234 protein-coding genes, 2 tRNA genes and 10 pseudogenes (2 of these 246 cut by a window edge) are annotated in these 221,350 nt (G+C 62.2%); 137 read left to right on the top strand and 109 right to left on the bottom strand.

What is annotated here, in order from left to right; translation table 11 throughout:
- From VDQ28_RS04405 to VDQ28_RS04415, 3 genes are all read right to left on the bottom strand, one after another.
- Positions 1-98, bottom strand: partial view of a tripartite tricarboxylate transporter permease gene (locus VDQ28_RS04405; RefSeq protein WP_323034784.1) — the beginning only. The gene continues 1,423 nt to the left of window position 1, outside the view; the window shows 98 of its 1,521 coding nt (coding positions 1-98); its start codon is at positions 96-98; the stop codon falls past the left edge of the window.
- Positions 99-110: 12 nt separating this feature from the next.
- Positions 111-650 carry a tripartite tricarboxylate transporter TctB family protein gene (locus VDQ28_RS04410; protein ID WP_323034785.1) on the bottom strand — a complete coding sequence of 180 codons (540 nt, stop codon included), beginning with the start codon at positions 648-650 and terminating at the stop codon, positions 111-113.
- A gap of 63 nt (positions 651-713) precedes the next feature.
- Positions 714-1,664 carry a tripartite tricarboxylate transporter substrate-binding protein gene (locus tag VDQ28_RS04415; protein WP_416349352.1) on the bottom strand — a complete coding sequence of 317 codons (951 nt, stop codon included), beginning with the start codon at positions 1,662-1,664 and terminating at the stop codon, positions 714-716.
- Between the two features lie 145 nt (positions 1,665-1,809).
- Here VDQ28_RS04415 and VDQ28_RS04420 point away from each other — a divergent pair, with 145 nt between their 5' ends.
- Both VDQ28_RS04420 and ggt read left to right on the top strand, forming a co-directional pair.
- A complete protein-coding gene (locus VDQ28_RS04420; RefSeq protein WP_323034786.1) occupies positions 1,810-2,553 on the top strand; it encodes an IclR family transcriptional regulator in 744 nt (247 codons plus the stop codon).
- A gap of 76 nt (positions 2,554-2,629) precedes the next feature.
- Positions 2,630-4,414, top strand: a complete 1,785-nt coding sequence (ggt, locus tag VDQ28_RS04425) for a gamma-glutamyltransferase (RefSeq protein ID WP_323038065.1) — start codon at positions 2,630-2,632, stop codon at positions 4,412-4,414.
- A 59-nt stretch (positions 4,415-4,473) separates the two neighbouring features.
- Here ggt and VDQ28_RS04430 read toward each other — a convergent pair whose 3' ends face one another.
- From VDQ28_RS04430 to VDQ28_RS04450, 5 genes are all read right to left on the bottom strand, one after another.
- Positions 4,474-5,115, bottom strand: a complete 642-nt coding sequence (locus VDQ28_RS04430; protein WP_323034787.1) for a flavin reductase family protein — start codon at positions 5,113-5,115, stop codon at positions 4,474-4,476.
- On the bottom strand, positions 5,115-6,044 hold the full coding sequence (locus VDQ28_RS04435) for a fumarylacetoacetate hydrolase family protein (protein ID WP_323034788.1): 930 nt from the start codon (positions 6,042-6,044) through the stop codon (positions 5,115-5,117). Before VDQ28_RS04435 ends, VDQ28_RS04430 begins: the two co-directional genes overlap by 1 nt.
- Before the next feature lie 10 nt (positions 6,045-6,054).
- Positions 6,055-7,176, bottom strand: a complete 1,122-nt coding sequence (locus VDQ28_RS04440) for a cupin domain-containing protein (protein WP_323034789.1) — start codon at positions 7,174-7,176, stop codon at positions 6,055-6,057.
- Between the two features lie 401 nt (positions 7,177-7,577).
- Positions 7,578-7,653 (bottom strand) — tRNA-Ala (locus tag VDQ28_RS04445).
- Positions 7,654-7,843: 190 nt separating this feature from the next.
- Positions 7,844-8,176: an FYDLN acid domain-containing protein gene (locus VDQ28_RS04450; RefSeq protein ID WP_323034790.1), complete on the bottom strand. Its 333-nt coding sequence runs from the start codon at positions 8,174-8,176 to the stop codon at positions 7,844-7,846.
- A gap of 119 nt (positions 8,177-8,295) precedes the next feature.
- Between VDQ28_RS04450 and VDQ28_RS04455 the strand changes: the two genes are divergently transcribed.
- Positions 8,296-8,997, top strand: a complete 702-nt coding sequence (locus tag VDQ28_RS04455; protein ID WP_323034791.1) for a SprT family zinc-dependent metalloprotease — start codon at positions 8,296-8,298, stop codon at positions 8,995-8,997.
- 44 nt (positions 8,998-9,041) lie between these two features.
- Positions 9,042-9,701 carry a GntR family transcriptional regulator gene (locus VDQ28_RS04460; protein ID WP_323034792.1) on the top strand — a complete coding sequence of 220 codons (660 nt, stop codon included), beginning with the start codon at positions 9,042-9,044 and terminating at the stop codon, positions 9,699-9,701.
- A 5-nt stretch (positions 9,702-9,706) separates the two neighbouring features.
- Here VDQ28_RS04460 and mog read toward each other — a convergent pair whose 3' ends face one another.
- The 9 genes from mog to VDQ28_RS04505 all read right to left on the bottom strand — a co-directional run bounded on the left by mog (position 9,707) and on the right by VDQ28_RS04505 (position 19,292).
- Positions 9,707-10,240 carry a molybdopterin adenylyltransferase gene (gene mog, locus VDQ28_RS04465; protein WP_323034793.1) on the bottom strand — a complete coding sequence of 178 codons (534 nt, stop codon included), beginning with the start codon at positions 10,238-10,240 and terminating at the stop codon, positions 9,707-9,709.
- A gap of 66 nt (positions 10,241-10,306) precedes the next feature.
- Positions 10,307-11,353, bottom strand: a complete 1,047-nt coding sequence (ugpC, locus tag VDQ28_RS04470) for a sn-glycerol-3-phosphate ABC transporter ATP-binding protein UgpC (protein WP_323034794.1) — start codon at positions 11,351-11,353, stop codon at positions 10,307-10,309.
- 3 nt (positions 11,354-11,356) lie between these two features.
- Complete coding sequence (gene ugpE, locus VDQ28_RS04475; protein ID WP_323034795.1) at positions 11,357-12,205, bottom strand: sn-glycerol-3-phosphate ABC transporter permease UgpE; 849 nt, start codon at positions 12,203-12,205, stop codon at positions 11,357-11,359.
- A gap of 12 nt (positions 12,206-12,217) precedes the next feature.
- Positions 12,218-13,102 (bottom strand): sn-glycerol-3-phosphate ABC transporter permease UgpA, encoded by an 885-nt coding sequence (gene ugpA, locus VDQ28_RS04480; RefSeq protein ID WP_323034796.1) that lies wholly within the window; start codon positions 13,100-13,102, stop codon positions 12,218-12,220.
- A 60-nt stretch (positions 13,103-13,162) separates the two neighbouring features.
- The gene (gene ugpB / locus VDQ28_RS04485; protein WP_323034797.1) at positions 13,163-14,485 is read right to left on the bottom strand and encodes a sn-glycerol-3-phosphate ABC transporter substrate-binding protein UgpB; all 1,323 of its coding nucleotides are present in this window, start codon (positions 14,483-14,485) and stop codon (positions 13,163-13,165) included.
- 222 nt (positions 14,486-14,707) lie between these two features.
- Positions 14,708-15,403 (bottom strand): polysaccharide deacetylase family protein, encoded by a 696-nt coding sequence (locus VDQ28_RS04490; RefSeq protein WP_323034798.1) that lies wholly within the window; start codon positions 15,401-15,403, stop codon positions 14,708-14,710.
- Between the two features lie 376 nt (positions 15,404-15,779).
- Positions 15,780-17,081 (bottom strand): FAD-binding oxidoreductase, encoded by a 1,302-nt coding sequence (locus tag VDQ28_RS04495; protein ID WP_323034799.1) that lies wholly within the window; start codon positions 17,079-17,081, stop codon positions 15,780-15,782.
- Entirely contained in the window at positions 17,081-18,475 is a 1,395-nt protein-coding gene (locus VDQ28_RS04500) for an aspartate aminotransferase family protein (protein ID WP_323034800.1), read from the bottom strand. Before VDQ28_RS04500 ends, VDQ28_RS04495 begins: the two co-directional genes overlap by 1 nt.
- A 148-nt stretch (positions 18,476-18,623) precedes the next feature.
- On the bottom strand, positions 18,624-19,292 hold the full coding sequence (locus VDQ28_RS04505; RefSeq protein WP_323034801.1) for a GntR family transcriptional regulator: 669 nt from the start codon (positions 19,290-19,292) through the stop codon (positions 18,624-18,626).
- Between the two features lie 123 nt (positions 19,293-19,415).
- Between VDQ28_RS04505 and VDQ28_RS04510 the strand changes: the two genes are divergently transcribed.
- Positions 19,416-20,417 (top strand): P1 family peptidase, encoded by a 1,002-nt coding sequence (locus VDQ28_RS04510; RefSeq protein WP_323034802.1) that lies wholly within the window; start codon positions 19,416-19,418, stop codon positions 20,415-20,417.
- A 1-nt stretch (position 20,418) separates the two neighbouring features.
- Here the strand turns inward: VDQ28_RS04510 and VDQ28_RS04515 are convergent, their stop codons facing one another.
- The 6 genes from VDQ28_RS04515 to VDQ28_RS04540 form a co-directional block, all read right to left on the bottom strand.
- Positions 20,419-20,811 carry a hypothetical protein gene (locus tag VDQ28_RS04515; protein WP_323034803.1) on the bottom strand — a complete coding sequence of 131 codons (393 nt, stop codon included), beginning with the start codon at positions 20,809-20,811 and terminating at the stop codon, positions 20,419-20,421.
- Between the two features lie 72 nt (positions 20,812-20,883).
- Positions 20,884-21,072, bottom strand: coding sequence for a Trm112 family protein (locus tag VDQ28_RS04520; RefSeq protein ID WP_323034804.1), 189 nt, complete (start codon positions 21,070-21,072; stop codon positions 20,884-20,886).
- On the bottom strand, positions 21,069-21,722 hold the full coding sequence (locus tag VDQ28_RS04525) for an LON peptidase substrate-binding domain-containing protein (protein ID WP_323034805.1): 654 nt from the start codon (positions 21,720-21,722) through the stop codon (positions 21,069-21,071). Before VDQ28_RS04525 ends, VDQ28_RS04520 begins: the two co-directional genes overlap by 4 nt.
- A 26-nt stretch (positions 21,723-21,748) precedes the next feature.
- Positions 21,749-22,651 (bottom strand): thioredoxin, encoded by a 903-nt coding sequence (gene trxA, locus VDQ28_RS04530; protein WP_323034806.1) that lies wholly within the window; start codon positions 22,649-22,651, stop codon positions 21,749-21,751.
- Positions 22,652-22,883: 232 nt separating this feature from the next.
- Positions 22,884-23,672, bottom strand: a complete 789-nt coding sequence (locus VDQ28_RS04535; RefSeq protein WP_323034807.1) for an exodeoxyribonuclease III — start codon at positions 23,670-23,672, stop codon at positions 22,884-22,886.
- A gap of 321 nt (positions 23,673-23,993) precedes the next feature.
- A complete protein-coding gene (locus tag VDQ28_RS04540; RefSeq protein WP_323034808.1) occupies positions 23,994-24,680 on the bottom strand; it encodes a response regulator transcription factor in 687 nt (228 codons plus the stop codon).
- 171 nt (positions 24,681-24,851) lie between these two features.
- Between VDQ28_RS04540 and ribA the strand changes: the two genes are divergently transcribed.
- Together ribA and VDQ28_RS04550 are read left to right on the top strand one after the other, a co-directional pair.
- Positions 24,852-25,931 (top strand): GTP cyclohydrolase II, encoded by a 1,080-nt coding sequence (ribA, locus tag VDQ28_RS04545; protein WP_323034809.1) that lies wholly within the window; start codon positions 24,852-24,854, stop codon positions 25,929-25,931.
- A gap of 26 nt (positions 25,932-25,957) precedes the next feature.
- Positions 25,958-26,458, top strand: a complete 501-nt coding sequence (locus VDQ28_RS04550) for a L,D-transpeptidase family protein (RefSeq protein ID WP_323034810.1) — start codon at positions 25,958-25,960, stop codon at positions 26,456-26,458.
- Here VDQ28_RS04550 and VDQ28_RS04555 read toward each other — a convergent pair.
- The 3 genes from VDQ28_RS04555 to VDQ28_RS04565 all read right to left on the bottom strand — a co-directional run bounded on the left by VDQ28_RS04555 (position 26,429) and on the right by VDQ28_RS04565 (position 28,607).
- The gene (locus VDQ28_RS04555; RefSeq protein WP_323034811.1) at positions 26,429-27,079 is read right to left on the bottom strand and encodes a YggS family pyridoxal phosphate-dependent enzyme; all 651 of its coding nucleotides are present in this window, start codon (positions 27,077-27,079) and stop codon (positions 26,429-26,431) included. The genes VDQ28_RS04550 and VDQ28_RS04555 overlap by 30 nt on opposite strands.
- A gap of 57 nt (positions 27,080-27,136) precedes the next feature.
- Entirely contained in the window at positions 27,137-27,427 is a 291-nt protein-coding gene (locus VDQ28_RS04560) for a hypothetical protein (protein WP_323034812.1), read from the bottom strand.
- 166 nt (positions 27,428-27,593) lie between these two features.
- Positions 27,594-28,607 carry a porin gene (locus VDQ28_RS04565; RefSeq protein ID WP_323034813.1) on the bottom strand — a complete coding sequence of 338 codons (1,014 nt, stop codon included), beginning with the start codon at positions 28,605-28,607 and terminating at the stop codon, positions 27,594-27,596.
- A gap of 334 nt (positions 28,608-28,941) precedes the next feature.
- Between VDQ28_RS04565 and VDQ28_RS04570 the strand changes: the two genes are divergently transcribed.
- The 5 genes from VDQ28_RS04570 to VDQ28_RS04590 all read left to right on the top strand — a co-directional run bounded on the left by VDQ28_RS04570 (position 28,942) and on the right by VDQ28_RS04590 (position 34,315).
- The gene (locus VDQ28_RS04570; protein WP_416349353.1) at positions 28,942-29,445 is read left to right on the top strand and encodes a DUF3576 domain-containing protein; all 504 of its coding nucleotides are present in this window, start codon (positions 28,942-28,944) and stop codon (positions 29,443-29,445) included.
- A 117-nt stretch (positions 29,446-29,562) separates the two neighbouring features.
- Entirely contained in the window at positions 29,563-32,136 is a 2,574-nt protein-coding gene (gene leuS, locus VDQ28_RS04575; protein WP_323034815.1) for a leucine--tRNA ligase, read from the top strand.
- Entirely contained in the window at positions 32,123-32,620 is a 498-nt protein-coding gene (locus VDQ28_RS04580; RefSeq protein ID WP_323034816.1) for a hypothetical protein, read from the top strand. Before leuS ends, VDQ28_RS04580 begins: the two co-directional genes overlap by 14 nt.
- Positions 32,617-33,642 carry a DNA polymerase III subunit delta gene (holA, locus tag VDQ28_RS04585; RefSeq protein WP_323034817.1) on the top strand — a complete coding sequence of 342 codons (1,026 nt, stop codon included), beginning with the start codon at positions 32,617-32,619 and terminating at the stop codon, positions 33,640-33,642. The genes VDQ28_RS04580 and holA overlap by 4 nt, the downstream gene beginning before the upstream one ends.
- 64 nt (positions 33,643-33,706) lie before the next feature.
- The gene (locus VDQ28_RS04590; protein WP_323034818.1) at positions 33,707-34,315 is read left to right on the top strand and encodes a glutathione S-transferase family protein; all 609 of its coding nucleotides are present in this window, start codon (positions 33,707-33,709) and stop codon (positions 34,313-34,315) included.
- Here the strand turns inward: VDQ28_RS04590 and VDQ28_RS04595 are convergent.
- Complete coding sequence (locus tag VDQ28_RS04595) at positions 34,312-38,271, bottom strand: translocation/assembly module TamB domain-containing protein (RefSeq protein WP_323034819.1); 3,960 nt, start codon at positions 38,269-38,271, stop codon at positions 34,312-34,314. The two genes, VDQ28_RS04590 and VDQ28_RS04595, sit on opposite strands and share 4 nt — an antisense overlap.
- A complete protein-coding gene (locus VDQ28_RS04600) occupies positions 38,271-40,139 on the bottom strand; it encodes an autotransporter assembly complex family protein (RefSeq protein WP_323034820.1) in 1,869 nt (622 codons plus the stop codon). The genes VDQ28_RS04595 and VDQ28_RS04600 overlap by 1 nt, the downstream gene beginning before the upstream one ends.
- A gap of 193 nt (positions 40,140-40,332) precedes the next feature.
- On the opposite strand from VDQ28_RS04600, the gene VDQ28_RS04605 reads away from it, so the two are divergent.
- The 5 genes from VDQ28_RS04605 to VDQ28_RS04625 all read left to right on the top strand — a co-directional run bounded on the left by VDQ28_RS04605 (position 40,333) and on the right by VDQ28_RS04625 (position 45,114).
- Complete coding sequence (locus tag VDQ28_RS04605; protein WP_323034821.1) at positions 40,333-41,541, top strand: MFS transporter; 1,209 nt, start codon at positions 40,333-40,335, stop codon at positions 41,539-41,541.
- An 85-nt stretch (positions 41,542-41,626) separates the two neighbouring features.
- On the top strand, positions 41,627-43,018 hold the full coding sequence (gene ahcY, locus VDQ28_RS04610; protein WP_323034822.1) for an adenosylhomocysteinase: 1,392 nt from the start codon (positions 41,627-41,629) through the stop codon (positions 43,016-43,018).
- Between the two features lie 168 nt (positions 43,019-43,186).
- On the top strand, positions 43,187-43,738 hold the full coding sequence (locus VDQ28_RS04615) for a sugar O-acetyltransferase (protein WP_323034823.1): 552 nt from the start codon (positions 43,187-43,189) through the stop codon (positions 43,736-43,738).
- A gap of 90 nt (positions 43,739-43,828) precedes the next feature.
- Positions 43,829-44,437: a hypothetical protein gene (locus VDQ28_RS04620; protein WP_323034824.1), complete on the top strand. Its 609-nt coding sequence runs from the start codon at positions 43,829-43,831 to the stop codon at positions 44,435-44,437.
- Positions 44,438-44,517: 80 nt separating this feature from the next.
- Positions 44,518-45,114, top strand: coding sequence for a sulfite oxidase heme-binding subunit YedZ (locus VDQ28_RS04625; RefSeq protein WP_323034825.1), 597 nt, complete (start codon positions 44,518-44,520; stop codon positions 45,112-45,114).
- Here VDQ28_RS04625 and VDQ28_RS04630 read toward each other — a convergent pair.
- From VDQ28_RS04630 to tsaD, 4 genes are read right to left on the bottom strand one after another with little or no spacing between them, the layout of a single operon-like run.
- Complete coding sequence (locus tag VDQ28_RS04630) at positions 45,111-45,710, bottom strand: HD domain-containing protein (protein ID WP_323034826.1); 600 nt, start codon at positions 45,708-45,710, stop codon at positions 45,111-45,113. The two genes, VDQ28_RS04625 and VDQ28_RS04630, sit on opposite strands and share 4 nt — an antisense overlap.
- Before the next feature lie 21 nt (positions 45,711-45,731).
- Positions 45,732-46,145 (bottom strand): EVE domain-containing protein, encoded by a 414-nt coding sequence (locus VDQ28_RS04635; RefSeq protein WP_323034827.1) that lies wholly within the window; start codon positions 46,143-46,145, stop codon positions 45,732-45,734.
- The gene (locus VDQ28_RS04640) at positions 46,145-46,417 is read right to left on the bottom strand and encodes a YciI family protein (protein WP_323034828.1); all 273 of its coding nucleotides are present in this window, start codon (positions 46,415-46,417) and stop codon (positions 46,145-46,147) included. Before VDQ28_RS04640 ends, VDQ28_RS04635 begins: the two co-directional genes overlap by 1 nt.
- Before the next feature lie 10 nt (positions 46,418-46,427).
- Positions 46,428-47,507: a tRNA (adenosine(37)-N6)-threonylcarbamoyltransferase complex transferase subunit TsaD gene (tsaD, locus tag VDQ28_RS04645; protein WP_323034829.1), complete on the bottom strand. Its 1,080-nt coding sequence runs from the start codon at positions 47,505-47,507 to the stop codon at positions 46,428-46,430.
- A 91-nt stretch (positions 47,508-47,598) separates the two neighbouring features.
- Here tsaD and VDQ28_RS04650 point away from each other — a divergent pair, with 91 nt between their 5' ends.
- From VDQ28_RS04650 to VDQ28_RS04680, 6 genes and pseudogenes are all read left to right on the top strand, one after another.
- A complete protein-coding gene (locus VDQ28_RS04650) occupies positions 47,599-48,339 on the top strand; it encodes a uroporphyrinogen-III synthase (protein ID WP_323034830.1) in 741 nt (246 codons plus the stop codon).
- A gap of 49 nt (positions 48,340-48,388) precedes the next feature.
- A complete protein-coding gene (locus VDQ28_RS04655; protein ID WP_323034831.1) occupies positions 48,389-49,582 on the top strand; it encodes a COG4223 family protein in 1,194 nt (397 codons plus the stop codon).
- 4 nt (positions 49,583-49,586) lie between these two features.
- Positions 49,587-51,115 (top strand): annotated as a pseudogene (locus tag VDQ28_RS04660) (heme biosynthesis protein HemY).
- A 101-nt stretch (positions 51,116-51,216) separates the two neighbouring features.
- A tRNA-Thr gene (locus tag VDQ28_RS04670) sits at positions 51,217-51,292 on the top strand.
- A gap of 164 nt (positions 51,293-51,456) precedes the next feature.
- Positions 51,457-52,281, top strand: a complete 825-nt coding sequence (locus tag VDQ28_RS04675; protein ID WP_323034834.1) for a tyrosine-type recombinase/integrase — start codon at positions 51,457-51,459, stop codon at positions 52,279-52,281.
- Positions 52,265-52,642 carry a hypothetical protein gene (locus tag VDQ28_RS04680; protein ID WP_323034835.1) on the top strand — a complete coding sequence of 126 codons (378 nt, stop codon included), beginning with the start codon at positions 52,265-52,267 and terminating at the stop codon, positions 52,640-52,642. Before VDQ28_RS04675 ends, VDQ28_RS04680 begins: the two co-directional genes overlap by 17 nt.
- Here VDQ28_RS04680 and istB (VDQ28_RS04685) read toward each other — a convergent pair.
- Together istB (VDQ28_RS04685) and istA (VDQ28_RS04690) are read right to left on the bottom strand one after the other, a co-directional pair.
- Positions 52,575-53,369 (bottom strand): IS21-like element helper ATPase IstB, encoded by a 795-nt coding sequence (istB, locus tag VDQ28_RS04685; protein ID WP_323034836.1) that lies wholly within the window; start codon positions 53,367-53,369, stop codon positions 52,575-52,577. The two genes, VDQ28_RS04680 and istB (VDQ28_RS04685), sit on opposite strands and share 68 nt — an antisense overlap.
- Positions 53,359-54,891 carry an IS21 family transposase gene (gene istA, locus VDQ28_RS04690; RefSeq protein ID WP_323034837.1) on the bottom strand — a complete coding sequence of 511 codons (1,533 nt, stop codon included), beginning with the start codon at positions 54,889-54,891 and terminating at the stop codon, positions 53,359-53,361. Before istA (VDQ28_RS04690) ends, istB (VDQ28_RS04685) begins: the two co-directional genes overlap by 11 nt.
- Positions 54,892-54,969: 78 nt before the next feature.
- Here istA (VDQ28_RS04690) and VDQ28_RS04695 point away from each other — a divergent pair.
- Positions 54,970-55,845: pseudogene (locus VDQ28_RS04695) on the top strand (type I restriction-modification enzyme R subunit C-terminal domain-containing protein); the annotation flags it as partial.
- Positions 55,846-56,089: 244 nt separating this feature from the next.
- Here the strand turns inward: VDQ28_RS04695 and VDQ28_RS04700 are convergent.
- The 6 genes from VDQ28_RS04700 to hutC form a co-directional block, all read right to left on the bottom strand.
- Complete coding sequence (locus VDQ28_RS04700; RefSeq protein WP_323034839.1) at positions 56,090-57,736, bottom strand: histidine ammonia-lyase; 1,647 nt, start codon at positions 57,734-57,736, stop codon at positions 56,090-56,092.
- A gap of 32 nt (positions 57,737-57,768) precedes the next feature.
- On the bottom strand, positions 57,769-58,860 hold the full coding sequence (locus tag VDQ28_RS04705; protein WP_323034840.1) for an aminotransferase class I/II-fold pyridoxal phosphate-dependent enzyme: 1,092 nt from the start codon (positions 58,858-58,860) through the stop codon (positions 57,769-57,771).
- A gap of 8 nt (positions 58,861-58,868) precedes the next feature.
- Positions 58,869-60,437, bottom strand: a complete 1,569-nt coding sequence (locus VDQ28_RS04710) for a TRAP transporter large permease (protein WP_323034841.1) — start codon at positions 60,435-60,437, stop codon at positions 58,869-58,871.
- Positions 60,438-60,444: 7 nt separating this feature from the next.
- Entirely contained in the window at positions 60,445-61,017 is a 573-nt protein-coding gene (locus tag VDQ28_RS04715) for a TRAP transporter small permease subunit (RefSeq protein ID WP_323034842.1), read from the bottom strand.
- Between the two features lie 11 nt (positions 61,018-61,028).
- Positions 61,029-62,117: a TRAP transporter substrate-binding protein gene (locus VDQ28_RS04720; RefSeq protein ID WP_323034843.1), complete on the bottom strand. Its 1,089-nt coding sequence runs from the start codon at positions 62,115-62,117 to the stop codon at positions 61,029-61,031.
- Positions 62,118-62,256: 139 nt separating this feature from the next.
- Entirely contained in the window at positions 62,257-63,012 is a 756-nt protein-coding gene (gene hutC / locus VDQ28_RS04725) for a histidine utilization repressor (RefSeq protein ID WP_323034844.1), read from the bottom strand.
- A gap of 207 nt (positions 63,013-63,219) precedes the next feature.
- Here hutC and VDQ28_RS04730 point away from each other — a divergent pair, with 207 nt between their 5' ends.
- The 3 genes from VDQ28_RS04730 to VDQ28_RS04740 are packed head-to-tail and all read left to right on the top strand — an operon-like array spanning position 63,220 to position 67,648.
- Positions 63,220-64,956, top strand: a complete 1,737-nt coding sequence (locus VDQ28_RS04730) for a urocanate hydratase (RefSeq protein WP_323034845.1) — start codon at positions 63,220-63,222, stop codon at positions 64,954-64,956.
- Positions 64,957-64,979: 23 nt separating this feature from the next.
- Positions 64,980-66,227 carry an imidazolonepropionase gene (gene hutI / locus VDQ28_RS04735; protein WP_323034846.1) on the top strand — a complete coding sequence of 416 codons (1,248 nt, stop codon included), beginning with the start codon at positions 64,980-64,982 and terminating at the stop codon, positions 66,225-66,227.
- Between the two features lie 32 nt (positions 66,228-66,259).
- On the top strand, positions 66,260-67,648 hold the full coding sequence (locus VDQ28_RS04740; RefSeq protein ID WP_323034847.1) for a formimidoylglutamate deiminase: 1,389 nt from the start codon (positions 66,260-66,262) through the stop codon (positions 67,646-67,648).
- Positions 67,649-67,826: 178 nt separating this feature from the next.
- On the opposite strand, the gene VDQ28_RS04745 is transcribed toward VDQ28_RS04740, so the two are convergent.
- The 3 genes from VDQ28_RS04745 to VDQ28_RS04755 all read right to left on the bottom strand — a co-directional run bounded on the left by VDQ28_RS04745 (position 67,827) and on the right by VDQ28_RS04755 (position 72,218).
- On the bottom strand, positions 67,827-69,479 hold the full coding sequence (locus VDQ28_RS04745) for a hypothetical protein (protein ID WP_323034848.1): 1,653 nt from the start codon (positions 69,477-69,479) through the stop codon (positions 67,827-67,829).
- Between the two features lie 274 nt (positions 69,480-69,753).
- Positions 69,754-70,908, bottom strand: coding sequence for a PLP-dependent cysteine synthase family protein (locus VDQ28_RS04750; RefSeq protein ID WP_323034849.1), 1,155 nt, complete (start codon positions 70,906-70,908; stop codon positions 69,754-69,756).
- A gap of 326 nt (positions 70,909-71,234) precedes the next feature.
- A complete protein-coding gene (locus VDQ28_RS04755; protein WP_323034850.1) occupies positions 71,235-72,218 on the bottom strand; it encodes a glutathione S-transferase family protein in 984 nt (327 codons plus the stop codon).
- Between the two features lie 187 nt (positions 72,219-72,405).
- On the opposite strand from VDQ28_RS04755, the gene VDQ28_RS04760 reads away from it, so the two are divergent.
- Positions 72,406-72,759 carry a hypothetical protein gene (locus VDQ28_RS04760; RefSeq protein ID WP_323034851.1) on the top strand — a complete coding sequence of 118 codons (354 nt, stop codon included), beginning with the start codon at positions 72,406-72,408 and terminating at the stop codon, positions 72,757-72,759.
- 49 nt (positions 72,760-72,808) lie between these two features.
- Here VDQ28_RS04760 and VDQ28_RS04765 read toward each other — a convergent pair whose 3' ends face one another.
- Positions 72,809-73,981, bottom strand: coding sequence for a MalY/PatB family protein (locus VDQ28_RS04765; RefSeq protein WP_323034852.1), 1,173 nt, complete (start codon positions 73,979-73,981; stop codon positions 72,809-72,811).
- A gap of 108 nt (positions 73,982-74,089) precedes the next feature.
- On the opposite strand from VDQ28_RS04765, the gene def (VDQ28_RS04770) reads away from it, so the two are divergent.
- The 3 genes from def (VDQ28_RS04770) (at position 74,090) to fmt (ending at position 76,100) form a co-directional block, all read left to right on the top strand.
- Positions 74,090-74,611 carry a peptide deformylase gene (def, locus tag VDQ28_RS04770; protein WP_323034853.1) on the top strand — a complete coding sequence of 174 codons (522 nt, stop codon included), beginning with the start codon at positions 74,090-74,092 and terminating at the stop codon, positions 74,609-74,611.
- Between the two features lie 66 nt (positions 74,612-74,677).
- Positions 74,678-75,175, top strand: a complete 498-nt coding sequence (gene def / locus VDQ28_RS04775) for a peptide deformylase (RefSeq protein WP_323034854.1) — start codon at positions 74,678-74,680, stop codon at positions 75,173-75,175.
- Positions 75,176-75,197: 22 nt separating this feature from the next.
- On the top strand, positions 75,198-76,100 hold the full coding sequence (gene fmt, locus VDQ28_RS04780; protein WP_323034855.1) for a methionyl-tRNA formyltransferase: 903 nt from the start codon (positions 75,198-75,200) through the stop codon (positions 76,098-76,100).
- 119 nt (positions 76,101-76,219) lie between these two features.
- On the opposite strand, the gene smpB is transcribed toward fmt, so the two are convergent.
- Positions 76,220-76,696 carry an SsrA-binding protein SmpB gene (smpB, locus tag VDQ28_RS04785; protein ID WP_323034856.1) on the bottom strand — a complete coding sequence of 159 codons (477 nt, stop codon included), beginning with the start codon at positions 76,694-76,696 and terminating at the stop codon, positions 76,220-76,222.
- 78 nt (positions 76,697-76,774) lie between these two features.
- Here smpB and VDQ28_RS04790 point away from each other — a divergent pair, with 78 nt between their 5' ends.
- The 3 genes from VDQ28_RS04790 (at position 76,775) to VDQ28_RS04800 (ending at position 78,427) form a co-directional block, all read left to right on the top strand.
- Complete coding sequence (locus VDQ28_RS04790; protein WP_323034857.1) at positions 76,775-77,161, top strand: I78 family peptidase inhibitor; 387 nt, start codon at positions 76,775-76,777, stop codon at positions 77,159-77,161.
- Between the two features lie 245 nt (positions 77,162-77,406).
- A complete protein-coding gene (locus tag VDQ28_RS04795; RefSeq protein WP_323034858.1) occupies positions 77,407-77,748 on the top strand; it encodes a DUF2794 domain-containing protein in 342 nt (113 codons plus the stop codon).
- 28 nt (positions 77,749-77,776) lie between these two features.
- Positions 77,777-78,427 (top strand): pseudouridine synthase, encoded by a 651-nt coding sequence (locus VDQ28_RS04800; RefSeq protein ID WP_323034859.1) that lies wholly within the window; start codon positions 77,777-77,779, stop codon positions 78,425-78,427.
- Between the two features lie 18 nt (positions 78,428-78,445).
- Here the strand turns inward: VDQ28_RS04800 and VDQ28_RS04805 are convergent, their stop codons facing one another.
- From VDQ28_RS04805 to VDQ28_RS04840, 8 genes are all read right to left on the bottom strand, one after another.
- A complete protein-coding gene (locus VDQ28_RS04805) occupies positions 78,446-78,910 on the bottom strand; it encodes a PTS sugar transporter subunit IIA (protein ID WP_323034860.1) in 465 nt (154 codons plus the stop codon).
- 70 nt (positions 78,911-78,980) lie between these two features.
- On the bottom strand, positions 78,981-79,550 hold the full coding sequence (hpf, locus tag VDQ28_RS04810; protein ID WP_323034861.1) for a ribosome hibernation-promoting factor, HPF/YfiA family: 570 nt from the start codon (positions 79,548-79,550) through the stop codon (positions 78,981-78,983).
- Positions 79,551-79,629: 79 nt separating this feature from the next.
- Positions 79,630-80,919: an RNA polymerase factor sigma-54 gene (gene rpoN / locus VDQ28_RS04815; RefSeq protein WP_323034862.1), complete on the bottom strand. Its 1,290-nt coding sequence runs from the start codon at positions 80,917-80,919 to the stop codon at positions 79,630-79,632.
- 64 nt (positions 80,920-80,983) lie between these two features.
- A complete protein-coding gene (lptB, locus tag VDQ28_RS04820; protein WP_323034863.1) occupies positions 80,984-81,724 on the bottom strand; it encodes an LPS export ABC transporter ATP-binding protein in 741 nt (246 codons plus the stop codon).
- Between the two features lie 6 nt (positions 81,725-81,730).
- A complete protein-coding gene (locus tag VDQ28_RS04825; protein ID WP_323034864.1) occupies positions 81,731-82,237 on the bottom strand; it encodes an LptA/OstA family protein in 507 nt (168 codons plus the stop codon).
- A 10-nt stretch (positions 82,238-82,247) separates the two neighbouring features.
- Entirely contained in the window at positions 82,248-82,865 is a 618-nt protein-coding gene (locus tag VDQ28_RS04830; RefSeq protein WP_323034865.1) for a hypothetical protein, read from the bottom strand.
- A 9-nt stretch (positions 82,866-82,874) separates the two neighbouring features.
- On the bottom strand, positions 82,875-83,486 hold the full coding sequence (locus VDQ28_RS04835; protein WP_323034866.1) for a ribonuclease D: 612 nt from the start codon (positions 83,484-83,486) through the stop codon (positions 82,875-82,877).
- Between the two features lie 515 nt (positions 83,487-84,001).
- Positions 84,002-84,886: a LysR family transcriptional regulator gene (locus tag VDQ28_RS04840; RefSeq protein WP_323034867.1), complete on the bottom strand. Its 885-nt coding sequence runs from the start codon at positions 84,884-84,886 to the stop codon at positions 84,002-84,004.
- A 93-nt stretch (positions 84,887-84,979) separates the two neighbouring features.
- On the opposite strand from VDQ28_RS04840, the gene VDQ28_RS04845 reads away from it, so the two are divergent.
- The 9 genes from VDQ28_RS04845 to VDQ28_RS04885 all read left to right on the top strand — a co-directional run bounded on the left by VDQ28_RS04845 (position 84,980) and on the right by VDQ28_RS04885 (position 92,792).
- Positions 84,980-85,210, top strand: a complete 231-nt coding sequence (locus VDQ28_RS04845) for a heavy-metal-associated domain-containing protein (protein WP_323034868.1) — start codon at positions 84,980-84,982, stop codon at positions 85,208-85,210.
- A gap of 68 nt (positions 85,211-85,278) precedes the next feature.
- Positions 85,279-87,198, top strand: coding sequence for a cation-translocating P-type ATPase (locus tag VDQ28_RS04850; RefSeq protein ID WP_323034869.1), 1,920 nt, complete (start codon positions 85,279-85,281; stop codon positions 87,196-87,198).
- Positions 87,199-87,238: 40 nt separating this feature from the next.
- Positions 87,239-88,021, top strand: a complete 783-nt coding sequence (locus VDQ28_RS04855; protein WP_323034870.1) for a hypothetical protein — start codon at positions 87,239-87,241, stop codon at positions 88,019-88,021.
- Between the two features lie 59 nt (positions 88,022-88,080).
- Positions 88,081-88,371, top strand: coding sequence for a helix-turn-helix domain-containing protein (locus tag VDQ28_RS04860; protein ID WP_323034871.1), 291 nt, complete (start codon positions 88,081-88,083; stop codon positions 88,369-88,371).
- A complete protein-coding gene (locus VDQ28_RS04865; protein WP_323034872.1) occupies positions 88,364-88,612 on the top strand; it encodes a hypothetical protein in 249 nt (82 codons plus the stop codon). Before VDQ28_RS04860 ends, VDQ28_RS04865 begins: the two co-directional genes overlap by 8 nt.
- Before the next feature lie 174 nt (positions 88,613-88,786).
- Positions 88,787-89,965, top strand: coding sequence for a hypothetical protein (locus VDQ28_RS04870; protein WP_323034873.1), 1,179 nt, complete (start codon positions 88,787-88,789; stop codon positions 89,963-89,965).
- 349 nt (positions 89,966-90,314) lie between these two features.
- The gene (locus tag VDQ28_RS04875) at positions 90,315-90,602 is read left to right on the top strand and encodes a hypothetical protein (protein ID WP_323034874.1); all 288 of its coding nucleotides are present in this window, start codon (positions 90,315-90,317) and stop codon (positions 90,600-90,602) included.
- 301 nt (positions 90,603-90,903) lie between these two features.
- A complete protein-coding gene (locus VDQ28_RS04880; RefSeq protein ID WP_323034875.1) occupies positions 90,904-92,175 on the top strand; it encodes a hypothetical protein in 1,272 nt (423 codons plus the stop codon).
- Positions 92,172-92,792 (top strand): hypothetical protein, encoded by a 621-nt coding sequence (locus VDQ28_RS04885; RefSeq protein ID WP_323034876.1) that lies wholly within the window; start codon positions 92,172-92,174, stop codon positions 92,790-92,792. The genes VDQ28_RS04880 and VDQ28_RS04885 overlap by 4 nt, the downstream gene beginning before the upstream one ends.
- Here the strand turns inward: VDQ28_RS04885 and istB (VDQ28_RS04890) are convergent.
- Together istB (VDQ28_RS04890) and istA (VDQ28_RS04895) are read right to left on the bottom strand one after the other, a co-directional pair.
- A complete protein-coding gene (istB, locus tag VDQ28_RS04890; RefSeq protein WP_323034836.1) occupies positions 92,725-93,519 on the bottom strand; it encodes an IS21-like element helper ATPase IstB in 795 nt (264 codons plus the stop codon). The two genes, VDQ28_RS04885 and istB (VDQ28_RS04890), sit on opposite strands and share 68 nt — an antisense overlap.
- Positions 93,509-95,041, bottom strand: a complete 1,533-nt coding sequence (gene istA / locus VDQ28_RS04895) for an IS21 family transposase (protein WP_323034837.1) — start codon at positions 95,039-95,041, stop codon at positions 93,509-93,511. The genes istB (VDQ28_RS04890) and istA (VDQ28_RS04895) overlap by 11 nt, the downstream gene beginning before the upstream one ends.
- 23 nt (positions 95,042-95,064) lie before the next feature.
- On the opposite strand from istA (VDQ28_RS04895), the gene VDQ28_RS04900 reads away from it, so the two are divergent.
- The gene (locus tag VDQ28_RS04900; protein ID WP_323034877.1) at positions 95,065-95,535 is read left to right on the top strand and encodes an OsmC family protein; all 471 of its coding nucleotides are present in this window, start codon (positions 95,065-95,067) and stop codon (positions 95,533-95,535) included.
- 34 nt (positions 95,536-95,569) lie between these two features.
- Here the strand turns inward: VDQ28_RS04900 and VDQ28_RS04905 are convergent, their stop codons facing one another.
- From VDQ28_RS04905 to VDQ28_RS04935, 7 genes are all read right to left on the bottom strand, one after another.
- Positions 95,570-95,962 (bottom strand): hypothetical protein, encoded by a 393-nt coding sequence (locus tag VDQ28_RS04905; protein ID WP_323034878.1) that lies wholly within the window; start codon positions 95,960-95,962, stop codon positions 95,570-95,572.
- Positions 95,963-96,943: 981 nt separating this feature from the next.
- On the bottom strand, positions 96,944-97,423 hold the full coding sequence (locus tag VDQ28_RS04910) for a DUF411 domain-containing protein (protein WP_416349355.1): 480 nt from the start codon (positions 97,421-97,423) through the stop codon (positions 96,944-96,946).
- A 56-nt stretch (positions 97,424-97,479) separates the two neighbouring features.
- On the bottom strand, positions 97,480-98,082 hold the full coding sequence (locus tag VDQ28_RS04915; RefSeq protein WP_207013208.1) for an SCO family protein: 603 nt from the start codon (positions 98,080-98,082) through the stop codon (positions 97,480-97,482).
- Positions 98,061-98,534: a copper chaperone PCu(A)C gene (locus VDQ28_RS04920; RefSeq protein ID WP_323034879.1), complete on the bottom strand. Its 474-nt coding sequence runs from the start codon at positions 98,532-98,534 to the stop codon at positions 98,061-98,063. The genes VDQ28_RS04915 and VDQ28_RS04920 overlap by 22 nt, the downstream gene beginning before the upstream one ends.
- Positions 98,535-98,539: 5 nt before the next feature.
- Positions 98,540-99,145 carry an SCO family protein gene (locus VDQ28_RS04925; RefSeq protein WP_246022527.1) on the bottom strand — a complete coding sequence of 202 codons (606 nt, stop codon included), beginning with the start codon at positions 99,143-99,145 and terminating at the stop codon, positions 98,540-98,542.
- 191 nt (positions 99,146-99,336) lie between these two features.
- On the bottom strand, positions 99,337-100,518 hold the full coding sequence (locus tag VDQ28_RS04930) for a metal transporter (RefSeq protein WP_323034880.1): 1,182 nt from the start codon (positions 100,516-100,518) through the stop codon (positions 99,337-99,339).
- A complete protein-coding gene (locus VDQ28_RS04935; protein ID WP_246022529.1) occupies positions 100,515-101,723 on the bottom strand; it encodes a multicopper oxidase domain-containing protein in 1,209 nt (402 codons plus the stop codon). Before VDQ28_RS04935 ends, VDQ28_RS04930 begins: the two co-directional genes overlap by 4 nt.
- A 116-nt stretch (positions 101,724-101,839) precedes the next feature.
- On the opposite strand from VDQ28_RS04935, the gene mntR reads away from it, so the two are divergent.
- Positions 101,840-102,298, top strand: coding sequence for a manganese-binding transcriptional regulator MntR (gene mntR, locus VDQ28_RS04940; protein ID WP_323034881.1), 459 nt, complete (start codon positions 101,840-101,842; stop codon positions 102,296-102,298).
- A 7-nt stretch (positions 102,299-102,305) separates the two neighbouring features.
- On the opposite strand, the gene VDQ28_RS04945 is transcribed toward mntR, so the two are convergent.
- From VDQ28_RS04945 to VDQ28_RS04970, 6 genes are read right to left on the bottom strand one after another with little or no spacing between them, the layout of a single operon-like run.
- Positions 102,306-102,965, bottom strand: a complete 660-nt coding sequence (locus VDQ28_RS04945) for a DsbA family protein (protein WP_323034882.1) — start codon at positions 102,963-102,965, stop codon at positions 102,306-102,308.
- On the bottom strand, positions 102,962-103,399 hold the full coding sequence (locus tag VDQ28_RS04950) for a disulfide bond formation protein B (RefSeq protein WP_323034883.1): 438 nt from the start codon (positions 103,397-103,399) through the stop codon (positions 102,962-102,964). Before VDQ28_RS04950 ends, VDQ28_RS04945 begins: the two co-directional genes overlap by 4 nt.
- Positions 103,386-103,871 (bottom strand): signal peptidase II, encoded by a 486-nt coding sequence (gene lspA / locus VDQ28_RS04955; RefSeq protein WP_127110173.1) that lies wholly within the window; start codon positions 103,869-103,871, stop codon positions 103,386-103,388. The genes VDQ28_RS04950 and lspA overlap by 14 nt, the downstream gene beginning before the upstream one ends.
- Entirely contained in the window at positions 103,868-104,491 is a 624-nt protein-coding gene (locus VDQ28_RS04960; protein WP_323034884.1) for an isoprenylcysteine carboxylmethyltransferase family protein, read from the bottom strand. The genes lspA and VDQ28_RS04960 overlap by 4 nt, the downstream gene beginning before the upstream one ends.
- Before the next feature lies 1 nt (position 104,492).
- On the bottom strand, positions 104,493-105,086 hold the full coding sequence (locus tag VDQ28_RS04965) for a methyltransferase family protein (protein ID WP_323034885.1): 594 nt from the start codon (positions 105,084-105,086) through the stop codon (positions 104,493-104,495).
- 3 nt (positions 105,087-105,089) lie between these two features.
- Positions 105,090-107,342 (bottom strand): heavy metal translocating P-type ATPase, encoded by a 2,253-nt coding sequence (locus VDQ28_RS04970; protein WP_323034886.1) that lies wholly within the window; start codon positions 107,340-107,342, stop codon positions 105,090-105,092.
- 82 nt (positions 107,343-107,424) lie between these two features.
- Here VDQ28_RS04970 and VDQ28_RS04975 point away from each other — a divergent pair, with 82 nt between their 5' ends.
- The 3 genes from VDQ28_RS04975 to VDQ28_RS04985 all read left to right on the top strand — a co-directional run bounded on the left by VDQ28_RS04975 (position 107,425) and on the right by VDQ28_RS04985 (position 109,482).
- Positions 107,425-107,865, top strand: a complete 441-nt coding sequence (locus VDQ28_RS04975) for a MerR family transcriptional regulator (protein WP_127110181.1) — start codon at positions 107,425-107,427, stop codon at positions 107,863-107,865.
- A complete protein-coding gene (locus VDQ28_RS04980; protein ID WP_323034887.1) occupies positions 107,862-108,206 on the top strand; it encodes a YnfA family protein in 345 nt (114 codons plus the stop codon). Before VDQ28_RS04975 ends, VDQ28_RS04980 begins: the two co-directional genes overlap by 4 nt.
- A gap of 676 nt (positions 108,207-108,882) precedes the next feature.
- Positions 108,883-109,482 (top strand): hypothetical protein, encoded by a 600-nt coding sequence (locus VDQ28_RS04985; protein WP_323034888.1) that lies wholly within the window; start codon positions 108,883-108,885, stop codon positions 109,480-109,482.
- Between the two features lie 39 nt (positions 109,483-109,521).
- Here VDQ28_RS04985 and VDQ28_RS04990 read toward each other — a convergent pair whose 3' ends face one another.
- On the bottom strand, positions 109,522-110,787 hold the full coding sequence (locus tag VDQ28_RS04990; RefSeq protein ID WP_323034889.1) for a tyrosine-type recombinase/integrase: 1,266 nt from the start codon (positions 110,785-110,787) through the stop codon (positions 109,522-109,524).
- A gap of 583 nt (positions 110,788-111,370) precedes the next feature.
- Here VDQ28_RS04990 and VDQ28_RS04995 point away from each other — a divergent pair.
- The 10 genes and pseudogenes from VDQ28_RS04995 (at position 111,371) to VDQ28_RS05040 (ending at position 120,683) form a co-directional block, all read left to right on the top strand.
- The gene (locus tag VDQ28_RS04995) at positions 111,371-111,628 is read left to right on the top strand and encodes a helix-turn-helix transcriptional regulator (protein ID WP_127110185.1); all 258 of its coding nucleotides are present in this window, start codon (positions 111,371-111,373) and stop codon (positions 111,626-111,628) included.
- Positions 111,628-111,870 carry a hypothetical protein gene (locus VDQ28_RS05000; protein ID WP_323038066.1) on the top strand — a complete coding sequence of 81 codons (243 nt, stop codon included), beginning with the start codon at positions 111,628-111,630 and terminating at the stop codon, positions 111,868-111,870. Before VDQ28_RS04995 ends, VDQ28_RS05000 begins: the two co-directional genes overlap by 1 nt.
- On the top strand, positions 111,867-112,262 hold the full coding sequence (locus tag VDQ28_RS05005) for a VRR-NUC domain-containing protein (protein ID WP_323034890.1): 396 nt from the start codon (positions 111,867-111,869) through the stop codon (positions 112,260-112,262). The genes VDQ28_RS05000 and VDQ28_RS05005 overlap by 4 nt, the downstream gene beginning before the upstream one ends.
- Positions 112,259-113,284 carry a helix-turn-helix domain-containing protein gene (locus VDQ28_RS05010; RefSeq protein ID WP_323034891.1) on the top strand — a complete coding sequence of 342 codons (1,026 nt, stop codon included), beginning with the start codon at positions 112,259-112,261 and terminating at the stop codon, positions 113,282-113,284. The genes VDQ28_RS05005 and VDQ28_RS05010 overlap by 4 nt, the downstream gene beginning before the upstream one ends.
- Positions 113,281-113,949, top strand: a complete 669-nt coding sequence (locus VDQ28_RS05015) for a hypothetical protein (protein WP_323034892.1) — start codon at positions 113,281-113,283, stop codon at positions 113,947-113,949. The genes VDQ28_RS05010 and VDQ28_RS05015 overlap by 4 nt, the downstream gene beginning before the upstream one ends.
- Positions 113,950-114,048: 99 nt before the next feature.
- Entirely contained in the window at positions 114,049-115,602 is a 1,554-nt protein-coding gene (locus tag VDQ28_RS05020) for a type I restriction-modification system subunit M (protein ID WP_323034893.1), read from the top strand.
- A complete protein-coding gene (locus VDQ28_RS05025) occupies positions 115,599-116,795 on the top strand; it encodes a restriction endonuclease subunit S (protein ID WP_323034894.1) in 1,197 nt (398 codons plus the stop codon). Before VDQ28_RS05020 ends, VDQ28_RS05025 begins: the two co-directional genes overlap by 4 nt.
- Positions 116,796-116,900: 105 nt before the next feature.
- Positions 116,901-117,317: pseudogene (gene rhuM, locus VDQ28_RS22555) on the top strand (RhuM family protein); the annotation flags it as partial.
- A 103-nt stretch (positions 117,318-117,420) separates the two neighbouring features.
- A complete protein-coding gene (gene rhuM, locus VDQ28_RS05035) occupies positions 117,421-117,810 on the top strand; it encodes a RhuM family protein (protein ID WP_323034896.1) in 390 nt (129 codons plus the stop codon).
- Positions 117,807-120,683: a type I restriction endonuclease subunit R gene (locus VDQ28_RS05040; protein WP_323034897.1), complete on the top strand. Its 2,877-nt coding sequence runs from the start codon at positions 117,807-117,809 to the stop codon at positions 120,681-120,683. Before rhuM (VDQ28_RS05035) ends, VDQ28_RS05040 begins: the two co-directional genes overlap by 4 nt.
- 101 nt (positions 120,684-120,784) lie before the next feature.
- On the opposite strand, the gene VDQ28_RS05045 is transcribed toward VDQ28_RS05040, so the two are convergent.
- Both VDQ28_RS05045 and VDQ28_RS05050 read right to left on the bottom strand, forming a co-directional pair.
- On the bottom strand, positions 120,785-121,774 hold the full coding sequence (locus VDQ28_RS05045) for a RelA/SpoT domain-containing protein (protein WP_323034898.1): 990 nt from the start codon (positions 121,772-121,774) through the stop codon (positions 120,785-120,787).
- Positions 121,771-122,850, bottom strand: coding sequence for a nucleoid-associated protein (locus VDQ28_RS05050; protein WP_323034899.1), 1,080 nt, complete (start codon positions 122,848-122,850; stop codon positions 121,771-121,773). Before VDQ28_RS05050 ends, VDQ28_RS05045 begins: the two co-directional genes overlap by 4 nt.
- A gap of 734 nt (positions 122,851-123,584) precedes the next feature.
- Here VDQ28_RS05050 and VDQ28_RS05055 point away from each other — a divergent pair.
- Genes VDQ28_RS05055 through VDQ28_RS05065 form a run of 3 tightly spaced genes read left to right on the top strand, consistent with a single transcriptional unit; the run spans position 123,585 to position 126,480 of the window.
- Positions 123,585-124,880: a site-specific DNA-methyltransferase gene (locus tag VDQ28_RS05055; protein WP_323034900.1), complete on the top strand. Its 1,296-nt coding sequence runs from the start codon at positions 123,585-123,587 to the stop codon at positions 124,878-124,880.
- Positions 124,877-126,250, top strand: coding sequence for a site-specific DNA-methyltransferase (locus VDQ28_RS05060; RefSeq protein WP_323034901.1), 1,374 nt, complete (start codon positions 124,877-124,879; stop codon positions 126,248-126,250). The genes VDQ28_RS05055 and VDQ28_RS05060 overlap by 4 nt, the downstream gene beginning before the upstream one ends.
- Complete coding sequence (locus VDQ28_RS05065; RefSeq protein WP_323034902.1) at positions 126,247-126,480, top strand: hypothetical protein; 234 nt, start codon at positions 126,247-126,249, stop codon at positions 126,478-126,480. Before VDQ28_RS05060 ends, VDQ28_RS05065 begins: the two co-directional genes overlap by 4 nt.
- 21 nt (positions 126,481-126,501) lie before the next feature.
- Here the strand turns inward: VDQ28_RS05065 and VDQ28_RS05070 are convergent, their stop codons facing one another.
- From VDQ28_RS05070 to VDQ28_RS05095, 6 genes are all read right to left on the bottom strand, one after another.
- Complete coding sequence (locus VDQ28_RS05070; RefSeq protein WP_323038067.1) at positions 126,502-127,062, bottom strand: DUF3489 domain-containing protein; 561 nt, start codon at positions 127,060-127,062, stop codon at positions 126,502-126,504.
- Positions 127,063-127,099: 37 nt separating this feature from the next.
- On the bottom strand, positions 127,100-127,327 hold the full coding sequence (locus VDQ28_RS05075; protein WP_323034903.1) for a hypothetical protein: 228 nt from the start codon (positions 127,325-127,327) through the stop codon (positions 127,100-127,102).
- Positions 127,328-127,428: 101 nt separating this feature from the next.
- A complete protein-coding gene (locus tag VDQ28_RS05080; RefSeq protein WP_323034904.1) occupies positions 127,429-127,791 on the bottom strand; it encodes a hypothetical protein in 363 nt (120 codons plus the stop codon).
- Positions 127,788-128,087 (bottom strand): hypothetical protein, encoded by a 300-nt coding sequence (locus VDQ28_RS05085; protein ID WP_323034905.1) that lies wholly within the window; start codon positions 128,085-128,087, stop codon positions 127,788-127,790. The genes VDQ28_RS05080 and VDQ28_RS05085 overlap by 4 nt, the downstream gene beginning before the upstream one ends.
- Before the next feature lie 12 nt (positions 128,088-128,099).
- Positions 128,100-128,321, bottom strand: a complete 222-nt coding sequence (locus VDQ28_RS05090; RefSeq protein WP_323034906.1) for a hypothetical protein — start codon at positions 128,319-128,321, stop codon at positions 128,100-128,102.
- Between the two features lie 14 nt (positions 128,322-128,335).
- Positions 128,336-128,521, bottom strand: coding sequence for a DUF6900 domain-containing protein (locus VDQ28_RS05095; RefSeq protein WP_323034907.1), 186 nt, complete (start codon positions 128,519-128,521; stop codon positions 128,336-128,338).
- A 117-nt stretch (positions 128,522-128,638) separates the two neighbouring features.
- On the opposite strand from VDQ28_RS05095, the gene VDQ28_RS05100 reads away from it, so the two are divergent.
- The 8 genes from VDQ28_RS05100 (at position 128,639) to VDQ28_RS05135 (ending at position 136,295) form a co-directional block, all read left to right on the top strand.
- The gene (locus tag VDQ28_RS05100; protein WP_323034908.1) at positions 128,639-129,193 is read left to right on the top strand and encodes a hypothetical protein; all 555 of its coding nucleotides are present in this window, start codon (positions 128,639-128,641) and stop codon (positions 129,191-129,193) included.
- Positions 129,141-131,198, top strand: coding sequence for a phage terminase large subunit family protein (locus VDQ28_RS05105; protein WP_323034909.1), 2,058 nt, complete (start codon positions 129,141-129,143; stop codon positions 131,196-131,198). Before VDQ28_RS05100 ends, VDQ28_RS05105 begins: the two co-directional genes overlap by 53 nt.
- Positions 131,199-131,201: 3 nt before the next feature.
- Complete coding sequence (locus VDQ28_RS05110) at positions 131,202-131,411, top strand: phage head-tail joining protein (RefSeq protein ID WP_323034910.1); 210 nt, start codon at positions 131,202-131,204, stop codon at positions 131,409-131,411.
- Complete coding sequence (locus VDQ28_RS05115) at positions 131,411-132,925, top strand: phage portal protein (RefSeq protein ID WP_323034911.1); 1,515 nt, start codon at positions 131,411-131,413, stop codon at positions 132,923-132,925. The genes VDQ28_RS05110 and VDQ28_RS05115 overlap by 1 nt, the downstream gene beginning before the upstream one ends.
- Positions 132,925-134,400 (top strand): S49 family peptidase, encoded by a 1,476-nt coding sequence (locus tag VDQ28_RS05120; RefSeq protein WP_323034912.1) that lies wholly within the window; start codon positions 132,925-132,927, stop codon positions 134,398-134,400. The genes VDQ28_RS05115 and VDQ28_RS05120 overlap by 1 nt, the downstream gene beginning before the upstream one ends.
- 109 nt (positions 134,401-134,509) lie before the next feature.
- Positions 134,510-134,890 carry a head decoration protein gene (locus tag VDQ28_RS05125; protein ID WP_323034913.1) on the top strand — a complete coding sequence of 127 codons (381 nt, stop codon included), beginning with the start codon at positions 134,510-134,512 and terminating at the stop codon, positions 134,888-134,890.
- 58 nt (positions 134,891-134,948) lie between these two features.
- On the top strand, positions 134,949-135,971 hold the full coding sequence (locus VDQ28_RS05130) for a major capsid protein (RefSeq protein WP_323034914.1): 1,023 nt from the start codon (positions 134,949-134,951) through the stop codon (positions 135,969-135,971).
- Between the two features lie 12 nt (positions 135,972-135,983).
- A complete protein-coding gene (locus VDQ28_RS05135; RefSeq protein ID WP_323034915.1) occupies positions 135,984-136,295 on the top strand; it encodes a head-tail joining protein in 312 nt (103 codons plus the stop codon).
- Between the two features lie 40 nt (positions 136,296-136,335).
- Here the strand turns inward: VDQ28_RS05135 and VDQ28_RS05140 are convergent, their stop codons facing one another.
- Entirely contained in the window at positions 136,336-136,623 is a 288-nt protein-coding gene (locus VDQ28_RS05140; RefSeq protein ID WP_323034916.1) for a hypothetical protein, read from the bottom strand.
- A 69-nt stretch (positions 136,624-136,692) separates the two neighbouring features.
- Between VDQ28_RS05140 and VDQ28_RS05145 the strand changes: the two genes are divergently transcribed.
- From VDQ28_RS05145 to VDQ28_RS05175, 7 genes are all read left to right on the top strand, one after another.
- Positions 136,693-137,322, top strand: coding sequence for a DUF6441 family protein (locus tag VDQ28_RS05145; RefSeq protein ID WP_323034917.1), 630 nt, complete (start codon positions 136,693-136,695; stop codon positions 137,320-137,322).
- 62 nt (positions 137,323-137,384) lie between these two features.
- Positions 137,385-137,642 (top strand): type II toxin-antitoxin system ParD family antitoxin, encoded by a 258-nt coding sequence (locus VDQ28_RS05150; RefSeq protein WP_323034918.1) that lies wholly within the window; start codon positions 137,385-137,387, stop codon positions 137,640-137,642.
- Complete coding sequence (locus tag VDQ28_RS05155; protein WP_323034919.1) at positions 137,642-137,986, top strand: type II toxin-antitoxin system RelE/ParE family toxin; 345 nt, start codon at positions 137,642-137,644, stop codon at positions 137,984-137,986. The genes VDQ28_RS05150 and VDQ28_RS05155 overlap by 1 nt, the downstream gene beginning before the upstream one ends.
- A 66-nt stretch (positions 137,987-138,052) precedes the next feature.
- Positions 138,053-138,475 (top strand): acyl-CoA transferase, encoded by a 423-nt coding sequence (locus tag VDQ28_RS05160; protein ID WP_323034920.1) that lies wholly within the window; start codon positions 138,053-138,055, stop codon positions 138,473-138,475.
- A gap of 27 nt (positions 138,476-138,502) precedes the next feature.
- A complete protein-coding gene (locus VDQ28_RS05165; protein ID WP_323034921.1) occupies positions 138,503-139,441 on the top strand; it encodes a phage tail tube protein in 939 nt (312 codons plus the stop codon).
- 2 nt (positions 139,442-139,443) lie between these two features.
- Positions 139,444-139,896, top strand: coding sequence for a hypothetical protein (locus VDQ28_RS05170; RefSeq protein ID WP_323034922.1), 453 nt, complete (start codon positions 139,444-139,446; stop codon positions 139,894-139,896).
- Between the two features lie 71 nt (positions 139,897-139,967).
- Positions 139,968-140,123, top strand: coding sequence for a hypothetical protein (locus VDQ28_RS05175; protein WP_323034923.1), 156 nt, complete (start codon positions 139,968-139,970; stop codon positions 140,121-140,123).
- A gap of 8 nt (positions 140,124-140,131) precedes the next feature.
- Here the strand turns inward: VDQ28_RS05175 and VDQ28_RS05180 are convergent, their stop codons facing one another.
- Both VDQ28_RS05180 and VDQ28_RS05185 read right to left on the bottom strand, forming a co-directional pair.
- Entirely contained in the window at positions 140,132-140,422 is a 291-nt protein-coding gene (locus VDQ28_RS05180) for a helix-turn-helix domain-containing protein (RefSeq protein ID WP_323034924.1), read from the bottom strand.
- On the bottom strand, positions 140,419-140,760 hold the full coding sequence (locus VDQ28_RS05185) for a type II toxin-antitoxin system RelE/ParE family toxin (protein ID WP_323034925.1): 342 nt from the start codon (positions 140,758-140,760) through the stop codon (positions 140,419-140,421). Before VDQ28_RS05185 ends, VDQ28_RS05180 begins: the two co-directional genes overlap by 4 nt.
- Before the next feature lie 60 nt (positions 140,761-140,820).
- On the opposite strand from VDQ28_RS05185, the gene VDQ28_RS05190 reads away from it, so the two are divergent.
- Both VDQ28_RS05190 and VDQ28_RS05195 read left to right on the top strand, forming a co-directional pair.
- Positions 140,821-143,280, top strand: coding sequence for a phage tail tape measure protein (locus tag VDQ28_RS05190; protein ID WP_323034926.1), 2,460 nt, complete (start codon positions 140,821-140,823; stop codon positions 143,278-143,280).
- Positions 143,273-144,448, top strand: a complete 1,176-nt coding sequence (locus VDQ28_RS05195) for a hypothetical protein (protein WP_323034927.1) — start codon at positions 143,273-143,275, stop codon at positions 144,446-144,448. The genes VDQ28_RS05190 and VDQ28_RS05195 overlap by 8 nt, the downstream gene beginning before the upstream one ends.
- Positions 144,449-144,730: 282 nt before the next feature.
- On the opposite strand, the gene VDQ28_RS05200 is transcribed toward VDQ28_RS05195, so the two are convergent.
- Both VDQ28_RS05200 and VDQ28_RS05205 read right to left on the bottom strand, forming a co-directional pair.
- Positions 144,731-145,354 (bottom strand): LysE family translocator, encoded by a 624-nt coding sequence (locus tag VDQ28_RS05200; protein WP_323034928.1) that lies wholly within the window; start codon positions 145,352-145,354, stop codon positions 144,731-144,733.
- A gap of 1 nt (position 145,355) precedes the next feature.
- Positions 145,356-145,820 carry an Lrp/AsnC family transcriptional regulator gene (locus tag VDQ28_RS05205; RefSeq protein WP_323034929.1) on the bottom strand — a complete coding sequence of 155 codons (465 nt, stop codon included), beginning with the start codon at positions 145,818-145,820 and terminating at the stop codon, positions 145,356-145,358.
- 652 nt (positions 145,821-146,472) lie between these two features.
- Here VDQ28_RS05205 and VDQ28_RS05210 point away from each other — a divergent pair.
- The 6 genes and pseudogenes from VDQ28_RS05210 to VDQ28_RS05235 all read left to right on the top strand — a co-directional run.
- A pseudogene (locus VDQ28_RS05210) lies at positions 146,473-146,871 on the top strand (GH25 family lysozyme); the annotation flags it as partial.
- 38 nt (positions 146,872-146,909) lie between these two features.
- On the top strand, positions 146,910-147,260 hold the full coding sequence (locus tag VDQ28_RS05215) for a GH25 family lysozyme (protein ID WP_323038068.1): 351 nt from the start codon (positions 146,910-146,912) through the stop codon (positions 147,258-147,260).
- Positions 147,261-147,492: 232 nt separating this feature from the next.
- Positions 147,493-148,353, top strand: a complete 861-nt coding sequence (locus tag VDQ28_RS05220; protein ID WP_323034930.1) for a phage BR0599 family protein — start codon at positions 147,493-147,495, stop codon at positions 148,351-148,353.
- A gap of 56 nt (positions 148,354-148,409) precedes the next feature.
- On the top strand, positions 148,410-148,658 hold the full coding sequence (locus VDQ28_RS05225) for a hypothetical protein (protein WP_323034931.1): 249 nt from the start codon (positions 148,410-148,412) through the stop codon (positions 148,656-148,658).
- The gene (locus tag VDQ28_RS05230; RefSeq protein WP_323034932.1) at positions 148,655-148,918 is read left to right on the top strand and encodes a hypothetical protein; all 264 of its coding nucleotides are present in this window, start codon (positions 148,655-148,657) and stop codon (positions 148,916-148,918) included. The genes VDQ28_RS05225 and VDQ28_RS05230 overlap by 4 nt, the downstream gene beginning before the upstream one ends.
- The gene (locus VDQ28_RS05235; RefSeq protein WP_323034933.1) at positions 148,908-152,036 is read left to right on the top strand and encodes a phage tail protein; all 3,129 of its coding nucleotides are present in this window, start codon (positions 148,908-148,910) and stop codon (positions 152,034-152,036) included. The genes VDQ28_RS05230 and VDQ28_RS05235 overlap by 11 nt, the downstream gene beginning before the upstream one ends.
- Positions 152,037-152,101: 65 nt before the next feature.
- On the opposite strand, the gene VDQ28_RS05240 is transcribed toward VDQ28_RS05235, so the two are convergent.
- Positions 152,102-152,287: a hypothetical protein gene (locus VDQ28_RS05240; RefSeq protein ID WP_323034934.1), complete on the bottom strand. Its 186-nt coding sequence runs from the start codon at positions 152,285-152,287 to the stop codon at positions 152,102-152,104.
- Between the two features lie 148 nt (positions 152,288-152,435).
- On the opposite strand from VDQ28_RS05240, the gene VDQ28_RS05245 reads away from it, so the two are divergent.
- The 5 genes from VDQ28_RS05245 to VDQ28_RS05265 all read left to right on the top strand — a co-directional run bounded on the left by VDQ28_RS05245 (position 152,436) and on the right by VDQ28_RS05265 (position 155,521).
- Complete coding sequence (locus VDQ28_RS05245) at positions 152,436-153,110, top strand: DUF2793 domain-containing protein (RefSeq protein WP_323034935.1); 675 nt, start codon at positions 152,436-152,438, stop codon at positions 153,108-153,110.
- Complete coding sequence (locus VDQ28_RS05250; protein ID WP_323034936.1) at positions 153,107-153,385, top strand: hypothetical protein; 279 nt, start codon at positions 153,107-153,109, stop codon at positions 153,383-153,385. Before VDQ28_RS05245 ends, VDQ28_RS05250 begins: the two co-directional genes overlap by 4 nt.
- A 3-nt stretch (positions 153,386-153,388) precedes the next feature.
- A complete protein-coding gene (locus tag VDQ28_RS05255; RefSeq protein WP_323034937.1) occupies positions 153,389-154,255 on the top strand; it encodes a hypothetical protein in 867 nt (288 codons plus the stop codon).
- Positions 154,256-154,420: 165 nt separating this feature from the next.
- On the top strand, positions 154,421-154,729 hold the full coding sequence (locus tag VDQ28_RS05260; protein ID WP_323034938.1) for a hypothetical protein: 309 nt from the start codon (positions 154,421-154,423) through the stop codon (positions 154,727-154,729).
- Between the two features lie 117 nt (positions 154,730-154,846).
- Positions 154,847-155,521 (top strand): YcbK family protein, encoded by a 675-nt coding sequence (locus VDQ28_RS05265; protein WP_323034939.1) that lies wholly within the window; start codon positions 154,847-154,849, stop codon positions 155,519-155,521.
- Between the two features lie 11 nt (positions 155,522-155,532).
- Here the strand turns inward: VDQ28_RS05265 and VDQ28_RS05270 are convergent, their stop codons facing one another.
- Positions 155,533-155,880 carry a hypothetical protein gene (locus tag VDQ28_RS05270; protein WP_323034940.1) on the bottom strand — a complete coding sequence of 116 codons (348 nt, stop codon included), beginning with the start codon at positions 155,878-155,880 and terminating at the stop codon, positions 155,533-155,535.
- A gap of 140 nt (positions 155,881-156,020) precedes the next feature.
- On the opposite strand from VDQ28_RS05270, the gene VDQ28_RS05275 reads away from it, so the two are divergent.
- Positions 156,021-156,221, top strand: a complete 201-nt coding sequence (locus VDQ28_RS05275) for a hypothetical protein (protein ID WP_323034941.1) — start codon at positions 156,021-156,023, stop codon at positions 156,219-156,221.
- A 121-nt stretch (positions 156,222-156,342) separates the two neighbouring features.
- On the opposite strand, the gene VDQ28_RS05280 is transcribed toward VDQ28_RS05275, so the two are convergent.
- From VDQ28_RS05280 to VDQ28_RS05290, 3 genes are read right to left on the bottom strand one after another with little or no spacing between them, the layout of a single operon-like run.
- Positions 156,343-157,689 (bottom strand): acetyl-CoA carboxylase biotin carboxylase subunit, encoded by a 1,347-nt coding sequence (locus tag VDQ28_RS05280; protein ID WP_323034942.1) that lies wholly within the window; start codon positions 157,687-157,689, stop codon positions 156,343-156,345.
- Between the two features lies 1 nt (position 157,690).
- Entirely contained in the window at positions 157,691-158,395 is a 705-nt protein-coding gene (locus VDQ28_RS05285; protein ID WP_323034943.1) for a GntR family transcriptional regulator, read from the bottom strand.
- Between the two features lie 31 nt (positions 158,396-158,426).
- The gene (locus VDQ28_RS05290) at positions 158,427-158,651 is read right to left on the bottom strand and encodes an acetyl-CoA carboxylase biotin carboxyl carrier protein subunit (RefSeq protein WP_323034944.1); all 225 of its coding nucleotides are present in this window, start codon (positions 158,649-158,651) and stop codon (positions 158,427-158,429) included.
- Positions 158,652-158,829: 178 nt separating this feature from the next.
- On the opposite strand from VDQ28_RS05290, the pseudogene VDQ28_RS05295 reads away from it, so the two are divergent.
- From VDQ28_RS05295 to VDQ28_RS05335, 9 genes and pseudogenes are all read left to right on the top strand, one after another.
- A pseudogene (locus VDQ28_RS05295) lies at positions 158,830-159,705 on the top strand (carboxyl transferase domain-containing protein); the annotation flags it as partial.
- Between the two features lie 76 nt (positions 159,706-159,781).
- Positions 159,782-160,324 carry a carboxyl transferase domain-containing protein gene (locus tag VDQ28_RS05300; RefSeq protein WP_323034945.1) on the top strand — a complete coding sequence of 181 codons (543 nt, stop codon included), beginning with the start codon at positions 159,782-159,784 and terminating at the stop codon, positions 160,322-160,324.
- Positions 160,325-160,335: 11 nt separating this feature from the next.
- Entirely contained in the window at positions 160,336-161,859 is a 1,524-nt protein-coding gene (locus tag VDQ28_RS05305; protein WP_323034946.1) for an AMP-binding protein, read from the top strand.
- A complete protein-coding gene (locus VDQ28_RS05310) occupies positions 161,856-162,848 on the top strand; it encodes a TRAP transporter substrate-binding protein DctP (protein WP_323034947.1) in 993 nt (330 codons plus the stop codon). The genes VDQ28_RS05305 and VDQ28_RS05310 overlap by 4 nt, the downstream gene beginning before the upstream one ends.
- Positions 162,849-163,134: 286 nt before the next feature.
- Positions 163,135-163,428, top strand: coding sequence for a TRAP transporter small permease subunit (locus VDQ28_RS05315; RefSeq protein ID WP_323034948.1), 294 nt, complete (start codon positions 163,135-163,137; stop codon positions 163,426-163,428).
- Positions 163,425-164,687 (top strand): TRAP transporter large permease, encoded by a 1,263-nt coding sequence (locus tag VDQ28_RS05320; protein WP_323034949.1) that lies wholly within the window; start codon positions 163,425-163,427, stop codon positions 164,685-164,687. The genes VDQ28_RS05315 and VDQ28_RS05320 overlap by 4 nt, the downstream gene beginning before the upstream one ends.
- A 4-nt stretch (positions 164,688-164,691) precedes the next feature.
- Positions 164,692-165,462 carry an enoyl-CoA hydratase/isomerase family protein gene (locus VDQ28_RS05325; RefSeq protein ID WP_323034950.1) on the top strand — a complete coding sequence of 257 codons (771 nt, stop codon included), beginning with the start codon at positions 164,692-164,694 and terminating at the stop codon, positions 165,460-165,462.
- Between the two features lie 197 nt (positions 165,463-165,659).
- Positions 165,660-166,618 (top strand): annotated as a pseudogene (locus tag VDQ28_RS05330) (IS481 family transposase).
- 136 nt (positions 166,619-166,754) lie between these two features.
- Complete coding sequence (locus VDQ28_RS05335; protein ID WP_323034951.1) at positions 166,755-167,012, top strand: hypothetical protein; 258 nt, start codon at positions 166,755-166,757, stop codon at positions 167,010-167,012.
- A 178-nt stretch (positions 167,013-167,190) separates the two neighbouring features.
- Here VDQ28_RS05335 and VDQ28_RS05340 read toward each other — a convergent pair whose 3' ends face one another.
- The 10 genes and pseudogenes from VDQ28_RS05340 to VDQ28_RS05385 form a co-directional block, all read right to left on the bottom strand.
- The gene (locus VDQ28_RS05340; protein ID WP_416349418.1) at positions 167,191-167,457 is read right to left on the bottom strand and encodes a 3-hydroxyacyl-CoA dehydrogenase family protein; all 267 of its coding nucleotides are present in this window, start codon (positions 167,455-167,457) and stop codon (positions 167,191-167,193) included.
- A pseudogene (locus VDQ28_RS22560) lies at positions 167,431-167,942 on the bottom strand (3-hydroxyacyl-CoA dehydrogenase family protein); the annotation flags it as partial. The gene VDQ28_RS05340 and the pseudogene VDQ28_RS22560, both read right to left, overlap by 27 nt.
- Positions 167,939-168,841, bottom strand: coding sequence for an SDR family NAD(P)-dependent oxidoreductase (locus VDQ28_RS05350; protein WP_323034952.1), 903 nt, complete (start codon positions 168,839-168,841; stop codon positions 167,939-167,941). The pseudogene VDQ28_RS22560 and the gene VDQ28_RS05350, both read right to left, overlap by 4 nt.
- Complete coding sequence (locus VDQ28_RS05355; RefSeq protein WP_323034953.1) at positions 168,841-169,236, bottom strand: Zn-ribbon domain-containing OB-fold protein; 396 nt, start codon at positions 169,234-169,236, stop codon at positions 168,841-168,843. Before VDQ28_RS05355 ends, VDQ28_RS05350 begins: the two co-directional genes overlap by 1 nt.
- On the bottom strand, positions 169,229-170,380 hold the full coding sequence (locus VDQ28_RS05360) for an acetyl-CoA acetyltransferase (RefSeq protein WP_323034954.1): 1,152 nt from the start codon (positions 170,378-170,380) through the stop codon (positions 169,229-169,231). Before VDQ28_RS05360 ends, VDQ28_RS05355 begins: the two co-directional genes overlap by 8 nt.
- Positions 170,377-171,852 (bottom strand): AMP-binding protein, encoded by a 1,476-nt coding sequence (locus VDQ28_RS05365; protein WP_323034955.1) that lies wholly within the window; start codon positions 171,850-171,852, stop codon positions 170,377-170,379. Before VDQ28_RS05365 ends, VDQ28_RS05360 begins: the two co-directional genes overlap by 4 nt.
- Positions 171,849-172,778, bottom strand: a complete 930-nt coding sequence (locus VDQ28_RS05370) for an oligopeptide/dipeptide ABC transporter ATP-binding protein (RefSeq protein WP_323034956.1) — start codon at positions 172,776-172,778, stop codon at positions 171,849-171,851. The genes VDQ28_RS05365 and VDQ28_RS05370 overlap by 4 nt, the downstream gene beginning before the upstream one ends.
- Positions 172,775-174,613 carry a dipeptide/oligopeptide/nickel ABC transporter permease/ATP-binding protein gene (locus tag VDQ28_RS05375; RefSeq protein WP_323034957.1) on the bottom strand — a complete coding sequence of 613 codons (1,839 nt, stop codon included), beginning with the start codon at positions 174,611-174,613 and terminating at the stop codon, positions 172,775-172,777. Before VDQ28_RS05375 ends, VDQ28_RS05370 begins: the two co-directional genes overlap by 4 nt.
- Positions 174,610-175,557 carry an ABC transporter permease gene (locus VDQ28_RS05380; protein WP_323034958.1) on the bottom strand — a complete coding sequence of 316 codons (948 nt, stop codon included), beginning with the start codon at positions 175,555-175,557 and terminating at the stop codon, positions 174,610-174,612. The genes VDQ28_RS05375 and VDQ28_RS05380 overlap by 4 nt, the downstream gene beginning before the upstream one ends.
- Before the next feature lie 8 nt (positions 175,558-175,565).
- Complete coding sequence (locus VDQ28_RS05385; protein WP_323034959.1) at positions 175,566-177,116, bottom strand: ABC transporter substrate-binding protein; 1,551 nt, start codon at positions 177,114-177,116, stop codon at positions 175,566-175,568.
- Positions 177,117-177,232: 116 nt separating this feature from the next.
- On the opposite strand from VDQ28_RS05385, the gene VDQ28_RS05390 reads away from it, so the two are divergent.
- Positions 177,233-177,979 (top strand): GntR family transcriptional regulator, encoded by a 747-nt coding sequence (locus VDQ28_RS05390; protein ID WP_323034960.1) that lies wholly within the window; start codon positions 177,233-177,235, stop codon positions 177,977-177,979.
- A 117-nt stretch (positions 177,980-178,096) separates the two neighbouring features.
- Here VDQ28_RS05390 and tnpB read toward each other — a convergent pair.
- The 3 genes and pseudogenes from tnpB to VDQ28_RS05405 all read right to left on the bottom strand — a co-directional run.
- A pseudogene (gene tnpB / locus VDQ28_RS05395) lies at positions 178,097-178,291 on the bottom strand (IS66 family insertion sequence element accessory protein TnpB); the annotation flags it as partial.
- On the bottom strand, positions 178,288-178,578 hold the full coding sequence (locus VDQ28_RS05400) for an IS66 family insertion sequence element accessory protein TnpB (protein WP_323034961.1): 291 nt from the start codon (positions 178,576-178,578) through the stop codon (positions 178,288-178,290). The gene VDQ28_RS05400 and the pseudogene tnpB, both read right to left, overlap by 4 nt.
- 879 nt (positions 178,579-179,457) lie before the next feature.
- A complete protein-coding gene (locus VDQ28_RS05405; RefSeq protein ID WP_323034962.1) occupies positions 179,458-181,074 on the bottom strand; it encodes a P-loop ATPase, Sll1717 family in 1,617 nt (538 codons plus the stop codon).
- Between the two features lie 405 nt (positions 181,075-181,479).
- Between VDQ28_RS05405 and VDQ28_RS05410 the strand changes: the two genes are divergently transcribed.
- Complete coding sequence (locus VDQ28_RS05410) at positions 181,480-181,617, top strand: hypothetical protein (protein WP_323034963.1); 138 nt, start codon at positions 181,480-181,482, stop codon at positions 181,615-181,617.
- Positions 181,618-181,935: 318 nt separating this feature from the next.
- Entirely contained in the window at positions 181,936-183,174 is a 1,239-nt protein-coding gene (locus tag VDQ28_RS05415) for a site-specific integrase (RefSeq protein WP_323034964.1), read from the top strand.
- Positions 183,175-183,223: 49 nt separating this feature from the next.
- Here VDQ28_RS05415 and VDQ28_RS05420 read toward each other — a convergent pair whose 3' ends face one another.
- The gene (locus VDQ28_RS05420; RefSeq protein WP_323034965.1) at positions 183,224-183,823 is read right to left on the bottom strand and encodes a hypothetical protein; all 600 of its coding nucleotides are present in this window, start codon (positions 183,821-183,823) and stop codon (positions 183,224-183,226) included.
- Positions 183,824-184,113: 290 nt separating this feature from the next.
- Here VDQ28_RS05420 and VDQ28_RS05425 point away from each other — a divergent pair, with 290 nt between their 5' ends.
- The 9 genes and pseudogenes from VDQ28_RS05425 to VDQ28_RS05465 all read left to right on the top strand — a co-directional run bounded on the left by VDQ28_RS05425 (position 184,114) and on the right by VDQ28_RS05465 (position 190,307).
- Positions 184,114-184,362, top strand: coding sequence for a hypothetical protein (locus VDQ28_RS05425; RefSeq protein ID WP_323034966.1), 249 nt, complete (start codon positions 184,114-184,116; stop codon positions 184,360-184,362).
- Between the two features lie 8 nt (positions 184,363-184,370).
- Positions 184,371-184,625 (top strand): hypothetical protein, encoded by a 255-nt coding sequence (locus VDQ28_RS05430; protein ID WP_323034967.1) that lies wholly within the window; start codon positions 184,371-184,373, stop codon positions 184,623-184,625.
- A complete protein-coding gene (locus VDQ28_RS05435) occupies positions 184,622-185,017 on the top strand; it encodes a VRR-NUC domain-containing protein (RefSeq protein WP_323034968.1) in 396 nt (131 codons plus the stop codon). Before VDQ28_RS05430 ends, VDQ28_RS05435 begins: the two co-directional genes overlap by 4 nt.
- On the top strand, positions 185,014-185,964 hold the full coding sequence (locus tag VDQ28_RS05440; protein ID WP_323034969.1) for a helix-turn-helix domain-containing protein: 951 nt from the start codon (positions 185,014-185,016) through the stop codon (positions 185,962-185,964). The genes VDQ28_RS05435 and VDQ28_RS05440 overlap by 4 nt, the downstream gene beginning before the upstream one ends.
- A gap of 71 nt (positions 185,965-186,035) precedes the next feature.
- Positions 186,036-186,455 (top strand): annotated as a pseudogene (locus tag VDQ28_RS05445) (DNA cytosine methyltransferase); the annotation flags it as partial.
- A 25-nt stretch (positions 186,456-186,480) separates the two neighbouring features.
- Positions 186,481-187,227 carry a DNA methyltransferase gene (locus VDQ28_RS05450; protein WP_323034970.1) on the top strand — a complete coding sequence of 249 codons (747 nt, stop codon included), beginning with the start codon at positions 186,481-186,483 and terminating at the stop codon, positions 187,225-187,227.
- Positions 187,224-187,919 (top strand): hypothetical protein, encoded by a 696-nt coding sequence (locus tag VDQ28_RS05455; RefSeq protein WP_323034971.1) that lies wholly within the window; start codon positions 187,224-187,226, stop codon positions 187,917-187,919. Before VDQ28_RS05450 ends, VDQ28_RS05455 begins: the two co-directional genes overlap by 4 nt.
- Before the next feature lie 174 nt (positions 187,920-188,093).
- Positions 188,094-189,116, top strand: a complete 1,023-nt coding sequence (locus VDQ28_RS05460) for a NotI family restriction endonuclease (RefSeq protein ID WP_323034972.1) — start codon at positions 188,094-188,096, stop codon at positions 189,114-189,116.
- 69 nt (positions 189,117-189,185) lie between these two features.
- Positions 189,186-190,307, top strand: a complete 1,122-nt coding sequence (locus tag VDQ28_RS05465) for a DNA cytosine methyltransferase (protein ID WP_323034973.1) — start codon at positions 189,186-189,188, stop codon at positions 190,305-190,307.
- Positions 190,308-190,383: 76 nt separating this feature from the next.
- On the opposite strand, the gene VDQ28_RS05470 is transcribed toward VDQ28_RS05465, so the two are convergent.
- Positions 190,384-191,292 carry a hypothetical protein gene (locus VDQ28_RS05470; protein WP_323034974.1) on the bottom strand — a complete coding sequence of 303 codons (909 nt, stop codon included), beginning with the start codon at positions 191,290-191,292 and terminating at the stop codon, positions 190,384-190,386.
- 6 nt (positions 191,293-191,298) lie between these two features.
- On the bottom strand, positions 191,299-192,387 hold the full coding sequence (locus VDQ28_RS05475; RefSeq protein ID WP_323034975.1) for a ParB N-terminal domain-containing protein: 1,089 nt from the start codon (positions 192,385-192,387) through the stop codon (positions 191,299-191,301).
- 706 nt (positions 192,388-193,093) lie between these two features.
- Here VDQ28_RS05475 and VDQ28_RS05480 point away from each other — a divergent pair.
- The 3 genes from VDQ28_RS05480 to VDQ28_RS05490 all read left to right on the top strand — a co-directional run bounded on the left by VDQ28_RS05480 (position 193,094) and on the right by VDQ28_RS05490 (position 196,557).
- On the top strand, positions 193,094-194,353 hold the full coding sequence (locus VDQ28_RS05480; protein ID WP_323034976.1) for a site-specific DNA-methyltransferase: 1,260 nt from the start codon (positions 193,094-193,096) through the stop codon (positions 194,351-194,353).
- Positions 194,350-195,678, top strand: a complete 1,329-nt coding sequence (locus VDQ28_RS05485; RefSeq protein ID WP_323034977.1) for a site-specific DNA-methyltransferase — start codon at positions 194,350-194,352, stop codon at positions 195,676-195,678. The genes VDQ28_RS05480 and VDQ28_RS05485 overlap by 4 nt, the downstream gene beginning before the upstream one ends.
- Before the next feature lie 123 nt (positions 195,679-195,801).
- Positions 195,802-196,557, top strand: coding sequence for a hypothetical protein (locus VDQ28_RS05490; RefSeq protein ID WP_323034978.1), 756 nt, complete (start codon positions 195,802-195,804; stop codon positions 196,555-196,557).
- A 35-nt stretch (positions 196,558-196,592) separates the two neighbouring features.
- Here the strand turns inward: VDQ28_RS05490 and VDQ28_RS05495 are convergent, their stop codons facing one another.
- The 6 genes from VDQ28_RS05495 to VDQ28_RS05520 all read right to left on the bottom strand — a co-directional run bounded on the left by VDQ28_RS05495 (position 196,593) and on the right by VDQ28_RS05520 (position 198,434).
- Positions 196,593-197,135 (bottom strand): DUF3489 domain-containing protein, encoded by a 543-nt coding sequence (locus tag VDQ28_RS05495; RefSeq protein WP_323034979.1) that lies wholly within the window; start codon positions 197,133-197,135, stop codon positions 196,593-196,595.
- Between the two features lie 9 nt (positions 197,136-197,144).
- The gene (locus tag VDQ28_RS05500; protein ID WP_323034980.1) at positions 197,145-197,369 is read right to left on the bottom strand and encodes a hypothetical protein; all 225 of its coding nucleotides are present in this window, start codon (positions 197,367-197,369) and stop codon (positions 197,145-197,147) included.
- Positions 197,359-197,589 (bottom strand): hypothetical protein, encoded by a 231-nt coding sequence (locus tag VDQ28_RS05505; RefSeq protein ID WP_323034981.1) that lies wholly within the window; start codon positions 197,587-197,589, stop codon positions 197,359-197,361. Before VDQ28_RS05505 ends, VDQ28_RS05500 begins: the two co-directional genes overlap by 11 nt.
- A 102-nt stretch (positions 197,590-197,691) precedes the next feature.
- On the bottom strand, positions 197,692-197,988 hold the full coding sequence (locus VDQ28_RS05510; RefSeq protein WP_323034982.1) for a hypothetical protein: 297 nt from the start codon (positions 197,986-197,988) through the stop codon (positions 197,692-197,694).
- Between the two features lie 9 nt (positions 197,989-197,997).
- Positions 197,998-198,219, bottom strand: a complete 222-nt coding sequence (locus tag VDQ28_RS05515) for a hypothetical protein (RefSeq protein WP_323034983.1) — start codon at positions 198,217-198,219, stop codon at positions 197,998-198,000.
- Positions 198,220-198,233: 14 nt separating this feature from the next.
- The gene (locus VDQ28_RS05520; RefSeq protein WP_323034984.1) at positions 198,234-198,434 is read right to left on the bottom strand and encodes a DUF6900 domain-containing protein; all 201 of its coding nucleotides are present in this window, start codon (positions 198,432-198,434) and stop codon (positions 198,234-198,236) included.
- A gap of 129 nt (positions 198,435-198,563) precedes the next feature.
- Between VDQ28_RS05520 and VDQ28_RS05525 the strand changes: the two genes are divergently transcribed.
- The 23 genes and pseudogenes from VDQ28_RS05525 to VDQ28_RS05635 form a co-directional block, all read left to right on the top strand.
- Positions 198,564-199,100, top strand: coding sequence for a hypothetical protein (locus VDQ28_RS05525; RefSeq protein WP_323034985.1), 537 nt, complete (start codon positions 198,564-198,566; stop codon positions 199,098-199,100).
- Positions 199,048-201,084 carry a phage terminase large subunit family protein gene (locus VDQ28_RS05530; RefSeq protein WP_323034986.1) on the top strand — a complete coding sequence of 679 codons (2,037 nt, stop codon included), beginning with the start codon at positions 199,048-199,050 and terminating at the stop codon, positions 201,082-201,084. The genes VDQ28_RS05525 and VDQ28_RS05530 overlap by 53 nt, the downstream gene beginning before the upstream one ends.
- Before the next feature lies 1 nt (position 201,085).
- Entirely contained in the window at positions 201,086-201,301 is a 216-nt protein-coding gene (locus VDQ28_RS05535; RefSeq protein ID WP_019956322.1) for a phage head-tail joining protein, read from the top strand.
- 3 nt (positions 201,302-201,304) lie between these two features.
- The gene (locus VDQ28_RS05540; RefSeq protein ID WP_323034987.1) at positions 201,305-202,801 is read left to right on the top strand and encodes a phage portal protein; all 1,497 of its coding nucleotides are present in this window, start codon (positions 201,305-201,307) and stop codon (positions 202,799-202,801) included.
- Positions 202,801-204,135 (top strand): S49 family peptidase, encoded by a 1,335-nt coding sequence (locus VDQ28_RS05545; protein WP_323038070.1) that lies wholly within the window; start codon positions 202,801-202,803, stop codon positions 204,133-204,135. The genes VDQ28_RS05540 and VDQ28_RS05545 overlap by 1 nt, the downstream gene beginning before the upstream one ends.
- 53 nt (positions 204,136-204,188) lie before the next feature.
- Positions 204,189-204,569 (top strand): head decoration protein, encoded by a 381-nt coding sequence (locus VDQ28_RS05550; RefSeq protein WP_323034988.1) that lies wholly within the window; start codon positions 204,189-204,191, stop codon positions 204,567-204,569.
- 32 nt (positions 204,570-204,601) lie between these two features.
- The gene (locus tag VDQ28_RS05555) at positions 204,602-205,624 is read left to right on the top strand and encodes a major capsid protein (RefSeq protein ID WP_323034989.1); all 1,023 of its coding nucleotides are present in this window, start codon (positions 204,602-204,604) and stop codon (positions 205,622-205,624) included.
- A 12-nt stretch (positions 205,625-205,636) separates the two neighbouring features.
- Positions 205,637-205,951 carry a head-tail joining protein gene (locus tag VDQ28_RS05560; RefSeq protein WP_323034990.1) on the top strand — a complete coding sequence of 105 codons (315 nt, stop codon included), beginning with the start codon at positions 205,637-205,639 and terminating at the stop codon, positions 205,949-205,951.
- Positions 205,948-206,571 (top strand): DUF6441 family protein, encoded by a 624-nt coding sequence (locus tag VDQ28_RS05565; protein ID WP_323034991.1) that lies wholly within the window; start codon positions 205,948-205,950, stop codon positions 206,569-206,571. Before VDQ28_RS05560 ends, VDQ28_RS05565 begins: the two co-directional genes overlap by 4 nt.
- A gap of 79 nt (positions 206,572-206,650) precedes the next feature.
- Entirely contained in the window at positions 206,651-207,511 is an 861-nt protein-coding gene (locus tag VDQ28_RS05570; RefSeq protein ID WP_323034992.1) for an ATP-binding protein, read from the top strand.
- A gap of 10 nt (positions 207,512-207,521) precedes the next feature.
- Positions 207,522-207,881 (top strand): STAS-like domain-containing protein, encoded by a 360-nt coding sequence (locus VDQ28_RS05575; protein ID WP_323034993.1) that lies wholly within the window; start codon positions 207,522-207,524, stop codon positions 207,879-207,881.
- On the top strand, positions 207,868-208,419 hold the full coding sequence (locus VDQ28_RS05580; RefSeq protein ID WP_323034994.1) for a PIN domain-containing protein: 552 nt from the start codon (positions 207,868-207,870) through the stop codon (positions 208,417-208,419). The genes VDQ28_RS05575 and VDQ28_RS05580 overlap by 14 nt, the downstream gene beginning before the upstream one ends.
- Positions 208,420-208,428: 9 nt before the next feature.
- Positions 208,429-208,851, top strand: a complete 423-nt coding sequence (locus VDQ28_RS05585; protein WP_323034995.1) for an acyl-CoA transferase — start codon at positions 208,429-208,431, stop codon at positions 208,849-208,851.
- 25 nt (positions 208,852-208,876) lie between these two features.
- The gene (locus VDQ28_RS05590; protein ID WP_323034996.1) at positions 208,877-209,815 is read left to right on the top strand and encodes a phage tail tube protein; all 939 of its coding nucleotides are present in this window, start codon (positions 208,877-208,879) and stop codon (positions 209,813-209,815) included.
- Positions 209,816-209,903: 88 nt separating this feature from the next.
- Positions 209,904-210,803, top strand: coding sequence for a DUF1186 domain-containing protein (locus tag VDQ28_RS05595; RefSeq protein ID WP_323034997.1), 900 nt, complete (start codon positions 209,904-209,906; stop codon positions 210,801-210,803).
- An 84-nt stretch (positions 210,804-210,887) separates the two neighbouring features.
- The gene (locus VDQ28_RS05600) at positions 210,888-211,325 is read left to right on the top strand and encodes a hypothetical protein (protein ID WP_323034998.1); all 438 of its coding nucleotides are present in this window, start codon (positions 210,888-210,890) and stop codon (positions 211,323-211,325) included.
- 98 nt (positions 211,326-211,423) lie between these two features.
- On the top strand, positions 211,424-211,555 hold the full coding sequence (locus tag VDQ28_RS05605; RefSeq protein ID WP_323034999.1) for a hypothetical protein: 132 nt from the start codon (positions 211,424-211,426) through the stop codon (positions 211,553-211,555).
- Positions 211,548-214,016, top strand: coding sequence for a phage tail tape measure C-terminal domain-containing protein (locus tag VDQ28_RS05610; RefSeq protein WP_323035000.1), 2,469 nt, complete (start codon positions 211,548-211,550; stop codon positions 214,014-214,016). The genes VDQ28_RS05605 and VDQ28_RS05610 overlap by 8 nt, the downstream gene beginning before the upstream one ends.
- Complete coding sequence (locus VDQ28_RS05615) at positions 214,016-214,642, top strand: DUF2460 domain-containing protein (RefSeq protein ID WP_323035001.1); 627 nt, start codon at positions 214,016-214,018, stop codon at positions 214,640-214,642. The genes VDQ28_RS05610 and VDQ28_RS05615 overlap by 1 nt, the downstream gene beginning before the upstream one ends.
- Entirely contained in the window at positions 214,639-215,523 is an 885-nt protein-coding gene (locus VDQ28_RS05620; protein WP_323035002.1) for a DUF2163 domain-containing protein, read from the top strand. Before VDQ28_RS05615 ends, VDQ28_RS05620 begins: the two co-directional genes overlap by 4 nt.
- Positions 215,520-215,963 (top strand): NlpC/P60 family protein, encoded by a 444-nt coding sequence (locus VDQ28_RS05625; protein WP_323035003.1) that lies wholly within the window; start codon positions 215,520-215,522, stop codon positions 215,961-215,963. Before VDQ28_RS05620 ends, VDQ28_RS05625 begins: the two co-directional genes overlap by 4 nt.
- 11 nt (positions 215,964-215,974) lie before the next feature.
- A pseudogene (locus VDQ28_RS05630) lies at positions 215,975-219,972 on the top strand (baseplate multidomain protein megatron).
- 10 nt (positions 219,973-219,982) lie between these two features.
- Positions 219,983-221,350, top strand: the 5' portion of a protein-coding gene (locus tag VDQ28_RS05635) for a DUF2793 domain-containing protein (RefSeq protein WP_323035004.1). The gene runs 558 nt beyond the window's last position; 1,368 of the gene's 1,926 nt are visible here — the first part of the coding sequence; it begins with the start codon at positions 219,983-219,985; its stop codon lies off the right edge, out of view.

A 221,350-nucleotide genomic window follows, 5' to 3' on the forward strand; every position in this document is an offset into this window, starting at 1 on the left:
ATCGCGCCGATGATGACGCCACCGACAGAGCCAATCAGCAGCGCGATCAGCACCTGCCAGTCGAACAGCAAGTGAATGCCGGAAACGAGGTCGCTCACAGGGGGATCCCTTTACAGATAGGTCAGCCAGAAGATGCGCATGCTGTCGGGCAGATAGTCATAGACGGCGCCAGCCGGGATTCTGACCTGCAAAAAGCCCCGGAACGCGACCACGATCACCACGGCCAAAAGCGCCAGGGACAGAAGCTGACCGGGCTTGCGATACCCGACCCGCAAGGCCAGCAACACCGCCGCGAGGATGGTGGTCGGCAAGTAGCCAAGAATTGGCACGACCCAGACATAGACCAGGAACCAGCCTGCGTATTCCAGTGCGCGCACCCATTGCCAGACCTCGGCCCAGCGCCCCGGAATGCGCGGCGAAAGCAGCGAGGACAGCAGATGCAGCCCGGCAAACAGCGCCATCAACGCCAAGGATACCGTTGGCCAGAAGGCGGGTTGCGAAAAGATTTGCTGCGTGCCGCGCCACGGAGACTGGGTTCCGATTTGCGACACGAGGAACACCGAGAACAGGAAAAACAGCAGCGCGAAGACCAGGTCTCCGGGGCGCCGGTAGCGTTTGAACAGTTCCTGCAAGGATTTCAGGCGCGTCATGCGGGCAACTCTTTGTCAGCAAATGTGCAAACGGCCCGCCAATCAAGGCGGGCCGCGTTTCGGTTATTGCCCGAGCATTTGTTCGATGGCACCCAGCGTCGCGATGTCCCGCGTGATCTGCGCCGCCGCGTCATCAGCGCTCTGCCAATAGACCAGCGCGCCGGTCTCAGCCGCCAATTGCTGCACACGCTCGGACGCGATGGTGCGCTGCGCCACGGCGATGATGCGATCGCGCGCCTCTTGCGGCGTATCGCGATGCACAAACAGGCCGTTCCACAGCGCGATATCCAGCTCTGGCACCAACTCGCTGACCGTCGGAGTATCCGGCGTCAGGCTGATACGCTCGCCACCAATTGACGCCAGAACCTTGATATCATCGAGGCACGGCAGGATCAGTTGCAGCGTGGTGTTGATCACATCCACATCGCCCGAGGCCAGCGTGTTGCAGTCCAGCGCATCAAACGCCGCATCCGAAGCATAGGAAAAGCCCATCGCCGCGGCGGCGGCCAATGTCACCTGCGTCGGCACCAGCGGCGCGCCGAAATGACCCAGCACGACATCATGGTCCTGTGCATAGGCGGCAAGACCTGCCATGTCGTCATACGGCGCATCGGCCCCGGCGGCGATCACGAATGGATAGGTCAGGAAGTTGCCGAGTGGGACGAAGGGGTCCGGGTTCAGCTCGGGAATGCCGATCTGCGGGCCGACAACCGGCACGGCAATGATGAACGAACCAATCGTGTAGCCGTCAGCCGGCGCGTTCGCGACCTCGATTGCACCGGGGAACGGGCCACCACCACCGCCGGGCCGATTGATAACCCCCGTGGGCACGCCGTATTCGGCCTGAAAATCTTCGGCGATGAAGCGCGTGATCACGTCTTCCAGATCGCCGGGCGGCCACGGCACGACAAAGGAAACCGGGCGTTCGGGATATTCCGCCAGAAGCGCGGTCGGTGCGGCCAGACTTGCCAGCACAACGCCTGTGGTGAGCGCAGTTTTTGCGATGAATTTCATTGGTGCAAGACTCCCTGTTGCATTCGGCAATCGGTTCATTATTGTTACCGTAGGTTCAATCATGCTGCTGATTGAATGCCTATGTGTCAACAACGAATTGATTAATGGCAGATGTATGACTTTGAACGCGCCAAATCGAACCACGATGAACAGCGTTGACCGCGCGCTGGGGCTGCTGCGTTTTTTCTCGATTCAGACGCCGGAATATGGACTTAGCGCTCTCGCCCGGGCCTCTGGGAATGACAAGACCACGACCCTGCGTTGCCTGACCGCGCTTGAGCGCAATGGCCTTGTCGAGCAGCACCCCGAGACGAAAAAATACCGAATCGGAATTGCGCCGCTGCATCTGTCCCGCATCCGTGAGAAATCCTATCCGGTGCAGGCGCTCTTGCAACCGATCCTGGAACGGATCGCGTTGGACGTGGGTGAAACGGCCCATGCCAGCCTTTTGACGCACCGCGATCTGGTGACCGTCAGCGCCGCCGAACCCAACCGTGCCACGCGGGTTTTCGTCGACCCGTCGCTGCCGCTGCCCTTTCATGCGACCGCCTCCGGGCTGGCCATGCTGGCCTTTCTGACGCCAGAGGCGCGCGCCGACTTGAACCTGCCTGAGACGCTTGAGGCCTTCACCGACGGCACACCGAGGTCCTGGGCAGAGCTGGCCGAGGTGTTGGCGACGATCCGCATCACCGGCATCAGCCGGGTCTTCAACACCTATGAGGATGACGTGGTCGGCACCGCCGTGCCCTTTTTTGGCTGGTCGGGCAAAGTCATCGGGGTGATCGCGGTCGCGGCCGTCGCCTCGCGGTTTGACGATGTCTTGGCCGCGCGAATCGAAGCCGCGTTGCGTCAAGCCAGCGTCGAACTCACGCAGCAAATCGGCGGTTGAGTCGCAAAACATTGCTTTCCCTGCATGATCCGTCATTCTCAGGGGAATTCCCAGCCAAAGGACATTTCGCATGCGCATGGCATATCTGGCACTGACCGCGGCAATCCTCGCGCCGTTGACGGCATTCGCGCAAGAGGCCGCGGATTCCGTCGCCCCTGAGGCCGCGACAACAGGCGCCATGATCGCGCTGTCACCCGCAGCCCGGGCCGCACAGGCGGCGCGGGATGCCGGGGTGCCGGTTGCCGCAAGCACATGGATGATCGCCGCCGCGAACCCTTTGGCCGTTGAAGCGGGCGCTGCCATATTGGCCGACGGGGGCAGCGCCGCCGATGCAATGATCGCAGCGCAAGCGGTTCTGGGTCTGGTTGAGCCGCAATCCTCGGGTCTGGGCGGCGGCGCGTTTCTGGTCTGGTATGATGCCGAAACCCAGGACCTGACCACCTTGGACGGACGCGAAACCGCGCCACGAGACGCCACACCACGGCTGTTTCAAGATGCGAACGGCGAGCCACTGGGCTTTTTCGACGCGGTTGTCGGCGGCTTGTCGGTCGGCGCACCCGGCACCCCGGCCTTGATGGAGGATGCGCACCGCCGCTGGGGTCGCGTGAATTGGAGCAGCCTGTTCACTGCCGCAATCAACCACGCGGAAACGGGCTTTACCGTCTCGCCGCGCTTGGCGCACTCGGTCGCCGCAGATGCCGAGCGGCTTGGTCGATTTCCCGCCACCGCCGCGTATTTCTTGCCCGATGGCACGCCGATTGCGCAAGGGGAAACGCTGCTGAACCCGGCCTATGCCGAAACCTTGCGGGCGATGGCGGCGCAGGGTGCCGCGGCGCTTTACGCCGGACCAATCGCCGAGGGCATCGTCGCGACCGTGCGCCATGCCGACGGGAACCCCGGCCTGTTGAGCCTGCGGGACCTTGCCGACTACCGCGTGATCGAGCGCGCGCCGGTGTGCGTGACCTACAGCGCGCATGAGGTCTGCGGCATGGGCCCGCCTTCGTCCGGGGCGATGACGGTCGGGCAGATATTGGCCATGGTCAGTGGCTATGATCTGGCGGGGCTTGGCCCTGACAGTCCGGAAGCGTGGCGCATCATCGGTGATGCCTCTCGCCTCGCGTTTGCCGACCGGGGTCGATACATCGCCGACAGTGATTTCGTGCCGGTGCCAATCTCGGGCCTGATGGACCCCGCCTATCTGGCGGACCGCGCCGCGCTGTTGTCCGGCGACGACACCCTGCCAGAGGTTGCCCCCGGTGAACCCGTCTGGGAGCACGCCTTCTTGCAGGCCGACGACATGGCGATTGAACTCCCCTCGACCAGCCACATCTCGATTGTCGACGGCTACGGCAACGCCCTGTCGATGACCACCACCATCGAGAACGGCTTTGGCTCGCGCCTGATGACACCCGGCGGCTACCTGCTGAACAACGAGATGACCGATTTCTCGTTCCGCACGCATTCAGGCGGCTATCCGATTGCCAACCGCGTTGAGCCGGGCAAACGACCACGGTCCTCGATGGCGCCGACGATTGTCTTGCGCGATGGCGCACCCGTTCTGGTGATCGGCTCGCCGGGCGGTAGCCAGATCATCGGTTACGTTGCGCAGGCGATCATTGCGCATCTGACGTGGGGTATGGATGTGCAACAAGCCGTGTCGATGCCGCATCTGGTCAATCGCTTTGGCACCTATGATATCGAGGAAGGCACCAGCGCCGAGGCTTTGGCCGAGGGTCTGACCGCGATGGGTTTTGAGGTTAACGCGCGGGATTTGAACTCTGGGCTACATGCCATCGCGATTGGCGATGCGTTGACCGGCGGGGCAGACCCACGCCGCGAAGGCATCGCGCTGGGCGACTGAGAACGCACCATGCGATCCGGTGCGGGTGCCCGGTGCGGGTAGAAAAGCGGCCCCGCGGGCTATGCCTTGGGCGGGGTCTGATTGTGCCAGCCCGCCCAGGTCGGGCGATCCATCGCGAACCGGTCCCGCGTGCGGATATACTCACTGCCAAACGAGCGCGCGACCAATGCCAGCGCGGTGTTGTCCACATGTCCACGCGCAGCGTCGATCACATAAGCGTCGTCGATGAACATCGACACCACGCGCCCGACTACCAGCGTTTGATGCGGCCCGGTGACGATGCTGGAATGCATGGTACATTCCAGCGCAACGGGGCTGCGGGCGATGCGGGGCGGCGTGACCTTGATCGAGGGCGCTGGTTCCAGCCCTGCGATGTCCAGTTCATTGATCCCCGTCGGGGCGTCAATGGCGGTGATATTCATCGCCTCGGCCAGCGATTCCGGCACCAGGTTCACCACAAACTCGCCCGTCGCCATGATGTTGCGCGCGGTGTCCTTGAAGCCCTTCACCGGATCCCCCTGCAGGCCCAGCACCACCGTTGGCGGAGCCGATCCCACGACGTTGAAAAAGCTGAACGGGGCGGCGTTCACCACCCCCTCAACGCTGCTGGTCGTCACCCAGGCGATGGGCCGGGGCGTGACGGTTGCGGTCAGCAGTTTATAGCCGGTTGCCGTGTCCAGCGCGGCAAAGTCGAACTGCATCAGCGCGCCGCCTTGGGCGTGCTGTTCACAACCGGGTGGCGGAGTGAGCCGATGCCCTCGACGCAAGCCTCGACCACATCGCCGGGCCACATCCACTCCTGCGGATCGCGGCCCGCGCCAACCCCTTCGGGCGTGCCGGTGGCGATGATATCACCCGGCTCCAACGTGATGCCTTTGCTGAGGTCGGCGATCAACTCATCAACCTTGAACAACATCTTTGCGGTGTTCGAGCGTTGCTTTTCCACGCCATTCACCGTCAACCACAGATCCAGCACCTGCGGATCGGGGATATCATCGGCGGTCACGATACAAGGGCCGAAGGGTGCGTAACTGTCCATGCCCTTGGAGAAAATCCACTGCCCCGCGCGGCGATTGTCGCGGGCGGAAACGTCGATCATCACCGAATACCCGAACACATGGCGCAGCGCCTCGGCACGGCTCACACGGGTTGCGCGGGTGCCAATGATCGCAGCCAGCTCCACCTCCCAATCCAGTTGCTGGGTCATGCTGGAATCGTGCAGGATCGGCTGGTCGGGGCCAATCACGGCGGTCGGTGGCTTCGAGAATACCACCGGCTCCTTGGGCAGCGCGTCGTTGGTATCCAGCGACTTGGCGCTTTCCATGACATGCGCGGTATAATTCAGGCCGATGCCAAAGATATTCTTGCGCGGGCGCGGGATCGGGGCCAGCAGGGTGACATTGGCAAACGCGGTTGCAGTGCCAGCGGGCGGCGTCTCGCCCACCTCGGCCAGCATTTCGCGCAAGACCGTCAGGCCCGGGCGACCAAGGTCGATCAAGCCCAACATCGTGCTGGGCAGCATTTCGCCATGCGCTTCGGCCAGATCGGCCACGTCGATGACCAGATCATCCTGCCAGACACCAAGTCGGGCTGCGGCCTCGATGCCGTGACGATAGGTGACAAGTTTCATGCGATTTCCTTCAAATTACCGGCTGCTGGCCGCCGTTTTCGCCAAATTCCTGCTCACGATACAGTCCCATGGCCCGCATCACCGGCAGATCATTCAGGCAGAACAAACACGCATCCTCGGTCATCGAGGCGTTCTGGTGTTCGTGCCAAGCCCATGACGGGACGCAGAAAATGTCATGCTCGGACCATTCGAACCGCTGGCCGTTGATGATCGAAACACCGCTGCCCTTGGCGCAATGATACAGGTAGCTGCCGGTGTGCCGATGGGCCTTGGTCTTTTCGCCCGGGCGCAACAATTGCATCGACGCGCCCAAGGTGCGCATCACCGGCCCGTTCGTCACCGGGTTCACATAGTCCATCAAGATGCCGTCAAAGGGCGAGCCATCGCTGCAAGACGCCAGTTTGTTCAGCGCCTCATAGGTCGGCTCCCATTCGTATTTGAACATCGGGCTATAGCCCTTGGTCCAAGTGCCGCCCCCCGGCGTCAGGCCCGGATTGCCCCAGGTTTTGGTCATGTCATCAACCGGATAGGCGACGGCTTGGCTGAGGTCTGGATGAACCTCATAGAAATTCGCCTCCATCGCATTGACAAAGGGGATATCCAGCCCGTCTTGCCAGATGCAGGGCGTGCCCTCCGCCGCCACGGCATGCTCGTGCCATGTGCCGTTCGGCGTGAGGACGAAATCATTGTGGCCCAGCGTCATTTTATGGCCATCGACCACGGTATAGGCGCCCGTCCCCTCCATGATGAAGCGGATCGCGCTGGCCGAGTGACGGTGCGCGCTGGCTTGCTCACCGGGATGCATGACTTGCAGGCCCGCATAGATCCAACCCACCGCCGCCGACACATCCGTGCGGCCCGGATTGTTCAGATAAATCACCCGCCGCCCGGCTTTTTCCGGCGTTACCAGATCGACGGACCGCAGCACATGCGCGCGCAGGTCGCGAAACCGCCACAACATCGGCGTCGAGGCGCTGGCGGGTTCCCACGGCTCGATCTTGTTGGCAACGGTCCACAGCGCGCCGGTGTCGAGTCTGTCCAGCTCCTTGTAATACGCCAGCAATTCGGGCGTATCCTCGACATTGGCGCGGCCGATCACATCTTCGCGGTGGTTCTGGTGCTGTTTCGCCATGATCCTGCTTTCGGCTTGCGGTGACGAAACCGTAGCAAGCCGAAATGCGGAAAGAAAGCACCCTTTCGAGTGTCGGAATCGGGCACAGCGTCGGCTGATTGACGGCGAACCGCTTATGGAAACGATGTTGGAAAACTATGGGCAGGTATCACCACGCGATCACTCACGGATTCCCGTCAGGCAGATCTGCAGTTCAGATTTGGCTGGGGCTTGCGCGTCGCGCCAGATCAACACGAGAGCTTTGTGCGCTGCGTGAGGGCGATCCAGCCCCGAAATTCGATTTCCCGCGGTTTTCCAACTGGGGACAACTCGGTGGTGATTGATGCCAATGGTGGGACTTTGTCGACCACCTGGCGCGCCGCCAGATTCGCCGTGAAGCCCATGGAAAGGCTAGATATTTTTGGTGGAGCCAATCGGGATCGAACCGACGACCTCTTGAATGCCATTCAAGCGCTCTCCCAACTGAGCTATGGCCCCACCGAGGTGCATCCCCTTCGGGCTGCGCCTGCGGTTTAGGGTTTCGCGCTGGCGAGATCAAGCGAAAACTTTGTCCGTCGGCACTTCTTTGATCAAGTCGAATTTCACCACAAGCCGACCGCGCAAATGCGAAAAGCGGGCACCATTGGCGCCCGCTTTCACAAGGTCTGATCGCAACACAAGCCGCGTATCAGCTATCGTCGTCGTCATCCGCGACATCGCCCAGTTCATCGAGCGAGACGGTGTCATCATCGTCGTCGTCTTCGAGCAGATCGACATCATCATCGACCACGACATCATCGTCATCATCCAACAGGACGTCATCGGCCTCGAGGTCCTTCTTGACCTTCGGCTTGGCTTTGGCCACGGCGCTGGGCGTTGGCGCGCCGCCTTTGCGACCGGGAACGTCGATTGGAACGATGTCGCCGGTATAAGGGCTGATCACCGGAGATTTACCCAGGTCATAGAAACGTTTCCCGGTTGTCGGGCAAATACGTTTCACACCCCATTCTTCCTTGGGCATACAGATCCCTTTCTCATCATTGGATTGCCGCGCGTTGCCATATGTAGAACGGGTTGTCAAAGCCTTTGTCACAGTGTTTGTGTGGCCGGGCGGCCGCCACGCGGTCCGGAGGGACCAAAATGACTGACGAACCAGACGTGATCCATCTGCCCGGAAACCCGCCGCTGGCGGTGCAATGGCGGCGCTCCAGTCGCGCCAAACGTCTGTCGCTGAAAGTGTCGCGGCTCGATGCCACCGTGACGCTGACGCTACCAATGCGGGCAACGCGGCGCAGCGCGATGGCGTTTTTGTCAGACCGCTCCGATTGGCTGCGCGACGCGCTGGCGGGGCTGGAGGGGCCGCTGTCGGTGCAGCCCGGCGCGCTGATCCCGATCGAGGGGCAGATGACCACCCTGACACCCGCCGCCGTCAAGACCGCGCGGCTAGAGGGCACCCGGCTCTTGGCCCCACAGAGCCGCCCGGTGGCCGCGACGCTGGCCTATCTGAAGCTGCGCGCTCGTGACCGGCTGGCCGAGCGCGTTGCCACCCACGCCCGCGCCCTTGGCCGCACGCCCGGCAAGCTGACGCTGCGCGATACGCGCTCGCGCTGGGGGTCGTGTACGCCCTCGGGCGATCTGATGTTCAGCTGGCGGCTGATCATGGCCCCGGCGCATATTCTGGATTATGTTGCCGCGCATGAGGTCGCGCATCTGGTGCAGATGAATCATTCGGCCGCCTTCTGGGCCGAGGTGGCGCGACTCTACCCCACGCACCCTGAAGCGCGGCGCTGGCTCAAGGCGCATGGGGCCAGTCTGCATCGCTATCGGTTCACGGACGAATAAGGGCCAATCTTGACGACTGCCGGGCTCTGTGATCACGCTGGCACATGCATCGACCGCCACGCGCCCTGCCCCTCGACCCCTCGACCCTGTCAGCGCATGACCGGGTGTACCGCACCCTGCGCGCCCGGGTCATGCATGGCGAGATGGCACCGGGTCAGGCCCTGACCCTGCGCGGCATCGGACGGGATTTCGGTGTCAGCATGACGCCGGCGCGAGAAGCCGTGCAGCGTCTGGTGGCCGAGGGGGCGCTGACCATGTCGGCCTCGGGGCGCGTATCGACGCCCGAACTCTCCACCGAACGCATCGAGGAACTGGCCTCGATCCGGGCCCTGCTGGAGCCGGAACTGGCCAGTCGCGCCCTGCCGCGCGCGCATTTGGCGCTGATCGACCGCATGGAGGCAATCAATGCCGCCACCACCGATGCCGTGCTCCGCGCCGATGCCGTCACCTATGTGCGCACCAATCTGGAGTTTCACCGCACGCTCTATCTGCGCGCCCAGTCACCGGCGATGCTGGCGATGGTGGAAACCCTGTGGCTGCAACTGGGGCCGACGATGAGCGCGCTCTATTCCCGCCTGCGCCGCAACACCCCGCCGCCGCATCACCGGTTGATTCTGGCCGCCCTGCACGCGGGCGACGAACCGGGGCTGCGGCTGGCGGTTCGCACCGATGTGACACAGGGCTTGCGGCATTTGACGCAATAGGGCGGTCACTTGGCTTTCGGGCGAAACGCCTTGATCCGTGCCGGGTCGGTTTCAATGCGCGCGGCACCGATCAGATCCAAGGCATAGGGCACCGCCGCAAACACCGCGTTCAGGCAGGTCGCAATGGCCGAGGGTTTGCCCGGCAGCGTGATGATCAGCGCCTTGCCGCGCACGCTGGCCCCCTGGCGCGACAGGATCGCGGTCGGCACTTCGAGCAAGGAGGCGCGGCGCATTTCCTCGCCAAAGCCGGGCATGTCGAAATCCGCGACATCCGCGACGCCCTCGGGGGTTTTATCGCTTGGCGAAGGGCCGGTGCCGCCGGTCACGAGGACCAGATCGGCGCCCCAGTCGTCGATCAACTGCACCAGCGCATCCGCGACATTGTCATGACCATCGGGGATGATTCGGCGCTGCACCTCGATCTCGGAGGTGATCGTGGCGCGCAGCCAATCCTCGGCCCCCGGCCCGCCGGTGTCGGCATAGGTGCCCGCGTGAGCACGGTCGGAAACGGTGAGAATGGCGATACGGGCAGAAGGCATGGCGGGACTCATGTTGTTGACTCGTCGCAGGTTAGCAGCTGGCGCAGGGCGGCGGCTTGATTTACCTCAACCCACGCGCTTGCCACTGGCGCTGTTGAACGGATGCAGGGCCTCCAGCGCCGCATACAGGGTAACCGCCGCCCCTTCGGAGACGTTGGGCAGGCCCGGAACCCGCAGCGTGATCGGCTGTCTGCCGCCGTCCAGCGTGACATAAATGTGGCTTTCGGCGCCGGCGGGTTCCAGCAGGGCCACCGTCCCGTTCAGGCGCAAATGCGGGCCGTCTGGCGCGGTAAGCTGCAAATCATCGGGCCGCACGCCGACAAGGTCAGTGCCGGTCGGCATTTCGCCCGGCATCGCCCCGTGATCACGCAGGGTTGCGGCGGCGATCATATTCATCGCCGGTGAGCCAATGAAGCCAGCGACAAAGACCGTGGCGGGTCTGGCGTAAACCTCCATCGGTGTGCCGATCTGCTCGATCTTGCCACCATTCAACACCACGAGGCGGTCAGCCATCGTCAGCGCCTCTAGCTGGTCGTGGGTCACATAGAGCGAGGTTGTTTTCAGCCGCCGCTGCAACTGGCGGATTTCGACGCGCATCTGCACGCGCAGCTTGGCATCAAGGTTGGATAGCGGCTCATCGAACAGGAACCCGGCGGGTTCGCGCACCAAGGCGCGCCCCATTGCCACGCGCTGACGCTGCCCCCCGGACAAGGCGCGGGGTTTGCGGTCCAGATAGTCGGTGATTTCCAGCATCTCGGCGGCCTGGCGCACCCGGCGGTCGATGTCTGCCTTGCTGACCTTGCGGTTCTTCAGCCCATAGGCGAGGTTTCCGAACACCGTCATATGCGGATAAAGCGCGTAGTTCTGGAACACCATGGCGATGTCACGCTCGGCCGGTTCCAGCCCGTTCACCACCCGGTCGCCAATCGTCAACGTGCCGCTGGTGATGGTTTCCAACCCGGCAACCATACGCAACAACGTGGATTTGCCGCAGCCCGAGGGGCCAACCAGCACGATCATCTCGCCATCGGCAATCTCAAGGCTGACACCCGTCACCGCCTTGACGCCGCCCGGGTAGACCTTGTGCAGGTCGTCGATCACGATGCGGGCCATGGGTTATTTCTCCGTCTCGGTCAGGCCCTTCACAAAGAGCCGTTGCATGAACAGGATCACAAGGATCGGCGGCAGGGCGGCCAGCACCACGGTGGCCATCACCAGATGCCACAGGGGTTCGCTATCGGCCCCCGTGACCATGCGCTGAATACCCATGACGATGGTGTAATAGCTGTCATCGGTGGTGATGAGCAGCGGCCAGAGATACTGGTTCCAGCCATAAATGAACATGATCACGAACATCGCGGCGATGTTGGTGACGCTGAGGGGCAGCAGAATATCCTTGAAGAACTTCATCGGCCCGGCACCATCGACGCGCGCGGCCTCCAACATTTCCTCGGGGATGGTCATGAAGAATTGCCGGAACAGGAAGGTCGCGGTGGCGCTGGCGATCAACGGGATCGACAGGCCCGCGTAGGTGTTCAGCATGCCGAGATTGGCGACCACCTGAAAGGTCGGCACGATGCGCACCTCGACCGGCAGCATCAGCGTGACAAAGATGATCCAGAAAAAGAAGATGCGGAACGGAAAGCGGAAATAGACAATGGCAAAGGCCGACAGCAGCGAAATGGCGATCTTGCCCACGGCAATCATCATGGCCATGACAAAACTGTTCCACAGCATCAAGCCGATCGGCGGCGCACCGGCGTTCGAGCGGCCCTCGAAGATGACAGTGCGGTAATTCTCCCATCCATGCGCGCCGGGCAGCAGCGGCATGACCCCACGCAGAAAGGTGCCCGCTTCATGCGTCGAGGCGATGATCGCCACATAGACCGGGAACACCACAATGGCGACGCCCAGGATCAGGACGATATGGGCAAGGATCGTGCCCCAGCGGTCGTTTTCAACCATGACACGGCCCCATCAGTAATTCACCCGGCGTTCGATCCAGCGAAATTGCACCACGGTCAGCACGATGACAATTGCCATCAGGATCACCGATTGCGCGGCGCTTGAGCCAAGGTTGTTGCCGACAAACCCGTCGCGGAACACCTTGTACACAAGGATATTGGTGGCCTGTGCTGGCCCGCCCTCGGTCGTGGCGTGGATCACGCCGAACGTGTCGAACATGGCGTAGACGATATTGACCACCATCAGGAAAAACGTGGTCGGTGACAGCAGCGGGAACACGATGGTCCAGAAACGTTTGCGGCGGCTGGCACCGTCGATGGCGGCGGCCTCGATCAGGGATTGCGGGATGGATTGCAGGCCCGCAAGGAAAAACAGGAAGTTGTAGCTGATCTGTTTCCAGGCGGCAGCGACGACGACCAAAATCATCGCATCCCCCGATTGCAGCCGGTGGTTCCAGTCATAGCCGAACCCCGACAGGATATAGGGCAGGATGCCGACCGAAGGGTTGAAGATGAACCACCACAGCACACCGGCAATCGCCGGAGCCACGGCATAGGGCCAGACCAGAAAGGTGGTATAGGTATCGCGCGAGCGGATCATGCGGTTGACCATCGTCGCGAACAACAGCGCCAGCGACATCGCCAGAACGGTGGTGCTGACGGAAAAGATCAGCGTGGTTTTCATCGACGCAAGGTAATGCGGATCGTCGAAAAGGCGCGCGAAATTGCGAAACCAGATGAAGGTGGTGCGCATCCCGAACGGGTCTTGGCGCAGCATGGATTGCCACAGCGCCTGACTGGCGGGCCAGACAAAGAAGATCAGCGTGATGATCACTTGCGGCGCAAGCAATGCATAGGGCAGCCAACGGCTGCTGAAGGTCATGCGCTTGGTTTGCATGCGGGGCCTATTTCCGAGAAAGCCCGCCCGGCACAGAACCGGGCGGGAAAGCAAGTCAGATCACTGCATCGCGTCTTCGAAATCGCGCAACAGACGGTTGCCGCGCTCGACAATCGCGTCAGCCGCTTCCTGCGCGGTCTTGTCGCCGATGATCATGCCTTCCATTTCCTCGGAGATGATATCGCGGATCTGCACGAAGTTGCCGAACCGCAGGCCACGGGAATTCTCGGTCGGGGGGTTCAGGTTCATCTGCGTGATCGAGATGTCAGCACCGGGATTGGCCTCGTAATAGCCCTGTTCGCGGGTCAGATCATACGACGCCTGGGTGATCGGCAGATAGCCGGTGTTCTGGTGCCACCAGGCCTGATTTTCGGGCAGCGACAGGAACTCGAAGAAGCGCGCCACGCCTTCGTAGTCACTCTCGTCATGGCCCGACAGCGTCCACAGGGTTGCGCCGCCGATGATCGAGTTTTGCGGCGCGCCGTCCACGTCCTCGTAATAGGGCTGCATGCCGTAGCCGACGCTGAATTCCGCGTTCGACAGAACCCCGGCACGACCGGCCGAGCTTTCCATCATCATCGCGCATTCGCCGCTGTAAAATTTCGGCCCCGCATCCGGGCCAGCGCCACCGCCGGCCCAGCTGAACAGACCCTCATCCTGCCAACGCGCCAGGTTTTCCCAGTGGCGGATCAGCGGCGCGTGCTGGTTCAGGACCAATTCCGCATCAAAGCCGCCAAACCCGTTCTGCTGGGTGCCCAGCGGCAGGTTGTGATAGGCGAGGAAGTTTTCAAGCTGAACCCAGCTTGGCCAGCGGGTGGTAAAGCCGCAGGTCGCCGCGCCCGAGGTGACGATCTGGCGCGACATGGTTTCCATCTCGGCCCAGGTGGTGGGGGCGTGATCGGGGTCAAGCCCGGCGGCCTCGAACACATCGCGGTTGTAATACAGGATCGGCGTCGATGAGTTGAACGGGAAGGACAGCATGTTGCCATCCGGGTCGGTGTAATAGCCGACCACGGCGGGCAGATAGGCAGAGGGATCAAACGGCACATCGTGATCGGCCATCAGTTGATAGATCGGAATGATCGCGCCCTCGGCGGCCATCATCGTACCGGTGCCAACCTCGAACACCTGCACGATATGCGGCTGTTCACCGGCCCGGAACGCGGCAATCGCGCCGGTCATCGTCTCGGTATAGGTACCCCGGAAGCTGGGCCGCACGACATAATCGGACTGGCTGGCATTGAAATTGGTCGCGATTTCTTCGACCAGCTCGCCCAGACGGCCCCCCATGGCGTGCCACCATTGAATTTCCACCTGTGCCTGCGCCGGAATCGCAGCCGTCATCGTCAGAGCCGTTGCGGCAAGTAAGCTTTGCTTGATCATGATTGTCCCCATTGGTTGCGGCTTGCAGGTGCGTTCTGCAAGACGAGCGATCTCGGCTTGTCGTTTCCAAACCCGCCGTGAATACCCGCAGCTTGCTTCGTTAGCTTTCGTTTGTGAAGCTTTAATGTTTGGGATCGGCGTGGTTTCGCGCTCGGCACCCGTCACAACGAAAAAGCGCGACCCTGACAGGATCGCACATTGGTCGTTTGCTGATTGGGTCGTTCAGCCTTGATGGTAGGATGCCGAAGGTGCGCTGACATAGCGCAGGCCACGAGGGCCCCAGCGCCGGAATCCCAACAACTCGGACATGGTCATAAAGCCTAAACCACGCGCGGCGATCCCCTCGATCGCCTGAGGAATCGCGCGAATCGTCGGACCGTGGATGTCATGCGCCAGGATCACAGAGCCTGGCTGCGCGCCACGCACCATCCGATCCGCCACCACCGACGAGCCCGGGCGACGCCAGTCCTCGGGGTCAACCGACCACATGATCGTCGGGATATTGCGTTGATCGTTCAGCATATGGCTTTGCTGGCTGGACATGGCACCATAGGGCGGCCGCATCGTCACCGGCAAGGCGCCAACGGTGCGCCAGACGACCTCCTGCGTGCGATCAATCTCACTCAGCACAGAGCCGTTCCCGAGCCTGCTCAAGGTCGGGTGAGTCCAGGTATGGTTCCCGACCTCGTGCCCCTCGGCCACAATGCGATGCAGAATTTCCGGATAGCGACGCACACTCTGGCCGATCACATAGAACGTCGCCTTGACGTTGTAGCGCGCCAGAATATCCAGCAGCATCGGCGTATGCGTCGGATGCGGGCCGTCGTCAAAGGTCAGCGCAACCGCAGCACGGCTGGTGCGAACCGCGTTCACGGACACGAAATCATGCCGTTCCGTGATCCGCGGGACCGGCGGCATCGGCACCGCAGCCGCAGTTTGAGCATACGCTCCAGATGGTGTGGAAAGGTGCGTTGCGCCCCCCAGGCACAACGCTCCTAGCCCGGACATCACTGTCCGGCGATCAAAATTTGTCACACTCGTCCCCCGACATGTGTGTTGGCAACTGTCACGACTCCTAGGGGTGGAGGACAAAAGGGAAAAGGGGAAACTGGCCGATGGCGCAATGCACTTTGTGGGGTGCGGCCCAGAAACCACAAGGTGTTGTGTTTAGTGGGGCTTTGAGGTCGCGGACTGTTGCTTCGCGGCAACCCTCAACCTTGGGTTGATCTGGCAGTTTTCCGCCGATCCGGGACCTGCGCACTCTCTTTTCGCGCACCGGGCCGAGTCGCGCGAATCACAACCGGTCGCGCAACGAGAACCAAGCCATTGCCAGAGCCATCAACGGCCAACGCAGACTTGCGCCGCCGGGGAAGGCTGGCGAGGGAACTTGCGCCATCAGGTCGAATCGTTCGGCCTGTCCGCAGATCGCCTCGGCCAGCAATTTGCCGCCCAGCGTCGCCATCGCCACCCCATGCCCGGAATAGCCCGAGGCCGACAGCACTGTGCCCGACAGCCGCGCGAAATGTGGCATCCGGTTTAGACTGATCCCCAGCGTGCCCCCCCAGGCGTGGGTGAGTTCAATGTCTTTGAGGTGCGGGAAAATCTGCTCCAGCGGACGGCGCACCTTGCTGGCGATATCCGCCGGAAACCTGTAGCCATAAGATTCCGTACCGCCAAACAGCAGACGATTGTCGTCGGAAAAGCGGAAGTAATTGACCACGAATTTGCTGTCCGCGACGGCGTAATGGCCACGAATGACCGCGGCGCGCTCGGTATCGGTCATTGGGCGGGTCGCGGCGATATAATTGTTGATCGGCATCACCCGCGCCGCCACGGTGGGCTCCAGCCGCCCCAAATAGCCGTTGCAGCCCAGCGCGACAAACTCGGCGGTGATGCGGGCGCTTTCGGTTTCAACGCGGGCGGGTTGCGCGTGGGTCAGGGCGGTGACGCGTGACCCCTCGAAAATCCGCACCCCGGCAGCCTGTGCCGCGCGCGCCAGCCCCAAGGCATAACGCAGCGGGTTCAGATGCCCCGCACCCCGATCCAGATCGCCGCCGTGATAGACGGGCGAGTTGAGGATCTCGCGCAGGGCCTCACGGGTCAGCGGCTGAATTTGATCATACCCATAATCACGCGCCATTTTCTCGGCGTAAATACGCGCGTCGGTAACGTAGCGCGGCTTGTGCGCGGCGTGGATGATGCCGGGGGCATACCCCGCATCGGGCGCGTGTTTCTGCGCCAGATCGCGCGTCAGAGCCACCGACTCCAGCGACAGATCCCACAAGCCGCGCGCAACAGTCTTGCCGACCATGCCCTCCAGCGCGTCCTGATCCAACCGTTGCCCGGTGCCGACCTGCCCACCGTTGCGGCCAGAGGCCCCGAAGCCGACGCGCTGCGCCTCGAGCAGGATCACATCATAGCCGCGTTCCGCCAGATGCAGCGCCGCCGACAGCCCGGTATAGCCGCCGCCAATCACGCAGACATCGCAGCGCAAGTCTCCCTGCGCCTTTGGAAACGGCGACAATTGCGTCGCCGTTTCTGCGTACCACGAGGCCGGATAGACCCCGTCGCGGTCATTGACGGTCAGCAGATCCATCAGGCGGCTTTCATCAGACCTTCGGCCTTGAGCTGCGCGTGCGCCTTGTCCAGCGCCAGTGTCGCGCGGTCCATCATCACGTCAATCTGCTCGGGCGTGATGACCAACGGCGGCGCAATGATCATCCGGTCGCCGACGTGGCGCATGATGACATTGTTGGCGAAACACTGCTCGCGCACGATGTAGCCCGCAGTGCCCTCAGGGGCGGCGAACTCCTTGCTGCCGTTCTTTTCCGGCACCAGCGACAGCGACCCCATCAGCCCGATCAAGCAGGTTTCCCCGACCAGCGGATGATCGGCCAGCGCATGCCAGCGTTTCGCCAGATAGGGGTGAGCCACATCGCGAACATGCTCGATCACCTTTTCCTCGTCCATGATCCGCAGCGTTTCAAGCGCCACCGCTGCCGCCACCGGGTGCCCGGAATAGGTATAGCCGTGGTTGAACTCATCCGCGCCGATGACATTGGCCACCTCATCGCAGACAATCGAGCCGCCGATCGGTGCATAGCCCGAGGACAGGCCCTTGGCGATCGTCATGATATGCGGGCGAATGCCCAGCGTCTGACTGCCGAACCAATTGCCGGTGCGACCAAATCCTGTGATCACCTCATCCGCGATCAACAGGATGCCGTATTCGTCGCAAATGCGCTGGATTTCGGGCCAATAGGTGCTGGGCGGGATGATCACGCCGCCCGCGCCTTGAATCGGCTCGCCGATGAAGGCGGCGACGCGGTCAACGCCCAGCTCAAGAATTTTCTCCTCAAGCTGACGGGCGCGCGCCAGACCGAATTCCTCGGGCGACATGTCGCCGCCTTCCTTGTACCAATAGGGCTGGTCGATATGGGTGATATCCGGGATCGGCAGGCCACCTTGCGCGTGCATCCCCGCCATGCCGCCAAGGCTGCCACTGCCCACCGACGAGCCGTGATAGCCATTCTTGCGGCTGATGATCACCGTTTTGGAGGGCTTGCCCTTGAGCGCCCAGTAATGCCGGACCATGCGGATGTTGGTGTCGTTCGATTCCGACCCGGAACCGGCGAAGAACACATGGTTCAGATCACCCGGCGCCAGTTCAGCGATCCGTGACGCCAAAGCAATGGCCGGCACATGGCTGGTCTGGAAAAACGTGTTGTAGAACGGCAGCTCCATCATCTGACGTGCGGCGACATCGGCCAGTTCCTGACGGCCATAGCCAAGGTTGACGCACCACAGGCCCGCCATGCCATCCAGAATTTCCTGGCCCTCACTGTCGGTCAGGGTCACGCCCTCGGCGCGGGTGATGATCCGCACGCCTTTTTTGGCAAGATCGGCGTTGGTCGTGAACGGGTGCATGTGATGCGCGGCATCGAGCGCTTGCAGTTCGGCGGTGGGCATATGGTTGGTGATCTGGCGCATAGCGAAAAAACTCCGACTGGCCCGGCAATGACCGGGGATTCGGGCCACGATACAACTCGGCGGAAGCTCGGGCAATAGAATTTGATCAAATTTATGCCGGACGCCACGCAATCTTGAATAATGAGCGCCGCAAAGCGCCTGGCTTCGGCTACAGGCGTCGCTGGATATCCGCGCGCAACCGGTCGATGCCTTGCAGGATATCCGCCTTGATCGCCTCGCCCAGACGCGCCGCATCGCCGTCGCGCATCGCGGCCAGCGCATCTTTGTGCCGGTCCGGGCCAATCGAGCCACCCGCTTCGATCACCACGCGCAACGACGGCCCCACCCGCAGCCACAAGGACGCGGTCAGCGACAGAAGAATCGGCGCGTCGGCCATCTGATAGATCGAGAAGTGAAAGCTGTGATTGCCCGAGAGATACGCCTGCACGTCGCCCGCGCCGATTGCCGTGTCGATCCCTTTGTCGATCACCGCAAGCGCGTCGATATCCTCGGCGCTCATCCGAACCAGCGCGTCTTGCGCCAGCTTCGGCTCCAGCGCGAGACGGGCAAAGGCCACTTCATCGACTTGCGACAAGGTCAGTTGCGGCACCGAGATACGGCGGTTCTCATGCAGGGTCAGCGCGCCCTCGGCGGTCAGACGGCGGATCGCCTCGCGCACCGGGGTCATACCCGTCCCAAGCGCGGCCGTTATCCCTTGCAGGGTCACCTTCTGGCCGGGGGCCAGATCGCCGAACATCATCATGTCATGCAAGCGGCGATAGGTCGCCTCGTGTTCGGGCAACTTGGTGGGTGTGCTGACGACGGTAGAGATTTGCATGCCCATCCAGAATAATGATCAAATCTGTCTCCGTGGTAGCGCATTCGCTTTGCGCTGCCTAGCGGTTTACCATTCGCCGACATCGCCCTAGGCTGCGTCAGGCCGCAATTGCAGGACAACACCATGACCCTTTACGCCCCCGGTCCCCGCAATCTGATCACCGATGTGCCGGGCCTCAGCGTAGGAAACGCCGCCGATGTGGCGCTGAAAAGTGGGGCCACGGTACTGCTCGGCGATGAGCCGATGGTCGCGGGCGTGCATGTGATGGGCGGCGCCCCCGGCACGCGTGAGACCGACTTGCTGGCCCCGGATCGCATGGTGCAGGCGGTGGACGCGCTGGTGCTGTCCGGTGGGTCGGCCTTTGGGCTGGGCGCGGCACAGGGCGTTGCCGACGCGCTGCACGAAAGCGGCCGTGGCTTTGCCGTGGGTCCGGCGCGCATCCCCATTGTGCCAGCCGCGATCCTGTTTGATCTGCTGAACGGCGGTGACAAGGCGTGGCGCGAAAATCCCTATCCTGCGCTTGGCCGTGCCGCTCTGGCAGCCTGCGGGCATGCGTTTTCGCTGGGGACTGCGGGTGCAGGCGCCGGGGCCACGGTCGCGGGGCTCAAGGGCGGATTGGGGTCGACATCTTTGGTGCTGGCCTCGGGGGTCACCGTCGGCGCCTTGGTCGCGGTCAATGCCGTGGGCAGCGTGACCGTGGGTGACGGCCCGGAATTCTGGGCAGCGCCTTTTGAGATTGGCGCGGAATTTGGCGGCCTCGGCCCTGCGCGTCACCACCCTGCCCTGTTCCCGCCGCCGCTGAAACGTCTGGGCGAGGCCACGACCCTTGCCATCATTGCCACCGATGCAATCCTGACCAAACCGCAGGCAACGCGCCTGGCCACCGCCGCACATGACGGGTTGGCGCGCGCCATTGTCCCCGCCCACACGCCGCACGACGGAGATCTGGTGTTTGCCGCGGCGACGGGCCAGCGCGCCCTGCCCGAGGGAGGCGCGCTGGAATTGGGGCACGCCGCCGCGATCTGCCTGAGCCGCGCCATTGCGCGCGCGATCTTTCAGGCGCACGCCGAACCGGGTGACCTGTTGCCTTGCTGGCAGGATCGTTTTGGCGTTGGGCGCGGTTAAGTCATTCGGGCGGATACGCCGCACGACACTGCGCCGAGGCTTGCGCGGCGGCGGCCTCGGCCCGGACCATCTGGCGCTCCAACAAGGCGATGCGTTCGCGCTCCAACTCCCGGTTGATCGGATGATGGAATTCCTGCGTCTCTTGCACCCAACGCTGGCACGGCACAGGCTGACCACCGGGACCGGCGCAAAACGACATCTGCAATTCGGGCATCATCACCCGCTCGATCCGCGTGCCACGCTGGACATTGCCGCGCCTGATATCCAGCTCTCGCTGAATTTCCAGAACATCGCGATTGGCCTGCCGTAAACACTGCTCCAACGGCGTGGCGCATCCGGACAGCAGCACCAAACCCACCAGCGCCAAACTTGAAACCGCAATTCGATGGATCATCTGCGCACCCCTGACGTCTCACGACACCCCAAGACTAGCCGCCCCCTGACCGCGTCGCAAATCAACTTCGGCCTAATCGAGCTCGCGCGCCTCAGAAGCCAACATGATCGGGATGCCATTGCGGATCGGGAACGCTAAATGCGCGGTGCGCGAGATCAGCTCTTGTGCGGCGGCGTCATAGTTCAGCCGCCCCTGCGTGACCGGACACACCAAGGCTTCGAGCATGTGGCGATCTATTCTCGATGCGCTGTCCGAACTCATTGCATCCGCCCTCCGGGCTGCGCGGACACAGTGCGCAGGGCGAACTCCATCAAGGTCATCAACGTCTCCCGTCGGGTGGTCAGCGACGGGGCCTCCAGCAACGCCTGACGCTCTTCCGGCGCAAAGGGACAGAGCATCGACAGCGCGTTGATCATCATCTCATCATCGGCATCTTGCAGGCTTTTCCAGTCGGTCAGGGGCGACAAGGCTGCGAAATACCGCCCCAGAAGGCCCAGAAACGCCTCGCGGTTTTGCGACGGATCGTGTTCCACGCGGCCCAGATCCCCCTCGAACCCGGTCCAGTCAACCCGCGCTTGCCGATAGGGTTTCAGGCCCGCGCCACTTTCCTGCAGCAGGCGAAACCGCGAGATCCCGGTCAAGGTGATCATGTAGCGCCCGTCATCGGTCTCGGTGAACGAGGTCAGACGGCCCGCGCACCCAATCGTGTGCAGCCGCTCGCCCTCGCCAACCGGGACGCCGCGCGGCTGGATCATGCCGATCAGCCGCGTCGGTGTTTTCAGGCAATCCCCGATCATCACGCGATAGCGAGGCTCGAAGATATGCAGCGGCAGCTTTGAGCGCGGCAGCAACAAAGCCCCCGGCAGCGGAAAGAGTGCAATCGTGTCAGGCAGGTCGACAAGTTTCATCATGACCCTGACATAGTACGGTTGCGCCGTTAAACAAATATCATCGACGACAATCGACGCCGACCTTTTTGCACCAACGGATCCTTGGGGCTCAGCGCATCGAAGATCGTCAGCAGTTGGGCCTTGGCCGCGCCGTCATTCCACTCACGATCACGGCGGAACAACTCGAGCAATTCGTCAATGGCCCCCGCCACATCGCCCTTGGCATGAAGCGCCTGTGCCAGATCAATCCGCGCCTGATGGTTGGCGGGGTCGGCCTCGAGCAGAGCGCGCAATTCATCCACCGGGCCCGCCGTTGCCGCCTGACGCGCCAGCGCCAGTTGCGCGCGCGCGGCCTCCAACTCATGCGCGGTGGCGATCTTGGCAGGCGCGTTGGCCAACAAGGCCTCGGCCTGATCGAGGTTTCCCGCGGCGATATGCGCGCGGGCCAGCCCCCCCATGGCCGCAGCGTTTTCCGGCTCCTCGCCGACAATAGCCGCGAAAACCTCGGCCGCATCCGCGAAATTGCCACCGTCCAGCATCGCTTCGGCTTCGGCCAAAGCCTCGGCCAACCCACCGTCGCCTGCCAGCGCGGCCAGCTTGTCGACAAAGGACTTCAATTCGGACGCGGGCAGGGCGCCTTGGAAGGCGTCCACCGGCTTGCCCTCGAAAAACGCATAGACCGTCGGGATCGACTGGATCCGCATCTGGCCGGCAATCATCTGGTTCTCATCGACGTTGATCTTGACCATCTTCACCTTGCCCTTGGCAGCGGTGACAGCAGCCTCCAACGCCGGGCCGAGGGTTTTGCAAGGTCCACACCACGGCGCCCAGAAATCAACGATGACCGGCACATCCTGGCTGGCCTCGACGACGTCCTGCATGAAGGTGGCTTCGGTGGTGTCTTTGATCAAATCGGCCGCGACCGGCGCGGTATTCAGAGTGCCCAGCATGGTTTTCCTCGTGGAATTCGCTTTGACCCTATATGCGTGCGCTGTGTCCGGACTCCAAGGGGCAAACGCGCGAAACCTGCCCGCCGACCTCTTGGCCCAACCGCTTCATCTTGCCAAAAATACTCAAAATGCCTGCGCCAGCAGGCCGGGGCGGCACCGCCCCGGGCGTGCTCTGCACGCGCGTCGCGAGGGGTTCGATGCCCCGAGCGACGCGCCACCCTCGATCAACGCCCTACAGATCGAATGTCGCAAACACCGGTGCATGGTCGCTGGGCTTTTCCCAGCCGCGCGCGGCCCGCAGAATGCGCGACGAATGTGCCGCGGCCCCAAGGTCGGCGCTGGCCCAGATGTGGTCCAGCCGCCGCCCCTTGTCCGCCGCGTCCCAATCCTTGGCGCGGTACGACCACCAACTGTACAGCAAGCCGTCGGGGATATCCTGACGAGTCACATCCACCCAGCCGCCGGCCTCTTGCGCCTGGCCAAAGATTTCCACCTCGATTGGCGTATGGCTCACGACTTTCAGCAGGGCTTTGTGGCTCCACACGTCATCCTCGCGCGGCGCGATGTTCAGATCGCCGACCAAAATGGATTTGCGCGGACGATCCTTGGCAAAGCGATCCCGCATTTCGGCCATGAAATCCATCTTGTGACCGAATTTCTCGTTCACCTCACGATCCGCCACATCGCCACCGGCGGGCACATAGCAGTTGTGGATCACCACGCCGTTTTCCAGCTCCGCCGCAACGTGGCGCGCGTCGCCTTTTTCGCACCAGTCGATATGCCCGGCGTCTTTCAACGGAAGCCGCGAAAGGATCGCCACGCCGTTATAGCCCTTCTGCCCGCGCGCGACCATGTGGCCATAGCCCATCGCCGCGAAGGTCTCTGTGGGCATCAGCTCAAGCGGGCTTTTGCATTCTTGCAGACACAGCACGTCTGGCGCTTCTTCGCGCAGCAGCTTTTCCACCAGCCCCGCCCGCAGGCGAACCGAATTGATGTTCCAAGTGGCCAAGGTGAACGCCATGAGTACTCCTGTTTTCTGGCCCTTGGTCTACACCGGCCATCCACGCAAAAGAAAGGCCCCGCGGTGCCAAACACCTCAGGGCCGAGTCCAACAGGGAGTTTGCTGCGCACACGCGTGCCCAACCCGGTTAGGATACCCCATTTATCTTCACATGCGCAATAAAAAAAGATCCGGGCACAAACAGGCCCGGATCAGTCCAACAGGGAGGAAGCGCGCCATGACCCCGACGCGCAGGGGAGAGGTATTTGGGAAACGATACGCCCGGAAGCCTTTATTTTGCGTAAACTTGGCATCTATACCGTGCCCGAGCCGACTTTTCCCTCAAGGAACCAGCCGATATCCACCCGGTTCCGTCACCAAAAGCCGCGCATTCGAGGGATCAGGCTCGATTTTCTGACGCAACCGATAGATGTGCGTTTCCAGCGTGTGAGTCGTCACCCCGGCGTTATAACCCCAGACTTCGTGCAGCAGCACCTCGCGCGGGGCCAACCCATCGGGGGCGCGATACAGGAATTTCAGGATGTTGGTTTCCTTTTCCGTCAACCGAATTTTGCGATCCTTGGCATCCAGAAGCATCTTTTGCGCCGGTTTGAACTGATAATCGCCAAGCTGGAAAACCGCATTCTCGGATTGCTCATGCTGGCGCAATTGCGCCCGAATGCGGGCCAAAAGCACCGGAAACTTGAACGGCTTGGTGACATAGTCATTGGCGCCGGACTCGAGCCCCAGAATGGTGTCGGCGTCCGAATCATGACCTGTCAGCATCAGGATCGGGCATTTCACCCCCGCTTTGCGCATCCGTTTGCACAATTCGCGACCATCCGTGTCGGGCAGGCCGACGTCCAGAATCACCAACTCGTACTCGCCCTCACGCACCCGTTCCATCGCCGTGGCGCCGCTGTCGGCCTCGAATGTGTCGAATTCTTCGGTGGCGACCAGTTGCTCGGCCAGGGCTTCGCGCAGGTCGTCATCGTCGTCTACCAACAGGATTTTGCTCAATTTGGACATGGTTTAATCTCCTACCGACGTGGCGTCGTTGGTCTAAAGGTGTCTGTTGGCAGGCAAAGCTTCAAGGTTTGGCGCGTTTTCTCACGCGGACGTGTCGAATGACCGGGTTATGTTTCAATTTCCCCCATCCTGTCTTACATCCAGAGGGGAATTGTTTCAGTACGGGGCCTTATGTCACTGTCGCCAAACCCTCTTGAACGCCTCAATCGTGCCCGCGCCGACCTGCGTATGGGTCTGCCCGTGGCGTTGACCCGTGGTGACCAGGGTGCGCTGGTCGTTTCGGCGGAAGCCATAACCGCGGATCGTCTGGCCGCCTTGCGGATGCTGGGAACCCCGGTTGTGGCCCTGACAGCGCATCGCGCGCAGACCCTCAAGGCGCGCGCCTATGATGGCGATTTGGCGCGCATTTCGCTGCCCGCGGACGCCGGCGTCGCCTGGATCGAGGCTTTGGCCGACCCGGCCGACGATCTGACCCATCCAATGAAGGGGCCGTTGATATCCCGGCGCGACGGCGACGCCGCGCTGCACCGCGCGGCGATTGTTCTGGCGAAATCAGCGCATCTCTTGCCCGCTGCGGTGGTCGTGACCGTGCCGGATGCCGCCAAATTCGCGCAAGAGAACGGCCTGACCGCGCTGACCACGGACGAGACCGAAGCACCCGAAACCCGCCTCAACCCGGTGGTGGCCGCCCGTTTGCCGATGCGCCTGGCGGGGATGGGGCGGCTGCATGTGTTTCGCCCGCAGGACGGTGGCGTGGAGCATTACGCCATCGAAGTCTGCCGTCCGATGCGCGATCAACCCGTGTTGACGCGGCTGCATTCGGCGTGTTTCACCGGCGATGTCATGGGCTCTCTGAAATGCGATTGCGGGCCGCAACTTCACGCGGCGCTGAACTCGATGCATGACGCGGGTTCGGGCGTGCTGCTCTATCTCAACCAAGAGGGGCGCGGCATTGGTCTGGCCAACAAGATGCGCGCCTATTCCTTGCAAGATCAAGGTTTTGACACCGTCGAGGCAAATCATCGACTGGGCTTCGAGGACGACGAGCGCGATTTTCGGCTGGGCGCGGAATTGCTGCGCCGGCTTGGGTTTCCGCAGGTCAAACTGTTGACCAATAACCCCAAGAAAGTGGCAATGCTGGAACGCGGCGGCATCACGGTGCTGGAACGGGTTCCGTTGCAAGCCGGTCAAACCGATGAGAACGCCGACTATCTCGCGACCAAAGCCGCCAAATCCGGGCATATCTTGTGACGCCGTGCGATCTTGTCCTCACCCCAATGGGTATCAGGTTTCGCGGGCGCGTGTTTCCCTGCACGATCGGCCGAGGGGGTGTTACGGCTGACAAACGCGAGGGCGACGGGGCAACCCCGGTGGGCAGGCATCGGATCACCGACATTCTGTTTCGCCCAGATCGGATCGCCGCGCATTTGTTGCCACCAACCGCGCGCCCGATTGGCCCGCGCGACCTGTGGTGCGATGATCCGGGCCACCCAGCCTATAACCATCAAACCCGCGCACCCTTTGCCGCAAGCCACGAGATCCTGCGCCGGGCCGATCCGCTGTATGACCTGATTTTGACGACGGATTGGAACTGGCCTGATGCGCAACCCGGCAAAGGGTCGGCGATATTCCTGCACACATGGCGACGCCCTGGGTTTCCGACGGCGGGTTGTGTGGCTTTCGCACGGCGTGATCTGCTGTGGATCACCCAAAATCTTGCGCCAACCAGCCGCCTGATTGTTCCGGCCTCAGTCGCTTCGCGTGCCAAAAATCGCTGAACCTACGCGGATATGCGTGGCACCCAGCGCGACCGCCGCCTCAAAGTCATCCGACATTCCCATCGACAGGCCTGGCAAATCATTCCGCCCGGCAATCTCGGCCAAATGTTTGAAATGTTGTGCTGAATCCTGATCAACGGGCGGGATGCACATCAGCCCGATCAGCGGCAGCGACAGCGCGCGAACCTCGGCGATCAGGCGATCCGCATCTTCGGGCAAGACCCCGGCCTTTTGCGGTTCGGCCCCGGTATTGACCTGCAGGAACAGGTCCGGACAGGTGCCGCGCTCATCGGCCAGACGCGCGAGGGTTTGCGCCAGCTTCAGGCGATCCACCGTATGAATAACGTCAAACATCTCAACCGCAGCGCGCGCCTTGTTGGTTTGCAGCGGGCCGATCAGATGAAGTTCAACATCTTGAAATTCCTGCTGAAACGCGGGCCAACGACCCTGCGCCTCTTGTACGCGATTCTCGCCAAAAATGCGCTGACCTTGCGCCAGCACGGCGCGCACCCGATCTTCGGGTTGCACCTTGGAGACGGCGATCAAGGTCACGGAACCCGGCGCACGCCCGGCGGCCGTTTCAGCGGCGCGCAGACGGTCGGTGATGGCAGATAGGGTCATGGCCTCTCCTTTCGCGATGACAGCACAAAGGCACAGGTCAGGAAAAATGGGAAGGCGTTACTCGGACCCGATGGAGATCTGACCGCGCGCGCGCATTGTCGCTGCGGGGTGGTGCGGCTCAAAATTGCCGACGTCGGCACCGACCTCAAAGCGGAACATCACGCCGCTATCGGATTGATGCGAAAAACGCGATGTGTAGCGTCCCGAGTAGAGCGTTTGCGTCTGTCCCCGGGTTTGGTTTGAGTTCGATGAATAGGCCACGCCGAATTGGGCTTCAACGGAATGCGTTACCTCTGCAAAACCGGGGCTTGCGGCCAAGATCGGCAGAATAAGGAAAAGACGACGCATCGGTTGGAACCCTCTACTGTGTAAGGGCTTTTACCATGCCTCTTGGCGACGATGCACTACACATCAGCGGGATAAGCAAAGCTCCGCTTATGTGGGTTGGCCGCCGCCCTCAAATGCAAAAGAGCGGGCCTGAGCCCGCTCTTCGCATAATCAACTTGTGGGTTGATTAGAAGTTGAACGCAACACCAACCGAAGCGGTGGTGATGTCGTTGCCAGCAACGTTGAACTGGTCACGAACGTGCTCGAAGCCAGCGGTCAAAGTAGCGCCGCCACCCAGGCCGTAGCCGTAGCTCAGACCAACAACCGTGCCGTCATAGACTTCACCGAAGAAGCCATACAGGTTACCACCACCGAGAGCGACGGTACCGTTGATCTGCCAGTTGGTCCAATCGCGAGCCGGGAATACCGGGCCGAATGGCACGCCCAACAGGTTCACGTTACGCTGGCCGGTGGTGCCGATGCGTGCAACGATTGCGCCAACGCTCCACGAACCGCCATCATAGCGTGCCGACAAGGTGACGGTGTCGTCACGGAACAGCTGAACAGCGCTGACACCGGTGACAGTCCAGTCGCCGTTAGCAACCGTGCTGACAGTACCCAGATCGTAGTCGCCATAGCCGAATGCAACGGTGAAGGCGTCGAACGTGCTGCGGATGCCCAGCTCGGTGCCGGTCATGCGGCCGTGCGACAAGTTCACGCGGGTGCTGCCCATGGTGTACATGATCTGAGCCATTTGCTCGTTGTCAGCACCGGTCGAGTTCTGACCGTGCGAGGACAGCAGGCCAACGGAGTCGAGGCACTGCTGGCCACCTTCGTAGCCGACGCCACAACCGCCAGCGTAACCGAATGCAACACCGGACTGACGGATAGCGCCGTCCTGGTTACCGAAGGTCAGGCGCAGGTTGCTGGCTTCAACCCAGACGCGCGAACCCGACAGACCTGCAGTGGTCGTGCCGCTGGTACGAGCGCGTGCCCATGCGCCGAAGGTCAGGCCATGATCGGCTTCAACTGCGACGTTGAAGTTGATGGTCAGACGGTTTTCGATGTTCCAGACGTTAACGCCGGTTTGGTTCGAACCGTTGATGCCCATGCGGCCTTCGCCGGAGAAAGTAAGTGCTTGTGCGTTTGCCAGACCAGCCGACAGGACCAATGCGGTCGATGCAAGGAGAAGTTTCTTCATGGTTTCCCTCGTAGACTTAAAAATTCAAAGCCCATCTTGTTAGTAAGCTGGGTCTTTGCCTGTTTCCCTTTTCGGCCCCGACTTTGCAATACATCCATAGCAGCGTGCGGAACTCTGGGTATTTGTGGTGCAGTTTTGCCACGCCCCATTTTCACCCTCACAACGCCCGAAATTCGGCGGCATTCCAGGACACACGCGCGTTTGAGCGTGTTCCCTGAGCAAACTGCTTGTTCCGCCCCGGCCCGTCGTTTAGATACAGCCTTGGCGCGGGCGCACACACGCGCCCGTATAGACAGTGTTATAAACACCATAGATCGCGTGGTGGGGACAGCAAATGACGGCAATTCCGGCAAAGACAACACTCATCGCGCTATGTGCGATTCTTTTTCTGTCCGCGTGTGGCGGTCGCATGGGCTCGCTGTTCGGGGGCGGTGATGATCGTGCGGTGGCACAGGCCGAGGCGGTGCGCGATCGCGAGGAAATGACGGGTTCCTCTGGTTCGGTTTGGGACCTGTTCTCAAGGCGCGATGATCCCAGCACGGTTCTGAGCGTGAATCGTTATATCTGGACGGCCTCGCTGGAAGTGCTCGACTTCTTGCCGATTGAGACCGTTGATCCGTTCTCGGGCGTGATCACCACGGGCTTTGGCACGCCTCCGGGGGGTGGCCGGCCGTATCGCGCGACCATCGCCGTGACCGATGCGGCACTTGATGCGCGGTCGTTGAACGTCGCCCTGGTGTCGCGCAATGGTCCGGCCAGCGCGGAAACCGTGCGCGCGGTTGAAAACGCCATTCTCACCCGCGCCCGCCAGATCCGTATTCGCGAGCTTGGCCTCTGATCGCAGCGGAACGGGGCGACCTCGGTCTGGACCCCTCGCCAAGCGACGCGTAAGACAGCGCCGGGCCCCATCGGCCCGGCTTTTTCATATCTCGGCTCTCATATCCAGGAACTGACCATGTCCGCCCAAACCGACGCCCGCTATCAGCCGCAAGACATCGAACCCCGCTGGCAGACGGCCTGGGATACCGCCGGGTGCTTTACCGCCAAGGCCGACCCGACACGGCCCAAATACTATGTGCTGGAGATGTTCCCCTATCCATCCGGGCGCATCCACATGGGCCATGTGCGCAACTACACGATGGGCGATGTCGTCGCGCGCTACAAGAAAGCACAAGGTTTCAGCGTGTTGCACCCGATGGGCTGGGATGCCTTTGGCATGCCCGCCGAAAACGCCGCCATGCAAGAGGGCGGCCATCCGGCGACCTGGACCTACAACAATATCAAGGTGATGAAGGGGCAGATGAAGCCCTTGGGTCTGTCGATTGACTGGAGCCGTGAGTTCGCCACCTGTGACCCGGAATATTACGGCCAGCAGCAGGCGATGTTCCTCGACATGCTCAAGGCCGGGCTGGTGTATCGCAAGAATGCGGTGGTGAACTGGGACCCGGTCGACATGACCGTTCTGGCCAACGAGCAGGTGATCGACGGCAAGGGCTGGCGCAGCAACGCGGTGGTCGAGCGCCGTGAGTTGACGCAGTGGTTCTTCAAGATTTCCGACTATGCGGGCGAATTGCTGGACGCCATTGATACGCTGACCAGCTGGCCCGACAAGGTGCGGCTGATGCAGAAAAACTGGATCGGCAAGTCGCGCGGGCTGCAATTTTCGTTCGAAACGGTGGGCGCGCCCGACGGATTCGAGTCGCTGGAGGTTTACACGACCCGCCCCGACACGCTGTTGGGCGCCTCGTTTGGTGGGATCAGCCCGGATCACCCGATGGCCAAGGCTCTGGAGGCTGACAACCCCGAGATTGCGGCTTTCATCGCCGCGTGCCGCCTGTCAGGCACGACCGCCGAAGCACTTGAAACTGCTGAGAAAAAGGGAATTGATACGGGAATTCGCATCAAGCACCCGTTTGATCCCGCGTGGGAAATGCCGGTCTATATCGCCAACTTCATCTTGATGGATTACGGCACCGGCGCGATCTTTGGCTGCCCGGCGCATGACCAGCGCGACCTCGATTTCGCCAATAAATACGGCCTGAAAGTGATCAGCACCTTTGTGCCGCTGTCTGGCGATCACACTCTGCCCGAAGAGGGCGGCGAGGCCTATGTACCGCTGAAATCCGAGCCGGTGCGCTGGACCAAAGCCTTCAACTGGGCCGAGGACGCGACGGGCGAGACCGCCATCGACGCCGCGATTGCGCATTGCGAATCGCTGGGCATCGGCGAAGGTGTCACGAAATTCCGCCTGCGCGACTGGGGGTTGAGCCGTCAGCGCTATTGGGGCTGCCCGATTCCGGTGGTGCATTGCAACTCGTGCGGTGTGGTGCCCGAGAAAAAAGAAAACCTGCCCGTGCGCCTGCCCGAGGATGTCAATTTCGACAAACCCGGCAACCCGCTGGACCGCCACCCGACCTGGCGCAACACCGCCTGCCCGTCTTGCGGCAAGCCCGCGCTGCGCGAAACCGACACGATGGACACGTTCGTTGATTCGTCGTGGTATTACGCCCGCTTTACCGCGCCCCACGCCGCCACGCCCACCGATCTGGCCGAGGCCGAATACTGGATGAACGTCGATCAATATATCGGCGGCGTCGAGCACGCGATTCTGCATCTGCTGTATTCGCGATTCTTTGCCCGCGCGATGCACAAGACCGGCCACCTGCCCGTGTCCGCCATCGAGCCATTCAACGCGCTGTTCACGCAAGGCATGGTGACGCACGAAATCTACATGACCCGGGATGCGCAGAATCGCCCGATCTATCACCTGCCCGAATCGGTCGAGGACGGCAAACTGATCGCCACGGGTGAACCCGTTGAGATCACCTCGTCGGTGAAAATGTCGAAATCCAAGAAAAACGTGGTGGATCCGGTCAATATCATTCAACGATTCGGGGCTGATACCGCGCGTTGGTTCGTGATGTCCGACAGCCCGCCCGAGCGGGACGTCGAATGGACCAGCGCCGGGGCCGAGGCCACCTTCAAGCATCTGGGCCGCGTCTGGGTGCTGGGCGAGCGCATCGCCGACATGCCCGCCGACACCTCTGGCGAGGGCGACGACGATCTGGCTCGCGCCATGCACCGCGCGATTGCCGCCGTGACCGACCTGACCGAGGGGTTTGCGTTCAACAAAGCCATCGCGAAGCTCTATGAATTCACCAACGTCCTGTGGAAATCCACGGCGTCGGCGCGGATGCAAAAAGAGGCGGCGCGTGTCTTGGCGCAGCTCATGGCACCCATGACCCCCCATCTGGCCGAGGAACTCTGGCATCGCCTGGGTGGTGACGGCCTGGTGACCGAAGCCGCGTGGCCAAAGGCCGATCCGGCGATGCTGGTGGACGACATGATCACGCTGCCGGTGCAGTTGAACGGCAAACGCCGTGCCGAAATCGTCGTTGCGGCCGATGCCAGCAAGGAAGAGGTTGAAAAACTTGCGCTGGCCGACGAAGCTGTGCAACGGGCACTTGGTGGTGCCACACCGAAAAAGGTGATCGTTGTGCCGGGGCGGATCGTGAATGTTGTACTCTGATCGACGCAGATTTCTGGCGGGCCTCGCGGCGCTGACCACGACCGCGGCCTGCGGATTCAGCCCGGTCTATGGCCCGAACGGCAATGGCCGGGCGTTGCGCGGGGCGATTCGCGCCGATGACCCCGTGTCGCGCGGCGATTTCCAGTTTGTCGCGGCGTTCGAGGATCTTCTGGGCCGCCCGACCGCGGCGCGCTATGCGTTGGCCTATACGATCACGCAAACCGAGGTCGAGGCGGGCAACATCCAGAACATCGGCGCGACTCGGGTGCAATTGTTCGGGACTTTGGATTTCGTTGTTACCGACATGGGCACCGGCACCGAAGTTGCCAGCGGACAAGTCGCCAACAACACCACCTATTCCACGACCAGCACGCAATTTGCCACCATGACCGCCGCCGAAGACGCCGAATTGCGCCTGATGCGGATCCTGGCCGAGGCGCTTGCCACCCGGCTCTATACCGAACCGGGCCTGACTGCGGCATGAAATTGTCGCCACGCGATGCGGTTGGGTTTCTGAACCGCCCGGATCCGCGTGCGCCCGGCATTCTGATTTATGGTGCCGACGCAATGCGCGTCGCGCAAAAGCGCGCGGAACTGGTCAAGGCGCACACCGGCCCCGATGCCGACACCGAAATGCGCCTGACCCGGTTGCCGGGTGGCGATCTGCGCAAGGATACCAGCGCCGCGATTGACGCGATCAAGGCGCAGGGGTTTTTCCCCGGCCCGCGTGCCGTGGTGATCGACGAGGCCAATGAGTTTTCGGTGGATGCGCTGAGGTTGGCGCTCTCGGAATGGGCCGAAGGCGATGCCTTGATCGTGGCCACGGCGGGCAACCTCAAGAAAACCTCGAAACTCCTGAAATTGTTCGAGGGCGACAAGCGCGCCTATTGCCTCGCGATCTATGACAACCCGCCCGACCGCGCCGAGATCGAGCGGATGCTCGCCGCCGAAGGGCTGACCAATCTGCCGCCCGAGTCGATGCGCGACCTCACGGCACTGGCCCTGACGCTGGAGCCCGGCGATTTCCGCCAGACCTTGACCCGAATCGCGCTTTATAAACTTGGCGACAGCGCGCCGCTGACGCCCGCCGAGATCGCCATCTTGGCCCCACTCAGCCCGGATGCCGATATCGACGACGTTCTGAATGCGATGGCCGACGGCAGGATTGCGGATCTGGCGCCGATTCTGGCGCGGCTCGAGGCGCAGGGCGTGCAGCCTGTCGCCGTGTGCATCGGTGCCGCGCGGCATTTCCGCATCTTGCACGCTTTGGTCAGTGATCCGCGCGGCCCGGGGCAAGCGATTGGCACCCTGCGCCCGCCTGTTTTTGGCCCGCGCCGCGACCAAATCCTGCGCCAGGCGCAGAACTGGTCCTTGCAACGGGTCGAGGATGCGCTGCGCGATCTGACGGCGACCGATCTGGCGTTGCGATCCTCGACCCGCGCGCCAACCCGCGCCTTGGCCGAGCGCGCCTTGATCCGGCTGACGCGCATGGCCGGGCGGCGCTAGACGCGGGCCTTGCACCTGTGGTGTTGGCATGGCTTGATGCCGCCAATGAAACCGGAGACGCAACATGACAAATCCATCCTATACCGTGATTGGCGCGGCCACGACTCGGGCAGCGCGCCCGATGTGGATGCTCGAAGAGCTGGGCCTCGTGTACGACTACATTGGCGCCAAACCCCATGGCGACGACGTCACCCGCCATTATGCGCGCGGCAAAGTCCCGGTGCTGTTGGTCGATGGCGAACCGATCACCGACTCGACCGCGATTATCCAGTTTCTGGCCGACAAGCATGGCCAATTCACGCACCCCGCAGGAACACTGGACCGTGCCCGCCAAGACGCGCTGACCCACTGTATTCTGGACGAATTCGATGCCGTGTTGTGGACCAGCGCGCGCCACAGCTTCATCCTGCCCGAAGAACATCGCGTGCCAGCCGTCAAGGAGTCGTTGCGCTGGGAGTTTGCGCGCAATCAGGCCAGCCTGGTCAAGCGCATGGGCGATCAGCCGTTCGTCGCGTGTGACAGCTTCACCGTGCCTGATATCGTGCTGACGCATTGCCTGATGTGGGCGAAATCGGCAAAATTCGAGATCAGCGAACCCGCGTTGCTGGACTATTTCACCCGGATGAAGGCACGGCCGGCCCTGCAACGCGCCTTGGCGCGCGGCAAATCCTAGTAGTCTCGCTCAAAGAAGATACCAACACCGGATCGCCCCTCGGTGTTGGTGCGTCCGCGTAGGGTCACGCTGGACGAGAGATCCAGGTTGATACTGACCTCGCCGCGCCCGCTGTCGTCGATGCTGAGATCGGTATAGACCTGATCGGTGATATAGCGCCCGGCCCGGACCGCCGTTGTCCCGTCGTCATCAACCGTAAAATCAAGATCATCGAGCTGCAACGCATCACGCGTGCGGCCCAGCAGCGAGTTTTCCGCACGACCCGTCAAGGTCGCCACCGAAAGCGCCAATTGCGCGGCTTGAAACGGCGAAAGCGAGGTCAGGGCGCGGCCAAAAATGAGGCGCGCAAGGACCTCGTCCTGTGGCAATTCCGGCGTCGACCTGAAGGTGATCTCGGGGCTGCTGGCGGGGCCGGAAAGGATGATGCTTGTGGTCACGCCATCCGCTTCCGTGGTCGCGATCAGCGTCACGAAGGGCAGGAAGTCACCCACCATATTGGCCGATCCATCGGTCAGGACAAACCGGTTACCCAGCAAATCCAGACGCCCACGGATCAGGTTGAAGCTCCCGGAGGGAACCACCCGCCGCGTGGTTCCCCTCAGTCGCAGCGATCCGCCCATCTCGGCGTCCAGCCCTCGGCCGCGCACGAACACGCGCCCCGGCGCGCGCAATGTCAGGTCCAATCGCATCGGGATCGGCCGCCGCCCATCGCGCGTTCCACTGGCGATACCCGCTGCGATGCGCGTCTGCAAACTGGCCTGATCCTCGCCGACATGTTGCAACCCTTGCAAACGAAACCCTTGCCGCCCCAGCGGAGAGTTGGGGATTCGTATCTCGGCCTGAACGACCGAGACCTCGCCCTGCACCAATGGCCCATTCAGCAAAGGCCCCGTCAAAGACACCTCGCCATTCACGCGCGCATCGAACAACTGCGGTTGCTCGACGATGAAATCCTCGACCCGGACAGTCAGATTCGCCTGTTGCGTGCCATTCAACGTGATGGAACCCTGAACGAACCCGCGCCCCCCGGCCAGTGAATTGCCTTCAATCCGAACCTGCGCGGTCAGGCCGTTCAACGTTGCCTCGCCCTGCAATTCGCGAAATGCAACGGCGGCGCCCGGCTGCACGAAACTGGCGTTTTGCGTGCGCAATTGCATGCGCAGCGAGTCAATGCTCGGCGGCCCATGCAAACCCCCGTTGAACTGAATCAGGCCGCGCACGCTGGACGGCTCAATCATCGCGTTCAACAGCGCGGCTTCGACCTGCCCCGAGAAATCAAGGCCAAGTCGCAGGTCGTCCCCGATGCGGCCATTGGTTGTGACCGAAAGCCCCGACGGCCCCGTCAGGTCGGCCCGCAGATCGTACCCGGTCGCACCCGCGCCCCGCAGAACATCGGCATTGATCTGAACCGCACCAGACAGCCGCGGCACCAAGCGCCCCAGATCGTTGAGCTGCGCCCGCGCAGACATCCGAATGTTGCCCTCGGCATCTTGCGTGCCCTGCGCGGTTACGCTCAGGCCCGACGCCGTGATCTGCGCGCTGTCCACCACGAAACCGCCGTCGGCACCCAGCGTGGCCTCGGCGGCCAGTTGCAACCCGGTCTCCAGGATCTCGTCGATCTGCCTGTTGCCGACCCGCAGCGCCCCATCGCCGCCCAGCGACAGGGTGATCCGTTGCCCGCCCGCGTCACCCGCCCGCACGCGCACCTCACCCGAAACGATCCCGGTTCCGGTCTCGTTGACGGCCGTCAGGTCCAGACGTTGCAAGGCAATCGTCAGGTCTGGATCGGCCTCGGCCCATTGCCCGGACGCCGACAGCGCAATTCGCGGACCGGTCAGGGACACCTGCGAAATCGTCGTGCGCCCCTCCCGGAAAACCAGATCACCGCGCAACCGGTTGGCCCCGTCCAGCAACCCGTTGAGGATATCTGCCGCCGGAAGATTTGGCAGTTGCAGGTCAATCGAAGACCCGTCGAACCGCAATCGTTGGCCCGCGTCTTCGGTTTGCAACATCACATCCATCGCCAGATGTCCGCCATAGCCCGCGCCCATTTGCGACAGATCGTCGGTAGTCAATCTGGCGGTCAGGTCAATGTGTCCGGGCTGCAACTGACCCTGCATCGAGGCATCAACGGCCCGGGTTGTCAGATCCAGCCCGCGCAACTGCGTGCCGTTGACATCCCGCAGCAACGACAGTGCAATCCGCGACTCCCCGGCCAGAAGCGCATCCGCCTCGACCGAGTCCAGGGTCAGATCGGTCGTGACCAGTTCCGCCTCGAAATCGAGCGCGCCGGTCAGCGGATTGGCCCGTCCTTGCACCGTGGCCAAGGCCGAACCCCCCAGCGTGCGGCCCGCAAGCCCCGAAAACGCCGCAAGGTCTGGCGCTGAAATCTCGGTGAATCCGTCATAGGTCAGACCGGCGATCTCGCCATAGGCGGTCAGCGACACGGTTTCCCCCTCCAGCGCCAGACCCGTCAGTTCGATCACCTCGCCGGGACCGGGCCAGACCAAGCTGGCAAGGCCGAACACATCGCTGCCCAACGCCCGTTGCAAGGCCGGGTCCTGGGCCACGATGTCTTGCGCCTGAAAATCAAACACGCCCTCGAAGGTCGGCAGGCTTGGACCCTCATCCGCGTTTTCCGCCCCGTTCAGTGCATTCAATCGACCGCGCGCATCCATGACCGCACGTCCGATTTCAACCTCGGGCAAATCCAGTGTGTCGATTTCGGCGCGAATGCGCCAGTCGCGCGATACCGCCGCGTCATGGGTGATCAGCAGTGTGGCGCTGGTCAGAAAGGCCGCGCCCGAAGTGCCGGGCAACAGCACCGGGTCGCCGCCCGCATTTTCGATTCCGGCCGTCAGTTGCACCATCCGAGGCAAGCCACTCGCGGCAAAGGCCGCCCGCCCCGAGACCCGCATCGAGCCCGTCGTCACCGTCAGCTCGGGAAGCGATATCTCGCCCGAGTCCGAGCGCTGACCGGTCGCCCGCAAGACGCTGCGCGCACCAAAGAACGGGTGCAATTCGGCGTTTAGCAGGGGGCGCAGATCGCCGTCCATCTGCAACGAAAACCCGCCACCCTGCAAGGCGCCGGTTTCCGGGGTTTCATCCACAAACGAGAATTGACCTGTAACGCGCGGAATACCATTCGTCGCAAGGCCGATATCGGCAACAAACGTGTCAATCGGGCCTTCGCCGACAATCGACAGCCCCATCGCCGGGCGCTCAGGAACTCCCAAGATCGTCGCGGCGATCCCGTCCTGCCCCTCCGACATCACCAGATTGAGCGACAAGAACCGGGTTTCATTGTCGAAATCGCCAGAAAAAACAAACGATCCCTCTTGGCCATCTATTCGGTACGACTCGAAGCTCGCCTCGCCTTGCCTGCCTTCCAACGCGGCCGAGCCCCGCAACGAGACGGCGGCCTCCTGACCCAGAATTGCCGGATCAAGCTGCACCCGTTCGGCACTGATCAGACCGATGTTCACGGCAACCGGCAATTCCGGCAGGCTAAACCCCGCACGGGCGGTCGAACTGGGCAGGTTGGAGTCGCTCTTGGTCGAGGGGATGCGCATGATTTCAATGCTTTGCGCGCTCATCTCGTTCACCTCGACGCGCCGGTCGAACAGCGCCGCGCGGTTCCAATCAATCACCACGCCCGACAGGATGATCCAAACCCCCTCATCGTCGGAAATCGACAGTTCTTCAATCGTGGCCCGCGACGACAGCGCGCCTTCGAAGCCACGGATGCGCACCTCTCGACCGGCGTCGGACAGGGCATCTTGCAGCACCCGCACCAACAGCCCTTGGTCGTCTTCAGCGTCCGAAAACGCCGGCCCGGCCAAGAGTATCGCCAGCGCCACCGCGAGGGCGGCCCAGATGCGCCAAAGCCCGATGACACGGTTGCGGCGTGGGATGCGATGCGCCCCCTGCCATGGTATACATGGTTTCCAAGTCATTAGAATGACTGACCAATACCGAGGTAGATCTGATACGAGCTGCTGCCCAACGCGGTTGCGTTACGCCGCAGCGGTGTCGCCAGATCCAACCGTAGCGGGCCGATGGGTGTGTTGTATCGTATGCCGAAGCCGCCGCCGGCTTGCCAGTCACTGGCGCCGTTGAAAACACCCGACGACACCCGCCCGGCATCCGCGAAGGCCGCGAGCGTCAGCGTGTCGGTCATGCGCACCCGCACCTCGCCCGACAGCGACGCAAAGCTGCGCCCGCCCGAGGCAACGCCGCCCGATGTCACGCCAAGCGATTGATAGGGCATCCCGCGGACACTGCCGCCGCCGCCGGTGTAAAACAGGAACCCACGCGGGGTGTTGGCCAGATCGCTGCCATAGATCGCCCCGACCTGCGCGCGTCCGGCAAGGACCACGCGACCGTCAGTCCCGAGATCTGCATAGAGTCGGCTGTCGAACTGCAAGCGCAGGCCGCTTTGCGTCTGGCCAAATCCGGCATAGGGCATGGCCTCTATCCACAGATAATGCCCGGTGCGGGCGTCCAGCGCATTGTCGCGGGTGTCATGCGTTACGCTGAATGGCACACCAAACGAGCCGAAGTTTGCCGAGGTCAGCTTTCCCGCACCATAATCCGCGACTTCAAAGCGCAGCGCGAACCCGAGGCTGGCGCTCAGCGCGTCTGAATATTGGCGGACAAGGCGCGCCGTGATTTCGAAGGAATCCGCATCGTAATCACGCTCGATCAGGCGCACCGCACTGACGCCGACCTCCAGATCGGTATCGCGGTCAATCGTGGCCGGGCGCGTGAAGGCGGCGTTCAGCGCAAAGCCCAGACCATCAACCTGCGCACCGATGCCGTCGACCGACGCCTCCAGCCGCAACCGCTCGGCCCCGCCAAACAGGTTCCGGTGCAGCCAAAATCCGCTCAGCCGGACGCCGGCCTCGGTGTCATACTCGGCACCGAACCCCAATCGACGCGGCGGCGATTCGACAACGCGCGCTTCGACATCCACCGTTCCGTCAGGGTTCTCGCGTTCCGAGGTGCGCATCACCACGCTGGCGAAGGTTCCCGTTGTGCGCAGCCGCGATTCTGCCGCCGCCAGATCTTCGGGGTCATAAACATCGCCCGCGGGCAGACCGGCAATCGCGACAATACGCTCGCTTCGGGTGCGTTCATTGCCTTGAGGCACGACCGCGCCAAATCGCAGTTGTGAGCCGGGCGACAGCACCAAACGCACGTTCAACTGCCGTGTATTGTGGTTCGCGACGACGTTTTGCGCGTGGACCTCGGCATGAGCGTGACCCTGCGCGCGCCAGGCATCCAGCGCGGTGGCCAAGGCTGTCTGAACCAGGACGCTGCGCGCGGGTTGCCCGGTCGCGAAGCCCTCGGGCATGACCGTTCCGGGCGCGAGAGGGGAAACCGACACCTCGCCAAACGTGAACAACGGCCCAAGGTCGATGGCGATCACGATCTGATCAATGGCCCGCGGGTTGGACAGTGGCGAGATATCCGCCGCCTCTCGACCGTCAATCAGAATGTCGATGGTAGGTGCGTAATGGCCGTGCTCATACAGAAGCCCGATCAAACGGCCATATTCAGCGCGCGCCGTGGGCATCAGCTCTACCGGGTCGGTCCGCCCCGCCGCCTCGGCGGCCAGCAGCAAGGAACTGGCGCGCAAGGTCGCCATCAGGTCATCGGAACCGCCGGGAACGCGCAGTTCAATGGAGTTCAACGCCAATGCCGAACCAGGGGACAGCGCAAGACAGAGCAGCATCGCGCGCAGCGCAGCGCCGGGCGCTGGCCGTACGGCCCGCCCAAATGCGCCAACCAGCGCATACCATCCGGCTTTCGCGCGGTTCAAAACCGTAACCTCACAGTGCTGCTCTTTTCAAAGATGTTGCATACTCATGGCATTGTCTCAACCAAATATCGTGTGATCACACGGTTTCAATGCACGGCGCGGCAAAAACACGCCAGTTCCCCGCGCCTGCACCACCTTGACAGCCCAATGCGGAAAAGGGCACTTGATCCATGAACATGTGAAGGATCGCCCGATGGCCGACTCAATTGCTCAATCCTTGCCGCTGCAATCAGCCAGCGACCCGGTCCGCACACATTATCTGGTCATTCTGGCGATTGCCCTTTGCCATTTCATTAACGACGTCATGCAATCCGTGCTTTCGGCCAGCTATCCACTGCTGCGCGACGAGTTTGGCCTGAGCTTCACGCAGATCGGCCTGATGTCACTGGCCTTCATGGGCACGGCCTCGGTCTTGCAGCCCTTGGTCGGCATCGTGACCGACCGCCACCCGTTTCCGCAGTCGCTGACGGTCGGCATGGGCAGCACCATGTTGGGCCTGATCCTGCTCGCCAAAGCACCGTCCTATCCGTTCTTGCTGGCCGGTGCGGCACTGATCGGCGTTGGCTCCGCCGTATTCCACCCCGAAGCCAGCCGCGTGGCACGCGCCGCCGCCGGGCGCAAATTCGGCACCGCACAATCCATTTTCCAGGTCGGTGGAAACGCAGGCCACGCCGCGGGCCCCTTGCTGACCGCATTTATCGTCGTGCCTTTGGGTCGCCCGTCCGTCGCATGGTTTGCCGTTCTGGCGATGGTCGGCATGACGATCCTCAGCCAGGTCGGGCGCTGGTACGCCAATCAGGAGCGCAAAAAACGCAAATCCGTTGCGTCGGACGGCCACGGCCTGCCCCGTCGCCGCATCATCATCACCATCGTCTTGCTGGCTTTTCTGGTCTTTACCAAGAACGCCTATATGGCCAGCATCGCCGCCTATTACACCTTTTTCCTGATCGAGAAATTCGCCCTGAGCACGCAAGACGCGCAACTGATGCTGTTCCTGTTCCTCGCGGCCTCGGCGGTTGGGGTCATCATCGGCGGCCCGATCGGCGACCGGATCGGCACCCGCGCGGTGATCTGGGTGTCAATCCTGGGTGTCTTGCCTTTCACCCTGGCCCTGCCGCATGTCGATCTGTTCTGGACCGGCGTGATGACCGTATTCATCGGCCTGATCCTGTCCTCGGCCTTTCCGGCGATCATCGTTTTCGCCCAAGAGCTGGTCCCCGGTCGCGTCGGCCTGATCGCGGGGGTTTTCTTTGGCATGGCCTTCGGCATCGGTGGCATGGCAGCGGCTGGTCTGGGTCTGGTTGCCGATGCAAAGGGCATCGAATTTGTCTATCAAGTCTGCGCCTATTTGCCCGCCTTGGGCATTCTGGCGGCGTTCTTGCCCAAATTTAACCGGGGCTAACACAAGACGCCACGTTGGCTGCCATTGTCGAAAACCGGGTCTGGTGCTATCTGGGCGTCAACTTATTGACAGACAGGAGCCCGCGATGACTGCGGATTATATCGTTAAAGACATCAACCTTGCCGCGTTTGGTCGCAAGGAACTGGATATTGCCGAAACCGAAATGCCGGGTCTGATGGCGTGCCGCGAAGAATTCGGCACCACCAAGCCGCTGACGGGCGCGCGCATTGTCGGCTCGTTGCACATGACGATTCAGACCGCGGTTCTGATCGAAACGCTGGTCGAGCTGGGCGCCGATGTCCGCTGGGCCTCGTGCAACATTTTCTCGACCCAAGATCACGCCGCCGCGGCGATTGCGGCGGGTGGCACGCCTGTTTTTGCGATCAAGGGTCAGTCGCTGGTTGAGCATTGGGATTATCTGGATCGTTCGTTCCAGTTCCCTGAAGGGGCGAACATGATCCTCGACGATGGCGGCGATGCGACGCTGTATGTGCTGCTGGGCGCGCGCGTCGAGGCGGGCGAAACCGGGTTGATCGAGGTCCCGACCTCGGAAGAGGAAGAGGCGATCTTTGCCCAGATCAAGAAGCGCATGGCGGCCAGCCCCGGCTGGTTCACCAAGACCCGCGCGGCGATCAAGGGTGTTTCCGAGGAAACCACCACCGGCGTTCATCGTCTCTATGATCTGCACAAAAAGGGTCAGTTGCCCTTCCCGGCGATCAACGTGAATGACAGCGTGACGAAATCGAAGTTCGACAACAAATACGGCTGCAAGGAATCGCTGGTGGACGGCATCCGCCGCGCGACGGATACGATGATGGCCGGCAAGGTTGCGGTGGTTTGCGGATATGGTGACGTCGGCAAGGGTTCGGCGGCGTCGCTGGCCGGGGCCGGCGCGCGGGTGAAGGTCACCGAGATCGACCCGATCTGCGCGCTTCAGGCGGCGATGGACGGGTTCGAGGTGGTGACGCTGGAGGATGTGGTTTCGACCGCGGATATCTTCATCACCACGACCGGCAACAAGGACGTGATCCGGCTCGAGCATATGCGTGAGATGAAGGATATGGCGATTGTGGGCAACATCGGGCATTTCGACAACGAAATCCAGGTGGCGGCGCTGAAGAACCATAAATGGACCAACATCAAAGATCAGGTCGACATGATCGAGATGCCCAACGGAAACCGGATGATCCTGCTGTCGCAGGGGCGGCTGTTGAACCTTGGAAACGCGACCGGGCACCCCAGTTTCGTGATGTCGGCCAGCTTTACAAATCAGGTGCTGGCGCAGATCGAATTGTGGACCAAGGGTGACGAATATCAGCCCGGTGTTTATATCCTGCCAAAGGCTCTGGATGAGAAAGTCGCGCGGCTTCATCTGGCGCGGATCGGGGTCAAGCTGACGGAATTGAAGCCCGAGCAAGCCGCTTATATTGGCGTCTCGCAAGAGGGTCCGTTCAAGCCCGAGCATTATCGTTACTAAGGGGCTGTCCCGCGCTGTGTCCCCCCGTGGGACAAGATGCGGGACAAGCAAAATCAACGGCTTGGCTTGCAGCATTAACCCGCTGGCAAGATTTGGAACGGGGGGCGAAAGCTCTCCGTTTCTTGCGTTTGTACGCCGCCCTGCTAGACTTGCGCCAGCGGGGGCAAGATGACAACCGAACGACAGAAAATGGCCGCCGGGGCGTGGTACACCTGCCTTGACGATGAGCTGGAAACGCTGCGCGCCACGGCCCGCGACGCGGTGCATGAACACAACACGCTGCCGCCGACGGAGCGCGGTGCCATCGGGCCGAAGCTGCGCGCCCTGATCACCGCCAGCACTGCGATGATCGAAGCGCCGTTCCATTGCGCCTATGGTTTCAACATCACGCTGGGCGATCAGGTCTATCTGAACGCGGGTTGCACCATTCTGGACACCGCGCCGGTGACGATTGGCGACCAAAGCGCGCTGGGGCCGACTGTGCAGATCTATTGCGCCGAACACCATCAGGACCCGCACAAACGCAGCATCGAGGGGCTGGAGATCGCCCGCCCGGTGCGCATCGGCAAACAGGTCTGGATCGGCGGCGGCGCGATTATTCTGGCGGGCGTCACGATTGGCGACGGCGCGGTGATTGGCGCGGGCAGCGTGGTGACCAAGGATGTCGCGCCCGGGCAGGTTGTGGTCGGCAACCCGGCGCGACCGATAGAACGGCGCTGACCCAACCCCCGTGAGCCCTCGAATGAGGCTGGGCAAGGTGCGGATTCAGTGTCATGCATTCAAGAACAGCAATGCTTAGGACAATACCCCATGAGCACCCCCCCAATTCGCCGCCCTTATGGTCGTATCCTGATCGGCGTCGTGGCGGTCTTGATCTTTGCGGCGGCCGGGTTCTGGTTCTCGGGCTATGGCCGCGCGATGATGTACCGGATGATGCACGCGCAAATGCATGGGCAGATGCATGGCGCGGAGGGCATGGGCCACGATGAGTTGATCATGCCCGGCCTGCAAGGCGTGAACGCGACGGCGGATGAAAGCGCCGATCTGGCGGTGATGTTCAACAATTTCCACACCCTGAGCCGCACCGTCGAGGAACTGCCAAACGGCATTCGCACGGTGACCTCCTCGAGCGACCCTGACGTGATGGGCACGCTGGCAACCCATGTTTTCCAGATGATCCAACGTGTTGAGACGGCGGATGACCCGCAGATCTTCATCCAGAGCCCGACGCTGGACATTTTCTTTGAACGCCCTGAGGCGATCACCACCGAGATTGAATTGACCGATGCGGGGATCGTGGTCGTGCAAACCTCGGATGACCCTGAAATGGTGGCGGCGCTGCACACTCATGCCGCCGAGGTCAGCGACATGGCCGCGCGCGGGATGCAGGCGGTGCATGAGATGATGATGAACAGGTAGCGGATTTCCGGGTTTTTTTGCGACGGAAACCGGGGCGGGCGGCGTGACAGTCTTGTCACTCACAACCCAAGGCTTTCGCGATGTTGTCCCGATTCTCCCCCTATTGGCTGTGGGCGCTGTTCGCCCTGCCCGCCGCGCTGATGTCCTATCAGGCTCTGACCTCGACCGATCCGCGCATTTTTCACCAGCTTGTCCACCCGTCCGGTGAGTTTTCCGCCCGGTTCCTGATCGTCACGATGATGGCGACACCGCTGGCGATGCTGTTCAAAGGCTGGGGGTTTACCCGCTGGCTGCGGAAAAACCGCCGCTATCTGGGGGTCACGGCCTTTGGCTATGCGGCGTTGCACACGGTGTTTTATGTGATCGACAAGGCCTCGGTGGCGACCATCATGGCGGAAGTGCCGCGGTTTTACATCTGGACCGGCTGGATCGCGTTTCTCATTTTTGTGCCGCTGGCGGTGACCTCGACGGATTATTTCATGCGGGTTCTGGGGCCGCGCTGGAAGACGGTGCAGCGTTCGACCTATGTGGCAGCGGTGCTGACCTTGCTGCATTGGGCGAGCCTGCATGACTGGGGCAGCCCGACGGCGGCACTGGTGCATTTCGGCCCGCTGGCGGCACTGGAGGCGTATCGGGTCTGGTACTGGTATCTGCGGCCCCGCCCCCTGCGCGCCTAAAGCGTGAGGGGTGAAACGAACCCCTCGCGCAGAACCGCTGGGTCATAGGCTTTGCGGGCGAAGACCTGACGGACCATGGGTTCGAAATGCTCCAAAGGTTGCGTGTCATAGATGGGATCGAAGGATGATTGATCCCAGCGCTCGCAAAACTCGGCGCAGCTGTTGAAACAGGGGTGGTCCTTGAACCGGTCGCGGGCGTTGCGGTCCCAGCCATAGTGGTGGGCGTAATAGAGCATCTGGAAAATGCCGTGATGTTCGACCACCCAGGCCACATCCCAGCGCACAAAGGGGCGGATGACCTCGGCGGAAAAGCGGTCGTGGTTTTGCGGGGCGAGGCCGTCGCCGATGTCATGCAGCAACGCGCCGACGATCCAGTCGAGGTCGGCGCCATCACGCTCGGCGCGGGTGGCCGATTGCAGGCCGTGTTGCAGGCGGGTGATCGGATACCCTTCGAGCGTGGCCTCGCCGTGGCGGCGCAACTCATCAAGGATGCGGTCGGCAGTCATGGCGTGGAACGGTTTTTCATAGGTGGCAAGCAGGGCGTAATCCTGCTCGGTGCCGTCTTTCATTTGCGTGAAGCTGACGGTTTTCGCCATGATCGTCCTCCGTTTCCGGGGTCAAAGCCCGCCCATTGTGCAGACCAGATCCCATTCTTCTTGCGTCACCGGCTGCACCGAGAGGCGCATCGAGGTGACCAGCGCCATTTGCGACAACTCGGGCGTGGCTTTGACGTCCTTGAGGGTCACAGGGGTCGGCAGCGGTTTCACGGCGCGGATATCGACGCATTCCCAGCGCGGATCGTCGGTGGTGCTGTCGGGGTGCGCGAGGGCGCTGACCTCGGCGATGCCGACGATTTCCAGCCCGATGTTGGAGTGGTAGAAGAACACCTGATCGCCGATCGCCATGTCGCGCATGAAATTGCGGGCCTGGTAATTGCGCACGCCGTCCCATTCCTCGCCGACGTCGCCCTTGGCCACCAGATCATCCCAACTGAATTTGTTGGGCTCGGATTTCATCAACCATTTGGCCATCAGCCGATCACCTTTTTCCATTCCTCGATGCGCACTTTGGCAAACAGGCCGGCCAGCGCATAGGGGTCGGCGGCGGCCCAGTGTTCGGCGGCGGCCTTGTCGGCCACGTCGATCACCACCAGCGAGCCGGTCATGGTGCCCGCGTCCAGAAACGGCCCGGCGAGAGTCACGCAGCCGGTGTCGTTGAGATAGGCCAGATGCGCGTCGCGGGTGGCTTTGCGCAGGGGTTCATGGTCGGCTTTGTCGGTGCAGATCAGGGCGAACAGGGGCATGGGGGTTCCTTCAGGCTTTGGCGCCGCGTTTGCCAGAGCCGATCATGGCGGGCGCGGTGGAGTCAAGCGGCCAGCGGGGCCGCGCGGAGAGGGTCATGTCGTCGGACTGGCCCGTGCGGAACCGCTCGATCCCGGCATAGGCAATCATCGCCGCGTTGTCGGTGCACAGCGCCAAGGGCGGCGCGAGGAACGGCACGGGCGCGGCGACCTGTTCCAGTTGCGCGCGCAGGGTCTTGTTGGCGGCAACGCCCCCTGCCACGGCGAACCCGCTGATATCGGGGCAGAGCGCCAGCGCGCGGCGGGATTTCTCGGTCAGCACGTCGGCGACGGCGGCCTGAAACCCGGCACACAGATCGGCGCGGTCCTGGCGGGTCAGGCCGCCTTTCTCGGCGACAACCGCATCACGCGCCCGCATCAACGCGGTTTTCAGCCCCGAGAAAGACAGGTCACAGCCCGGCCGATCCAGCAAGGGGCGCGGAAAGGCGAAGCGTGCGGGGTCGCCGGTCTGGGCCTCATGTTCCACGCTCGGGCCGCCGGGTTGCGGCAGGCCCAGCAGCTTGGCGGTCTTGTCGAAGGCCTCGCCGGGGGCGTCGTCGATGGTGCCGCCAAGGCGCGTGAAGGCCTGTGGCCCATCGACACGCAGGAACTGGCAATGCCCGCCGGAGACCAGCAGCATAAGATAGGGAAACGCCAGATTGTCGGTCAGGCGCGGAGTCAGAGCGTGGCCCGCGAGGTGGTTCACCCCGACCAAGGGCAGGCCGGTGGCGGCACAGAGCCCCTTGGCCAGCATCACGCCCGACAACACGCCACCGATCAGGCCGGGACCAGCGGTGACGGCAATCCCGTCGAGGTCTTTCAACGTCACGCCCGCCTGCGCCAAGGCCTGCTCGGTGACGAGATCAAGCTTTACCGCATGGGCGCGGGCGGCCAGTTCCGGCACGACCCCGCCAAACGCGGCGTGCAGATCGGTCTGACCGGCAATCACATTGGACAAGACCTGCGCCGCATCACCCGGTGTATGGCGCACCACAGCCGCGCCGGTATCGTCGCAACTGGACTCAAGTCCCAGAAATGTCAGTGTCTTGGTCATGCGTGCGATACGGCCATCAGGTTGCGGTTGACGCAAGGCTGGGGGTATCATCGCGACGCGTCACAGACAATGGGCGCGCCACGAGGCCCTTATGAGACCGCTTTTGCTGCTCACCCGTCCAGACCCGCAGGCCCGGCGATTCGCGCAGCACGCGGCGTTGGAGTGCCCCGCGCATGATGTGCTGATCGCGCCGATGTCGCAGATCGAGGCGCTGCCATTTGACGCATCGGTGTTCCACGGCATTGACGGCCTGGTGCTGACCTCGGTCAACGCGGTGCCGTTGGTGGCCGATCTGGTCGCCCCCGGCCTGCCCGCCTGGTGCGTCGGCCCGGCAACGATCAAAGCCGCGCACAAGGCCGGGTTCAACCCGATTGACGGCGGCGGCGATGCCAAGACCATGATCGCCCGCATGACCAAGGCGCAGCCCGAGGGCGCATGGCTGCACCCGCATGGCGTGCATCTGGCGCGCGATCTGGTGGCAGCCTTGCGCCCCGAGGGCATCAATCTGCGCGATATTGCGGTTTATGAGGCGCGCGCGGTGGCGTGGGCGCAGGGCGCGCGCGACACGGTTATGGCGGCCCCTTGGAGCATCGCACCGCTGTTTTCCCCGCGCGCGGCGGATCTGATTGTGCAACAACTGGCGGGCGAGAAACCCGCGGGGCTGCGACTCGTGGCGATCAGCGAGGCTTGTGCCGCGCGGTTGCCCGACGCGTTTCGCGCGCAAACACGAACCGCGCTGACCCCGGATTCGGCCGGTATGATGCAGGCAATTGCGGCAGAGATGTCGCAGCGGGGGCAAGGATCGCTTGAGGCAGGCCCGGGCAGGCGTTAGACAGGGACAAACGCCAGACGGTTCGGCGTGCGGCACGAAGGAGAAGACGATGTCAGAAACGGAACGCGACCGCACGCGATCGGAGACGGTGATCGACGCCGATGCACCGATTGATGTGTCAGAAGATGTGGTTGCCGAAGACGTCGGAATAGTCCCCGAGGCCAGCAGTGACGCCGAGGTATCTGCCGCGCCCGAGGCCCGCGAAAGCGCGGCTCCGGCACCCGTTGCGGCCTCGTCCGGGGCGGGGACCGGCAGCATGATCATCGGCGGTGTGATCGCGGCCGCGATTGGCGCGGCGGCAACGCTGGTTTTCGTGCCCGAAGGGTGGCGGCCGGTGAATGTCGCGGCACTTGAGACGCGCATCGCCGCCGTCGAAGGGGCCTCTGGCGGGCTGACACAGGCCGACCTGACCGCGGCACTGGCCCCGATGTCTGACCGGATTGCCGCCCTGGAAAGCGCCGCCGCCAGCCTGACCGACCGCATCACGGCGCTCGAAGGTGTTGAGCCACCAGCGAGTCCGGACCTCGCACCGCTGACCGCCCGCATCACGGCGCTGGAAAGCGCCGGGCTGGACCCGGACGCGCTGAACAGCGCTTTGGCCCCGCTGAACGCCCGTCTCGCGCAACTCGAAGGGGATATCGCCCAACAAGCGCGGATTGCCGTGGAGGCGGCTCTGGCACAGGCCCGCGCCGAGATTGACGCGCAAGCCGCCGCACTCACCTCGCGGGAGGGGGATGTGGAGGCCGCGCAATCGCGCATTGCGGCGCGCGCGGCCTTGGCGGAACTGGTTGCCGCCGCGGAATCGGGCGAGCCGCAGCCCGGCGCTCTGGCGACGCTCGCCGCGGTCACCGAGGTTCCCGAGGCGCTGGCACCCTTCGCCGACGGGCTGATCACCCTGACCGCGCTGCAACAAAGCTTTGCCCCCGCCGCCCGCGCTGCCCTCGATGCCGAGGCGCCGCCGCCCGACGCGCCGATGTCGGACCGGGTGCTGAATTTCCTGCGCAGCCAGACCGGCGCGCGCTCGTTGGCACCGCGCGAGGGGGACGACACCGATGCAGTGCTGTCGCGCGCCGAGGCCGCATTGCGCAACGGCGATATCCCGGCCGCCCTGTCCGAACTCGACGCGCTGACCGGCGCGCCCGCCGACGCCATGAGCGCCTGGCGCGCGCAAGCCGAACAACGTCTGGCCGCACTGGCCGCGTTGACCACTTTGCAAGACCAATTCACGGCGAATGAGGGCTGAGACGATGATCTGGACTGTTCTGAAAATCGCTCTGTTTGTGGCCCTCGTTGTCGGTCTGACCCTGGGCGTCGAGGCGCTGATGGATCAAGATGCAGGGATGCGGATCGCCTTTGCGAATACCGAATTCACGCTGGGGCCGATCCAGACCGCGCTGGCGGTGGTGGTGCTGCTGGCGGCCTTGTGGCTGCTGATGAAACTGTCGGGGCTGGCGATTGCCACCTTGCGGTTCATCAACGGCGACGAAACCGCGATCAGCCGTTATTTTGAACGCTCCCGCAAGAATCGCGGCCTCGAGGCCCTGACGGATGGATTTCTGGCGCTGGCCTCGGGCGAAGGCGATCAGGCGCTGGCCAAAGCCCGCCGCGCGGAAAAGCTGCTGGACCGCGAGACGCTGACCAATCTGCTGATGGCGCAAGCCGCCCAGGCCAAGGGCAACACGCAACTGGCGCAGGACTATTACAAGCGGCTGCTGGACGAGGACCGCGCGCGCTTTGTCGGTGTGCGCGGCCTGATGCATCAGCAGATCGACGCCGGAAACCCCGAAAAGGCACGCAAACTGGCCGAAACCGCGCTGAGCCTGCGCCCTGGCCACACCGAGACCCAGGACACGCTGATGTCATTGCAGAATCAGGCGGGCGACTGGTCTGGGGCTCGCAAAACGCTGCTGGAGACCTCGCGCTCGGGCCGGATGCCGCGCAATGTGTTCCAGCGCCGCGACGCCGTCTTGACCCTGCAACAGGCCGAGGCCGAGACACAAAACCTGACCTTGTCTCAGGATCTGGCGATCGAGGCCAACAAATACTCGCCGGAATTGGTGCCCGCCGCCGTCATGGCCGCCGAGGCGCTGATTGCACGCGGCAAGAAGAAACCCGCCGCCAAGGTGCTCAAACGCGCCTGGAAGGCCCAGCCACACCCCGAACTGGCCCGCGCCTTTGCCGCGATCATCCCGGACGAGGCACCCGCCGCGCGCGTCAAGCGTTTTGAGGCGCTCTTGTCGCAAAACGACGGCACCGAAGCCCGCCAGACCCGCGCCGAATTGCTGATCGCCGCCGAGGATTTCCCGCCGCACGGCGCGCCATCGGCGATCTGCATGAAACCGCCCCGACGCAACGCGTGATGACGATCATGGCGGCAATCGAGCGCGGCGAAGGCTCGTCGGATCAGGTGGTGCGCGCCTGGCTGGCCCGCGCCCTGACCGCCCCGCGAGGGCCGCAATGGGTCTGCGAAAAGTGCAAACATGTCCACGCCGGCTGGCACGCCCTGTGCGACAACTGCCATGGCTTCGACACCTTGAGCTGGACCGCAACCCCCGACAGCTCTGGGCCCAGCGCCACCGGAACTGAGATGTTGCCGCTGATCGTTGGTGCGCTGCCGTCGCCAACGACCGACCCCGAGGATGCGCCCGACGCCGAGCTGGTTGACGACGACGCGCCCGAGGAAGATGCGCCCGAAGATTCGCACGACGACGCCTCGGCGACTGACGCCGAAAGCCCGAGCGACGGGTTGGCAGAGGCGCGCAAAGCCGGGCTTTAAATCCGCCATCAAGGGCGAAAAGGGGCTGGATACGGCCCGAGAGCGGTGCTAGACACCGCGCCATCAGACCGGGGCGGCAAGCGCCAACCCGTGTGAAAAGTGCCGCTGTAGCTCAGCTGGTAGAGCACATCATTCGTAATGATGGGGTCGGGGGTTCGAGTCCCTTCAGCGGCACCACTTTTCAATCCGAACAGCACCGAAGACATGCGAAAACCCCTGTGTTATAAGGGTTTTGCGGTGAAGGTTTGTCCAGCAAAGACCAAGCTCATCTCATAGAATGCCCCCGGATTGGGCGCACTTCTGGGGGCATCGCATGAACGCGGTTTTTGGAATGCCCCCACATGCCCTTAAGCGACATACAGATTCGAAATCTGAAGCCAAAGGAGAAGCCCTACAAAGTTTCAGACTTTGATGGCCTCTATGTCACGGTCACGCCAACCGGTTCGCGCCTGTGGCATATGAAGTATCGGATTGAAGGCCGCGAAAAACGGTTGTCATTTGGGGCCTACCCTGCCGTGACCCTTGCCAGCGCAAGACGCCTTCGCGCTCAAGCGCGCGCTTTGTTGGCGAGTGGCGAAGACCCCGGCGCGGTCAAGAAAGAGAAAAAGCGCCTCAGTCGAGAAGCCGATGGCGAAACGTTTGCCAAGTTTGCCGAGGCCTACATCGCCAAGGCCCGCAAAGAGCACAAAGCCCCGGCGACGCTTGCCACGACCGAATGGCTGCTTGGATTAGCCAACGCTGACTTGGGCAATACGCCGATCTCTGACATCACCTCGCCCATCGTTTTGGCCTGTTTGCGCAAGGTCGAGGCCAAGGGAAACTATGAAACCGCCAAACGGCTACGCGCCATCATCGGCGCGGTGTTCCGGCAGGCAATCGCGAACGGTGCCGCCGAAAATGACCCGACATATGCTCTGCGGGGTGCTTTGATCACTCCGACAGTCACCCATCGCGCAGCCATCACTGACCCAACCGAACTGGGAGGCTTGTTGCGCGCCATTGACGGCTTCCACGGCCAAACGACGACGAAGATCGCGTTGCAGTTCCTTTCGATTGTCGCTCAACGTCCGAACGAGATCCGCTTTGCGAAATGGGAAGACTTCGATTTTACACGGCGAGTTTGGTCGATCCCCGCTGAGCAAATGAAAAATGCGACGGCCGCATAAGGTGCCTTTGCCAAATCAGGCGCTTGCCCTGCTGGATGACCTGAGGAGACTAACGGGAAACGGTGTCTATCTGTTCCCGTCGCTGAGAACGCACCTTCGCCCAATGAGTGAGAACACCCTTAACGGGGCCTTGCGACGACTTGGCTATGGCGGCGAAGAAATGACCGCTCACGGATTTCGCGCGACATTCACGACTTTAGCCAACGAAAGCGGTCTGTGGTGTAGATTTCCACGCGGAAGTGAGCCGGGTTTTCCATCGAGAAGTGAGCCACCTCTAGGTTATGTTTCGGGTTTCAGGCTTTGGTCAATACGTGATTGTCCTCCCTCTTTTTCTGCGCCGCGGTGGCTGCACTGGTTTTGAAGCGGAAGCTGTCGTTGCCGGTCTCGAGGATGTGGCAACGATGGGTCAGGCGGTCGAGGAGTGCGGTCGTCATCTTGGGATCGCCGAAGACGGTGGCCCATTCGCTGAAGCTCAGGTTTGTGGTGATGACGACGCTGGTGCGTTCGTAAAGTTTGCTGAGCAGATGGAAGAGCAGCGCACCGCCTGATGCACTGAACGGCAGGTAGCCGAGCTCGTCGAGGATCACGAGATCCAGGCGGACGAGGCTTTCGGCAAGCTGTCCGGCTTTGCCTTTGGCCTTCTCCTGTTCGAGCGTATTGACGAGCTCGATGGTCGAGAAGAAGCGAACCTTGCGGCGGTGATGCTCGACAGCCTGCACGCCAAGGGCTGTCGCGACATGCGTTTTGCCAGTCCCAGGGCCCCCGATCAGCACAACGTTCTGGGCACCGTCCATGAACTCGCCCCGATGAAGTTGGCGCACCGTGGCCTCATTGATCTCACTGGCCGCGAAGTCGAAGGCGGTCAGATCCTTGTAAGCCGGGAAGCGAGCGGCCTTCATGTGATAGGCAATGGACCGGACCTCCCGCTCGGCCACTTCGGCCTTCAGCAATTGAGCGAGCATCGGCACCGCAGCATCAAAGGCTGGTGCGCCTTGTTCCATGAGGTCGGTGACGGCTTGGGCCATGCCATGCATCTTCAAACTGCGCAGCATGATGATGATGGCACCGCTGGCGGGATCATGACGCATGGCGGCCTCCGGCGGTCCGGGCCCGCAGGCCGTCATAGCGTTCGACATTCGCCTTTGGCTCACTGCGCAAAGCCAGTGCCTGTGGTGTTTCGATGTCCGGCCCACCAATCGTCTTTCCGTCAATAAGACGGTGCAGAAGGTTCAGAACGTGAGTTTTGGTTGCCACGCCCTCAGCCAAGGCCATTTCCACGGCGACGAGCACGGCCTGTTCGTCGTGATGCAGAACCAGCGCCAAGATATCAACCATCTCTCTGTCACCGCCAGGCTTGCGCAACATAAGGTCTTGCAGCCGCTTGAAGGCCGGAGGGAATTCCACGAAGGGCGCGCCGTTCCTGAGCGCACCCGGCTTACGCTGAAGGACGGCCAGATAATGGCGCCAATCGTAAATCGTGCGTGGCGGGAGTTGGTGGCTGCGCTCAATCACCCGCACATGCTCGCACAGGATCTGACCCTCGGCAGCGACCACCAAACGCTCTGGATAAACCCGCAAGCTCACAGGCCGGTTCGCAAACGACGCTGGAACACTGTAGCGGTTGCGCTCGAAGCTGATTAGGCAGGTCGGGGACACCCGTTTGCTATGCTCGACAAAGCCATCGAAGGCGGGCGGCAATGGCATCAGCACGGGGTGTTCTGCGGCCCAGACGTCAGCAACATTCCCCGGCAGTGCTGCATGAGGAATCTCATTCCACAACGCCACACAGCGCTGTTCCAGCCAATCATTCAGGGCCGCGAGATCGGGGAAGTCCGGCATGGGTTGCCACAGACGGTGCCTGGCATCCTGCACATTCTTCTCGATCTGCCCCTTCTCCCAGCCGGCGGCAGGATTGCAGAACGCTGGCTCGAACACGTAATGGTTGGCCATTGCGAGGAAGCGCATGTTGACCTGCCGCTCCTTCCCACGACCGACGCGGTCAACAGCGGTGCGCATATTGTCGTAAATTCCACGCCCTGGAACGCCGCCGAAGACCCGGAACCCGTGGCAGTGAGCGTCGAACAGCATCTCGTGCGTTTGCAGCAGATACGCCCGAACCAGAAAGGCCCGGCTATACGACAGCTTGATATGGGCGACTTGTAGCTTGACGCGCTCGCCGCCCAAAACGGCAAAATCCTCGCTCCAGTCAAACTGGAATGCCTCGCCCGGACGAAACGACAGCGGCACGAAGATGCCGCGCCCTGTTGCCTGCTGCTCTCGCTGCCGATCTGCCCGCCAGTCACGCGCAAAAGCCGCGACCCGACCGTAAGACCCATCAAAGCCAAGCACCACCAGATCGGCATGCAGCTGCTTCAGCGTTCGCCGCTGCTTGCGCGACTTGGCCGCCTCCGTCTTCAGCCAACCGGCAAGCTTCTCGGCGAACGGATCGAGCTTGCTTTGCCGCTCCGGTGTCGCGAACTGCGGCTCGATCGTGCCCGCATTCAGATATTTTGTAATCGTATTGCGCGACAATCCAGTGCGACGCGCAATCTCACGGATCGATAGCTTCTCCCGCAAAGACATCCGTCGAATAATGTTCAAAAGTCCCATGTGTATCACTCCGCTGCTCCCCGTTGCGCATCGCGCTGGGGGAAGGGTCACATGGCTCAAATCTCAGTGGAAATTATCCGTCTATCCGGCTCACTTCTGCGTGGAAATCTACAGCATATCGTGCTCATGCGGCCCATTCGGTCGATGATCGAGTTCAAGCAGATCATAGGACGAGGCACGCGCACTTTCGATGGCAAGGACTTCTTCACGATCTGGGACTTTGTGAAAGCCCACGAGAACTTTAGCGATCCGGATTGGGACGGCGAACCGCTTGCGCCTGAACCGCCGGGTGACCCTCGAACGCCGCCAACCGGGCCAGAACCGGGCGGTGAGCCGCCTGAACCCGGCGGCGAAGATCCAACCGATCCGCCACGCGAAAAGATCGTTGTCAAACTCTCGGACGGAAAAGCACGTCGCATCGCCTATGCCGCAACAACGACCTATTGGAGCGCAGATGGTAAGCCCATCTCTGCTACGCAGTTCCTGGAGCGGCTGCTCGGCGATCTGTCCGGTTTGATTGCCAACGAAGATCAGCTTCGGAGTGTCTGGAGCAACCCGGATAATCGCGAAAAGCTGCTTGGCCAGCTTTCGGACCGAGGTTACGACCAAGACAGGTTGGACGACATTCGACGGCTTGTGGATGCACCCGATAGCGACCTCTTCGATGTTCTCAGCTATGTGCTTTACACGCGAGAGCCGATGAGACGTTCAGAACGCGCTGAATATGTGCGCGGCAAGAACTCCGAGATTGAAAACACCGATCTACGAGAGTTTCTGATGTCGATCTTGAAGGCGTATGAAGAGAACGGAGAGAGTGAGCTGGCGACGCGTAAGCTAGGACAGTTCATAAACGCGAAGTTCGGCCGGGTGAGTGAAAGCAAGGCACGATTGGGCGATCTTTCAACGGTCAAATCGGCATACTCAAATATGCAGGCAGATTTGTATTCTCGGTGACAAAACCCAACTTGGGGGTATTATTGGGGGCATCGAGGAAGTATTGAATTGCTTTATGTAATTATTCCATATGCTTACGCTTCCAACTCGACTCCCTTCAGCGCACCAATTTTCAATCCGAACAGCACCGAAACCGGATCATTGGCATTCGGCTGCGCGCCACGGTCGGGAAAGCACTGCGTTGTGGCGAGAGGTTTTGCCGAGGGGCGGCACGCCAGACCTGCCGCCCCTCGGTATTTTGGCGTCAGGCCAGTGCCGCGTGCGCCGCGTTGACGACGGCGCCCGATTGCACCAGATCCGTGGCCGCATGCAGGCGCGGATACAGGACGACATCCTGCGTCAGATGATCGACCTTGCGACCGTCGGCGGTCACGGTCGCCCGCAGCATGGCGCGCACCGCACGGCTGGCCGGGGCCAGGACGCTGTCGTCCATGCCGCGCTCATTCAGCCGCAGATCGAGGGCCTGCGCGGCCATCAGCACCTCGATGCCGACGACGTTCTGGATGTTACGCACGATCTGGCGCGCGTGGCGGCCGGCGTTGTTGGCCATCGAGACGTGATCTTCCTGGTTGGAGCAGGTCGGGATGGAATCGACGCTGTCGGGATGCGCCAGCGTCTTGCAATCCGAGACCAGCGCGGCGGCGAGGTATTGCGGCAGCATGAAGCCGCAATCCATGCCGACATGTTCGCTGGCCACCAGCATGTCGGGCAGGCCACGGTTCAGCGTGCCGTCGTTCAGGCGGAACAGGCGACGTTCCGAGATATTGCCGATTTCGGTTACCACGATGGACAGGAAATCGGCGGCAAAGGCGATGTATTCGGCGTGGAAATTGCCGCCCGAGATCGCCTTGAGGGTGCGCCCCGGCAGTCGGTCGGCAAAGATCAGCGGGTTGTCGGTGGCGGCGTTGATCTCGGTCTCGACGATGCCGCGCACGAAGGTCAGCGTGTCGCGCACCGGCCCCAGCACCTGCGGCACGCAGCGCAAGCTGTAGGCGTCCTGCGGTGGCTGGCGCTTGGGATCGCGGCCGATGCCGCCGTCGATCAGGGCGCTGCCCTCCAGCAACCGGCGCAGGTTCGCGGCACAGGCGATCTGGCCGGCATGGCCGCGCGCCTCGTGGAGTTCGGGAATGAAGGCGTCGCCAAAGCCCATCAGCGCCTCGATCGACATCGCGGCGGCGATTTCGGCCGTGTCCAGCAGCACTTCGGCATCGGCCAGCGCCAGCGCCGTCTGCGCGGTGGAAAACGAGGTGCCGTTGAGCAGCGCCAACCCTTCCTTGGGCCCCAGCACGATGCGTTCGATCCCGGCGGCCTTCATCGCAGCGAGGCCGGACATCAGTTCACCCTTGTAATAGGCCTTGCCGCTGTCGATCTCCGTGTCGCCCGCCTCGTCGCGCGACATGACCAGCCCCAGATGCGCCAGCGGGATCAGGTCGCCACTGGCCCCGAGCGAGCCGTATTCCGGCACCCAGGGCGTGACACCCTTGTCCAGCATCGCCAGAATCGTCTCGACGACCACGGCGCGCACGGCGGAATAGCCCCGGCACAGGCTGGCGGCGCGGATCACCATCGCGGCGCGCACGGTGTCCAGGTCGAACGGATTGCCGACCCCTGCGGCGTTCGAGATGATCAGGCGGCGCGACAGGTCGCGGGCCTGCGCCGACGAGGTGAACGCCTGCCGCCCCGAGAGCGAGCCGAAGCCGGTGTTGATCGAATAGACCGCCTCGGTTTTCTCGCCGCGGTCCATGCGGTCGGAAAACCCGGCCACCCAGTCTTCGCTGATCTTCATCGCGGCGCGCGCGGCGTCGGGCAGGTGCAGCCGGGCGGTGCCGCGCGTCACGGCGGCCATGTCATGCAGAGAGAGGGGCTTTGCGCCCAGGTCGATGGTTTTCATGTCGAATCCTTTCGGTGCGCCCGGTGGGCGTCTCAGACGTTGGGGCGCCAGCGCGCGACGGCGTCCAGCACTGCGTCGGTGTCGGCGGGGGTTCCAGTGGTGATGCGCAGGCCCTCGCCGGCAAAACAGCGCGCGGCGATGCCATTGCGGGCGAGGTGATCGTTCAGCGAGGCGGCATCGACGCCAAGCGGCAACCAGATGAAATTGGCCTGAGACTCGGCGACCGGCAGGCCCTGCGCCGTCAACCCCTCGGTCAGGCGGGCGCGTTCGGTGGCGTTGCGGGCAATCCGCGCGGTGACGGCAGGTTCAAGCGCCAGCGCGGCAAGGGCGGCGGCCAGGGCGACTCCGGGCAGCGGAAACGGCGGCTGCACGGCGTGGATCTGTTCGATGACCCGGGGCGCGGCCATGGCATAGCCGACGCGCAACCCGGCCAACCCCCAGGCCTTTGAAAAGGTGCGCAGGATCACCAGATTGGGATGCCGGGCAAGGCGCGCCGCAGGCGAGGCCGCGACCTGTGACGCGCTTCCCGCGAAATCGCAATAGGCCTCATCGAGCACGATCAGGACATCGGCGGGAATCTCGGCGAGCAAGGCATCCAGCGAATCGGCGTCCAGCGCGGTGCCGGTCGGGTTGTTCGGGTTGCAGATCAGGGCGATGCGCGTGCGCGGGCCGATGGCCGCCAGAAACGCCGCCCGGTCAAGGCGGTGCGCGGCGTCCAGCGGCACGGTGACCAGCGTTGCGCCCGAGAGGCCCGCGATGATCGGATACGCCTCGTACGAGCGCCAGGGCGCGACCACCGCGTCACCCGGGTCGCACCAGCCGCGCAGGATCTGGTCGAGCAGGACGATAGACCCGGCGGAAACCGCAATCTGCGCCGCGTTCAGCCCGTGACGCCCAGCCAGCGCCGCCGCCAGCGTTTCGCCGCGCAGATCCGGGTAGCGGTTGGCCCCCGCCATGGCGCTGGTAACCGCGCTGAGGATCGCCGGATCAACGGCATCGGGCGCTTCGTTCGAGCCAAGGCGGTGGGCAAAGACCATCGCCCCGGCGGCGCGGCCCTTGCCGTAACCGGGAAGGCCGTCCAGCCGTTTGCTGGGTGCTGGCGGGGCTGCGTGCATACTGTCCATGGTGATCCTCAGAAAAGCAGTCCCGGCAGCCATGTGGTCAGGGCCGGAATGAAATAGATGATGACGACAGCCAGGATTTGCAGGCCGATGAACGGCACCGCGCCAAGCCAGATTGCCTGTGTCGTCACCGAGGGCGGCGCGACCGAGCGCAGATAGGCCAGGGTGTAGCCAACGGGTGGCGTGAGGAACGAGGTTTGCAGCACCATGGCGATCATCACGCCGAACCAGATCGGATCAACGCCGCTGGCCAGGATCGGCGGGCCGACCACCGGGATCGCGATGATGGTGATTTCAACATAGTCGAGGAACATGCCCAGAAAGAACATCATCACCAGCACGACCAGCATGGCACCATGCGGGCCGCCCGGTGCGGCCTCCAGCAGGCCCTTGATCCGCAGATCGCCGCCGAGGCCACGGAACACCAGCGAGAACAGCAGGGCACCGACAACAATGGTGAAGATCATGCTGGTGGTGCGCGCCGTCGAGAGCATGGCGGGCTTGAGGACATCGCTGCCCCAGATCTCGCGCCAGACGATCAGCAGCGCCAGCCCGGCAATCGCCGCAACAATCAACGCGCCGTTCAGGATGGTGCCGTCGATGGCGGGGGCATCAAGACGTCCCGGCCGCAGGTCGAAATTTACCGCCATGAAGATCAGCACGGCAAGGCCACCGACCGCAGTCCACACCGGCCAATGGCGCCGCCCGTTGCGCAGCCCGGCCAGCAACGTCGCGCCAACGGCCCCCACCGAAGCGGCCTCGGTCGCGGTGGCGACGCCGCCCAGGATCGAGCCAAGCACCGCAAAGATGAGCGCCAGCGGCGGCACCAGAACGCGCAACAAGTCGCGCAGGCTGGGCGCATGGCCGTCGACCTCCAACGCCTCGGGCGGCAGGGCCGGCGCGACGTCAGGGCGCAGCCATGACACGATGAGCTGATAGACGATATAGATGGCGACCAGCATGAGACCCGGCAGCAGTGATCCGGCAAACAACTGGCCGACGCTCAGCGCCTCGGCGGCGAAATTGCCCTGGGCTTGCTGGCTTTGCTGATAGGCCGAGGCCAGAACCTCGCCCATGATGATCAGCACGGTCGAGGGCGGGATGATCTGCCCCAGCGTTCCCGCCGAGCAGATGATGCCGCTGGAATAGGCCGGGCCGTAGCCGTAGCGCAACATCACCGGCAGCGCCATCAGGCCCATGGTGACAGTGGTCGCACCAACGATCCCGGTCGAGGCCGCCAGAAGCGCGCCGACCAGCGTTACCGAGACACCCAGACCGCCGCGCATCCGCCCGAACAGGGCCCCCATGGTGCGCAGCAGATCCTCGGCGATGCGGGCGCGTTCCAGAACCATGCCCATGAAAACAAACAGCGGAATCGCCACCAGCGTTTCCGAGTTCATGGTGCTGAACACCCGCATCGGCAGCGCGCCGATCAGGTTGAAATTCAGCACCCCGGCCCACCAGCCGATCACCGCGAACAGCGCCGCGGTTCCGGCCAGGACAAATGCGATTGGCGCGCCGCTCAGGACGAACAGGCACAGGCCTGCGAACATCAGCAGGTCGAGGGGGAGGGTCGACATCTGGGTATTACTCCTCAGCCCGTAGGGCGCGATCGTCGGATTCGGGGATAACGGCGGACTCGAACACGTTGACAGTCGTGCCGCCGATCACCGCGATGCAGCGCAAGGCAATGGCAAGACCTTGCAGCATCAGAAGCACCACAAAGCCAAGGATCACGGTTTTCAGCAGGTAGGTGAAGGGCAGGCCACCAAAAAACAGCGCGCCCTCACGGATCTGCCAGGCCGCCTCGACATAGCCCCACGAAAACCAGCCGAGAATGATGCAAAGCGGCATGATGCCGAACAGCACGCCGATCAGGTCGACGATGGCGCGACCGCGTGCCGACAGGCGCGCATAGAACATGTCAACGCGCACATGGTCGTCCCGCAAGAGGGCATAGCCGACCATCAGCATGAACAGGGTCGCATGGGCGTAGATCACGCTATCTTGCAACTTGATGCTGGTCGACGAGAACAGGTAGCGCATCGCTACCGTCGAGAATTTCAGCAGAACGGCTGCCGCCACCAGCCAGTAGAGCCAAGCCCCGATAAAGCGCGAGGGCCAGTCCAATATGCGGCTGATGGCGACAAGACGTTTCATGGCGATCCGTATCAGGCTTCTGGGAACATCAGAGTGCGGGCATTGTACTGGCCGCCGGTGGCATAGGGGGCATATTCCGTCATCAGGTTCCGGAAGCCCGCATAGCTTGTCATGACTTCGCGCACGACCGGATCGGGATCGGCCAGAAGTTCCTGCACCATTTCGTTGGCGGCCACGGCAAGGCCCTCGACGATCGGCTGCGGCAATTGATGGACGGTGACGCCATGTTCGTCGCGCAGGACGCGCACGGTGCGAGCGTTGTTGATCTCGTAATCCATCATGGTCTCGTCCGCGGCCGACATCGCCACGGTCTTGATGACCAGCTTCAGATCATCGGGCAGCGCGTTATAGGCGCTGGCGTTGATGGCGATTTCCTCGGTCGAGCAAGGCTCGCCGACGCCGGGGCCGTAATAGTGTTTCGCCACCTGATGGAACCCGAAGGCAAAGTCGTTCCACGGTCCGACGAATTCGCCCGCGTCAATGGTGCCCGACTGCAGGGCCTGGAACACCTCGCCGCCCGGCAGGGTGACGACGGCAACGCCGACCCGGCGCAGCATCTCGCCCGAGAAACCGGTGGTGCGGATGCGCATTCCGCGCAGATCGTCGAGCGTGTTGATCTCGTTCTTGAACCACCCGAACCACTGCGGCCCGGTGCCGCCGGCCAGGAAGCCCTTGAGGCCGAAGCCTTCGTAGATGCCATCATAAAGCTGCTGACCGCCGCCCCAGTACATCCAGCCAAGTTTTTCCTGCATGTTCATGCCAAAGGGGAACGAGCCGAACATGCCGATCGCCTTGTTCTTGGAGATCCAGTAGGCGGGCACCGAGTGATACATCTGTGCGACGCCCTGCGAGACCGCGTCGAACACACCAAAGGACGGCACGATTTCGCCCGCACCATGCACGGTGATGTTCAACCGACCGTTGGACAGGTCGGAGATGCGCTGGGCGATTCGCCGCGCGCTGTCATCCAGACCGGGCGCGCCGGTGGGCCAGGACGTGACCATGTCCCATTCGATGCGGCTCTGCGTCAAAGCAGGAGTAGCGAGGCCCACGCCGGTTGCGGCCAGTGCGGTGCCAGTCAGGAATTTACGTCTTTGCATTGCGAACCTCCCAGTTGCATGAAGTGGTATATGCAACTTGAGCATGGAACGCGTCTCCGCATTGTGTCAAGCGATATTTGAAATCACGCAACAGCGGGGGACGGGGACAGGGGAAAAGGAGGCCGGATCCGGGCCCGGATCAAAGCGTCATTGTCATCCGGCCGGCCAGACTGAACCGGGCGCCGGGATGGAGCAGGCGCACACTGGTGGCGATCATGCCGCGCGACCAGGTGCGGCGGCGCAGCAAAAGCACCGGGGTACCGGCCTCCATTTGCAGCAGCTCTGCAATCGACTCCTCGGCCGGAATTGCCTGGATCACATGCTCGACTTCTTCCAGCGCCCCGGCCGCCATGAGGTGTTCGTTCGGCGTCGTCTCGGTGAAGTCCTGCTCTAGATAATCGGGCGAAAACTGCATGTTGACGTAGCGGTCTTCAACTTGGATCGGGGTGCCGTTCTCGAAGTGAACCAGGACGGAATGAAAGACCTCACTGCCCGCCGGGATGTTCATCTCTGTCGCAAGAGTCATGCTGCAATGCAGAGATTCCAGTGTCAAAACGTTGGTTGTGTGCCGATTGCCGCGACTTTCGATCTCGGTGTGAATGTTGCGCAACTCAAGAAACGTGGACTGGCTGCGGCGGGGTGCGACAAAAGTTCCCGCCCCCTGTTTGCGCAACAAGACGCCCTCGGCCGACAGGTCGCGCAACGCGATGTGGACGGTCATGCGCGACATGCCAAGCTGCTCGACCAGTTTCGCTTCTGACGGGATTCGGCTGCCTTCGGCCCACTCGCCGCTCTCGATTCGCGACAGGACATGGTTGCGGACCTGCTGCCCCAAAGACAGCGCCATGTCGCCGCTGGTGGGCCGGCCCTGAACGGGTCGGATGCGTTTTTCCATACTGCTCTACCTGTGACTCGCCAAGATCCGGCGCTGCGGCCTTATACGGCGCGCCAGCGTTTGCCGCAACATGATCGCCAGTTCGGGATTCGCGAAAACCGCGTGAATTCGGTCTTGACAGAATCAACGGCACAAGTTGTATTAAGTGGTATATACCAATTAGACACAACATCGACCGAAACGCCAATCTCAATCGAGGAGGACCCAATGGGCAAGCAAGAAATCGTCGCTAAACCAGAAATCCTGTATGAAGTCCGCGCAATGGGTGGGAACAACCTGCGTTGCAAAGGCTGGAAGCAAGAGAGTATCTTGCGGATGCTCGAAAACAACATGGAAAACGCCGAGCACCCCGAAGAGCTGGTGATCTATGGCGGCATCGGCAAATGCGCCCGCAACTGGGAAAGCTACCACGCCATCGTCAAATCGTTGCAAGAGCTTGAAAACGACGAGACGCTGGTCGTCCAGTCGGGCATGCCCGTGGCGATTTTCCGCACCAACACGCTGGCACCGCGCGTGGTGATGGCAACGACCAACATCATGAAAGCCACCTGGCCGATCTTCTACGACCTGCAGGACAAGAACCTGACGATCTACGCGCAATATACCGCCGCGCCGTGGGAATATATCGGCACGCAGGGCGTCATCCAGGGCACGTTCCAGACCCTCGTCGCGATCGGTGACCAGGCCTTTGGCGGCAGCCTGAAGGGGCGGATCCTGCTGACCGCGGGTATGGGCGGCATGGGCGGCAACCAGCCGCGCGCCATGACCATGCTGGGCGGCGTCTGCATCTGCGCCGACGTCGATGAGGTTGTCGTGAACAACCGCCTCAAGGTGGGCTATTGCGACGTCATCGTGCATGATTTCGACGAGGCCGTGAAGCTGGCCAAGGAAGCCGCTGCCGAGGGTCGTCCGCTGGGTATCGCGCTGATGGGCAACGCTGTTGACGTACTGAAAAAAGCCCGCGACACCGGCTTCATGCCGGACATCATCACCGACATGACCCCGGCGCATGACCCGCTGTCCTATGTCCCCGCCGGCGTCACCGTCGACGAGGCGCGCGAGATGCGCAAGGCGGACCGCGACGGTTACATGAAGCTGGCCGGTGCCTCGATGATCGAGCAGCTCAAGATCATGAACGAGTTCATGGACAAGGGCGTGCAGGTGTTCGAATACGGCAACAGCTTGCGCAAGGAAGCCCGCGATGCGGGTATGCCGGTTGACCAGGCGATGAAGATCCCCGGTTTCGTCGCCGCCTATATCCGCCCCTTGTTCTGCGAAGGCCGTGGGCCGTTCCGCTGGACCTGCATGTCGCGCGACCCCGAGGATCTGGCCAAGCTGGACGATCTGGTCGAAGAAATGTTCGCCGACGACGATCTGGTGCGCAACTGGATCCAGTTGGCCCGCGAGCATATCCCGATCGAAGGCCTGCCTGCCCGCATCTGCTATCTGGGCTTTGGTCAGCGCAAGGCGTTCGGCATGCGCGTCAACGAGATGGTGCGCTCGGGCGAGATCAAGGGGCCGGTGGCCTTCTCGCGCGACAACCTCGACTCGGGCTCGATCGTCAACCCGACGTTTGAATCCGAGCGGATGCTGGACGGGTCGGACCTGATTTCCGACTGGCCCTATCTGAACGCGCTTCTGAACGTGGCTGCCGGTGCCGATCTGGTCGCCATTCAGGAAAACTACTCGATGGGCGAGGCGGTGCACACCGGCGTCACGATGATCGCAGATGGCTCTGCCGAAGCAGACGTGCGTCTGGCGGCTTGCCTGACCACCGACAGCGGCATCGGCGTGGTGCGCCATGCGCAGGCGGGTTACGATATTGCCCGCAAGACCGCCGCGGATCGCTTCGCGAAGGACGGCGTGCAGGTTCCGCTGTGGTGGACCCCCACCGCAACCTTCGGACCCGACAGCGCCTCGGCACCGAAGAAGAAGAACGCGTAACACGGCTTGAAAAGGGCACCGACATGACAAAAATCACCACATTGATCGAGAACGCCGGACAAATTCTGACCTGCGCCCCCGGTGCGGATGATCTTGTCGGTGCCCGAACCGATTGCCTTGTGGCGCTGGCTGGCGACAAGATCGCTGCCATCGGCACAAGAGACGAAATCGCCGCCGCCCACGACCTGGGCGGCGCGCAGCGCCTGGATGCGAAGGGCGGGCTGGTCATGCCGGGCTTTGTCGATTGCCACACGCATCTGGTGTTCCACAAATCCCGCGTCGAGGAATACGCGCAGAAGGTGCAGGGCCGCAGCGCCGCCGAGATCAAGGCGATGGGCATTCCGACCGGCATCACCGCCACCGCAAAGATGATGCGCGAGGCGAGCCACGACGACCTTGCGACAAGCGCCGCCGAGCGCCTGGCGCAGATGCTCAGCTTTGGCACCACCACCGTCGAAAGCAAGAGCGGCTATGGGTTGAACACCGCGACCGAGATCAAGATGCTTGAGGTGAACGCGATGCTGGCCGAACGCCAGCCGATCGAGATCGTCTCGACCTTTTTGGGCGCGCATGAATTCCCCGACGACAAGACGCGCGACGCGTATATCGCAGAAATCATCGACGTGATGATCCCCGAGGTCGCCCGGCGCGGCCTTGCCGAGTTCAACGACGTCTATTGCGACGACGGCTATTACACGGTCGAGGAATCGCGCAAGATCCTGCAGGCCGGGCTTGACCACGGCTTGAAGGTCAAGATCCACACCGACGCCTATTCCCACATTGGCGGCTCGACGCTGGCCGCCGAAATGAAGGCGGTATCGGCCGATCACATGAACTACACCGACCCCTCGGAATACGCGCAGCTGCGCGAGGCGGGCGTGGTCTGCGTGGTGATGCCGGCGCTCGATTTCGCGGTCGGTCATTCGCGCCCGTTCGATGCCCGCGCGCTGATGGATGCCGGCGTGACGGTGGCGCTGGCGACCGACATGTGCCCCGGCTGCTGGCTGGAATCGATGCCCTTTGTGGTGCAGCTGGCTTGCCGCCTGTACAAATTCTCGCCCGCCGAAGCGATCCTTGCGGGCACCCGACACGCCGCCATGTCGATTGACCGGGCCGACCGGATCGGCTCGTTGGCGCCCGGCAAACAGGCCGATATCGCGATCTTCCCCTATGCGCGCTACGAGGACATGGCCTATCGGCTGGGCCGGGGCCGCGCGCGCATGGTGCTGAAGGCGGGCGAGGTCGTGTTCGACGCGGGCGATACCCTCTGACCCCCCGGATAAACGCAAAAGGAACCTCGTCCATGCCGCATCTTTACGAAGTCGAGCATCTGCATCAGCCGGATGGCTGGCTCTCGCCTGGATTTCTTGAGGTCGGCGACGACGGCACGATCCTGTCGGTCTCGGCAACCTGTCCCGAGGGTCGCCGCGCCACGCCGCTGGCCGGTTTTGGCGTGCCGGGCCTGTCGAACCTGCATTCGCATGCCTTTCAGCGCGCCTTGGCCGGGCGCACCGAGTTTGTCACCGGCGCGCTGGCCGAGGACAACCTGTGGACCTGGCGCAAGGAAATGTACCGCATGGTTGATCGGCTGACGCCCGAGGCCTACGGGGCCATCGCGTCGCTGGTCTATCTGGAAATGCTGCAATTCGGCATGACCGCGGTGTGCGAGTTTCACTATGTCCACCACCAGCCCGGCGGCGCGCGCCATGCCAACCCGGCCGAGATGTCCGACCGGCTGATCGCCGCAGCGCAGGATACCGGCCTTGGCCTGACGATCCTGCCGGTGCTTTATGCGCATGGCGGCATCGGCAAACCGGTTGAACCGACGCAACAGCGTTTCGTGCATTCGGTTGATGAGTATCTGACGCTGATCGACACGCTGCGCGGACGGCGCGCGCAGAACGCCAACCTGAACGTGGGCCTTGCGCTGCATTCGCTGCGCGCCGTCACCCCGAGCGAGGCCAAGGCCGCGCTGGCCGGGATGCAGGCGATGGACCCCGCCGCGCGGCTGCATATCCATGTCTCGGAAACCACCCATGAGGTCGCCGAGGTCGAGGCTGGGCTGGGCGCGCGTCCGGTGCAATGGCTGCTGGACAATGTCGGGCTGGATGACCGCTGGTGCCTGGTGCATGCGACGCATCTGGATGCCTCGGAGATCGCCGGTTCGGCGGCCAGTGGCGCGGTCGCGGGTCTGTGCCCGCTGACCGAGGCGACGATGGGCGACGGGTTCTTTCCGCTGGTCGAGTATCACGAGGCGGGCGGGGCCTGGGGGATTGGCACCGACAGCCATTATTCCACTTCGATTGCCGAGGAACTGCGCATTCTGGAATGCGGCAAGCGGCTGGAACTGCGGAGGCGCAACGTGATCGCGCGCCCCGGCGAAGGGGCGGTGCATACGGGCCGCGTGCATTTCGATACCGCGCTGGCCGGTGGCGAGCAAGCCTCGGGCCAAGGTGGTGGCGCGCTGGTTGCCGGGCGACGCGCGGATCTGGTGATGCTGGACGCAGATTGCAACGTGCTGCTGGGCCACGGCCCGGCCACCGCGCTGGACGCCTGGATGCTGGGCGGCACGCAGAACCCGGTGCGCGACGTGATGGTCGCGGGCAGCTGGGTGATCCGTGGCGGGCACCATGCGCAGGAAGCCCGCATCAAGGCCGACTACCGCGCGGCGATGGCGCATCTGACGGCGTGATCTGCGACCGTTGCGCCCCGGTCACCGCGCGGGGCGCAGCGGTAGCGCCGTGTTCCCGACCCGCGCCACAAGCATCCGCACGACATCTGGCACCGTGCGCCTCGCGTCCACGTTGGTGCACGGCGTTCGATGATGCAAGACGCCCCTTTCCCGGCGCCTGGCGATCGGTTTGACGCCTTTAGCGCGTCGGCAGCGAGAACCGGTAGGACACGCCCAAGCCCAGCGAATAATTCTCGAAGGTGTTGGTATGCGTTCCCATGTATTGCCCAAGGGAAACCGTCGCGCCAAGCTGGCTGTAGAGCGACAGCCGGTCGTTTACCTGATAGCTGAGGCCAACCGCCGGATAGAGCAACGTTCCGACCTCATGCGCAAAGTCTACGCCGACGTCATTGAGCCCATACATGAGTTGCGCATAGCCCTGCAGCCGACCCGAGGCATAGCGCTGGCTTTGCCAACCGACGCCGACGAATCCTTCGGCGTATCCGGCATAACCGCGAAACGACGACGTCGCCGCCGCGACCTGGCCGGCAAGATACCAGCGGTCATTGAGCATGTAATCCGCCTGCACGGCGATCATCCCGATGCCGTCGCTCTGGCGACCGTTGTAGGTGATGCTGGACGTCGCACGGCCAAAGACATTGAGGCGAACGCCGCGCAAGGAATACTCGAGCCCCGATGCCGACGCGGTGTCAGAGGGGCGGCGGTGCGAGAGGTGATAGTTCAAACCCAGACCCACGCTCCAGTTGCGCGATGTGCCACGCGGAGCGATCTGGTAGCCCGCCGACAAGGTCGCGCCAAACTGGTTGTTGATCAGGTATTCCAGCGTCGCCTTGGGATAGATGATAAACCCCGACCCGGTATCAACCGTATCCGTCACCCAGCCGCTGCTGCCCAACCCGATCTGGCCATACAGATTGACGCGCGGCGACAGCGCTCTGCGAATCCCGAAGCCGCCATGCGCCTGATTGTACCAATGCAGACCCGAGATCCCGATATCGACGGCAAAGAACGAATAGACGTTCTGGCTGTGGAAATGGCTGAACTGCGCCGAGGCAACGCCGATGTCACCCGTGAAACTGCCCTGCGGGTTGATCTGTGCAAAGTTGTTGATCTGGACGGAGATGATGTTGTCATTGCGCGGGGAGTCGAACTCTGCCGCGCTCAATCGGCGTCCGGCATCCGCGTAGGAACCGACCGAGAAAGAGAACGGCCTTTGCACGAAGAAATTGACAGTCGTATCGTCGATCAGGGAATCAAGCACCGCGACCCGTGATACATTGACGCCAAAGCTGAGATTGCGATGGGTATAGCCGATCCCGGCATAGGCGCGACCATAGAAGCCTTCGCCCGAGAGCCGCCGAATGCCCGTCACGCTGTTGCCGCCCGCCGCAGCCCCGACCGACAGACCCGCGTTGACGAACCAGTTGCTGTCGCCGATGTAACGCTGCGCGTGCACGGTCGCGTCAGCACCAAAGAACCCGCCGTAATCGCCCCGCGCCACAGGGGCAAATGCACCCACACCGTAATACAGCCAGTCATTCGCGCGCTGCATATAGTGGATGCCGAACAGGTCGAACGCGCCGCCGTTGGACAGGGTGATTGCACTGTAGTCCAGCATGATCATCCCCGTGACCGGGCGAAGCTGCGGTCTGGGCATCTCGAGCGAGGGCGTACTGGTTTGCGCAAACGCCGTGGTGGCGGTGGCGATGGACGCGCCTGCCAAGGCCAGGCTGAGTGCGGCCGTCAGTCTCGATTGTGAACCGGCGCCGTTGACGGACCGCGAGGAGCGCAGAATTCGACCGGCAATCGACAGGCTTTTCGTGAGTCGCATAGGCGGCGTTTCTCTCAATCTTGTTCCGATTTTCGACGATGACCGCCGTTTCAACCGACAGTCCGCAATTGGTTTGCCGTTCTTGCACTGTGTGACGACAGTGCCCCTCGGTCAAGCGTCGCCGATTCGCTTTTTGCGAAGGTGTGCATCAGAAGCACATTTTTCATGCGTGACCCTGCCACGAACCCGTGTTTGACCGAGGTCGAGGCGCGCCGCACACCCGTGGGTTGCAGCCTTTCCGACGGCCCCGATTTGACCATAAGCCGCGCGTCGTTTACATCGGAATCCGGTTCGCGGGGGGGCAGCTCACCTGCGGAAGATCGGCAAAGGAAGACCCGGTGTCGAGGAAATCCTCAAGGATTTCGCAATAGGGTGCCACATCCATGCCGCGCGCACGCAACCAGTCATCGTTGTAATAGGTCGAGGTATAGCGCTCGCCGCTGTCGCAAATCAGCGAAACGATGGAGCCTTCCTCGCCCGCTTTCATCATCTGGTCGGCGATCCAGCATTGGGCAAAGAAATTTGTTCCCGTGGACCCGCCGACCCGCCGAAACAAGCGCCGCGACAGAACCCGCATTGCGGCAATCGACAGGACATCCGGAATCTTGATCATGTAATCAATGACCTCAGGGATGAACGAGGGCTCGACGCGGGGGCGCCCTACCCCTTCGATGCGCGATCCGGTGGCGCATTTCACGCCGCGATCCTGCGACACATAAGCATCAAAAAAGGCCGAGTGCTCTACGTCGGCAACGCAAAGGCGCGTGTCGAAATTGCGATACCGGATAAAGCGGCCAAGCGTTGCGGCGGTGCCGCCGGTGCCGGCGCTCATCACCACCCAACGGGGCTGGGGGTGCGGCTCTTCGGCCATCTGGTTGAAGATCGATTCCGCGATATTGTTGTTGCCGCGCCAATCGGTGGCACGCTCGGCATAGGTGAACTGGTCGAGATAATATCCGCCCGCGTTCTCGGCAATCTCGGCGGCGGTGCTGTAGATCTGATCGGCCTGATCGACGAAATGACAGCGCCCGCCGTAGCGCTCGATGGCTTCGACCTTTTGACGGCTGGTTTCACGCGGCATCACCGCGATGAACGGCAGCCCGAGCAGCTCGGCAAAATAGGCTTCGCTGACCGCGGTAGAACCCGAGGAGGCCTCGACCAGGGTCGTCCCCTGAAGGATACGCCCATTGCAGATGCCATAGAGAAACAGCGACCGCGCCAGACGGTGCTTGAGGCTGCCCGTCGGATGGGTCGATTCGTCCTTGAGGTAGATGCTGATGCCCTTGAGCCCGCGAAACGAGGGATTCACCAGATGCGTATCGGCGGACCTGCGACCGTCGCCTTGCAGAATCGTCATCGCGCGGCGCGCCCATTCACGATCCGGGAAGGGCGGCAGGCCGGCGGGATTGGGCGCAGGGTGGTGAGGCATGTTGGTCAACTCCAGACTCGTTGGGCCCTGACTGCCCGACGCGACCGGATCGGTGCGGGACGGGTTTTCATCAGGCATCGCAGGGGCACCGCGGTGCCGGGCAACGGTCCGAGAGTAGCGGGGCAACCCCTTGGGTTGCAACCTGTCCTTGCGCGGTGGCGCCCGGTTTGTGGGCCATCCGCCGCGCCCGGCAACGCGCGCGGTGACGGGCAGCGAGACCGCCGACAATCCCGGTGCGCAGGGTCGGGTCTGGCGCCTGGCAAAAGCAGGCGCGCGTCGGGGCGTGAAAAAGGTGCGTGCAAGCACGCACCCTACGATCCGTCAGCTCACAAGACCGTCTCGCGCCCATGTGGCGCGGTGAAATCCAGCGCGGGCCCGATGGGAACGACTCGCGTCGGGTTGATGGTGTCGTGGCTGTAGTAATAATGCCGCGTGATGTGGTCCATGTTCACCGTCTCGGCGATGCCCGGCACCTGATACAGAGCGCGGGTATAGGCCCACAGGTTCGGATAATCGACGATGCGGCGGCGGTTGCATTTGAAGTGACCGTGGTACACCGCATCAAACCGAACCAACGTTGTGAAAAGCCGCCAGTCGGCCTCGGTCACGCGGTCGCCCATGAGAAAGCGGTTTTCGGCCAGATGCGACTCGAGCCAGTCCAGCGTGTCAAAGAGCGGGATCACGGCGGCCTCATAGGCGTCCTGCGTCGTGGCGAAGCCGGATTTGTAGACGCCGTTGTTGACCGTGTCATAGATCCGATCGTTGATCGGTTCGATCGCCTCGCGCAGGTCGGCGGGCCAGAAATCGAGCGTGTTGCCGGTCAGCCCGTCAAAGGCCGAGTTGAACATGCGGATGATCTCCGAGCTTTCGTTCGACACGATTGTGCCGCGCTTCTTGTCCCACAGGATCGGCACCGTCACGCGGCCCGAGGCTTTGGGATCAACCCGGGTATAAAGCTGGTGGACGTAGGACAGGCCAAAGAGGTCATCGCCCGTCGCACCCGGATAATGTGCGCTGAGCACCCAGCCGTGATCGAGCATGTCAGGATGAACGACCGACACGCTGATGTGGTCCTGCAAGCCTTTCAGCGCGCGGAATATCAAGGTGCGATGCGCCCAGGGGCAGGCCAGCGAGACATAAAGATGGTAGCGCCCGCTTTCCGCCGCGAAACCGCCTTCGCCCGACGGACCCGCCGCGCCATCGGCGGTGATCCAGTTGCGATAGGCTGCCGTTGAGCGCTTGAACGCCCCGCCCGTGCTTTTCGTGTCGTACCATTCGTTGGTCCAGTGACCGTCTACCAATTGTCCCATGGGGCCCTCCGTGTTGGGTTAGATGTCGTCCGCTTGACGTGCTTTTCAATCGTCGGCACCGCGCAACGCCTGTGCAGCAGTGAACACCGGGGCGGAAATCGTGAAAAAAGACCGAGTGTTACACTCCTGCAACTTGTTTTTGTCATCATCCCGGACCAGCATGATTTTCAAGGAATCGGAGGACATGATGCTGGAATATCTGCCTGAAGACATCCGACGCGGGCTTGAAACGGCACGAAAGCGCGCCACGCGAAAGGGCTCGCGGTTGTGCGTGCATGTCGGGGAGCAGGTCTACCCGATCCTGACGCTGGGCGACACCGGTTTCACGGTCGATATGCAGCATGTGCCGAAATTGCGGGGTTTGGTCGATATTTATGACGGGCCGCGCCACCTGAGTCACGCGCTGATCATTGCCGCCAGCGAAGACGGGCAAACGATGACCTATGATTTCAAGCGCGAGTCGCTGGTGAGCACCAGTCAGATCCGCGATTATGTCGAAGAGCGGGACACGCCCGCCGGGTATCTGGCCACGCCAACCTGAAAGGCCGCGGCGTTTGCCGGAGGCGGAGCACCCCCCCGGCATCGTCCCGTCACTGCAAGTCGCTGAACGCCGCCTGAAGGCGCGACACGGCCTCGACCACACGCGAACGCGGGGTCGCGATGTTGAACCGCAGGAAGCTCTCGCCGCCCTTGCCAAATGTCTCGCCGTGGTTGGCGGCAATGCGCGCGTCTTTCTCGACCCGGCGCTTGATCTCATCACAATCCATCCCGGTATTCGCGAAATCGACCCAGACGAGATAGGTCGCCTGAAGCGGGATCACCGAAATGCCGGGGATTTTCGACACGCCCTCTTCAAGGATCCGGCGGTTTTCATCGAGATACAGGTTCAGCGCATCGACCCAGGCCGCGCCATCGGGGCTGTAGGCGGCGGTGACCATCTCCATGCCGAATGAGTTGGGCGACAGGCCTAGCGCGCACATCACCGTGTTGAACTTGGCGTGCAGCGTCGGGTCCGCGATGATCACGTTGCCGATGTGGCTGCCGGCAATGTTGAAGGTCTTGGTGGACGCCGTCATCATCACCAGACGATCCGCGATATCGGGCGCGACCAGGGGCATCACCGTGTGCGTGTGCCCCGGCATCACCAGATCGTGGTGAATCTCGTCGGACACCAACACCAGATCGTGACGGATCGCGAAATCGGCCACACCGCGCAGTTCCTCGGGCGTCCAGACCTGGCCGCCGGGATTGTGTGGCGAACACAGGATCACCATGCGCTCGCGCCCGGTCATCAGGCGGTCATAAGCGCCGAAATCCATGACCATGCGGCCATCCACCTCGACCAGCGGGCACTCCACCACCGTGCGCCCGGCGGCGCGGATCACCCGCGCAAAGGCGTGGTACACGGGCGTGAACAACACGACGCCATCGCCGGGCTCGGTGAAGGCCTGAACACACACCCCGGTGCCGTTGACCAAGCCGTGCGTGGTGAACACATGCGCGGGGTCGATCTCCCAGCCGTGGCGGGTCTTCATCCACCACTGGATTGCGGCGAGATAGTCTGCCTCGCCGCCGAAATAGCCATAGACGCCCAGATCGAGCATCTTTTGCAGCGCCTCTTGCACTGCCTGCGGGGGGCGGAAATCCATATCCGCGACCCACATCGCAATGCCGTCATCCGGACTGACGCCATAAACCGGCTGCATGGCGTCCCATTTGGCCGAATGCGTGCCGCGGCGGTCGATGATTTCATCGAAATTCATATGCACCTCCCTCATTTTCCGCCGCAGTGTGCCGCCCTAATCGACGGGTGCAACCCCCAAACGCACGCACCCGTTGCGAAGCGCGTTTGGATCGCCTATTTGACCCCCATGACACTGCGAAACATCCTGATTCATCCCGATCCGCGCCTGAAAAAGGTCTGCGCCCCCATTGAGGCCGTGACCCCAGAGATTGGCGCTTTGGCCGAGGATATGTTGCAAACGATGTATGATGCCCCCGGCGTCGGCCTTGCCGCACCGCAGGTCGGCATCTTGCAGCGGGTGTTCGTGATGGATTGCGTCAAAGAAGAAGATGCGCCGGCAAAACCGATGGTGCTGATCAATCCCGAGATCACCTGGACCTCGGAGGAGATGAACACCCATGAAGAGGGCTGCCTGTCGATCCCGGATCAATACGCGCAGGTGACACGCCCGAAGATGGTGCGTATGCGCTGGCTGGGGCTGGACGGGAAGCTGCATGAAGAGGAATTCGATGACCTCTGGGCGACCTGCGCGCAGCACGAACTGGACCACCTGAACGGCAAGCTGTTCATTGATTATCTGGGCGCGATGAAGCGGCAGATGATCACCCGCAAGATGGTGAAGCTGAAGCGCGAATCCGCGCGGGACTGAGCGGGCGCGACATCTGTGGCCGGCGGTGAACCCTGCGCTTACCCCTGTTTTTTTTGAGGTTCCCCGATGATCCGTCGCTGCATTCCCTGGCCTGACAAACGCCTGCGCACGAAGGCCGCGCCTGTCGAGGCGATCACCGATGAGATCCGCGCGATCTGGACCGATATGATTGACACGATGGAGGCAATGCCCGGGGTCGGGCTTGGCGCGCCGCAGATTGGCGTGATGCTGCGGCTGGCGGTGGTGGATGCCTCGGAGTCCGGCGGGAAGGCCGTGCGTCTGGCCAACCCGGAGATTTTGCACGCCTCGGTGCACCCACGCAGCCACGAGGAAGCCAGCCCCAATCTGCCCGGCGTGTCGGCCAGGATCGAGCGGCCGCGCGCCGTGACGGTACGGTTCCTGAACGACGCGGGCGAGAGCGAGGAGCGTGATTTCGTTGGCCTTTGGGCGACCAGCGTACAACATCAGATCGACCATCTGAACGGCAAGATGTATTTCGACCACCTGAGCAAGACGAGGCGCGACATGCTGCTGCGCCGCGCCAGAAAACTAAGCGTTGGGTGACGCCAACACACGAGGAGCCGCCATGCGTGTGATTTTCATGGGAACGCCCGACTTCTCGGTGCCGGTGCTCGAGGCGTTGCACGCGGCGCATGACGTCGTCTGCGTCTATTGCCAACCCCCCCGCCCGGCCGGGCGCGGCAAAAAGGAACGCCCGACACCGGTCCATGCGCGCGCGCTGGAACTGGGGCTGATTGTGCGCCACCCCGAACGCCTGAAATCCGCCGAAGAACACGAGGCCTTTGCGGCGCTGAAGGCCGATGTGGCGGTGGTGGTTGCATATGGATTGATTCTGCCGCAGATAATTCTGGATTCTCCGAAATATGGTTGCCTGAACATCCATGCGTCCTTGCTGCCGCGCTGGCGCGGGGCGGCGCCGATTCATCGCGCGGTGATGGCCGGTGATGCCGAAACCGGTGTCTGCATCATGCAAATGGAGGCAGGGCTGGACACCGGGCCCGTCGTGCTCTGCACAAGGACCCCCATCGGCAAGGCTGAAACCACCGGTGACGTGCACGATCGCCTATCGCAGATAGGCGCTGGTTTGATCGGTCAGGCCCTGGCGCAACTGCCGGATCTGGTGCCCACACCGCAGCCCGAGGAGGGCGTCACCTATGCCGCCAAGATCAGCAAGACCGAAGCGCGGATTGATTGGGCCGAGCCCGCAGATCTGGTGGCGCGCAAGATCAATGGTCTGTCACCCTTCCCGGGCGCGTGGTGCGAGACCCCGGCAGGGCGACTGAAGCTGTTGAACGCGGTCGCGCGTGCCGGATCTGGTGCGCCGGGGACGGTCTTGGGCGGGTTGCAAGTGGCGTGTGGCGACGGGGCCATCGACATTCTCAAAGCCCAGCGCGAGGGCAAACGCCCGATGACGGCAGAGGACTTGCTCCGGGGGATTGATCTGCCGGTTGGCAGTGTTTTCACCTGAGGTTCGGGGTTGCCGGTTTGGGGGCTCTGCCCCCGGACCCTTCGGGTCCTCCCCCGGGATATTTGAGGAACAAAGAGCGGGCAATTTTAGTCAAATTGTTTGCACTTTGGCAGAGGCGGTCATCCCTGCTCTTTGAGCAAGCGCCGCTTTTGGCGATCCCAGTCGCGCTTGGCGCTGGTTTCGCGTTTGTCGTGGTTCTTTTTGCCTTTGGCGATCCCGATTTTCAGTTTCACCATGCCGCGTGCGTTGAAATACATCCGCAAGGGCACCAGCGTCATGCCATCCTTGGATGTCGCGGCCCAGAGTTTGGACAGTTCTTTCTTGCTGACCAGAAGCTTGCGGCGACGGCGCTCTTCATGGCCCCAGGTCTTGGCCTGAAGATAGGGCGCGATATAGCCGTTGATCAGCCACAGTTCGCCGTTTTCGACGCTGGCATAGCTTTCGGCGATATTCGCGCCGCCCTGACGCAGCGATTTCACCTCGGACCCTTGCAGGATGATTCCGCATTCGAGATCGTCCTCGATGAAGTAATCGAAGCGCGCGCGCCGATTCTCGGCGATCAATTTGCTGTTTGGGTCGTGGTTTTTCCGGTCCATCCATGCGAGATATGGTTTTGATGTGAAGCTGTCTAGTGGCGCAAGCCGACAAACCTGTTATCAGAGTGGAGGCCACGCATGAGAATTCTGTTTGCACTTGGTGCTATCGCCCTTTTGGGGGGATGCCAGATGAATGGTCCGGTGACCCCGCCGCAAAACCCGGCGCCGCCGATGGTGACACCGCCAAGCAGCGGGACCCTGCCGCCGAGCACGCACCCGCGCGATTTGCCGCCACCAGGAGCGACGCCGCCCATCAGCCCGCCGCGTTCTGGCGAGGACCTGTGTGGCGCCAGACGGTTGCAGCATCTGGTTGGCCGCCCGCTGCCGCAGCCCTTCACCGCGCCGGGGCCGGTGCGGATTTATGCGTCCGGCCAGCCGGTGACGATGGATTACAGCGCGCATCGTTTGAATGTCGAGATTGACCGCAGTGGCCGGCGAATCGTCGTTGCCGTCACCTGTGGCTGAAACGGATGCCGGACGCCCCTTTCGAGGCGTCCGGTCAGTCCTCCGGTCCCGTGTTTCCAGAACGGCTGAGTGGGGGCTCAGCCGACAGAGACGCGGCAGTTACCTTTTACGGCGCCGCCCAGTATGGCCATGAATCAAGGCAAAATTTTGGCAAGACCGTTGCTTGCCGGGATTTTGCGCCCTTGTCCGCGATTCAATGCCGCATGAGGCTTGATTTCCGACCGCCTCGGGGCCACGGTTGAGGCATGAATATCCAGGCGTTTCCCAATGGCATGTCGTCACCTCAGGAGCAGGTCAGTTTTGACCGGCTGGAATTGGGGGCGATTCTGGGCGTGTACGGACGGTTCGTCGCCGCCGGGATTTTCCGTGATTACGGCATTTCGTGCCTCAAGCAGCGCGCGGTTTTCAGTATGTTTCGGCGCACGGCGGAGAATCCGACCTATCGTGTCGAGAAAATCCCCGCGTTGCGCAACAAGCAGGGGCAATACGCCTTGTTCGGCCCGGAGGGGCAAATCTTGCGGCGCGGGACGACCCTGCGCGGCGTGATGGCACCCCTGGAGCGGAAATTGCTGCGCGCGCTGGACTGAGACCCGGTCAACGCTGTAAGCGGGCGGGATGAATGACTTTGTGTACACCCCGCCGCAGGACGCCCCGGTTATCCTGTATGTTGATGATGATATTCTGGTGGCAGACAAGCCGTCGGGGTTGCTGTCGGTGCCCGGACGTGGCGAGGATCGCGCGGATTGCCTGATCGCGCGGCTCAGAGAGCAGTTTCCCGAGATCCTGCTGATTCATCGGCTGGATCTGGATACCTCTGGCGTGATCATCTTTGCCCTGACGCCGCAAGCGCAGGTGCATATCGGTCAGCAGTTCGAGAAACGCAAAACGCATAAGCGCTATGTGGCCTGCGTGGCGGGGCACCCAGCCGAGGACAAGGGCCAGATTGATCTGCCGCTGATTGTCGATTGGCCGAACCGGCCGCGTCAGAAGGTGTGCCAAGAGACGGGCCGGGCGGCGCAGACGGACTGGAAGCTGTTGCGCCATGAAGGCGAGAACAGCCGCGTGGTGCTCAAGCCGCTGACCGGACGCAGCCATCAGCTGCGCGTGCATATGCTGGCGATGGGGCATCCCATTCTGGGCGATCCGTTGTATGCGACTGGCGCGGCGGCGGCCTATCCGCGGCTTATGCTGCACGCCGAGGAACTGCGGTTGCGACATCCGCGAACCGGGGCGACGGTGAGTTTCCGGTCGCCGGTGCCGTTCTAGGGGTATCGTTTCGCCCTGTCACGCCGCCTTGGAATTCGGGCGCTCGCAGAGAATCGCATAGAGCTTGTCGGTGTCCTCATTGGCGCGCAATTTGGCGCAAATCGCGCTGTCGCGCAGGGTGCGGGACACACTGGCAAGGGCTTTCAGGTGTTCGACGCCGGCATCAACCGGTGCGAACAATGCAAAGATCAGATCAACCGGCGCACGATCCACCGAGCCATAGTCCATCGGCCGGTCCAGTCGGATGAAGACGCCGCGAACACTGTGGATTCCGTCGATTCGGGCATGCGGCAGGGCGACACCGTGGCCGACGCCCGTGGGGCCCAGGCTCTCGCGCTCTTGCAGAGCGTCGATGGCCAGCAATTCATCGATTTGATACGCGGCGGCTGCAGTTTCCGCGAGGTCTTGGAACAGGCGCTTTTTGCTTTTAACAGAGTTGCAAACCCGAATCGCTTCGGGTGTCAACAAATCAGCCAGTTCCATGCAGATCTCCTGCTCTTGTTGGCCTTTGAGTGGCCTCTGGCGTGTGAATACGCCAAAGGCCTGACCGTTGTTATTCTGGGTCAATCCAGCCGATATTCCCATCGTCGCGCCGGTGAACCACGTTGATCCGACCGTGACGCTCGTTACGGAATACCAGAACACCCGAATGTGCCAGTTCCATCTGCATGACCGCCTCACCGACTGAGATCGACGGAATGCGCGTCTCCATCTCGGCAATGATCATCGGCTGCAGTGACTCTGGCTCTTCGCCTTCGTAACCCTCATCAGCGGCGAGGATATACGACGGCGCGCCAGCGAATTCAACGGGCTCTGTGCGCTCGCGGTGATGGTCCTTCAAGCGCCTCTTGTAACGGCGCAATTGCTTGTCCATGCGCTCGCAGCAGGCATCAAAGGCTGCATAGACGTCGGTTGTTGCCCGGCCCTTGGCCTGAGCGGTTAACCCGCTAGATAGATGTACGGTCGCTTCGCATACAAGATTGTGGGCATCCCGGGAAAACACGACATAGGCGTCGGTTGGACGCTGGGCATACTTTTCCAGCATCGCGTCGAGTTCTTTCTCGACGTGTTCTTTCAAAGCATCACCAGTGTCGATTTGTTTTCCGCTGATTTGATACCGCATAGGCCTCTCCTTTTTGTCACGGACGCCCTGGGCCAACGTGGCCACGGGTGTTACCGCAGTCTCGACCTGTCGTTGCGGATCATCCCCCCGGCTTTTCGGTGCCTCTGGCATGTGCCAGCTTGCGCCGCGCTGACGACGAAGGGATGCGCAGGCCTTGTCTGTATTTGGCGACAGTTCGACGGGCGATGTCAATTCCTTCCGCACTCAGTTTTTCGACAAGTGTCTCATCGGAAAGTGGTTTGGCTTTGACCTCGGCGGCAATCAGGTCGGAAATGCGCTTTTTCACCGCCCGAGACGAGATCATCCCGTGCGGTCCGGAAAGCGCGGAGGAAAAGAACATCGCCAAGGGCCACAACCGCCCATCGACGTCAATCGCCTTGCCCGACACCGCGCGGCTGATGGTCGAGGGGTGCAGGTCCAGCTCTGCCGCCAAATCCGCGCGCGAGGCCGGGACCAGCCCCTCGGGCCCCTGCAGGAAAAACATCCCCTGTGCCCGCACCAGCCATTCGCCGATTCGCGCCAGCGTGGCACCGCGTTGATCGACCGCGTCGATCAGGGTTTTGGCGCGGAGCAACAGGTCCGGCGCAAAGCCTTCCGTTTCCGCCCGGCGCACCATTGCCATGTCCAGCATCACCGTTGGACGCGCGGACATATGCGGGACAATGGCAAATTGCCCGTCGCTGTAGCGTTCCAGCCGCAGATCGGGGCGAAGCGGCGCAGCCTCGCTCAAGGGGCGCTCTGGCACCGGACGAGGCGACAACCCGCGCAGCAGGTTGGCACGGGCGCGCAGGGCGTTTTCATCGAGGCCCAGCGTGGCTTTCAGAACCGGCCAGTCCCGTTTTGCGAAGGCGGGTAGCTGCCAGACGGTCGCGGCGGCGTCCCCGGCATCCAGCCCCTTCGCGACCAGTTGCAACTGCAAACACTCGGGCAATGTGCGCGCACCGATACCCGGCGGCTCACAGGATTGCAGAACCTCCAGGGCCTGTTCAAGCAGCGCCTCGGGCTGCACGATTTCGGCGGCGAGGATGCGCAGCTCGACATCCAGAAACCCGTCCTCGCGCAATTCGCCCACCAGAAATTCCGCCAAGGCGGCGATCATCGGCGACAACGGCTTCAACGCGAGTTGCCGGCGCAGATCCTCTTGGAAGCCAAGGTCAGGCGCGGCGAGATCGGCCTCGGGCAAGGCCTCGGCGGCACTCATGCGGCTGGGGGGCTCGTGGCGCAAAAACGGGTTGCGCGCGGCCTCACGCGCGATTTCCTCGGCCAGATCCAACGGCCCCATGCGCAGGATCGACAGCCGTGTGCGCAGCGTGGGCGTCAGCGCGAGACGCTGCTGCAGGCGCAGTTCAAGGCGGTTTTTCAGGACCATCGGGTTATTCGGGCCTCGCGGTCATTGGGGCCATCAATCGCAGATCATCGGCGGGTCAAGCCCGTCAGCGGTAGCTCTCGCCCAAGTACACGCGCCGCACATCCTTGTCGGCGACCACCTCGTCGGGTGTGCCACTCATCAACACTTTTCCATCATGCAGGATATAGGCCCGGTCGACGATCTCAAGCGTCTCACGCACATTGTGATCGGTGATCAGCACGCCAAGGCCACGGTCGGTGAGGTCCGAGACCAACGCGCGAATGTCGGCAACCGCAATCGGGTCCACCCCCGCGAAGGGCTCATCGAGCAGGACAAAGGACGGATCCGAGGCCAGACAGCGCGCGATCTCGGTTCGGCGACGCTCGCCACCGGACAATGCCATCGCCGGAGATTTGCGCAATCGGGTGATGGAAAACTCGGCCAGCAGTTCTTCAAGCCGGGCCGCACGCTGCGCGCGATCCGGAACGGCGATTTCCAGAATCGCCATGATATTGTCCTCGACGGAAAGGCCGCGAAAGATCGACATTTCCTGCGGCAGATAACCGATCCCCTTGCGGGCGCGCCGATACATCGGCCAGCCGGACACATCGGTGCCGTCGATGCTGACCTGCCCGCCATCGGCCGGAACAAGCCCCGCCACGCAATAGAAACACGTGGTTTTGCCCGAGCCATTCGGCCCCAACAGCGCGACCACCTCGCCCCGGTTCAACGACAGGTCGATGCCGCGCAACACCTGACGACGTTTGTAGCTTTTCCGCAGGTCCGTAACCTGCAGTCCGCCGCTTTGCACTGCGGGTTCGATCATGCTGGGTCATTCCATCCGGATGATGGTCCGGACGCGGCCGGTCATGCTGCCGGTGCCGGCGCGCAAATCGGCGATGAAGCGTTCGCCGGACAGCAGGTTTATCCCTTGCACCAACACCACGTCGCCGGTCATTTCCAACCGCTGATCGGCGATCGAATACACCGCGCGTTGTGCTTCGATCGCTTCGGTGTCGGTGACCATGGCGACGCCCCCTGACGCGGTCAGCGAGCCGATACGCTGCGTCCCGGCGCGCGCGCCCGGCGCGTATTCCAACCGCAGCGATTGCGCAGAGATCCGCATACGCCCCTGAACCGCCAACACATTGCCGGAAAAGGTTGACGCGCCCGAGGTCTGATCAACTTCAAAGTTGTCGGCGGTGATCTCCAGCGCGCTCCCGTCCAGTTGCAACGACGAGCCGAAGCTGAAACGCACATTCTGCGCGTTGGCAGAGGTGCCGCCGATCAGCGCGGCCAAGGTCAGACAAAAGGCAAGACGCAATAGGGCGCGCGACATGATGGGCTCCTCAATTCTCAGGTTGATATAACAAACGCACACCGCCCCCGAAAACAAGCACATAACCGGATCCGGGTGCGGAATCAGTGCGCATAACCAAGTTTCCGGCGTTGATTTCACCGGCCGGGGCGCGGCCGCTGATGGCACCGGGGGCCTGAACCAGCGTCGAGTCGAGCAAACCCGACAGCGCGTCGGTGGTCAGGACATAGCCCGGGCTTGCCTGAACCTCGAGGCCGCCGGACATTTCGAAGCGTCCGGTGCCCCGGTCGAGGATTCCGCCCTCGGCGCGGGCGGACAAGACCTCGCCCTCGCGCCCTTCGATCCGCAGCCGCAGGCCGGTCACTTCCAGCAGCAGCGTCGCATTCGGGTCAGAACGCGCGGTTTCGGTGATGATGGTCAGCGCGGCCCCGTCATCGGTGACACCCGCAAAGCGCGCGCCGGACAGGCGGGGGTCGCGGGCGCGCTCTTGCACGTCAATGTCGGCCATCGGAATCGCCTGGGTCGGATCAATCGTGCGGGCCAGCAGGAAGACCAGCGACAACAGGATCAAAGCGGTCAACGGCAGCGCGATTTTCAAGACCCCGACGAGCCGTGAATACCCTGCCTGTTGACTGCTCAGACCCACCATGACGCCCCCTCAATGCGAAAAGAGATCGACCTCTGGCCAACCCGCCAGATCCAGTGCCGCACGATGGGGCAGGAAATCAAAACACGCCTGCGCGATGTCCTGACGACCCTCGCGGACCAGCATGAAGTTCAGCTTTTCGCGCAACTGGTGCAGGTACAGGACATCCGAGGCCGCATAGTCGCGCTGCGCATTGGTGATATCCGCCGCGCCCCAATCGCTGGATTGCTGCATCTTGGAGATATCGACATTCAGCATCTCTGACAGCAGGTATTTCAGGCCATGCCGGTCGGTATAGGTCCGCACCAGTTTCGAGGCGATCTTGGTGCACCAGACCGGTGCCGCCAGAACGCCAAAGCGATGATACATCACCGCAATGTCGAACCGGCCAAAGTGGAACAGTTTCAGGACCTTGGGGTCCGCCAACAACCGGGTCAGGTTCGGGGCCTCGGTTTGATCCTGTGAGATCTGCACCAGATGCGCGGTGCCATCGCCGCTGGACAATTGCACCAGGCACAGCCGGTCGCGATGCGGGTTCAGGCCCATGGTTTCGCAATCAATGGCGACAATCGCGCCAAGGTCCAGATCATCCGGAAGATCGTGTTTGTGGAACTGCGTGGCCATGATGCCCCTCTCGTCTATGCGGTCGCGCCTTTGAAATCGTCGCTGGTCTAGCGAGGTTACGCGCCAAGAGATAGTGTTTATAACAGCTATGGCTCACAGTGACAGACGCAATCAAAACCGGTTGCCTTTTGCGTGCTATCGACTGTTTGCTGCGACCATCCACTTTGTTCAGGCGGCCCTTTGGCCAAAGTCATGCGATATTTCGCCCCCCCGGACACCGTTTCTCGCAGGCGAACCGTGCGATGACCGAGGCTGCGGCGCAGATCGACGGCGTGACCCGCATTTGGGCTTTGTTGGGGTAAGTCATCGGGCAAAATGCCACCCAACCAGACCAACGCGCTTTTTGCGCGGCGCGTCGAAGGGATAGGGGCCACGGCGGCAAACCCAAACACGCTTGTCCCTGTGCACAGTTACGGCCAGTTGCGGCGATTCATCACCAATCCCCGTCTCCGTTGCAGCACCCAAATTTCTGTCAACGGCACAAAACGCGGGTTACTCGCGGGCAAAATGCCGGATTACTGCCGCACGGCGTCCAGGCTTGCGCTCAGTGCCGGTGTCAGGAACTCCAGCACGGCGCGGATGCGGGCGGTGTGGCGCAGGTCTTCGTGGGTCAGAAGCCACAGATCGAGGCCGAAGGTTTCAGGCAATGCGGCGACGCGCGTCAAATCGTGTTTGTGGTCGGCGATGGCGCAGGGCAGCACCGCAAGGCCAAGTCCGGCCTTGGTCAGCCGCACGGCGCAGGCCACGGAATTCGTCCGCACAGTCGGGCGCACGCCGGGCAACAGCGCCTCGAGCTGGCGGGTCAACGCCGCGTGTGCGTTGTCAAAGCCGATCCAGTCGTGCTGCGCCAGATCCCGCGACGGGTGGGCCGCGCAATAGTCCGGCGATCCGTAAACCGCGAACTCCAACCGCCCGACGCGCCGCCCGACCAGCGTTTCGGGCGGCGTGTTGCCGATGCGCAGCGCAATATCCGTTTCGCGGCGCGACAGGTTGAGCGCCTCGTTGCCGACCACGATTTCCACCTCGATCCCCGGATAGGCGGTGCGAAACGCCCGCAGATGGTCCGGCAGCAGCCAGAACGCCAGCATATCAACCGCCGTCAGCCGCACCGTGCCGCTCAGGCGCAGATCCTGACCGGTGATGGTGCGATCCAGCGTCGCAACTTCGGCCTCGATGCTCTCGACAATGCGCAGGGTTTCCTCGCCTGCCGGCGTCAGCGCATAGCCGGTCGGCAGCCGCTCGAACAGCCGCACGCCGAGCGTATCCTCGACGCCAGCGATCCGCCGGAACACGGTGGAGTGGTTCACCCCCAGACGGCGTGCCGCCCCTGACAGGCTGCCCGCGCGCGCAACGGCCAGAAATATCCGCAGGTCGTCCCAATTGGCAAGCTGTGCATTCATGCAAGGCCACCTTTCCTTTTTCGGCACTCCCTGTGCGCTGAGTGTGCACCCATATTGAGTGCAGATGCAATGACCCGATGAAAGGATTTCGCCATGACCGAGACAACCATCCGCACGAAACTGCGCAGCGACGAGCTTTCCTGCCCCTCCTGCGTGCCCAAGATCGAAAAGGCGCTGATGGCCTTGCCCGGCGTGGCAAAGGCCGAGGTGATGTTCGCCAGTGGTCGTATCGAGGTCGATCATGACCCGGCACTCAGTGACGTGGACGCGCTGGTAAATTCCATCGCCAAATCCGGCTATACCGCCAAACCCTCGGCCTTCTGACCCCGCACCCACGTTACCCGCGCCCCATCGCCCCCGGCGGTGGGGCTTACTTTGAAAGGAGAGACCCCATGTTTTCCGCGATCCTCGACATTTACAGGCATCCGGCGGAGCGGCGCAAATGGCTGACCATCGCCAGTGGCCTGTTCATCACCGTGGCGCTGGTCGCGTGGTATGGCTTCGCGCAGGCGGCCCCTTGGGCACCGTTGATGACCATCGCTGCGGTTCTCGCCGGATATGACATTGCGCTGCGGGCCTGGTCCTCGCTGCGCTTGCGCCAACTCAGCATCGAATTGTTGGTCATTGTCGCCGCGATTGGCGCGCTGTTCATCAACAACCACTGGGAATCCGCCGCTGTAACCTTCCTGTTCATGCTCGGTGCCTGGCTGGAAAGCCGCACCATGAGCCGCACGCGCGGTGCCCTCAAGGCGCTGATCGACGCAGCCCCGGTGACCGCAACCGTGCTGCGCGGTGGCGAGACGATCGAGATAGGCGCGCATGAGGTGCAACTGGGCGAGACGGTTCTGGTCCGCGCCGGTCAGCGCCTGCCCGTCGATGGCGAGGTGATCGAGGGCACGGCGGCGGTCAACGAAGCCTCCATCACCGGCGAGCCGATCCCGGCCGAAAAATCCCCCGGATCGCGCGTCTTTGCCGGAACGCTGGCCGAGAACGGCCTGCTGCATCTGCGTGCTACGGGCGTTGGTGCCGACACCACGCTGGCCCGCATCATCAGCCGCGTCGAAGAGGCGCAAGAGGCCAAGGCCCCCGCCCAGCGGATGATCGAAAATTTCGGCCGCTGGTATACGCCGGGCGTGTTCGTGCTGGCAATCGTCAGCTATCTGGTTACGCGCAACGTGGAACTGGCCCTGACCCTGCTGGTTGTCAGTTGCCCCGGTGCGCTGGTTATCTCGACCCCGGTTTCGGTGGTGGCCGGGATCGGTCGTGCGGCGCGCTCCGGCATCCTGATCAAGGGTGGCGAGCATCTGGAGAACGCCGGGCGCATCAATGCGCTGGCGCTGGATAAAACCGGCACGCTGACCGAAGGTCAACCGCGTCTGGCCGAGGTCGTGGCTCTGGCGGGTCAATCCGAGGCCGATGTCCTGCTCTGGGCCGCCATTGCCGAGACCGGATCGACCCACCCGCTGGGCCGCCCGATCATCGAGGCGGCACGCAAGCAAGGCCCCTTGCCCACCGCCGACTCGCTGGAGGAAATCGCCGGCATGGGCCTGATTGCCCGCCACGACGGGCTTGAGATCGCTGTCGGCAGCCACCGTCTGTTCGATCACCTCAAGATCGGCTTCAACGCCGAGGCCAAAGCCGGGATTGCCCGCCTGCATGGGCTGGGTCATACCGTGGTGATCGTGGCGCGCAACGGCGAGGTCGTGGGTCTGCTGGGGCTGGCCGATATGCCGCGCGCCAGTGCCAGGCCGATGATCGACCGTCTGCATGCCCTGGGGGTAAGCCGCGTGGTGATGCTGACCGGCGACCAACGCCCCGCCGCCGAGGCGATCGCCAAGGTCGTCGGCGTTGACGAGGTGCACGCCGCGATGATGCCCGACGACAAGCTGGACCGGATCAAGGCGATGCAGGCCGAGGGCTTCCGCGTGGCCATGGTCGGCGACGGCATCAACGACGCACCGGCCCTGGCGGCGGCTGACATCAGCATCGCCATGGGCGCCAGCGGCAGCGACATCGCCATCGAGACGGCGGATATCGCGCTGATGACCGATGATCTGGGCAAGATTGCCGAGGCGATGGAAATCTCGCGCGCCACGCTGCGCAACATGCGCCAGAACCTTGTCATTGCCGTGCTGACCGTCTTCGGCCTGCTGATTGGCGTCTATACCGGCGGGGTCCACATGGCGGGCGGGATGCTGGTGCACCAACTCTCGGTGCTGGTGGTGATCCTGAACGCCATGCGCTTGCTACGCATCCCCAAACCCGCCAAAGCCAGAGCCGCCGCGCAAGACGCAAAGCGCGTCACGGCATAGCCGGTCGGCCCAACCTGCGTGTTGTAGAAAACTGAGAACCTTGGACGAGCAAGCGCAAATCGAGTTCTTTCAGCGCCTCATTGGGAACAGCCATCTTGAGCGTGTCGTGTACACGCCCAAGGTGATCGACCAGATCGGCGACGAATTCGCCATTCCTCACGCGAGTCGTGACGAAATCGGTCAGATTCTTGAAGTCGCTGCCAATGCGTTCAGTGACGAAGCTCGTCTCGAGGCTCTCGATTTCGAGCGCGTCCGGAAGGACCTTCGAAACCTCGAAAAGGCCGCAAAGTCACTCGCGACTGTCTTGGATACTCTCGCTCCCGACGCAATAGAGATCTTGATCCGAGTGGGCTTCGTGCAGCGACTTAAGGACATGCCCCTCCCGCGCATAACGCAGTCGGAGGCGTCGGCGGTACTGGGGTATACAGTCCCCGACAGCGATGGGTCCCGGTGCATCCCTCTGAGCGAAGCAACGACAATTGTGACAGCTCTCGGCCATTGCGCGGCTTATGCGCGTGAAAGGGTAGCCGAAAGCCGCAAAGGACGCCCCGAGATCGGAGCCTTGGTCGATCTACTGAACTTTGGGTTTCAGGTCTGGGAGAGCGTTCTCGGTCGGTCTTTCAAGTTGTATTGGGCTTCGAACGGCGACCCGATCACGGATGCGGCGCAGTTCAGCGTTCGGATTGCGCGGGTAGTTGAACCGTCCCTGACTCTACAACAGATCGCCACGGCGTCCCGTAAGGTGCGGGAAAAAGGTATGTCGTTCAGCAACTTGGAAGAAGTCCCCCAAGTTGCAGAGCATTACCGCAAGCAGTTTGAATAGATTTGCCAGAAGTCTGAGGCGTAGATCGTCGTCATTGAAACCTGCAATGAGGACAGACAATGAGAGACACTATTGCCCAAACCCAAGACGCTTTCTCCGGCACATTTATTGACGAGTGCAAGGTTGCTGAATTGCTTTGCCAATCGGTTCGCACCATCCAGAAATGGCGCGTTACCGGCAATGGACCGGGCTTCTATAAACTTGGCCGCTCTGTGCGCTATCAACTCGATGAAGTTATGGCCTGGGCTGAAGCCCGTCGGAAGGCACATACATCGCAAAGCAATCACGACACAGTAATCTCGTTCAAACACACAAACTGTGCTGGACCGAAAGGGCTTCGCCATGTTTGACGCACCACGCAATCCTTTTCTCCCGCCCAGATCGCTGAGCGAATTTCTTGTGATCTATGACGATAACGTTTGCGATCATGCCGACGATGCAGGCGTCGTAATCATGGGGCTAGTTGCAGGCGACGCGCTCTCCGTTTCGCATGATCGTGAGATGTCCATGGACACCGACACCAAGGAGTTGGTGATCGAGGTTCGGCTGGAAATCCGGGTTTCCAACCCAGACTCCACCAAGGTTCGGTGATGCAGTTACTACGGCGAACTAAACGCAAAACTGCACAGAGCTTGCTGCCGTGCTGCGCTTCCCAAAAAGCTGGCGGCGGGCGGGCGGGGCGCGGCGGTCGCGGAGCGACCGGCACGCACGCCGCCAGTTTGGGGGGGTCCTTGTAACACCCCCCCCCCCAAGAAATACATCAACGTGAAAGCCTCTGAAATGCACCTTATCCGTACAGGCTTCGATGGCCTCGATATCTCCTATCCCCTGACCATAAGTGAAGACCTCGCCGCTTTGATGCGCGAAGCGAGAGAAACGACAGAAACCGGAAACGGGGTTGTCGGATACTTTATGCACAATGGCATTGAAATGTCCGTCGCAGCCACTGGGTCGCGGGGTGGCTATGCTTATCGTTGCGATACCGGCTATAGTGGCCCGCAAGGGGAAATCTGGTTCTTCAAGCATCCGAGCGGCAATTCAGACGAATGGGGCGTACGCGTTTCATGCCGCGCATTGCCCCTTGCTTTGGATGGGTTAACCAAGACACGCGCCAGCATCGAGGACACGCTTGCCAAACTGGGGCTGGCCTATGTCCCCGGAACAGAGAGTATCGGTCGCGTTGATGTGGCTTGCGATATTCTCGCGCCCGACCTCGCCCCGGACCGAGCGCATTTCATCTCGCATGCACGTAGCACAGTCAAAGAAATCTCGGATTCGCTGGTGCAAGTGGTGGGCCGCTCTGGTCGGGTCGAGAGTATCACCATCGGCAAGAATCCAAACCGGCAAGTGGTGCTGTATGACAAGCGCGCGGAAGTCTTCGCGACCGGCAAGGGGTATTGGTGGCCGATCTGGGATGCAGCGCTGGAAGCAAAAGGCCTCCCGCCGCTCGATCTGTCGTTGCGTACTGCAAGCGCTGTCTGGCGGGTTGAAATTCGCGCGTTCAAGCGGCATCTCAAAGACAAATGGGAGGTGACAACGTGGGCCGACCTCCGCAAGAAACTGCCTCAAATCTTGGCTGAAGCGCTCGGTACTGTGCGCTATGTCGTGCCCAATGGCGACAGTAACCGCGCACGCTGGCCAGTACACCCATTGTGGTCGCTGGTTGGTCACGCCGTGGCCGAAGATATGCACGACCTCGCAAGCATGGTGGACCCCGCGATCATTACCAAGCTGCTCAAAGAAGAACGCGATGAGATGTTGTTCAAACAAATAGCCGGGTGCATGCTGTCGCGTGCAGCGCTGAACGACGTACCCGACAGCCGCCTCGGCGCGTACGTCATGGGCAGCGCCGACCAGATCGTACGGGACTGGCAGCGTAAACCTGAGCAAACCACGGCGAAGCTGGCGCAGGCAAGGGCCAAGTATGGTGGTGTGGTTGAGTGAGGTTTAGGGCAGCGAACGGCCCAAAGCGAACTTTGGGAACGGATGACCACGCCGCGGCGCAGCTTCACAAAAACGGTAATTCTTGCGTCTCGCAGGATTTTGTAGACGGCCAAAGTTCGCGGTGCGGAACGAACCGGGCTGTCGCTGCACTCCAGTCAGACTTCCGCTTCTGTCCGTCATGCTCAAATATTACCGTAAGGTCAGCAGTGCGGAATGACCAGGCCCTAGCGGTCGCCGTCGATGAGCATCAGTCAACGCTACAACTGCTTGATAGGTATCCGCTTCCCCGGGTATGAATTGCAACAGTACAACTTTGATTTTTCAGACCGGTGAGCGCAGGAAGTCAGACATGACGAAAATAACCGTTGATTCGAAGGGCGTCACCTTGGAGCCACACTGGTATGCTCCAGATGACGTGAGGACTAAAGTGGATCGCTTCGGCAAGAGGGGGGGCTATCGAGTGCATCCGGCCGGAGATGGTCACAATGAGTCAGGAAGCGCTGTATTCTATCGATCTCTGGAGGACGTTGCACAGCACTTGATTGCTTGCCCTGACTGGGGACTTCGCTTCAAGACGCCGGCAGGTTTGGCAAGTATCTTCTATGATGATATTCTCATAGACGGAAAGCCTCGCTGAACACACAAATATGGGGGTGGCCTATTGGCTTTAGATTCCTTCTAAACCAGCACGCGTTCGGCTTTTGAGAGCGTTTCATGGTGCGCCCCTCTGCTGCAGAGTGGCCTCCGTTTGCCGGTCGACTTCAGCATCGGGCATAATGGTTTGGCGGACAAAAGTTGGCAGTGCTTGACCAAGATGTGGTTCCGACCCCGAGATGCTGTCTGCCTTTGTGTATTGGCAGTCAGGCCAGATTTTAACGACTTGAAACTCGTTACCCCGCAGGCGATTGTCTGCAAGCCAGATGATTGGAGTGTGGTCGATGAAAGAAACTAATGAATTTGATGTTCGTGTTTTTGAAAGCGGGTTGAACTCTGACGACTTCATTGATGATATTGAGAGCTTTGTTAAAAACTTCTCACCTCTGGAGAGAAATAATCTAACCCTCCTAAGGGACCATAGGACCCAAGCCGTTTTTATAGAGTGCCACATACCGGCCTCAAAAATTTCTGACCTTGGAACTACCGATGTGCCGTTAGATGCTGACGCATCACCCGACTATCGGGCCAACCGAGATGTAGTAGCTGATCACGCAGCCTTTGAGCAAATGCGAAATGACGCAATGGAAGGGCGGCGCTTTAGCAACATCGTAGCCGAGTTCATCGATGGGGACCAGAAACCTCTCAAAATTATTGGTGGGCAACACCGTTACGAAGCAATCAAAGAGGCTTTGGAACAAGGGGTCGATATCGAGCATGGAGTAAAGGTTTACCTTCAACTCGACAACGAGCAGCGCCTTGATGTTCAGATTATATCGAATACAAACATTTCAGTTTCAAAAGAGCTTTTGGACAGGATGTACGAGACACTCGCTGGAGCGGAGCTTCGCGATTGGTGTCAGAAATGTGGTTTGCTGGAAAGGAAGCAAGACTTCGCCGACAAGCCAGGGAGAGGCAATCCGATAACCGTGAAGGAAGCTCGATCTTTTATCTGCAACTACTACCTTGGTAAAGCAGTGCCAGATAAGGAATTCTCCATCCGAGATACGACTCCGCAACTCGTTGAGGCGGGAAAGCGCGACCCCAAAATTTGGAAAGATACCAAGCAAAAGAACCCAGATCTATGGGATGACAAAGACCTGCAAGCGGCCGGTAAAGCGTTTGCAGGGCTGAGAATTGCTCAGATGGAAGCATTCTTTGACGGCAAATCAGGGAAGTACAGCGGTCCAGCCGACTTCCGTCACAAGGCTAAGAATTTGGCGCTATTGGCCGGTTGGGCTTTTGTTGCTGGTTGTTTGTCGAACAACCCGCCACGTTTGAAACGACACTACGCGCTTTTTGAAAAGGGTGGATCGAAGGATCCTTTGAGGGCAGACTTGCTCGTGAACGGTCGGCACTCGACAGACCCTGCAAACTATCGTGGGCTTGGATATCGCTCAGACCCCAAAGAGCGGGGCCGATTTGCCGAACTTTTCTGGCTCCAGGCGGAAAAAGGGGCTGGCATAACGAAAAGTGGAATTGAGCTTGCAATTCAAGAGTACGAAGCCAAGCAAGCCAATTTGCGGGCTAAAGCTATGCGGGAGAAGCTCGGGTGAGCGAATTTGAGGCCTACTCCAATGAGCTTTTAATATCGGCAAAAAAATTTTTGGAAGAATCAAAGTCTGCAGGCACACCATCTGAGAGGCAGAGACTTCTTCGATCAGCGCTGACGCATTCATTTTTCTTTTTGGAGGCGCAGTTGAATTATCTCGCTTCCCGCTTTTCAAACTCATCTGACTTCAGTATCTCAGAAAAATCCCTCCTCTCCGAGCAGGAGGTTTCACTCGTAAAAGGAAAATTCATTCTGATCAACAAGTCGAAATTTTACCGACTGGAGGACAGGATAGAGTTTCTATTGGCGAGATTTTCGCCTGATCTGGAAGCCTCGAAGGGTTCTTGGTTCTCAGAGCTACTTGTATCAATAAAAATTCGCAATCGTCTTGTTCACCCAAAAGAAGCTCATCAAATTAGTGAACAGGAGGTGGAGCGATCGCTTCTGGCAGTGCTCGAATGTCTGTCCGCTATGTATATCTGTAGATTTCCACGCGGAAGTGAGCCGGGTTTTCCATCGAGAAGTGAGCCACCTCTAGGTTATGTTTCGGGTTTCAGGCTTTGGTCAATACGTGATTGTCCTCCCTCTTTTTCTGCGCCGCGGTGGCTGCACTGGTTTTGAAGCGGAAGCTGTCGTTGCCGGTCTCGAGGATGTGGCAACGATGGGTCAGGCGGTCGAGGAGTGCGGTCGTCATCTTGGGATCGCCGAAGACGGTGGCCCATTCGCTGAAGCTCAGGTTTGTGGTGATGACGACGCTGGTGCGTTCGTAAAGTTTGCTGAGCAGATGGAAGAGCAGCGCACCGCCTGATGCACTGAACGGCAGGTAGCCGAGCTCGTCGAGGATCACGAGATCCAGGCGGACGAGGCTTTCGGCAAGCTGTCCGGCTTTGCCTTTGGCCTTCTCCTGTTCGAGCGTATTGACGAGCTCGATGGTCGAGAAGAAGCGAACCTTGCGGCGGTGATGCTCGACAGCCTGCACGCCAAGGGCTGTCGCGACATGCGTTTTGCCAGTCCCAGGGCCCCCGATCAGCACAACGTTCTGGGCACCGTCCATGAACTCGCCCCGATGAAGTTGGCGCACCGTGGCCTCATTGATCTCACTGGCCGCGAAGTCGAAGGCGGTCAGATCCTTGTAAGCCGGGAAGCGAGCGGCCTTCATGTGATAGGCAATGGACCGGACCTCCCGCTCGGCCACTTCGGCCTTCAGCAATTGAGCGAGCATCGGCACCGCAGCATCAAAGGCTGGTGCGCCTTGTTCCATGAGGTCGGTGACGGCTTGGGCCATGCCATGCATCTTCAAACTGCGCAGCATGATGATGATGGCACCGCTGGCGGGATCATGACGCATGGCGGCCTCCGGCGGTCCGGGCCCGCAGGCCGTCATAGCGTTCGACATTCGCCTTTGGCTCACTGCGCAAAGCCAGTGCCTGTGGTGTTTCGATGTCCGGCCCACCAATCGTCTTTCCGTCAATAAGACGGTGCAGAAGGTTCAGAACGTGAGTTTTGGTTGCCACGCCCTCAGCCAAGGCCATTTCCACGGCGACGAGCACGGCCTGTTCGTCGTGATGCAGAACCAGCGCCAAGATATCAACCATCTCTCTGTCACCGCCAGGCTTGCGCAACATAAGGTCTTGCAGCCGCTTGAAGGCCGGAGGGAATTCCACGAAGGGCGCGCCGTTCCTGAGCGCACCCGGCTTACGCTGAAGGACGGCCAGATAATGGCGCCAATCGTAAATCGTGCGTGGCGGGAGTTGGTGGCTGCGCTCAATCACCCGCACATGCTCGCACAGGATCTGACCCTCGGCAGCGACCACCAAACGCTCTGGATAAACCCGCAAGCTCACAGGCCGGTTCGCAAACGACGCTGGAACACTGTAGCGGTTGCGCTCGAAGCTGATTAGGCAGGTCGGGGACACCCGTTTGCTATGCTCGACAAAGCCATCGAAGGCGGGCGGCAATGGCATCAGCACGGGGTGTTCTGCGGCCCAGACGTCAGCAACATTCCCCGGCAGTGCTGCATGAGGAATCTCATTCCACAACGCCACACAGCGCTGTTCCAGCCAATCATTCAGGGCCGCGAGATCGGGGAAGTCCGGCATGGGTTGCCACAGACGGTGCCTGGCATCCTGCACATTCTTCTCGATCTGCCCCTTCTCCCAGCCGGCGGCAGGATTGCAGAACGCTGGCTCGAACACGTAATGGTTGGCCATTGCGAGGAAGCGCATGTTGACCTGCCGCTCCTTCCCACGACCGACGCGGTCAACAGCGGTGCGCATATTGTCGTAAATTCCACGCCCTGGAACGCCGCCGAAGACCCGGAACCCGTGGCAGTGAGCGTCGAACAGCATCTCGTGCGTTTGCAGCAGATACGCCCGAACCAGAAAGGCCCGGCTATACGACAGCTTGATATGGGCGACTTGTAGCTTGACGCGCTCGCCGCCCAAAACGGCAAAATCCTCGCTCCAGTCAAACTGGAATGCCTCGCCCGGACGAAACGACAGCGGCACGAAGATGCCGCGCCCTGTTGCCTGCTGCTCTCGCTGCCGATCTGCCCGCCAGTCACGCGCAAAAGCCGCGACCCGACCGTAAGACCCATCAAAGCCAAGCACCACCAGATCGGCATGCAGCTGCTTCAGCGTTCGCCGCTGCTTGCGCGACTTGGCCGCCTCCGTCTTCAGCCAACCGGCAAGCTTCTCGGCGAACGGATCGAGCTTGCTTTGCCGCTCCGGTGTCGCGAACTGCGGCTCGATCGTGCCCGCATTCAGATATTTTGTAATCGTATTGCGCGACAATCCAGTGCGACGCGCAATCTCACGGATCGATAGCTTCTCCCGCAAAGACATCCGTCGAATAATGTTCAAAAGTCCCATGTGTATCACTCCGCTGCTCCCCGTTGCGCATCGCGCTGGGGGAAGGGTCACATGGCTCAAATCTCAGTGGAAATTATCCGTCTATCCGGCTCACTTCTGCGTGGAAATCTACACCGCATGGCACCTCGTTCAATTTCTTGTCCGAAGAAGCGCCAATCAACGGCGGACTTGGCCGCGCACCAGACGCCAACAGCTATATCAGCGCGGGCATTGGCTTTTGTTTCATGACGCAATTTGGCCGCTTTGTGAAAATGCTAAACCTCGACCTGGCCGACTACCGCATTGTCCAAGACAGCCATTTCTCATTGGGCGGCGCATCGGGCGGAACGGGCAAAGCCGGGCAAGCCGACCCTCTTGAAACGCATGTCTATTTGGAAACCGGCGAAAGTGATGACGTCGCGCGCGAGATGCTGGATATCTCTGAGCAAACCTGCTTCTTACATGCGTTTTGCAAAACCGATCTGAAAACGAAGCTAAAGATCCATCGGATCTAGGCGATTGGCAGTTTTGTTTCTGTCCTAAACACCGTTACGCCTCGCCCCGGCAATCCCCCGTGTTTTCGCGGCTGGCCGTTTTCTTTGGTGTCGTGTCCCGTTTGCGCGATTGACGACACCACAGGTCGCAGGCATCGGTGTGGTGGGCTGAAGCGGCACCGGCCCTGCGGTTGACGCGTTTGGCCGACTCGGGCGGTTTGGATTTTGGATAGCCATCCCATCCACCGAGCTTTGCAATGATCCACGCGGCCCAGGCAAGCGTTTCCGGCGGATGAGGGTTCTTCTGGAGCGCGGTCTTGCCTTCGAGTTCGGGCAGGCGTGCGTGGAGGGTTTCGATTTCGGGAAGCGAGAAGGCGATCTTGGCGTCTTGCTGGGATCGGCCATCGCGCGCCTGGACGAGTTGCATGATGCTCGTGCGCGCCACCATTCCCGCGAGCAGCAGACCCCCCTTTTTGCCAGGCGCTCGTTTCCGAAATTGCCCAGCCCCCAGCTTTCCGAAGTCATCACCAGGCGCCCTCCATTCAAGGTAGGACAACCGAATGATGCAGCATTCAACCCGTCAAGCGCACCGGGAAAACCAAACCTGACGAAGTGTGCATCCCTTAGCGCTTTTCAGGGGGGGCTGGTCAAACGTTGATGTGGCGTTGATGTAAAACGCGCGGGGATATACACAAGCGAAACGCTCAGGTTTTAAGTCTTTGATTTGTTTTATGATTTTGGTTGCGGGGGTAGGATTTGAACCTACGACCTTCAGGTTATGAGCCAAAATCGCAGCGATTCCAATTGCTTAGAAAATTCAACAACTTACGCAGTAAGCCTTTGATTTCGCCAGTTTTCCTTGATCGGATCGGTCTACTTTCAGCGAAATTGGGCAGCAAACTCGGTGCGAAACAGGCACTCGCGGGTTGATGTGGTGTTGATGTAAGCCAGTCAACGGCTTCATGAACACCATCGCTTCCGGCCCAGATCTGTCGTTCACTTCATCCGGGATCACGGCTATGCAGCTTCACCAAAACGGCCATCCCTGCATCGTGCAGCATTCCCACCCATCGTATGACCGCAGTGCGTGTCTTCCTGCCGTTCGGCTACTCAGCGGTTAGCAACATGGAGAATCTTCAGTCTGGCGGCGTAGGAGCAACGACGCTCACCAATCGGGGGCCAGCAATCCTGTCGCCAACACTTCACCCCGACCCTTCCGGGCCCACCGAACAAAGGCTAGATCGGCGTTCGCCCAGTCTAGAAGATGATCGGGGCGTTGATCGAGACTTCGCTCGACACCGATATCCCCGTCGCGACGCGGCTTTTGACTTCGCTCAATTTCATCAGCAATTGGCCTACCCAGCGGCGGTCGCCTACGATTGCTCGAAGGTGTACATTGAGACCTATTATTGACGGTCGACGAGCGCAGTCATCCCAACTGCTCGTAATTGGCGAACACCTCACCAGTCCCGTCATAGTTGATGAGGAGCACTTCGTAGGCTTCGCGCTCCTCTTCCGGCCCCATCCCGGGTGACCCATACGGCATTCCTGGCACGGCAAGCCCAATGACATCGGGGCGCTCCTCGAGCAGGCGGCGGATCTCCGTAGCTGGGACGTGCCCTTCGAGCACATAACCATCGACCATGCCGGTATGGCAGGAAATCATCCGTGGCGGAACGCCGACTTCGGATTTGAAGGCCGTCAAAAGAGCGCCGTAGCGTTCCTCGTCGGTGACGCTGAATCCTTCTTCGCGCAGATAGGCGACCCAGGCGTTGCAGCATCCGCATCCGGTTCCCTTGACGACATGGATTGCAGGAACCTGAGCCCAACCGGGCGCGGCCGAGGCTGCCAGCATGGCAAGGCTGGACGACATCATGGATCTGCGGGAAAGCTTGTATGTGTGTGTCATGACTTTTTCCTGTTCACGTGTTTTCGGTGATATTTTGTTCGGTTACGGTCAAATCATCAGCCTATCGCTCTACGAATCTTCGGCACCGCGAAACGCCGGTCCTCATGATAATCGATGATGCTCGCAAACTCACCGTCCGACCGGAAAAGAAAAACCCCGGCCGTGTGGTTCATGGTGTAGTCGTCATCGCGGGCCAACTTTTCGAACCGGGCGCGAAAGCCTGATGCCGCGCGTTCAATCTCGTCCAGAGTGCCGGTAAGGCCGATAATGCGGGGATCGAAAGGCGACAGGTAGTCGCCAAGCACCTCCGGCGCGTCTCGCTCTGGATCGACGGTGATCATCGCAACATTCAGCCGGTCGGCATCGGTGCCAAGCTCTTCCAGCCAGCCAGAGATATCGCTCAACGTGGTCGGGCATACGTCCGGGCACCAGGTAAAACCAAAGAACACCATCGTCGGCCGCCCGATCCAGTCCTCCGGGCGCACCATGTTGCCGCGTTGGTCGGTCAAACTGAAAGACATATCTGCAATGGGCAATGGCAACAGATCTGCGCCCGACTGGCTGCGGTTGCGGGTTCGCCACCAACCAAGGCCGAGCGTGAACGCTATTGCGCCCGCCACGCCGCCAAGGCCAAGGATTACTGCCCGTCGGTTTCGCAATCTGGCCCCTCCGCTCGGATAGACAGCACCTCGACATTGATCGTGACGTCGCCGGCGTTCTGAAACGTCAGGGTCATGGGGAAATTGCCGCCTACTTTCAGCGCCTCCGTCAGACCCATCAGCATCCCATGGTAGCCACCGGGCGCGAGTTGAACAGACTGACCTGCGGCAATGGGAATGGACATGGCATGCGGCATAGAGGCTATGCCTTCGTTAACCACGGTTTGGTGCAGCATCGGCATGCTGGCCGCGGGGGTCGCGATCCCGATAAGGGCGTCATCGAAACTCCCGGCATTGGTAATCGCCACATAGAACACAGCGGGGCGGTTGGCGCCGATTGTCGCGCGAGACCAAGCGTTTTCGATGGCCATCTCGCCGGATGTGACGGTCTCGCATGCCAAGGTAGGCGACGCCAAAGTCAGAATTAGCGCAGTAAAGACTAGTAGTTTCATGGGTTTCACAATCTCGATTGTAGGTCGTCAAGGATTTCTGCAGCGGGGGTTCCGTACGTGAACTGGCGCAGCCAGTCGCCGTCCGGACCGATCAGGTAGAGCGCGGGACTGTGAGACATGGAATAGCCGTCCGGCGCTGTGACGTCGTCCTCACGTTCGAAAAATATGTGGAAGCTGTTGGCCGCCGCACGTGTCTGCGCGCCTTCCCCGGCCAATCCGATGATGGACGGATGGAATGCCGCAGTGAATTCGGCAAGGCCAAGCGCCCGGTCCCGTTCAGGATCAATTGAGATGAACAAAGGTTGCACCTCAACGGATTGAGCACCCAAGTCGTCCATGATCTGTGCGACTTCGGCAAGCGTCGTCGGGCACACGTCCGGGCAATTGGTGAAGCCGAAGAACACCAAAAGATATTTGCCCGCAAAGTCGGCAGGCGTTCGCATTTGCCCTTCCGCGTCCGGAAGGGCAAAGGTTGGGCGGAAGGGCGCTTCATCGACGCCCGATGGCGCGCGGGCGCCCGCAAACTGCCAAGCCCCAAAAGCCAGCGAGGCCAATGCGGCGGCAGCCCAGAGGATTTTCTGCAAATATGTCAGTCGCATTCGATTGTACATTCCAAGTATCTTGTTCGGCCTAAACCCTCTAGCAGCTTTAGCTTCAAGCCCATCATTTCGAATTCACGAAAGAATGAGCCACTTGGCTGCCCAAATAGGGGCAGCGAAAATCTTCGTCTCTCCGTAGACGCGCAGGCCGATTTCTGGTGCCGGTCGACCGCCCCCTAAGTCCGAGACAACCGACCTCCGGCTCAAATCTTGATCAATGCTGCCGTGGCGTACATGAAAGCGACCCCACCCAAGAACCCTCCAAGGACGGCCGGTGACATCAACGTCGCCTGCCTGTCAGCGTTCTGTCGCACAAGATAGGCGCTGACTTCGACCATGACTTGCAAGATTGCACCTGCCCCGACGGCCAGCGCCAGCGCGGACCATTGCGGTGCGTAGGCAAGGCTGCCCGCCCACATTCCAAGGATCGCCGGGCCACCGGCGAGCAGAGTCAGGGCCGCGAAGGTCCAGAGCGCAGGCCGGGCCCGAAGCATCGGGGCGGCGATGCCGATGCCCTCGGTGACATTGTGCAGGGCAAAGCCGAGGACAAGGAAGGTGCCAAGCCCGGCTGATCCGGCGGCGAATGCACCGCCAATCGCCAACCCTTCGCCAAAGTTGTGAAGCCCGATGCCGAGGGCGATGTAGAACGCAAGTGCGATGCCTTCCGGATTGCCGCGCCAACGCCCTATCGCCATCAGCAAGAGAAAGCTTGCCAGCGCCGCCAGCCAGACCATTGCGGAGCCCTGGAAAATCGCAGCCGCTTCTGTAGAAAGCTCCAGCGCCTCGGAAATAGTGTCTATCAGTAGGAAAGCCAGCAACCCGACCGTCAGAGCCAGCAGAAAGTTCATCCCGCGCCGACCGACTCCCTTCATGGCTGGATAGAACATCAAGCCAAGCGCCACTGGCAGAAGGCCGACGATCGCCCCGATCACCGCCTGGAGCCGAAGTTGCCCCCAGGTGGCACTTGGCGTCGACACAGCGACCTCAATCTCGTGCCCGAAGGTCGCACCGGAGTTGGACAACAAGTTGACATGATGGGCCTCGCCAAGAACCCACGGATAGGGAATTCGCAACCAGACTGCGTCGCCCCGGGCTATCGGCCCCGCCGGTTCCTGCGTGAAGCTCCAATAGGCATCATCCACGGCAACCTGCGCGACCACCATTGCATCCGATCCGCCAGCACGCACTCTCAGCGATATTCCCGACCCGTCTAGGATCGCCCGTTCGACCGTCAACGCCTCGACCGGCGGAGCGCCGTTGTTAAAACCGCGCAGGGGATCGAGCGAGGCAATCCAGACAAAGGCACCCAGCATGGCGGCCAGTGGCACGAGAACCAGAAGCAGCCGGATCAGTGGCGGGCGGCGGGTTTGGCTTTGGTCGGTCATGCCCCCGCCTCCTGGACGTCGAAAAAGCCCATCCAACCAAGTTCGGTGAACTCGGCCTGGTGGGCATGGAACATGTACAGCCCATCCTCGTGGTCGGCGAAGCTGAACTCGAGGATGCCGCGTTGCGCCTGACATTGCATGATCACATCGACCGTACGCAGGGTGGGCGTAAGTTGGGTGCCAGTGTCGTAATAGTCGAAGAAATTACCGTGCAGGTGGAACGAGTTGATCGGGTCGAACTCGGTCGCGTTCATGAGATAAATGCGTACCGGGCGCGACTTGTCGATCCGGATCGGCTCGTTCATGTAAGCTTGACCGACCGTGTTGACGGCATAGACCTCGTTGGCGCCATCGAAATTGGTGTCGAAGCCATTCATCACCATTGCCAGTTCCTGCCACTCGGCGTTTTCTGGACTGCCGAGAACGCGCGACGCCGCAATAGACGCGTGTTCGGGGTGGCGGGCCGGATCGGGGTCGACCACGAACAGGCCGTACATGCCCTTGTGCATATGCCGTTTCAGCGGCAGTGCGTGGCAATGATAAAGATGACAGCCGAAGGGCTTGGCATCGAACTCGTAGACAAACTCCTCGCCCGGGTCGATCAATCCAGCGCCTTGAATTCCGTCCATTCTCGCCGAATGAATGCCGTGAAAGTGCATGGAATGTGGGTGTGAACCGAGGTTACGAAAGATGATCCGCAGCCGCTCACCTTCCTTTGCGCGCAGCGCGGGGCCGGGCACGCGACCGTTGAACGTCCAGGCGGGAAAGAACACGCCGGGAGCGATCTCGATTTCCATGTCGATGGCTTCGACCTCGAAGGTACGCAACGTGCGGCCATCCGGAAGGATTTCGGTGCGGCCAGTATCCCAATCGGTCAACATGGAAATCGGGTCGAACCCGTTCCGGTCGTGATCGACGCGGCCGACCATCGTCATATTGCCGTGCGCCATGCCACTGCTATGGGCCGAATACGGATCGGGCGCCCCGCCGGACATGGCATGCCCCGCCATTGGGCCCTGCGTCGCCTGTGATTGTGCGCGGCTCGCGGCCACGGCTGCCCCGCTGGCAGCCGCCAAACCGCCGACCAACAGCGCACGTCGCGACGCCGAAACTGGCTCCGCACCTATGACAGGTGGCGCTGTGGGTCGCGTTTTCTCCACGGCGGGCGATGTATCGCGCGCCCACTTCCCGGTATCGACTGACATAGGCGTGGTCCCTTCAGGTGAAACGCAGGCCAAAGCCCTGGTGCAAAAAGTTAGCTTAGGCTAACAATCAAGGCTAAGACTTTACGAGTCAATCCCGATCATGCGAGGGTGACGACATGACGAATGATCAGAACCTTGAAACAGCACCACAAGAAGTCGAGGCACGTGCCGTTGAAGCCCGCGTAGAGGCATTCATCGGCGTGCGCGAGGCGCGTCGCAGCGAAGTGGCGGAAGACTATGTCGAACTGATCGCCGAACTGATCCACGACAACGGCGAGGCCCTGCCGGTCGATATCGCGACCCGAATGGGTGTGACCGCGCCGACAGTCGCGAAAACGCTCGGCCGTCTGGCGCGGGATGGCCTGATAACCCGCGCCAAATACCGCTCAGTCTTTTTGACCGAGGAAGGCCGGGCGCTCGCCAAGGAATGCAGGCACCGCCACGAGATTGTCCTGCGGTTTCTCCTGAGCCTCGGACTTGACCCAGAGACGGCGGAACGCGATGCCGAAGGCATCGAGCACCACGTCAGCGAACGGACGCTTGCCCTATTCGCTGACTTTGCAGACCGGTCCTAAGCGCCGATCAGGCGTTTTCGACCGCGAGACGGACTTCGGCGATCAAGCTGTCGCGACTCAAATTCTCGATCCGCCGTCCGTCGAGGTAGAACGTTGGTGTCTGGCGAATTCCCAATGCTTCGACATCGGCTGTGTCTTGATTGATTGTCCCAGTGATTCCCGGAAAGAGCCGATCGTTTTGCGCGCGCTGGAGAACAAGGCCAGCAGCCCCCGCGATGTTCCAAGCCACATCCATCCTCGGCGTGCCATGCACGGCCCAGTTCGGCTGTTGCTCCAGCAAGGCATCCAGAACGGGTTCAAAAACGTCCTGCATCCGCGCGGCCTCGAGGATGCGTACCGCCTCATCCGACCCCTCGTGGAATATGGTATAGCGCAATACAACCCGTACTTGCGTCGGGAACTGTCGCCGGATTCCTTGGACAACCGGATGATAAGCGCGGCAGGCTTCACAGGACGGATCGAAAAACTCCACCAGCGTGACCGGTGCGCCCACCGGTCCAAAACTCGGCGAATAGGCGCGAATCAAAAGCGCCGGGTCAGCACGGGGGATGGCCGCAGCAGCGGCCTCAGCTTCGGCCTCGCGTCGGCGAGACAAGAATACATAGCCGCCACCAAAGGCTGCTGCCCCAATTGCCGACGCCCCCAACAACACAGTACGACGATTCATGTCTGATTTCCTTTCGGTACAAGTAAGCAAGTAAGAATCGCGGCAAAAGCAGCCAACGACAGATAAGGGATGGGTAGCCCGAATATCATCTGCGACGGGCCACTGCAGGATGGTCCATCTGCTGTGCAGGGAACGATCGCCTCGGGCACGATCCCGAGATAAAGACCCGCGTGCCACCCCGCCAATGCAAGACCTGCGAGCGTCAACAGTACGGCGTAAGGTCGTGCTACGCCGTCGCCGCGCCACATCGACAAACCAAGGATCGGCACAAGTGGAAACATCGCGATGCGCTGATACCAGCACAGGGTACAGGGCATCTGGCCCATCACCTCGCCAATGAACAGCGCACCCAGTGTGGCTGCAAGCGCGATCAGAAACGCGGCAAGGAGGAGAATGTCTTCGCGTGAAAGTGCCTGTGATTCAGGTTTGGTCATCGGCGGATCCCTTTCGGCTGCGTAAGGGGATGGCCGTTGCGATGATGCACATTGCGCCCAGAAAAATTGCGATATCTGCAAGGTTGAACGTCGGCCAGTGCCAGTCTCGCCAATAGAAATCAAGGAAGTCGGTCACCGCCCCCTGTCGCACCCGGTCAATGATATTGCCAAGCGACCCGCCGACGATCAGCGCAAAACCCGCGCGCTCCAAGGGATGCCGCGACCGAAACGCCACAACAGCCAAACCCAGCGTCAACACGCCCGTCAGTCCGGCCATGACCAAGGGCTTGCCAGACATGACGCCCGACAACATGCCGAAGCTCGCTCCTTCGTTGAAGCCAAGCGTGAGGTTGAAGCCGGGTAGAATCGAAAAGGGCATGTCCGCCGAAAGCAGCGACAATGCAAGAGCCTTAGTCACCTGATCGGCAACCGCAGCGACGGCGATCACAAACAGCATCAGGGGCGTTTTCATGATGCCTCCTTTCGGGGCAGCCCGATCCATCGCGGTACGGACCTCATATAGGCATCGTATTCGGACCCGATCGCCGCGCGCAGTGCGGTTTCTTCGGATCGGACCTGTGCAGAGGCCAACCGGATAAAGAGCAGCGGTGCCACGGCCGTTGGCAGTGATGGGATAGCCAAGGCAACACCGATTAGCAGTAAGAATTGTCCGACAAAGGTCGGGTTGCGGCTGAACTTGAAGATACCACCTGACACGAGATCTCCGGTAGCACCTTCTTTGACACCCACACGCCAAGAGGCACCCATCGAAAGCTGTGCCACCACAGCAATCAGAGCACCGCTACCCGCGAGAGTGATACCCAGAGTGCCGAACACAGGAAAGCGGCCTTCCGTCCAAAGCGGGTCTAGTCTTTGCAACAGAGGTAGGGTCATCCAGACGAGCGGTCCAAAGAGGGCCATGGAGAAGGCAGCACGGTAACCCAGAGCGGCTAGTCGGTCGTGACCACCAGACTGTCCGATGAGCCAGACCTGCTTTCCAGCGGCCTTGGCGGCGCGATAAGTGCCCCAGTAGAAAAGCGCAAGATATGCGAGCAGAACAGCAAGCGCCGCCCAGCCAAACCAAGTGTTCATGTCAGGATCCTTGTCTTTCGTCCACGCGCGGCCATCCGAGAAAACGCGCGGTTCTTAATTTATAGGCGGCGAATTCGGCGCCGTGGCTGCGCTCGAGAGCGCGCTCCTCGAGAAAAACAGCGAAAATGTAAAACCCGGCCCAGACGGCGAGGGCCGCCATAATCGGGGCTTTGGGCAACAAGATTGCCCAACCGGCGAGACCCATCCAGGTAGCGACATAGACGGGGTTACGACTGAACCGAAACCAACCGCCTTCTTGCAATGCCCCGTCCTGGCCAAAGGCTACGCTCCAGCCAAGTTGCAGAGTCGCATGCACCGCGATCCCAAATCCGAGGATCAACAGCACAATACCGATCCAGAAGCCTGGCATGCCGGGGCTAGGCGCGACCTCTGGAATGACCAGCAGCGAGACAACGATCAGGCCCCAAAACAAGATCCTGAACGGCCAGATGAACTTCGCGTATACAGGGCCATTGCGGTTCTTTGGGGGCCACAATTGCGCGGTGGGATCAAGCGTTGCGCGAACCGAACGCACCAGCAAATAGGCGCCTGCAACGAAGGGAACCCATTCCAAGAATGTTGAGAATTGCATCATCTCTTAACTCTCGCCTTCCGGATTGAAACGCAAGAGCCGCAAGGCGTTCAGCGTGACAAGAACCGTTGCGCCGGTATCGGCCATGATCGCCAGCCATAGGCCGGTGAGGCCAAAGACCGAAGTCACAAGGAACACGGCTTTCAGCCCTAGCGCGATGGTCACGTTCTGGCGGATATTGGCCATCGCCCCACGGGCCAACCGGATCGTGGCGGGGATGTCCGTTACCTTGTCGCGCAGGATCGCTGCGTCAGCGGTTTCCAGCGCCACGTCAGTGCCCGATCCCATCGCCACGCCGACGCTGGCCTGTTTCAGTGCCGGGGCATCGTTGATGCCGTCGCCAATCATCATCACGCCGCCATTGGCGTTCATGGTTTTGATCGCGTCCAGCTTGTCCTCGGGCATCATGTCGGCTTTGAACTCCATGCCCAGCCCACCCGCGATGGCGGCGGCGGTCCGCGCGTTGTCGCCCGTCAGCATGACCGAGGTGACGCCAAGCCGCTTCAACTGCGCAACCGCCACGCTGGCATCCGCGCGCGGTTCATCGCGCATGGCAATCAGGCCCAATGGCTTGTGCTCACGGAACACCGCAACAGCCGTCTTGCCTTCGGTCTCAAAAACCGCTGCCTGCTGGACGCCCTTGTCATCCAGTCCACCGTTTTCCGAAGCATGGCGCGGCGACGCAACCCAGGCAAGTGCACCGTCCACCTCGGCCGAGACGCCCTTGCCGATCAACACCCTCGCGTCTTTGGACGGCAGCAGGGCAATGCCTTCATCCTGCGCCTTGTTTAGGATCGCCATGGCAAGCGGGTGGCTGGACCCAGCTTCGACACCGGCGGCGACGGCCAGAAGCTCGGCCTCGGAGGTCGTCCCAAAGGGGACCACATCTGTTACCACGGGCCGCCCGTGGGTTAGCGTACCGGTCTTATCAAAGGCCACCTGCTTTACGCTGGCCGCTGCCTCGATCACCGCGCCGCCCTTCATCAAAAGCCCGCGCCTTGCACCCGTTGACAGCGCCGAGGCGATGGACGCCGGGACCGAGATTACCAGCGCACAAGGGCATCCGATCAGCAATAGCGCCAAGCCACGATAGACCCAGGTATCCCATGGCTGACCGAACGCCAGCGGTGGCACCAACACTACCAGCGCGGCGACTAAGACGATGGCGGGCATGTACCAGCGACTAAACCGGTCAATGAACCGCTCGGTTGGGGCGCGTGCCTCTTCGGCGTCCTCGACCAATCGGATGATGCGGGCGATGGTGTTGTCCTCGGCTGCCTTGGTCACGGTTACCCGCAACGCGGCCTCGGTGTTGATGGATCCGGCAAACACGCTATCGCCGGGGCCTTTGGTGACTGGCACGCTTTCGCCGGTGACCGGGCTGTCGTCGACGCCCGAGATTCCTTCGGCGATCTCGCCATCCGCCGGAACGCGGTCACCAGGGCGCACCAGCACCGTCTGACCAACGCTCAAGCTGGCGGCAGGCACTTCGCGTGTCACGCCGTCGACCTCAAGCAGCGCTGTCTTGGGCACCAGATTGGCCAGCGCCCGAATGCCGTCGCGCGCCTTGCCAGCGGCGACGCCTTCCAGAACCTCGCCTACCGCAAAGAGGAACACGACAAGCGCCGCTTCCTCGGCCGCACCGATGAATAGCGCACCAATCGCAGCCACGGTCATCAAGCTTTCAATGCTGAAAGGCTGGCCAAGTCGCAGCGCGGCGAAAGCGCGTCTGGCTACGGGTGCGACACCGATCAGGCAGGCCGCTATGAAAGGCCAAGCCCCAAGCGCCGGGGTCAAGAACTCCACGATCCAAGCCAGCCCCAGAAGCATCGCCGTGAAGATCACCAGCCTGCCCTTGCCTGTCTGATACCAGCTTTTTCCCTTATCGGCAGGATCATCATGAACATGGCCGGGACTGCCGTGGCCGGAATCGGATTTGACAGACGACTTGGGCGAGTGATCATGTTCGTGATCATGAGATTCCTCGGACCCGGCACCCGGCAGAACGAATTCCTTCTTCGCTCCGGCAGTGCGTGTCGCGATCCCGTAGCCAAGAGACTTTACAACACCCTCGATCTTGTCACGACCGGTCTTCGTTTCGTCCAGCCTCAGGCGCAGGCGTTCAGACATCAGGCCCACCTCGACATCGCTGACACCGGGTAGCCGTCCGACAGCGTCCTTGACCTTGCTGGCACAGGATCCGCAATCCATCCCAGAGACCGTCCAGTCGCAGGTTGCTTCGTTCTCAGGGTTTGTCATCGCAGTCCTCTTCAACGGGTCATTGCCTTCATCGAATCAGATATCTAATGTCTCTAGTAACTATAGCTTCAAGGGGAAATTGATGCTGACCATCGGAAAGTTGGGTGCAAGTGCCGGGGTGAAGGTTCCGACCATCCGTTACTATGAACAGATCGGGCTCTTACCAGAGGCGGAACGCAGTTCGGGCAATCAGCGGCTTTATGGCCAGAAGGCATTGGAACGGCTGGCCTTCATCCGACACGCGCGTGACCTCGGCTTCACGCTCGAGGCAATCCGTGACCTGCTCAGCCTGTCGGACAATCCCGACCAGCCCTGCGCCGCCGCAGATGCCATCGCCAAGGCGCAATTGCTCGAGGTGGAAAGCCGCCTTGCACGATTGACGGCCTTGAAGGGGGAGTTGGAGCGCATGATTGTGCAATGCGCGGGCGGGCGGATCGCCGATTGCCGGGTCATTGAGATCCTTGGCGACCATTCCTTGTGTGCGACCGACCATCGCCATCCAAGAGGCGATGAGACGTCATGACGTTGCCAGGAACCCTCGTCGCAGTCTACGCTGCCGCTGCACTGACCGAAATCGCCGGTTGCTTCGCGGTGTGGAGCTGGATGCGGCTCGGCGCAAGCGCGCTGTGGCTCATTCCCGGTCTGGCCAGTCTTGCAGCCTTCGCCTGGCTCCTGACGCTTGCCCCTTCGGATCTCGCCGGACGTGCCTATGCCGCTTATGGTGGCGTCTACATCGCCGCCTCACTGCTCTGGCTCTGGACCGTGGAAGGCCGTCGCCCGGATACATGGGACCTAACTGGAGGCGTGATCTGCCTGATCGGCGCTGCGATTATCCTGTTCGCGCCACGGACTTTTGGGCACTAAAGAACAAGCGAGCGGCGAAGATGAGGGGCATCCCGCAATAGCTTTGAGGCTGGCGCGGCTGTTCCGACCTCGTGAATTGTCCTTTTGAGAGTGGAGGAAGGTCGACCCGAGCATCGTCGCCTTCATGGCTCGGTTCGAAGGAAAAGTTTCCATGGCTCTCGTGTCAGCCTGTGGAAGATCAGACCTAACTGTCGGCTCGGCCAGTGCGCTATTTGTTTACATTGTGTACTCTGCGTGCAGTCGGGCCAGAAAACCAGAATGCCAGAAAGTGCAGTGGCGCAATCCTCGTAGCCGCCAACCGTACGGTAGGAAGGCCGGTACAGGGGACACAGACAACGAGCGTAGCAAGCGACCATTCCCGCCCGATGCGACATCAGTCAGCGTGACCATCTCCCAGTTGCTCGACCGCGCCACCAGATTCATCTTCACTTGTCCACAGGATCGTGAGCGGCGCTCACTTGCCTCGAATCGGAACCCGATGCAGTTTGCACGCAAGAGGCGAGCAGGCTTCAACCAAAAGCGAATCAGGTCTACCGGAACATCCGTTTAGGCGACGAGAGGCGTTTCAGCGCCCGAGATGTCGTTGTGTCCGATCACTTACCCCGCACCGTCAAGGCGCGGGCCGCAGGCGGTTTGAGCACAGCAAATCCTCGTTTCTTTTGAGGATGTTTTAGCAATGGCATTGCCACCCCGCGTATTTTTCTCTTTGCACGAGACGTCAGCTCGTTGGGGCTGCAACATTGCGGATATCGCGGGATGGGCCGAAATCGGCAAGTTCCGGATTCTCACGGGAATCTCGCCCGTCCGATGTGGCGACGAGATCGTTTCTGGCAAAGTGGTTTTATCCCCCATGGAACTGCTTCCGCTCTTCCGACGTTGCGGCACGGGCCCGACCGAAGGAAATATTCGGCGCATACAACCTGCAGGACAGGATCACTGGCTCCTGATCACCGATCCAGCGGGCGGCATTCCGGTGACAATCGCAGACATGCTGATCCTGGCCGAGGAGGTTCATGCCTTCGAGGACGAGCATGACATGGTGCGGCGGATCGCGACTGGGCCCGGCGTTTCATCCCCTTACGATTGGGATGGCATGAACGTCGCCCTGATCCAGCGTATTCATGACAGCGGGCTTCCCGCCACGCAGTCAGAACTGGTCGCCGAAATGCAGGACTGGTTCGACGAACGCTCGGATGGCACCAAGATCCCCGACAGCCGCAGCATCCGGCGCAGGATTACGCCAGTGTGGAAGGCGTTGCGACGGGAAGAGACGTGACGAACCGGGCCATTACTGACCCCTCCGCGCTGGGCCGGATCACGCGGAATGCCTGTCGCCCCGTGCCTCCGCATCATGAACCAGTCGGGGCTTCGGTCGGAACGCACTGGCCACAGCGTCAACACCCGCCCGCAATGGCGAGTCCATCAAGTGTGCGTAACGCAAAGTGGTCTGTGTCTGGCTGTGGCCCAGCAGCTTGCCGATCATTTCCAGCGACGCCCCGCCACTGACCAGCAGCGATGCAAACGTATGGCGCAGATCGTGGATGTGCACGTCCAGCAAGCCCGTCTGCTTTTGGATCTGCGCCCAGAACCGGCGCACTTCCTGAACCGGCTGGCCCGGCGTGTCACCCGGGAAGAGCCACGGCGTGCCGCTCGGCACTAAAAGCTGGCGCTGACGCACAATGGCGGCAGTCTCATCAGAGATCGGCACACGATGCACGCGGCGCTGTTTTGTCATGGTCGGCGGCTTCGACCAACTCAGGTGCTCGAGGTTGAACTGCTCGAACCGGGCCTGCCGCGCCTCGCCCAGCCGCGCGCCCGTCAACATACACACCCGAATGATATCGGCAGCGCGCCGATCCTCGGCGGCATCCAGCGCGGCGGCAAGGCTGGCGATTTCCTCCTTGGACAGAAACCTCTCACGCGGGGTTTCAATGCGGCGGTGGAAGCGCTGGGCAGGGTTGTCCTCGCACCAGCCCCACTCCATCGCCAGCGTAAACATCTTGCGCAAGATTTCCCCGATGCGGTTGGCCCGCACCGGCGTGGACTTCGCCCCCTGCAATTTGCGCGCCCGGTTGTTGGGCTTGTCCTTATGGGGCCGCGCCCGGCCCTCAGCCACTTTGGTCAGCAGCTTGTCGACATCAGTCGGCGTGATCTCCGTTACCAGCTTTCGGCCCCAGACTGGGGCCACCATCTTTGCCAGCGCGGATCGTTGATCGGCGGCATTGCGTTCGGCCAGTTTCGGCAGGTGCTGGGCACAGTAGCGCTCAATGAGGTCGTCGACGCGCGGTGCCTCGCGCATTGTCCCCCGCTCCGCCAGAGGGTCACCTCCGGCGTCAATCTCGCGGCGCAGTTCCTTGGCGCGCTCCCGTGCTGCCGCGACCGACCAGTCCGGCCAGCGGCCGAAAGTCATCCGGCGCTGGCGGCCGGCATGACGGTAGTCGAGCGTGAAGGCGCGGCCACCGCCACGGTAGATGCAGACGGCGAACCCGCGCAGGTCCGTGTCAAAAATCTGATAGTCTCGCCCGGCGGCGGGTTCGACCTCGCGGAGAAGTTTCTCGGTCAACTTTTGGCGCTCGGGCATGGGTTCCGTCCTATCTTGCATCCGACATGAGGCGTGGTTTCGCCTGGACTGCAAGGCAAGCATGGGGACGTGAGTGGCGGGGAGGCAGAGAGTGGCGCAAAGGTCGCGGCCTTTGCGCCACCCCTTGCTTTACAGGCGTTTCAGCGCTGGGCGGAGTGGACGCGGGCGACAGCCAACTCGATACTTGGTCCCGATTTCCCGCGACTCAGTGCCAAAAGAGCTGAAATCAGCGCGCCTGACCGCATCCGGTTTGTAAATTTCCAATAAATTCAGGGGGTGGCGCGGTGGCGTGCCGGGTGCCACCCCCTCTTTGCCCGCCAATGCCGGTCAATCACGTGTAAATCCGGCTGTTCGCAGGTGTTTGCCGTTTTGGCGAAAAAGTCGACCACAGGGCCGCCCCCTGCGCATTATCCGCCGCCTCCCTCTCCGATGCCAAATTCCCAATAAAATATGGGGTGGCGCAAAGGTGGCGTCCTTTGCGCCACCCTCCGCCTTCCCGCCACCCCTGCCCCTCTGCGCTCACTGGTCTCTGCAAACGCCCCCCCGACATCAACCGTCACGGGGCCAGGACAGGGAGACCCACATGCCGCATCTCGGATCGATGCCAGACCCGCAAGAAAAACCCCGCACGCTTCTGGTCGGCTGGATCAGCCGCATAGACCTTGCGCTGGAATTCGGCCTGTCGGTCGACACTCTGCGCCGCTGGGAGGCTCAGCGGACGGGGCCGCCCTGCATCCGCGCCGGGCGCAAAGTCTATTATCGCCGCACTGCGGTCGAGCAATGGCTGGAAGAACAGGAACTGAACGCGCCGCGGCGCCGTCGTGCGGGAGGCCGCCGTTGATGCACGCCCTGCCCCATCAAGCCGTCTGGCCCGCCGATCGTCTGGCCGAGGCCCGCGCGGTCATCGCCGACGCCGCCAATCATTCCGATCACCTAATCCGGCTCGCCTGCCATGTCCTCATCACGCATTGCGAAACAGCCGCCGAGCGCAAACATGCTCGCGTGCTCCTGGTGGTGATCGAGGCACGGCGGCCGCTGCGCCAGGCCCAGCGCCAGGATGACGATGGGAGTGCCAAGCCATGAACCGGCGTGGCACTCCTGAAGCCGACCTGCAGCGCGCCGTGGTGCAGGCCCTGCGCCTCGCCCTGCCCCGCACGGCAAACATTCATCACTGCGCCAACGAGGTGACCGAGCCTGGTCCCCGTGGCGCAAGACGCCAGGCGATCCTCGTTGGTATGGGCGTTCATGCGGGTTTTGCCGATCTGATGGTCCTCTGCGACGGGCGCATCCTGTTTCTCGAGCTGAAGGCCCCGAAAGGTCGCCTGCGCCCAACGCAGGAGGCGTTTCGTGATGCCGTACTGGCGCAAGGTTTTGGTTGGGCGCTGGTACGCAGCCTCGACGAGGCGCTGGGCGCTCTGGCCGATCACGGTTTTACAACGCGCATTGTGCCGCCCACGCGGAGGTCCTTGTCGTGAGCCATGACGCCACCAACTGGGCCATCAAGCAGCGCGGATTGAAACCGACCACCAAGATCGTGCTCTGGCATCTCTGCGACCGGTTCAATCCGGATTACGGCTGCTTCCCGTCACAGGTGCGGCTGGCCCATGATTGCGAGATCAGCCGCTCGACGCTGAACGACCATATCGGCCAATTGGAAGCCAGAGGCCTGCTGCGCCGCGTGCCGCGCATCGACCCGGTGACCAAACGACAGCTGCCCACCCGCTACATTCTGGGCTTTGAGCCCGGCTTCACACCGGCTGATGCGGTTCCGTGTCCGGAAGTCGGACACGGGGGTTCGGCACGCGGCCTTGAAGCAGAAACGGCCCCTGAAATCGACCTTATACCCACCCTTTCGGTCGACCCGTGTCCGGAAATCACACACGGGATCGACGCGATAGCCGTGTCCGGATTTTGCCCCGAGCCGTGTCCGGAAAAAGGCCAAAGCCGTGTCCGAAATCCGGACACTAACCTTGTAAGAGAACCTTTAAGGAAACCAGTAAAGGAGGAGGAGGACGCGCAAGCGCGCGAGATCGATTTTGATCGGTTTTTTGCAGAACTGCTCAGCGCGCTGGGCTTCGCCGCAAATGCCAGCTTGCCCGCCTGGTGGCAGGGCTGGCCAGCACGGATGCATGTCCAGCGCTGGATGGATGAGCTCGGGTTGTCTGAGGATCGGATCCTCGAGGTTGCGACCGAGAGCCGGGCCGAACATCCCAATCCACCCGATGGCCCCAAGGCGCTGGATCGTTTCATGGAGCGCGCCGCCCAGCGCGATGCGCAGTTGATTGCTGCCGATGCCTGCAAGGCTAAAGCCAAGCGGCAGCGCAAACGCGATGCTGGCCCGCCGCCGAGCGAAGATGAGTTGGCAGCCTTCTACGCCGCCAAGGTGAACTCCGACGAGTACCTGCCCCAGAACATGATCAGCGCCGCCATGTGCGGTTTGATGCTGGCGAGAGGTTTGGTCACGCCAGAACGCCTTCGCATGCGAGGTGTGCGATGACCTTTCAAAGACCGATCAACAAGCGCGGCGGGCGCACAAAACGTACTCTGGGCGTGCAGGCGGCACTGGAATGGGCGTTCCGGATCGAGAAAGCCCAACTGGAACTGCCGCCTCGCAAGGACGTGCCGGAAGAAGGGTTTGGCTTTGGCTTTGGCTTCGGCTTGGAATATGTCCTGCTGCAGCGCGCAGCGCTGGGCTGCAAGATCGACGGCGGCCAGCACAAGTTGGGCAGTTATACTCATCCAGATGCGGAGGTGATCGCCGCCACGGTTGCGGGGATGCCCGACAGTCTCGGCGGCATCCGCATGGCAATCCGCGTAGCAGAATTGGCGCGCGCGGGGATAACGCCCAACTGGATGCCCGGCGTCGTGCCGCGCTGTGTGCCGGTCGAGACCAAGCGCAACCAGCACGGAGAGCGGGCGACCACGGTGGTGGTTGGCACGGAACGCGTGCTGTCGCGCGGCAAATGGCGCACGGTGGAGGTGTTGGCGTGTCCGGTGACTTTCCGGCCGCATCCGGAACAGATCGCATCCGCCCGGCGCGGCTATGACGACTGGTGGCAGGCGCTGGATTGGGTCCGGGATGGGCTGGTGGAGGGTGGGATGCTGCGGGAAGTCGAGGTGACGACGGGGATGCCAAAGATGCGACCGTGGCTGGCGCGATAGCACACTGCGGTATAGGCACAAGCCAACCACTGCAATTTTCGCCTTCCCCTTGCGGGTTTGATGGGCAATCTTACCTACAATCAGCCGGGGACGCGCCATATGACCGAAGAGCAAAAGAAGAAACTTGAACAAAAACTCTGGGACATTGCCAACACCCTGCGCGGTAAAATGAATGCTGATGAATTCCGCGATTACATTCTGGGGTTCATATTCTACAAATACCTGTCCGAGCGCATGCACCTCTATGCCAACGACGTGCTGAAACAGGATGGCATTGATTACCTGTCGGTTAACGAGGCTGCATCGGAGGGCCGTGAAATCCTTGATGCCGTCAAGGAAGCCTCGGTCGATGCACTGGGCTATTTCCTCCGTCCATCTGAGCTGTTCAGTCAGATAGCCAAACGCGGATCAAAGTCGGGCCAGTTCATCTTGGCCGACCTGACCAAGATCCTGAATAACATTCAGCGTTCAACAATGGGCACCGAGTCCGAGGATGATTTCGACAACCTGTTCGAAGACCTCGACCTGACGTCCACCAAACTTGGCCGCACCGAAGAGGCGAAAAATACCTTGATCGCCAAGGTTCTGACCCATCTGGACGAGATCGATTTCCAGCTGGATCAGGCCGACAGCGACGTTCTTGGCGACGCCTACGAATATTTGATCGGGCAGTTCGCCAGCGGGGCGGGCAAGAAGGCGGGCGAGTTCTACACCCCGCAGCAGGTCTCAACGATCCTTGCCCGCATCGTCACCACCGGCAAGACGCGGCTGAAGTCGGTCTATGATCCGGCCTGTGGGTCGGGTTCCCTGTTGCTTCGCGTGGCGAAGGAAGCGGACGTGTCCGAGTTCTTCGGGCAGGAAATGAACCGCACGACTTACAACCTTGCTCGTATGAACATGATCCTGCACGGGGTGCACTACCGCAACTTCGATCTGAAGCAGGAAGACACGCTGGAACACCCCCAGCATGACGGCATGCGGTTCGAGGCGGTGGTGGCCAACCCGCCGTTCAGCGCCAACTGGTCGTCCAACCCCCTGCTGCTGTCGGATGACCGGTTCAGCCAATATGGTAAGCTGGCCCCGGCATCGAAGGCCGACTTTGCCTTTGTCCAGCATATGCTGCATCATCTGGACGACAACGGAACCATGGCGGTGATCCTGCCGCATGGTGCCCTTTTCCGTGGCGGGGCCGAAGGGCATATCCGGCAATACCTGATCAAGGATCGCAACTGGCTGGATGCTGTCATCGGCCTGCCTGCAAACATTTTTTATGGTACCGGCATTCCGACCTGCATTCTGGTGTTCAAGAAATGCCGCGAAACAGAAGATGTGCTGTTTGTTGATGCCTCGACCTGCTTCGAAAAGGCGACAAACCAGAACTTCCTTCGTTCGGCCGATGTCGACCGCATCGTTGAAACCTTCCGCAACCGCGTTGAGGTCGAACGATTCAGTCATCGCGCAACCTTGGGTGAAATCGCCGAGAATGACTTCAACCTGAACATCCCCCGTTATGTGGATACGTTCGAAGCGGACGCGGAAATCGACTTGGCTGCTGTCGCGGCTGAGATCCGCGCGATTGAAGGCAATATGGCTGCCCTCGACAAATCTATCCGTGACTTCTGCGCAGAGCTGGGTCTGGAGGCGCCGGTATGATCCCTGCCGCCCCAAAGCTTCGGTTTCCCGAGTTCAAGGATCCTTGGAAACCGGGTCATGCTGGCGACGCCTTCATGAACAGCCGCGCGAAGGGTGCTGCTGGCCTTCCCATCTATTCGGTGACGATGGATCGCGGGCTTGTGCGGCGCGACAGCATGGACAGGCAGATGGCGGCTGACGCAGCTGACAACCAAAATTTGCGGGCACAGCGGGGCGATGTCGTCTACAACATGATGCGCATGTGGCAAGGCGCGGTTGGGCTCGCACATGAAGAATGCATGGTCAGCCCAGCCTATGTCGTCCTATCCCCACGGGAGAGTACTTCGCCGCAGTTCTTTGACCAGTGGTTCAAAGCGAAGCGGATGCTTCACCTCCTTGGTGCTTATTCGCACGGGATCACCAGCGACCGGTTGCGCCTTTATGCCGATGACTTTGCCCGCATACCTCTGCATATGCCCACCCTCCCTGAACAGCAGAAAATCGCCGCGTTTCTGAGGATGGTGGATGCCAAGCTCGTCCAGCTGACGGCAAAGCGTGCGGCGCTGGCGCGGTTCAAGGCAGGGCTGATGCAAAAGCTGTTCAGCCAGCAGCTTCGGTTTACGCGAGACGATGGGAAGGCTTTTCCGGAATGGGATGTAAGAGACCTAGGCGATATCGCGTCACGCAGTGCGAAAAAAAACAAAGACTTGTCCCACACGCGCGTTTTGACCAACTCCGCCGTCCACGGCGTCATTGATCAGCGTGATTTTTTCGACAAGGACATCGCAAACTCGGAAAACCTTGACGGATACTATATCGTGAAGAAAGGCGACTTCGTATACAATCCTCGGATCTCTGTCAGCGCGCCTGTCGGCCCCATAAAGCGAAATGATTTAGGCGACGGCGTCATGTCGCCACTCTATACCGTTTTTCGATTTCATGATGAGAATACTGACTTCTTTGCCCAATACTTCCAAACATCGCTTTGGCATGACTACATGAAAAGTGTTGCAAATTACGGTGCCCGCCACGACCGCATGGCAATTACGATTGTTGATCTCATGGCTCTTCCATTGCCATTTCCGCATCCAGACGAGCAACAGAAGATTGCCAACGCGATTTCCGCGATGGACTCCAAAATTCGGGCGGTGGTCGGTCAAGTTACCAAGCTCGAGGCTTTCAAAAAGGGTCTGTTGCAGCAGATGTTCGTGTAGGGGGTGGGTATGACCGGCGAAGTGATCCTGTATCAGACCGAAGATGGTGCCGCGCAGATCAGCTTGCGGGCGATGGACGGAACCGTCTGGTTGACCCAGACGGAAATGGCCGCTCTGTTCGACACATCGAAGCAGAACGTCAGCCTGCACCTGCGGAACATCTTTGCGGATGGCGAGCTGGTGGCCGATTCAGTTGTCAAGGAATCCTTGATACCTGCCGCCGATGGCAAGACCTACTCGACGCTGACCTACAACCTAGACGCCATCCTTGCTGTGGGCTTCCGCGTCCGGTCCCGACGCGGCGTGCAGTTCAGGCGCTGGGCGGGCACCGTCTTGCAGGAATATCTGGTCAAGGGCTTTGCGATGGACGACGCAAAGCTGAAGGCGGCAGAGCAGTGGGACTATTTCGACGAGTGGCTGGCGCGCATCCGCGACATCCGCGCCTCGGAAAAGCGGTTCTACCAGAAGGTGAAGGATCTGTTCACCACTGCCGTGGACTATGACAAGGGTTCTGACGCGGCCCAGCTGTTCTTCCAGAAGGTGCAGAACAAGATGCTCTGGGCCGTGACTGGCCAGACGGCTGGCCGAAATCATCGCCGCCCGCGCCAATCCTGCCGCGCAGAACATGGGCCTGACCAGCTGGAAAGGCGGCATCGTGCGCAAGGGCGATGTCGGCACAAGCAAGAACTACCTCAGCGCCGAGGAAGTAGACGAGCTGAACCGCATCGTCACTATGTATCTGGATTTTGCCGAAGATCAGGCCCGCCGCCGCGCGCCGGTGACAATGGCCATGTGGGCCGAAAAGCTGGACGCCTTCCTGAAGTTCAACGACCGCGAAGTTCTGACCCACGCGGGAAAACTGCGCATGGACGTCGCGCAGCAACTGGCCGCCGACCGTTTTGCAGTTTTCGACGCCGCCCGGAAGCAGGCCGATGCGGTGCAGGCAGATACAGATGACCTTGCCGCAATCGAGGCGCTGGCCAAGGATGTGTCCCGCGACCGGGGCAAGACATGAGCATCCAGTCTGAAGCACAGCTGGAGTCCGGCCTGGTCAAACGCCTGCACAGCCTCGGCTGGGAACCCGTCACGATCACCGACGGCGCTGGGCTTCGTGCAAACCTGAAGGCGCAGCTCGAGGCGCACAACGGCGTCACCCTGTCGGACACAGAATTCACCCGCGTGCTGAACCACCTCGACAAGGGCAACGTCTTTGACAAGGCCAAGATCCTGCGCGACCGCATGGCCCTCCCCCGCGACGATGGCACAACCGCCTATATCCAGTTCCTGAACACCGAAGAGTGGTGCCGTAACCGATATCAGGTCACGTCGCAGGTCACCCAGGCTGGCAGCTACAAGAACCGGTATGACGTGACTTTGCTGATCAACGGCCTGCCGCTGATCCAGGTGGAGCTGAAGCGCCGCGGCATGGAGCTGAAGGAGGCATTCAACCAGGTCAACCGCTACCAGCGCCATTCCTATTGGTCGGACCACGGGCTGTTTCAGTATGTGCAGCTGTTCGTCATCTCGAACGGTGTGAACACCAAGTACTATGCCAACAACCGCGATCAGGATTTCAACCAGACCTTCTTCTGGGCAGACGTCGAAAACAAACTGATCACCCAGCTTGACGCCTTTGCCGACGCCTTCCTCGAGAAGTGCCATGCGTCAAAGATGATCAGCAAATACATCGTCCTGCACGAAAGCAACAAGGTGCTGATGGTGCTGCGGCCCTACCAGTATTTCGCAGTCGAGGCGATTGTCGAGCGGGTGAAAGCCGGGCGGAAGAATGGCTACGTCTGGCACACGACGGGGTCGGGCAAGACACTGACCAGCTTCAAGGCCGCGCAGGTGCTTATTGAGAATCCTAAAGTGCACAAGGTCGTTTTCGTCGTCGACCGCAGCGACCTCGACTATCAGACTACCAAGGAATTCAACCATTTCAGCGATGGTTCTGTCGATGGCACGGACAACACCCGTGCGCTGGTCAAGCAGTTGGCAGGCGACCACAAGCTGATCGTCACGACGATCCAGAAGCTGAACACGGCTATTTCCCGCGACAAGTTCGCGGGCCCGCTGCAGGCGATGAAGGACGAGCGCGTGGTGTTCATCTTCGATGAATGCCATCGCTCGCAGTTCGGCGAGACCCACAAGCGCATCGTGGCGTTCTTCAGCCGCGCGCAGTTGTTCGGGTTCACCGGCACCCCGATCTTTGCCGAAAACGCGATGGCCAAGCGCACGACCAAAGACCTGTTCGGCGACTGCCTGCACAAATACGTCATCACCGATGCCATCAGCGATGAGAATGTCTTGCGGTTCTCGGTCGAGTATTGGGGCAAGTTGAAGCGCAAGGATGGCACCCTGATCGACGAAGATGTCGCAGGCATCAACATCAAGGAATTCTTCGACCACCCAGATCGCATCAATAGCGTGGTGGATTGGATCATCCAGAGCCATGATCGCAAGACCCACAACCGCCAGTTCAGCGCAATGCTCTGCGTCAGTTCGGTCGATGCGCTGATCATCTATTACGAAACCCTCAAGCGGCGCCGCGAAGCGGGTGAGCACGATCTGCGCGTGGCCACGATCTTTACCTATACCGCCAACGAAGAGGATGCAGACGCCGACGGCCTGATCGGCGATCCGGATTTCAACATCGGCGTGGACAAGCCAATCAACGTGCACACCCGCGAAAAGCTGGATCGGTTCATCGCTGACTACAATGCGATGTACCAGACGGCCTACTCGACGAAGGACAACCACAGCTTCTACAACTATTACAAGGACATCGCCAAACGGATGAAGGAGCGCGAGAGACGCGACTTCCAAGACAAGGACCGCGTCGACATACTTTTGGTGGTCAACATGTTCCTGACCGGCTTCGATGCGAAGAAACTGAATACGCTCTACGTCGACAAGAACCTGCGGTACCATGGGCTGATCCAGGCATTTTCGCGCACCAATCGCATCCTTGGCCAGGTCAAATCCCAAGGCAACATCGTCTGCTTCCGGAACCTGAAGGCCAAGACAGACGAGGCGATCACGCTGTTTTCCAACAAGGACGCCATTGAAACCGTCCTGATGGCCCCCTATGAGGAATACGTCGCGCAGTTCAACGCGGCCGTCGCCCAGCTGCTGGAAATCGCCCCTGACGTCGACAGCGTGAACGATCTGCAAACGGAGGGCGAAATTCTTGCCTTCGTGCAGGCGTTCCGCGAGTTGATCCGCGTGCGCAACGTACTGGGCAGTTTCACCCAGTTCAGCCCCGACGACCTGGTCCTCGATCCACAGCAGTTCGAGGATTACAAAAGCATGTACCTCGACATCTATGACCGGACAAAGCGGGCAAAGGATACTAAGGATGTGTCGATCATCGACGAGGTCGATTTCGAACTCGAGCTGATCCAGCGTGACGAAATCAACGTCGCCTACATCCTTGGCTTGCTGGCCGAGGTATCGCGGGATTCCAACAGTTTGGATACCACCCAGCGTGATGAAAGCGCACGCAAGCGCAAGCTGGTGATGGACATGCTTGGGTCAGAGGCTCAGCTGCGCAGCAAGCGTGAATTGATCGAACGGTTCATTGAACAGCACATGCCAAGGGCACAGGACAGCGGCGCCAGTGTCGAAGAGACTTTTCTGGCCTTCTGGAACGACGAGCGGGACAAGGCAATAGATGCCGTTTGCGCCGAAGAGGGCATCCTACCGGCGGCATTCCAGCGTCTGGTGGACGATTATCAGTTCACAGGTAAAACCCCGCTGCGTGAAGCAGTCATTGATGCGCTGAAACGCAAACCAAAAATTCTCGAGCGCAAGAAAATTACTGAGCGGATTATCGACAGATTATTGCGATTGGTCGCAACGTTTGACGACGGATTGGGCGGGATATAACGCGAATGCCTGAAGAACCTCTTATGGCAACCGTTGCTGAAATGCGTGGAAATCTAAATCCGAAATGTCGATTATGACTGCGTCGAATGCCTTGAGAATACTTAGCCGTTCAGTGATAATCCTAGATCGCTATAAATAAGGCTTAAGTCGTCTTCTGGCACTGGGCAGTTGATCGGTGTACCGTGTGTAGCAGTGGCTGCAGCGTAATATAAAATTAGGATTGCTGGCAGCCTGAATGAGGCGCGAGCGGAACTCCTTTCAGCTATCCTTTGACCAATAAATACTCTCTGGTTTAACCAATTTTCAACATCATCAGGATTCACGTCGTGTCCGTAACGGTCAAGCACAAGATCATTGAGTGGCGATTTGGCTGCAGTGGGTGCGCTTCCAACAATTCGCGAATAGATGCCTTCTAAGCGCAGTCCAAGTTCACGAAGTGGCTGCACCTGCTTAGCAATGAGGTCATTAAGACTGTCAAAATAATCACCAGTCGCTTCGATCAGCGCCATGCTCTTAGCAGCGGCACGCTTCATTGCAGGCGTAGTCTGTATCGCAGGTTTATACAGGGTGTCATGCGTAATTTCGCTGTAGGCATGCTGCAGGAGTGTTCGGATCTGGACTTCGCATGCCAAATTTTCGGCAATGGGTTGCCCTTCGTGATGAAGCCCTGCCTTAGATCGCACAACGAAATGCACCGACTGATATTCAAACTCATACGGTTTTGCCGCGATTTCAGCCTCATGGTCACGGGATTTGATAGCGTGCCATGCTTCTGTATCTCCCTCAATTGCTTGGCCTACCAAACGAACGTCGGAGCCAAGAAGCAAGACGAAGCGAACCCCGACCTTATCTTCTATTTCGTCGTAAGGTGAGGCATATCCTTTCTCGCGATAGAATGCCTTCTGAAGTAAGGATTCGCCGTCTTTCAGCCTCGGCGTCGCAGGGATGCGCACGAAGGTTTCCGCCTGATGCGGGTCAATTTTCTTAAAAATAAGGCCGCAAACGCGGTGGACAACAAAGTTCCCCCACCGCGCATACTCCTGTTTCTCAGCGTTCCACCGAGCAAGAAATTCTGTGTCTCTTCCGCTCATACTTCCTTAACAAAAGGGTCTTTGATCGTGATGACAGTGATCTCGCCCCTTGCCTCCGCTTGTACGTCTACGGCGTCTTGTGTCTGGATGGAAACACGACCTTCTGCCATCGCTTCTGGGGACGCAGAAAATTCGATATCTGTGCCATATTTGAATCGGCGCCGCTTCAAGCGACTGCGAAGCTCGGCAATATCTCTTCGCACCGCTCGCTCTGGAAACTGCTTGTTTCTCATGAAAGTCTGATAACGATCCCGAATATCAAGCGGCACGTACCTCTCTGCAAACTCATCAACAGTGAACGTAGGGGCCTGGTCGTTCTTGATGTATGTAAACAGAGAGTCCTGAACGCGATGCCGCACAGCCCTGTCTTCAATATTTTTTACAGCAAACTCTTTGGTTAAGTTAAAGAATTTCGCAGTCTCGTATGCGCTATCTTCCCTAAAACCACAGCCCAAGAGGGATTCGTAGAAGTAAATCGCTGCAGCCTCACGGTTGCTTGCGACGATGTGATGGTCGAATACTAGACAGCGCCAAGCCTCGTCGCGATAGGGCGCTGCACCGCTTGCCACCATGAATCCAAGTTTATACAGACGTGTTGCTTTGGTAAGAAATAGATCGTTAACAAATTCTGTAATGACTGCTGTTCCGTCGCGTCGTCTGCGGAAGCCTTCCTGAACCTCTGCCTTGATGACAGCAACAAACGGAAGATCAGTCGGTCCTGTGACCCCCCTAAAAACAATTACGATTCCGCCCGGGATGGCTTGGGATGTCTGTGCTTCTGCCAACCGATCTGCAACTCGGCGCGAGGCCTGAAGAAACGCCTCTGGTGCCGTTAAGGCAACCATTGCGGCTGCGTCGCCTTGGAATGTACCGACCCCAGTTCGTATGATTTGCATCTCGACAGATTTAGCCTTAGCAGACAACGCATCAGTTGCACGTTGGCGGAATGCCGTCATTGCTTCAACGGACAAGTTTTCGAGGGCAAGAGCATACTCCGGTTGAACCAGCCGACGGTCTTGACCACGGGTGAACACCTCGTGCACGGCCACATCGGAAATACGCAGATTTTCTAGCATCCTTTGTCCTTTGCAAATCTATTCTGGTCGAATCACCAAGCTAATCCTCAACTTGAAGGAGTATGCCGTGAAACTTGGTGGGCGGGGAAGAAAGGTTATTTTGAAACCATGACACTCAACGACGAGTAGTCATCAGCTTCGCGTGCGTAACCACTCATCAATCAGGAGGAATTGCCGCAGCTGACAGGGCCAGCATCCCGTTTACTACTGTGCCCTCCTCGACCCGTGGATTGAAAAGCAGGGCGCGGAAAAATCTCCTATCGGACGCTTTCGTTTCCTGCCCCCCCTCGGCATGGTTCCTCCCCGGCCCCGAATGTATGCGGGGGGGCGCAGCGCGGCAGATCGCTAGCGCCTGGCTTCTTCACCGGGGAAGCCACTTGGAAGCCACCTCCACGGATAGCCTCGAAATTCCGACTCAATATCAGTGACTTACCCGGCACACCGGGTGGCTTCCTTGGATTCCTTTCGGAATCCAAGGAAGCCACCTGACGGAAGCCATCGCGCCGGAAGCCAGCCAGCGGAATCCACCTTGTTGGAAGCCATTAAATCCAAGCGCGTTTTTCATTTGACAAAGCTGCCCCCCTTGACTCATACCTTGATCATCGAAGAATAGCGCCCGCAGGTATCCCCTCGTGGGCGTTTTCGTTTTCCCCACATCGCGGATCCCGATCCTGACGCCGGCATCGCCCAGAGCGCATCGGCATGCCCGCCCTGCCCCACATGGAAGCCACCTGATGGACCTGGTCTTCGCGCCGAGCCAGATTGAATCCTGGCCGATCGACCGGCTGCGCCCCTATGCCCGCAATGCCAAAATCCACGGCACCGATCAGGTGGCCAAGATCGCCGCCAGCATGGCGAAGTTCGGCTGGACCGTGCCCTGCATGGTGGCCGACGATGGTGAGTTGATCGCTGGGCATGGCCGGGTGTTGGCGGCCGCCATGTTGGGGCTGAAGGACGTGCCAGTGATCCGGCTGAGCCACCTCGACGAGGCGGAGCGCCGGGCTTACCGCATCGCCGACAACAAACTGACCGAGCTGGGCGAGTGGGACGAGGCGATGTTGCGCGACGAGATCGCGGGGCTGCTGGCCGAGGATTTCGACCTGTCGCTGCTGGGGATCACCGATGAGGATCTGGACGCCCTGCTGCGCGATCCGGATCAAGTGGAAGGCGGCGCTGTCGAGGGTGAAGATGACATTCCCGAACCACCTGTCACGCCGGTATCGGTGGCGGGCGATCTCTGGCAGCTCGGGTCGCCCCGGTCGCACCGGTCGCACCGGCTGATCTGCGGCGACAGCACGTCGGCCGATGTGGTTGGGCGGTTGCTCGGCGATGTGAAGCCGTTGTTGATGGTGACCGACCCGCCCTACGGCGTGGAGTATGACCCGTCCTGGCGCAACCAGGTGGGCGCGGCCGGTGCGACCGGTACGGCCAAAACCAAACGTACCGGCAAGGTACTGAATGATGACCGCGCCGACTGGCGCGAGGCATGGGCGCTGTTTCCCGGCGACGTGGCCTATGTCTGGCACGGCGCGCTGCACTCATCGACCGTGGCGGAAAGCCTGATGGCGGCGGGTTTCGCAGTCCGGTCGCAGATCATCTGGGCCAAGGACCGCCTGGTTCTCAGCCGGGGCGACTATCACTGGCAGCATGAACCCTGTTGGTATGCCGTCAAAAAGACCGGCAAGGGCCACTGGGCCGGGGATCGCAAGCAGACCACGCTCTGGCACATCTCGGGCAAGGACCAAGACGCCGCCACGGTCCACGGCACGCAAAAGCCGGTGGAATGCATGCGCCGCCCGATCCTGAACAATTCCAGCCCGGGCCAGGCGGTGTTTGAACCCTTCATGGGATCCGGCACCACGCTGATCGCGGCGGAAACCACCGGGCGGGTCTGCTTTGGCATCGAATTGAACCCGACCTATGTCGATGTGGCCATCGAGCGCTGGCAGCAATTTACCGGCGCCAATGCCGTGCTGGCTGATACCGGCGAGACCTTTGCCGACCTGAAGGCGAAAAGGCTGGCGGCATGAATGCGCCCCTCCTGCCGGGCAGGATCGAACTCTGGCCCCTCGCCCGGCTGAAGCCCTACGCCAGAAACGCCAAGACCCACGATGCCAACCAGGTGGCGAAGATTGCCGCCAGCATGGCCGAGTTCGGCTGGACCGTGCCGGTGCTGGTCGCGGCCGACGGCGAGTTGATCGCTGGCCATGGTCGCATCCTAGCCGCCGCGCACCTCGGGCTGTCCGATGCCCCGGTGATCGTGCTGGGCCATTTGACCGAAGCCCAGCGTCGGGCCTATCGGATCGCCGACAACAAACTGACCGAATTGGGCGGCTGGGATGAGGCGCTGCTGTTGCAGGAATTGCAGGCACTGTTGGCCGAGGATTTCGACCTCGGGCTGATCGGGATCCCCGAGGATGAACTGGACGCACTGCTGGCAGACGCTGACGACCGCCCTGCGATTTCTGATGATGCGGCCGATGCGATCCCGGCCCCGCCCGCTGATCCGATCACGAAGCCGGGCGACATCTGGGCGCTGGGCAAGCACCGGCTATGCTGCGGCGATGCCACCGATCCGGCCGTCGTCGCCAGGCTGATGCAGGGCGAACAGGCCACCCTGATGTTCACCTCGCCGCCCTATGCGCAGCAGCGGGACTACGGCGCGGCCAAGGAAAAGGTCAGCGATTGGGATGCGCTGATGCAGGGCGTGTTCGCCGCAGCGCCGGTCACCGCCGAGGCGCAGCTGCTGGTCAACCTCGGCCTCGTGCACCGCGACAGCGAATGGCAGCCCTATTGGGAAGGATGGGTGGAATGGATGCGCACATCTGGTTGGCGGCGGTTTGGCTGGTATGTGTGGGATCAGGGCCCCGGTTTGCCGGGCGACTGGAACGGCCGCCTGGCCCCGTCGCACGAGTTCATTTTCCACTTCAACCGCGCGCCCCGCAAACCCCACAAGACGGTCCCGTCCAAGCACGCGGGGGAAACCCTCGGCGGCGGTGGGCTGCGCGGGGCCGACGGCACCGTCCACGCCAAGACCGGCACCGGCAATCCGATCCAAAGCCACCGCATCCCCGACTCTGTGTTCCGCGTCATGCGCCACAAGGGCGGACTGGGTGCTGCCGGATCACACCCGGCAGTGTTCCCGGTGGCGCTGGTCGAGGCGGTTCTGACGGCATTCAGCGATCCCAGCGATCTGATCTACGAGCCATTCTGCGGCTCCGGCACGCAGCTGATCGCCGCCGAACGCGCTGGGCGAAAGTGTTTCGCTATGGAGCTCGACCCGGTCTATTGCGACGTCGCCGTGCGGAGATGGGAGATGGCGACGGGAAATACCGCCACTCTTATGGCCCAAGTGCAGCAGCAGGAAAAACCCTCGCCCAAATCGAAGCGGCGCGCATGAGCCAGTCGCGCCACATGTCGCTGGTCGAAGCCATCACCAATATCGTGGTGGGCTATGTGCTGGCCGTCGCAATGCAGATCATGGTTTTTCCATGGTTCGATTTACACCCAAGCGTCGGCCAAAACCTCGCTATTGGTGTGCTGTTCAGCGGCCTGTCGCTCGTCCGCAGCTACGCGCTGCGCCGGTTGTTCGAGCGTTGGCGCTGGTGCTCTCAGTCGCCTCACGGGTGATCAGTACCGTGAAGCGGGGCGTCAGGCGCCGCCTAGTGTGTATACGGTTCCTCGACCGTCGATCTTTTCGGAGGCGATGGGCAAGCCCAGCTTCTTTTTCAGCGCGCCAGAGATCATGCCGCGGACGGAATGGGCCAGCCAGCCAGTCTCGGCGACGATCTCGCTGATCGCCGCACCCTCGGGGCGCTGCAACAGAGCGATGATCTGGGCCTGTTTGGTGCCAGTGCGTATGGCGACATGTTTTGGCGTGTCCGATGTAGTCGGCAGCGAGTCGGCGTCCGACTTCGCCTTGCGCGCTGCGGTCTCGGCTCTGGCTGCCACGGCTTTAATCCCGATGGCCTCAAGGCCGGCTTCAGTCGCGATCAACGTGGTGCCATGACCATCGCCAGTCTCGCGCCAGAGGGGTTCGCCGCAGCGCAGGTTTGCCTCGACTTCTTCGAGCAAGCCGTGTGCGATCATCCTGGCGACAGCCATCTTCGCCGCCGCTCCGGCCAGCCCCTTGGGTAGCGGCAGGGCGAAGTTGTCGGTGCGCTGGGCCGCGGCGCTGAGGATAATGGTCTGGGTGTTGGTGAGTTTCGGCATGGTGGGATCCTGTTTGATCTGATGGCGCTGGGCGGGATCAAGCTGCATGTTCGCCCTCCTTGAAGGCGCTGTCGGTGATCTGGCGCAGCAGGCTGGCATAGTGGTTCAGGGTGCCAACGTCGCCCCAGTTGATCTCGTCGGGATGGGTGTTGAAATGGTCATCGCTCAGGGCTTTCAGGCGTTCCAGTATCGCGTCGATATGGAACTTGGTGGTCATGAAAGCGTCGAGGGCTTTGGAATTGTCGGTGGCGCGGCGGGTAGTCATGGCTTGGTCTCCGGGGTGAGTTGCATCGTTTTCCTGTCATAACCATCGCTCTACTGCAGAGATTGCCGTAGTTGAATCCAAGCAATTTCATGGCTTTATGATCATGATATCTGGTGGGTACCGGTCAGCGCCGCCTGCTCTGCCTCGTGCCGCTGGGCGGCGTCGGGCGGGTCGCGCCGCGCGTTGATCATAGCGACAAACAGCGCGCGGGCGACGACTGCCACCTCGTCCGCCCCTGCGCTGGAGAGGTCCACATCGTGAATGGCAATCGCTTCGCCCAAATCAGTGAGGGTGTAGAGTGTGGCGAACTCCGCCTCGGTCGGGTCGCAGGTAACGGTGTCACAGTCGTGCTCGGATACGGCCACGCTGCGACAGAACCGAAGGTCAAACCCGATGGCACATTCCCGGCGGATCAGGTCGGCGAGGATCTCGCCCTCGGACAGGCAGTTGAGAGGTAGCGTCATGGCAAGGGCCTTTCTAAGGGGTCGGGGATGATCTCGGCCCATGCGCCGTCCTGCCAGATGTAGAGGTGACAGAACTGGCAGGTTGGCCGCGGCAGGAGGATTGGGTCGCTGGGGTTTTCGAACCCCTCGATCTCATTGGCGCGCACCTGCCGGATCTCGCGCGCGGCGAGGATGTCCTGCGGCGTCCAGCGCGCCAGTGCTGGCAGCATGTGCGAAGGATAGCCGTCATAATGGCAATAAACATGGGCCCATTCTTCAGGCCCGGTCTGGATGGCGATTTGCGCGCGCGTGCTCATAGGGCCCCTCCTTCAGATCAGTTGCAGGCTCGCCAGCACAGCGCTGGCAGCAGCCAGCTGCGCGGTCGGCAGTTCGATCTTGAGATGCGAGAAGATGTCGGAGCAATCGGCGGCAATCTCCTCTTCGCGAAGCGCGGCCTCGATCATTCGCGCTACAGAGTCAGGGCTTTTGCCGCTGAGCGGATCAGGCAGCGTGGCGAAGTCGATGCGGATGGTGGTTGTGGCCATGGTCATGTCCCTGCCCTCTGTCAGCGCTTGGCTGCGGCTTGGCCAGCGGCGAAGGCTTCTTCCAGTGCGGCGCGGATCGACCAGACCGCGACCTCATGGAAGTCGAGGCTGTCACTGTTGCGGGTTTCCAGCGTTTCGAGAAAGAAATGCTTGGCGGCGATCTCCTGCAGCAGGGCTTCGCTTGGGTTTTGGGTCTTGGTGGCCATGGTGGGATCTCCGGGGCTGAGTTGCATCATTTACCTGCACCCAGAATCGCTCCAGCGGCGAGTGTAATCAACTTAATAATAAGCAATATCATTGCTTTAATCGAAACGGACACTGCCATGGAAGGAATAAGCGAGCGCGAGTATTCCGCCCATTCCGGCCTGTCGCGCGGGGCAATCCAGAAAGCCCGCAAAGCCGGGCGGCTGGTGGTTTACAGCGATGGATCAATCAACGCGGCCGCGTCCGATGTGCGCCGGGCCGAGATGACCGATCCGGACCAACAGCGGCGCAGCAGCGGTCGCACCGGTGGCAGCGGCGGCGATAGTGGCTTTTCTGGACCAGCTGACAGCTCTTCCTATCTGAAAGCCCGCACCGCGCTGACCGTCTATCAGGCGCAGGAACGCCAACTTGCGATCCAGAAGAAGAAGGGCGTGCTGGTTGACCGGGCCCGTGCAGAGACGCTGGTGTTTCGCCTCGCGCGCCAGGAGCGCGACACTTGGGTCACCTGGCCCACCCGGGTCGCCGCGCTGATGGCCGCGCAATTGTCCGCAGAGATGGAGAAGGCCTCGGGGATGCCCGTAACGATCGAGACTGCGATCCTGCAAAGGGTGCTGGAAACCCATGTCCGAGAGCAGCTCACCGCCCTGGCAGACCTCAGGGTCAGCCTCGGATAACGAAAACCCGGCCAACGACGATCTGACCGATGGTGATCTGACCGCAGACCTCGATCTCGGCTTTGACGGCGCTGAGGACATCCTGCGCAACTGGCGCCGCGGCATGCGGCCCGATCCGGATCTGACGGTGTCGGAATGGGCCGATCAACACCGCAAGCTGTCATCGCGGGCCTCCGCCGAGCCGGGCCAATACCGCACAGCTCGAACACCCTATCTGCGCGAGATCATGGATGCCCTCTCGCCGCGCCACCCGGCGCAGCGCATCAGCTTTATGAAGGCCGCACAGGTCGGCGCAACCGAGGCGGGCAACAACTGGATTGGCTTTGTCATCCACCACGCGCCGGGACCAATGCTGGCGGTGCTGCCGACGGTCGAGATGGCCAAACGCACCTCGCGCGGTCGGATTGACCCGCTGATCGCGGACAGCCCGGCGCTGCGCGAGCGGGTGAACCCGGCCCGGTCGCGCGATGCCGGCAATTCGATGCTGTCCAAGGAATTCCCCGGCGGCATCCTGGTGCTGACTGGTGCCAACTCGGCCACCGGCCTGCGGTCAATGCCGGCGCGTTATGTGTTTCTCGACGAGGTCGATGCCTATCCGGCTTCGGCTGACGAGGAAGGCGACCCGGTCACGCTGGCCGAGGCGCGCACCACGACCTTCGCGCATCGGCGCAAGGTGTTCATGGTCTCGACGCCGACGATCCGGGGGCTGTCGCGCATTGAACGCGAGTTCGAGGCCTCCGACCAGCGCCGGTATTTCGTGCCCTGCCCGCATTGTGACCACAGGCAATGGCTGCAGTTTGAACGGTTGCGCTGGGCCAAGGGGCAGCCGGAAACGGCAGCTTACATGTGCGCGGGCTGCGAACGCCCTATTGCCGAACATCACAAGACGCAGATGCTGGCGCGTGGCGAATGGCGGGCGACTGCGACCTCAAACAACCCCAACGCCATCGGTTTCCACCTCTCGGCGCTCTATTCGCCGATCGGCTGGAAATCTTGGGAGCAGATCGCGCGGGACTGGCTGGCAGCCCAAGGCTCGGACGAGATGTTGCGCGCCGCGCGCAATACGCTTTTGGGCGAAACCTGGGTTGAGTCTGGCGATGCGCCGGAATGGCAGCGGCTGGCGGATCGGCGCGAGACGTTCCCGGCGCAAATCCCCGCAGGCGGGCTATTCCTCACCGCAGGGGCCGACGTGCAGAAAGACCGGATTGAAGTCGACATTTGGGCCTGGGGCCGCGGCCTCGAGAGCTGGCTTGTCGATCACATCGTCATTGCAGGTGGTCCCGACGATCCCGCGTGCTGGGACCGGCTGACGGCAGTGCTTGGCCAGACCTGGACGCATGAGAACGGCGCAATCATGACGCTGGCCAAGCTGGCCATTGACACCGGCTACGAGTCCGCCGCCGTCTATGCCTGGTCGCGTAAGCAAGGGATCGCGCAGGTTGCCCCGGTCAAAGGCCTGGAAGGCTTCAACCGGGCGACGCCTGTATCGGGCCCGACCTTTGTCGATGCGACCGTGAACGGCCGGAAGCTGAAACGCGGAGCACGACTCTGGACGGTGGCCACGGCGAGTTTCAAGGCCGAGACCTATCGCTATCTGCGTCTTGAGCGGCCGAGCGATGAAGATCGCGTGCTGGGCGTGGCGTTCCCTGACGGCACGATCCACCTGCCAGACTGGGCTGACAGCGAATGGCTCAAACAGCTGGTGGGTGAGCAGCTGGTCACGATCCGTGATCGGCGCGGCTACGCCCGCCAGGAATGGCAAAAGATGCGCGAGAGGAACGAGGCGCTCGACACGAGGGTCTATGCCCGGGCCGCCGCCTGGATTCTTGGGGCTGATCGGTTCGACGAGCGGATATGGCGGCAGCTGGAGAAACAGGCCGGGGTGGAGACCGTCGCTATCGCACCCAAACCCGAAACTGACAGGCCATCCGAGCCGCAAGCCGGGCGGATTACCGCCCCTCGCCGGCGCGGCTGGCGGATCAGCACACCGAAATACATGGAATGATCAATGACGCTTGATGAGATGAAATCCCGGCACAGCGCCCTCTTGGCGGCGCGCTACAGCGGCACGCGCAGCGTGAGTTACGACGGCAAGTCGATCACCTATGGCTCGGACGCGGAACTGGCGGCGGCGATCGGGGATCTCGAGCGGCGTATCGCCAGGTTCGAGCGCGGCACCGGGCGTGTTCTGCGCCCCTATGCCGTGAAAGACCTGTGATGCACTGGCGGCAGCGCCTCGGTGCCTTCATCGGTGGGTTTGACGCGGGCCAGCATCACCGGCGCCTGCGCGGGTTTCGTGCGACGCGGGCCCATGTCAACGCGCTGATCGCGGCCAGCGGGCCGGATATCACCGCCCGCGCTCGCTGGCTGGTGCGCAACAACGGCTATGCGGTGAACGCGGTCGAAAGTTGGGCTGCCAATACCGTCGGTGATGGGATCAAGCCGATCTCGAAAATCGCGGATGCCGGTGCCAAGGAAGAGCTGCAGCGGCTCTGGCTCGCTTGGACCGACGAGGCGGATGCCGAGGGGCTCACGGATTTCTACGGGTTGCAGCGCCGCGCTGCGCGCGAGGTGTTTCTCGCGGGCGAGGTGTTCTTTCGGATCCGGCCACGACGCGCTGGCGACGGACTGAGCGTGCCCTTGCAGCTACAGATGCTGCCGGCGGAGATGTTGCCCCTGGAGCAGACCAGCGTTGCCGCCAATGGCAATCCTATCCGCCAGGGCATCGAGTTCGACCGGATCGGGCGACGCGTGGCCTATCATTTCTTTCGCCGCCACCCGGGCGACAGCTCCGATCCGGGACTTGCAGGGGAGATTGTCCGGGTGCCCGCCTCCGAAGTGATCCATGTGATCGACCCGGTCGAGGGTGGCCAGTTGCGCGGGGTGTCGAAACTGGCGCCGGCCATCGTGAAGCTGTTCCTGCTCGATCAGTATGACGACGCCGAGCTTGACCGGAAGAAGGTCGCGGCGATGTACGCGATGTTCGTGACCTCGCCCGCCCCGGAGAACCCCCTCGCCCCGGCTGAGGACGAGGATGGACCCGCCGGTGTGGAGATTAGCCCCGGCCAGATTGTGCGACTCGATCCGGGCGAAGATGTCACCGTGGGACAGCCCGCCGACAGCGGCGGCACTTACGAGCCGTTTCAGTACCGCACGCTCCTGCAAATCTCGGCAGCCCTGGGTATTCCCTATCCGTACCTTGCCAATGACATGGTGAAGGGCAATTTCTCGAACTCGCGCCTCGCGCTGATCGAGTTCCGCCGCCGGGTCTCGGCCTGGCAACATTCCGTCATGGTCTGGCAGCTTTGCCGGCCAGTTTACGCGCGCTGGATGGATGCGGCGGTCCTGTCAGGGGCGTTGTCCTTGCCGCGCTACGAGGCCAACCGCAGCCAGCTGCTCGCCGCCGACTGGCTGCCGACGAAATGGGACTGGGTGGATCCGCTGAAAGACGCCAATGCCGAGATCGCCCAGATCGAGGCAGGCCTCAAATCACGGACACAAGCCATCGCCGAGCGCGGCTATGACGCTGAACAGGTCGACCGCGATATTGCCGCAGAGCGCGCCCGCGAACGGCAACTCGGTCTCGACTTCCGCCGCCCCGGTTCACCCGCGCAGGGTGTGCAGGCTTTGCAAGGCCCGGAGGGGGATGGAGGCAACGACGACGACACCGACCAGACGGATAAAACCGATGATGCGGCAGACCGTCCGCGCGACCCTGAGGACCAGTCCTGATGCTGCATGCCCGCATTGCCGCGCGCGCCTTTAACACGCCGCTACTGATTGAGCCGTCCAAGGCCATGGCGTTTCTCTCGGGCCTTGGGCCGCGCATCCTTGGGCGGCGGGTCGAACTGGCAGACCATGATCTGCATGACGCACCCGGCAGTTTCGTCCCGCCAGCGCGCGCCAGTATTCTGGCCGGTGGAATGCTGGACGATTACCGCCAGCATGGTGAGGTGCCATACCCGGTGATAGACGGCATCGCCGTGATCGAAATCTCCGGCGTACTGATCCATCGTGGCGGCTGGATCGGGAATTCCTCTGGTCAGACCAGTTATGAGGGGATCGCGGCCCAGATCGAGGCGGCGGCCCATGACCCTGCTGTGCGCGGCCTCGCCTTGGAAATTGACAGTTTTGGCGGCGAGGTCGCGGGTGTATTTGACCTCGCGGATCGCATTCGTGCAATTCGTGCCACAAAACCCGTCTGGGCCTTTGTGGCCGAACATGCCTTCTCGGCGGGTTATGCGCTGGCAAGCCAGGCTGACCGGATCCTGCTACCCCGCACGGGTGCTGCGGGCAGCATTGGTGTCGTGGTGATGCACGCTGATCTCAGTGGCCAGCTCGATCAGGACGGAACACGGGTGACACTGATCCATGCGGGGTCACACAAGATTGACGCCAACCCTTACGAGCCCCTGCCTGCCGCTGTCAGAAACGACATCCAGCGCGAGATCGACGTGCTGCGGTTTCTCTTCGCCGAGACCGTCGCGGCGGGTCGTGCCGGGCGGTTAAGCCAGGACGCAGCAATGGCGACCGAAGCTGCAACCTATCGCGGGGCCGATGCTGTTGTCGCAGGCCTCGCTGATGAGGTCACCGATCTTGCGCGAGGCTTTGCCGCCTTCCGGCAGTTGGTCGCGCGCTTCAACACCAGAGCGCCGCGCCAGACCATCACCCAAACCAGCCCACAAAAGGAGAGAGCCATGGCCCAAGCGCCTGACCAAGAGGAGAATACGCAGAAGGACATCGAGGATGTGCAGCGGGATCGAGCGCGTGACACAGCAGGCGCAGCGTCAGCAGATGCAGCCGATGATGATGCCCGAGCACCGGGCGCCGCGCCAACAGCAGCAAGCGCACCCGCAGCAACTGTACCAACACCAGCCCCCGCTGCGGCGTCTGCGGCGCGCACCGCAGGTACCACACAGCAGGGTAATCTGGCCGAATTGTCGGCGCAGCTTCGCGAGTCGGCGGCGGAGATCGCCGAGATCGCCGCGCAGGCGGGCCGTCTCGGCATCGCCATTGATGCCGCGAAAGCCCTGCGCGAGGGCACCACACCTGAAGCCCTGCGTCGCCTCGTGATCGAACGCGCCAGTGCTGCAGCCGACGCGCGCGATATTGTGGCCGCCCCGCCCTCACCCGTTCTCCCGCAGGCCAAGGAAAGCCCGATCGTTGCCGCGGCGAAACGGGCCGCTGCCGCTGGGACTCGGGGCTAACGCCCCGGCCGCATTTGGGCCAAAACCCGACACCCCTCTGCCTGACTGATCCCCCGCCGCACCGCCCCGGCGGGGGATGCCTTTTGCCCCCTTTGCATGGATTTCCATCATGACTGTCCTGACCCAGCCTCCCAGCATGGGCGATGTCCTCAAATACGAGGTCAACCCGAACTACACCCGCGAGACCATCACGCTGCTGGCCGGCACGGCCTATCCCGTCGGGTCGGTGCTGGGCCGCATCACCGCAAGCGGCAAGTACAAGCTCGCGACCTCGGGCGGCTCAGACGGCGCGCAGACCGCGATTGCCGTGTTGCTCTTCGCAGTTGATGCCACGCTGGCGGATGCCATCGGCCTTGTCGTGGCACGCGGCCCGGCCATCGTCTCGCGCGCGTCCCTCACATACGACGCCTCAGTGGATGACGGGGCCAAGATCACCACCAAGATCGGCCAGCTGGCAGCCGCCGGGATTGTCGCGCGCGACACGGCCTGATCCCTCCCGCCAGTTTCGCGCACCTCTCCTCCCTGCCCCTCTTTCCCCGGAGTTCCCCATGACCATCACCCGCAACCCGTTCGACATTGGCGGCTACTCGCTCGCCGAGATGACGCAGGCGATCAACATCCTGCCCAATCTTTATACCCGCCTTGGCCAGATCGGCCTGTTCCGCTTTGAAGGCGTCACCCAGCGTTCGATCGTCATCGAACAGCGCGAGGGGGTGCTGAGCCTGCTGCCCTCGGTCCCGCTTGGCGCCCCCGCCACCGTCGGAAACCGCGAGGCGCGCTCAATGCGCTCCTTTGCCCTCCCGTGGATCCCGCATGACGATGTGATCCTGCCCGCCGACATTCAGGGCATGCCAGCGCTGGGCATGTCCGACGTCACCGACCCGCTAGTCGAGGTGATGAACCGCAAGCTCACGCTGATGCGCCGCAAACACGCCCAGACCCGGGAATACATGGAGATGAACGCGCTCCGCGGCATCGTGAAGGATGGGGCGGGCACCACGCTCTACAACTACTTCACCGAATTCGGCCTGGCGCAGATCTCGGTCGACTTCGTCTTTGGAACCGCTGCCACCAATGTGCAGGGCAAGGTGCGCAGCACCCTGCGCGCGATCGAAGACAACCTCATGGGCGAGACGATGACCACCGCGCACGCGCTGGTCAGTTCCGAGTTCTTCGACAAGCTGATCAGCCACCCCAAGACCGAGGACGCCTACAAGTTCTTCTCGGCCACCGGCGGCCAGCCGCTACGCGAGGATATGCGCCGGGCCTTTCCCTTCGCAGGCATTCTGTTCGAGGAATACAACGGCTCGGTCACGCTCTCGAACGGCACGTCGGAACGGCTGATCCCGACCGGCGAGGGCATCGCCTTTCCGATGGGCACGTTTGATACCTTCACCACCTATGGTGGACCGGCGAACCTGCTGGAAACCGCCAATACCATCGGCCTGCCGCTCTATGCCCGCCAGATGATCGACGCCAAAGGTCGCTGGATTGATCTGATGACCGAGGCCTCGATCCTGCCGGTCAACAAGCGCCCGCGCCTGGCAATCCGTTTGCACAGCTCGAACTGACGGCAACCGATGATGTCCGTCTTTGTCGCCGTGATCGACAATCTCTTCGCCGATCCCAATATTGCCCGCGACGCCGTCTACATTGCCGATGGCGGCGCGCCGGTCCTCGTCCGCGTGGTCACGCGCTGCGCAGACGAGATCACGAGGTTCGGCGAGGCACGGCTCTGGTCGGAAACGACCCGCGTTGACCTGCGCGTGGCCGAGGCGGCGAACCCACGCCCCGGCGACCGGATCGAGATCAACGGCGAAGGGTTCTTGATCCAGGGCGAGCCGGTGCGCGACCGCGAGCGGCTGATCTGGACGGTGGATCTGCGTCCGGCGTAGTCTGCCGGCGTTCTGAAACGCCGACAGCAACGGGGTCAGTTCACTTGAACCGCTTCATCGCATTTTGGAACGAATCTGAGATATTGTCCCAGGCCGATTGAAAGCCCTTGCTCATATCGTCCCAGGCGGCGTCCGATGCCTGCTTCGCTTGCTTCATCTTCGCCTCCGCCTCATCGCGTTGCTTCCGCATTTCGGCTAGTTGCTTGTCGTATTCGATCTTCGCATCGGCCTGCGCCTCTCGGGCGCTTGCCTGCATCTTGTCGATCTCTGCGTTCCACTTGTCGATATTGGCTTTGGCCTTCTCCACATAGGCATCACGATCAATCATGGCTTTCCTCCCCGATTTTTTAGTTGAGATGGACGCCCATGGTACCGTGAAAACGGGGCCTATGGAAATTTGAAGCTGAAACTCGACATCGCCCCGGACATCGTTGCCCAGATGGCCGCCGAGGTTGCAGCCGGAGAACGCGCCGTGACCTCAGCCATGCGCCAGGCGGGAACCGATCTCAAATCCGCCTGGCGCGGCCAGATCACCGGGGCTGGGCTGGGCGCACGGCTTGGCAATTCGATCCGCCTCGTCAGCTACCCGAGATCGGGCGAAAGCCTGAACGCCGCGGCGCTCGTCTGGTCGAAGGCGCCCGTGATCATCGGGGCGCATGACACCGGGCCGCTGATCCGTTCCAAGAACGGGTTCTCGCTGGCAATCCCGACACCCGCCGCGGGCAAATCCACCCGAGGCGGCAGAATCACGCCCGGGGAATGGGAACGCCGCACTGGGCTGAGGTTGCGCTTTGTCTATCGGCGTTCCGGGCCAAGTTTGCTGGTGGCGGAGGGGCGGTTGAATTCGAAAGGCCGCGCCGTGCCCAGCCGGTCGCGTACAGGGCGGGGCCTCGCCACCGTGCCGATCTTCCTGCTGGTGCCTCAGGTCAAGTTGCGCAAACGGCTGGATCTCGCGCGGGATGCCGAGCGGGCGGTGGACAGCGTGCCGGGGTTGATCGTGGCAAGGTGGGTCTCGGAGCGCTTCTGAACGGATTGTGGACAGGACGGGTGCATTGGCATATATTGCCAACACCGAACGAGGAGTTCACCATGGCCACCAGAAACGTCGTTCTGACCGACACCCAATCCGACCTGGTCGATCGCCTTGTGGCATCCGGGCGCTATCAAAATGCAAGCGAAGCTCTGCGCGCCGGTCTCCGCCTTCTGGAACGCGAAGAGACCGAGTTCGGCGCGCTGCGGGACCAGGTGTCGAGGGGCCTTGAGCAGGCGAGAGCCGGGCAGTTCGCCGAAGGAACTGGCGAAGACGCCGTACGCCGTGCTTTTGCCCGCGCAAGAACCCCGCAGTGATGCCCCGCCCCTGGCGGCTGACACGGCAGGCCGAGGCGTCGCTGGTCGAGATTGCGCGTTGGACGCTGGACACTTTTGGCCCCCGTCAGGCTGCGGCCTATGAGGATGATCTGATCGCCCGCTGCACCGATATCGCGGCAGGAACCCCACAAACCCAAGACTGTCGGCGCCTCATCGCTCCCGACCTGACCGAGGATTTGCGGTTTGCGCGGTCAGGCCAGCATTTTATCGTGTTCCTTGAAGATCCGGCTCAGGTCGTCATCGTCGACTTTCTGCACAGCCGGTCTGATTTGCCCGGCAAACTGGCCGCTCTGGCGGATCACAAACCCGGACGCGGCACCTGACGGCACTTCGACTGCCCTGAACTCATTCTGAAACGCCGCCTCACAGCTGAGGTGGCAGGACATATCATGCCCACCACCCGAGAAACCATCCTGACAGCCCTGGCTGACTTGTTGCGCACGGTCCCGCATGTGCCGGTGCTGCGCGGCGAAGTTCTGCCCGAACGCGTGCCCTCCGCGGGTCTGCTGATCTTGCGCGATGGCGACCCCGGGGACCCCGGCGTGACCCTCTCGCCGCTGCGCTATCACTATCAGCATCGCGCCGAGATCGAAGCCGTTGTGCAGGGCACAGACCGTGACAGCGCTTTCGCAATGCTCACCGCTAGGATCGGCGCGGCGCTTGCCGTCGACCGCACACTGGGTGGACGTTGCGACTGGGTCGAGGCCGAAGCACCCCGCCCGGTCGATTTGCCTGTCGAGGGTGCCGCCAGTCTAAAGGCTGCGGTGATTACCGTTGTTCTGCATTACTCCACGACCGATCCCCTGGCGTGACCCAACCCAACAACTGAGGAGATGCCCATGGCACGTGCGCAAGGCGCGCGGGCGCAGATGGCGCTTGCGTTCGAGACGACCTATGGCATGCCGCCGGTGAGCGGCTTCACGCGGATGCCGTTTGCCAGTGCGACGCTGGGATCCGAGCAACCGCTTCTGAACAGCGAGTTACTGGGTTACGGCCGCGATCCACTGGCACCGATCAAGGATGCGGTGACGGCGGACGGCAACGTCGTCGTTCCAATTGATGCGGCGGCATTCGGGTTCTGGCTGAAGGCGGCCTTCGGGCAGCCGATCACCACGGGCACAGATCCTTACACCCATGAGTTTCGCTCGGACGGCTGGACCCTGCCCTCGATGTCGATCGAGACAGGCATGCCCGAGATCCCGCGCTTTGCGATGTACACGGGCTGCGTGCTGGATACGCTCAGCTGGCAGATGCAGCGCTCGGGGCTCCTGACCGCAACCGCGAGCCTCGTCGCGCAGGGCGAAAGCGTTGCGACAGCTTCGGCCGCAGGCACGCTGGTCGACCTTGGACTGCAGCGGTTCGGCCATTTCAACGGGGCGATCACCCGCGACGGCAATCCCCTCGGCAACATCGTGTCGGCCGAGATCACCTATGCCAATAGTCTCGACCGGGTGGAAACCATCCGCTCGGACGGGCGCATTGATGGCGCGGACCCGTCGATTGCCGCGCTGACCGGTCGCATCGAGGTGCGCTTTGCCGATCAGGTGCTGGTGACACAAGCCATCAACGGCGATCCCTGCGAATTGAGTTTCGCCTACACGTTGCCCTCTGGCGAAAGCCTGACGCTCACCGCGCACGCCGTCTACCTCCCGCGCCCGCGTATCGAGATCGCAGGACCGCAGGGTGTGCAGGCCACCTTCGACTGGCAGGCCGCGCGCGACGTTACTCTGGGCCGGATGGCCACCGTCACTCTCATCAACAGCGTTGAGGAATACTGAGCATGCTGCGTTTGAACCTTGCCCGCGAGCCCTGGTGGCTCGACCTTGGCCTTGGCGTCCGCGTCCGGGTCGAGCCGCTGACCACGGCCCTGATGGTCGCCGCACGCAGCGATCCGATTGTGCGCCGCCTGCCCGAGGGCACCAGCGACGACGAGATTGCCGTGATCTTCGGCAAGGCCCTGGCCGAACGGGCGATCCTCGATTGGGAGGGTGTCGGCGATGCGGATGGTTCGCCAGTGGCCGTAACGCCTGCAGCCATCGCCGCGCTCCTCGATATTTGGCCGATCTTTGAGCGTTTCCAGATGGGCTATGTCGCCAGGGGGTTAGAACTGGCCGCAGAAAAAAACGCCTCCGCGCCCTCGCCGACTGGATCTACGGCGGGGGCGAAGCCTACTGCGCGGCCTGCCCACCCTGCGAGGGCGGCGGCGCCTGCGAGGACTGCCCGCAAATCCTGAACGCACCACAAACACTGGAAGGCTGGCAGGTCTGGGATCTGGCCGGACGGCTGGGTGGACAGATACGGGCGGTGCCAGGCGTGGTGCTGGGCTGGGACATGACGGCAGCGCTGGCGATGGCAGCGGCGCTGGGCATGGAGCCGCGTGCTGCCGTCGAATTCCTACCCGTGATCGAGGCGGCCATGGTGCGTAAACTCAACGAGCAGATGGACGGGCGGGATGACTGAGACGCATGTCACCCGGCCAATGTGCGTTGGACAATCTTAGGGTCCTTGTCAATCAGCGCCAGCAGCACCCGCGCCGGGCCCTCAGGGCTACGGCGGTGCTGCTCCCAGTTCAGGAGCGTGCCCTTCTTCACCCCGATGCTGCGGGCAAATTCGGCCTGCGAGAGCCCGGTGCGGGCGCGGATCGCCTGCACATCAGGCTCGGGCAGTTCGATCTCGTGAACCGCGGCCTGAACTTCACCCCGGGCATGGGCCAAGGCCTCTTTCAGCCCTTTCTCGATGCTTGTGAATGCGTCGCTCATTTCGTCCTCCGGTAGCTGGCGGCCAGTGCGGCGCCCAGTTGCTTGACGGCTTCGGTCTCGACTGGCGTCAGATTGGCCTTCTCGTTCTTGGCAAAGACCGTGATCAGGAAGATCGGTGCGCCGTCCTCGGGGCTGAAGAAATGGATCACACGGTAGCCCCCACTCTTGCCGCCCCCATCGCGAGCAAAGCGGAACTTGCGCACCCCGCCACCGATCGACACCCCGGCCATGGGGTTGCGCGCCACGAAATCAATCAGTGCAAGCCGCTCGTCCCCGGACATGAGGCTGCGCGCACGGCGCTGGAACTCCGGTGTCTCGACAACAGTGACAATGCTCATAACCCCAATTATGCGCCAATGACGTATAAGTCAATGGCGCAGTAACGCGAAGAGAACCCAATGACTGAGAAACGCGTTTCTGTCCGCCTGTCTGCGACGGGCGGGCGGCAGGTCCGGGCTGAGTTGGAAGGCGTGGGCGAAGCCGGTGCCCGTGGGTTCGGCCGCCTGTCGCGCGAGATGGAGGGCGCGAATGTCCGACTTGCTGCCTTCGCGCGGCGTGCGGGTGTCGCCATGGCGGCAGCGGCGGCCGCTGCCGCGGCGACCGGCGCGGCGATGATCCGATCCGGGCTTCAGACGGTCGATGCGCAAGCCAAGCTTGCCCAGTCGCTCGGCACGACGGTTGCTTCCATCCAGACGCTGGAGCGCGCGGGCGAACTTGCCGGCGTGTCGATGTCCGGCATTGAGCAGGCGACGAAGGATCTGACCAGGCGGTTGAGCCAGGCGGTGGCCGGGACCGGCCCGGCGGCGGACGCCCTGACCCGACTGGGCCTCACGGCCAGCGGGTTGATGGCCCTGCCGCTCGATGAGCGCGTCGGCGCGATCAATGCGGCCATTGCAGAGTTTGTTCCGGTCGCCGAGCGTGCCGCCGTCGCCGGTCAACTCTTTGGCGAGGAGGGCTCGATTGCGATGGCGCGGATCGATACCGCGACGCTGCGCCAGGCGACGCAGGATGTGCGCGACTTCGGTGTCGTGGTCTCCGAGCAGGATGCTGAGCAGATCGAGCGGACCAATGATGCGATCTCGCGGCTGGGCCTGATCTGGCGAGGTCTGTCGAACCAACTCGCCGTCGCCGCCGCCCCTGCTCTGGAAACCGTCGCCGATGCCATGGCGGCGGCGGCGCGGGCCACCGGGCCGTTGGGCATCGTAATCCGGGGGCTCTTTGACAATCTCGGGCGGCTGACTTCCTATGCGGCCGGGATTGCAGCGCTGATGGCCGGGCGGTTTGTTGCGGCCTCGGTGGTCGCCGCTGTGTCGGTGCGAGGCCTCGCCACGGCGCTGGTGATCTTGCGCGGTGCTCTGCTGCGCCTGCCCTTGATTGGTCTTGTGGTGGCAGCAGGAGAACTGATCCACTGGTTCGGGCGCCTTGTTCAGGGTGCGGGCGGATTTGGGAATGCGCTCTCGCTCTTGGGCGATCTCGCGCGTGAGGTCTGGGAGCGCATGCAGCTCGGGGCTGTCGCCTTGGGGTTATCAATCATGGCCAGCTGGGCCGAGATCAAGGCCGCAATTGCCGAGGCGCTGCAAACCTCACTTGAAGCGGTGGTGGGTTTTGGCAACGCGGCACTGAACACGTTTCAAGGGGCGTTCGAGGCAATCAAGGTGCTTTGGGGCGCGCTGCCCGGTGCGATCGGGGATATCGCGTTTCAGGCGGCGAATGCGCTGATCGGCGGTGTCGAGGCAATGCTGAATGGCGTGGGCCAGCGCATCAACGGGTTTCTGGAGGGGATCAACACCGGCCTTGAGGCGCTGGGCATCGAGCGGCGCATCTCGCTGATCGGCACGCTGGAGCTTGGTCGGATCGACAACCCTTTTGCAGGCTCGGCCGCCGAAGCTGGAACCGAGGCCCGCGCGGCGTTTCAGGCGGCGTTCAATGCCGCGCCCATCTCAATGCCGGACCTTGGGCTTGGCACTTATGCCGAAGAGGCGCGCGGTCAGGCTGAGGCTCTGCGCGCGACCCTGGCCGGCGTGGTCGAGGCGGCAACAGCGCCCCTCGACTCCGTCGCCGCCTTGCGCGAGGCGGTGGCGGCAAGTGGTCTGGAAGCAGAATCCGCTCTCACGGGCGCGCGCACCGCAGCCGAAGGGCTCGAAGAGACCCTGGATGCCACACGCGAAGCCGCAGGCCGCGCGGGCGGGGCCGGTCGTGGCGCAGGGCAAGCTCTGCGCGAGGCCGCCGATACTGCTCGTGGGGCTTGGGAGGCAACGACGGAAGCCGTCCGGGCGGCGCAAGAGCGATCTCGCGAGATCGCCCAAGGGCTGGCGCAGGACATTGTTGGGCCGATCAAGGACGCGCTGAAATCCGGCGAGTTCACCTGGGAGACATTCGCCAGTGCCATCTCGCGCATCGCCCAGAACCTTGCGAGCCGGCTGATCGAGCTGGCCTTCCAGCCGATCGAGAACGCAATCATGCGGGCCTTCTCGGGCATGGGCGGCGGCGGAGGCGTGGGTGGCTTCTTCGCGCGCCTCTTTGGCTTCGCCAAGGGCGGCATTTTTGCCGGTGGTCAGGAATTGACCGCTTTCGCGCGCGGCGGTGTGGTCAACCGACCCACGGTGTTTCCCTTTGCCAAGGGCGTGGGCCTCATGGGTGAGGCAGGGCCGGAGGCGATCCTGCCGCTCAAACGCGGTCGAGGTGGACGGCTTGGCGTCGAGATGAACGGGGATAGCCGGGGATCGGCAGCCCAGATGTCGACGCGCATCATCAATGTGCTCGACCCCTCCGTCGTCGGCGACTATCTCGGCACACCCTCGGGGGAACGGGCGATCCTGAATGTGATCCGCCGCAACCGGAGTGCGCTGAATGCCTGAGTCCGAGCGCACACCGCCCCTCTGGCCCTTCCCGGCGGCGCAGGAGATCAGCGAGGTGCTGGAATGGCGCACCGACGTGCTGCAGGCGCGCGCGGGCGAACAGCGGATCGCGCTAAGACCCCGCCCTCGCGAGATCGTCACATTCCGGCATCGGCTGGACGCGCTGGGCATGGCGCGGGCGACGGAACTGGCACGCGCCGGGTTTGTTGGAGACTGGGACGTGCCGCTCTGGCATCTGGCGGTGCAGCCGGTGGCGGATCTCACACAGGGTGCGACCGAGGTGCCGATTGACCCGACCGTGTCGGATTTCCAGGCCGGCAAACTGGCGGGCATCGCCGTTGATGGCGGCGAGGTTGCACCGGTGGCAATCGCCACTGTTCAGCCTGACCGGCTGATCCTGGCGGAACCGCTGGGGCTGCAACTGCCCGCTATGTCGGTGGCGGCGCGCCGGATCACGGTTGTGCCAATTCGCGCCGGCATACTGACCTCGCCTGTCGAGATCACACGCCGCCGGCAGGGCGATGGCACCGTCACCGCCAGCTTTCTGCTGCGAGATACGCCGCACCTGAGCCCACTGACATTGCCGAGTTATCTCGGACGCCCGGTTCAGACCGACCCCAGCCTTGTCCGCCGTTCGCTGGCCGCCAGCCTGCGCCAGGCGGTCGAATATGTTGACAACGGCTTTGGCCCGGTGGTGATAGAGCCGATCCGCGATCTCTTCGAGCGATCCGAGGCGATCACTCTCAAGGCGCAAGGTCCGGCCAAGCGGCAGGCTTTGCGCCGCTGGCTCTGGTCCCTGCGTGGTCGGCAGGCAAGTTTCTGGCTTCCGACCTGGGGGCATGAGTTGCAGCTGCGCTCCGCCATGACCCCGGGCGCTGAGCTTATGCGTGTGGCCCCGGTCGTATCGGTCGCGTCGATCGGATCCTATGTCGGGCGCCGGATCATGCTTGAGATGCCGGGGAGCCTGCGGTTTCGAACGATCACCGCTGCGATCGAAGACGGGCCCGATCACAGGCTGACGCTCTCGTCAAACCTCGGCGAAGCTGTGCCCTTGGGAACAAAGGTGCATTTCCTGACGTGCGTGCGGTCGGATACGGATCGGATCGAGATCCAGCATGGCGCGGTGGCGAGTGAAGTGACCTTGCCGGTGGTGGAAGTGCTGGAGTGACGGCGGGTGTCGCAAGACGCCGTCCGAGAACCGTTGCGACGCGCAGCGAGGGGTCCCGGCCTCGAGGAGCGGACCGGACATTCGCGGCGTGTTGCTCAAGGGTCTGCAGTGCGGACTTAGCTGCCGTTTGCGATGTAGTGCGGAATGTCCGCTGGTCCGATCAAAAGTCGCGATTTCAATTGAGAATCGTGATCTTCTTGACTGGGTGCTTATCGCCTAACCGGCAAAAGGCGCTCGTGTTGGAATAGTCGCAACCGAGGATGGCGATGTGCTTCGGCGCCATCAGAGCGCCCCCCACGCGATCCAGATGCCCCAGATCAGAAGGACCAGACCAGAGATCAGGTCAAGCCACCGAGTGGCACTTGGCGTGATGCGGGACCGCGCCATTGACGCCGCCGTGACGAGAAATAGCCACCAAAACGTAGAGCCCAAGAAGACCCCCAAGACCAAGATATATGCTGCGCCTGGGGATGACGCGGCTGATGCCCCGAGGCCCGCAACAAGCGCTACAAATGCCAAAATCGTCATAGGGTTGGAGATCGTGAGTGCGAAAGTGGTCGCGAAGGCCGGTATTAGCCCGTTCGCCGCTTTGGCCTCCGCGGGTTTGGCAACAGACCCTGCGCCCTTCAAGAAGGCTCGGAGCGACAGCAGTCCCAGAAGCGCAATCATTGCTCCACCGAACAGCTTCATCGGCTCCGCGTAGCTGATCAGAATGCCCGTCGCGGCCAGCCCGGCGGCAACCATGAAGCCGTAAACCGCGTCAGCGCTGGCGGCCCCAAGACCCGATGCGAGGCCGGATGCTCGTCCATCAGCCAGAGTGCGCTTGATGCACAAAAGCCCAATCGGCCCAACTGGGGCAGCGACAGCCAAGCCAACCCCAATTCCTTTTATCAATAGGTCTATCAACTCAGGCTCCGTCAACTTCGAGCGCGACGTGCAACGCGGCTGTTTCTTTGTGGGTTTTCATGGCAAAAATCGTTTCGGTGCGGTGGACTGCAACGAGAGGCTTCACCACCTCTGCGAGGAAATCCTGCACGGCTTCCATGTCTTGCATGCGCAGTTTCAGAAGGTAGGAATGCGCACCCGAGATGTGATGCAACTCCATGACTTCGGGCCGCGCGCAGAGGACCTCAACGGCTTCAGCTTCTCCGTCATAGCCCATGTCGATCAAAACGAAACCCGCAAGACCCGTGCCAACGAGATGCGGATCAAGTGCCGCATGCCAGCCTTGGATTGTGCCGTTAGCTGCGAGTCTGCGCAGTCGGTCATTGGCGGTAGAGGTTGGCACGCCCGCAGCTTTTGCAATTGCCGCGGTCGACGCACGTCCGTCGCGCTGAACGATTTCGCAAATTTTCCGGTCAATTTCATCCAAAATCGGCCCCCATCTGTGAACTTGGAATTATTTCGTATAATATTCGAGATTGTTAGTCAATTTCGGAAGTGGCCTGCTGCCATCCACCCCTGTTCGGACGTGAGCCGATTGAACGAGGCGCATGCCGGAAGCCTCTCCCCTCTGATTTTTTCAGAAAATGTCTGTCGGCTGGTCGAAAGCCGTCATTCGACCCGAACGCAGCATCCGTGAGTTTGGGCTCAAAGCTGCCATTCGCGGCTCATGGCACGAAGGTCGGCGAACGGCCGCGCATGACGATGCATCGTTGGGTTTGGGGCGGCCAGCCGTTCTGTCGCCACAACCTCCTGTCATTCACATGTGACTGGTGTTCGAAACACCCTCGCCGAAGCTGTGGAAGTTCGCCCGACATCTCGCCACCGCCTTTGGCAACGGGGTGCATGACTGGGGTGTCGGCCCATGTTTGGGAGGAGGACGGTATGTCAATCGCTGGTGTCGGCATGATCCTGGCCGGATCGCAAGCCGAGACAAACCTCGCTGACGGCAAGGCCAACCTGGTTGCAATCGGCCACGCCATGCTCGACGATCCAAGAGGGGGCCATCAAGCGATTGCGGCCCGGGCATGCAGACGGGGTTGGTGACGCCGATGACAAAGATTCTCACGCTTGTCGTCATGATGTTGGCGCTTGTGGGCTGCGGCGGAGGTCAATCCCCTGTGCCGGGCCTTCTTGCACCGCGGGTGCTCAACGCCGGGGATTATCGCGCACCTGGGATTCCCGCGCAGTTTGGCGACACGGATCCGCACGGCTGGACCGGCCTCACCCCGGCCCACTACGCGGTCCACGGCATCGACGCCGCGCGTTATAACGGGCTGATCGACTTCGCGGCCGCCCGGGCTGCTGGTGTGCAGTTTGCCTGGTTGAAGGCGACCGAGGGCGGCGACCTGCTCGACCCGGGATATGGGCTCAACGTGCTCAGGGCGCGGGAGGCCGGCGTGCCCGTGGGTGCCTATCATTTCTATTACCCTTGCCGCGACATCGCCGAGCAGGCGCGCTGGTTTATCGCCAACGTGCCGCGCGTTCCCGGTGATCTGCCGCCGGTGTTGGACATGGAGTGGAACAACCACTCGCCCTCCTGCCGGCTGCGCAGCCACCCTCGCAGGTCCGCGCCGACATCGAGACCTTTGCCCGAATTGTCGCAGCGCATTACGACACAGCGCCTGTGGTCTATGTCGCGCCGGACTTCTACCAAGACAACGATCTCGGCGCACTTGAGAGTGTCGAATTCTGGCTGCGCGCGGTCACCGACCATCCGTCAACACGGTATCCCGGTGAACACTGGAGCTTCTGGCAATACAGTGGAACCGGTGTTGTCCCCGGTGTGCCGGGTCAGAGCGACCTCAATGCTTTCGCGGGCGATAGGGCGGCGTGGGACCTCTGGCTGGCGGCCCGGCGGCAGCGCTGAACTGGCCGATAGGCTGACCGGTCACCGTGGCCGGCTTTGCCCGGCTGATGCACTGTCTCCATGAGGCGGATGTGATCCCGGTCGTTTTGCTCCGCGTCCACCGTATCCTGGCGGGCTGAGCGGTTGCCGATGAACCATGCCGGAGAGATATCGCGGCACTTGCCCCCCCTCAACTGGCACCCCCTCAACCGATGAACACCCTGCCCCACTGACACCCGCTGAGTCCCCACCCATGACCTACGCCAGCATCGAAACCTCGCCTGCCGAGGGCCGCCCGTATTTCCTCTATCAATTCGTGGAGGGGGCGCAGATCTGGCGCTTCACCAGCCGCATCGATGCCTGGGCCAGTGCGGGCAGCGGCGGTGAGACGATCACTTGGGAGCCCGCCGCCGTCGCCCATGGCGACGTGGTGCAGACCAGTGAGATTGAACGCGGGCGTCTGGAACTGACCTGGCCTTTGTCGCATCCCTTCGCGCGTAGGTTTCTGTCCCCCATGGGCAATACGCCGGTGACGTTGACGATCTTTCGCGGTCATGAGCAGGTTCTGGGCGAGACGGTGGCGCATTGGAAAGGCCGCGTGGTGGGCGCCGAGGTTGAGGGGCCGCGCATCCTCTTAACCTGCGAATCCGTCTTCAGCACGCTGCGCCGGGCCGGCGTGCGCGCCAAGTACCAGCGCCTTTGCCGGCACGCGCTCTATGGGCGCGGCTGTGGTCTCGATATTGCGGAGCATTGGCAAACCGGGACGGTCACAGCCGTTGCCGCCAATGCGATCACGGTCCCTGAGGCCGCGGAACAGCCCGACGGCTGGTTTCGCGGCGGGGTGCTGCGGTTTGGGGCGCAGCTTGGCTTCATCACCGGCCATGCGGGTGCGGTGCTCCTCTTGTCGCGCCCCATGCCGGATCTGGCCGCAGCTGTGGCAGCGCCAGAACTGGATCCAGAGACCGGCGATCCAGTTCCCGTCCTCGTCGACATCGCCCCGGGCTGCGACCTGCGCGCGGCCACCTGTGCAGACAAATTCAGCAATCTTCTCAACTTCGGGGGCTTTCCCGAGATCCCCGCCAGCAACCCCTTTGGTGGCGGCTCCATCGTCTGACGCACCCGCGTTAGTCCGACGTCTACGCAGCGCTCATCCGCAAACGGCAATTCCCCATGGTCTGGACCTTCATTGCACGCCTCGTTCTCGGGCTGGTGCTCTCGGCAATCTCCTATGCGCTGAACCCACGCCCCAAGACCGAGAAGCCCCAAGCGGCCGGGCTTGACGATTTCTCGCTGCCCACCGCCGAAGAAGGCCGACCGATCCCGGTGGTCTTTGGCACCGTGCTGATCACCGGGCCCAATACGGTCTGGGCCGGCGATCTCAAAGTCGATCCCATCAAGAAGAAAGGCGGCAAGAAATGACGCGACCGGATCAAACCGCCCCAGACCCCCTTTTTGTCACGATCCAGGACCTGCGCGCCGCGCGCTATTGCCTCGCAGGCGTGCGGCCATGGTTTCAAAGGCATGGCTTCAACTGGCAGGATTTCCTCACGCAAGGCATCGATGCCGAGCGCCTGCGCGCCACCGGCGACGCGCTGGTCGATCCGGTGATCCAGGTGGCCGAGACGCGGCAGGCACGCCTTGCAGCGCTCGCGCCCCAGGAGGCTAGCGGTGGGCGGTAGCAGTTCCCAAACCGTCGGGTTTCGCTATTCGCTGGGAATGCATCTCGCCCTGTGCCATGGACCCGTCGATGCGATCCGCGAGATCCTGGTTGATCGCCGCACGGCCTGGTCCGTCACAACCGGCAGCAGCACCTCCGGCGGAGGGCCTGCGGTGGAGAAACCCATCGGCTTTGCCACCGGCATGGCAGCGATCCCTGGTTTGGCCGGGAGCCTCGGTGCGACGATCACCTTTCCCGGCACGCTGCCGGGCGTGCGCGTCGGCCAGGACTATCGGCTGCGAATGACCGATGGCACAAGCCAGCGCGTCACGCTGCAAGGCGTGGCGTTTGACTCGGCGACCGAGACCACGTCCTGGACAGTGTTGCCCGCCAGCCTCGCGTTTCCGGCGCAATCGGTCGAGAGCCTGCTCGCGACCACCGGTGCCAGCAACGCGGGCGCGGTCGGCGGGCGCATCCGCATCGATGCCCCCGATCTCTTTGGCGGTGAGAGCCGCGAAGGCGGCATCAGCGGCGATATCGATGTGCTGATGGGCGGTCCCGAGCAAGGGCAGAACGACTATCTGGCAGCCCGCATGAATGGCGAGGTGCCAGCCTACCGCGGGCTGTGCAGCCTGGTGCTGCGGCAGGTCTATCTCGGCATCAATCCATACCTGAAGCCCTGGGCCGTGCGGATCACCCGTGTGCTGTCCGGTGAAGCAGGTGCCCAGCAATGGTATCCTTCGAGCGCCGCCATCGTTCCAGAGGCCAGTATATCCGATGCCGCGATCTATATCGCGCTGGACACCTCGGGGTCGATGTCGGGCACCCGCATGGCGGCGCAAAAGGCGGGCGTTGCCGCGCTCATCCGCGAGATTGGCACAAGCGTCGATCCCGACCGGCCCAATGACATGCGCATCGTGTTGTGGAACGCAACGGTCGCGGGATCCATAGAGCGGCGCGATATGGGCCCCGATGACTACACGGAGCTCGAGGCCTGGATGCTGGCGCTGCCGATCGCGACCTTTGGCGGCACCAGTTTCAACGCAGCCTTTGCCGAGGCCGCCGCCTTCTTCGCCGGCAGCGGTGCCAAGCGGCGGATTGCGATCTTCGTCACCGATGGGTTTCCCGAACCCGCCTCCTCGGTTGATGCCGCCGAGGCTATCATCGCTACCCTGCCCCCAACCGATATCTTTGGCTTCAACATCGCACTGACAGACACCACCTGGACCGCGCGCATCGACAACACGCCGGTGGACGGCGTGCCGGTCATCCCGCCCGGCGACAGCCAAGCGCTGGTCGCCTCGCTGCGCGGTGCGTTTGGCAACGGGCCGGATATGAACCCCGCCCATATCATTCGCGAGTGCCTGACCAATCGCGACTGGGGTCTCGGGTACTCGGCTGTCGAGATCGGGGAAAGTTTTACCGCAGCGGCCGATACGCTTTACGCCGAGGGTTTCGGCCTGTCGCTGATCTGGCAGCAGGACAGCTCGATCGAAGAGTTCATCGCCAGCGTCCTCGACCCTATTGATGCCACGCTGTTCATTGATCGGCGCACCGGGCTCTGGGAGATCAAACTCATCCGGGCCGATTACACGGCTTCGACGTTGCCCTTGTTCGATGAGACGAATGTTGTCGACTGGGGCCGCTTGGGGCGGCGTGCGCCCTCTGATCTGGTGAACTCGGTCACCGTGCGCTTCACCGATGCAAACACCGACGAGACGGGCGCGGTCAGCGTGACCGACACCGCCCGGGTGCAGGCCATGGGTGAGGTCATTGCCACAACGCTGGACTATCCCGGCATCCGCGCCCAGGGGCTTGCGGTGCGCGTGGCGGAGCGCGATCTGCGCGCACTGTCGGTGCCGCTTCTGACCGGCGAGATTGTCGTGAACCGCGAGGGCGCGGACCTCGGACCCGGTGATGTAATCCGGCTTCGTTCGGACAGGCTGGGGATCCACGATGTGGTCATGCGCGTCTCCGAGATCGGTCAGGGCGACGGGCGCGACAATGGAATCCGCCTCAAACTCGCCGAGGATGTGTTTGCGCTGGGCGCGACCGCCATCGCGGGTGGGCGGATGCCAAGCGGCACCGGCGTTGCGGCGCCACCTCGGGCGCTGGCGCGGTGTTTGGTCGAGGAGGCCCCCTATTGGCTGCTGGTCCGCGAGTTGGGCCACAGCGAGGCGGACCGAATTCTTGCCGGGGATCCGGACGCGGGCGCGCTAATCGCCACGGGCGAGCGGCCCAGTGCGGATGCGCTGGCGGCGCAACTCTGGATCGACTCTGGAACTGGGCCGGCGCAGGAAGGTGTCGTGGCTTTTGCACCGACGGCAGTTTTGGCTGTTGACGTTTCGGATCACCCCGAGGATCGGGTTATTGCCGTCACCGGCTGGCGTGACATTAGCGAGGTCGGGATTGGCACGCTGGCCTCGATTGGCGGTGAGCTTGTGCGCATTGATGGGATCACCCAGACGGCGATCACCGTGGGCCGGGGCTGCCTTGATACGGTGCCGCGCGCGCATGTGGCGGGAACGCCGGTGGTCTTCTTCGACGAGGCCGCGCGGATCACAGAAAGCTCTTGGGCTGCGGGCGAGACCCTGGCGGTTCGGCTTCTGCCCGAAACCGGGCGCGGCACGCTGGCTTTTGCGCTGGCCCCCGAGGATGGTGTCACACTGGACCGCCGCGCCATCCGTCCGCTGCCGCCGGGTCGGGTGCGGGGCAACGGCAGCTACGTGCCAGACGTGGGCGCCCTGATCTCAGGTGACCTGGAACTAACCTGGGCGCATCGGGACCGGCTGACGCAAACCAGCCCGGTGATCGTCGATCACACTGGCGCCTCCATTGGCCCAGAGCCGGGTGTCGGCTACATCATCGAGGTTCGATGGATCGATCCTGATACAGGCGTGGCCATTTTGCCCGCTGGGCTCGTCATCGACGCGGGGTCTGGCACCAGCTGGACCGTCACCCCCGAAGATATCCCCGAGAGCGGCGCGCCGGAACGAACCGCCGAGATCGAGGTCGCGGTCCGGTCGCAACGGCTAGCCGACGGCCTCTGGATCACGGATCGCGAGGCGCGCTGGTTTCGCCTGACTGCGCCCTTTGCCCCTGGCTGGGATCGTGGCTGGGGATTTCTTTGGGGCAGCTAAAAGCGGTGATCACGGCCCTGTCCGTGAAGAACCGGGAGGTGCCGCGCCGGCCACGTGGCTGCGCATCAATCCTTCTGCATCTGGAGCAACTCCTCGGCCAGCCTGCGATCAAACGGATCGTCACTCAAGGCAAGCAGCACCGCGCAGGCGTGGTGCAGGCTGACCGTTTCCGCGCGCGTCCGTAGAACGGCACGCGCCGAGGCGATCTGGGCGCTACGGCGCTCGGGATGGTAATCGATACTGTCAAACACGGACGGGCTACCAATTCTTCTCAGCACGAGCCCGCAGAGGCCCGACAGGGTGCCGCAAACCATACGGCCCCCACACTGCGCCCGGAACGCGCCTCGCGCAATCCGGCACTTCATCCAGACACACTCTTGCACCTTAACGAGGACACACATGCCGGAACGGATCATGCCGGGACTGGGGCTGCGCGCCTTCTACGATCCCGGCCAACGCAATTGGGGTACCAGCCTCAGCCAGGACTTACGCCGCCTCTCGGTGATGGTGCAGGCCCGCGCCGCATCGCGCAGCACCCCGCTGCCGATCACCGGCAGCACCGGCCAGATCCTGATCGTGCCGGCTGCGGCGGGCGCCAATGCCAATGCCCTTGCACTTTGGGACGGAGAGGTCGGTGCAGAAGCTTGGGTGTTCCTCACCCCGCAAGAGGGCTGGCAGGTTTGGATCACCGATGAGGCGCGGTCTGTGCGTTTCTCCGGCGGAGCGTGGGTCGAGGTGCCGCGTCCGGGCATTGTGCCGATCCGCACACTTACGGGCACGACGCATGTTCTGGAATTGATCGACACCGGCAGCATTCTCGAGACCAGCGGGGCTTCCCCGGTGACCGTGACAATCCCTGCCGAGGCCGTGGTCGCCTTCGAGATCGGCACACTGATCAATGTCACACAGGCGGGCAGCGGCGTGGCGACGATCACCGCCGGCGCGGGCGTCTCGCTAAACGGTGTCGTTGCCGGATCGGTCGCCCTCGATGGACCATGGTCCGGCGCCGCCCTTACCAAGCACGGTCCGGAGACTTGGGTCATTCAGGGTGCGTTGGCGGGAAGCGTGGCATGAGCCTCCTGATGATGCGCGCCGCGATCTTCGCGCAAGGCAGCACCCTGAGCCCTCCGCCCCCGGACCTCTATGAGCCGCCCGCGGCAGACAGCATCCTTCTCGCGTTCAGCGGGGGACCCTTCGTCCCTCCAGAGAGCGATGCCATCACCCTCATATTTGGCGAAAACCCACCGCCGGGCCCCTACGCACCACCCAACGCGAGCAATATCACCCTCGTTGTCCCCGACATCGCGTTCGCCCCTCCGGTGAGCGACACAATCCTCCTGGAGTTTTGACACATGGCCCAATTCAAATGGCTGGCCCCGGCGCGCTGGGCCACAGCCGACAACGCCTTTAGCAATACCGAAGCTGATCTGGACCTGCTGACCAGCGGCGCCTCCAAGAGCTTCTTTGGCCCTTGCGGCATGCAATCCACGTTCGGTCGTCCGGGTGGCGGCGGCAGTGGGTCAAGTTTCCGGATCACCGCGGACAACACGCCCAGCGAGACCAACGAGATCCTCGCGGTCTTCCCCAACCCGGCCAACAACCAGACCAGCCAGTGTTTCTGTCGCACCCCCGCAACCTGGACCTCAACCCCGAACGGCAGCATCTTTGTCGCGCCCCAATCCTCGACCGTGGTGGTTCGCCGCAGGAACACCAGTGGTGGCGAGGGCGATCTCGGGACCATCAATCTGGCGTCGCTCGGTCGCAACCGCTGGCCCATAAACGTCAGGCTGCGGGTGACCGGGACCGGAACCGTCAGCGTCTTCGCCAAAGCCTGGCCCATTGGCGAGCCCGAACCTGTCGGCTGGGATGTGACCACCACGTTCACCAGCACCAACGACACCGGCTTCTCGACCATCGGCCGCACCGGGACCGGGTTCCCCGCCTACATGTCGCATTTCTCGACCGGGACACATGGCGACAGCGCACCGCAACTTTATGGGGCCCTTTCGGGCATCGTACGCGCCGACGACACGCCGGTCTCGCGCCCCGTGGTGGCCGTCGCCCGCGGGGATCAGAAATATCTGTTTCATGGCCAGAGTGACGCCAGCGGGGCGTTCTCGCTGCCCGCCCTGATCGGTTTTGACTACACGGTCTTTGCCCTCGATCCCCTCGCCGGACCCTACAACGCCGCGGTCGTCGACAAGGTCGCTTTGATCTGATCGCCAGCCCCACCTTCGCACAGCCATCCGAGGTTGGGCTCGTGTCACCGTATGGACCGCGCCCCAGCCCCGTAAAGCCAGCCCCAAACACCACGAGAGCCACCGCCGTCGTCGTTCGCAACGCCGCCCGCATGTGTCTCGAGAATTCCCCATGAAAGAACCGACATGACGGATCGCACCACGCTTCTACAGGAGGTTGGCCAGGCCCTTCGCGACAATGGCCTGACCGCTGCCATCACCGCACTGGTTGGGGGCAGTGTTGCCTTGCTGGCCTCCGCCACGCGCAAAGCGTTCACCAACGACGCCATGCTGGCACGCCTTGACCGCGAGTTGATCGCCGAGCGCCACCGCGTCGATCGCCAGCGCGCCGAGGACCGCAAGGGCGATGCCGACCGGCTGGAACGCATCGAGGCCGACATCCGCGCCATGCGCGATCTGATGTTCGAGGCGTTCCAGCGCGGCCGCACCGACTGAGCAGCGTGCAACTCTGACCAACCAACATACTCGCGGCGGCGGCCTTGCCCGACCGACCCCGAAGCCTGTGCCACCCCGTGGAGCAGGGCGGAACCCTTTTACATCTGGAGGATCACGATGACGACCCTGACCTACACCCATTGGCGCGACGTGCCGGAAACCACCTGGCACTGGCCCAGCTTCTCGCCGGCCGAGATCGCCTGCCGCGGCAGTGGCGCGATCAAGATCAAAACCGAGGCGATGGACATGTTGCAACGCCTTCGCAACCGGCTCGCCAAGCCGCTGATCGTGCTGTCCGCCTATCGCAGCCCCGAGCACAATCGCGCCGTCGGTGGCGCGCCGGCGTCCAAACACATGCAGGGCACCGCCTTTGACATTGCCATGGCGAACCATGATCCAATGGCGTTTGAGGCGGCGGCGCGTGAAGTCGGGTTCCTCGGCTTTGGCTTTTATCCGCGCTCGGGTTTCATGCATATCGACCTCGGCCCAGCGCGATCCTGGGGCGACCGCTTCCCGGTCCAGGCAACGGCGTTCATCGAGGAAACACCGCCCGCGCGCGAAGTGCTGGCCCAGAGCCGGACGCTGCGCGGCACCGGGGCTGCAGGCGTGGCGACCGTCGGTGCGGCTGGGATCGAGGTCGCGCAGGAGGTCCTGGCCGAGACACAGGACGCGGTGCTGCCGCTTGTACCGTATCTAGAGACCCTGCGCTGGGTGTTCATCGCCGTGGCGCTGGGCGGGATTGCCGTCGCGGTCTGGGCACGGATCGATGATTGGACGCGAGGGCGGCGGTGATGTGGAGCAGCTTACTGGCCAGTATCCTCCCCCGGCCAAGGGCGCTTCGGGTAGCGACAATCGCTCTCGCTGCGCTCACGATCATCCTCTTCCTTCTCAATCTCCGCCGTATGGGCGAGCGCGCAGGCCGTGCCGCCGAGCGGATCAACATGCTGGAGCGTACCAATGCCATCCACCGCCAGATGCTGGACGCAGCCGCTCGCCGTCCTCGTGATCGGAGCGAGTTGGTTGATCGGCTGCGCAAAGGCGGGTTTTGACGCCCCGCCCAGCGCCTGCCCGCCGGTCGTGGAGTACAGTCGAGCCGAACAGGCGAGCGTGGCGGACGAGATAGCTAGGCTGCCGGAAGGCGCACTGATCATAGGTTGGCACGCAGATTACGCAGTGCTGCGCGAGCAGGCGCGAGCGTGTCATCGGCCCCTGTGAGCCCGTCGAGATAGGACTGGACTGTGCACCCCAGTCACGCCTGTTGTCACTGTAACTGCCACTAGGAGCCCAAGCCATGCCCCCCAAATACCCCGATTTAACGGTCGAAGTAACCGGCCATGACGGCAACGCCTTTGTCATTCTCGGTCGCTGTCGCCACGCCGCACAGCAGGCCGACCTTAACGATGACCAGATTTCCGCCTTTATGGCCGAGGCCATGGCGGACGGCTATGATCACCTGCTGCAAACCGCAATGCTCTGGTTCAATTGCGTCTGACAAGAACCGGGCTTATTCCTCAGAACCCACCATCTGCTGCTCTAGGGTCAGGATGTGGGATCGCCCGGCGCGTGTCGCGAGAGCGCAGCGGCCCGTTGTCGACCATGCGGCGAAACGGCAATTAGCCTCGATCCAGCATCCGTGTGTCGTGCTGCAGCGTGGCAAAGCGCGCGTCCACGAGCAGAGCGCCTACGAAGGCGGCGTTGGTCCGAATCCCCTCGATCCGCAACCGGTCCAGAGCGTCGAGCAGCCGCGCGATCGCCTGTTCCCGGTCGGCACCATGGGCAATCAGCTTTATCACCAACGGGTCATAGTGGGGTGTGACAAGGTCGCCTTGACCATACCCGCATTCGACGCGCAGCCCCTCGCCCTGCGGCAGCTCCAGCCGGTCCAGGGGCCCGGGCGACGGCAGGAAGCGCTTCTCGGGGTTCTCGGCATAGATCCGCGCCTCGATGGCATGCCCGGTGATCGCCAGCCGATCTTGCCGCAAATCTTCGGCGACCGCCTGCCCCATCGCCAAGCGGATCTGCGCGGCGACCAGATCCGTACCCGTGACCATCTCGGTAACCGGGTGTTCGACTTGAATGCGGGTGTTCATCTCGAGAAAGAAGAAATCCGCCGTGACCGGGTCATACAGATATTCCACGGTCCCCGCCCCGGCAAAACCGATCGAGGTTGCCAGCCGCACCGCTGCCTCGGCCATCGCGGCGCGGACAGGGTCTGGAAGCCCCGGAGCGGGCGCCTCCTCGACCACCTTCTGGTGGCGGCGCTGCAGGGTGCAGTCACGTTCGAACATATGCACGGCACGGCCATCGCCGAAGCCGAAGATCTGCACCTCGACATGCCGAGCGCGGGACAAGAATCGTTCCAGATAGGCGCCATCGTCGCCAAAGGCCCGCGCGGCGACCTGCCGGACCTGCGCAATCGCCTCGACCAGAGCCGCAGGGTCCTCGACAACCCGCATCCCGTGCCCACCGCCACCCGCCACCGCCTTGACCAAAAGGGGAAAGCCAACCGCCTCAGCCAACGACGGCCAAAGCGCCGGATCGTCTGGCAGTCGTCCGGTGCCGGGCAGCACCGGCACCCCGGCGGCAAGGGCGGCAGTGCGGGCGTTGTGTTTGTCGCCCATGAGACGGATATGCTCGGGGTCCGGGCCGACGAAGACCAGCCCGGCTTCGCGGACAGCCTGCGCGAAGCCGGCGTTTTCCGAAAGAAAGCCATAGCCGGGGTGGATCAGCGTGGCGCCGGTCTCGCGCGCCGCCGCAAGTATTGCGGGGATATTCATGTAGCTGTCTTGCGCGCGCGCCGGACCGATGCAAACGCTACGGTCGGCCGCCTGGGCATGAGGCAGGTCGGCATCGGCTTCGGAATAGACCGAGACAGTGCCGAGGCCCAGACCGCGTGCCGCCCGGATCACTCTGAGCGCGATCTCACCGCGATTGGCCACGAGAAGGATAGGGGCGCTCATGTCAGACCTGCGCGGTCAGCGCAGAAATCGCGGCATCGCGCGACTCCAGCATGAGTGTCTTGGCCAACGCCCCCGCCCGCGGCCCATCGCCCTGTGCCATGAGGTCAACCAACTCGGACCAAACCTGCGCCGAGCGTTGCCGCCGCGCGACGCTTGCCAGCCCGAGCCGGGTGTAGCGCAGCGTCTGACGGGCCAATGACAGCAGCATTTCCGAAAGCCGTCTGTTGGGCGTGGCCGAAATCAACATGACCGACAACTGGTGGCTGAGCCGGGCAAACTCAGGCCCGCCATCAAGGCTGGCGGCCACAGCCCGCATCTGGGTCGTGATGGCAGCAGCCTGCTCCAGTAACGCGTCGGGCATCTCTGCGCAAAGCCGCTCCGTCGAGACGCCGATCAGCGCTGCGCGAATTTCGAAGATGTCGGCAACCTCCTGCACAGTCAGTTGCGTGACCTGCGCGCCCTTGTTGGGCAGGATCCGGACCACGCCGTCCATTTCGAGGATGCGCAGCGCCTCGCGCACCGGGCCACGGCTGACCTGATAGGCGTCGGAAAGGTCTTGTTCGCGCAGGGGTTCGCCGGGTTGGTAGGCCCCATCCAAGATATCCTGCCCGATCCGATTCGCGATCTGCTCAGGCAGGGTCAGCGGGCGCATCCGGGCGCGTTCAAGGCGCGGCAGAGCGGATTGGTAAATTTGGTCACCAGGCATGGCGCATCCCTTCGAATCGGGCGTAATCGTATCAGTCGCGGGTGAGCGTGGCGAGCAACTGCCCCTCGCGAACCACCTCGCCCTCGGCCACATGCAGCGCGACAAGCTTCGCGGCGCAAGGGCTTTCGACCGGTATCTCCATCTTCATCGATTCCAGGATCAAGATTGGGTCGCCCTCGGCCAGGGCCTCACCGGGCGTTGCGGTCAGCTTCCAGACCGCGCCTGCCAGATCGGCCTCTACTCTTAGTTCCACCATTTCGCCCTCCTCGCGTCAATGCAGGGAGTCTTGCCAATTATTGTACGATTGTCAACAATCCTATTGACAGCAATAACCACGCGCCTCTAGCGTGAGAGAGCCTGAACGAGGGGGGAGTCCGATGTCTTGGCAACCTGAAGTCGATGAAATTGCACGCCGGCGCGCGATCGCCGAGGCGATGGGAGGCGAGCAGGCTATTGCGAAACTGCACGCCAAGGGCCGCCTTAGCGTGCGCGAACGGATCGATGCGCTGCTCGATCCCGGCAGTTTTGTCGAGATCGGCGCCCTGACCGGGCAGGCCCGCTACGATGAGACTGGCGAACTGGTCGCCCTGACGCCCGCCAATGCCCTCATCGGAACGGGCCGGATCGACGGGCGCAAGGTTGTGGTTTTGGCCGACGATTTCAGCATCCGTGGCGGGTCATCCGAGGCGACGATCTCGGAAAAATGGATCTATGCCGAGCGTCTGGCGCTGGAATACCGCCTGCCCCTTGTTCGGTTGGTCGACACGGCCGGGGGTTCGGTCAAGCTCTTGGACAAGGATCAGGCGACCAAGCTACCTGGCTATCCAACATGGCCCCATGCGCAGATGATGGGCGAGGTGCCGATGGTCGGCGTGGCGCTGGGAGCCTGCGCCGGGCTGGGGGCCATCAAGGTCTGTGGCGGCCATTTCTCGGTCATGGTCAAGGAGCAAGCGCAGGTCTTTGCCGCAGGTCCCTTTGTTGTCAAGGAGGGGATCGGGGTCGAGGTCGACAAGGAGTCGCTGGGTGGCGCCTCGATGCACGCGCGTGGTTCGGGACTCGTGGACAACGAGGCCGAGGACGAGGCCGACGCCCTCGCCCAAACGCGCCGGTTCTTGTCGTATCTGCCGGCCTCAGCCCACGACCTGCCGCCCGTCACCGAATGCGACGACCCCGCCGACCGGCGCGATGAGTGGCTCTTGTCCGCCATCCCGCGCGAGCGCCGGCGCGTCTACGACCCGCGGAAAATCATCCGCGCAATCGTGGATCGGGACAGTTTCTTCGAGATCGGACGGTATTCCGGGCGGTCCTCGGTCACCGGCTTTGCGCGTATCATGGGACACCCGGTGGGAATCCTGGCAAATGACCCGGCCCATGGCGGCGGGGGGGATGACGGTGAAATCCTCGATCAAGATCGAGAGTTTCGTGGACCTGTGCGACACCTTTCACATCCCGGTTGTGTCGCTGTTCGATCAGCCCGGCATCATGATCGGCCCCGATGCCGAAGCCCAGGGGACAATCCGGTTCGCCATGCGCGCACTCGCCGCCATCGAGCAAAGCCGCGTCCCGTGGTGCACCATCGTCGTGCGTCGAGCGTACGGCGTTGCCGGTGCTGCACATGGGCGACAAGGGGGAATTAACTTGCGGTATGCTTGGCCCTCGGCCAACTGGGGCTCGATCCCGCTGGAGGGGGGCGTGTTGGCGGCCTTCAAGCGCGAGATCGACGAAAGCGATGATCCAGCGGCAGCCCGTCAGGCACTGGAAGACAAGTACCGTGCTCTGACCTCACCCTTTCGCACCGCCGAACGGTTCGGGATCCTCGACATCATCGACCCGCGTGACACGCGTCCCCTGCTGGCCGACTGGGTTGAGGGGGCTGCCCGCCTTCTCCCCGATTTGCGGGGCGTGGCCACCCGACCGATGCGGCGCTGAAGGGGGCTGGCATGGTGCGGATCATCGCCGGATATGAATATGACTGGGCCGCCGTGCAGTTTCGCGACCTGCCGTCGCTGATCTTCGGCGACGAGGTGTTCACCTACGCCCAAATCGACGGCCGGGCAAACCGGCTGGCCCATGCCTTGATCGGGCTTGGGCTGAAACCAGGCGCGCGGGTGGCTGTTTTACTGAACAATTCGGTCGCGAGTCTTGAGACCGTGATCGGCGTGGCCAAGGCTGGGCTGGTGTTCGTCGCCCTGAACGCCCGCCATGCCGGGCCCGAACATTCCGCGATCCTGGCCGATTGCGGGGCTGAGGCGGTGATCGCCGGGCCGGAGTTTGAAGCCCTTGCTTCAGTGCTGGGCAGCCATGGCCCGCTCATCGGTATTGGCTGGGGCGATATGCGATACGACCAGCTGTTGGCCTCCCAGCCCGACCATCCGCCGCGGATAGAGATTGACGAGGATGCGCTGGTGCGCATCGCCTATACCTCGGGCACCACGGGTCAGCCGAAGGGTATCGCCTATAGCGCCCGTCGGCTGAAGGCACGCTACGATAACTTCTTCGCCGCGCTCGAATACCGGCTCGGACCGCAGGACAGCATGATCCATGTCGGCCCGCTGACGCATGCCGCCGGCAATTACTTGCTGCCTTACTACTTGCGCGGAGCGCGGAACGTGATCCTGCCCCGCTTCGACCCTGATCTGCTGCTGCGCACGGTCGAAGCGCAGCGGATCACCCATCTCTTTTTGGTGCCCACAATGTTGATCCGTGTGCTGGATCATCTGGATACGGGCGCCACTTATGACCTTTCGTCGCTGTCGATCATCAACTACGGCACCGCGCCCACCCCTGTCCCGGTGATCAGCCGCGCGCTGGATCGCTTTGGCCCGATCCTGCGCCAGCATTTTGGCATGTCGGAATGCCCGCAGCCGCTGACACTGCTCTACCCGCAAGACCATTTGCACCCCGCCAGGCTGGCGTCCTGCGGGCGGCCGACGCTGAACCTGCGGATCGAGGTGCACGGCACGGACGGCCGCAGCCTGCCCTCGGGCGAAGTCGGCGAAATTGCGATCGCGGCTCAGGGCGTGGCCGATGTGGCCTACTGGCGCCGCCCAGATCTGAAGGCAGAGGCGGTGCGGAACGGCTGGCTGATGACAGGCGATCTGGGGCGGTTCGACGACGACGGCTTTCTTTACATCGTCGGCCGCAACAAGGAGATGATCATCTCGGGCGGGTTCAACATCTATGCGCGCGAGGTCGAGGACGCGCTGTTCCGCCTGCCCGGCGTCGCCGATGCAGCGGTGTTCGGCATTCCGGATCCGGAATGGGGTGAGGTCGTGGTGGCCGCGGTGGTGCACCGCTCCGGTGCGGTCCAGGACTTGGCCGCACTGGGCAATCTGATCGCGGGCTACAAGAAACCCCGTCGGGTCCTGACGTTGAACGAATTGCCACGCAACCTGGCGGGCAAGGTAGACAAAGGCGCATTGCGAGCGCTGGCACAACAATCCATGGGAGGAGAACCAAAATGACAATGATCCGCACGATATCCTTGGCCGGGGCCTTGGCCCTGATGGCCTTGCCGGCGCTGGCGCAAGTGCGCCTGTCGCACCATTTCCCGCCGACGCATCCCTCGGCGCAGGCCATCGACGCCTTCGCAGCCGATGTTGCCGCGCGCACCGATGGCGCCCTGACGATAGAGGTCTTTCCCGCCGGCCAGATCCTGTCCGCGCGCGACGTTATGGGGGGCGTGGCAGCGGGCTCGGTCCAGATGGGGGTCGCGGTGGGGCTGGTCAGTTTCCCGGCCATGAACCGTGATTATGCGATTTCGGCCCTGCCCGGCCTGTTCGACAGCTTCGAGACCCTGCGCGGCTTCTTCGCCGAAACCTCGGAGGGCCAGCGCATCTGGTCCAGCCTGACCACAGATCTGGGCCTCGCGGTTGTGGGCAACATCCCCTCGGGCCCCTCGGCCGTCTATTCGGCGCGCGAGGACCTCTCTACGGCGACCAGCTTTCAGGGCGCCAGCGCCCGCGTCCTGACCGAGGCCGACCGCGCGCGGTGGGAGGCCTTGGGGGTTGGCCGCATGGTCAGCGTGCCGACTGGCGAAGTTTACACGGCCTTGCAATCGGGCATGATTGATACGCTGGCCTCGGTTCCCGGGGCGGTCAACTCGAATTCCTGGTGGGATTTTCTGAACGCCGTGCAACTTCCATGGTACGTCTTCGCCGATGGCCATGTGCTGGCCAACGCCGCTTGGTTCGCCAGCCTGCCTGCGGATCATCAGCAAGCGCTGACCGAGGCGGGTGCCACGATGAGCGCCGTCACAACCGCTGGCATTATGGCGGTCGCCGAGGCACAGATAGCTCAATTTGCCGCTCATGGCGGGCAGGTGTTCACATTGGAGGGAGAAGAGCTGGACGCGCTGCGCGCACTGGACGCCGAGCAGGTCTGGCCCGCCATGGCCGCCCAGCTCAGCCCCGGCGTGCTGGAAGCCGCCCTGGCCTATATCGCCGCGCGCTGACACGCGCCAGGCGCCCGGCCCTGACCTGCCGGGCGCCAGCCAAAGCATCTCAAGAAAGGGGCGGCCATGGTTATGACAGGGTTGCAACGATTCAACGACCGACTGGGAAGCGCCTGCATCGGGCTGGCCACGCTCATCGTGGGGTTTGCGGTCTTTGCCTATGCTGCCGCCGCCTTTGAGCGCTACGTCTGGGGCATCGGCCTATCCATCCTGAACGACCTACCGCCACTGATGATCCCTTGGGCGGTGTTCCTCTGCATGGGGGTGCTGTTCCGGCTGGACCGGCATGTTGCGGTGGATTTCCTGCCCGCGATCCTGCCGGCCCGCCGGCCGGACGATCCTGCACATGGCGTTGGCCGCGCTGACGCTGGGCACCGCCATAGTCTTTGTGCTGGGCGCGAACGAGGCGCTGACGTTCTTTCGCCGCTTCAACCAGATGACCGAGACCAGCCCGCGCTTTCCACAATGGTGGGTGTTCCTGTCATTTCCCGTGGGTTTCGGCCTCCTGGGCTGGTTTGCCCTCGAGCGCCTAATCCTGAGCCTGCGCGACTTGCTTCGCCCGACGGAGGTGCGGCCATGATCAAACTGTCCGTCGCCCTTTCCGCCGTGCTGCTCATGATCTCACTGCCGATCTTCCTGGTGTTCGGCATCGGCTCGACCTTTGTCGCGCGCGAAGCGCTCAACCTGCCCTGGACGCAACTTGTCCAGACCTCGGTCGGCGCGGTTTCGAAACACCTTCTGCTGGCGGTGCCGCTGTTTATCTTTGCCGGCTACGTCATGGTCGCTGGCGGGATGGCCGCGCGGCTCGTGAACCTCTGCATCGCGCTCGTCGGGCATTGGCCCGGGGGGCTGGGCATCGCAATGGTGCTGGCGATGGGGTTTTTTGCCGCGTTCTGCGGCTCGATCCTGGCGGCAATCACGGCCATCGGGACGATCTTGATGCCCAGAATGATCGAGAACGGGTATCCCGCACCCTTCGTCGTGGTCCTTGCCGCGATGGCCGCGCTGATCGAAGGGCTGATCCCGCCCTCGAACGCTGCGATCATCTACTCTGCGCTGTCGTCGGTTCCAGTGGCTCAGACCTTTGCCGGCATCCTGCCGGGCATCGTGCTGGCACTCATGTTGATTGTCTTCGTCGCCATTCGCTGCCGCAACCTGCCGCGCAGCCCGCGTGCCAACGGGTCCGAGCGGATGGCCGCGGCAGTGGCCGCTTTGCCAGCGCTGGTAACACCGGTCATTATTCTGGGTGGCATCTATGGTGGCTTCTTCACGGCTGCCGAGTCGGCAGCGGTGGCCGGGGTATGGGCAATCGTTGCTGGCTTCGCGATATATCGTGAGCTGACGCTTCGTGCACTCGTCCGGGCGTTGGTGGCCGCGACCCTTGCCACCGCGGTGATCTTTGTCATCATCGCCATGGCGACGCTGCTGTCGGTTATCCTGACCTTCACCGGCACGCCGCAGGCGCTGGTCGACTGGTTCCTGTCCTGGGGCTCGTCACCGCTGGTATTCCTGCTGATGATCGCGCTGGCCTGCCTTGTCCTGGGCACCTTTATCGAGGTGGTGCCGATCTTTTACATCATCATCCCGATGACACTGGCGCTTTTGCCCGTGCTGGGGGTCGACCCGCTGCACTACTACATCGTCCTCGCGGCCTTCATCGGAATGGGGATGCTGACGCCGCCGGTGTGTCTGGGCCTTTACACCGCCGCTGCCGTGGTCGGCTTGCCGCCGCAGCGCGCTTTTCCGCAGATCCCCCTCTTCTTTGCGCTGGGGCTAGGCTATGGCTTGTTGATGATCCTGTTCCCATCGCTGGCGACATGGTTCCCGTCGAGGTTGTGATCCGATGGATGTCCTGATTGAGGAACCTGATCCCGGTCTTGTCCGGATTACCTTGAACCGGCCGGCGCAGCGCAACGCCATCACCGCCGCGATGGGCGAGCGGCTGCTGGCGCTGTGGACCGAACTGGCGGTTCGCCCCGATATGCGCGCGCTCATCCTGACCGGGGCGGGTGATCTGGCCTTCAGCGCCGGGGGCGACCTGAAAGAACGCTACCGCCAGTCCCCAGCCGACCTTGCCCGCAGTCAGGCGGTGCACCGGCTCGCTGGCACGGTGCGCCAAACCTTTGCCTTTCCCGTTATCGCGGCGGTCAACGGCGCGGCATTGGGAGGCGGGGCGGAACTGGTGCTGTCGGCCGATCTTGTGCTGATGGCGGACCACGCCTGCATTGGCCTGCCCGAGATCCGCCACGGGTTCATGCCGGGGATGGGCGGCACCCAAGCACTGATGCGGCGGGTCGGCAAGCTGGCCGCCGCAGACATGCTCCTGAGCGGCAAGCCCGTGGGGCCCGAGCGCGCGCTTGCCTTGGGACTGGCCAACCAGGTCCTGCAGGCCGCCGAACTCTCTGAGGCCGCTCTGGCAGTCGCGCGCCGCATCGCAACGGCGCCCGAGATCGCTGTGCAGGCCATCATGCGCGCGCTACACTTCGGCGACGAGGGCGGGCTCACAGGGGGCCTCGCGCTGGAAGCCGCGTTGCACCGCCATCTCATGGACCGGCCCGAACGGCAGACAGGCCTCGCCCGTTTTGCGGAACGTCATACGACAACACGTTCTTGAGGCTAACGGACAACGACGAGGCACCTTGGGCACCATTGCAACATCGACTTGCGGACCTGCATGAGAACGGCTGTGCGAAAGTTCGCCATGGAAGTGGCGGGATAGCGAGGCCTGCGGGGGGTAATCTCCCCCGAATCTAGGTGTTTGATCCCACGGTTTGATGGTGCGATCCTTTCTCAGGAATGGAAGGAAGCATTATGGGACAAGTTCGTCATGGGAGCGCCACGACCACGCACGCTGTCAGAGCTGCAATACAACGATCGCAAGCTTCGCTCGCGACGCTGAGCCGGGAACTGGGCATAAACCAGAAGACGGTGGCGAAGTGGCGCAAGCGACAGTCGGTCGAGGATCTCAAGACCGGGCCGAAGGAGCCGCGTTCCACCGTTTTGTCCGAGGCCGAAGAGGCAACGGTTGTGGCGTTCCGGCGGCACACGCTGCTGCCGTTAGACGACTGCCTCTATGCCCTGCAGCCATCCATCCCGCATCTCTCACGCTCAGCGCTGCATCGGTGTCTGCAGCGACACGGCATTTCCCGGCTGCCTGATGTCGAGGGCGACAAGCCAAAGCGCCAGAAGTTCAAGCGCTACCCTATCGGCTTCTTCCATATCGACATCGCCGAAGTGCAGACCGCCGAGGGGAAGCTGTTCTTGTTCGTCGGCATCGACCGCACGAGCAAGTTTGCCGTGACCCAGTTGGTCGATAAGGCAGATAGGAAGACGGCCTAGGAGTTCCTGCAGCACATGCTCGAAGCCGTGCCGTATCAGGTCCACACCATTCTCACCGACAACGGCATTCAGTTCGCCGAGCAGCCCCGGAACCGGAATACCATCTATTCCAGGCCCATGCGCTTTGACATGATCTGCGAGGCCAACGGTATCGAGCACCGCCTCACGAAGCCCAACCACCCTTGGACAAATGGCCAGGTCGAGCGGATGAACCGCACGATCAAGGACGCAACGGTCAAGCGCTTCCACGACGATGACCACACCCAGCTCCGCACCCATCTCACCGACTTCATGGCCGCCTACAATTTTGCGCGCCGGCTAAGACCCTCGGCGGCCTCACTCCTTACGAATACATCTGCAAGATCTGGACATCCGAGCCAGACAGATTCATCTTAGATCCGATCCACCAGATGCCGGGACTGAACACCTAAGCGAGGCGCAGGATGCGGTTTTGCCGTTGATCCCATATCTCGGCATGCTCCGCTGGCTCTTCATCGCCCTGGCGCTGGGCGGGATTGCCGTGGCGGTTTACGCACGCGTCGATGATTGGAAGCGGGGCCGGCGGTGATGCTGGAGAGCCTATTGTTTCGGCAGCTCCTGCAGCCCTGGGCGCGCCGGGCGGTCGCTCTCGCCCTCGTCGCGCTCACCATCACCCTGTTTCTCCTCAACCTTCGCCGCACGGCCGAGCGCGCGGGCCGCGCCGCCGAACGGCTCGAAACCCTGGAGCGCACCCATGTCATCCACCGACAGATGCTGGACGCCGCCGCGCGCCGCCCTCGCGATCGCGATGATCTTCTTGAGCGGCTGCGCAGGGGGAAGTTTTGAGACCGCCAGCGAGGTCTGCCCGCCGGTGGTGGCGTACAGTCGAGAGGAGCAAGGGCGCGTGGCCGAGGAAGTGGCCGCGCTGCCAGAGGGGGCAGCGATTGTGGGGTGGCTGGCGGATTACACGGTGTTGAGGGAGCAGGTGCGGGGCTGTGCGAGGCGGCCCGGATCAAGACCCGGGTTATTCGAAACTACTCTGGCTTCGCATCTCCAAGGGTCCGACGGGCCAGCGATAAGAATCCTTTAGGATTCGGTCGACCTGCTCGGCAGTCGCCACACCTTCCTCGACGACGCGGAGCGCTTCCTTGTGCGCGGCGTCAAAGATCCTGTTGGCGACGAAGCCCCAGGCGAACGGGTTGTCCTGTATCTTTTCCGGATTCTTGCCACAGGCGGCCGCGAAGCTGCACACCCTCTCGGCGACAACCGGGTCCGTATCCGCATGGATCACGATCTCGGCAAGCTTGATGACGGCCGTTGGTTGCGCCCAATGCCAGCCGACGACTTTGTCAGGCCGCCGTGTCGCCCATGCCATGGCAGTAATCGGCAGGCCGGCGGTGTTGCTGGTCAATACGGTATGGTCGGGGCACAGGTCGTCAAGTTGGCGAAACAGTCTGCATTTCAGCGCCATGTCCTCGGGGATGGCCTCGATCACGAGGTCCGTCGCCGCGCATGCGGCGGCAAGGTCGGTATGCGCCTCGATCCTAGCCATGATCGCCTCCACGTCCCCGGCGAAATCCTGCCGCGTTCGGCGCTGCGCCGCAGCCCGAAGCGCCCGTTCTCGATCCGGTCGAGCGCCCCGTCGAGACGCGCCCGATCAAGATCGCAAAGATGGACGGTAGCACCCGTGGAGGCGGCAACGACCTGTGCGATCCCGGACCCCATTATCCCCGAACCGATGATGGAGACGGTGTTGAAGTGATGCGGTGTGCTCATTGGAACTCCTGGAAGAAATGGGTGGAAGGAATGGGGTCAACCAACGCCTCTGCTAGCGCGGCATCGAGATTCTCGGCGGTCCAAGCAAGTCCGCGGTTTGAAAGCCTTGCAGCGACCGCTGGGATAGCCATCACGAAAAGGCTGTCACCAAAGACATGGAACACCTGCGCGTTGGCGGTGCACCCCGCCTCGGCTAGCCATCCGATCAACGGAGAGACATTGGCCGGATTTAGGGCATCGAAGGCATCGGGGTCCGAAAGCGGAGTGACGCTGTCTTGCGATATCCGGGTGCGCGCTGCGGGGGATACCGCGTTCGAGCGCATCCCGAAGGACCGGCCCTCGATCGCCATCGTGTGGGAAAGCGCCACCACTGCAAGCTTGGCTGCCGCATAGTTGGCCTGACCGTGATTGCCCGAGAACCCCGCGACCGACGTTGTGTGAATGACCGAGGCCGCGCGGCGTCGGCCTGCCTGCGCTTCGGCGCGCCAATAGGCGGCAGCGTGATGCGCGGGTGCAGCGTGGCCCTTCAGATTCACGCGGATCACGGCATCCCATTCGCTCTCGCTCATCTTGGCCAAGGTCCGATCACGCAGGATCCCGGCATTGTTGACCAGGATATCGAGGCCGCCGAACGTTTCGATCGCGCAGGCAACGCTGGCACCGGCCTGATCCCAGTCACCCACATCACTCTGGCAGGCGACGGCATGGCCGCCGCTTTGGGTGATGGCGTCGACCACGATTTGTGCCGGTTTGGCATCGGTACCTGCGCCGTCAAGATCGCTGCCCAAGTCATTGACCACGACATTGGCCCCCTGCGCGGCGAGATATTGCGCGTGTGCTCGACCCAGCCCCCGGCCCCCGCCTGTGACGAGGGCCGTGCGTCCTTCGAGCCGACCCATCACCCGGCGCCCTCGGCGCGAAACCGCAACACAGGCTGACCGCTCGGTCCCTCGGCCCAGCGCACCGCGCCCGTTTGTCCGACGCGCGGCGCGCCCTCGGCCTGCATCAGCAGACGTGGACCCTCTTTCAGGTCGATCAAAACCATCGCCTGCCCCGGGTTCGGCGGCAAATGGCTGACGGTGACGCTGTGCACGACCCCCTGCCCCGTGGCGACCACCCAATCCGGGCGCTCGGCATCGCATTCCAGACAGAATGGACGCGGCGGGAATTGGTGGGCTCCACAGGTTCCACAGCGCTGGATCATCACCTGCCCTTCGGTGACCCCCTGCCAGAACGAGGCCAGCGTAGGGTCCATTCCGATCAGCGTTTCAAGTGTTTTCGCGATGTCAGTCATGGGCCAGCACCACCGTTCCTGCTGTAGACATGAAGCCGCCAACCCCGTGGGCGACGGCGATCCTTGCGTCCGCCACCTGCCGGTCGCCGCAGTCGCCGCGCAGTTGCCGCACGGCCTCGATCAGCAGCAGCAAGCCCAGCGCGCCGGGGTGGCAATAGGACAACCCCCCGCCAGAGGTCATCGCGGGCAGGGCTCCACCAGGGGCCAATCGACCGCCCTGCACGAAGGCCCCGCCTTCGCCCTTGGCGCAGAACCCGAGGTCTTCGAGCGCCAGCAAGACGGTGATCGTAAAGCTGTCATAGGGTTGCAGGACATCCACATCGCCGGGTGTGATCCCGGCCATGGCAAAAGCGCGCGGGCCTGATTGCGCGCCGGGTGACACGGTCAGATCGCGCATCTGGGCAATGTGCCAATGACTGATCCCCTCGGCGGCGCCCAGCACCCGCACGGCGGGTTTCGCCGCATCGCGCGCGCGGTCGCCGCGGGTCAGCACCAAGGCCCCGCCGCCATCGGTGACCAGGCAGCAATCCAACACCTTGAGCGGGTTACACAGGCGGGGCGAGTGCATAACATCGGCCACGCTCAACGGGTCGCGCTTGAACGCCTTGGGGTTCAACGCCGCCCAGGAACGCGCCGCGACGGCGATTTCGGCCAGTTGTTCCTCGGTCGTGCCGTAGTCGTGCATGTGGCGCGCCGCAATCAGCGCGTAGCGGCCCAGCGGTACCGGCAAACCGGTCGGGTGTTCAAGCAGATGCATCAGCGGGGTGCCGGTAAGTGGCAGGTCCTCGATGCGCGGTCGCAGCCGACGTGAACGCTGGCGCGAGGCGTAGGTGATCAGCGCCACATCGATCAGGCCCGCCGACAGCGCCGCCATCGCCTTGAGCACCTGTGCTTCGAAGGCGGCACCGCCCAGATCGGTGCTGTCCGACCATTTGGGCGTGATCCCCAGGTACTCGGCAACCTGCACCGATCCCTCCTCGCCCATGTAGTTCACGAACAGCCCGTCGACGTCGCGCAGGGTCAGCCCCGCCTCGGCCAGCGCCGTACGCGCGGCACCGGCGACCATCGACAGTTCGGACTGGTCGGTCACCACGCCCAGCGGGGTTTCGGCTACCCCGGTGATCCAGATGTCGCGCAGGTTCATGACACGGCCTCGCTGCGTTCGGCGGCCAGTGCGGCGCGCCGGATCTTGCCAGACTCGTCGCGCGGCAACATTGGAAGAAACTCGATCGTCTTGGGAAGCTTGTACGGGGCAAGGGTTTCGCGCAGCGCGTCAGTCAGAGCCTTCGAGTCCAGCGCCGTGCCTGCCGCCGGTTCAACGATGGCATGCACCCGCTTGCCCCAGTCCGGATCGGGCAGGCCGATCACCACGGCATCGGCGACACCGGGTTGGGCGGTCAGCGCCGCCTCGACCTCGGCCGGGTAGACATTGGCACCCCCGGTGATGATCAGGTCGGTGCGCCGGTCGGCCAGATACAGCCAGCCCTCGGCATCGACATGTCCCAGATCCCCCACCGATACGAACCCGTCCGGCGTGGTCTTGGTAGGCTCTGCACCGATATAGCGATAGGTCGGAATCGGATGACACGCCGGGCGCATATAGACCTCGCCCACCTCGCCCGTTGGCAGGTCTTGCCCGTCCTCGCCGAGGATGCGCAGCGCGCAGCCCGTCGCCCGTCCGACGCTGCCCGGGTGCTCCAGCCAGTCGCGCCCGGTGATCAGGGTAAAGCCCGCGCCCTCGCTGCTGCCATAGGCCTCGATCACCGCGTCGGGCCCGATCAGGTCGATCCACCGCCGCTTGAGCCAGCCCGGACAGGCGGCAGCGGTCTGCAAGATGGACTCGATGCTGCCCAGGTCGCGCCCGTCGATGCCGTCCAGATTGGCGATCCGCGCCATCATGGTCGGGGCCATGAAACCGAATTGAATGCGGTGCCGTTCGATCAGATCGACGGCACGGGCGGCATCGAAACGCTCCATCAGGATCAGGCGATGCCCCTCGAACAAGCCCAGATGCGCCCATGAGAATGGCGAGTTGTGATAGAGCGGGCCGGCCACCAGTTGCACCTGACCGGGTCGGATCCCGTTTGTTTCCAGCAGGCCCAAGGCCCCCGGAACCCGCGCCCAGGGTGCAGGATCGACGATGATCTTGGGCCGACCGGTGGACCCGCCAGAGCCGATCGCCTTGCCCGGGTGGGCGATGACATCGGGCAGGCGCGGGCCATGGGGCGCGCCGGGGCCGGGCAAGGCCGAGGGGGATACGGTCGCCCCTGACCGGTCGGCGATCACGATGGGCGTGTCCAGCAGCGCGACCGTCGCCTCGAACTCAGCTTGTGGCGCGCGCGGGCTCAACGGAAGACTGCAGGCCCCACAGCGCCAGACGGCAAGCGCAAGCGCGAAATGCAACGGGCCATTGGGCAAGGAGAACACAACCAACCGCCCCGGCCTTGCGCCCCGGGCTGTGAGGAATTGCGCCAGTGCCTCGACCCATGCGTCGAGCGCTGCAAAGCCCAACGTCGTCTCAGGGCCTTCAAGAGGCGCGAAGGTGATGGCCGGGGCGTCGGGCTGCCGCTGCGCAAGATCGCTCAATCGACGCGAAAAAGAGATTGTGGCGGTCATTCGGGATCCTTCGTCGTCAGGGGAAAATGGCAGGCAACCAGACCCTCGGGCGGGTCCGTGCGACAAAGCGCACGGTCGGACCGGTGCAAGGGACCCACGGGGCAACGCGTATGAAACCGGCAGCCCGATGGCGGGTCGCGCGGGTCCGGTGGCTCACCAAGGAGCGTGGCGGCCGCGAAGTCCATGCGCCCTGTCAGCCGCGGCACCGCATCCAGCAGTGCCCTGGCATAGGGATGCGCCGGGGCCGCGAAGAACTCGGCGGCCGGGCGATGCTCGACGATCCGGCCCAGATACATCACCGCCACATCGTCGGACACCGCCTTTACTGCGGCCATGTTGTGCGAGATGAACAAGTAGGCAAGACCGAGCTCCCGCTGCAAGTCGCGCAGCAGGTTCAGAACCATCGCCTGCACCGACACGTCCAACGCCGAGGTCACCTCGTCCAGAACCAGATATTGCGGGTTGACCGCCAGCGAGCGGGCGATGGCAACGCGCTGGCGCTGGCCGCCTGACAACTCGTGCGGCAGCCTGTCGGCCAGCGCCTGCGACAGGCCCACCATTTCGAGGAGCCTTGGCAGGGCCTGTGGATCGCGGTTCCCAGCCAGCCGCAACCCTTGCCCGATGGCGCGGCGCACGCTCATCAGCGGGTCCAGCGCAGCGGAGGGGTCCTGAAAAACGATCTGGACGCGCTGGCGATAGGCGCGACTTGCCGCCCGCTTTGGCGCGGTGGCGTCAACCCCGTCCAGCGTAATCCGCCCGCCGCCGAGCGGCAACAGATGCACCAGAGCCCGGCCCAGCGTGGATTTGCCCGACCCCGACTCGCCCACGAGCCCCAGCGTGCGCCCCGGTTCCAGCCGCAAGCTGACGCCATCGAGTGCACGCAGGGTGCCGAAGCGCACCGACAGGGCGTCACAGGCCAAACTCATGTGCCTGCCTCCAGCCAACACGACACCCGCTGTTCGCTGTCGCCAAACTCGGGCGGGCATTCGGTTCGGCAAAGATCCGTGGCCTGCGGACAGCGCGGGGCAAAGGCGCAGCCCGGCGCAAAGGACCCCAGCGAAGGCGGTGCCCCGGGTATGGCCCCCAGCGTGGCACCGCGCGGGGTTTCAAGATCGGGGATCGCCGCGATAAGGGCGCGCGTATAGGGGTGGCGGGGTTCCGAGACGATGCGCGCCGCCGACCCCTGTTCGACGATGCGCCCGGCATACATGACCATCACCCGGTCGCACAGCTGCGCCACCACGCCCAGATCGTGCGAGATCAGCAGCACTGCCGTGCCATCATCGCGGTTGGCCTGCCGCAGCAGGTGCAGGATCTGCGCCTGCACGGTGACATCCAGCGCCGTTGTCGGCTCGTCGGCGACGATCAAGGCGGGACGCATCGCCATGCCCATGGCGATCATCGCGCGTTGCCGCATCCCGCCGGAAAACTCGTGCGGATACTGATCCAGCCGGGACTGGGGTGCAGGAATATGCACAGCGCGCAGGGCTTCTTCGGCGCGGGTTCGCGCCGCGCTCCGCGACAGGCCAAGATGGTGGCGCGGGGCTTCGGTCAGTTGCGCGCCGATGGTCAGGGCCGGGTTCAGCGCCGTGGCCGGATCCTGAAAGACCACGCCCAACCCGGTGCCCAACAGTCGGTCGCGGACGGCGCCTGTCAAGGCGCACACGTCCTGCCCGAGGAAATCGAATCGCGCGGCGGTTTCGCGCGCGGGATGTGTCCCCAACCGCGCCAAGGCCATTGCCGTCAGCGTCTTGCCCGAGCCGGATTCGCCCACCAACCCGACGACCTGGCCCTTGCCCAAGGCCAGTGAGACACCGCGCACCGCCTCGCCCGCAGGAAAGGCTATGCGCAGATCCTCGACCGCCAGCACGGGGTCGCCCTGCGCGACGAGTTTCTGCGCCGAAAGCGACGATGCGGCACCGGGCCTCGCCACCCGGCCCTGCGCGGGTTGCATCAGCGCCGAAACCGCCTCGCCCGCATAGCTGAACACCAGTCCGGCCAGCGCGATCGCCAGTGCCGGACCCAATGCCGCCATCGGGTTGGAATAGATCACCTGCGTTCCTTCGACCAACATCCGGCCCCAGTCGAACAGCGGTGGGTTCACCCCCAGTCCCAGAAAACTAAGCGAGGCGATTTCGACAATGGAAATCCCCAGCGCGGCTGCGGTGGTTACGGCCAATGTATCCGAGATGTTTGGAAGGACATGCTGGCGAATGATCGCCAGGCGTCCCATCCCAAGCGCCCGGGCGGCCGCCACGTAATCGCGCGCCATGATGCCGGTCGACAGGGTGTAGGAAAGCCGCCCGAAAGCCGGGATGCCTGCAATCCCCACGCCCAGTACGGCCCCGGCGACACCGGGTCCGATGATCGTGGTAACCACGATCGCCAGCAGGATCGCCGGGAAGGAAAGCGCCGAGTCTATGACACGGGCACCGATCGCCTGGACGCGCGGCGACGCAGTCGCCAGCCCCATGCCCAGCGCAACGCCGAGGGTCAGCTTGACCAGCGTCGCCGCCAGCGCCAGCCCCAGCGATAGACGTGCCGCCACGAGGGTCCGGCCGAACAGGTCGCGCCCAAGGGCGTCGGTTCCGAACCAGTGCGCAGCCGATGGCGTCTGATGCGCAGACCGGATGTTCATCGCCGTCGCGGTATCGCCCACGATCGGTGGGGCCGCCAACGCGACGGCGATCAGGCCCGCCAGGCCGGCCAGCGCGATGACCTGCGTCGCCGTCAGGCGTTTGAAGGATGCGGCGCGGGTCATACGGCCTGCCTCCTGCGCGGATCGATCAGCACCAGCAAGAGATCAACGATCAGGTTGGTCACCACGACCAGCACACCCAGCAACAACACGATGGCCTGCACCACCGGCAGGTTGGCCGTGACCACCGCGCGCACCACCTCGCTGCCCAGACCCGGCCATGCGAATACGTTCTCGACGATCACCGCACCGCCGATCAGGTAGGGAAAGATCAGCCCCGCGATGGTCAGCGCGGCGGTCGCGACGTTCGGTGCGAGGTGAACCAGCCACAGCCGCCATCCCGGCAGCCGCTTGGCCCGCGCCGTACGCATGAAATCCGACCGCAGGACGCGTCGCGCCTCGGACCGAACCACGCGAGCGAAATTGAAAGAAGGGCGTAGGCCGATGGCCAGAACCGGCAGGATCACCGACGTTGCCCCGGAGGCACCGGACACGGGCAGCCATTGCAGGGACACCGCGAAAACGAAGGCCAGCGCGATGGCGGCGATCAATTCGGGCACGGCGCCAAAGAGTCCGGCGAGGCTGGTAAACGCATGATCCAACCAGGCCCGGCGCCCCTCGCGGGTCAGGATCGCCACCGCGAGACCAAGCGCGAAGCCCACGACCACCACGAACAGCAGCGCCAAACCGGCTAGCGCAAGCGTGTAGGGCAACCGGTCGCGCAGCAATTCGGCGACGGGCTGGCGGGTGGTGATCGAGATGCCGAAATCGCCCTGCATCACCCCCGTGGCATAGTGCCAGAACTGCACCCAGAGCGGCTGGTCGAGGCCAAGGCTCACGCGAAGCCGCGCGACATACTCGGCGGTGGCCTCGGGCCCGGCGATGCGCATCGCGGCATCACCGGGGATCAATTGGACCATCAGGAAGGTCAGTACCACGAGCACCAGAAGCACCGCCCCCATCTGGGCAAGCCGTGCAAGTGCCAGCCGGGCCAGAGGGGACAGCACGGTTTGCATCACTCGGCCACGCGGATCGAGCCGAGGTCCAGCACGAACGGACCGGCGACATCATATCTGATGCCCGGACGGCTGAAGAACGACGTGGTGAAGGCAAAGAGCGGCAGGATGTTCGCCTGATCGATCAGCGCCTGCTGCGCCGCCGCCCAATTCTCGCACCGTTCGGGCGCGTCGGGTGCGGCCACCATCGCCGCCTGCTGAGCGGCCTCGAACGCCGCGTTCGAGACGTTTCCGAAATTCGGCGGCCCGTCACCCGTCACATAGGCCGAGACGGTGTTTGCGCTCGGCATCGGGGCACCAAGCGGGAACAGCACCACCTCCCATTCCCCGGATGCCAGTGCCGGGGGGCTTTCCTGAAGTGTCAGGTTGCTCAGGTCCACTTCGACACCGATTTGCCGCCAGCTTTCCAGCAGGTATTCGGGGGCCGACCCTTGCAGTGCGGGCAACCCGATCAAGCGGATCGCCAGCGGGTTGTCGGGGCCGTACCCAGCTTCGGCCAGCAATGTGCGCGCCGCGTCGACATCCGGGATCGGCATCTGGCTTTCCGAGGTCTCATCGTAACACGACACCAGCGGGGTGATGTAGCTGGACGCCACCGCCCCGGCCCCTGCCGTCGCCGCCAGCATCGCCAGATCCCGCTCGACCGCCATCGACAGCGCGCGCCGCACGCGGATATCCGCGGTGGCCGCCCCGTCGGCGTGCTGGAACAACAAGAACTGGTTGTTGAAGGGTACGGCGTCGCGGCGCTCCAACTGCCCCGCGGCATCGACCCGCTCGGCATCTTGCCCGATGACGAAAGCCAGATCGAGACTGCCGGCGAGCAATTCGTTCGCCGCAGTTGTGTGCGACCCGATCACCCGGACAACGAGCGTTTCCGGTCGGTCGGCGTCATCCATACCGCGCCCTTCGGGCCCCCAAGCGTAATCGTCACGCGCCTGCAACACCATCGACGATCCACGCAACGAGGCCTCGGCATCGAGCACGTAAGGGCCGGTTCCCTGCGGGGTCGTCGCCAGCGCTTCGGGATCGGCCAACCCGGCCGGGCAGACGATCGACGCCCACGGCATCGCCAACCCCACGAGCAGATCGCTGAAGGGCGCGCCGAGGGTTACGGTCACCGTTCCGGCCGCATCGTCCGCAACCGCGGTGGCGACGGGTTCACCAAAGGTGCGGACGCGGTAAGGGGCGTTGGTCTCAGGGTCCGCAAGGCGATTCAGCGATGCCGCAACAGACGTGGCAGCAAGGGGCGTGCCATCCGAACAGGTCACCCCGGACTGCAGGTGAAAGACGGTGGACAGCCCGTCGGTTTCCCAACGTTCAGCCAGATGCGACACCGGAGCACCCTGCGCATCCAACGCCACAAGCCGGTCGTACAGGCCCGTGATCATCTGGTACCCATCCGAAATCCGGACCTGTGCCGGATCCAGCGTGTCAAAGTCAGATCCCGTGCGCAGGGTCAGCGTTTGCGCCTGCGCGGCCAGCGGCCCTGACAGGATTGTGGTCGTGGCCAGAACAGCCAGTGCGGCCCGGTTGCTTGGATGACGAAACATTGCATTCCTCCCTAAACTATTATCTTAGATATTAGCTTGCTGACGCCATTGTCAATTGCTTGTTTGACCCGCCATGCAGCGATGGCTAGGAATGTCACGAGACAGGGGAGAACAGCGTGCTCAGACCGATCGAAACCAAAAGCATGCAGGATCTCGTCCATGACCAGCTCAGCGAGGCCCTGATGGCCGGCGCGTTCCGACCCGGCGAGATGCTGAACCTCAACGCGCTGGCCCAGTCCTTCGGCACCTCGCTGATGCCAGTCCGCGACGCGGTCCGCCGGTTGGCCGCTGACGAGGCCCTGGTCGTCGAGCCTCAACGGGGGGCCCGTGTGCGGGTGCATACGGCGGCAGAATTCGCAGAGATGTCAGAGCTGCGCGCCGAACTTGAAGGCGACCTGACCGAACGCGCCGTCCGGTCGTTGGACCAAGCGACACGTGATGCCCTGCTGGAACGGCTGGAAGGCTTGCTGAGGGCCGAGGACGCGCCTTCGGACTTCTTGCGTCTGAACCGCGACTTCTATTTCGCTCTTTATGCCGCGGCGGATCGGCCCGTCACGATGCGACTGGTGCGCAGCTTGTGGCAGCAGGTGGGGCCGGTCATCACGCTCTACCTTCAGACCGAAAGTGGATCCGATGCGATGCAGCGGTTGGCGGATTTTGGTCAGGCTTTGCGCAGCGCGCAGGCCAAGAATGCGCGCGATTTGCGTTGCGAGCAGATTATGCGCCCCTCGGCCGGTCTGTTGAGCCAGTATGACAAGGTGATGGGCACGGGCCGCCAATCCGCTGTGGACGTGGTGCTGAAATCGATTGAAGTCGGATCTGGTTCGGCGCGACGACCCGGGCGAAAGCGGCGCAATACTTGACCACGCCTTCGGGATGCCGGCGTTCAGGTGCTGTTGCACTGCTCCCCAACCTTGGACCGCCCGTTTCCGATCTTCGCGGAGCTGGTAGTCGATGACAGCGCGTCCGCGGCACCGGTGGCATTCGCCCTGGCCGTCCCACCAGATGATCTTGATCAGATCACCGCGCCGACCGCGGAAGACGAACATGTGCCCGGCGAACGGGTCCTGCTTCAGAACCGTCTCGGCCTGGGCCGCGAGCGTGGTTAACCCGCGCCGCATGTCTATCACGCCTGCCGCCAGCCACACGCGGGTGTTTGCCGGGACCGGGATCATCCGGACAGGCCCCGGATCAGCCGGGCCAGCGCCTCGGGATCATAGGTTCCACTGATCCGCAGCCGGTGACCATCCGCTTTGTCGATCTCGATCGCGCCCGCCGCAGGCACCGGATCAGCGGCGGCTCCGTCATCGTCGTGCATGGGCCGATCGACGATCTCGACGGGAAGGAAACAGGCCTCATCCGGCTCCGCCGAGGGCTCCGGCGCATACCTAGGGTCGCGCAGCCACTTGAAGATCAGGTTGGTGTTCATCGCGTAGCGCTGCGCCACCCGCACCACAGACACACCCGGTGCCGTCGTCTACAAACAGATCGACCGCCTCTCCTCGTCCGTCCAAAGCCGCTTCGTCCGACGCGCCATCACGCACCCATAGTGTCCACTATCGTTGGTGGACACTATCCGGCACTCTAAGCCCACGGCAGAGCAGTCAGCCCCGACGCTTACAGTGAATCCGAGATTCAGCAAGTTCATTGGGAAGGGTGCGGAATTCGATCATGGCGCGATGCTGCCACAAGGCTTTTGACGTTGCCAGACGCAAAAGCCCGTGATTTATCAGGGGGCCTCTTCAAACGTTGACCAGGCGTTGACAAGAATTGGGAACGCAAGATGCCTCCCGTTCAGGAGGCTTGCAAGCATTTGATAACATGTGATTTTTTGGTTGCGGGGGTAGGATTTGAACCTACGACCTTCAGGTTATGAGCCAAAACCTGAGCAATTCCAATGGCTGATACACTTCAATGACTTAGGCGATAAGCGTTTGTTCTCACGTATTTTTTCGACTGCACCCGGCAACATTCGGCTTCATTCAACCGTTCTGGATTTGCCCAAAACTGCATATGTCCGTTGACTTAGCGTTGACTACCATCGGGGCAAGACCACTTAATCTAGATCGTTTAGCCGCGAGCATTGTATCAGAACCGCAACCTGTGGGTTATCTAAGATTTCAAGGAAATCGCGTCCGGCACTCAATATTCAAGGCTTGCCCCTTCGCGCATGAGGCCGCCCTCGCATTGGAGACTTTCGCCGAATCGTCGCCCGAGCCCTTCCTGAACTAGATCCAGAACGCGCGCGCGGGTCTTGGCGAGCGACGACGACGACCGACAGATCCTTGTGGACATCCGCGCGGAAAAAGCCCCGCAAGGACGCGCTGCCGAAAGGGTAAAGCTATCTGTCCCCAATGGTAATTCTTAGGCTTCTTCCAGACTCGCCTTCTACCCACTCCTTTTGGGGATAGACAACGAAACCGTTGCTCGAGTTCTTGCTTGAACTAAACTCGCCAGAAAAAATTGGATGCAAGCACAATTCATCTTCGACACTTAGTGAAAGTCTTCCAGGCATTGCATACTCAAACTCTGACTCTGCATAGATTCCGGTACGATTCTTAACTCGACCAACTGCCCCAATTTCAACCAACATCGTCTTGAATTCTCGAAAATCCAATTCTTCATTCGCCTTGTCAAAAACCACCTTGCCATGACGATTGTAGACACGATGCAAATCGCCATCTGAGAAAGTGCGATGCAGCTCCGGAAGACAGTTCTTTGCGAGCTCATAGGCCAGCGGATACTTGTGCTCATATGCTGTGAATACTTCTTCACACAGTGTACTTTCGACGCTGGTGATGGCCCTAACTATATCTTGCCCAGATACTTGACTCAGGCCTCCTAATTTTCCATTCGCCCGATAGAACATTGTGTTCAGGATCAAAATCGCCTGCCTCGGTAGCAACTGAGTATGCCGCATCAAGTATGTAATGGTTGGCTCTTCAAGCCCGATTCCATTGGTTAGCGATTGAGGCAGGAGGCTATGAATTGTCTTTAAGCTTCCAGACCGGTCATAGCCATTGAGCTTCAATTTATCATACGTCGTCCGATCATATAGTCTGTTGAATATCTGATACCGCCACGCGATTACGCCAAAGATCTCTGAGGCTAGCCATTGGAGCAGAAGATTTCTATTGAAGTCCTTTAGTGGGTTCTTCGAACACTTGCGAACCTCGAAATAACTTTCAGCGGGAAGGCACAGCCTTATGCTCCGTCTTTGGTCTCCGAACTCACCAACGCACTTCAATAGCCCCCCCATGACATGTTTTTTTTCGGGAATACTCAGGTGATAATCTTCAATACTATCAATTATAATGATTGCAGTTTCGTCAGATTCGGACAAATACCTGTCGAGCTCATCTTTTGCTGGGACATAGCCCGAGTCACTATTATTCAGTGCCTCGAGGAACGCACTAATCACGAATGACGCCACTCCATTGCCAAGGTTTTCCGCCTTGTTTCGGAATGCTCCCATTACGCCGACAAGAGTTGATTCGATTGGGATTTTGGTTTGAGCCAAATACTTTTTTATTGGACTTAGCTTTGCCCCAGGATGTTTCTTGCACAGCTCAACCATGAGCAATGTATTGAAAAAAACCTTCCAGATTTTCGCGATTGACTCTACATACTGCCCATCTGCCCCTTTATTTGGAAAGGCGATTGCCTGTATCGTAGCAAGTGCCTCTTCGGGCTGGACATTCAGAATGTACGTATGCTCATCTATGAATTTCGTATTCGATGTAATGGTTGTTTTCCCTGATCCCCTGCGGCCAATTATAATTCTTGGATTACTTCGATATTCTTGCGAAAAGACGTTATCGTCATTGAAGAGTACAAATCGAGAGTAATCATCTTTGACTAATTTTGCGTTCTCAGGTCCAAATGGTTGTTCATTATTGACGTAAGCCTTAAGTGTTTCACACTGACGTTCCGTAAGCCGATCAAGTATTGAATTCATTCTGATTGCTCCAGCCAGCCGAGGATTTCTGATGAGAGGCTAGGGTAACAACGGTTGTCGGTCAATTTCTAAGTCTTTCCGTGATGATCGCTGCAGCAAGCCGGAGCGTGCCTTTTCACCCTGAGGCAAGATGCCAGCCAGGGAAAATGCACTCAGCTCCAATGGTGGAGCTGGACACATGGCCAATGCCACGAACTGGATCCCCCTGGCCACCGCGCCCGACAGCTATTTCGACAAGCTATCCCCCTCAGAAAAACCGATATTCGCCGCGTCAAGATGGCCCTCTCGGTCAAAGAGTTACCCCAGCCTACCACCCAGTTTGCGCAGTTTCAGAGCTCACATGTCCGCCCTTTGACGTGCGAAGTGCCCGCGTGCATTCGTCACTTCCGTCCGCTGGAACTGCTGGTGAAACAGACGCGCCTGCTGAAGATCGCGAAGGTGCTCCGCATAGTCTGCGGGGATAGTACGGGCATTCTGATCGATGAGTTTTCGATAGCCGAGTATTTCGATCGCGTGCCGCTGCATCGCGTTCGACACAAATGACCGTCTCAGATCAGCCGGAATCTGGCTGCCCACTTGGCAGATGCGACCGCTCTGGGCCGGGCGCGCGCTGCGTCTGCAAAGCAATTCATCTTGCTGCGCTGTGCTTAAATGCCGTCGAAGTACTCGAATGCCAGTCCTCCACCCGAATGGAGCAGGCTGCACCCATTTTCACTCACCTCAGCAGAACAAAAAGGGACCGGTACCAGCCTGCGTTTCTATCTGCCGCTTTATGCCACCCTGCCACCCCTTCGGTCGATGTTTGAGTTGAACTGCAGCGCGGATCACGCCTGTGTCACGTCAGCACGGAGGTGGTTCATCATGGCGCAAAGGGAAAAGCTGACCGAAAAACTGGTCAGGGCGGCGGAGCCTCGGACGGGGATTTACCAGGTCTTCGACGAGGACGTGCGGGGGTTTTCGCTGCGCGTATTCACATCGGGCAGCAGGAATTTCACGCTGGATTACCGGGTCAAAGGCCGCCAGCGCCGCTTCACCATCGGCAGATGGCCGGAATGGACAGTTACCGCCGCGCGCGAACAGGCCAAGGCGCTGCGTCGCATCATCGACGATGGAGGCGATCCGCTGGGCGAACGGGAAACCGGGATGTCGGCCCCCCGGATCCCCGATCTGATCGACCGCTATATCGAAACCCACCTGCCCAATCTGGCCCCGACCAACCGCACCGACCAAATTTCCATGCTGCGCAAACTGGTGCAGCCGGTCTGGAAGCACAAACTGGTCGAGGAGGTCACGCTGGATGATGTCGACAGACTGCTCGCCCAAGTGGCCAAGGGCCGCGCGCGCCCCTCCAAGGCCAAACCCAACAATCGCGCCCGCAAGCTGCAAGGATCGAAACCGACGCCGATCCGTGCCAACCGAACCGGCGAGGTCCTGCGCAAGATGTTCAACCTCGCCGTCCAGTGGAAGATGCGTCCCGACAACCCTGCGATGGGGTTTCACCGGCGCATCGAGACCGAGCGCGAACGCTATCTGAGCATGGACGAGATTGATCGTCTGGCCAGCGCGCTGGCCGTAGCCGAGGACCAGCGCGCCGCCAACATCATACGCATGTGCATGTTGACAGGGGCCCGTCTTGGCGAAGTGCGCTGCGCGCGGTTTGAGCAGTTCAACCTCGAGTTTGCCACATGGTCGAAGCCTGCGACCACCACCAAGCAGCGCAAGATCCACCGCCTGCCGATTTCGCCGGATGTGGCCGCCATTGTGCGCCAGAGGCAAACCGCCGTACATCGGGATTGTCCGTGGCTGTTCCCCGGCGATGTGCCGGGCCAGCCGGTCAAGGAAATCCGCTGCTTCTGGCGTCAGATCCAGACCAAGGCTGAAATTTCGGGTGTGCGGATCCATGACCTGCGCCACACCTTCGCCTCGCTGCTGGTCAGCGGCGGCGCCTCATTGGAAATGATCGGCAAACTGCTGGGGCATTCGCAGATGCGCACCACGCAACGCTATGCACATATGATGGACTCGCCGCTGCGGGACGGGGTCAATGCGGTCGCGGAGATGATGAAGCCGAAGTTGCGTGTTGTTCAGGGCGGGCGCTGAACTCGCCCTGAACAGGCATCAACGCCACAGGTCAATGAGGATCGTTGGTCTATTGCGGCTTCTTCAGGGCCCGCCAGATCGGGCTGAGTTTGCGCCGGATCTGGCTTTCATCCGGAACGGAACCATCCTTGGCGTTTGCCACGAACCATTCCTGACCTTCAGCCACAAAATCAGTCTGCGATTCCGGCAACCCATGTTCGAACAACCTGATCATCAGGGCCTGAAGCATCCCCTCCCAATCGTGCCGTGATGACCGCCCGGGGCTGACATGGACCCGGTGCAGCGGATCGTACTCGTCTTCAAAGCGCTGGGCGGTTTTTGCAGTCACCAACAGATCGTCCAATTCGATAGTCACGCCTTGGGCGGGATCGGTGATGATCTTCCATGTGTCGGTGCCCTGCGGCCGGATGCGCCAGATCAAGCAGGCCTTGGGATCCGAGCGATTGCCCCGAAACAACGGCATGACGTCCTCTGCGCAGACCACCACCAAGCCAACTTGCGGCTCGGTTCCGCTGCATTGAACCTTCCCGATGCTGGTCACGATTTCAATAATGCCTTCCGTGGCCCACCCCACAATGTCACCAGGCGAGCACCCCCAGCGCACTGCCAAATTTTCCAACTTCCAAAAAACACGTGCCGGTAAAGCCATCGCTACTTCCTTTTTAGGTTTTTATGAGAGGCGCGCGCGGCGTTGGTCACTGACGTGCCGAGGGTTCCCCAGCTGCACCCTGGCCGTGCAATCAAAGGTTGTTAATGCGACAGCACAACTCGCCCACGTCTTGACGGCGATAATTCGAAAAACGTCATAAAAACAAGGGGTGGCACGAAAGGCGCGTTGAATACGCCGGTTTATGCCACCCTGCCACCCCTCGTCCTCTGCTCCCCTGCCCCCGAGACGCAATCGCCCGCAATCGGGCGCAAAAGGGGAAGGAATCACGGATGTTGGATACGCAGGACAGCAACCAGTCAGGGCCCGACATCGGCCTGCTGGAGGATTGGATCAGTCGGCATGATCTGGCGATCAGCCTCGGGGTGTCTGAGGACACGCTGTGGCGGTGGGATATGCGGCGAACCGGACCGCAAAGCATCAAACTCGGGCGCAAAGTCTATTACCGGCGCAGCACCGTGCGCAGCTGGCTCGAGGCCAGAGAACAGGCACGCAAGACAACGTCGCGGGGTCGGCGATGAACGCGCCGATGCCTCACCTGCCCCTCGTTCCGACCTCTGGCTCCGGCGACTGGATGCACGACCGCCTGACCGAGGCGCGCGGCGTCCTGGCCGACACCACGCGGCATCCGGACTCGCTAGTCATCCTGGCGGCACGTGTTGTCGTCGGCCAGACCGACGATGCCCGCGAATGCAGCGATGCCATTGACCTGCTGCGCTTGCTGGACCCTCGGCCATTGCATGTTGTCGCAGCAGCCGCCTTCCCGAAGGGCGGTGCCGCATGAACCGGCGCAGCACACCCGAAGCTGATGCGCAGCGCGCCATCGTGCAGGCGCTGCGCTTCGCCCTGCCCCGCGACGCCGTCGTCCATCACTGCGCGAACGAGGTGACCGAGGCCGGGCCCCGCGGCGCGAAGCGGCAGTCGATCCTCGTCGGCATGGGCGTCCATGCCGGGTTTGCCGACCTGATCGTAATCTGCGGCGGCCGCGTGCTTTTCCTCGAGGTCAAAAGCGAAACCGGTCGATTGCGCAAATCGCAGGAGGTCTTCCGCGACACCGTCTGCGCGCAGGGCTTTGGCTGGGCGCTGGTGCGCTCGGTCGACGACGCGCTGGGCGCGCTGGCCGACAACGGATTCACCAGCCGAGCGCAGCTTCCAGCGCGGAGGGTGGCGCCATGAGCCACAAGGCAACGGTCTGGGCCATCCAGCAACGCGGGTTGAAGCCTGCCACCAAGATCGTGCTCTGGTTTCTCTGCGATCGGCACAACCCGGATTTCGGCTGTTTCCCGACGCAAGCACGGCTGGCCGACGACGCGGAGATGTCGATTTCTGCGCTAAATGATCATCTCGCAAAGCTGGAAGCGTTGCGCCTGATCCACCGGGTTCGCGTTCATGATCCCCGCACGCACAAGCGCCAAGCGACCCGCTACATCCTGGGGTTCGAAGACGGCTTTCCACAAGAGCCAACTCCGGAAACCGGACACGGGTTTTCGGGAACGGAGAAAGAACAGGACCCCGACCCAACTCCGGATTCCGGTGATGGAGCCATCTCCAGATTTCCGGTAAAGCCATCTCCGGATTTTGCCCAAAGCCATCTCCGAAATCCGGAGACTAACCTTGTAAGAGAACCCCTAAATAAACCAGTAAAGGAGGAGGAGGGCGCGCAAGCACGCGCAGCGATCTCTGATCTGTTTTTCGGGGAAGTGCTTTTGGCGCTGGGCCTCGATTTCACCGCCCTGCCCGGCTGGTGGCAAGGCTGGCCACCCCGGCTGCACGTCCAGCGCTGGCGCGACGAGTTGGGGCTCACCGAGGCGGAGATCATCGCCGCTGCCGAGGCGTCCCGCCAGGAACACCCCGAACCGCCCGATGGGCCGAAGGCGCTGAACCGGGCGATGCAGCGTGCTGCCCAGCGCAAGACTGAGGATGCAGGGCGGAAACGGCGGAAGCCGAAGGCGGTGCCAGCACCAGCGGCAAAGCCGATCACCGACCTCCCCGCCTTCTACGCCAAGATCGTTAACGCAGACGGATACCTGCCAGTCAGCGCGATCAGCAACACCATGCGCGATGCCATGCTTGGCCGGGGGCTGGTTACGGCCGAACGCCTGCGCGAGCGGGGGATACGGTGAATGGCATGGTGTCACGTCCCCGGCACGGATTGTCCCTCTGCGCAGGCGGCGGAGGCCTTGATCTGGGCCTCATGCTCGCCGAACCTGGCTTTCACACCCGCGCTTTTGTCGAATGGGACAACTGGCCGCGTGCCGTTCTCATCGCCGCCCAGCGCGCAGGGTATTTCGCCCCGGCCCCGATCTGGGATGATCTCCGCAGTTTCGATGTCCGGCCTTTCCGCGGTGCTTTCGACATCGTCCTCGCTGGATATCCTTGTCAGCCGTTCAGCGCTGCGGGAAAACGCGGCGGGGCCGATGATCCGAGACACCTCTGGCCCGACGTCGCCCGTGTCATCGGGGAATGCCGCCCCGAGTGGGTCTTCCTCGAAAACGTGCCCGGTCACGTCACCCTCGGCCTTGAATCCGTCCTGCGAGACCTTTGGGGACTGGGCTATACGCCTGCGGCGGGTCTGTTCAGCGCGGCAGAAGTCGGCGCGCCGCACCAGCGGCTCCGCATCTTCATCCTGGCCCACACCGATGAGCCTGCATCCCGGCACCGCCAGCTACAACCCGGCCGGGAACAGCGATTTTACCCGCAAGGCGGAGGCGCTAGCGCTGGGCATCACCAACTGGTCGACGCCCAAGGCCACCGATGGTACGAAGGGTGGTCCAGGCCAGAGCTATGGTTCGGGGGGAATGCCACCGCTACCAGCGCAAGCCGCACAATGGCAAACGCCGGTGGCGGACGACCAGATGGATCGGCTCCGCGGCAAGATCAACAGCCGGGGCGAACCGAAGCTGTCAGCACAGGCACTGCAGTGGCCAACACCGGCCGCACAGAACTGGAAGGGATCAAGCGAGGCCAGCATCACCCGGGCCGATGGCAAGTCCCGGATGGACATCCTGCATTACCGAGCGGAACAGGGCTTCACCCGCCCGGCCCCGGCGATCATGCCGGATGGGCTACAGCCCTCGTCGCACGCCCCGATCTCGCGCCCGCTCTGGGCTTCGATGATTGCCTCGCATGGGCGCGTCGTCTCGCGGCGGATCCTCAAGGGCCGGTCACGGCGGCGTCTGAACCCGCTCTTCGTCGGATGGCTGATGGGCTGGCCCATCGGGCACGCGCTCTGCGCCTGCTCGGAAATGGAGTTCACCCTCTGGCAGCAGCACATGCGTGGCGCGCTCTCGCAGCTGCCCATGGCCTCGGGCCCGTGGATCTGGCGGCCGACGGATGCGGCCCAGCGCCCGGCGCAGATGTCCCTGTTTGAAGGAATGCAACCATGACCATGCAGGGACGGATCGGCCGCGCGGGCGGCAGCAAGATCAAACGCGCGCTAGGCGTGCAGGCGGCGCTGGAATGGACATTCCGGGTGGAACAAGCGCAGCTGGAACTGCCGCCTAAGGACGTGACCGAGGAAGGCTTCGGCTTCGGCCTGGAATACGTCCTGCTGCAACGTGCCATGCTTGGCTGCAAAGTGGATGGCGGCCAGCACAAGATGGGCAGCTATACCCATCCTGACGCCGAGGTGATCGCCGCCACCGTCGCAGGCATGCCCGACAGCCTCGGCGGCATCCGCATGGCGATCCAGGTGGCCGAACTGGCGCGTGCTGGCATGACCCCGGACTGGATGCCGGGCGTCGTCCCGCGCTGCGTGCCGACCATCGTCAAGCAGAACCAGCACGGCACGCACGTCGGCACCGTCGTCGTGGGCACCGAACGCATCCGGACGCGCGGCCCGACAGCGCGCGGCACCTGGAAAACCATAGACATTCTCGCCTGCCCGGTCACCTGGCGACCGCATCCGGAACAGATCGCATCTGCCCGGCGCGGTTATGACGACTGGTGGCAGGCGCTGGACTGGGTCCGGGATGGGCTGATTGAGGGCGGGATGTTGCGGGAGGTCGAGGTAACATGCGCAATGCCGAAGGTGCGGCCGTGGGCTTCAAAACTTGGACAAGAGATCCTGAATTGTTGAATAGGAGGTGGATGATGTACTTCGCCGCGCGTCCCTACGGGGAACTTGGCCCTGCAACCGCCGACCGTCTGATACCAGACCGCATCATCTTGTGCATAACTTCACCTTGGGAGCCGCCGCTTGATTGACAGGGCCTGTAAGGCAATGTCCTCTGTACTCTGCGGGGGAGAAATCATGGCAGAACGTTTTCATATAGCTGAATGGTATGGTCAGCCCTTCGAGGATCTGACGCAAGCTGAGCGCGTTGCATTTGCAGGTCACAAGGTCGGCTCGGCGACCATGAAGAAAGTAGACGTCGACCGACTGATCCAACTGAAGGAAGCTGCATCCCATGGTGATCTGAAGCCTCGGGAACAGGCAAGACTAGAAGCTCTGCGCGCGAATCTTGCCCGCCAGGACCAATATGAGAAGACCTGTCCATTTCGAACCGACTCCGCCCACCCGACATGTACCAAGCCGGGCGGCGTTTGTTCTCTTCGCCTCTACAGCGACGAGACAGACAAGGTTGAGCCAGTAGCAGGCGAACGCGGGATGATCCGGGCGCTTTGTCCCTATCGGTTTCACCAGGAGAACACGGTCTTCCAGCACATTGGCGATTGCCTGCTTGGCGATCCTAAACCAACGCAAGCGGGAGAGGTCGGCTTCTTGGAGTCGACCGGCAATCTGGATAGCGCCGCTGGTGAGGACGTCGGTAGGATAGACATGATATTGGTTAAGTCCAACTCACCGGTCGGGCATCCGATGGACTGGACGGCTGTCGAGATACAGGCCGTTTACTTCTCGGGGCGTGAGATGAGCATCGAATTTAGGCACTTGATCGACACTGGCGGTGCCATTTCCATGCCCGTCGAGGGACGTCGTCCAGACTATCGGTCAAGTGGCCCAAAGCGGTTGATGCCACAGTTGCAGATCAAGGTGCCGACCTTGCGCCGTTGGGGCAAGAAGATGGCTATCGTGGTTGACCTGCCATTCTTTATGTCGATGGGCGCGATGCGCCCTGTGAACCATGTGTCCAACGCGGATGTGATCTGGTTTCTGGTCGATTTTGTTCGGCGCCCCGGGAGCCCGGTTCATCACTTGACCGTCGTTCAGGAGTTTTCTACCACGCTGGAAAGTGCCATTGAGGGGTTGACTGGCGGCATTCCTGTATCGCTTCAGGAGTTCGAGGGCAGGATCGGCGCGAAGAGCAGGACATGAATCGTTGACGGATTAACAAATTCTTGTCAAATACAGCACAAAAAGAGAACAAAAAGGCGGGCGGCGGACATGGCACACACAGCGATTGATCTCTTCTGCGGAGCTGGCGGGCTTTCTGCCGGTCTTGAGATGGCCGGTTTCTCAGTCTTGGCGGGCAACGACATGTTCGATGCAGCAGGAGAGACATTCACCCGAACACACGAGGGCGCGAAATTCATACCGGGGCCGATTCAAGACCTGAGTGTGGAACGCCTTATGGAAGTTTCGGGTCTGAAGCGTGGTGAGCTGACAGTACTGGTCGGTGGGCCGCCATGTCAGGCCTATTCGGTTTACAATCATCAGCGTGGCATGCACGACGCTAGGGCGACCTTGTTTCGCGAGTACTTGCGGATTGTGGAAGGGTTGCAGCCCGAATGGATCGTCATGGAAAACGTCGCTGGGATCTACTCGATCGGCGGCGGTGAGGCCGTGCATGCGATCAAGACCGAGATGCGCGCGCTTGGTTATGACGTGAAGGAAAAAGTGCTCCGCGCTGAAGAGTACGGCGTACCGCAGGAACGGCGCCGCGTTGTTTTCATCGGAAACCGGATTGGCGCTCCAATATCCCATCCGGCGCCGACCCATGGTGAAGGCCTGCTACCCTTTGTCACAATCGCTGATGCTATTGGCGATCTTCCCATCTTAGCCAATGGCGAGGACCCCGGACCCGTTGCATACGCATGCCCGCCACAGTCTGAATTCCAGCGGCTTCTGCGGGAAGGTCTTGAATTAGTCACCAACCACGCAGCTCCGCGTCTCGGAAAAGCAAACATGGACCGCTTGGCCCATATTCCAGCTGGCGGAAGCTGGCGAGACATCCCACATGATCTCTTGCCAGCGGGGATGAAAAGGGCAAAGCGCTCGGACCACACTAAGCGCTATGGTCGGATGAAGTGGGACGGCCTTTCGTGCACGGTTCTGACTAAATGCGACATCCATTGGGGTGCGTTCATCCACCCGGAACAGGAGCGCGCCATTTCGGTACGCGAGGCAGCGCGCATCCAGTCGTTTCCGGACGCCTTTGAGTTCTCTGGCTCGAAAACCGACCAGTACATTCAAGTCGGGAACGCGGTCCCGCCGCTGCTTGGCAAAGCAATTGGCGAGCATTTACTATTTTGCATAAATAATCATGCAAAAAATAGAGCCGCATGAAATCTGAACGGATTGGACATATAAATCGTGAGTTTTTGCAATTAAAATTCATGTCCTTAGGTCAGCATTCTCAACGCTAAACGAGCGCAAGTCGTTGCTGAAGATACCCTTGAACTGTTGCGGGCACACCCACGGCAGCAAGATCGTCGGGCGGAGAAATTGAATTAAGCAATCGCAGCCGGTCAATCAGAACGATATTTGCGACGCTAGACGGTATCGCCCACTGCCCAAAATTGTCACGAAATGAAACTGGAGAAAAGAGACACTCAATCCAAGGTGCGGTCGGGCTGAGCATATTTGCAAGTCGCACGCTGGAAATCTCAGTCTGCTTCCTGACCCATTCCTCCCTTGAGCATGCGCACTGCGCTAAAATCGACAGCTTATTCTTCGGCTCATGTGAATCCAAGTCGAGCCAGCCCGCTAAATCGATTCCGCCATCGCCACCATCACCGCCTCTAAAATCTCTTTCAGTCAACCTAGGGCGACCACCGATTTGCGATCCGAGCAAGTTAAGCCGATCCCACTTGGGTCCAGTATACCCAGTAGTGTTCTTACCAAACGGTACCGCAACACCAGATGAAGGCCACATCCTTGTTAGCGCACTATGACTTGCCCTCTCAAAAGCATCTGTCAGCGGCTGCCAGTGCGTTCGATTAGTGACGAAGGCTAAATTAGAACAAATCAGAAGAAAGAAGTAAAATTTCTGCTGATCGGTAAGGGGATTTTCTGCCGAGATCAGCCCGTCTATGTCAACAGAAAACGGATACCAATTGCCGAAGGCACCTTCCCGCCAAGATGCTTGGGCAAGTACGTCCGAAAGCTCGTCATCAGAAAATGCGTCACGGCCATTGTCCCTATAGTCGGAAACAAAGTCGTTCAGATAGTCGAGTGAGCACTCCTGATCGGGTGTCATTAAGCAAAGCAACTCCCAAAAATCACAGATTGTATGAATGTCAGAATTCTTCGGCTCTTTTAAAGAAAGCATTTTAACTCACTGATCATCTGGATTTCCAGCGGCAACTACTGCGGTGATGGAGGAAGCTAAAATATTAGCCATCCTCTTTAGACGATCTCCACTAGCCTGATCAATTTCATTTAGACTTTCGACAAGCCTCAAGGAACTCTGGGCGTGCTCAATAGCATTTATTGCTATCTGAATATTAGACCTAATTGCCTGAAGAGGTCCCTCGGTAAGCAAATCTGCTGAAACGATAAAGTCACCCGAACGAAGCGATTCTAGTGCTTCCGAACTTTTAACGATTCGTGCCAACTTCTCAAAGTTCCGAGATTCACCTAGTTTAGTCTTGCGTCCGTCGACTTTATAAAAAATCCAAGCGAAGAATTCTGAAGTTCTATCTTTGCTGATCTCGGCTAATGTCACATCGCCAGGACCTTCGAGGCCAATGAAGTTAGCCAAACTCTCCCATCCAATCCCAGTGGTCAAAAGCGAAAATGGGATATCATCTGGCTCGAGCTTTAACTCCGCCAAGATACCTTCTGAGTCGGCATACTCCAAGACTTTTAACCCGGTAAGCATCTTCGCGACTGTCGCGCTCTTACTTCCTATTTGCTTGGCCAGCGCTCGGTGCGCGCCAACGTGATCATCAGCATCGAAAGTTTCTCTCAGCTGCTTCAGATATCTTGCCTTGGCAAGAGAGTCCCACTCTTTGATGCCAGTAATGTGGCGATAGCCAAGGTAGAGAAGAATTTCACTTCTTGCAGAAAAAATTAAGCAAGGGATTGTCGTGGGCCGATGATTTGCGCTGTCCCGAATTTGCTCGATCAGTTTCTGCTGCACGGGTGCAGGATCAGCCGAAGAAATCAACTTCACCGCCGCCAGACGACGGTTCCCTTCGACCGTAAGAAACTTACCATCCAACTGCTTGACAACAAGAATTGGCTCGCCAGAAAAGAACCCCTTCTCTGCTATCGACATCATTAGCTCTGGCAAATTGCATTGCCGAATGAAGAACTCAATGATTTCGGATTCTTCTGCATGTGCAAGTTTACCGGGGAGCCGTGGGTTCTCAGGATCAAAAAGAAGATCCTTCACATCAATATACTTGAGCGATGGCTCCATCTTTGTCTTCCGCCCCTTCAGTACTTCTCATCAGTGCCAAGGTCTTCGTCCGAGAGCTCGCAACGTCTGAGGGCCACGCTAAGAAGACAGTATGCACTTCAACAGATCCACCGTTGAATGTCGACCCTCTTGCCTCCGGAACGTTCATTTGGAGTTGAATCGATTTCAGGTCTGAAACTGGGAGCGCTGACTTCCCTCCAAGCCAGCAGCACAGTAGTCGGTTTCTCGCATAGTCGGAAAGTTCGCGCGTTCCGCCCCCCACGGCGAGGTTCCTCCCCGGCCCCGTTTGTATGCGGGGGGGCGCAGCGCGGCGTTTCGCTAGCGACAGGCAGTTTCACCGGGGAATCCAGGCGGAATCCACCTGCCGGGTGACCTCGGGAAAAGCGACTCGTTATCAAAGGGTTGCGGAATCACGATCTTGGCTCGCTGGATTCTTTGCGGAATCCAGGGAAGCCAGTTTGCGGAAGCCACCTTGCCGGAAGCCAGCCAGCGGAAGCCACCTGCACGGAAGCCATTGAATCCGCGTGCATTTTTCATTTGACAAAGCTGCCCCCCTTGACCTACCCATTGATCATCGAAGAATTGCGCCCGGAGGACACCCCTCGCGGGCGCTTTCGTTTTCCCCACATCGCGGATCCTGATCCTGACGCTGGCATCGCCCAGCGCGCATCGGCGTGTCCGCTCTGCCCCAGATGGAAGCGACCCAATGGACCTGGTCTTTGCGCCGAGCCAGATCGAGACTTGGCCTCTCGACCGGCTGCGCCCTTACGCCCGCAATGCCAAGATCCACGGCACGGACCAGGTCGCCAAGATCGCCGCCAGCATGGCCAAGTTCGGCTGGACCGTGCCGTGCCTTGTGGCCGACGATGGCGAACTGATCGCCGGGCATGGCCGGGTGTTGGCCGCCATCATGCTTGGGCTGAAGGACGTGCCGGTGATCCGGCTCGGCCACCTCGATGAAGCCGAGCGCCGGGCCTACCGGATCGCCGACAACAAGCTGACCGAGCTGGGCGAATGGGACGAGGCGATGCTGCGCGACGAAATCGCGGGGCTGCTGGCCGAGGATTTCGACCTGTCGCTGCTCGGCATCGCCGATGAGGATCTGGACGCCCTGCTGCGCGATCCTGATCAGGTGGATGGCGGCGCGGTCGAGGGTGAGGATGACATTCCCGAGCCGCCGGTCACGCCGGTGTCGGTGGCGGGCGACTTGTGGCAGCTCGGGTCGCACCGACTGATCTGCGGGGACAGCACCTCCGCCGAGGTGGTCGGGCGGCTGCTTGGCGACGTGAAGCCACTGCTAATGGTGACCGACCCACCGTATGGGGTCGAATACGATCCGTCCTGGCGCAATCAGGCGGGCGCAGCCAAGACCAAACGCACCGGAAAGGTGTTGAACGACGACCGTGCCGATTGGCGCGAAGCATGGTCGCTGTTCCCCGGCGATGTTGCCTACGTCTGGCACGGCGCGCTGCATGCGGCGACGGTGGCTGAGAGTCTGGTTGCAGCAGGATTTGCCGTGCGGTCGCAGATCATCTGGGCCAAGGACCGCCTCGTTCTCAGCCGGGGCGATTACCATTGGCAGCACGAACCTTGCTGGTACGCTGTCAAGAAGACCGGCAAGGGCCACTGGGCAGGGGATCGGAAGCAGACCACGCTGTGGCACATTTCTGGCAAGGACCAGGATGCCACCACCGTCCATGGCACGCAAAAGCCGGTCGAGTGCATGCGCCGCCCGATCCTGAACAACTCCAGCCCCGGCCAAGCGGTGTTCGAACCGTTCATGGGGTCTGGCACCACGTTGATCGCGGCTGAAACCACGGGGCGGGTGTGTTTCGGGATCGAACTGAACCCTGCCTATGTTGATGTCGCAATCGAGCGCTGGCAGCAATTTACCGGCGCCAATGCCGTGCTGGCTGATACCGGCGAGACCTTTGCCGACCTGAAGGCGAAAAGGCTGGCGGCATGAATGCGCCCCTCCTGCCGGGCAGGATCGAACTCTGGCCCCTCGCCCGGCTGAAGCCCTACGCCAGAAACGCCAAGACCCACGATGCCAACCAGGTGGCGAAGATTGCCGCCAGCATGGCCGAGTTCGGCTGGACCGTGCCGGTGCTGGTCGCGGCCGACGGCGAGTTGATCGCTGGCCATGGTCGCATCCTAGCCGCCGCGCACCTCGGGCTGTCCGATGCCCCGGTGATCGTGCTGGGCCATTTGACCGAAGCCCAGCGTCGGGCCTATCGGATCGCCGACAACAAACTGACCGAATTGGGCGGCTGGGATGAGGCGCTGCTGTTGCAGGAATTGCAGGCACTGTTGGCCGAGGATTTCGACCTCGGGCTGATCGGGATCCCCGAGGATGAACTGGACGCACTGCTGGCAGACGCTGACGACCGCCCTGCGATTTCTGATGATGCGGCCGATGCGATCCCGGCCCCGCCCGCTGATCCGATCACGAAGCCGGGCGACATCTGGGCGCTGGGCAAGCACCGGCTATGCTGCGGCGATGCCACCGATCCGGCCGTCGTCGCCAGGCTGATGCAGGGCGAACAGGCCACCCTGATGTTCACCTCGCCGCCCTATGCGCAGCAGCGGGACTACGGCGCGGCCAAGGAAAAGGTCAGCGATTGGGATGCGCTGATGCAGGGCGTGTTCGCCGCAGCGCCGGTCACCGCCGAGGCGCAGCTGCTGGTCAACCTCGGCCTCGTGCACCGCGACAGCGAATGGCAGCCCTATTGGGAAGGATGGGTGGAATGGATGCGCACATCTGGTTGGCGGCGGTTTGGCTGGTATGTGTGGGATCAGGGCCCCGGTTTGCCGGGCGACTGGAACGGCCGCCTGGCCCCGTCGCACGAGTTCATTTTCCACTTCAACCGCGCGCCCCGCAAACCCCACAAGACGGTCCCGTCCAAGCACGCGGGGGAAACCCTCGGCGGCGGTGGTCTGCGCGGGGCCGACGGCACCGTCCACGCCAAGACCGGCACCGGCAACGCGATCCAGAGTCATCGCATCCCTGACAGTGTTTTTCGGATCATGCGCCACAAGGGCGGGCTGGGGGCTGCCGGATCGCACCCAGCGGTTTTCCCGGTGGCGCTGGTCGAGGCGGTGCTGACGGCGTTCGCGGATCCCGGCGACCTGATCTACGAGCCGTTCTGCGGCTCCGGCACCCAGATCGTTGCCGCCGAACGCGCTGGGCGGCGGTGCTTCGCAATTGAACTGGACCCGGTCTATTGCGACGTCGCCGTGCGGCGGTGGGAAATGGCGACGGGGAAAAAGGCGGTGTCCAGTTCAGGCTGACGCCGAGGCAGAAGACGGCAGTGTGCTCAACATGGGACATTTCTAACGGCAACAGCTTATACTTAGATTGTGCTGATCTGATCAGTTACAGTCTGGTCAAGGCTACTGAAGGGCGTAACGTATATGGCATGTCAGAACTGCGGTGCAAGCGACACGATCAAGGCGCACTTGATTCCCGAGGCCTTCGTCATGGAGGTAAAGGTCGAACGGGGCGAGCAGCTACTGATAGTTCATGAAGGCCAAGCGCGGCCAAAAGTTAGCAATACCGGAAACTATGATCCCAGTCTCCTTTGTGCAGCTTGTGACGGCATCCTCGGGCGCTGGGAGGGATATGCCTATACGCTTTTCAAGCGCCTTCGTGGAGTCAGAGCAGAGCTCGGCTCGTTCGCCGCAATGGGACATGTTGACGGAGATCAAATTCTCCGATTTGCAGCAGGCATAGCTTGGAAATTCACAGCAACGCAGAAACATTTCGGCAAGATCGACATCGGCCCATACAGCTCCTTGTTAAAGGAGGTTGCGTTTGAAAATGCGCCAATCCCTTCGTCAGTTGATGTCGCAGTAGTCCGTTTGGTTGAGCTGGACGGCGATGTTTACTATTACCGAGAGCCAGTACCTGCGAGGCACGGAGGGATCAATTCTGTCCGATTTTCGGTCGGAAGCTTTGTAATCTATCTGAAAACAGACAAAAGACCGAACGATCGCACAATGCCCCCCGAATGTTGGCTGAAAGGGCGGTCAGAGGGGAAGTTCCTAATTGCTCCCGCCGAATATTTCACGGAGGGGAAACTCCATCGAGAATTGGCGATGAAAGACCCTGTTCGTCGATTTTTCGGTGATATGCGTACACGCAAGCAAACGCGAACCCAGAATAAATGAATTGCAACATTTCAAATCCAACATCGCCACCGACGTCAATTAGGTGGACCGATTCGATATACACGTCCACGTTCAGCGTCTTTTACCGACGATACAGCCAGCCCCAGCTTTTTGCCCAAAGCACCAGACATAACACCCCTCGCTGTGTGGGTCTGCCAATGTGTCGCGGCAATGATCTCCTCCATCGTTGCCCCCTCCGGCGCCTGAAGCATCGCGATCAGCATTGCCTGTTTGGTACCTGATCTCGGTGTCCTCCGCTGGGCAGCTGGTGTCTTGGCGGCATGTTCGCGGATCGCGACCACTGTCTTCACCACCACCGGCTCAATCCCGATGGCCAGCAGACCAGCGTCTGTCACCACCAGCGTGGTGCCATGGCCATCGCCGGTCTCGCGCCAAAGCGGTTCATTCCGCCGCAGGTTGGCGTCGACCTCCTGCAGCCAGCCATGATCGATCATCTTCGACACAGCCATCTTGGCCGATGCACCGGCCAGCCCCTTGGGTAGCGGCAAGGCGATATTTTCCGGGCGCTGGGCCCCGGCGCTGAGGATGATGGCCTGGGTATCGGTCAGCTTGGTCATGGCGTTCCTCTAGTGGTCGTGCGTGGCAAGGAAGGCGGTGATGCGCGATCTCAGGTCGTTGTGGCCGTCGGCATCCGCGCCGATGATCACGTCACCATCGTCGTCACGGTCCAGATCGGCGATCTCGCGCAGCAGGGCGATGGCGTCGTCGCACGCGGCGAGGCGTTCGGCTTCCCATGCGGCGGAGATCGCTTCCTGTTCGATCTGGTGGCGCTGGGCGGGATCAAGCGGCATGTTCGCCCTCCTTGAACGCAGCGTCGGTGATCTGGCGCAGAAGGCTAGCGTAGTGGTTCAGGGTGCCGACGTGGCCCCAGTTGATCTCGTCGGGGTGTGTCTCGAAGTGGTCGTCGCTCAGGACTTTCAGGCGCTCCAGCATCGCGTCGATCTGGAACTTGGAGGTCATGAATGCGTCGAGGGCTTTGGCGTTGTCGGTGGCGGCGCGGCGGGTTGACATGGCGAGTGTCCTTTGGGTGAGTTGCATCGTTTCCGTATAATCACCATCGCTCTGGCGGAGCGGTTAGTGTAGGTAAATCCAAGCAATATCAGTGCTTTCTGATTACACTCCGGGCGCATCGACCTTCGGTTCGACCGCCACCCACTGGCACCCGATCCACATGTAGAGATGGGCAAACTCCCGCGTCGGGCGGGACAGGATGCGCGGCGCACGGGGCGGGCTGAAGCAATCCAGTGCCTCTCGTGTGACCTGCCGTATCTCCCGGGCGGCGAGAATGTCTTCCGGCTTCCAGCGCGCCAGCGCGGGCAGCATGTGGGCGGGATAGCCGTCGAAGTGGACGTAGACATGCGCCCATTCCTCTGGCCCGATCTGGATGGCGATCTGCGCGCGGGTGCTCATGGTGCCGCCTCAGATCAGCTGCAGATCGACCAGCACAGCGCTGGCAGCGGCCAGTTGTGCTGTCGGCAGGTCGATCTTTATGTGCGAGAAGAGGTCCGAGCAGTCGGCCCTGACCCCAGCTTCCTTGAGCGCGGCGTCAATGGATTCCGCCACCACGTTGGGGCGCGAGCGGTCGAGATGGTCGGGCAGCGTGTCGATTTCGATGCGGATGGTGGTGGTGGCCATGGTCATGTCCCTGCCCTCCCTCAGCGCTTCGTCGCGGCGGTGACGCCCGCAGCGTAGGCCGCTTCAAGTGCTGCACGGATCGCCCAGACGGCGACATCGTGGAAGTCCAGCCGGTCGCTGTTTTGGGTCTCCAGCGTCTCGATGCTGTGGAAATGCTTGCTGGCGATCTCCAGCAGCAGGGCTTCGCTGGGGGCTTTGGCGGGGGTGGTCTTGGTGTTCATGGCGTGGTCTCCGGGGGTGAGTTGCATCGTTTTCCTTGGACCCAGAATCGCTCTGCACGGGAGTGTAATCAACTGAATAAGAAGATTATTTCCGTTTAATTCCAATATCTTGAGGTCAATTCAATCGCCATGGAAGGTATGTCCGAACGCGAGTATTCCGCCCATTCCGGCCTCTCGCGTGGGGCCATCCAGAAGGCGCGCCGCGCCAGTCGGCTGGTGGTCTATGGCGACGGGTCGATCAACGCCGCCGCGTCCGACGTGCGCCGGGCTGATATGACCGATCCGGATCAGCAGCGCCGCAGCACCGGCGGCGATAGCGGGTTCAGCGGCGCTGCTGACAGCTCGTCCTATCTGAAGGCCCGCACGGCGCTGACGGTTTACCAGGCGCAGGACAAGCAGCTTGGCATCCAGAAGAAGAAGGGCACGCTGGTCGACCGGGCCCGGGCGGAAGCGCTGGTGTTCCGGTTGGCCCGACAGGAACGCGATACTTGGGTCACCTGGCCCAACAGAGTGGCGGCGCTGATGGCGGCCGAAGTGGCCTTGGGAGTGGAAAAACAGACCGGAACGCCGGTGATCATCGAGGCCGCGATCCTGCAGAGGGTGTTGGAAGCCCATGTCAGACAGCACCTCGACGACCTCGCCGATCTCCGAGTTTCCCTCGGATAGCGATGACCTTACCGTCGACCTCGACCTAGAGTTTGACGGGGCCAAGGACATCCTCCGCAGCTGGCGAAAGGGCATGCGCCCCGACCCAGACCTGACCGTATCGGAATGGGCGGATCAACACCGCTGGCTGTCCTCGCGTGGTGCGGCCGAGCCAGGGCGGTATCGCACTGCGCGTGCTCCCTATCTGCGCGAGATCATGGATGCGCTGTCACCCCGGCACCCGGCGCAGCGGATTTCGTTCATGAAGGCCGCACAGGTTGGCGCGACCGAGGCTGGCAACAACTGGATCGGCTTTGTCATCCATCATGCGCCCGGGCCGATGCTGGCGGTATTGCCATCGCTGGAACTCGCCAAACGCACGTCGCGGGGTCGTCTTGATCCTCTGATCGCAGACAGCCCGGCTCTGCGCGAACGGGTCAATCCGGCCCGGTCGCGCGATGCTGGCAACTCGATGCTGTCGAAGGAATTCCCCGGCGGCATCCTGGTGCTGACCGGCGCGAACTCGGCCACCGGCCTGCGGTCGATGCCCGCGCGCTACATCTTTCTGGATGAGGTCGACGCCTATCCAGCTTCTGCTGACGAGGAAGGTGATCCGGTCACGCTGGCTGAAGCGCGGACCACCACCTTCTCGCACCGGCGCAAGGTGTTCATGGTTTCGACCCCGACAATCCGGGGTTTGTCGCGCATTGAACGGGAGTTTGATGCCAGCGATCAGCGTCGGTATTTCGTGCCCTGCCCGCACTGCGGGGCAATGCAGTGGCTGCAGTTTGAACGCCTGCGCTGGGACAAAGGTCGGCCCGACACGGCGGCGTATCATTGCGAGGGCTGCGAGAAGCCAATCGCCGAGCATCACAAGACGCGGATGCTGGAGCAAGGCGAGTGGCGCGCAACCGCCGTTTCTGCTGACCCGCATTCCATCGGTTTCCATATCTCGGCGCTTTACTCGCCGCTGGGCTGGAAAAGCTGGCAGCAGATCGCGCGGGAATGGCTGGCGGCCCAAGGCTCGGAGGAGATGCTGCGTGTAGCGCGCAACACGCTTCTGGGCGAGACATGGATCGAGAGCGGCGACGCCCCCGAGTGGCAGCGGCTGGCCGAGCGCCGCGAAGCCTATGGCGGTGCGCAGGTTCCCGTCGGTGGTCTTTTCCTGACGGCTGGCGTCGATGTGCAAAAGGATCGGATCGAGGTCGATGTCTGGGCCTGGGGCCGGGGCTTGGAGTCGTGGCTGGTCGATCACATCGTGATTGCCGGTGGTCCAGACGATCCGACATGCTGGGACAAGCTGACAGCCCTGCTCGGTCGGACATGGACCTGTGCCAATGGTGCGGTGATGGTGATCGGCAAGCTGGCCATCGATACCGGCTATGAAGCCCCGGCGGTTTACGCTTGGGCCAGAAAACAAGGCTTCGATCAGGTCTCGCCGATCAAAGGGCTTGAGGGCTTCAATCGCGCCACGCCAGTGTCGGGCCCAACGTTCGTCGACGCCACCATCGGCGGCAAGCGTCTGCGCCGCGGGGCGCGGCTGTGGTCGGTGGCCACGGCGACGTTCAAGACCGAAACCTACCGCTTCCTGCGGCTGGAACGGCCGAGCGATGAAGACCGGGCGCTGGGCGTGCTGGACGCGCCCGGCACCGTTCACTTGCCAGATTGGATCGACACCGAATGGCTGAAACAGCTGGTGGCGGAACAGCTGGTCACGGTGCGCAACAAGCGCGGCTATGCCCACCCTGAATGGCAGAAGATGCGGGAACGCAATGAGGCCCTCGACACCCGCGTCTATGCCCGGGCGGCGGCTTGGATCATGGGCGCCGACCGCTGGGACGAGGCGACCTGGCGGCGGCTGGAGGCGCAGGCCGGGGTTGAGACGCGACCGGCTGCACAGGTTGCGGCCCCAGCAGAACCGGCCCCAACCGCGCCCAAGGCCGGAACACCGACAACACCGCGGCGCAAACGCCGGGCCTACACACCGAACTTCATGAGGGATTGAGATGGATCTGGAACGGATGCGAGCGCTCTTAGCGGCGCTGCAGGAGGCGCGCTACGCAGGCGTCCGCTCGGTCAGCTATGACGGCAAATCGATCAACTATGGCTCGGACGCTGAACTGGCGAACGCCATCAGCGACCTGGAAACCCGGATTGCCACGGCCACGACCGGCGCGCCACGTCGTCGCCGCTGGGGCACGGTTGCCTCGAAGGGTCTGTGACCGATGGCGTTCGAGGCATTCCGCCAGCGCATCGGCTCGATCATTGGTGGCTTCGATGCCGCACAGGCCCATCGTCGCCTGCGCGGGTTTAGGGCATCCCGCGCGCATGTGAACACGCTGATCGCGGCCTCGGGCGACACGATCACCGCTCGGGCGCGCTGGCTGGTCCGCAACAATGGCTATGCGGCAAACGCGGTGGAAAGCTTCGCCAGCAATGTGGTGGGCGATGGGATCAAGCCTTCCTCGACCATCGCGGATGCCGCGAAGAAAGAGGAATTGCAGGCGCTATGGCTCGCCTGGACCGACGATGCTGATGCCGAAGGGCTGACGGATTTCTACGGCTTGCAGCGCCGGGCCGCACGCGAGGTGTTCTTGTCGGGCGAGGTGTTCATCCGCATCCGACCGCGCCGGGCCGAAGACGGCCTGACCGTGCCGCTGCAACTGCAGATGCTGCCCGCCGAGATGCTGCCCCTCGACATGAACCGCACCCTGCCCGGCGCGGGGCTGATCCGTCAGGGCATCGAGTTTGACGGCATTGGCCGACGTGTCGCGTATCACTTCCTGCGCCGCCATCCGGGCGATCTGACCGATCCCGGCCTCGCGGGTGAAACCGTCCGCGTTCCAGCTGGTGATGTGATCCATGTCCTCGATCCGGTCGAGGCTGGCCAGTTGCGCGGCGTGTCGCGGTTCGCCGCCGCCATCGTGAAACTGTTCACGCTGGACCTTTATGACGACGCGGAGCTGGAGCGGAAGAAAATCGCGGCGATGTTCGCGATGTTCATCACGTCGCCCGCGCCAGAAACACCGCTGGAACCGACTGAAGAGGATCTGGAGGTTGAACCCGGCCAAGTCGTGCGGCTGGATCCCGGCGAGGATGTCTCGACGCCAGCCACGCCAGACTCGGGCGGCACTTATGAGCCGTTCCAGTATCGCACCCTGCTCCAAATCGCGGCGGCGCTGGGCGTGCCCTATGGTTACCTGACTGGCGACACGGCCAAGGGCAACTTCTCGAACACGCGGATCAGCCTGATCGAATTCCGCCGCCGCATCTCAGCCTGGCAGCACGGCGTGCTGGTGTTCCAGCTGTGTCGTGCCGTCTGGGCCCGCTGGATGGATGTGGCGGTGCTGTCGGGTGCCATCGACTTGCCGGGCTATGACAGCCAGCGCCGCCAATATCAGACCTGCGCCTGGTTGCCCACCAAATGGGACTGGATCGACCCGATGAAGGACGCTTCGGCCGAGATCCTGCAGATCGAAGCGGGCTTGAAATCGCGCACTCAGGCACTGGCGGAGCGCGGCTACGACGCCGAGCTGGTCGACCGCGAAATCGCAGCCGAGCGCAAACGCGAATTGGCGCTGGGCCTCGACTTCCGTCGGCCGGGGTCGCCCGCGCAAGGGCCGGGTGAAGGCACGACAAAAGATACGGATCAGGACAGCGCTAAGGACGACGAGGCCGATGACACCGCCGATGAAAAACCCGACCCCAAGGAGGGCGAATGATGCACCACGCCCAAATCGCCCAACGCGCATTTAACACACCGCTGATGGTCGACCCGGCCAAGGCGCTGGCGTTTCTGTCTGGGCTTGGGCCGCGCATCACCGGGCAGGACATCACTTTCCAAGGCTTGGATGTGGAAACCGTTGATGCAGCAGCAGCAGCCCTGCCCGCACGCGCCTCTCTATTTGGCAATGATCTCGCTCAGCACCATCAACGGAACGGCAGCCAGCCCTTTGCTGTAGTGGATGGCATCGCCGTCATCGAAATCGCGGGCACACTTGTGCACCGTGGCGCTTGGATCGGGCAATCCTCGGGCCTGACCTCCTACGAGGGCATCGCGGCCCAGCTGCAGGCGGCGCTGGCCGATCCGGGCGTGCGAGGCATCGCACTGGACATCGACAGCTTCGGCGGTGAGGTCGCGGGTGCTTTTGACTTGGCGGACCGCATCCGAGCGGCGCGATTGCAAAAGCCGGTCCATGCTTTCGTGGCGGAGCATGCGCTGTCGGCTGGCTACGTTCTGGCATCCCAGGCCGACCGGATCATCCTGCCCCGCACCGGCGCTGTCGGCAGCATCGGCGTTGTGGCGCTGCACACCGATATGAGTGGCGCGCTGGATAAGAAAGGCATCGCCGTCACCCTGATCCACGCCGGATCGCACAAGGTCGATGCCAATCCGTATCAGCCCCTGCCCGAAGCGGTGCACGACCAGATGCAGCGCGAGCTGGAAGTTGTGCGCTTCCTCTTCGCCGAAACTGTCGCCGCTGGGCGCGGGGATCGGCTGACCCAAGCCGCCGCGCTTGCCACCGAAGCAGCCGTGTTCCGCGGGGCCGACGCCATTGCCGCCGGTCTGGCCGACGATCTCGCCGATCCCGTGACCGCTTTCCACGCCTTCGCCGCCGCACCCCGCGGCACAATCTCCCCCAGCAGAAAGGGTCCACAGATGACCACCACGCCCACAGAAACCCCGACCCCGGCACCAGTTGCCGCTCCTCCTGTGGCAATGCCTGCGGTCGCGGTCGCACCTGCCCCGCCCGAACCACCGGTGAACGCGGCAGCGCCCGTCACCGCCACCATGACTGCAGATGCCGTGCGAGCCGAAGCCGCCGAGGTGGCGCAGGTTTGCGCGCAGGCCGCTCGGCTCGGCGTGACAATCGACGCTGCCGATGCAGTCACGAAAGGCCTGAAGCCCGAGGCCCTGCGCGCTCAGGTCTTGGCCGATCTCGCCGCCCGCAGCGATGCCGCTGGCATCATCGCGACAGCCCCGGCAGCAGCTGCCGCGAAAGACAGCCCGATCATCGCTGCCGCCAAGAAGGCTGCGACCGACGCAAAGCGCTGATCCGCGCCGCCAGCCCCCACCTTCCCCATCCCCAAAACCATGGAGACTGACCAATGCCCGTCCTGACGGAACAGCCCAGCATGGGCGATGTCCTCAAATATGAGGTCAACCCGAACTACACCCGCGAGGTGATCACCCTGCTGCAAGGCCTGCCCTATCCGGTCGGCTCAGTGCTGGGGAAGATCACCGCCAGCGGCAAATACACCCTGTCACCCGCGACCGGGGCTGACGGATCGCAGGTCGCCAGCGCCGTGCTGCTCTATGCCGTCGATGCGACCCTCGCCGATGCCGTGGGCATTATCGTCGCCCGTGGCCCTTCCATCGTCTCGCGCGCAGGCCTTGCCTACGGCGCCACCGTCGATGACAGCACCAAGATCACCGCCAAGATCGCCCAGCTTGCCGCCGTCGGCATCATCGCCCGCGACGGCGTCTGACGTCCAATCCCCTCAATCCCCCGGAGCACCCCATGACCCTTGTCCGCAATCCCTTTGACGCTGGCGGTTACTCGCTGGCCGAGATGACGCAGGCCATCAACATCCTGCCCAACCTCTACACCCGCCTCGGCCAGATCGGCCTCTTCCGTTTCGAGGGCGTGAGCCAACGGTCGGTCATCATCGAGCAATACGAGGGGGTGCTGAACCTGCTGCCCTCCGTCCCGCTGGGCGGCCCCGCTACCGTCGGCACGCGGGAAGGCCGCTCGATGCGCAGCTTCGCCCTGCCGTGGATCCCGCATGACGATGTGATCCTACCGGGCGACATTCAAGGCCAACCCGCTCTGGGCGTCTTCGATGGTGCCGACCCGTTGGTCGAGGTGATGAACCGCAAGCTGCAGCTGATGCGGCGCAAGCACGCCCAGACCCGCGAATACATGGAGATGAACGCCCTGCGCGGCATCGTGAAAGATGGGGCTGGCACCACCCTCTACAACTACTTCACCGAATTTGGTCTCGCGCAAATCTCGGTCGACTTCGTCCTCGGCACGGCTGGCACCAATGTCCAAGGCAAGGTGCGCGAAGTTTTGCGGGCAATCGAAGACAACCTCCTCGGCGAAAGCATGTCGGACGTGCATGCCCTCGTCAGCCGCGAATTCTTTGACAAGCTGATCGCGCATCCCAAGACCGAAGAGGCCTACAAGTTCTACGCCGCCACCGGCGCGCAGCCCTTGCGCCAGGATGTGCGCCGCAATTTCCCCTTCGCGGGCATCGTGTTCGAGGAATACGCGGGCACGGTCACGCTATCCACAAAGGCGACCGAACGGCTGGTCCCCGCCAGCGAGGGCATCGCGTTCCCCTTGGGCACGATGGACACCTTCACCACTTATGGCGGCCCGGCGAACTTGCTGGAGGCGGCGAATACCATGGGGCTACCGCTCTATGCGCGTCAGCATCTCGACGAGAAAGGCCGGTGGATCGACCTGATGACGGAAGCCTCGATCCTGCCGGTGAACAAGCGGCCGCGCATCGCGATCCGCATTCACACCTCGAACTGACGGGCGCTTCCGATGAACGCCTTCGCCGCCGCCTTGGACCGCATCTACGCCAACCCATCCATGGCGGCGGCCGCAGTGTGGATTTCCGCCACCACATCCGAAGAACGCCCGATCCGCGTCATCCGCCTCGCCCCGGACCGCATCACGGAATTCGGGGCGGCCCGCTTTGTCAGCGACACGATGACGGTGGACGTCCGGGTGTCCGAACTGCCCGATCCGCGCACGGGCGATCTGATCGTGATCGGCACTGACAGCTTCACCATTCAGGGCGAGCCGGTGCGTGACCGCGAACGCCTGATCTGGTCGCTGGACCTGCGACCGTCATGAAGCTGAAGATCGCGTTCGATCCCGATCTGGTTGCGCTGATGAAGGCCGAAATCGCCGCCGGGGAAAGGGCCGTGTCCGCAGCCATGCGCGAGGCGGGCACCTCCTTGAAATCCGCCTGGCGCGGCCAGATCACCGGCGCGGGGCTGGGCACAAGGCTCGGCAACTCCATCCGCCTCGCCAGCTTCCCGAAATCCGGCGACAGCCTGAATGCGGCCGCGCTTGTCTGGTCCAACGCCCCGGTGATCATCGGCGCGCATAACACCGGGCCCCTGATCCGGTCCAAGGATGGGTTCTGGCTGGCCATCCCCACCCCGGCGGCAGGAAAATCGACCCGCGGCGGCCGCATCACCCCCGGCGAATGGGAGCGCCGCACCGGCCTGCGCCTGCGCTTCATCTACCGCCGTCGCGGGCCGAGCCTGCTGGTGGCCGAGGGGCGGTTAAATTCGAAGGGGCGTGCTGTGGCGTCAAAGTCGAAGACTGGACGCGGTGTGGCGACTGTGCCGATCTTCCTGCTGGTCCCGCAGGTCAAGCTGCGCAAGCGACTGGATTTGGCGCGGGATGCGGAGCGGGCGGTGGACGGCGTGCCGGGGCGCATCGTGGCGGGGTGGATCCTTGTATAATTTGACATCAGCAAACCGCTGGGTCAAATGTCATCTACTTTGTCAGCCCGACATCGGCCAAGCTGCTAGGAAACGCCCAGTGGTCACAATAAAGCAAGACGTGACGTCCATCAGATGTTGTCATGAGGGATTTGAAAAGCTGGCAACGCTCTTTTCTGCCACTAAAGAGGCATGGCTTGACGAAATAGAGCTGGATTTTTCTAAATGCGCTTGGTTCGACGCAAATATGTCGTCACCAATGAGCGTTGTTCTTTGTCGCTTAAAAGAAAGCAATGAAGTAGCAATATGCAATTTCGGCGAGAAAACTGAATTAATCTTGCGGAAAAACAGATTCCTTACGCATTATGGATACCACCCAGCACATGATACCTATGGGACAACAATTCCATTTCAAAACTTCCCCACTCACCTAAGCATACCATTCTTTGAATACCTGAAGGCGCATCTCAGAGGAAAAGACATGCCCAAGATGTCGGCGGGCCTCGACAGAAGATTTAAAGAGGGGATCCTTGAGATCTTCGCGAATGCGGCAGATCATTCTGAAACAGCCCACGGGATTGATGCATGTGGGCAGTATTTTCCTCAACGCCATGTTCTAGAATTCTGCATTGCAGACGCAGGTATTGGGATTAGGCGCAAACTACAGCGCGAGCTGGGAATAAAGTTGCGCTCCGACGAAGCCATTGAGTGGGCCTTATCGGGCGGCAACACAACACGTAAAGGCCCGGTGCCGGGCGGGCTGGGACTGAAACTCCTGAAGGATTTCATAACCATGAATGGGGGCCGGTTGCAGATTGTATCCGACAGGGGATATTGGGAAATGCACGCTGGAAAAGTGTCATCGAGCAGAATGGCCGCCTCGTTTCCTGGAACAGCCGTCAATATCACAATTAATACTGCCGACACGAAGAGTTATAAGCTCGTATCGGAGAAAGGGTGAGGCTCACAGGATGACCAAGCAAGTTAAAATAAGGATTGCAGATATTGTTGGAGGCACAGTCTGGGTTTCCACAGATGATGCCCAGAAGGTTCATGATTGCATCTCCGCTGAACTCGAGGCCGGAAATGATGTTATCTTGTCATTTGAAGGGCGAGAAACAATTATCACTGCTTTCTTGAATGCCGCTATAGGTCAACTCTTTAGCGGAAAATATTTGGATGGCGTTGTAGAAGGCCGCGTTAATTTCTCTGATCTTTCGGACGATGACGAAGCTCTAATCGAGCATGCTGTTGAGAATGCTAAGCGCTACTTCTCGAACAAAGCGGCTTACGACTCTGCCTGGAAGGAGGAAACCGATGAAGACGAATAAAGCCGTATCGGCTTCGACGCACCCGTTTCAAAGAGATGAGCCCATACTTATTGATGCAAACATCTGGCTTTATCTGAACCCGTCCTCTGGAAGTCCCAGTCCTCATTGGGTTCAAAAATATTCATCAGTCCTTTCAAATATGCTGAAATGCAAGGCCTTGATACTTGTTGATTCCATTATTCTGAGCGAATATGTAAATCGTAGCTTTCGTCTTGAATTCTCGGCCGCAGGGCAGCACTATGGAGACTTTAAAAGCTTCCGAAAGAGCGCCTCTGGGATCACTTTTTCTAAGACGATATCAAATGCATGCAAGCAGATACTGAAGATTGCAAGCCCAGTAGATACGATGTTCTCAAAGGCCAATCATGGCGAGGTATTTGGTGAGATCGAGGGTGGCGGGGCGGACTTTAACGACTTGATTCTATCTGAAACTTGCCGAGAAAACGGCTGGAAACTTTTAACTAACGATGCAGACTTCAAAAAGGGTGGCATCACTATTTTAACAGAGAACCCAACCCTGCTTAAGAGTTGTCCGTAAATACCTGCAATGCCCACGACCCGCGAAACTATCCTCGCCGCGCTGCTTGCGCGGTTGCAACCACTTGCCGCCCTTGTCCTGCGCGACGAAATCCTGCCCGAGCGAATCCCGCCGTCTGGACTGATCATCCTGCGTGATGGCCAGCCCGGCGAACCGGAGGTTACGCTGTCGCCCTTGCTCTACCACTACCAGCACCGCGCCGAGCTAGAAGTCGTTGTCCAGGCTGGCACCGGCCGGGCCAGCGCCTTCGACACCTTGATCGCAGCCATCGGCACCGCACTGGAAGCCGACCGCACGCTGGGCGGCCTTTGCGATTGGGTTGAACCCGAAGCCCCCGCCTCGGTCGATCTTCCCATCGAAGGCGCTGCAGCCTTGAAGGCGGCGGTGATCACCGTCGTTTTGCACTACACCACCACCGGGCCGCTGGCCTGACACCCCCAACATCGAGGAGACCCCCATGGCACGTGCGCAAGGCGCGCGGGCGCAGATGGCGCTTGCGTATGAGACGGTTTACGGCACCCCGCCGGTGAGTGGGTTCCGATTGATGCCCTTCGCCCGGGCGACGCTCGGATCGGAACAGCCGCTGCTGGAATCCGAGCTGCTGGGCTATGGCCGTGATCCGCTGGCCCCGATCAAGGATGCGGTCACCGCCGACGGCGAGGTGGTGATCCCCATCGACGTCGAGGCCTTCGGCTATTGGTTGAAGGCGGCGTTCGGCCAACCGGTCACAACGGGCACGACGCCCAAAACCCACACCTTTCAGTCGGGCAACTGGACGCTGCCCAGCATGGCGGTTGAAACCGCAATGCCGGAAGTGCCCCGCTTCGCCATGTATTCCGGCTGCGTGCTGGATCAGTTGTCCTGGCAAATGCAGCGGTCGGGCCTGCTGACCGCCACCGCAAGGCTGGTGGCCCAAGGCGAAACCATCGCCGCCGCAACAGCAGCTGGCACGCCCACCGCGCTGGGCCTGCAACGCTTCGGCCATTTCAACGGCACGGTGAAACGCAATGGCACAGCCCTCGGGAATGTCGTCTCTGCCGAGATCACCTATTCCAACAACCTCGACCGGATCGAGACCATCCGGGGCGATGGGCGTATTGACGGCGCCGACCCGACCATGGCCGCGCTCACCGGTCGGATCGAGGTGCGGTTTTCGGACAGCACGCTGGTAACCCAAGCCATCGACGGCAGCCCCTGCGAGCTGGAGTTCGTCTACAGCCTCGGGGCCAACGCCAGTTTCACGTTCACAGCCCACGCCGTCTATCTGCCAATCCCCCGGATTGAGATCGCTGGGCCGCAAGGCGTGCAGGCCAGTTTCGATTGGCAGGCCGCCAAAGCCACCAGCCCCGCCCGCATGTGCACCGCCGTTCTCGTCAACACTGTTGCGACCTATTGAATTCGGCATGAAGGACGATCCGAACAGTGGAAGCGGGCGCGGAATGGCGGTATTCCCTTCAACGATTCCCCGATGAAAGGTTCCGCACATGACACCCGCCGAAATCATAGCTGCATTGGAGGACAATGGCCCCCTGCCACGCGAAGCTCTGGAAGCGGCAGGGCAATCGCGCGACGCCATGGTGCCGGTTTTTCTGGATTACATCGGCAAACTGCAAACGGCAAAGATCGACGACCTCGAGCGGATGGATGCCTTTGTCTTCATCTTCTTCCTTTTGGCAGAATGGCGTGAGACACGGGCCTATCGCCCGCTGGCAAAGCTTCTCCGGCGCGATCCGGAGTTTTTGGATGCATTGCTGGGGGATTCGATCACCGAAGCCTCTGCGCGTGTCATGGCAGGGGTGTTTGACGGCGATCTGCAACCGCTGTTCGACATCCTGTTGGACGATGCCGCCGATGGCTTCCTGCGTGGCGAGATGTTCGACACGCTGGCCATCGTTGCCTTGGAAAACCCGGGGTTGCGGCCGAGCATCACGCAGTTCCTGATCGACTTCTTTGACCTCACCGGCACCCTGACGGGCGAGGAAGTCTGGTGGTCTTGGGCGGAATGCATCGCGGCTCTTGGCCTTGCAAACATGGACACGGCAGTGCGCGCCGCGTTCGACAGTGGTCTGATCACCCCCGATCATAGCCGATTCGAAGATTTCACCGAGCGCCTTCAGGCGACGGTGGCTGCTGGTCGGCCCGACTGGTTTACCGAGATTTCCAGCAACACGCTGATCACTGACACCATTGCAGAACTCGAGCCATGGTACTGCTTCACGCCGGAGTATCTGGCGAAGAAAGCGGCAGGGCGCTTGAACGTCGTGTCATCCCTGATGCCCCGCAGCGGTGATCCGTTCAACGGCGTCTTCACCGGCAAGATCGGGCGAAACGATCCTTGCCCATGTGGCAGTGGCCAGAAGTTCAAGAAATGCTGCCTCCAATGACCTGAACAGACCGTCTCTTTCGTAGACCACCCTCCCCAGCGACGTGCCCCGGCACGTCGCTTTTGTTTTGAGAAAGGCCCACCGATGATCCGACTGAACCTGACCGCCACGCCCGAATGGCTGGACCTTGCGCCCGGCCTGCGCCTGAGGGTCGGCCCCCTGACCACCGCGCTGATGGTGTCGGCGCGCGCCGATCTGGCGGTGGAAACACTCCCAGAGGGCGCGACCCAAGAGGAAATGGCGCTGGCCATGGCCAAATCCGTGGCGCGGCGCGCGGTACTGGATTGGGAGGGTGTCGGCGATGACGCAGGTAACATCATCCCCGTTTCACCCGAGGGCATCGACGCCCTCCTGGAAATCTGGCCGGTCTTCGAGGCTTTCCAGACGCAGTATGTCGCGCGCGGCTTGCTGCTGGACGCAGAAAAAAACGTCTCCGCGCCCTCGCTGACTGGTCCTTCGGCGGGGGCGACCGGTACTGCGCGGCCTGCGCAGGGCCCTGCCCTGACTGCCCCGGAAAACTGAATCGGCCAAAGACGCCGGAGGGCTGGCAGGTCTGGGATCTTGTCGGTCGCCTTGGGGGGCAACTGCGCGTCATCCCCGGCGCCGTGCTCGGCTGGGACATGGGCGCTGCCCTCGCGCTGGCGCAGGCGCTGGGCGTGAACACCCTGATCGCTGCCGAACTGCTGCCCGAGATCGAGGCAGTGATGGTGCGCAAACTGAACGAACAGATGGAAGGGGGCCGCGATGGCTGAAAAAAGGGTCAGCGTTCGTCTGGTCGCCGAGGGCGGCCGCCAGGTCCGCGCCGAACTGGAAGGTGTCGGCACAGCTGGCGCAAAGGGCCTTGGCCGTCTTTCCCGAGAAATGGAACTGGCCAACACCAGGCTTGCCGGTTTTGCGCGCCGGGTCGGGATCGCCATGTCTGCGGCCGCCGCAGCCGCCACTGCCTCGCTCGGCCTGATCGTCCGTTCCACCGCCGAAAGCGCCGCGCAAATCCGGCAGTTCGCACAGGTCGCCAATGCTACGCCCGAAGCCCTGCAGCGCTGGTCGGCCGGGGCGCGGACGGTCGGGATCGAACAGGAAAAGCTCGCCGATATCCTGAAGGACGTGAACGACCGGGTGGGGGATTTCCTGCAGACCGGCGGCGGGCCTATGGCGGATTTCTTCGAAAGTGTAGCCCCGAGTGTTGGGGTCACAGCGGATCAGTTTGCCCGCCTCTCCGGGCCGGAAGCGCTGCAGCTCTACGTCGACACACTGGAACGCGCCGGGCTCAGCCAGCAGGAGATGACCTTCTACTTGGAGGCCATGGCCTCGGACGCCACGCGGCTCCTTCCGCTCCTGCGCAATGGTGGGGCCGAGATGGCGCGGCTGGGCGACCAGGCGTCCGACCTCGGCGCGGTGCTGGACACCGACGCCATCGAGGCCCTGCGGCGCACCCAAGTCGCCCTTGGCACCATGTCGCTGGTGTTCGAAGGCCTGCACAACCGCATCGCCGTGGCCGTGGCCCCATCGGTCGAGGCGCTGGCCAATGCCTTCATCTCCCTCGCGTCCGATGGCGGGATACTGCGGACAGCCATTGATGCGCTGATCGGCAATTTCGGGCGGCTGGCCTCTTACGCTGCCACCTTCGCCGCCGTCATGGCGGGGCGCTGGGTGGCGGGCTTGGCTGCTGCGGCACTATGGGTACGCGGCCTTGCAACCGCTCTAGTCATTTTGCGCGGGGCGCTGATCCGCACCGGCATTGGAGCGCTGATCGTCGGCGCCGGAGAGCTGGTCTATCTGTTCTCGCAGCTTGTCGCCCGGGTTGGCGGAGTGGGCGAAGCCTTCCGCCTGCTGGGCGATCTCGCGCGGGATGTCTGGTCCCGCATCGGCCTGTCGCTCGACGCCGCATTCGCCAACATGGCAGCTGGCTGGGAGGGGCTGAAGACGGCCGGGCTATCGGCCCTCGAAGGCACCATTGCTGGCGTTGTCAGCTTCGGCGACCGGACGGCTGCAATCTTCCAGGGAGCCTATGATGCTGCCGTCGCGATCTGGGGCAGTCTGCCCGGCGCCATCGGTGACTTTGCCTTCCAGGCCGCGAACGGGTTGATCTCGGGCGTCGAGGCGATGCTGAACGGCGTCGTCACCCGCATCAACAATTTCATCAACGGGCTGAACGCCGCGCTGGCGCTGCTGCCCGAATGGGCCACTGGCGAAGGTGGGGTGCGGATCGGCACACTCGATCCCGTAGAACTCAGCCGGATCGGAAACCCGTTTGAGGGTGCCGCAACAGCTGCAGGCGCAGCCGCAGCGGATGCCTTCTCTGCCGCGCTGTCCCAGACCTATCTGGAACCACCCGACCTCGGACTTGGCGCGATGGCAGACGACGCGCGCGCCCGCGCTGACGGCTATCGCGAGGCCGCTGGGATGCTGGCCGATGCCGCCGGTCGACCGCTGGCCAGCTGGCAGGCGTTGAAGGATGCCATGACCGGCACCGGTGCCGAGGCCGAAGCGGCGCTGGCGGATGCTGCCGGATCAGCCGACGCCCTCACGGCAGGACTGAACAACACCGCGACCGCAGCCGATGGCGCTGGCGGTGCCGCGCGCGACGCTGGGGCAGCGGCAGCAGAGGGCGCGGATACGGCACTGACCGGCTGGCAAGCCGTCACGGCGGCGCTCGCCGATTATGCCGCGAAAGCCCGCGATATCGGCGGCGACATCGGCAGCACGCTGGTCAGCGCCTTCACCTCAGCCGAAAACGCCGTGGCCGACTTCGTGAAAACCGGCAAGCTGGATTTCCGCGACTTGGTCACCTCGATGATCGCCGATCTGGCCAAACTGGCAGCCCGACGCTTCATCCTCGGCCCCATTGCCAATGCGCTGTCGGGCGCGCTGGGCGGTGCGGGTGGCATCTTCGCCAACATTCTGCACGCCGGTGGCATGGTCGGCGCGCCGGGCCCGGGCCGCATGGTGCCTGCGCTGGCTTTTGCCAATGCGCCGCGCATGCATTCCGGTGGCTGGGCCGGAATCAAACCCGACGAGGTTCCGGCAATCCTTCAACGCGGTGAGCGGGTGTTGTCGCGCCGCGAGGCCGCCGGATACGGCCAAGGTCAGTCCAGCGCCCCCGCTGTCAACGTCACCATCATGACCCGGGACGCCGAAAGCTTCAGGCAGTCCCGGACACAGGTTGCGGCGGACATCGCCCGCGCGGTGTCCCTCGGCCGGAGGGGCATGTGATGGCATTCCACGAGGTGCGCTTCCCCGACAACATCAGCCGTGGCGCGCGCGGCGGGCCGGAACGGCGGACACAGATCGTGGAACTCGCCTCGGGCGACGAGGAACGCAATGCCAGCTGGGCCAACAGCCGTCGCCGCTATGACGTGGCCTATGGCATCCGCCGCGCTGACGATCTGGCGGCCGTCGTCGCCTTCTTCGAGGCCCGCAACGGCCGCCTGCATGGGTTCCGCTACAAGGATTGGGCCGATTACAAATCCGCCCTGCCGTCGCAAGCTATCACCGCAACTGACCAGCAGATCGGAACCGGGACCGGCAGCCTGCAAACCTTCCAACTGGCGAAACGCTATACCTCCGGCGCGCAAACATGGGTGCGGACTATCGCCAAACCGGTGGCTGGAACTGTCCGCATCGCGCTGGGCATGGTCGAGCAGATGTCAGGCTGGACGCTGGACACCACCACCGGCGTCATCACCTTCACCACCGCCCCTGCGGGTGGCGTCATCGTTCGTGCCGGTTTCGAATTCGATGTGCCGGTGCGCTTCGACAGCGACATGCTCGACGTGACCCTCGACTTTGAACGGCTGGGATCGATCACCGCCATCCCGCTCCTGGAGATCCGCAGATGAAATCCCTCTCCCCTGCGCTGCAGGCCCATCTCGATGATGGCACCACCACTTTGTCATGGTGCTGGCGGATTTCTCGGGCAGATGGGGTGGCGCTTGGCTTCACCGATCTTGACCGCGCCCTCAGCTTCGATGGCACAGCGTTTGAGCCGGAAAGCGGTTTTGCCGCCTCGGAAATCCGCGCCGGGTCTGACTTGGCTGTCGATGCGCAGGACGCGACCGGTGTGCTGTCCTCGGATCGCATTACCGAAACCGACATCCTCGATGGGCGCTGGGACAACGCCGCGGTGGAGTTATGGCGGGTCAATTGGGCAGACACCAGCCAGCGCGTGCTCTTGCGCCGGGGTGCTGTCGGGCAAATCCGGCGGGGTCGCATGGCTTTCGTGGCCGAGGTCCGGTCGCTCGCCCATGTGCTGGGCCAGACGGTTGGGCGGACGTTTCAGGCAGGCTGTGACGCAAGGTTGGGCGATGCGCGTTGCGGCATCGACCTGGAAAACGCCATCTACAAGGGCACCGGCTTGGTCACGGACCTTTTACGTGACCGGGCCTTCATGGCCTCTGGCCTTGCCGGGTTTGACGCGGGCTGGTTCACCTCCGGTACCCTGACCTGGACGAGCGGCGCGAATGCTGGGCGCATCACTGAAGTTCTGGCGCATGGGCTGGATGGCAGCATCGCCAGCCTGATCCTGCTGGAAGCGCCGGTGCGTGCCATCGCCGAGGGCGACGGCTTCATCGCGCGGGCGGGTTGTGACAAGCGCATAGCGACCTGCAGCACCAAGTTCGCCAACACGGCCAACTTCCGGGGCTTTCCGAACATCCCCGGCCAGGATGCCGTGCTGCGCTATGCCAGTCAGGACGGCGGTCATGAGGGAAACGTGCTGTGATCACCGCCGATCCAGCTATCGTTGTCGCCACCGCCCGCAGCTGGCTCGGCACGCCCTACCACGATCAAGCCAGTCGGCGCGGGGTCGGCTGCGATTGCCTAGGGCTGGCGCGCGGCGTCTGGCGCGAAGTGGTGGGCGACGAGCCTTTCCTTATCCCTCCCTACAGCCGGGATTGGGGTGAGACCGGTCCGTGCGAGGTGCTGGCCGAGGGCGCGCGTCAGATGATGCCGGAAATCAGCCCGGCTGATGCCAGGCCCGGCGCTCTGATCCTCTTCCGAATGGCACCCCGCGCCATCGCCAAGCATGTCGGCATCCTGACCGCCCCCGACCGCTTCATCCACGCTTACGAACGGCTGGGCGTCGTCGAGGAAACTCTGACCCAGACGTGGGCGCGCAAGATCGCCTTTGCCTTCCTGTTTCCGAACTCCAGCAGCATCTGAGATTTTCATCCATGGCGACTTTGGTTCTCGGTGCCGTCGGCTCCGCGATTGGCGGCGCATTTGGCGGTGCCATCCTCGGCTTTTCCGGCGCGGCGATCGGTGGCTTCATCGGATCCACCATCGGGTCTGTCGTCGACAACTGGATCGTATCATCCCTCGCCCCGGCCCAACGGATCGAGGGCGCGCGGCTTGACAGCTTGCGCATCACGTCTTCGACCGAAGGGGCGGTAATTCCGCGCCTGTTCGGCCGGATGCGCATCGGCGGCAACATTATCTGGGCCACGGATTTCCGCGAAGAGGTCAACACGACCAGCCAGGGTGGCGGCAAGGGCAGCGGGCCCAAGGTTACCACCACCGAGTATCTCTACTTTGCGTCCTTCGCCGTGGCGCTGTGCGAGGGCGAGATCACCGGCATTGGCCGGATCTGGGCCGATGGTAAACCGATGGACATGACCGGCGCGACCTGGCGCTGGTATCCTGGCGACGAGGCGCAGACCCCCGACCCGTACATCTCGGCCAGGATGGGTGCCGCCAGCACCCCGGCTTATCGCGGCACAGCCTATGTTGTGTTCGAGGAACTGAACCTCAGCGCTTTCGGCAACCGCCTGCCGCAGATCAGCTTCGAGGTGTTCCGGCCGCTGGCTGATCCCGACACTGCCGAGGGTCTGGTGAAAGCGGTGACAATGATCCCGGCCTCGGGCGAATTCAGCTACGCCACGGTGCCAGTCAAGAAGACCAGCGGCGGCACCTTGAACGGCTTCGGTCAGACCTCAGGCGGCAGCACTGTGGCCGAGAATCTGAATGCGATTTCCGACACGGCCGACATCGTGGTGGCGCTGGATCGGATGCAAGCGATGGCCCCGGCCGTGGAAAGCGTCAGCCTGGTGGTGGCGTGGTTTGGGGATGATTTGCGGGCCGGGAACTGCAAGGTGCGGCCGGGCGTGGAGGTGGACACCAAAACGACGACCCCTTCGCCTTGGGTCGTGAATGGTGTCGCACGCGCAGATGCGTTCTTGGTCAGTCGCGACGTCGAGGATCGTCCGGTCTATGGCGGCACCCCGGCCGACTTCGCGGTCGTGCAGGCGATCCAGGAGATGAAAGCACGCGGATTGCGCGTGACCTTCTATCCCTTCCTGCTGCTGGACGTGCCACCCGGCAATACCAAGCCGAACCCCTACAGCGCCAATGCGGCCACCTCGGGCCAGCCGACGTTCCCATGGCGCGGCGGATCACCTGTTCCCCAGCAACGGGTTTTGCAGGATCGGTCGACAAGACCGCCACCGCCACCACGCAGGTAGCAGCCCTGTTCGGCACGGCCACGCCCGCCAACTTCAGCATTTCGGGCACCAATGTCAGCTGGGCCGGTCCTGTCGGCGAATGGTCACTGCGCCGGATGATCCTGCACTACGCCCATCTGTGCAAAGCGGCAGGCGGCGTCGATGCCTTCCTGATCGGCTCGGAAATGCCCGGCCTGACCACGATCCGTTCGGGTGCCAGCACCTATCCCGCGGTCACTGCCTTCAAGACTCTCGCGGCGGATGTCCGTGCAATCCTCGGCGCTGGAACCAAGATTGGCTATGCGTCCGACTGGTCAGAGTATTTCGGCCACCATCCTGCGGATGGATCAGGCGATGTGTTCTTTCACCTCGACCCGCTCTGGTCGGACGCCAACATCAACTTCATCGGCATCGATAACTACATGCCCCTGTCAGACTGGCGCGACGGCTTTGATCATGCCGATGCAGCGCTGGCGCCCGCGATCTATGACCGGGCCTATCTGCAATCCAACATCACCGGCGGCGAAGGCTTCGACTGGTTCTATGCCAGCGCTCCAGATCGCACCGAGCAAAACCGCACGCCGATCACCGACGGTGCGGCGGCCAAACCATGGGTGTTCCGCTTCAAGGATCTGCGCGCTTGGTGGCAAAACCCGCACTTCAACCGCCCGGGAGGTGTGGAAAGCGCGACGCCAACCGCATGGGTGCCGCAATCCAAGCCGATCTGGTTCACCGAACTGGGTTGCCCGGCGATTGATCGCGGCACCAATCAGCCGAACGTGTTCTTCGATCCCAAATCCTCGGAAAGCTTCACGCCCTACTTTTCGCGCGGCTGGCGGGACGATGCGATCCAGCGCGCCTATCTGGAGGCGACCTATCTGTTCTGGGGTGCCGGGACGAACAATCCGACCTCCTCGGTCTATGGCGCGCGCATGGTGCATGTCCCCGAATGCGCCGCCTGGACCTGGGATGCGAGGCCCTATCCGTTTTTCCCCGAACTGACCGAAGTCTGGACGGATGGGCCGAACTGGCGGCTGGGGCATTGGCTGACCGGGCGGCTTGGGGCAGTATCCTTGGCGGCGCTGGTGCTGCACCTCTGTCTGCGTGCCGGAATGCCCGAAGAATTGATCGATGTCTCCAGCCTCTGGGGCGCGGTCGAGGGTTATGTGATCTCCGCGCTTGAAGCCCCGCGCGCCTCGATATCCGCGCTGGCAAGGCATTTCGGCTTCGATGCTGTCGAGAGCGAGGGGCGCATCAAGTTCCTGATGCGCGGCCGGATTGCTGGTCTGACCATCACGCCCGACAGCATGGTCGCGCCCGCTTCCGCACAGGGCGATGTGATGGAACTGACGCGCGCGCAGGAAACCGAACTGCCCCAGGCTCTGAAATGGCAGGTCGCGCGGGCCGACGAGGATTATGACGCAGCCCAAGTTGAAGCACGCCGCATCACGGTCGACACCACCCGCATCGCGTTCGAGTCTTTCCCGATGGCGATCCCGCCCGAAGAAGCCGAACGCCGCTGCCGTCGCGCGCTGATAGAGGCATGGGTTGGCCGAGAAAGTGCCGCGTTCCGTCTGCCGCCCTCGCGTCTGGCGCTGGATCCCTGTGATGTCATCCTGCTCGACCATGACGGGCGCCTGACAGAAATGCGGCTGGTCTCCATCGCGGACTCCGACCTGCGCAGCGTCGATGCGGTGCGTCAGGACCGGGCCGTCTATGATCTGCCGCCTGGAGAGCCTCGACCGGCGTCCCTGTCGACCCCGACCGTGTTCGGCGCACCCGATGTGGTGTTGCTAGACCTACCTCTGTTGCGCGAAGATCAGCCAGCACATCGCCCCATGGTCGCGGCCCATGCCAAGCCATGGCCTGGCGAGATCGCCGTCTACCGCAGCGCCGCGACAGATGGCTTTGCCCTGCTGACCACTTTTGGCACCCGGGCGCGCTTGGGCGTGCTGGCGGCCGACTTTTATGCGGGGCCGGTGTCACGCTTCGATCTGGCCAATGCGCTGGTGGTCGATCTCTATTCCGGCACGCTGGAAAGCGTCACGGACATCACCTTGCTGGGTGGGGCCAATGCGCTGGCCGTCGAGACCGGCGCAGGGCAGTGGGAGATCGTCCAAGCAGGCGTTGCAGAACTTATCGCACCGGGGCGCTATCAGCTGACCCGATTGCTGCGTGGCCAGCGTGGCACGGAAGGCGCGGTCGCCGGAATGGTGGCAAGCGGCGCCCGCGTCGTGGTTCTGGATGCAACCTTGGCTTCCCTTCCGATTTCCGAAGCCGACCTCGGCTTGCCATGGAACTGGCGCATCGGCCCAGCTTCCAAGCCGGTCAGCGACGAGACCTTTGTTGCCGCAACCTTCACGCCCGAGGGCGCTGGGCTGCGGCCGTTTTCGGTGGCCCATGTCGAACAGCCTTGGCGCATCGCGCGCAGCCCCGGCGACCTGACGATCCGCTGGACACGCCGGTCGCGGTCATTGGCCGCTGATACGTGGGGTGCGGGCGATGTGCCTTTGGCCGAGGACAGTGAAGCCTACGAGGTCGAAATCCGTGATGGCAGCACCGTCAAGCGCACGCTGACCACGACAACGACCAGCGCCCTTTACACCGCCGCCCTGCAGACCGCCGATTGGGGCGCACCAATCGGCCCCGGCCAATCCCTCGCCATCGGCATTTACCAGCTCTCGGCTTTGATCGGCCGGGGCGCTGGGCGATCCGTCACACTCAGCTTCTGAAAGCAGGATCATGTCCGACATCACCACCCACCTCCTGCTGCCTTACATCCTGGCATCGCAGGCGCAGAAGCATGTCACCCACAACGAGGCGCTGCGCCTGCTGGATGCGATGGTCCAGCTTTCGGTGCTGGACCGAACCCGCGCCGTCCCACCCGCCAGTCCGACCGATGGCGACCGGCACATCGTGGCATCGGGCGCGACCGGTCTGTGGTCGGGCTGGGATCTGAACGTCGCCTTCTGGGTCGATGGCGTCTGGATGCGCCTTGTTCCGCGCCCCGGCTGGCTGGCATGGATCGCGGATGAGGCGGTCTTCGCCGTATGGAACGGCTCTAGCTGGGATCCGGTCGGCGAACCGGTGGATGTGTCGGATGCCGTGTTCAGCTTGGTGAATGATGCCGATCCGACCAAGAAGGCGCTGTTCTCGCTGTCAGGGATTTCCACCGCCACGACCCGGACCTTCACGCTGCCAAACACCTCGTCGGAACTGGCGATCCTCGCGGGCACGCAGACGTTCAGCGGCAACAAGACTTTCTCCGGCACCCTGACCGCCTCGGGTACAGTTACCGTGTCGGCGGCCGCAGCCACCATCGGCACGGCGACGACGACTGCCACCTACGGCATGGGCGCCGGGGCCACAACCACCGGCGTCACCAAGACCCTGAACCTCGGGACTGGCGGGGCTTCGGGGTCTACCACGGTCGTCAACATCGGTTCCGCCACCGCTGGGTCAGGCGGGACCACAGTGGTAAACACACCCACAGTCACCTTCGCCAATGCCGTGACGCAGGTCGGCATGCCGCAAGCCAACCTGACAGCGCAATTGCTGGGCCTCGGCGGGGCGACCGCTGACAGCTACAACCGTCTGTCAATGAACACCCCGGCCGTGCTGATCAACAACGCAGGCGCCGGGATCGAGGCGACGGTGAACAAGGCGGCGGCCGGAAACGATGCGGCCTTCGCCTTCAAGACCGGGTTTTCGGCGCGAGCTCTGATCGGGCTTCTCGGCAACGACGATTTCACCTTCAAAGTCAGCCCGGATGGGTCTGCCTTCCATGATGCGATCCGGATCGAGCGCACATCTGGCCGTGTCGAACTCCCCGAACCACTGCACATGCCCAGCTTGCCCGCGGCACCAGACCCGCCGCCTGCAGGAAAGCTCGCGGTCTATGCCCGCGACCGTGCCGGGGCTGGATGGCTTGATGTGCAGCGCCCCTCGGGCCGGTTCTTTCCCCTGCAGCCGCATTTCGGGGTGAACCGGATTGCGACATGGGCTCCGTCATCGGGCACGACCGTCAATACCAACGGCATGCCGCGAACCGCGGTTGGCACCGTGGCCACGCCAACGCTGGTGACCACAAACCTCTCAACCAGCATGCGC

This window comes from Pararhodobacter sp., assembly GCF_034676545.1.
GTDB lineage: Bacteria > Pseudomonadota > Alphaproteobacteria > Rhodobacterales > Rhodobacteraceae > Pararhodobacter.

Excerpts from the sequence above, each read along its gene's own strand:
- ahcY (WP_323034822.1), top strand. The coding sequence starts at position 41,627 with ATGACTGCGGATTATATCGTTAAAGACATCAACCTTGCCGCGTTTGGT.
- VDQ28_RS05460 (WP_323034972.1), top strand. The coding sequence starts at position 188,094 with ATGGCAGAACGTTTTCATATAGCTGAATGGTATGGTCAGCCCTTCGAG.
- lptB (WP_323034863.1), bottom strand. The coding sequence starts at position 81,724 with ATGATCGAACCCGCAGTGCAAAGCGGCGGACTGCAGGTTACGGACCTG.
- VDQ28_RS04705 (WP_323034840.1), bottom strand. The coding sequence starts at position 58,860 with ATGGACAGTATGCACGCAGCCCCGCCAGCACCCAGCAAACGGCTGGAC.
- VDQ28_RS05290 (WP_323034944.1), bottom strand. The coding sequence starts at position 158,651 with ATGGTGGAACTAAGAGTAGAGGCCGATCTGGCAGGCGCGGTCTGGAAG.
- VDQ28_RS05600 (WP_323034998.1), top strand. The coding sequence starts at position 210,888 with ATGATCCGACTGAACCTGACCGCCACGCCCGAATGGCTGGACCTTGCG.
- VDQ28_RS04715 (WP_323034842.1), bottom strand. The coding sequence starts at position 61,017 with ATGAAACGTCTTGTCGCCATCAGCCGCATATTGGACTGGCCCTCGCGC.
- VDQ28_RS05025 (WP_323034894.1), top strand. The coding sequence starts at position 115,599 with ATGATCCCTGCCGCCCCAAAGCTTCGGTTTCCCGAGTTCAAGGATCCT.
- VDQ28_RS05270 (WP_323034940.1), bottom strand. The coding sequence starts at position 155,880 with ATGATCAGTGCGCCTTCCGGCAGCCTAGCTATCTCGTCCGCCACGCTC.
- VDQ28_RS04835 (WP_323034866.1), bottom strand. The coding sequence starts at position 83,486 with ATGGCCACGCAGTTCCACAAACACGATCTTCCGGATGATCTGGACCTT.
- VDQ28_RS04990 (WP_323034889.1), bottom strand. The coding sequence starts at position 110,787 with ATGCCCGAGCGCCAAAAGTTGACCGAGAAACTTCTCCGCGAGGTCGAA.
- VDQ28_RS04420 (WP_323034786.1), top strand. The coding sequence starts at position 1,810 with ATGAACAGCGTTGACCGCGCGCTGGGGCTGCTGCGTTTTTTCTCGATT.
- VDQ28_RS04520 (WP_323034804.1), bottom strand. The coding sequence starts at position 21,072 with ATGAGTTCGGACAGCGCATCGAGAATAGATCGCCACATGCTCGAAGCC.
- VDQ28_RS05620 (WP_323035002.1), top strand. The coding sequence starts at position 214,639 with ATGAAATCCCTCTCCCCTGCGCTGCAGGCCCATCTCGATGATGGCACC.
- VDQ28_RS05275 (WP_323034941.1), top strand. The coding sequence starts at position 156,021 with ATGCCCCCCAAATACCCCGATTTAACGGTCGAAGTAACCGGCCATGAC.
- VDQ28_RS04745 (WP_323034848.1), bottom strand. The coding sequence starts at position 69,479 with ATGCGACTCACGAAAAGCCTGTCGATTGCCGGTCGAATTCTGCGCTCC.
- VDQ28_RS04980 (WP_323034887.1), top strand. The coding sequence starts at position 107,862 with ATGACGTTGCCAGGAACCCTCGTCGCAGTCTACGCTGCCGCTGCACTG.
- VDQ28_RS04975 (WP_127110181.1), top strand. The coding sequence starts at position 107,425 with ATGCTGACCATCGGAAAGTTGGGTGCAAGTGCCGGGGTGAAGGTTCCG.
- VDQ28_RS05610 (WP_323035000.1), top strand. The coding sequence starts at position 211,548 with ATGGCTGAAAAAAGGGTCAGCGTTCGTCTGGTCGCCGAGGGCGGCCGC.
- VDQ28_RS04415 (WP_416349352.1), bottom strand. The coding sequence starts at position 1,664 with ATGAAATTCATCGCAAAAACTGCGCTCACCACAGGCGTTGTGCTGGCA.
- VDQ28_RS05545 (WP_323038070.1), top strand. The coding sequence starts at position 202,801 with ATGCACCACGCCCAAATCGCCCAACGCGCATTTAACACACCGCTGATG.
- VDQ28_RS04410 (WP_323034785.1), bottom strand. The coding sequence starts at position 650 with ATGACGCGCCTGAAATCCTTGCAGGAACTGTTCAAACGCTACCGGCGC.
- VDQ28_RS05365 (WP_323034955.1), bottom strand. The coding sequence starts at position 171,852 with ATGACCGCCACAATCTCTTTTTCGCGTCGATTGAGCGATCTTGCGCAG.
- VDQ28_RS04950 (WP_323034883.1), bottom strand. The coding sequence starts at position 103,399 with ATGACCAAACCTGAATCACAGGCACTTTCACGCGAAGACATTCTCCTC.
- def (WP_323034853.1), top strand. The coding sequence starts at position 74,090 with ATGACACTGCGAAACATCCTGATTCATCCCGATCCGCGCCTGAAAAAG.
- VDQ28_RS05415 (WP_323034964.1), top strand. The coding sequence starts at position 181,936 with ATGGCGCAAAGGGAAAAGCTGACCGAAAAACTGGTCAGGGCGGCGGAG.
- VDQ28_RS04880 (WP_323034875.1), top strand. The coding sequence starts at position 90,904 with ATGAAAGAAACTAATGAATTTGATGTTCGTGTTTTTGAAAGCGGGTTG.
- VDQ28_RS05470 (WP_323034974.1), bottom strand. The coding sequence starts at position 191,292 with ATGCTTTCTTTAAAAGAGCCGAAGAATTCTGACATTCATACAATCTGT.
- VDQ28_RS05115 (WP_323034911.1), top strand. The coding sequence starts at position 131,411 with ATGCACTGGCGGCAGCGCCTCGGTGCCTTCATCGGTGGGTTTGACGCG.
- VDQ28_RS05170 (WP_323034922.1), top strand. The coding sequence starts at position 139,444 with ATGCTGCGTTTGAACCTTGCCCGCGAGCCCTGGTGGCTCGACCTTGGC.
- VDQ28_RS04455 (WP_323034791.1), top strand. The coding sequence starts at position 8,296 with ATGACTGACGAACCAGACGTGATCCATCTGCCCGGAAACCCGCCGCTG.
- VDQ28_RS05455 (WP_323034971.1), top strand. The coding sequence starts at position 187,224 with ATGACCATGCAGGGACGGATCGGCCGCGCGGGCGGCAGCAAGATCAAA.
- VDQ28_RS05045 (WP_323034898.1), bottom strand. The coding sequence starts at position 121,774 with ATGAGCGGAAGAGACACAGAATTTCTTGCTCGGTGGAACGCTGAGAAA.
- VDQ28_RS04510 (WP_323034802.1), top strand. The coding sequence starts at position 19,416 with ATGACCCTTTACGCCCCCGGTCCCCGCAATCTGATCACCGATGTGCCG.
- VDQ28_RS04535 (WP_323034807.1), bottom strand. The coding sequence starts at position 23,672 with ATGGCGTTCACCTTGGCCACTTGGAACATCAATTCGGTTCGCCTGCGG.
- VDQ28_RS05280 (WP_323034942.1), bottom strand. The coding sequence starts at position 157,689 with ATGAGCGCCCCTATCCTTCTCGTGGCCAATCGCGGTGAGATCGCGCTC.
- VDQ28_RS05565 (WP_323034991.1), top strand. The coding sequence starts at position 205,948 with ATGAAGCTGAAGATCGCGTTCGATCCCGATCTGGTTGCGCTGATGAAG.
- VDQ28_RS04860 (WP_323034871.1), top strand. The coding sequence starts at position 88,081 with ATGAGAGACACTATTGCCCAAACCCAAGACGCTTTCTCCGGCACATTT.
- VDQ28_RS04995 (WP_127110185.1), top strand. The coding sequence starts at position 111,371 with ATGCCGCATCTCGGATCGATGCCAGACCCGCAAGAAAAACCCCGCACG.
- VDQ28_RS05500 (WP_323034980.1), bottom strand. The coding sequence starts at position 197,369 with ATGCCGCTTGATCCCGCCCAGCGCCACCAGATCGAACAGGAAGCGATC.
- VDQ28_RS04505 (WP_323034801.1), bottom strand. The coding sequence starts at position 19,292 with ATGCAAATCTCTACCGTCGTCAGCACACCCACCAAGTTGCCCGAACAC.
- VDQ28_RS05185 (WP_323034925.1), bottom strand. The coding sequence starts at position 140,760 with ATGAGCATTGTCACTGTTGTCGAGACACCGGAGTTCCAGCGCCGTGCG.
- VDQ28_RS05140 (WP_323034916.1), bottom strand. The coding sequence starts at position 136,623 with ATGATTGATCGTGATGCCTATGTGGAGAAGGCCAAAGCCAATATCGAC.
- VDQ28_RS04935 (WP_246022529.1), bottom strand. The coding sequence starts at position 101,723 with ATGTCAGTCGATACCGGGAAGTGGGCGCGCGATACATCGCCCGCCGTG.
- VDQ28_RS05250 (WP_323034936.1), top strand. The coding sequence starts at position 153,107 with ATGAGCCTCCTGATGATGCGCGCCGCGATCTTCGCGCAAGGCAGCACC.
- VDQ28_RS05220 (WP_323034930.1), top strand. The coding sequence starts at position 147,493 with ATGACCTACGCCAGCATCGAAACCTCGCCTGCCGAGGGCCGCCCGTAT.
- VDQ28_RS04495 (WP_323034799.1), bottom strand. The coding sequence starts at position 17,081 with ATGGATCTGCTGACCGTCAATGACCGCGACGGGGTCTATCCGGCCTCG.
- VDQ28_RS05540 (WP_323034987.1), top strand. The coding sequence starts at position 201,305 with ATGGCGTTCGAGGCATTCCGCCAGCGCATCGGCTCGATCATTGGTGGC.
- VDQ28_RS05160 (WP_323034920.1), top strand. The coding sequence starts at position 138,053 with ATGCCCACCACCCGAGAAACCATCCTGACAGCCCTGGCTGACTTGTTG.
- VDQ28_RS05475 (WP_323034975.1), bottom strand. The coding sequence starts at position 192,387 with ATGGAGCCATCGCTCAAGTATATTGATGTGAAGGATCTTCTTTTTGAT.
- VDQ28_RS05005 (WP_323034890.1), top strand. The coding sequence starts at position 111,867 with ATGAACCGGCGTGGCACTCCTGAAGCCGACCTGCAGCGCGCCGTGGTG.
- VDQ28_RS05485 (WP_323034977.1), top strand. The coding sequence starts at position 194,350 with ATGAATGCGCCCCTCCTGCCGGGCAGGATCGAACTCTGGCCCCTCGCC.
- VDQ28_RS04560 (WP_323034812.1), bottom strand. The coding sequence starts at position 27,427 with ATGCGTCGTCTTTTCCTTATTCTGCCGATCTTGGCCGCAAGCCCCGGT.
- VDQ28_RS05050 (WP_323034899.1), bottom strand. The coding sequence starts at position 122,850 with ATGCTAGAAAATCTGCGTATTTCCGATGTGGCCGTGCACGAGGTGTTC.
- VDQ28_RS04540 (WP_323034808.1), bottom strand. The coding sequence starts at position 24,680 with ATGTCCAAATTGAGCAAAATCCTGTTGGTAGACGACGATGACGACCTG.
- rhuM (WP_323034896.1), top strand. The coding sequence starts at position 117,421 with ATGGGCCTGACCAGCTGGAAAGGCGGCATCGTGCGCAAGGGCGATGTC.
- VDQ28_RS04830 (WP_323034865.1), bottom strand. The coding sequence starts at position 82,865 with ATGGTGGGTCTGAGCAGTCAACAGGCAGGGTATTCACGGCTCGTCGGG.
- VDQ28_RS05535 (WP_019956322.1), top strand. The coding sequence starts at position 201,086 with ATGGATCTGGAACGGATGCGAGCGCTCTTAGCGGCGCTGCAGGAGGCG.
- ugpA (WP_323034796.1), bottom strand. The coding sequence starts at position 13,102 with ATGCAAACCAAGCGCATGACCTTCAGCAGCCGTTGGCTGCCCTATGCA.
- mntR (WP_323034881.1), top strand. The coding sequence starts at position 101,840 with ATGACGAATGATCAGAACCTTGAAACAGCACCACAAGAAGTCGAGGCA.
- VDQ28_RS05125 (WP_323034913.1), top strand. The coding sequence starts at position 134,510 with ATGACTGTCCTGACCCAGCCTCCCAGCATGGGCGATGTCCTCAAATAC.
- hutC (WP_323034844.1), bottom strand. The coding sequence starts at position 63,012 with ATGGAAAAACGCATCCGACCCGTTCAGGGCCGGCCCACCAGCGGCGAC.
- VDQ28_RS05590 (WP_323034996.1), top strand. The coding sequence starts at position 208,877 with ATGGCACGTGCGCAAGGCGCGCGGGCGCAGATGGCGCTTGCGTATGAG.
- VDQ28_RS05180 (WP_323034924.1), bottom strand. The coding sequence starts at position 140,422 with ATGAGCGACGCATTCACAAGCATCGAGAAAGGGCTGAAAGAGGCCTTG.
- VDQ28_RS04625 (WP_323034825.1), top strand. The coding sequence starts at position 44,518 with ATGTTGTCCCGATTCTCCCCCTATTGGCTGTGGGCGCTGTTCGCCCTG.
- VDQ28_RS05040 (WP_323034897.1), top strand. The coding sequence starts at position 117,807 with ATGAGCATCCAGTCTGAAGCACAGCTGGAGTCCGGCCTGGTCAAACGC.
- VDQ28_RS05350 (WP_323034952.1), bottom strand. The coding sequence starts at position 168,841 with ATGGGTCGGCTCGAAGGACGCACGGCCCTCGTCACAGGCGGGGGCCGG.
- VDQ28_RS04825 (WP_323034864.1), bottom strand. The coding sequence starts at position 82,237 with ATGTCGCGCGCCCTATTGCGTCTTGCCTTTTGTCTGACCTTGGCCGCG.
- istB (WP_323034836.1), bottom strand. The coding sequence starts at position 93,519 with ATGCGTCATGATCCCGCCAGCGGTGCCATCATCATCATGCTGCGCAGT.
- VDQ28_RS05135 (WP_323034915.1), top strand. The coding sequence starts at position 135,984 with ATGTCCGTCTTTGTCGCCGTGATCGACAATCTCTTCGCCGATCCCAAT.
- VDQ28_RS05070 (WP_323038067.1), bottom strand. The coding sequence starts at position 127,062 with ATGCCGAAACTCACCAACACCCAGACCATTATCCTCAGCGCCGCGGCC.
- fmt (WP_323034855.1), top strand. The coding sequence starts at position 75,198 with ATGCGTGTGATTTTCATGGGAACGCCCGACTTCTCGGTGCCGGTGCTC.
- VDQ28_RS05195 (WP_323034927.1), top strand. The coding sequence starts at position 143,273 with ATGCCTGAGTCCGAGCGCACACCGCCCCTCTGGCCCTTCCCGGCGGCG.
- VDQ28_RS05325 (WP_323034950.1), top strand. The coding sequence starts at position 164,692 with ATGGATGTCCTGATTGAGGAACCTGATCCCGGTCTTGTCCGGATTACC.
- VDQ28_RS05305 (WP_323034946.1), top strand. The coding sequence starts at position 160,336 with ATGGTGCGGATCATCGCCGGATATGAATATGACTGGGCCGCCGTGCAG.
- VDQ28_RS04910 (WP_416349355.1), bottom strand. The coding sequence starts at position 97,423 with ATGACACACACATACAAGCTTTCCCGCAGATCCATGATGTCGTCCAGC.
- VDQ28_RS04515 (WP_323034803.1), bottom strand. The coding sequence starts at position 20,811 with ATGATCCATCGAATTGCGGTTTCAAGTTTGGCGCTGGTGGGTTTGGTG.
- VDQ28_RS04865 (WP_323034872.1), top strand. The coding sequence starts at position 88,364 with ATGTTTGACGCACCACGCAATCCTTTTCTCCCGCCCAGATCGCTGAGC.
- hpf (WP_323034861.1), bottom strand. The coding sequence starts at position 79,550 with ATGCGGTATCAAATCAGCGGAAAACAAATCGACACTGGTGATGCTTTG.
- VDQ28_RS04985 (WP_323034888.1), top strand. The coding sequence starts at position 108,883 with ATGGCATTGCCACCCCGCGTATTTTTCTCTTTGCACGAGACGTCAGCT.
- VDQ28_RS05165 (WP_323034921.1), top strand. The coding sequence starts at position 138,503 with ATGGCACGTGCGCAAGGCGCGCGGGCGCAGATGGCGCTTGCGTTCGAG.
- istA (WP_323034837.1), bottom strand. The coding sequence starts at position 95,041 with ATGGGACTTTTGAACATTATTCGACGGATGTCTTTGCGGGAGAAGCTA.
- VDQ28_RS04805 (WP_323034860.1), bottom strand. The coding sequence starts at position 78,910 with ATGGAACTGGCTGATTTGTTGACACCCGAAGCGATTCGGGTTTGCAAC.
- VDQ28_RS05105 (WP_323034909.1), top strand. The coding sequence starts at position 129,141 with ATGTCCGAGAGCAGCTCACCGCCCTGGCAGACCTCAGGGTCAGCCTCG.
- VDQ28_RS04960 (WP_323034884.1), bottom strand. The coding sequence starts at position 104,491 with ATGAACACTTGGTTTGGCTGGGCGGCGCTTGCTGTTCTGCTCGCATAT.
- tsaD (WP_323034829.1), bottom strand. The coding sequence starts at position 47,507 with ATGACCAAGACACTGACATTTCTGGGACTTGAGTCCAGTTGCGACGAT.
- VDQ28_RS05110 (WP_323034910.1), top strand. The coding sequence starts at position 131,202 with ATGACGCTTGATGAGATGAAATCCCGGCACAGCGCCCTCTTGGCGGCG.
- VDQ28_RS04655 (WP_323034831.1), top strand. The coding sequence starts at position 48,389 with ATGTCAGAAACGGAACGCGACCGCACGCGATCGGAGACGGTGATCGAC.
- VDQ28_RS04605 (WP_323034821.1), top strand. The coding sequence starts at position 40,333 with ATGGCCGACTCAATTGCTCAATCCTTGCCGCTGCAATCAGCCAGCGAC.
- ugpC (WP_323034794.1), bottom strand. The coding sequence starts at position 11,353 with ATGGCCCGCATCGTGATCGACGACCTGCACAAGGTCTACCCGGGCGGC.
- istB (WP_323034836.1), bottom strand. The coding sequence starts at position 53,369 with ATGCGTCATGATCCCGCCAGCGGTGCCATCATCATCATGCTGCGCAGT.
- VDQ28_RS05375 (WP_323034957.1), bottom strand. The coding sequence starts at position 174,613 with ATGACCCGCGCCGCATCCTTCAAACGCCTGACGGCGACGCAGGTCATC.
- VDQ28_RS04925 (WP_246022527.1), bottom strand. The coding sequence starts at position 99,145 with ATGTACAATCGAATGCGACTGACATATTTGCAGAAAATCCTCTGGGCT.
- ribA (WP_323034809.1), top strand. The coding sequence starts at position 24,852 with ATGTCACTGTCGCCAAACCCTCTTGAACGCCTCAATCGTGCCCGCGCC.
- holA (WP_323034817.1), top strand. The coding sequence starts at position 32,617 with ATGAAATTGTCGCCACGCGATGCGGTTGGGTTTCTGAACCGCCCGGAT.
- VDQ28_RS05440 (WP_323034969.1), top strand. The coding sequence starts at position 185,014 with ATGAGCCACAAGGCAACGGTCTGGGCCATCCAGCAACGCGGGTTGAAG.
- VDQ28_RS04635 (WP_323034827.1), bottom strand. The coding sequence starts at position 46,145 with ATGGCCAAATGGTTGATGAAATCCGAGCCCAACAAATTCAGTTGGGAT.
- lspA (WP_127110173.1), bottom strand. The coding sequence starts at position 103,871 with ATGAAAACGCCCCTGATGCTGTTTGTGATCGCCGTCGCTGCGGTTGCC.
- VDQ28_RS04435 (WP_323034788.1), bottom strand. The coding sequence starts at position 6,044 with ATGAAACTTGTCACCTATCGTCACGGCATCGAGGCCGCAGCCCGACTT.
- VDQ28_RS05130 (WP_323034914.1), top strand. The coding sequence starts at position 134,949 with ATGACCATCACCCGCAACCCGTTCGACATTGGCGGCTACTCGCTCGCC.
- VDQ28_RS05370 (WP_323034956.1), bottom strand. The coding sequence starts at position 172,778 with ATGAGTTTGGCCTGTGACGCCCTGTCGGTGCGCTTCGGCACCCTGCGT.
- VDQ28_RS05465 (WP_323034973.1), top strand. The coding sequence starts at position 189,186 with ATGGCACACACAGCGATTGATCTCTTCTGCGGAGCTGGCGGGCTTTCT.
- VDQ28_RS05425 (WP_323034966.1), top strand. The coding sequence starts at position 184,114 with ATGTTGGATACGCAGGACAGCAACCAGTCAGGGCCCGACATCGGCCTG.
- VDQ28_RS05505 (WP_323034981.1), bottom strand. The coding sequence starts at position 197,589 with ATGTCAACCCGCCGCGCCGCCACCGACAACGCCAAAGCCCTCGACGCA.
- VDQ28_RS05060 (WP_323034901.1), top strand. The coding sequence starts at position 124,877 with ATGAATGCGCCCCTCCTGCCGGGCAGGATCGAACTCTGGCCCCTCGCC.
- ugpE (WP_323034795.1), bottom strand. The coding sequence starts at position 12,205 with ATGGTTGAAAACGACCGCTGGGGCACGATCCTTGCCCATATCGTCCTG.
- VDQ28_RS05420 (WP_323034965.1), bottom strand. The coding sequence starts at position 183,823 with ATGGCTTTACCGGCACGTGTTTTTTGGAAGTTGGAAAATTTGGCAGTG.
- VDQ28_RS04640 (WP_323034828.1), bottom strand. The coding sequence starts at position 46,417 with ATGCCCCTGTTCGCCCTGATCTGCACCGACAAAGCCGACCATGAACCC.
- VDQ28_RS05585 (WP_323034995.1), top strand. The coding sequence starts at position 208,429 with ATGCCCACGACCCGCGAAACTATCCTCGCCGCGCTGCTTGCGCGGTTG.
- hutI (WP_323034846.1), top strand. The coding sequence starts at position 64,980 with ATGACAAAAATCACCACATTGATCGAGAACGCCGGACAAATTCTGACC.
- VDQ28_RS05510 (WP_323034982.1), bottom strand. The coding sequence starts at position 197,988 with ATGAGCACCCGCGCGCAGATCGCCATCCAGATCGGGCCAGAGGAATGG.
- VDQ28_RS04440 (WP_323034789.1), bottom strand. The coding sequence starts at position 7,176 with ATGGCGAAACAGCACCAGAACCACCGCGAAGATGTGATCGGCCGCGCC.
- VDQ28_RS04460 (WP_323034792.1), top strand. The coding sequence starts at position 9,042 with ATGCATCGACCGCCACGCGCCCTGCCCCTCGACCCCTCGACCCTGTCA.
- VDQ28_RS04800 (WP_323034859.1), top strand. The coding sequence starts at position 77,777 with ATGAATGACTTTGTGTACACCCCGCCGCAGGACGCCCCGGTTATCCTG.
- VDQ28_RS04930 (WP_323034880.1), bottom strand. The coding sequence starts at position 100,518 with ATGACCGACCAAAGCCAAACCCGCCGCCCGCCACTGATCCGGCTGCTT.
- VDQ28_RS04795 (WP_323034858.1), top strand. The coding sequence starts at position 77,407 with ATGAATATCCAGGCGTTTCCCAATGGCATGTCGTCACCTCAGGAGCAG.
- VDQ28_RS05480 (WP_323034976.1), top strand. The coding sequence starts at position 193,094 with ATGGACCTGGTCTTTGCGCCGAGCCAGATCGAGACTTGGCCTCTCGAC.
- VDQ28_RS05190 (WP_323034926.1), top strand. The coding sequence starts at position 140,821 with ATGACTGAGAAACGCGTTTCTGTCCGCCTGTCTGCGACGGGCGGGCGG.
- VDQ28_RS04965 (WP_323034885.1), bottom strand. The coding sequence starts at position 105,086 with ATGATGCAATTCTCAACATTCTTGGAATGGGTTCCCTTCGTTGCAGGC.
- VDQ28_RS04730 (WP_323034845.1), top strand. The coding sequence starts at position 63,220 with ATGGGCAAGCAAGAAATCGTCGCTAAACCAGAAATCCTGTATGAAGTC.
- VDQ28_RS05385 (WP_323034959.1), bottom strand. The coding sequence starts at position 177,116 with ATGTTTCGTCATCCAAGCAACCGGGCCGCACTGGCTGTTCTGGCCACG.
- VDQ28_RS04595 (WP_323034819.1), bottom strand. The coding sequence starts at position 38,271 with ATGACTTGGAAACCATGTATACCATGGCAGGGGGCGCATCGCATCCCA.
- VDQ28_RS05100 (WP_323034908.1), top strand. The coding sequence starts at position 128,639 with ATGGAAGGAATAAGCGAGCGCGAGTATTCCGCCCATTCCGGCCTGTCG.
- VDQ28_RS04845 (WP_323034868.1), top strand. The coding sequence starts at position 84,980 with ATGACCGAGACAACCATCCGCACGAAACTGCGCAGCGACGAGCTTTCC.
- VDQ28_RS04750 (WP_323034849.1), bottom strand. The coding sequence starts at position 70,908 with ATGCCTCACCACCCTGCGCCCAATCCCGCCGGCCTGCCGCCCTTCCCG.
- VDQ28_RS04580 (WP_323034816.1), top strand. The coding sequence starts at position 32,123 with ATGTTGTACTCTGATCGACGCAGATTTCTGGCGGGCCTCGCGGCGCTG.
- mog (WP_323034793.1), bottom strand. The coding sequence starts at position 10,240 with ATGCCTTCTGCCCGTATCGCCATTCTCACCGTTTCCGACCGTGCTCAC.
- VDQ28_RS05320 (WP_323034949.1), top strand. The coding sequence starts at position 163,425 with ATGATCAAACTGTCCGTCGCCCTTTCCGCCGTGCTGCTCATGATCTCA.
- VDQ28_RS05560 (WP_323034990.1), top strand. The coding sequence starts at position 205,637 with ATGAACGCCTTCGCCGCCGCCTTGGACCGCATCTACGCCAACCCATCC.
- rpoN (WP_323034862.1), bottom strand. The coding sequence starts at position 80,919 with ATGGTCCTGAAAAACCGCCTTGAACTGCGCCTGCAGCAGCGTCTCGCG.
- VDQ28_RS05405 (WP_323034962.1), bottom strand. The coding sequence starts at position 181,074 with ATGAATTCAATACTTGATCGGCTTACGGAACGTCAGTGTGAAACACTT.
- VDQ28_RS05580 (WP_323034994.1), top strand. The coding sequence starts at position 207,868 with ATGAAGACGAATAAAGCCGTATCGGCTTCGACGCACCCGTTTCAAAGA.
- VDQ28_RS04675 (WP_323034834.1), top strand. The coding sequence starts at position 51,457 with ATGCCCTTAAGCGACATACAGATTCGAAATCTGAAGCCAAAGGAGAAG.
- VDQ28_RS05015 (WP_323034892.1), top strand. The coding sequence starts at position 113,281 with ATGACCTTTCAAAGACCGATCAACAAGCGCGGCGGGCGCACAAAACGT.
- VDQ28_RS04525 (WP_323034805.1), bottom strand. The coding sequence starts at position 21,722 with ATGATGAAACTTGTCGACCTGCCTGACACGATTGCACTCTTTCCGCTG.
- VDQ28_RS05300 (WP_323034945.1), top strand. The coding sequence starts at position 159,782 with ATGACGGTGAAATCCTCGATCAAGATCGAGAGTTTCGTGGACCTGTGC.
- VDQ28_RS05260 (WP_323034938.1), top strand. The coding sequence starts at position 154,421 with ATGACGGATCGCACCACGCTTCTACAGGAGGTTGGCCAGGCCCTTCGC.
- VDQ28_RS04920 (WP_323034879.1), bottom strand. The coding sequence starts at position 98,534 with ATGAAACTACTAGTCTTTACTGCGCTAATTCTGACTTTGGCGTCGCCT.
- VDQ28_RS04550 (WP_323034810.1), top strand. The coding sequence starts at position 25,958 with ATGGGTATCAGGTTTCGCGGGCGCGTGTTTCCCTGCACGATCGGCCGA.
- VDQ28_RS04500 (WP_323034800.1), bottom strand. The coding sequence starts at position 18,475 with ATGCGCCAGATCACCAACCATATGCCCACCGCCGAACTGCAAGCGCTC.
- ggt (WP_323038065.1), top strand. The coding sequence starts at position 2,630 with ATGGCATATCTGGCACTGACCGCGGCAATCCTCGCGCCGTTGACGGCA.
- VDQ28_RS04970 (WP_323034886.1), bottom strand. The coding sequence starts at position 107,342 with ATGACAAACCCTGAGAACGAAGCAACCTGCGACTGGACGGTCTCTGGG.
- VDQ28_RS04850 (WP_323034869.1), top strand. The coding sequence starts at position 85,279 with ATGTTTTCCGCGATCCTCGACATTTACAGGCATCCGGCGGAGCGGCGC.
- VDQ28_RS04570 (WP_416349353.1), top strand. The coding sequence starts at position 28,942 with ATGACGGCAATTCCGGCAAAGACAACACTCATCGCGCTATGTGCGATT.
- def (WP_323034854.1), top strand. The coding sequence starts at position 74,678 with ATGATCCGTCGCTGCATTCCCTGGCCTGACAAACGCCTGCGCACGAAG.
- VDQ28_RS05360 (WP_323034954.1), bottom strand. The coding sequence starts at position 170,380 with ATGAACCTGCGCGACATCTGGATCACCGGGGTAGCCGAAACCCCGCTG.
- istA (WP_323034837.1), bottom strand. The coding sequence starts at position 54,891 with ATGGGACTTTTGAACATTATTCGACGGATGTCTTTGCGGGAGAAGCTA.
- VDQ28_RS04680 (WP_323034835.1), top strand. The coding sequence starts at position 52,265 with ATGCGACGGCCGCATAAGGTGCCTTTGCCAAATCAGGCGCTTGCCCTG.
- VDQ28_RS04615 (WP_323034823.1), top strand. The coding sequence starts at position 43,187 with ATGACAACCGAACGACAGAAAATGGCCGCCGGGGCGTGGTACACCTGC.
- VDQ28_RS05000 (WP_323038066.1), top strand. The coding sequence starts at position 111,628 with ATGCACGCCCTGCCCCATCAAGCCGTCTGGCCCGCCGATCGTCTGGCC.
- VDQ28_RS05430 (WP_323034967.1), top strand. The coding sequence starts at position 184,371 with ATGCCTCACCTGCCCCTCGTTCCGACCTCTGGCTCCGGCGACTGGATG.
- VDQ28_RS04710 (WP_323034841.1), bottom strand. The coding sequence starts at position 60,437 with ATGTCGACCCTCCCCCTCGACCTGCTGATGTTCGCAGGCCTGTGCCTG.
- VDQ28_RS05310 (WP_323034947.1), top strand. The coding sequence starts at position 161,856 with ATGACAATGATCCGCACGATATCCTTGGCCGGGGCCTTGGCCCTGATG.
- VDQ28_RS05020 (WP_323034893.1), top strand. The coding sequence starts at position 114,049 with ATGACCGAAGAGCAAAAGAAGAAACTTGAACAAAAACTCTGGGACATT.
- VDQ28_RS05355 (WP_323034953.1), bottom strand. The coding sequence starts at position 169,236 with ATGACTGACATCGCGAAAACACTTGAAACGCTGATCGGAATGGACCCT.
- VDQ28_RS05450 (WP_323034970.1), top strand. The coding sequence starts at position 186,481 with ATGAGCCTGCATCCCGGCACCGCCAGCTACAACCCGGCCGGGAACAGC.
- VDQ28_RS05520 (WP_323034984.1), bottom strand. The coding sequence starts at position 198,434 with ATGAACACCAAGACCACCCCCGCCAAAGCCCCCAGCGAAGCCCTGCTG.
- VDQ28_RS05155 (WP_323034919.1), top strand. The coding sequence starts at position 137,642 with ATGCCCCGCCCCTGGCGGCTGACACGGCAGGCCGAGGCGTCGCTGGTC.
- VDQ28_RS05555 (WP_323034989.1), top strand. The coding sequence starts at position 204,602 with ATGACCCTTGTCCGCAATCCCTTTGACGCTGGCGGTTACTCGCTGGCC.
- VDQ28_RS04630 (WP_323034826.1), bottom strand. The coding sequence starts at position 45,710 with ATGGCGAAAACCGTCAGCTTCACGCAAATGAAAGACGGCACCGAGCAG.
- VDQ28_RS05315 (WP_323034948.1), top strand. The coding sequence starts at position 163,135 with ATGTTGCGGTGGATTTCCTGCCCGCGATCCTGCCGGCCCGCCGGCCGG.
- VDQ28_RS04760 (WP_323034851.1), top strand. The coding sequence starts at position 72,406 with ATGCTGGAATATCTGCCTGAAGACATCCGACGCGGGCTTGAAACGGCA.
- VDQ28_RS04875 (WP_323034874.1), top strand. The coding sequence starts at position 90,315 with ATGACGAAAATAACCGTTGATTCGAAGGGCGTCACCTTGGAGCCACAC.
- VDQ28_RS04720 (WP_323034843.1), bottom strand. The coding sequence starts at position 62,117 with ATGCAAAGACGTAAATTCCTGACTGGCACCGCACTGGCCGCAACCGGC.
- VDQ28_RS05080 (WP_323034904.1), bottom strand. The coding sequence starts at position 127,791 with ATGACGCTACCTCTCAACTGCCTGTCCGAGGGCGAGATCCTCGCCGAC.
- VDQ28_RS05245 (WP_323034935.1), top strand. The coding sequence starts at position 152,436 with ATGCCGGAACGGATCATGCCGGGACTGGGGCTGCGCGCCTTCTACGAT.
- VDQ28_RS05120 (WP_323034912.1), top strand. The coding sequence starts at position 132,925 with ATGCTGCATGCCCGCATTGCCGCGCGCGCCTTTAACACGCCGCTACTG.
- VDQ28_RS04905 (WP_323034878.1), bottom strand. The coding sequence starts at position 95,962 with ATGGTGGCGCGCACGAGCATCATGCAACTCGTCCAGGCGCGCGATGGC.
- VDQ28_RS05495 (WP_323034979.1), bottom strand. The coding sequence starts at position 197,135 with ATGACCAAGCTGACCGATACCCAGGCCATCATCCTCAGCGCCGGGGCC.
- VDQ28_RS04650 (WP_323034830.1), top strand. The coding sequence starts at position 47,599 with ATGAGACCGCTTTTGCTGCTCACCCGTCCAGACCCGCAGGCCCGGCGA.
- VDQ28_RS05525 (WP_323034985.1), top strand. The coding sequence starts at position 198,564 with ATGGAAGGTATGTCCGAACGCGAGTATTCCGCCCATTCCGGCCTCTCG.
- VDQ28_RS05595 (WP_323034997.1), top strand. The coding sequence starts at position 209,904 with ATGACACCCGCCGAAATCATAGCTGCATTGGAGGACAATGGCCCCCTG.
- VDQ28_RS05085 (WP_323034905.1), bottom strand. The coding sequence starts at position 128,087 with ATGAGCACGCGCGCGCAAATCGCCATCCAGACCGGGCCTGAAGAATGG.
- VDQ28_RS04565 (WP_323034813.1), bottom strand. The coding sequence starts at position 28,607 with ATGAAGAAACTTCTCCTTGCATCGACCGCATTGGTCCTGTCGGCTGGT.
- VDQ28_RS05335 (WP_323034951.1), top strand. The coding sequence starts at position 166,755 with ATGCTGGAGAGCCTATTGTTTCGGCAGCTCCTGCAGCCCTGGGCGCGC.
- VDQ28_RS04840 (WP_323034867.1), bottom strand. The coding sequence starts at position 84,886 with ATGAATGCACAGCTTGCCAATTGGGACGACCTGCGGATATTTCTGGCC.
- VDQ28_RS04490 (WP_323034798.1), bottom strand. The coding sequence starts at position 15,403 with ATGCCGCCGGTCCCGCGGATCACGGAACGGCATGATTTCGTGTCCGTG.
- VDQ28_RS04450 (WP_323034790.1), bottom strand. The coding sequence starts at position 8,176 with ATGCCCAAGGAAGAATGGGGTGTGAAACGTATTTGCCCGACAACCGGG.
- VDQ28_RS04755 (WP_323034850.1), bottom strand. The coding sequence starts at position 72,218 with ATGGGACAATTGGTAGACGGTCACTGGACCAACGAATGGTACGACACG.
- VDQ28_RS05605 (WP_323034999.1), top strand. The coding sequence starts at position 211,424 with ATGGGCGCTGCCCTCGCGCTGGCGCAGGCGCTGGGCGTGAACACCCTG.
- VDQ28_RS05055 (WP_323034900.1), top strand. The coding sequence starts at position 123,585 with ATGGACCTGGTCTTCGCGCCGAGCCAGATTGAATCCTGGCCGATCGAC.
- VDQ28_RS04945 (WP_323034882.1), bottom strand. The coding sequence starts at position 102,965 with ATGAATCGTCGTACTGTGTTGTTGGGGGCGTCGGCAATTGGGGCAGCA.
- VDQ28_RS05225 (WP_323034931.1), top strand. The coding sequence starts at position 148,410 with ATGGTCTGGACCTTCATTGCACGCCTCGTTCTCGGGCTGGTGCTCTCG.
- VDQ28_RS04430 (WP_323034787.1), bottom strand. The coding sequence starts at position 5,115 with ATGCAGTTCGACTTTGCCGCGCTGGACACGGCAACCGGCTATAAACTG.
- VDQ28_RS05075 (WP_323034903.1), bottom strand. The coding sequence starts at position 127,327 with ATGACTACCCGCCGCGCCACCGACAATTCCAAAGCCCTCGACGCTTTC.
- VDQ28_RS04590 (WP_323034818.1), top strand. The coding sequence starts at position 33,707 with ATGACAAATCCATCCTATACCGTGATTGGCGCGGCCACGACTCGGGCA.
- smpB (WP_323034856.1), bottom strand. The coding sequence starts at position 76,696 with ATGGACCGGAAAAACCACGACCCAAACAGCAAATTGATCGCCGAGAAT.
- VDQ28_RS05615 (WP_323035001.1), top strand. The coding sequence starts at position 214,016 with ATGGCATTCCACGAGGTGCGCTTCCCCGACAACATCAGCCGTGGCGCG.
- VDQ28_RS05095 (WP_323034907.1), bottom strand. The coding sequence starts at position 128,521 with ATGGCCACCAAGACCCAAAACCCAAGCGAAGCCCTGCTGCAGGAGATC.
- leuS (WP_323034815.1), top strand. The coding sequence starts at position 29,563 with ATGTCCGCCCAAACCGACGCCCGCTATCAGCCGCAAGACATCGAACCC.
- VDQ28_RS05515 (WP_323034983.1), bottom strand. The coding sequence starts at position 198,219 with ATGACCATGGCCACCACCACCATCCGCATCGAAATCGACACGCTGCCC.
- VDQ28_RS05490 (WP_323034978.1), top strand. The coding sequence starts at position 195,802 with ATGGCATGTCAGAACTGCGGTGCAAGCGACACGATCAAGGCGCACTTG.
- VDQ28_RS04555 (WP_323034811.1), bottom strand. The coding sequence starts at position 27,079 with ATGACCCTATCTGCCATCACCGACCGTCTGCGCGCCGCTGAAACGGCC.
- VDQ28_RS05090 (WP_323034906.1), bottom strand. The coding sequence starts at position 128,321 with ATGACCATGGCCACAACCACCATCCGCATCGACTTCGCCACGCTGCCT.
- VDQ28_RS05255 (WP_323034937.1), top strand. The coding sequence starts at position 153,389 with ATGGCCCAATTCAAATGGCTGGCCCCGGCGCGCTGGGCCACAGCCGAC.
- VDQ28_RS05550 (WP_323034988.1), top strand. The coding sequence starts at position 204,189 with ATGCCCGTCCTGACGGAACAGCCCAGCATGGGCGATGTCCTCAAATAT.
- VDQ28_RS05575 (WP_323034993.1), top strand. The coding sequence starts at position 207,522 with ATGACCAAGCAAGTTAAAATAAGGATTGCAGATATTGTTGGAGGCACA.
- VDQ28_RS05530 (WP_323034986.1), top strand. The coding sequence starts at position 199,048 with ATGTCAGACAGCACCTCGACGACCTCGCCGATCTCCGAGTTTCCCTCG.
- ugpB (WP_323034797.1), bottom strand. The coding sequence starts at position 14,485 with ATGATCAAGCAAAGCTTACTTGCCGCAACGGCTCTGACGATGACGGCT.
- VDQ28_RS04790 (WP_323034857.1), top strand. The coding sequence starts at position 76,775 with ATGAGAATTCTGTTTGCACTTGGTGCTATCGCCCTTTTGGGGGGATGC.
- VDQ28_RS05285 (WP_323034943.1), bottom strand. The coding sequence starts at position 158,395 with ATGCCTGGTGACCAAATTTACCAATCCGCTCTGCCGCGCCTTGAACGC.
- VDQ28_RS04740 (WP_323034847.1), top strand. The coding sequence starts at position 66,260 with ATGCCGCATCTTTACGAAGTCGAGCATCTGCATCAGCCGGATGGCTGG.
- VDQ28_RS05230 (WP_323034932.1), top strand. The coding sequence starts at position 148,655 with ATGACGCGACCGGATCAAACCGCCCCAGACCCCCTTTTTGTCACGATC.
- VDQ28_RS05065 (WP_323034902.1), top strand. The coding sequence starts at position 126,247 with ATGAGCCAGTCGCGCCACATGTCGCTGGTCGAAGCCATCACCAATATC.
- VDQ28_RS04765 (WP_323034852.1), bottom strand. The coding sequence starts at position 73,981 with ATGAATTTCGATGAAATCATCGACCGCCGCGGCACGCATTCGGCCAAA.
- VDQ28_RS05435 (WP_323034968.1), top strand. The coding sequence starts at position 184,622 with ATGAACCGGCGCAGCACACCCGAAGCTGATGCGCAGCGCGCCATCGTG.
- VDQ28_RS04700 (WP_323034839.1), bottom strand. The coding sequence starts at position 57,736 with ATGAAAACCATCGACCTGGGCGCAAAGCCCCTCTCTCTGCATGACATG.
- VDQ28_RS05265 (WP_323034939.1), top strand. The coding sequence starts at position 154,847 with ATGACGACCCTGACCTACACCCATTGGCGCGACGTGCCGGAAACCACC.
- VDQ28_RS05150 (WP_323034918.1), top strand. The coding sequence starts at position 137,385 with ATGGCCACCAGAAACGTCGTTCTGACCGACACCCAATCCGACCTGGTC.
- VDQ28_RS04620 (WP_323034824.1), top strand. The coding sequence starts at position 43,829 with ATGAGCACCCCCCCAATTCGCCGCCCTTATGGTCGTATCCTGATCGGC.
- trxA (WP_323034806.1), bottom strand. The coding sequence starts at position 22,651 with ATGCTGGGCACTCTGAATACCGCGCCGGTCGCGGCCGATTTGATCAAA.